Genomic DNA, 230,686 nt, shown 5'->3' with positions numbered 1-230,686 from the left:
CGTCTGACCGTGCTGCATGTGAATCCGGTCATGATGGTAGCGGAGCCGCCGCTCGGGGTGGATGTGGATGAGCGTCTGGATGAAGAAGGTCATGCGATGACCGAGCCTTATCGTGCGTATCTGGATACGACAGGCGTACAGTATGAGGTGCGCTATCACACCGGTGATCCGGCGACTGTGATCTGTGATGCTGCCAACGATGAAAAGATGGATCTGATCATTATGGGTACACGCGGGAAAAGTGCGGTATCCGAGCTGTTCCTGGGCAGCGTGAGTCACAAGGTGATTCAGCATGCTCATTGTCCGGTCATGACGGTGAAGTAAGAGAACGGATAAGAACGTACGAAAGAGGATATGAAATCCTGTATTATCGCGTAGATATTAGGACTTTTTTGAGTGGATGAGATTGGTCCGGCCTTTTTGAAGAGGGAATATGATAAATGGCAAAGCACCGGTACATTATAGTCATGTATCGGTGCTTTTTTGTAGCCGTTGGTCTTTATTTCTATATAGCAGTACATCAAACAGTCCAAATACGGCTATATAAACCGACAGAATTTGTATGTCCAGTACAGTCAGGACAGACACTACATATAGAACCAGTGCAATAGCCAGAAAAAGGGGCAGTACCAGCCGTTTTGCTACAAAATAACGAAGCAGCGCAGATAACAGGCCTCCACCGATCAGAATAAAACTCCAGCTGGTCATCACCGCGAAGATGACTATTCCGATGAGGTCTTCCCAGCCGAAATGAATCAGATCCGTATCCGAATCTCGATCCATAATCAAGAGCAGGGTAGGAACAATGACCGAAGTTAGCAGTGTAACCCATAAATAATGTTTGATCAGTGGATGCACAGTGCGATCTCCTTTTCCAAAAGGTTGATGATTATATTCCAGCATAGCCCAACCCATTAGCTTATTCAATGTTATGGTTCTTGCAGCCTTCAACATTGAGCCAAGCGGGATACAGAGTAATAATGAAAGCAAGATACTGAAACAAAAAGAACCCGGTTTAACTACCCGGGTTCTGTATATCCATATGATCGCTATGTGCCTATAAGTTCATAGACAATACCTATAAATCGCTGGGTCTTGTGAGCCTATATCGCTGCATTCTTTACACCATTACCTGTACCTGCTCAATGGCAGAGCGGATCACCTGGCAGGAATGATGGAACTGGCGCTGTTCGTTTTCTTCCAATCGCAGCTCAATGATTTCCTGAATACCTTCTCCGGAAATGATAGCGGGTACGCCTGCACATACATTTTGTTCACCATACTCACCGTCGAGGATCGCAGATACGGCAATAATCCGGTGCTCATCATACAGAATCGAGCGGGCGATATGGGCGAGCGCGTTGCCGATGCCGAACTGGGTATGGCCTTTGCGGGTGAAGATCTCCCAGCCGGCATCCCGTGTCTTAAGTGCCACATCGTCGAGACTGAGCTCGGGGAAGCGCTGGGCATGCTGCTCCATAATATGCAGCAGCGGCTTGCCGCCGATCGTGACATGTGACCAGGCGACAAATTGGGATTCGCCATGCTCGCCGAGTACATAGCCGTGTACGCTGCGCGGATCAATCGAGAACACATCAGACAGAATCGTCTTGAGACGGGAAGAGTCAATGGATGTGCCTGTACCAATAATGCGTTCTCTTGGCAGACCGGAGTACTGCCATGTCAGGTAAGTGACCACATCAACCGGATTGGCGGCAATGATAAAGATACCGTCAAACCCGCTTGCCATGATCGGATCGGTAATCTCGCGTACGATCATTGCAGCTTCATGCAGAAGGGTCATGCGGTCCTGGCCCGGCTTGGGATTGGGCCCGGCTGTAATAATGACGATATCCATATCGCCACAGTCATTCAGTGTGCCTGCATACACTTTGGTTCGATGAGACGTAAAGTCCATACAGTGCGAGAGATCCAGCGCCTGAGCGACTGCTTTCTCGTGGGTGCGTCCCACCATCATAATCTCATCGGCAATCGACTGGTTGATCATGGAATAGGCACATCCCGCTCCGACCATTCCTACGCCGACAATGGCTACTTTTCTGTTCTTTTTTCCCACGCTGTACAGCCCTCCTGTATTCATAATATTAAAGTATTTCCCGGACGTGCCGGTGAATACTGTGCTTGGTTAGAATGATTGCTTCAATTCGAATGTTAATTAACTTTCCATATCTACTATTATACATACTTTTATCAGAATGATAATAAGGAAATATGTCACAATAATTAACTTATAGAGCGGAAATATATCGTTTCCCCCTTTTATATATCTGAAAATACATATCAAAGGCGAACAATCTACCTTCTTTGCTGAATCGGACAGCGGGAGAAAATGAAATTCATGCACAGAAGTTCGGCAGCAGAAATTGCAAAGCTGGAATCTGGCTGCAGGAGACTTATCGGAAATTTGTAGGATAAATTGGCTGATTTCATCTTAATTTCAGGTAGGAAGGGTAATAATAGAAGTGCCATGCCGATTGTGCTGCATCTGCAGGAATAATCGGGCATGCAGATTATAATGCATAATAGTCTTTTGGATCGGAATACTTAATTTATGGGAGGAATTACTTATGGCTGAAGAACAAAATGAATATATTGCACTGGCGAGTCGTCCGCAGGGAACACCTGAGATGGAGAACTTTTCGTTTAACAAGGCTGAATTGAGCAGTCCGGAAGATGGGCAGCTGCTCGTGAAGACACTGTATGTATCTGTCGATCCGTATATGCGCGGACGGATGAAAGATGCCAAATCCTATGCCGCTCCATTCCAGATCGGAGAACCGATTACCGGCGGTTCGGTCGGCAAAGTGCTCAGCAGCAAGCACCCGGACTACAAGGAAGGTGATATTATCGCAGGCGGCTGGGGCTGGCAACGTTATGCGATCGTCGATGGCAATGGTCAGCGCAAAGTCGATCCGGAGCTGGCACCGATCACGACAGCCCTTGGTGTACTCGGCATGACCGGACTGACGGCTTATTACGGCACACTGCGTATCGGGAATCCCCAGCCGGGCGAGACGATGGTCGTATCCGGTGCAGGCGGTGCGGTCGGTATGATCGCCGGACAGATCGGCAAGATCAAGGGCGCACGGGTCGTCGGTATCTCCGGTTCGGATGAGAAGAACCGCTATCTTAAGGAAGAGCTGGGATTCGACGAAGTAATCAACTACAAGACCGATCAGCCGATTCGCGAAGCGCTGCAAAAAGCATGCCCGGATGGCATCGACGTGTACTTTGAAAATGTGGGCGGGGACATTACCGATGCGGTAATCGAGCAGCTGAACCGTAATGCACGTATTCCGCTGTGCGGACAGATTTCCCTGTATAATCAGGAAAATCCGGAGATGGGACCGCGCATTCTGCCGGCCTTGCTGACTCGCACCGTGCTGCTCAAAGGCTTCCTGGTCGGCGATTATGCCGATGAGAATGTACAGGCGCTGCAGGAGCTGGGACAATGGGTCCGTGAAGGCAAGCTCAAATACAAAGAGAATATCGTCGAAGGATTCGACCGTATTCCGGAAGCATTCCTCGGACTGTTCACCGGCGAGAACCTGGGTAAGCAGCTGGTCAAAGTAGCAGAAGAGTAAAAGACCAACCTTATCGATATGCTGCTGGACGGCAGAGGATGGTGCCGTTTGGTAAAGGGATTGCCCAACTCATGGGATACGAAAAGGTAAAAGCGCTCACTTTGCCACATGGTTTATAAAATGAAAAAGTAAGCCGCAAAATAACAGCAAAAAAGCTAACCACCATTACCAGGCGGTTAGCTTTTTTGCTGTTATATGTGCTGCTGACAGAGACACAGAAGATTAAAAGGATGAGCATCAAAGGTACTTATACATCTTTGCGAAAACACTCGATGCAGCATCATGATTTTATTTATACCGTAGGCTTGGAATCCGCAGCTGCGGTAATTTTGCGGTATTTGCGGAACATATCGAGCCGCCAGTGCAGCAGGGTACCAAAAGCAAGGATAAAGAACACACCTGCCGTCTGCGGAATAGTAATGTAATTCTCGATAAACCGGTGCAGCAGCAGACGAATCAGCAGCAGCCCGATCAGAATAAACAGGAAGCTTTTGGAACGCTGTACAACCACATCGGTGCCGTTATGCTCGAACCGGGTACCGCGAATCAGCGGATACGAGAAAATAAACCAGCCTGCGAGAAACGCACCGAGTACCCACAGCCATGATACGCGGAAGTCAGGCACAACAAACATAAAAAATCCGGTGCTCATGCCAAGCGGCGGAATCAGAATCTTTTTGACATTAACAGGTCGGTGGTTCGTTCGGGAACGTACGAGAATGGCGGTCAGGGCGATAACGAGCAGACCGACGGTAGAGCCTATCTGTAAAAAGGAGGGACTGAATTGTAACATGATAAAGGACAAACCCCTCTCCTGAATGTAAGTTATTTTGTAAATATGCGATATTTTTGCTGTACGACTCTCAGTTGGAAGAACGGTAAGCATTCAGCCATAACAGACGCTAACTGTAAAGTGAAATACTTTGTTATTATATCATATTTTGGTGATTAATCGCATTGTAGAACCCGGCAAACGTGAACATCTCCCGAAAAGTAAATACCGGACAGCAGAACCTGTAATATCGGGCTAATCCACAGGAGCCGGGCATCCGTACATAAGTTAGATCCGCTGCCCATTTTCCTGACACAGTAGTAGGGGAATGTAGTTGCAGATTAAGCTTCAGGACCTATTGGTATATTCATCGTTATAACCGACATAAAATTGAAAGTCTATTCTTTTGTCCGGCGCTGGTTAGGCGGAGCGCTCTCTCCAATACTTGCAGCGACACGGAAGTCGATGTATCCAAAATGGATTTATTCCATGAACAGAACTCAGCAGGACGCTACAACTATGGTAAGATTAAATTACTATTGTTTTTAAATTAGTCCATTTATTGTTAATTATTATCAGGTAGTAAAATGTACATTTCACCATATTCAATATACAGGGAGGAACAGATGATGTCATCATTTCGTATTTTAATTGCCGAGGATGAGCCTGCGCTGCGATTCCTGCTGCTGGAGACACTTGAAGACGAAGGGTATCAGGTTACAGAAGCCGAAGATGGAGGGCTTGCACGGGAGAAGCTGGCTGATCAGCCATATGACCTGATTATTCTCGATTATATGATGCCCGAAGCGACAGGAATCGAGGTGTGCGAATGGCTGCGTGCCAGCGATAGTGTTAATGCGGACAAGCCGGTCGTTCTACTGACCGCCAAGGCACAGGAAAAAGACCGGATTCGGGCAGAGCAGGCAGGGGTTACGCTTTATATTTCCAAGCCATTCAGTCCATTGCAGCTGCTGGATGCGGTAGAGGAACTGCTGCCTGACGCTGCGGGGAATAACTGATGCAGACCCGCGGGGGATTGGCGCGCCGAATTGCCCGGTGGACGATTGTCGTTTTTTTGATTTTCGGATTGATCGTATTTGCTGTGGAATGGACGTTTAAGCAGCAGGTCTCCCAGATTACGGGTCAGATCAACTATCATCTGGATCAGCAGAATCGGCTTCAGAAAATGGGCGAAGATTATCGTTCCACAGTATCGAATTTCCTTGCGTACCTGGCGTATGGCCGGCAAGACTTTCTGACGGCTGCCCGTACCGATCGGGACAGCTTCCGGAGTGAACTGGAGGATTATCGTACACAGCTCAGCCATACGACCAGTATGGCGCAGCAGCTGGATGAACTGGTGCAGCACAGCGAAGAGTATTTCAGTTACTTTCCAGCCATTCAACAAATGAAGCAGGAGGACAGCCAGGCGGAGATTGAGAGGATGTCCCAGACGACGACCGCACTGGTCGGTGTCGTTAATGAAGAAATGGAGCGGCTGATTACCAGCGAACGAGATCAAGTTAATCTGCTGATGCAGCAGAGTCAGCAGCTCAATTCGCTGGTGCTGTTTATCCCGCTTGTGTTTATCGTATTGGGATTGGGGGCAGCGCTGCTGCTGATTCGCTATCTGCGTGAATTGATCGTCAAACCGGTTATACAGATGGAATCCGCTGTCCGGCGCATTAGCCAGGGGGAAGATATACGGCTGGATCAACGAATTAATAACGATGAGATTGGCGGACTGATGGTTGGCATTAACCATATGAACGATCAGTTAAGGGAGCGTCATCACGAACTGGAAAGAAATTTGCGTCAGATGGCCGAGCAGCATGATGAACTGGAAGCGCAAAATGAAGAGATTCTGGTGCAGCAGTATGAGCAGGAAGTCATTTTGGCAAAGCTGACCGACCGTGAGCGCCAACTGCAGCTGATTAACTCGTATCAGGAAAAGCTGAACGGTTTCATGACGATGAATGCATTTCTGGAGAACAGTCTGCGGGCACTGCTGCAAGCCACCCATCATGATGCATTGATGCTCGTTGTTCAATCGGGACAGGAAGATTCGACTTTTCATGCCATTCATACTCTCGGATGGCCGGAAGATGTGAAACAGACTGCTGAAACTACATTATTCGGACCGGCTCTGCAGGTTATAGAAGAAAAGAAGCCGATCGTACGCAGCCGGGTACTGAGCGGTGAAGAACGCGGTATTCACCGCGGATATGAGCGTGCGGATGACCACTATTATCCTCTTTATGACGATCAGATGCAGGTGATCGGATTTCTGCTGCTGACCAGCTATGGAAGTGCAGCTGTACAGATTCACGACAAAATGCTGACAGAGGGACTGATTAACCAGTTTGGTATGGCGTATCAGGCCCAGCTGGCTGGGGAAGAACGTCTCAAGCAGAGCATCCGGCTGGAAGAACTGAATGCCGAGTTGGAAGTAGAAAAGCTGATGATCCGGCAGCAGCGTGACGCTATTCAGGAGATTATTGATTCGCTGTATGAAGGACTCGTATTATGCGACCGGGAGGGCACGGTGTCCTTTTCCAATAAGCAGGTGAGCCAGGTGCTTCCGGATTTGAAGACCGGTGCGAGTATTGCGTCTCTCGGAGATTATTTGGATACACACAGCGTGCATACGGAGAATCTGAGCGAGCAGATTCAGCAGGCGATTCTGAGTCCTGCCGACGACTGGAAAACCCAGTTCTCGCTTCAGGGACGTGACGGTTCCATCTATTATCTGGAGCTGTATATCAATACGATTACAGGCGTAGACATGAAGGAGTATTATCTGCTCGTCTTCCGTGACCGTACTGAGGAAGAGCAGGCAGATCAGATGAAAAATGAGTTTGTTAGCATTGTCTCCCATGAGCTGCGCACGCCGCTGGCGAGCATTCTCGGCTTTGTGGAGATTCTGCTGCACCGTGAAGTAAAGCCCGAGAAATCACGCAAATATATGGAGACGATTCATCGCGAGGCGAACCGGCTCTCTAATCTGATCAGTGATTTTCTGGATCTGCAGCGGATGGAATCCGGCAAGCAGAGTTATACGCGGGTGCCATTTGACCTGAGAACGGTCGTACATGATGTGGCCAGACAATGGGATGGCAAGCAGGAGCATCAGGTACGGATCGAACTGCCGGCAGCATCCTGCTTTGTCGAAGGTGATGCAGACCGGATCACCCAGGTGATGCATAATCTGATCAGCAATGCGGTCAAGTATTCACCAGGTCAACCGCTGATTGATGTGCGTATCAGCGACGGAGGAACCGACTGGATCGCAGAGGTGCAGGATTACGGACTCGGCATACCGGATGAAGCCAGAGACAAAATGTTCGGCAAATTTTACCGGGTCGATAATTCGGATCGCCGCCAAATCGGGGGGACCGGATTGGGACTGGCGATCGTACGGGAAATTGTGCGCGATCTGGGCGGAGAGGTGACGTTTGACTCCCGTCTGGGTGAAGGCAGTACATTTTCTGTTCGGCTCCCCAAATACCATATTCCTCAGCTTGGCAACAAGGTAGTTATTATCGAGGACGATGATAATCTATCCGGGCTAATCCGGGCGACTTTTGAAGAACAGCATTATGATATTTTGTCGCTCCATACTGCCGAAGCGGCCATGCTCAGTCTAGAGCAGAGCGAGCAGGCGCCGCTGCTGTGCATCGTCGATATTCAGCTTTCAGGCTCCCGCAACGGGTGGGAATTTATCAGTATGCTGAAAAGCCGGGAAGCAAGCCGACATGTACCGGTCATTATCTCGTCGGCGCTGGATCAGCCAGGTGATTTTGCCGAGAAGCCGAATGAGAAATATTTGCAAAAGCCATTTACCGTCGAGCGCATGAAAGAGCTGGGTATGACACTGATCCAGAGTGGAACTCATACAGCCGATGTGGTGATCGCCGGGCACAATGAGCAGGTGATCCAATCGGCATTGAAAAAAAACGGGCTGCATGCCGCTCAAATGCAGGTGAATGAAGACTTCATCAGCGTGGATTTGCTCGGTGAAGAAGACTGATATTCCTGCTAAGATGGGTAATGAAACAGTAAAAGAAAACTAACTCCGGATATGAAAAAAGGCTGATTTTTGGTGCCGCATTTTACAGCATGAATGCATAGCAGCCAGGGGAGGCAATATGGATAAGTATCAGCGGCTTTTTATAAAGCAGATAAAGGATAAAATCAAAAAAATGACGCTATCCGGTCAATCGACACCGGAGCCCGAACTATACCGGCTGGTTCACTCTGCAAAAGGAACATCAGGTACTATCGGATTGGACGACTGGTATCAAGCCGCTTCCGGACTGATGGACCGTCTGGACCCGGAAAGCGAACAGCTCTGGTCGGCTGAGCAGATACGTGAACTGCTGGCACCAATGGTCTATCTGTTCCTGCAGGCAGAGGAAGAATCGGAGGGGGGAGATGTGGCAGTTAGTGAGCTGGAGTCACGGCCAGTTCCTGCCTATCAGGGTACCCTTCTCGTCGTGGATGATGATATGAGTCTGCTAAAGATGCTCAAGGATCAACTGGAGCAGGCAGGCTATATGACGCTGGCTGCCTCGAATGGGACGAAGGCAATGGAGATTTTTTATAATATGAAGCCCGATTGTGTCATTCTTGATGTAATGCTGCAGGACAAGGACGGTTTTGAGCTGTTGCAGGAAATTCAGGCACGCAGCGAACAGTATCTGATTCCGGTCATCCTGATGAGTACAAGTGCTGATCGGGAGACACGCATCCGTGCATATAAATCGGGTGCTGATGATTTTATAGGCAAACCGTTGGATATGGAAGAATTTATTGTACGTATTCGTCATCAGGTAGTGCGGCGGATAAAGCTGAATACCCTGTTGATGTCGGATGAGTTGACCGGTGCCTACAACAGCAGTTATTTTGCGCAGGAGCTGGTTCGTCATTTACAGCGGTTAGTGGACAGCCATGAGCCGGCCGTACTGACACTATTCGATCTGGACAGCTTCCGTCATATTAATGAGCGGTTTGGATATGCCGAAGGTGATCGTCTGCTCTGCTATTTTTCCGATCTGGTGCGCAGTTCGCTCGGACCGAAGGATATCTGGGCGCGTGACCGATATGACCGTTTTTATCTGCTGCAGCCGGGAATCGGAGAGAAAGAAGCTGTTTCTTTTGCCAATCAGCTGCTGGAACGGCTGGAAGCGGAGGAGCACTGTGTAGGCCCGGATAGCTACCGGATCACCTTTTCTGCTGGTGTATTGGAACTGAAGCCGGGAATGACAGCGCAGTCCTGCTACGATCAGATTCTTCGCATTGTAGCCGAGGCCAAGCGCTTGCATGACGGTGTCATGATTGTACCTGAGCGACGGAGGATAACAGAAACCCGTTTAACCGGTTCATTTGGACAGATGGACAGGGATCAGCCATCCGCTCATGTACCATCCCGTAAGGAAGAAAATCTCAAATCCGACACCTATTCTACTGCTGCGGAACAGGAATATACAGGTTCGGCAAATCAGATGGAAGTCCTGCTCTCTTCCGTATCTTCGCGTCTGAAAAAATATGCCAGCAAGGAACCTGTCTTTCCTACAGATCGGAACGAGCAGGCGGAAGCGTCCGCTACTGGACAGCACGAATCAGAGATGTTCCCGGATCATGAGTCCTCTGCCTCGACTGACAGGACAGCCGAAGAGATTGCCATACCGGTCGGCTCCGCAGATCCTGCCGAGCTGCAGACTTTGGAACCATCATCGGTGTCACCGCTTCAGGCCGATACAATCCGTGAGCGCGAATCAGCCGATGGGCAAGGCACACGAAGTACACTCGAATGGGTAGGACATGAAGAGCGGATACTGGCCAGCCAGCAGACTGCCGAAGTAGAAGTGGCTCCGGTACCGCCTGTTGGAATCAAGACATGGCGGCTCGCCATTATTGATGATGATGACCTGATCCGCGGTATGCTCAGCAAGCGGCTGGGCGGACTGGATATCGAGCATACGCTGGAAGTGAGAACATTCAGCGATGGAGAGGACTTTTTCAGTGACCCATGGCATGGCGAAGATGCGCAGTATGTGATTATCCTTGACCGAATGATGCCGCGCATGAACGGGATGGAAGTACTTCGCCGGATTCGCGGGATGGAGAAGCGGGCCAACTATATGATACTGATGCTGACCAGTGTAGGCGATGATCGTGAAATAGCGGAAGCGATCCGTGCGGGTACAGATGATTATCTGACCAAGCCGTTCAGTATCGTGGAGCTGGAAGCTCGCATTCGCCGTCTGCTTGGGAGGATGGGCCTATGAATATGATAGACCCTGATTCCGTACTGACCGTCGTCTTATGGTTATGTGCCGTTATGCTGGCTGCGCTGATCGCTCTGTACGTTTACTTGGCTATACGCAAGGCCAACGCCAATCGCAGACAGGCTGCCGTCTACAAATTGCGCAAGGAATTGGAAATGTCCGATTCGGTGCTGGAAGAATATTTGTCCACCGGGGAGACATCGCGTCGGTTGTCGACCAATGATCCTTTTCGGATGGAAGCGATTCAGGAAGCGTTGCTGCATCGTCTGTCGATCAGCCGCACCCCGGAGGAACGCATTCGGATTTATGATTTTGCGGAAAGGTATTTCTCCCGCCAGTACGAGGAGTGGTTGCATGACCGCCAGTGGAGTACCAGGATGAACACATTATTCTGGATTGAACAGTTCCAGATGATTTCCATGGAAAAAGATCTGCTGGAATGGATGAATGACCCGAACTGTTCGGAAGAGGAATACTTTCAGATTCTGCGAATTCTGTCCAAGCTGAACAGCCACCGAATTCCCGAATATCTGCAGGAAAATGACCATAATCTGTCTGACAGTCAACTGCTGCAGATTCTGCTGCCGCTGAACGATGAACTGCAGAGTGAGCTGATCGCGGGTTTTGAACAGTATCCATTCCAGGTGCGCTGCAGTTTTATCGACTCGCTGCGTATCCGCAATATCCGCTCTGCCGAAGTACTGGACCTGCTGGAAAACCAACTGTCCGGCGAGGATAGTGAACTGCGCATCCGAGCGCTCAAGGCTATTTCCAACTTTGGCTATCTGACACCGGAAGCGACCCGGCAGCTGGTGGAGCGGATGGAGCATGAGCATGATGAAGCCGTAGAGCAGGTTTCCTGGCCGGAGCGGCTGATGCGGGCAAGAGTAATGGGCAATATCCGTGAGGATATATTTGTCCCCTATCTGGAAGAAATGCTGGGGGATTCGGCGTACCGTGTTCGTCAACAGGCAGCGGAATCGATCGCTGCTTACAAAAATGGTCTGGAGCTGCTGGAAAAGGTAGCTGCCGGTGAACATGCGGACCGCTATGCACGCGAGATGGCGGAGGAGACGCTGGAAAGGAAACAATATGAGCGGAATCTGGCTTGATATCATAGGGACCATTTTCGAGATTTTTAGTATTATCATTATGATCTATGTGGTCGCGGTCAGTATCGCATATGTTGTACTGTTTTTTGTGGCCGCCCGCAAGCTGAACCGGGAAAAGGATCTGAACGAGAGTCAATATGATCAGGTACTGGAGGAAGAACTTGCGCCTCCGCTGTCGATCATCGTGCCTGCCTATAATGAAGAACTGAATATCGTCTGGAGCGTGCGATCGCTGCTCGGGATCAATTACAAGCAGTTCGAGATTGTCGTCGTCAATGACGGCTCCAAGGACCGGACGGTACAGTATTTACTCGATGAATTCGATATGGTAGAGGTTAAGAGCCGGGTACGCTGGTCGGGGCTGGGCAAGCCGACCAAGCCGATCCGGGGCATCTACCGCTCGCTCCAGCATAACAATCTGGTGCTGGTCGACAAAGAAAATGGCGGCAAGGCGGATGCGCTGAATGTCGGCATCAACGTCTGCCAGTATCCGTACTTTGCCTCCCTGGACGGGGATACAGTACTGGACCAGAATGCTTTCATCCAAGTGATGAAGCCGATCATGGATGCCGGCCCCAATGAAGAAATTGTCGCCACAGGCGGCAGTGTAGGCATCGCCAATGGCAGTTATGTGGACAGTGGGTATCTGAGCCGTGAGAGTGTGCGTCTGTCCACCAAGCCGCTGGTCGTGATGCAGGTGATCGAGTATTTGCGTGCCTTTCTGATGGGGCGAATCGGCCTTAGCCGACATAATTTGCTGCTGATCGTCTCCGGCGCTTTTGGTATTTTCAAAAAAAGCTGGGTGATCGAGGTAGGTGGCTATGAGGTGGATACGGTCGGCGAGGATATGGAATTGATCGTACGACTGCACCGGCGCATTCAGGAGAAGAAAAGTAAAGCGCAGATTGTCTATGTGCCCGATCCGGTCTGCTGGACGGAAGCGCCGGAGAAAGCCAAAATCCTGCGCCGTCAGCGGACACGCTGGCATCGTGGGTTGTTTGAGAGTCTCTGGCGGCACAGAGTGATGCTTTTCAATCCCAAATACGGCAAGATCGGCATGATCTCAATGCCGTACTTTCTGTTCGTGGAGCTGCTTGGACCGGTCGTGGAACTGGGAGGAGTGCTTACAGTCATCGTTGGCATTTTCCTCGATACGGTCGATGTGCGCATTACACTCGTACTGGCCCTGCTGATGCTGCTGTACGGTTCCCTGCTGTCGATGGGCGCTGTATTATTCGAAGAATGGTGCTTCAAGCGATATAAACGGGTGGCAGATCTGACGAGGCTGTTTCTGTTCGCGCTGTCCGAGACGTTCTGGTACCGTCCGCTCATGACATTGTGGCGGTTTGAAGGACTGATTCAGATTATACGGCGCAAAAATCAGGGTTGGGGAGATATGGCACGCGGCGGTGTCATGAACTCCAAAAAACCAGATAACCGTACAGGCGGAGGGCAGACATGAAACGTAAACGTATATGGACATTTTGGTTGATTCCGCTGCTGGTCGCCTTGCTGCTGCTGACTCCGTGGATATGGTGGGAGTCCAAGCCGGCCATACCGCTGCAGGTGGCTATTTTCGACAAAACGGTACCGGATATGACGTATCGTGAACACAAGGGATTGGTCTGGCTGCTCAATCAGCAGAAATATGTGAAGCAGGACAATCAGCCGTATGATTACACCCGTGATTATTACGGATTTATCCCGAAGCCGGACCGTCAGTACGAGACGACTGGTCTTCCGGGAGATTTGAGCGGCACAGATATGATCTATGTCGCCGATACGTACGGTATCGAACGTGCACAATATGAAAACGAAAACTCGACTACCGGCGATTTATCCGCCGGGATGCTCTACGGAGGGCTAAACGTCTCGGATGTGCAGCGCATCCGGAGCGCTGTGACAAGTGGTGGGGTCAAGACGCTGATTGCGGAATTCAACAGTCTGGCGACGCCTACCCAGACTGGCGCACGGCAGGAGTTCTATCCGCTGATCGGAGCGGAATGGACCGGCTGGACCGGACGTTATTTTAGCGACCTGAAAATAGGCGGTGAAGTGCCATCGTTTCTGAGCGGCGATGGCAGCGATCCGAACCGCTGGCCGTACCAGGGACCTGGCGTCGTATTTGTTCATGAAGATGGCCGGGTCGTCGTACTGGAGCAGGACAAGCAGATTGGGGAAGAAGGCGTGCAGACTGTGCTGACGACCCGGGGCGAGGCGCAGCTAGGTCTGGACAGCACCATCCGCTATAATTACTGGTTTGATGTGATGAAGCCGGCTGAAGGTACACAGGTACTGGCCAATTATAATCTGGGGCTGACTGAAGATGGCAAGCGCAAGCTGCAGGCCGCCGGGATCAGCTATGAATTCCCGGCGGTGATCAAGAAGCAGCATGAGACGTACATGTCCTATTACTTTGCCGGTGACTATGCAGATTATGATCATTATGCCTTCTGGCGTAAATATCAGGGCTGGGAGACATTCAAGCGATGGCTGACCTTTGACCGACCGAACAGTGAAGATGCATTTTACTGGCATATCTATGTCCCGCTGATGAAGTCGATTCTGCAGGAAACGGCTGCCGCGAGCGGCAAATAAACACCGGATACAGGTTGGTCTCCATTACGGACGGGGAAGCTTGCAGGCTTTCTCTGCCGTAGATGGAGGCTTTTTATTTGCGGTCAGATGGATTTACTCCATATCGCTTCTGTGATACTATCGCACTAATACATATAACAACCGGGGAAATATCGATCATTCATAACAGTAAACGATTACACTCTATGTCGGGATTTGGAATATACCGCTACAGTCTGCCGGATATCAACCGACATGGAGACGGAGGGATAAAGAATGGATCAGGTAGATCAAAATATTCTACTGCATTTGCAGCAGCAGGCACGTATCTCGATGACGGATCTGGGCAAGGAAGTCGGTCTGTCGCAGCCTGCTGTGACCGAAAGGGTGCGCCGGCTGGAGGAAAGTGGAATTATTCAGGGTTATCGTGCGATCCTCTCACCGGAGAAGATCGGTCATCAGTCCACCGCCTATTATTTATTTCGGACCAGTGACGGTCTGAACTTTCTGGATTTCTGCCGGGAAGCGCTGGAGATTGTGGAATGTCACCGAACCAGCGGAGCCTATAACTATCTGCTCAAAGTAGTCACTTCTTCGATCCGTGAGCTGGAAGAGTTCGAAGATCGGATCAGTAACCATGGAGATTACACGACACTTATCGTGCTGTCTTCTCCTATTGAGCACAAGGCGCTCAAGCCCTCCCTGCTGGAGGACCAGCGGTTGATCTGACCGGAAAGGCAACTTTTCCGGAATTTTATTTTATAAATGCAGTCATGAAACGGCTGTATTCAATAAAAACCCTGCCATAGCATATGGCAGGGTTTTCGTTATTTTACCGGCTGGAGCTGCCAGGGATGCTCGGCCGTGATTTCGTTCTTTTAGATGAAATACGGCAGAACGATAGCCCCGTAGGCAAAAGCAGCCAAAATAACAAAGGCTGGGTGGATTTTACGTATCTGCATCGCCCAGAAAGCGACGATCGCGATTCCGAGCGTCTGCCACAATCCAATCGAACCATACGACTCATCCGCCAGCTGCCAGGTCAGTACGAGCATCATAACAGCGATCACCGGCTGCACGAGCAGAGTGAGTCCTTTGACCACCGGTGAAGAACGGTGCTTCTGCAGCAGCCGCAGCAGAATAATCATCGCTGCCGCAGAAGGCACAATCGTCGCCAGCAGGGCGATCAGCAGCCCGGGAATCCCGGAGACGTCAAAGCCGACAAACGCGGCAATCTTGGTAGCGATAGGTCCTGGCAGTGTATTGCCAAGCGCCAGTACATTGGAGAATGCCGTGTCATCCAGCCAGTGGTAATGCGTCACAATCTCGTTGTACATGAGCGGAATGGAAGCCGGCCCGCCGCCATATCCGAGCACATTAGCCAGGAAAAATCCCCACAGTAGCCGCAGCCATTCCAGCCAGTCGCTCATCAGGGAATGAGCCATCAGTGCTCACCTCCGTTCATGCGCCGTTCACGCAGACGCTGCACCAGCCTGAAATGAAAAGCACCGTATAGCAGAAATACGGCAATAACGATCGCCGCATGAACATTCAGCACCTGCAGTAAAATAAACACGATCACGAACAGGATAATGCCGAGCGTCTTGCCCAGTCCTTTGACGGCCTTTTCTCCAAACTCATACGCCATTACGCCAAGCATCACGGCGATTACCGGTACAACCGCAGCGATCATGCCCTGAATGACCTTGGAGCTGCTCAGATAGGCAACTGCCGACAACAGCAGGATCATGGCGATGGAGGAAGGAAGAATATGCGCGATAACTGCCAGGATGGCGCCGGGGATACCTTTGCCGCGGTAGCCGAGATAGGCGGCCATTTTGGTGGCGATCGGACCGGGCAATGCATTACCGAGCGCCAGAATCTCGCCGAATTCATCATCGCTGATCCAGCGGTAGCGGGTGACTGCCTCATACCGGAACAGCGGCATCACAGACGGCCCGCCGCCGTAGCCGAGCACGCCGGTACGGATCATTGCCCAGCTTAGTTCGCTGTAGGTGGCCTGCCTGTAAGCGGGAGTGTCGCCGGGCTGCGAAGAGTTGGGAGGAGCATGTGTATTCATATCGTTATAACCTCATTCCCATCCGGCTCTTGTAGCGGGTGATCAGCACCTGACAGTCCACGCTCATGATTCCCGGCATGTTGTATAATTTCTCCCGCAGAAATGTCTCCATTTCCTGATTGTCTTTAAACAGCCCATGCATATGCAGCTTGCTCGGCCCGGTCATATGGTAGAGACTCGTCACAAACGGCTCCTCGGCGAGCCGGTCGGCAGTCTCGTGCAGATGCTTGGGTTCTACTTCTACGTTAAAGAAAGCGGAGACAGCAATGCCGATTTTGGCCGGATTGATAACCGCGGCAAAGCGTTCGATCGTTCCATTTTCCATTAGTGCGTTGACCCGCGCCTGTACAGCGACCCGGGATAATCCGATATCCTTGGCCAGATCGGTATAGGATATGCGTCCATTCTGGTTGAGAATAGCAATAATCTTGCGGTCAATATCATCAATATGATTCTCCTGCATGCCGCCGGAGGATTTGGATTGGCTCATCGTATTCACTCCCTGATCGTCCTGTTGTCCGTGACCTGGTCTGCACCGATAACCGAACAGCAGGTATAATTTCGATTCATCTTTCTTTTTGAATGAAAAATAATGCTTTTAATTACAATATGAATAAATATATAATGTTTAAAAATCGTTTTCAACATCAAAATGAAATAATGCTTACGTTTGTCATCATGCGGCCTTGCTGCCGCTTACCGATTTTAAGGGAGGAATCCGTATGACGTCTGAATGGAATGCATTTGTAAATGAGCAGTTTGAACTTGCGGCAAGCACTGCTGGAGGGCCGCTGGCCGGATTGAGCTTTGGGGTAAAGGATGTATTCGCACTGGAAGGATACGCTTCCGGTGCCGGCAATCCGGATTGGCTGCGCACTCATCCGCCAGCCGAATATACGGCTCCGGCGATTCTGTCTCTGCTGAATGTGGGAGCCGTACTGCGCGGCACCACACATACGGATGAGCTGATGTACAGCCTGAACGGACAAAATGTACATTACGGTACACCGGTTAATCCCCGGGCAAAGGATCGCATTCCGGGCGGCTCCTCCAGCGGCTCTGCGGTGGCTGTCGCTGCCGGTCTGCGTGACTTTGCCATTGGCACGGATACGGGAGGGTCGGTACGGATTCCTTCCTCGTACTGCGGCATTTACGGCATGCGTCCCACACATGGAGCGATATCCCTGGAAGGTGTGATTCCGCTGGCTGCCGGTTTTGACACGGTGGGCTGGATGGCGAATACGGCAGAACTGCTGCATAATATCGGTCAGGTACTGTTGGCGGAGGATCCGCTGCAGTCTGCACCGAATACGAATCTTTCTTTTGAAAAAATATATTTTCCACATGAAGCTTGGGATCTTGCCGAAGCGGATACGAAGGAATTGCTGCTGGCTGCAGCACATGATCTGCTGTCCCGGCTGGCAGATCAGTCAGTGGCTGAGGAGTGGATATCGATTGCTCCAGAAGGACTGGCTGCCTGGATGACAGCCTTTCGCACGGTGCAGGGAATACAAATCTGGGAGCAGCACAGGGAATGGATCGAAGAGGTACAGCCGGTGTTTGCACAGGATATTGCCGGACGTTTCGCCTGGGCAAGCACACTGAAGCGTGAGGAACAAGGCGAGGCATTCACACGAATGGACGAAGTGCGGGAATCGCTGCGATCGCTGCTGGGAAGCAAAGGGCTGATCATTGTACCAACTGCTACTGGCCCTGCGCCATCGCTGAATATTCAGGGCGAAGACAGTGAGCGGCGCCGTTCGCAGACGATGCAGCTGTCCTCCATTGCCGGTCTGGCCGGTCTGCCGCAGATTACGATTCCGGCAGGTACGATCGACGGTGCGCCTGTCGGGCTGTCCGTGATTGCCGGAGCGCATCAGGATCTGCGTTTGCTCCAGTGGATACGTCAGGGTGCAATTATCACTTCCTGAGTGCAGTACACCTGCTAGGCGGCTCAACAACTAGAGCAGAACGAACCGATTACTATAAAAAGGCTGCTGCAGAATGATCTGTGGCAGCCTTTTTATAGTAACTTTTCGTAGTTGATAGAAGAACGATAAATACTGTAAGAAACCTGACCTCTTTGGGTGTCGGATCGGTGTACCTTTTTAGATGGGGCACCCAATTGCAAATGGAGGGTTTTTATAAGATGAAGAACATGTAACTGAGCATAAAAGATATCCAAATATAATGTAGAAGGTCTGTAAGGATGAACCATTTTATGGAAAAGGCCGTAACTATACATGAGTTCCTCCGGCCTGGCTGCCGATCAATTATGGTACGTCGCAATACCTTGGGATAGCATTTTGTAAGAAAGGCTGGGTATGATGCTTGTTAATCTGCTGCTGACCTATCTGAGCCGCTCCAACCGTTCGATCTATCTGCTCAAGGAAACGGCCAGCCGCGATTACCTGACCGGACTGCATAATCCACGTGCTTTTGAGGCGATTTTTGAGCAAAAGGTACCTTATGCCATACGTACCGAAGAGCCGTTTTCCCTGATCGATCTGCAGAGGAATTGCTGGATCAGGCAGATCAGGCGCTGTATCGTGCCAAGGATGAAGGACGCAATCGGCTATGTGCAGCCTGGGTGTGAAACAGGTGAATAGTCCCTGCTGTGATTTTTGACAGATGCTCAGTTGGAACGGGATAATAGATATAGAGACAATAAAATTATAGGGAGGTGAACCGAAGTCTAGCGTTAGACTTTGGGAATCAGTGAAAATTACAGATACCATGGAAGTCATTGAATTCAAGCTGGAAGTCGGAGGCCGCGAGACGGTAATTTATCCGGTCGTTATTTATGAAGAAGGTCAGGCGGTACTGATCGATACCGGATTCCCTGGCAGTTACGAGCTGATGCTGCAGCATATCGATCCGGCTTACCCGATCAACACGGTTATACTGACCCATCAGGATCTGGATCATGTCGGTACATTGCCGCAGCTGCTGGCAGCGGCAAATGGCGGACTGAAAGTCTATGCCCATACAGGCGATCAGCCGGCAATCGACGGCAGGGCTCCTTTTCTCAAGGCTTCACCGGAGCGTCTGAATATGATGCTATCGGCACTGCCTCAGCCGGAGCAGGAGGCTTTTCGCTCGGTCTTCTCGCCAGAGACTCCCGGCAATATCACCCATACGCTGCATGGCGGGGAACTGCTGCCATTTGCAGGCGGTCTGCAGGTGATTGCTACGCCCGGCCATACACCGGGGCATATCAGTCTATACCATCCATCCAGCAAAACGTTAATCGCAGCAGATGCCATGGTCGTGGAAGATGGTCAGCTGATGGGGCCTGTACCACAGTATACTCTCCATATGGATCAGGCGATCCAGTCGCTGAATGCTTTCCGCAGTCTGGATGTGGAGACAGTTGTATGCTACCATGGCGGATTGTTCCGCGGGGATCTGCAGCAGCGGCTGGATGAGCTGGTGCATTCTTCATGAACAGCCCGTCCCGCTGGCTAAGCTGGGGATACACCCTGCTGCTGGCACTACTGGGCGGTCTGCTATTCACATGGCTTCATTTGCCCGTCCCGTGGCTGCTCGGCCCAATGATTCTGGTGTTTATCGGGTCCCGGCTCTTCCGGCGATTGCAGCTGGATTGGCCGGCAGCCATGCGGGATGCGGGGACCACCATCGTCGGTTACTCGCTGGGTCTGTCGCTGACTTTTTCCACGCTATCCCGGATCGGGCAGCAGCTGCCGTCAATGATTGTGATGACGGTGCTGCTGCTTTTGTTTTCAGCGGCAACCGCCTATCTGATCTCCCGCTGGACAGGGATCTCCTTTCCGACGGTATTGATTGGCAGTATCCCGGGCGGACTCACCCAGATGGTGCTGCTGGCACAGGAAATCAAAGGGATTGATCTGACAGTGGTTACCTTCCTGCAGGTATCGAGGCTGATGATGATTGTGATCTTTGTGCCGCTGCTTATTTTTAGTCCGCTGTTCGGCGTGGATCTGAATATGGTGACAGAGGCGATCGCCCATACTTCCTCCGGTTGGTCATCACTGCCGCCGACGATTTGGCTGTTTGCGGCAGTATGTCCGATTGCTGCAGTGATCGGCAAAAGATTCAATTTCCCGACCGCCTATATGCTGCTGCCGATGATCGTCACTGCCGGAATTCAGCTCTGCGGTATTCCGGGTCCGGCACTCCCGGCATCCCTGCTGGATGCGGCCCAGCTGATGATCGGCAGCTCGATTGGGTTGATGCTTCATCCCGAACAGTTGGAACGCAGGATGCAGATGATTCTGCTTGCGGTTGGCAGTGGGGCGGTACTGTTAATCTTTGCCTGCGTCATGACGGTGATTCTGATCCAGTGGCATCATCTGACCCCTGCGACCGCGCTGCTCAGTCTGGCTCCCGGCGGCATGGACCAGATGGGGATTATCGCTCATGAGGTGAGTGCGGATATTGCCACGGTCAGCTGCTATCAGCTGTTCCGTACGCTGCTCATTTTCCTGGCAGTGCCGGCTGTTTTACGCATGGTGTTCCGTAAGATATCCCTGCGTGGATGATTCATCCCCTCACAGAATCGGTATTAATTAGAGAATGCACATGCCCGCTCTACGACGATATGTACAGGAGCAGGCCAATACGGATTGGAGAGGGGAATCATCATGTCGGTAACCGATAATCAGGTATGGATGTACATTGGTACATACGCAGGCAAGGAAGAGGCCGGTATTCATGTGGCTGTGATGAATCAGGAGACAGGCGAGCTGCGCATCGTCTCGGAGACCAGTGGAGCGGAGAACCCGTCGTATCTGGCGCTGTCCGCAGACGGCAAATATCTGTATGCTGCCTGTGAGATCGATGAAGGAGAAATTACAGCTTACTCGATCGACGAACAGACCCATGAGCTGCATCTGCTGGACCGCAAGCCAACCGGCGGCGGTGCGCCATGTTATGTGCAGCTGACACCGGACGGTCGTTATCTGCTGGCTGCCAACTATACCGGTAAAAATGCCAACCTTTTCCCGGTACAGCAAGACGGTAATTTGAGTGAAATGAGCGGTGAAGTGCATCATGAGGGCAGCGGCACTCATTCGGAACGCCAGGATGCGCCGCATCTGCATTCCGCGGTATCCTCGCTGGACAGCCAGATGGCTTATGTATCCGACCTGGGATTGGATCAGATCGTGAGCTACCGGATCGAGAATGATCAGCTGGTCAAGGTGGGAGTGACCGAGCTGCCTGCGCAGTCAGGTCCTCGTCACCTGGTCTTCCATCCGAACGGTCAGCTGGCCTATGGCATCAACGAGCTGAACAGTACCGTTACTTCCTATGCCCGCAATGTCGAGAACGGTGTACTGGAGATACTCGGTACGGTATCGACACTGCCGGAGGACTTCCAGGGGGAAAATACGGGTGGGGATATTCGCTTGTCTCTGTGCGGCCGCTATGTGTACGCCTCCAATCGTGGACATGACAGCCTCGTGCATTACAATATCGATGAACAGTCCGGTGAGTTGACACCTGTCGAATGGGTATCGGTCAAAGGCCAGACCCCGCGCAACTTTGCCATAGTGCCCGGCGGATACGTACTCGTCTGCAATCAGGACAGCAATAATATTGTCCAGTTTGCGGCCGAGCCGGATACCGGCCGCCTGACGCCTACCGGTCATGAGCTTGCCCTGAATCGTCCGGTATGCCTGATGGCAGACCTGAATGAAGTGGAAGGCTGATCACCAGCAGTCGATATAAGGCTGTGTACAGGTCATTTTTTATATATTCCATAAATTAAAATAAAAAACGGTGCAGTACCTCTGGACAACCGGTTGTGGTTATCCAGGGACTGCACCGTTTTTATTCATATTCCCCGGCATAGGGGCGTTCCTTGCGCTTGGGCTCCCGGGTCAGACGATACCCGGCCGCATACATCAGAATCTGCACAACCAGCACATACGGCGCAGCCATCAAGCTCAATAGGTGCAGCAGTGTCAGTGCACCTATCATCAGTGCCACCATGACAAAGGAAGCCCGCCGTCCGCTCTCCCGGAACTCCGCGCACATCACGCCATACAGCAGCAGCAGCGCGCCGGTACAGGACACAAAACGCAGTACCGCGAATAACGGTGCAGGCGGTCCGAGCCCGGCAGCTTCCTGCAAATCGTCTGCCAGATGCCAGCAGAACAGCAGCTCTACAATGAGTGCGACAAATGGCAGCAGCGGACGCAGCGTCATCCAGAAGAGCATTCCCCAGCGTGGATGTTCACCGCGCGTAAGCAGCCCGGCACGCTCGCGGGTCAGTCGGCTGATCTCCATTTCCAGCGTCCGGTAGAGGAGCAGCATGGACTGCCGGTCCTGCTGCTCCATATACTCGTCGATCCGCTTCAGCAGTTCAGCGGAAGCATACGGTGCTGCTTTGCAGCTCAGGATGGCCGCCGTCAGGCTCTGATCTGCAGCATTACGTGGTTTTCCCGAAGAAATGCCCAGCGCTGAGGCAGGCAGAGCAACAGCCGGATACAATTGTCCGGCTGCTTGGGTAAAGTAATCCAGGCTGGATTGAATCCGGCTCATTCGTTCCTGGTCCATACTGATCCGCTGTCTGGCGGACAAGCCGTATGTCAGGGAAAGAACCGCCAATCCGGCAAGAAGAACAAGCACAAGGAGTGCCGGATTATGTTGAAAAAAGGTCCATTCCAGTGATCCCACCCGATTCACTCCTTTATTGATCGACTAATACGATAATCTATTCATGCTGATAATATCACTATTACACAAGAAATGGTGGGAAACAAGACAGGTTCCATTTAGTAACGGCGATAACGATCCGTGCTGCGGGCTCCGGTTACAGCGATCGATTCGATCAGCAGCAGGATGGCGGCGATACAGTGCATGATCCAGCCAAGGAACGGAATCCAGGCCAGTGCGGAAGTAATGACACCAAAAGCATTACCGAACGGCGAGCGTCCCAGACGTATAGCCAGCACCAGCGCAATCAGATGCAGAATGAAGGCGATGAACAGCGGTGAATATCCATAGGAGATCACGAATGTGCCTCCAATGATCGGAATCGCCATCAGTGCCTCCAGTGCAAAGGTAACCCATTTTAATACAGGCAATGCGGATGACATAATATCAGCTTCCTTTCTTGGAATAGTCATAGCCAACCGGCAGTATCATAATATGTTTACTCTTACTTCTATATAAACGAAAAATACACTTTTGAGTTTCACAACTATCACATATTGCTGCGGCAGCCTATCCGATCAACCGATTTTACAGCTGCCGCCCGAAACGTATCCATAAAAAGCACGGTTTATCCTCAGCATTACATAAACAATATTGGTTTTGCGCAAATTGCTGGTATACTAAATTATGGACTGGAATTGTAATGATTATAAATAGACAATTATTCATATAAATGGGAACCTGATCTCTGTATCAGAACTGCCAGCAGGAAAGGAGGAATCCAGATGGCTTACAACAGCCGTTTTGCCGTAGCGATTCACACACTGTCATTGCTTGATTCCACAGAAGAACGTATCACTTCAGAGATGATCGCAGGCAGCGTCAATACCAATCCGGTGGTAATTCGCCGTATGATTAGCCAGTTAACCAAATCAGGACTGCTGCGTACCCAGCCGGGGGTGGCCGGTGCACAGCTGACGCGTCCGGCTGGCGAGATTACACTGCTCGATATTTACCGGGCGACGCAGAATGATACGCGAGATGAATTATTTGCAATTCATGATAATCCCAATCCCAACTGTGATGTGGGACGCAATATCCAGCAGGAGCTGGAGCAGGTATTTGCCCGGGCCCAGCGTGCGATGGAGCATGAATTGGAACAGATTACCCTGCGACAAATTACGACCGATCTTCAGCAGATGGAAGAGCTCCGCCAGGCGATCCGGCATTGATACTGAATCATCAGCGGCAGCTCAGGGTATGTAAAAGACAGAAACAGGCATAACCTGTCAAGACGGAAAGGATGGATGAATGATGAAAGTAATTATTATCGGTGCAACAGGCACCATTGGTCAGCGTCTCGTACAGGAGGGACTGCGCCGCAAATACGAAGTAACCGCTGCGACACGCGATTCTTCCAAAATCGATCAGAACACCGAGCGTCTGCACGGTATCCGTATGGATGTAATGGACCCGGCAAGCGTGGAAGCGGCTGTAGCCGGACATGATGTGGTGATCAATGCATTTGGTCCACAGTTCGGACAGGAATCCGACCTGCCGGAAGCGGCACGTTCTATTGTGGAAGGCATGAAAAACGCCGGTGTTTCGCGTCTGGTAATTGTCGGCGGTGCAGGCAGTCTGGAAGTGGCACCGGGCGTGCGCTTGATGGACACACCTGATTTCCCGGCAGAGATCAAGCCACTGGCGCTGGCTCATGTAGAAGCTTATGAGGTCTATCGTCACAGCGATCTCGACTGGACCTATGTCAGCCCGGCCAGCTGGATCGAACCGGGTAAGCGCACAGGCAATTTCCGCATCGGCACGACCCGCCTGGTAACAGACGATGATGGAGCAAGCCGCATTTCGGCCGAAGATTATGCAGCAGCACTGTTTGACGAGGTGGAAGATCCACAGTTTATCCACGACCGCTTTACGGTAGCTTATTGATCTTAACATGATACGGTCCCTGTACGTTAGCAGGGAACAGACACCGCCCATCCGGCGGTGTTTTTGTATGCCTGCAAATTCGGTTATATAGTAAGAGAAAGTCTTACAGGGTGAATCAGGAGAGGAGCAGAATCCATGTACATTGTAACCGCGCAGCAGATGCGTGATATGGACCAGTATACGATAGAGCAGCTCGGTATTCCGGCGATGTCCCTCATGGAGAATGCGGGAAAAGCGATTGCGGAGGAAGTGATCGCCTGGTGCGGTGGACATCAGGAGGAGCAGGCGGCTGTACCGCGTGGACGGGCACTGACCAATGAAGGCGGTATCCGCAGCGACGAGAAGGCGATTCCGGATCGTTCCCGCCAGCACTGGCTCGTACTCGTAGGCAAGGGAAACAACGGCGGAGACGGACTGGTCGCCGCCCGTTATCTGGCGGATGCAGGACTGGCAGTCACACTGCTGTATGCAGGCGATCCGCAGGAGCTGACAGGAGATGCCGCTGCCCAGCGAGATGCGGCGCAGCGTTCCGGGATTCCACATCTGATCTGGAATGACGAGTGGAATCTGCAGCCGCAGTCTGGAAATAACGAACAGAAAACGATGCCAACCGACCCGGCAGCAGCGAATGCCGAACCTACCGGACAATCCCCAAATCACTGGGCGGCATATACCGGCATCATCGACGCCTTGCTGGGTACAGGCAGTCAGGGAGAACCGCATGAACCCTATGCCTCTATCATCCGGTCGGCCAATGCATCGGGCAAACCTATTATCGCTGCCGATATTCCGAGCGGTCTGAACGCGGACACAGGTGAAGTGGCGGAGAACTGTATCTGGGCGAAAGTCACGGTCTGTCTCGCCTTTCTCAAACAGGGGCTGACCCAGTATCCCGGTGCCGGAGCAGCAGGCGAAGTGGTCGTACGCTCCATCGGAATTCCGCGCGCAGCTGCCCGCCAAGCCGAACTGCGTACACATCTCATTACTGATGACGTACTGCGGGATGTGCTGGAGATCGACACCAGTCGTGCCAGGGCGATCGACGGACACAAAGGCACATATGGTCATGTGATGGTCGTAGGTGGCAGCATGAACACGAGCGGCGCCGGATTGATGGCTTCCCGCTCCGCACTGCGTATTGGCAGTGGACTGGTTACCTGGGCGCTGCCGGAGCAGCTGATGAAGCATATGGTCGGACATGTGCCCGAGCTCATGATGGTGCCTGTTTCACAGGACCCGGATGGACAATGGACAGCAGATACAGCTCATACGATTATGGAGCAGGCGGCCAAAGCGGACGTGCTGGCCATCGGTCCGGGTCTGGGCCGATTTGAAAAAGATGGAGAGTGGCTGCATACTCTGTGGGAAGAGACCGGGCAGCCATGGGTGCTGGATGCGGATGGGCTGAATATATTATCCGAAGCGGATGGACTATCCCGTTGGCCGCGCCGAAAGGCAGATACGGTACTGACTCCGCATCCGGGAGAAATGGCCCGCCTGGTCGGTGTATCCACAGTCGATATCCAGCGCGACCGGATCGGCATCGCCCGCGAGTTTGCCAGAGAGCATGGTGTGGTGCTTGTGCTCAAGGGTGCCCGTACGATTGTGGCTTCGCCGCAAGGAGACATATTGGTCAATACGACCGGCCATCCAGGCATGGCTACCGGCGGATCGGGAGATGTACTTACCGGTGTCATTTCCGGACTGATGGCTCAGGGATTGAGCGGATGGCAGGCTGCCGCTTTTGGCGTGCATCTGCATGGACATGCCGGAGAAGAGGCTGCCCGCAAGCGGTCGGGCAATCCGGCTTCTCTATTAGCCGGTGATATTATTGAATCTCTCTAGTTCCACTTTTGGCTTCCATTTCCGGTTCGAATACGACCTCTATTTCCTGTTTCGGAGCACAAACAGCAGAACAAATATAACTACAACCATAAGATACTGTAAGTACGGAAAATCCCCTTGTCCGACTGTAATGATGTCGCGGACAAGGGGATTTTTTATTTGTATCAGATTTTGAATGTATTGACGGCAGAATGCAGACGATCGGCGAGCTGTGCAAGATCCTGGGAAGAGCTGGCGGTTTGCTCACAGGCCGAAGCCACTTCTTCGGTAGCCGAAGCGATCTCGGTGACTGAATTCATCACCTCAACCGATTGGGCACTCTGCTCTTCGCTGGCTGCAGCGATACCGTTGATCTTCATCGCGGAATCACTGACCCGGCTTACAATATCTGTAAATGTTTCGCTGGTGTGCAGCGAGTGCTGGGCATTGCGTTCAACCGTATCCAGCGTCTGTTTCATATTGGACTGCATGGAGCGGATAATACCGGTGATTTCTTTGGTGGCTGCGCTGCTGCGCTCGGCCAGCTTGCGTACTTCATCAGCGACAACAGCGAATCCAAGTCCCTGTTCGCCTGCGCGTGCCGCTTCAATAGCCGCATTGAGAGCGAGCAGGTTGGTCTGATTCGCGATATCGTCGATTACTTCGATAATATCACCGATCTGATTGGAGTCTTTCTCCAGATTGTACATCTGCTGGTTCATTTCCTGCATGCCATTCGCGGATTGAGCGACAATTTCGCCGCCTTTTTGCGCTTTATTGACCGTATTGTTGGACAGTTCGGCAGCTTCTTCGGCGCTGTGAGCCACATCATCTATGGCAACCGACATATCTTTGAACAACTGGGCGATGGATTGTGCATATTGGGATTGATTAGCGCTGCTTCCAGCGATCTCCTGGGTGCTGGCGGAGATTTGCTCGGAAGTAGCTGCTACGGTCTGAGCGGAATCAACAATTTCGGATACAAGTACATTCAGTCGTTCGGTCATTTCATTCGCTGCCGTAGCGAGCTGGCCCATCTCATCTCGGCCGCTTAAGGAAGAGCGTTCCCGCAGATCGCCGGAAGCAACCTTTTTGAGCAGCTCGGCAATATTTTTGAGTGGACCGCTGATCATGCGGGAGATCATGGCTCCGAGCAGTAGACAGAACAGGAAAGCGGCTATAACCCAGATTGTTGTCCACAGCTTGGCGCTTTCAAATACATTTCCTGCGGTGGTATATGCTTCTCCGGCTTCTTGGATATTCATTTCATTCAGCTTGGCAATACTGTTATACATATCGGTTCCGGCAGGTACAACTTCGGTCTGTACAAAGCGCTGGAATTGCGCAGGCGAAGCATTTTCTGCCAGGATTACGGCACGATTATAAAGTGCATAGTACTTGGTCCATAAAGCATCAAAATTTTGCAGTTCTGCACTTTCCGCTGCAATTAGCGACGTGTCGCGGTATTTATCCATATTCTCAGTCACCGTGCTGATCAGACCTGGTATGGTATCCAGTACTTTTTGTTTGTCTTCCCTGCTGCTGAGGGCAATATCACGGGAAGCTACGCGCATTTTCTGAAGAGACAACTCGGCGGCTGACAGGGCTTGCATAGAGACCAGGTTATTCGTATATAGACCATCAATACTGTTCTTCATCACATTCTGATTATTCAGTCCGTAGAATCCTATCGCAGCAACGATGAGAGACACGAATATAAATGCACTGATCAGTTTGGTGAATGTTTTGAAATTACCGGCTAGTCGCATAAAAATCACTCCAATGTATTGTAGTGTGAGTGACTTGCAGAGTTTATGTAACACGTATATTCAAATTATATAATAAAACCCTCTATACACCTATAATTTGGAATATATTCCATATAAAATTCTGAAGTACTCACCGATTCAAGCTCATATATTTATTATTTCGACCATAAATTGAAAATTATAATAGATAATTCAAAATAATGGTAATTTAATTAGGATTTCTATCTATGTAAGGTTTATTGGAATTTTCATACAAAAAAGAGCGAAGCTCCAAATGGAGGCTTCGCTCTTACAGGTCTGCAAGAATAGGCATTCGCTCTGGCGGTGATTAGAGATGCAATAACACCGGGAAAAAATTATCACCTATCACTTGCGGCCAGACGATGGTATCGGGTTTACAGATCTTCTTTGATTTCTTGTTTTACTTCTTTTACAGCATTTTCATCTTCCGTGATCGTTACTTTACTGGACAGGAACCAGCCAGCCAGTGCGATAGCGACGAGGACCACGTAGAAGCTGAGCTTCCAGATGGAGTTTTCCGGGAAATGCTCAGGCAGGATAGCCAGAGCCGGATGCGCCAGGGTAATAACGGTCAGCTTGATACCGACCCAACCGACGATTACGAATGCAGCCACTTCCAGGCCCGGACGTTCCTGCAGCAGTCTGACGAAGAACGAAGCGGCAAAACGCATAATGATCAATCCGATTAGACCACCCAGGAAGATGACGATAAATTGTCCGCCATCCAGACCGCCGATTGGTGGAAGTCCACTCGCCGGCAGGGCTACTGCCAGCGCTACCGCCGCCAGAATGGAATCGACGGCAAAAGCGATATCCGCAACTTCGACCTTGAATACGGTCATCCAGAAACCGGACTGCTTTTTCGGATTGGCTATAGGGCCTTTTTCCTCGGCAGCTTCCTCGGTTCCAGCCCGTTTGGAGATAATCGTACGGACGATATGATTGATGGAAATGTACAACAGATAAAGAGCACCGATCGCCTGAACCTGCCATACATCGACGAGGAAGGAGATCAGGAACAGAGAGCCGAAACGGAATACAAAGGCTCCGAACAATCCATAAAACAAAGCTTTCTTTCGCTGGTCTTCCGGTAAATGTTTTACCATGATCGCCAGCACGAGCGCGTTATCTGCGGCCAACAGACCTTCCAGCGCAATCAACACGAGTAATACCCAGCCATACTCTAACAACAAAGCTGCATCCATGAGACTCCTCCTAAAATATAGTATATTCCGGTCAGATGACTGAACCGTGTATTAAAAAAGACCTTTACCACAAAGGTAAAGGTCTCCCAAAAAATAGCGGGTCTTCACCAATTTGTGGTAAAGGTCTCGCTAACAATGTTTGTTAATCATTGCCAGGCAGAACCGGGGTTATTCACCCGTAATGACGACTGTGCCTGTACAGCTACTCCCCTTTAACAGGAATAGAATTATGAAGTTAATACCGGTAAAGGAGCCCGATAAAACAATAATTTTTTTTGCAAATTCAATCTGCATTAAGGAAATCATATGCAATTCAATCGCAAAAGTCAATCTTTTTATTTCCAGTATTATTATGATATAGAAAAAATACACAGTCATAACAAATTTCAATTCCAAATCACATGGTGATCGGCTGACCACTGATCAAGCTGCGGGCAATATCAATAATGCGCTGATTGCTGCTTCCGCGATAGAGCAGGGAGACATCCCGCTGCTGCTGAACAAAGCGACCATCTACCAATACGTCGCATAATTGCAAAAGTTTCATGTATTCAGGAGAAGTGTGTTGAATTATTTCGTCCCACGTATATCCGCTGTAGATCCAGATGGAGAAATCCGGCAAAGCCGCACGAACACGAGATACAAATGCGGATACTTCTGCCGCGGAGAAAAAAGGATCGCCACCGGCAATGGTAAGACCGCTGAGCAGCGGATTGTCCGCTATTTCCTCGATAATCTGCTGCTGGAGCTCCGCAGTAAATGGTTTGCCCGCCTGAAAAGACCATGTATGCGGGCTGAAGCAGCCGGGACAGCGGTGAGTGCACCCACTGATAAAGACAACAGCCCGCAGCCCGGGCCCTTCGTTGATCGACTCGGGAATATAACCGCAAATATTCATCAGCTGTGCTTCAGTCGGTCGCGTACTTCGGCCTGTTTGGCCGGATTGAACCGGGTCTGGTAATCGCCGGTCAGATATCCCGTCACCCGGCGCAGTCGTGCGATATGGACTTCCTGTTCGGAAGCACCGCAGTCCGGACAATGCGAACCGATAATGCCTTCATGCCCGCAGGCGGTACAGCGGTCAATCGGATGATTGATGCTGAAATAGCTAATATCGCAGGACAGCGCATACTGGATAATCCGGGTCATCGCCTCCGGATTTTGGCGTGCATTGCCATCCAGTTCGATATAGGAGATGGCGCCAGCATTGCAATAATGATGGAAAGGCGCCTCCAGTCGGATTTTGCGTGCAGCGGTTACCGGATAGTAGACCGGGATATGGAACGAATTGGTGTAATACTCCCGGTCGGTCACGCCTTCGATCAACCCGTACAGTTGGCGATCGTTTTGCACGAATTTGCCGGATAATCCTTCGGCAGGTGTCGCCATCAGCGAGAAGTTTAGATTATGCCGCTCGCTCAGCGCATCGCAGGCTTCGCGCATATAGGTAATCAGGGAGAGGGCACGCTCGTACACCTGCTCGTCTTCGCCATGATGGGCACCGTAGAGAGCCTTCATGCATTCGGCCAGACCGATAAATCCGATCGACAGCGTACCATGCTTGAGACAGCCGCCCACCTGATCGTCCGGCTGCAGCTGGTCTCCGCCTTCCCATACCCCTTCACGCATCATGAAGTCGGAGGCCTTGGCAGGCTGCATGGCCTGAATCCGGTAACGATGCAGCAGTCCCTCGGCTGCAATTGCGATACATTCATCCAGAGCGCGGTAGAATCCCTGTTCATCCGGTACAGCCGTGCCCGATGAACGGGGGGATGCAACGGTACCGGCGAGCCTGATGCTGCCATGAATGCTATCTGCCTGCTGTCTATTGGTGTGATTATGATCAGCAGCAGATCCGGCCTGACGGTAAATGCCGTGATCGATCCCCAGCTTCACCAGATTAATCGTATTAAACGAGAGATTACCCTTGCCGGACAGGTGATTGCGTCCGAACCGGTCAGCTACGACCCGTGTGCGGCAGCCCATGGTGGCAAATTCGGTATCCGGCTCTCCGGGAATCATGTATTCTGCATTCAGCGGTGCATCCAGATTGGCAAAGTTCGGATACAGCCGCCGGGAGGAGCATTCCACCGCCTGCAGGAACAGGTCATAGTTGGGATCGCCCGGCTGCTGATTGATGCCCTGCTTGCATTTGAAGATCTGAATCGGGAAAATCGGTGTCTCCCCATGACCGAGTCCACGCACAGTGGCAGCCAGCAGACTCTGCACAATCAATCGTCCTTCGAGCGATGTGCAGGTACCGTAGTTGATGCTGGTAAATGGAATCTGGCCGCCGCCCCGGCTGGACATCGTATTGAGGTTGTGAATCAGACTCTCTGCCGCCTGGTACGTCTCTGTACGAGTCTCTTCGACTGCATACGCATATGCTTGTGGATAATCTGCAGCCAGCTGCTCATCGCCTATGTAGGCTGTTAGAATTATCGCTTCCAGATCTTCAGGACCGGAAGCATTGGCTGTTGCAGATGCAAAGTAACGCAGCCCTTTGCGCAGATGCTTGCGGAAAGAGCGGGTTACATAGGGAGCGAGATCATAGTCCAGCTTGTTGGCAGCCACGCCGCCGTACTGGGCATTTTGCTGGCACTGGAAAATAATCGCCACCTGTGCCATGGCGGTCATGATGGAATTGGGAGTGCGCAGACTGCCGTTGCCGCTGCTGAATCCGTTCCGCAGCAATTTTTCAAAAGGGATAAAAATACAGTTAGTCGTTCCTAGTGCATAATGATCGAGGTCATGAATATAGATGCGGTTCTGCCGGACAGCCTGAAATACAGATTCAGGCAGTACATTTTGGCGCGTATACCAGCGGGCATATTCGCTGCCAAGACGGCTCATTTTGCCGGAGAAACTGTCTCCGTTCAGGTTGGCATTTTCTCTGGCGGACTCGTGTTCGCCGTGAATAATATGATCTCCCAGCTCTGCAAGCGGCAGCAGATGGGCATATGAATCCGAAGGGTCAGCAGCCGATATAACCGGCTGAGGAGTAGAGGAAGGTCGCAATATGGTCATAAATCATCATCCTTTCCCGATATAAGTATGGAATCCGTTCTGCTGGCTCTAAAGGCAGCAGAAGTTCATCTTATTCTATATATAGATGCATCTATGATGATATGACCCAATATATTGACAAATGCAGCGAAAAAAGCATTGCTGGAAATGGAGATTACGTGACAGGAAAAAGGCAAATACGTGAAATTCGCACATATGGCAGAGCAGCGCGGACAGGCAGCCTGTTCATCCGAAGCAGAAGCAGACGAATACCTCTTTGGCAGCAGATGCGGTTGGAAAGAGGACATAACAGGTTTAATATAAGAGAATAAACGTATTTCACCCGAGGAGGAGATTATATGGCAATTGCAGAAGTAACGGTTATTCCGATCGGAACAGGCAGTACAAGCCTAAGTACGTATGTAGCGCAGATGCAGCGCGTGCTGAACAGCCAGCAGGGAATTACTTTTCAATTAACACCAATGAGCACGATTATCGAAGGAGATATCAAGGATGTGATGCAGGCGATTCTGGCTCTGCATGAGTGTCCGTTTGACGAGGGAGCAGGGCGTGTATCCACTTCAGTCAAGATCGACGACCGCCGGGATCATCCGACATCTGCCCAGTACAAAATCGAGTCGGTTCAGCAGAAGCTGGCTGATTCCTAAGCAAAATGGAGCAGAGTCAATCCCTTTTTAATAGGCCAGGGCAAAATTAATGCGATTTTTAGGTGTACTTCATGAACCTTTAAGATAACCCGGTTATAGTAAGTGCATACCCCTTTTGAATATATATAAACGACTTGAACGCCATGGACTGCGACCATGGCGTTCACTTTTTTTGCCTAATATTATAAAAGAAGATACCTAAAAATCGAAAATTAATGTTTCTTTCAGGTTTCTCTCAGGTTATTTTAAGATGAGCAGGCTACAATGTATGTAATAACCCCTTTTGAATTACTATATCTTGGACTCCATCAGCTGCGAATGATGGAGTCCCTTTTTTTGTTCTGTGATCAAATTCCGCTTTTGGAAGTGTGTTGGGTGGTTGTCGGAGCCGAATGGGTACCGATGAACCATTGGACGAAAAAGACGATCACCGCAAAACCAGCGTACCCGATTCTCCCGCCCGCCGTATTGAGCATCAAATCATCCACATCGAATATGCCCATGCCCGTCAACAGCTGTTTCACCTCATAAGCCAGGCTAAGAAGAAGAGATAGCGGCAGTACCAGAACAGCTGATAATAACCGGCGCTTCAGCAGTACAGGAATGAAGATTCCCAGCGGAATAAAGGCGAGTACATTACCGATCAGCTGGATAGAGGTGTGCGATGGATGCAGGGATAGTCTATTCCAGTCTCTTGAAATTTCCTGGAAGGGTATCAGGTTAACCGTTCGCGTATAGATCAAATCGGGCTGCTGCGCGGTGTAGGATGATTCATGTAGGACTCCTCTCCTGGCATATGGCCGTTATTTTTTGGCGGTCACAATAATTCCTTCTCTATTATCTCCGGATATTTCGTAAGAACCCTGCAGCGGGGCATAAATCGTCGTGTTGGGTGCGGCATGGTAATAGCGGATATGATACTCATGCCCATCCAGCTCGACCGCAATTTCTTGCTGTTCTTTTAGAAAATCAAGGTATTGTTCGAGCACCATATTCTGTTTGTACATAATGGCACTATGCGGGAGTCCCACATACCGAAAATGCCATGGTTCGTATTGAATACCCGTAATATCAACCTTGTCCTTCGGATAACGCAAAATGAAGCCGTATTTCCATGCGTTTTGCTCCAGCCATTTTCCTTCCGGCGCTTCGTTCATCGTTGTTAGAGTGGAGCCGATATCAAGAGACAATCCGAAGTTATGCTCGCTGTGACCGGCAGGAAGTGCATAGTCAGCTCCCTTTTCCCGGTACAGCTCGTCCTGCTTGTCCCAATTACGGTAGCCGCTGCTCAAAAGGAAGGAATGGACGCCTTCTTTGGCAGCCGCTGCGGTCATCTTCTGGAACTGCTCTGTCGCCTGCCGGGACAGCATAATTTTCCGATCCAGTAACCCGTAGTGTTGTTCCGGATCAGTCTGCTTGGCAACAACTGCAATATCGTTCTTGACGCCTTCCGGGTGGATCGGATACTGATTGTTGATCAGCAATAAGTTCCCCTGATGTACCAGACTCTCTATATTTTTGGTTACAGGGACGGTATAGTTCCAACCGTCCTGCTTTGTATTTTCCGTATCAATGGATAACCATTCCCTGTGCTGAATCCATACGGCTGTTGCGGCGGCAATGATACAACAGAGCAACAGGATGCCTAACGCAAAAAACCACTTTTTCTTCATCCGTGTTCCCCTCCTCTGTATACTATCCAGAATAGGGGAAAGGGATTAAAGAAAAAGTGGGGCATTTTTAAAGTTTTTCTTAAATTTCATATCGGAACTCATGACAATGCGGGCAGGCGCACCTCGAACAGGGTACGTACGACATCGCTCTGAACCGAAATGGTGCCATCGTGCTGTTCCACAATATTGCGGGCGATAAATAGGCCGAGTCCTGTTCCGCCTTCCTGCGGAGTACGTGCCCGATCAGCCGTATAATACATATCAAAAATGTAAGGCAGATCCTCGGGAGGAATATGTCCTCCGTAATTGATCACTTGAATAACGATCTGATCCTCTTCCCGTGATCCATGAATATCCACGTATACTCCATCTTTGCCATGACGCGAAGCATTCATTAACAGATTCTCGAATACACGGGCCAGCAGCTCGCCATCACCGGAGACGACCAGGTCGGCATCCAGTTTCACACGGGTGATCAGATGATTTTTCTCAAAGACGGGATACATTTCCTCGTTCATCTGTTTGAGCAGTTCGCTCAGATTGAGCTGCGTTTTCTGTACGGTCAGCATGCCATAATTCATGCGGGTAATCTCAAACAAGTTATCGATCAATTTCTCCAGGCGTCTGGATTTGGTAAAGGCGATCGTTGTAAAGTGCCGTACCTGCTCTTCGGTCAGCTGATCGTCCTTCATCAGCAGATCGAGATAGCCCAGTACCGAGGTCAGCGGGGTTCGCAGATCATGTGCAAGATTGACAACAAGCTGATCTTTGCTGTTTTCGGCAAAATCTCCCCGTTCGATTGCCTGCTGCAGCTTCTCGCTCGCCAGATTCACATCTTCGGCAATCATGCCCAGCTCGTCCCGGGAAGAAATCTGTACCCGATGCTGAAAATCCCCATTTGCCAAATGGCTGATGCCTGCGGAGATATCCCTGAAGTAGGCGGCATACGGCTTGGTAAACCAGAAGAAAAACAAAATGGCGAGCGGAATAAACAGCAGCAGGAAAAAATAAATATCCCCGATATTTCTCATAAAATGGCGGTATTGGGCAAGAGGATCTTCCGCCCGTACGCCCGAATAATAGGCCTGCAGCAGTTTGTAGACGCCATAGGTGATGGCGCCGGAAGCGAGCATGCTTAAGCCCAGCAGCAGGATCATGGTCGTGCGGAAACTTCTTTGTTTAGTCATTGAACGTGTACCCCACGCCCCAGATCGTCTTGATAAATTTGTTCTTGTCCAGATCTTCCCCGAGCTTTTTGCGGAGGGTACGAATATGGACCATTACCGTATTGCCGCTCTCGTAATAGGTCTCTCCCCACACCTGTTCGAAAATGCTTTCTGCGCTGAATACCTGTTTGCTGTGGCTGGCGAGAAGATACAGAATATCGAATTCCTTGCGCGTCAGTTCCAGCGGTCTGCCGTAGAGTGTCACACTGTGCTGATCCGGCATAATGATCAACCCGCCCTTTTCCAATATGCTACGCTGCGCAGGCGCAGACTGGTTGAACTGCAGAGAGCGCCGCAGCTGGGAATTGACCCGTGCCACCAGCTCCATCGGATTGAACGGCTTGGTCATATAATCGTCTGCCCCTGTAATCAGGCCTGTAATTTTATCCATATCCGATGTTTTGGCACTCAGGAAAATGATCGGCATATGATGATGTTCCCTGATTCTGCGGGTGACTTCATAGCCGTCCATGCCAGGCATCATGATATCGAGTACCGCCAGATCGATCGCCTGGGTCTGAACGGCATCCAGTGCGGACTGCCCATCCAGTGCCTTGACGGTCTGATATCCTTCCTTTTGCAGATGCAAAGCGACCAGATCGGCGATCTCTGCTTCATCATCGGCAATCAGAATCGTAATTCGCTTCATGATGCATTTCACCCCTGTATATGATGGTATCAAAGCACGATCTATTTTGAATGTAACAGATACGACGCGGAAAGCAAACTGTCCGCCTCAATTATGAAAGGAGAGTACAGAAGAGAGGGGGAGACAACAGATTATAACCCCATAAATTGGACGATCCCCGGCAGAAACACTGTGTGAGTGATTCCGCCGGGGATCTTGGTATTGCGTCTTATGTTTGATTTTACTGAATGCCATAAGCCGTTATGCAGCTTACGAGCCATATGTGAATTGCTTCATGCTCAACAATTTGTGTATTGATGTCGCCGGATTTTGCGGATGGCATGTTGGGATGCCGTATGGTGCAAAATGTACTGCTTTAGTTACAGAGTCAGATTGCGTAGATCTGCTCTCCGGTGTTCATATGGCTGCTTAACTGCAGCTATCGTTAACCCGTTAACCCCGTGTGCGGTGAAAGTGAAATGTGTAGACGGGGACGGTTTTGGTTCGCTTGCTTTGTGTATACAGAGGCAACCTGTTATGAGATGGTGTGTGTCTGCATACGTTAAATCCAAAACAACAAAAGCCCTACCTCTCTTCTGTCCTTGCGGCTCCGATGACCGCGCCAGTGTGAATCAGATCGTCAAATTTCAAATGTGTTGGGATAAAAAAGAAATTTGGGATGATTCCGGCAGCACCCGGAAAAATTTGCGAAGGATAAAACCGAGGGTTAAAAACAACTCTTCTATCATATAATAAATTGAATTGAAAGTCAAATAATTACAATATAACCTGTATTATTAAATAATAAAGTTAAAAGCTATAAAGCTGCTTTGTTCCCAACAAAAAGACACTCCCCGTAGAGAGTGCCTGTTGTTAGCTGGCGAAATGGTGATCTCCGGAAATAAACCCGGTCCGAACCATCAAAGACAGCGCAGTATATAAGAGAATAGCCATTAATAGCGTTTGTACAAGGTCACCAGTCCATTTTCATAAACAAGTTTCCAATCAAGCGTATCGGCTACCCATGAAGCAGGAACAAGTATATGACCATTTCTGGAAATGATCGGCGCATCCGCTCTCATCTCCATATTGTCGACTCTGTAACGGCTGCTGTTATCCCAGAATTCGTAACGGGCGAGCCCGGTGTCCAGCCAAGTCGTACCTGTGGCTGCATCGTAGGATACGGTCGCGCCATCCATGCTGTCGGCCAGATCGCGCAGCGGAATATAGGCTACATTGTTATACACCGTAGCCTCGGTATCCACCGGTTCGGATAGTCCGTTAACCATATACATATCGCTGCCAACCGTAAACTGAATAACTTTGGTCTGCAGCTCCGGATTCTGGTCAGCGGTCGTCTCGGCGGCAAAAGCACCGGCAGCAGGCAGCAGCAGAGAGAGGGACAGAGCAGGGACGATCCATTTTCTGAGTTTCATATGCACAGCTCCTTTTCAAATCATGGGATTGGAAAAGCCTTGGAAAACATGGCAGCATGAAAAATAATATGGACAGCAGAACGTATTCTTGATCAATCATTAATTAATAAACCCGGCATAAACCGCTCAATCAGTTTTTGACATAAAAAGATACAATTTTGTAAACTTTTATAATATATTTTGCATGCAAAAGCCCTGACCGCTATAACAAGCAGTCAGGGCTGTAAGGGCGTGACAGGGAACGATGGTATTCGATCCTGATCGCCGTAGTATGAAGTATGAAGAATGGGCGGATTAGTACGTTTTGGTAAGAGTGATCATACCGTTGTCGTAAGTCAGATTCCATTCAAAGTTGTCTGCGAACCAGCGAACCGGTACGAGGACATGTCCATTTCTGGAAATGACCATGTCGTTCATGCCTTTGCGCATGTTGTCGACTTTGTATACTTTGGAGTTCGCCCAGAACTCATAACGCTGGATACCTGTGTCGAGCCATGTCGTGGAAGTTGCCTTGTCATAGGAAACTCTCATGTTGGCGTTGTTGGCGAGGTAGCGCAGCGGTACATATGTAGTACCCATGTATTCGACAGGCATAATGCTCATGCTCATGGATTGACCATTAACCATGTACATTTTGCTGCCCAGATTGAACTGGATAGCTCTTGTTTTCAGCTCGGGATTGTAATCTGCAGTTGTTCCTTCGGCAGCGAATGCGCCAGCAGCCGGCAGTAACAGGGAAAGTCCTAGAACAGGTGCGATCAGTTTTCTCATTTTCATTGTGTATTGCTCCTTTGTCTAATGTATTATTTTGTCTGTACAAGGATGAGTAAAATTAAAGCGCTATCATCAGGTTAAAGTAGTCAAGTGGATCTTTCGGTCTTTGCCGGCCGTGCTGGTCTATTGGAGCCAGGGCGGAGAGCCCGGAGATCAAGTTTGTTACCTTGCTGTCTATGTATTGTATAAACCTATTATGGAGTAGTTAATCAGATAGTACCAAAAAAGGTGGATTTATACGCTTCCCCCTATAAGAAGACCTAAGTCTATGGAAACAGATTCCAGTTTGGCAGAGCAGGGAGAATATACCCGGAATTATGGAGGTGCGGGGTAAATATATGCAGAATAAGCCGCAGATACAGGAAGTATCAGTAAGCCGAGAGGGGATATCAGTCATTATGCAGCCGCACCGACTGCTGTCGGCAAAATCAGCATAATAGCCATCAGCAGAATACTGACTCTGGACAGTAAAGATTTGTACATTCCGCCATACTCCTTCAGGTTGTAATGAGCAGACAGATGTATGGCAAACCATATCGTCTGTTCGGCATAACGGATCAAGCCAACTGCCGAATTGCGGGATAAACGGAATAAAAAGTATAAGGGAAATGGCTGCAAATAATAACGTTTACCCGAAAATAAGGATAATAAAAGAGAGCCGCCGCGCCTTGAATGACAGAAAATAAATATTGCGAAAAGTCATCCATCGCAATATTTCCTGCGAACGCTATAATATAAGGGAATGGGAAAGGAGCCCTTGGATGAATGACATAACTGATGATAGAGAACTCATGCGGCGTATTGCCGAGAAGGACACCGACGCATTGGAGCATGTATATGACCGTTATGAGCGGGCCGTATACTCATTTGCCTATCGTATCGTACACGACACGATGGCTGCGGAAGAGGTTGTTCAGGAATTATTTCTAAGAGTATGGAATAACGCGGAACGTTATGATCGGAGCCAGGGGAAGCTCTCGACATGGATGTTCACCATTACGCGTAATATAGCAGTAGACATGCTGCGGCGCAAAGCATCCCGTGCTACAGCCGATCCGGCCGGTGATGAGGCACTTCAGGTATTACCGGATACGAAAACAAATGTACAGGAGCAGGTATCGCTGAATTGGGAACGACAGCGTATACGTGAGGCTATGATGGAGCTGCGGGAAGAGCAGCAGCAGGTGATTGAGTCGATCTATTTCCAGGGACTGACTCAGCATGAAGTATCTGAAAAGTTCAGCATTCCGCTTGGAACCGTGAAGAGCAGGGTACGCCTTGCCATACGGCAGCTTCATAACAAGCTTGCTGAAGCGGTAAAGGGGGGAAACGCATATGAGTAACGATTACAAAAAAAGCGATATGATGGATATGGTCGAAATGTATGTGCTTGGCGGTCTTGATCGTGAAGAACAGGAGCGGTTTGAAGCCTATATGATACAGGATGATGAATGCCGTACAGCCGTAGAAGAGCTTCAGGATATTATCGGTTTCCTTCCGCTGACTTCCGAGATTGTGGAGCCGCCGCAGGGCATGAAGAACCGTGTTCTGGAACGGGTACTGGGCAGCAGTAACGAGGCAGGCAGCAGCAGCGCAGCCGAGGGTACGCCGATGGCCTATCAGGATGCCATACCCAGCACGATACCGGCAGCGGTACAAAAGGAGGCTGCGCGGCCGTCGACCGCTGCATCAGTGGCACAAGACCGGCAGCGATCAGATTCCGGCGCAAAACCAAAAGCAGGTATATTCTGGCGTGCCACAGCAGCCATAACGGCAGCAGCAGCGATTATTGCAGGCTTGTATGCCGGTAACTTGCAGGGGCAAGTTCAGGATCTGCAGCAGCAGCTCGCGATTGCGGATAGTCAGAAGGACAGTCTGCAGGGGCAGCTGGCGACCGTCTCGATGCCGACGCAGGGAGCGCGCGTGGATGAAGCGGTCAAGCTGAGTCCGGCAGCCAAGGATATTGTGGCACAGGGACTGGCTACGATCGTCATTGATGACAAAGGTACGCATCTGCTGGTACAGGCGGATAATCTGCCGAAGCTCCAAGGCAAGGAGGCTTTCCAGGTATGGCTCATTAAGGGCGATGTCAAACAGAGCGCCGGAACCTTCTGGGCAAGCGACGGCAAGGGCGCGATGTACTATACCTTTGAACCGGAGGGATATGATACGGTAGCCATTACGCTGGAGCCGGATGAGAAGGGCAGCCAGCCGCGCGGGCCGGTTATTCTCGCAGCCAGTATTCAGGATCAAGGTTAATTGAATAACCTGCCGAGCAGGTAGTCCATGGTAAAAAAGCAGCGTATCCTGTCAGGGGACGCTGCTTTTGCTGTGTTCAGGGTTATAATTCGCGCTTGATGTTCAGGAAGCGCCGGATGAATCCGGAACCCGTTCACCGGTGAACAGGCGGCGGATATCTTCACGTTTGGCTTTTGGACCGAGCAGATAGACCTTGTCTCCGGGCAGCAGAACGGTATCTCCACGAGGTGTGACAATCTCTTCATTGCGCAGTACGGCGGTAATCAGTACACTTGGCGGCAGATCAATCTCCTGCAGCTCGCGGTGGATCATCCGGCTGCGACCGGTCAGTGTCATATGGGTAATCTCGGACGTGGTGCGCCCGGTAGCGACCAGCTCCAGAATCGACGGCTGCTGATCCAGTACCTTCTCGGTCAGTCCGAGCCGCTCGGCGAGCGGAGCGATCGTCGTTCCCTGAATGAGCGTGGAAGTCAGCACGATAAAGAACACAACGTTAAAGAACAGCTGGCCATGCTCGATACCGGCCAGCAGCGGGTATGTAGCGAGTACGATCGGTACGGCTCCGCGCAGCCCTGCCCAAGAAAGCAGTGTCTTCTCGCGGAAAGAGAACTGACTGAATAGCAGGGAGAGCAGCACGCCGACCGGACGGGCGACGATAATCAGCAGCAGCGATAGAGCCAGACCCTGCCAGATGATAGAGATCAGTTGATCGGTAAATACGAGCAGACCGAGCAGGACAAACATCAGAATCTGCATAATCCAGCCGAAGCCCTGATTGAACTGTAGAATCGTGCGGCGGTAGGTCAGATCGGAATTACCCATTACGAGCGCCATTACATAGACGCCGAGAAAGCCGCTGGCCTGCGTCAACGAACTCACGCCATAGGTGAATAGTGCGCTGGACACAGCGAGCACGGGATAGAGACTGGACGTCTCAAAATCGATTTTATTAATCAGAAAGATAGCCAGCTTGCCGCAGATAATCCCCAGCACCAGGCCGAATCCCATTTCCCAGACAAAGGACAGAATTTCGCCCCATACGCTGGTCTCCGGGTTGTTCAGCAGTTCGATAAACATCAGCGTCAGAAAAACCGCCATCGGATCATTACTGCCGGATTCCACTTCCAGGGTGGAAGTGAGTTTGTTGCGTACATTTTTGTTGCCGAGGACGGAGAACACGGCCGCTGCGTCGGTCGAGCCGACAATGGAGCCGAACAGCATGCCTTCCAGCAGACTGACGCCGAGAATCAGATGGGCGAAATAGCCGATAACAAAAGCCGTGAGCAGCACCCCGATAGTCGCCAGCGACAGAGCGGGCCGAATCACTGGTTTGATCAGCTTCATGTCGGTCTGCATACCGCCTTCGAACAGAATAATGACCAGGGCCAGTACGCCAAACCACTGGGTAATAAACGCATTGTCATAATAAATAAAACGGCCGAGAATCATCCCGGCTACGATAAAGAAGACAAGTGCCGGCATGCCAAAGCGTGAAGAGAATTTGGTCGAGAGGACGCCGAGCAGCAGCAGTGTACCGAGCAGCAGGATAAGATTACTGGTAAGATCGATAGCTTGCATAAATAGCCCCCTCAGAAAATATCAATATGTAAAATCATACCAAAATAAATTGTATGCAATAAATATAGAGTGTAACATCAACTTTTGACCAGTAAAATCCGAAATAAAGAATTAGGTTAAGATGATCATGGATCGAAACAAAATCGAAGGAAATACAATACTTTCCCTAAACTATGTAATCCAAATAGATCATAAATGAAACGGAACATATGCCTCGTAACCGCAGACAAAAGCTTGAGAAATGAGGAGACATCAGTGAATGAATATCGAAAATTTCTCCGTCAGGTATTATTTAACTATATTTTGGGATCGTTAATCGCGGTTATGGTCGTCGGCGGTCTGCTCGTATGGAACACGGTCGATGCGCCGGTCATGCAGAACGTGCGCATGGTAAGCATTATGCTGGTCGCATTTATGATTATGCTGTTGGTGGAAGGAATGGTATTCCGCAGGCATATCCAGCCGATTCGCGATGCCATGCGTGAAGAAAACCCTACGGAAGAGCAGCTGGAACGGGCGTATACGCAGCTGCACCGTTTTCCCAAATTGTCGATGTACCGGATTATGCTGCCGCATTTTCTGGGTCTGACGGTCCCGTCTATGATCCTGTTCGTGATTGCTATTCGTTATGAATGGATCATTATGCCGGGATATTATCTGTGGATCGGCATTGCCGGGGCGCTGATGGTCGCCAGCATGCACGCTTTTATCGAATTTTTCCTGACGTCCTCGGCGATTCGGCCGGTGCTGATCGCGGTCAAGGAACGGCTCAAAGCCCTTTATGGCAAAGAAACGCTGCTGCTGGGCAAAATTCACCTGACGGTTCGTCGGAAGTTCCAGCTGAGCATTTTCCTGATCGGGGTATTCCCGATTATGCTGTTCAGTCTGGCCGCCCAGATTCGTCTGCAAGAAATGACAGGTATTGAAGCTTTGGAGTACTGGAGATGGGCAGGTCTTGTAATTGCCGTCAGTATCGCTTTCAGTATTGTGGGTGCGCTGCTGCTCGCCCGTGATGTGGAGCATCCGATCAATAACCTGTACAATGCGATGTCGAGGATCAGGGAAGGCGATTTCAGTGCGGATGCACTTGATTATTACTCTGATGATTTCTCCTTGCTTATCTCGGGATTTAACCATATGGCACAGGGTCTCAAAATGCGGGACGAACGCAATCAGCTGCTGCTGGACAGTTATTTTGCTACGCTGGCGGCAGCGCTGGATGCCCGTGATCCGTATACGGCCGGTCATTCCCTGCGTGTTGCCGATTATGCGGTCACGATCGGCAAGCGTGCCGGACTCTGTGCCTATGATCTGGATCAGCTGCGCAAAACGGCGCTGCTGCACGATATCGGCAAAATCGGCGTTCAGGATTCCGTCCTGCTAAAGGATGGCAAGCTGACCGATGAAGAATTCGACCAGATCAAAAAGCATCCGGAAATGGGCGAAAGTATTCTGCGTCAGGTCGAGCCTGCGGATGCGATGCGTCCCTATCTGCCGGGAGTACGCTCCCATCATGAACGATTTGACGGACGCGGGTATCCGGATGGTCTGGAAGGCTACCATATTCCGCTGTTCGGCCGTATTATTGCGGTAGCGGACGCTTTTGACGCGATGACCTCAGACCGCCCGTATCGTAAAGGAATGCCCAAGGCTAAAGCGATTTCCATTCTGGAAGAAGGACGGGGTACCCAGTGGGACCCGCAGCTGGCGACGCTGTTTATCGAGCATTATTACAGCACCCGGGAAACCAGACCGGTCGTTCCCAACACTGACAACATCAATGTTCCACGCAAAGAAAAAGACCTGATCTTATGATCAGGCCTCGGCCTGCAGTGTATATACTGCAGGTTTTTTTATGGAATCATTTTGGTTTTTTTGGCTTTCTCCGCCATTTTCTCGGTTAACGGACCGAGCGGCTTTTTGAACAGCAGGGCAAACAGGATAAACAGCAGCATGAAGATAACCAGATACAATATATCCTTGTACACCGTCGTCATCAGCATCCCGCCTACCGTCTCGCGCAGCAGTTCGACCGCATAGGTGAAGGGGAACCATGGATGCAGATGCTGGAAGAATGTACCCGTCATGCTGACCGGGAAGGTACCGCCCGAGCTGGAGAACTGAAGCACCAGCAGGATAATGGCCAGTCCTTTCCCGATATTGCCAAATACGGACACGAGCGTGTACACCATTGTCACAAACACCATACTGATCAGCATACTCATCGTCACGAACCATACCGGGTCCGCGACGTAGGCTTTGAGAATAAACAGATCGCCCATCGAGATGACAAATGCCTGCACCAGACCGATTGTCATAAAGGTAAACAGACGACCAAAGTACACTTGATATGGACGGAAACGGCGCTCCGGATTGTCGACTTCGGCTTTGAACATGGAGATCAGCAGCATGCCGCCGACCCAGATCGACAGGGTCGTATAGAACGGTGACATCGATGAACCGTAGTTCGGAATCGGATAGGTGCGCACCTGCTTCAGATCGACAGGGCTGGAGAGGAAGTCGCTTTCCTGCTGAATATCGCCTTTGAGCCATTTGATAATCTGGGACAGTTCACTATCGCTGTTTTTGAGCAGCCGTACTTTGTCGGCTGCACTGCGAACGGATTTCTCAAGACCCGGCAGGTCGTTGCGAACAAAGTCACCAACCTTGTGTACCGCCTCTTCCGCTTCGGGTAGTTTGTTCTGGATCAGATCGGTAATTTTGTTCAGCTCTCGCTCGGCACGGGGCAGATCATTGCGGACAAAGTCTGCTGCCTGATGGACTTTATCTTCAATGCCGGGCAGATCATGGTTTACGAAATTGGCGGCTTTGTTGACCACCTCGGTAAACTGGGCCATCCGGCTCTGGATCAGCTCATTGGCATCATGCAGCTTCTGCCGGATCTGCGGCAGGTCCTGCTTAAGAAGTGCCAGTTCTTCCTGTCCGAACTGTACGCCGTTCTGGGCATCATTCAGCACGGCTTCCACATCAGGCAGTGTAGCCTGCGCTGTATGCAGCACATCCGCCGCATCGCGGGCAGCCGTCTTGAGATTGTCCAGTCCACGATTAATATCCGGTACGATCTCGGCGTCATAGATGGAGATAATATCGCCGAGTGTATCGCTCGCCTCGGTCGACAGCTGGCGCAGATTGTCCAGAATCTCGCGAGCCGGCTGCTGTCCATTTTCAATCGCCTGACGGATGCTGCGCACGAGTGTAATCTGGCGTTCCATCAGATTATGCACATTATCCAGCCGGTTGATCACCCGGTCCAGCGGATGGTTCGGCAGCACGTTATTGATCCGGCTCAGTAGATCGGTCGTACGCTCCAAAATGGCTGCGCCGCGGGATAGACGTTGATCGAGAAACGATAAGGTGTCGATCGCTGTCTGCGGATCAATATCCGCATTTTGCACAGCATCGACCAGCTGTGTCGTCGCATCGGCGGTCTGCTGGAGCAGCACCAGATTCTGGCGGATGACCGGTGCGATCGAGTCAAAGGCCCCATCATTCTCATCCAGGAAGGTATTCACCCGGTCGGCAAATTCGGTACCGATGTTCGTAATTTCCTTGACTTTGGGCAGTGCCTGCTGGGCCGTATTGATAATATTCGCGAGCTTGTCCGCATCTTCAATCGCCTGATTGAGGGCATCCTCGACTTTGTAGAAATTTTGGTCCAGTTCACCGACTTTGTCGGCAGCATTCTGGATTTCGGGCAGCCGCTTTTGCAGCATTAGAATCTGATCGCCGGCTTCGCGGATTTTCGGCAGATTGTCCTCGACTTTGAGGATCATATCGCCGGCTTTCTCGATATCGGGAATGCGCTTTTGCAGCTCGACAATTTTCTGGGCCTGCGCATTGATCTGCGGCAGCTTTTTCTCCAGTTCCAGCGCCTGATCGGCAAACTGGTTAATCTCCGGCAGCCTTGATTCCAGCGTCAGAATCTTGTTCTCGATATTGCGGATCGTCGGCAGCTCTTCTTCCAGCTTGATGCCGGCTTCCTGCATTTTGGTCAGTACCGCTTCGCTGGCAGTGCTGACAAATTCCTCGCTGATCTGCTGGGTCAGCGTGGTGGCCCCTTTGTCCGTAATCTTGGGAGCGATAGCACTGATCTTCTCATTAACCGTATACAGAATCTGCGGTTTCACCGGCTTATCGGTCAGAATACTGCCGATTTTCTCGGAAAAGTCGGACGGAATCAGCAGCGTCGCATAATAATCTCCATTCTCCAGCCCTTTCTCCGCCTGGTTCCGATCGACAAAGGTCCATCCCAGCGTATGATTTTTTTTGAGGTTATCGATCACCTGGTCTCCAACATTAACTTTTTTGTCCTGAATGGTCGTGCCTTTGTCCTCATTCGTAACGGCAATAATGATGCCCGATGTATTGCTGTAAGGGTCCCACATCGCCTTGATATTGAACCAGGCGTAGACAGAGGGCAGCAGCATGATCGCAATCACGAGCAGGATGCCTGTCGATACGCTGAATAGATTTTTCCAGTCGGTTTTGTAAATTTCCCATATATTTTTCATAAAATGATTCTAACCACCCGATACATAATATTCAAATCTGCAGCATGTCTTATTACCCTGAAATAGGCAGACTGTGCGATATAATCCAATAAACCTTTCATAGCAGGGAGTGGGTTTATAAAAAAGGAATGATACTGCCTGGTCGGAAGCGCGGACAGGAGGTACGGGAGGGGGGAAAGCAAAGTATACGAATTGACACTCCCGCAATATAAGGAAGGTGGAGTGAGAAACAGGATACTGAAGAGCATAGTGTAAAGGCACGATCTCTGAGTTGGTGAATCTGCTATAGATAGCATGCTCTGGCTGCAGGTAATCAGCAGCTGCACACAGAGCAGTAATGAACAATTTAATTAGGTAACCTATCTAATTATACTCCAAATGAGTTTGAATTGCACGGATCATCGGAGGATTTTTTGGAAAACTTATGAATAGAATCACGCCGTACAGCCACGCTCACATTAATGGGAGGTGGCTGAATGGCGAAAACGGGCATAGGCAATTACCAGAATAATGACCATAACGACAATCGGAATCCAGATGCCGAGCAGAGTATGAGATTGTTCAATCAGCGCTGCGACTACAGCTCCTGCTCCATAAATGATAACTGCAGCGAAGCGCAGCACCGTGTCTGTAGAGAGCCGGCGTCCCTGCTCGGCAGAGGATCGTCCGAACCACTGGCGCACATGGGCGACCAAATCCTCAATCACACTGGCAAGATTATTGGTAAGTACGGTCGTCGAGATCCCGGCGACACCGAGCTTGCGCGCCATCGTCGTCTGCATCCCCATCGTGAAGCTGAGCAGAATGATCAGCATATACTCCATCGCAGGCACCAGCGGAGCAGAGGACAGCCAGGCAAACACCAGGAAAAAGACCAGCTGCACCGAGATGATCATCGTCATCCGGGAAGACCAGACCGAACCCGGATGGGAGCGTCCGAGGAAAAGAGCGGCTGCCGCATTTCCGACAATAAAGCCGGCAAAAGCGGCGCCCGAGCGCAATAGTGAGACGGTGTGCAGATGACCGAGCGCCATCCCCATAATGATAATATTACCGGTCATATTGGCCGTAAATACATGTCCCAGCTGCAGATAACCGATCACATCCACGATACCGGATACCAGGCAGAGCAGCAAAATAATCAGATTGCGGTAAAATACGGATTGCATAAAAAAAACTCCTTTTCGAACATGATTAACAGTCATTAATCATACTATAAATGGAGCATTATATTCGATAGATTATTCGCTTTATGAATATGTAATATTTACCAAATGGCAATTTATGATCAAAACCCCTTGCCAGAATGTTAAAAGTGCGTTAAGATTACTATGCATGTGACTACGACATAGATGGCACATAATATAAAGGGCGGCTGTAGAATCCTGATCAAGGAGACTACAGCCGTCTATTTTTATTTGTCCTTTTTGAGCTATTTTTTATTTCAAAAATTATTCAAATGTGATTCTATAGCGAGAATATAGGTCTTACAAGGGCAGCAGAGCGACCTGATCACGCTGGCCGACCTTCTGTACCATTTGCTCCCAGGCGTCGGGTTTCTGTGCCAGAACGGCATAGTAGCGGCGCAGGAACTTCTCGATCAGCGCGCCCGGCAGAGAATGGACGGATGGGTCGTAGGACAGGAAGCATAGATCCAGCTCGGATACCGCTTCACCGTCATTATTCCATGATGGATGTACGTAGGTGAAATCCAGACGACGATATCCGAGATGCGCCAGCACTTCACGGCGTACGAACGGGTCCATCGGCTTTACACCACCGAATTCATGACGCTCGGCACGATAGGGATCATAGATCTCTGCGAACATGCCGGACAGTTCCTTGCCAGCCGCTGCAGCGACTTCCCGCAGATCCGCCTGACGATGCTGAGCCAGAAACGGCCCGATGCCCAGTCCCGGCTCCCCGATAATCGTAAAATCGGTCATGGCGACATTATCGTCCTCATAGTAACGGTATTCGGTCGCACCAACCACGTTACCTTCATGCACAGCAACGAAGACACGGATGCCCGGATCTTCCAGGGGCTCGCGCCACAGCTCGAACTCCAGCACTTCTTCCGGCGGGAAAATGCGTCCCATCAATTTGTGCATATCGGCGAACAAAGGATCATCAATATGAGTAATGCGTACATAATCCATCTTTTAATTTCCTCCCTGATTGGCTGCCGGTGGCAGCGGATTTTTCCATTCCATTAATACTGCATGGTTGAGCGATTCCTCATCATCCAGATAATCGGCAATCACTCCCAGCGGCGTCCTGCCGCATCGCATTAGAAAAGAAATGACCGGATCATACAGATCGCCGCGAGTGACACGCTCGACATACTGCTGTGGAGTACAGCTGTCCGCTACCCGGTGATAGCCGGGCATCCGGCCTGCCCCAAGCAGACGCTGCAGCCCGAGCGAGGCTGTCACTTCATACATCGACTGCATCAGCAGCTTGCCGAGCCCCCACTGACGGTAATCGGGGTGCACACATAGATCAGCGACATAAAGTGTATCTCCGTCAGGCTGATGATTGCGTATATAACCGTGATCCGTAATCTCCTCCCATGTATGCTCCGGATGCTGCTCGTCAAAATTGATCAGCAGACCGGTCATCGAACCTGCGATCACTCCATCAATCTCCACGCACAGCGCTCCCTGGGGGAAGCGGCTGATATGCTCCTGCAGCTGCTCTTCATTCCACCATAGTTCCGCCGGATAGGGCGGAGGGAAGGCAGCCGCCTGAATCTCGATCAGCCGCTCAAAATCCTTTGCCGTATAAGAGCGTATAGCAGCAGGATATGGGCGCTGTTCATGGAATACATAACAGGACTTCTCATACTGACTTGCTCGCTGGGGCAGCGAATTCATGCTCTTCAGCTCCAATCGGTGTAGAGATCGGTACGGCGGTCGCGCCAGGTAGTGACCGAGCCTTTTTCCCGTACTTTGTAGAGCAGTTCCAGATCCAGATCAGCGGTAATGATCATATCGTCATTGATTTCACCTTCGGCGAGAATGCCGCGCGGGGGGAAAGGTACATCATTTGGTGTGATGACAGCCGCCTGACCAAAATTGCCGCGCATAAAGTCCACCGTCGGCAGGGAACCAATCGTGCCTGTGGTAACCACATATACCTGATTCTCTATCGCACGGGCATGGCTCGTATACCGTACCCGGTGGAAGCCGTGCCGATCATCGGTACAGGACGGGCAGAAAATAACGTCCGCTCCGCGCGCTTTGGCCATACGTACGATCTCGGGGAATTCAATGTCGTAACAAGTGAGCAGGGCAATCGTGCCTTTGTCCGTCTCAAATACGGTCAATCCGTCACCGGCAGACATATTCCACTCGGTCACTTCGGTAGGGGTAATATGGATTTTGGGCTGGGTGGCTACCCGGCCGTCCGGATAGAACAGATGGGCTGTATTATACAGCTTGCCTTCTTTTTCCGTAACATGGGTGCCGCCGATAATATGTGTTCCGGTCTCACGGGCCAGTCCCTGGAACAGCTCCAGATAGGCATCCGTAAATTCAGGCAGCCGCTCAATACCAAGCGCTGCACCGGTTTCGTCTCCGATCGACAGCAGCTGTGTCGTGAAGAATTCCGGGAACAGGATAAAGTCTACTTCGAACTCCTGGGCAGTCCGTACATAATGGGTGACCTGGGCGGCAAATTCGTCAAATGAAGATATGGTATGAAGGTGATATTGCACCGCAGATACGCGAAATTTCATAATAAAAGCATAACCTCCCTGTCATTTCGTGAGTGATAGTACATCATGTATATTCATATCGAAATACTACTGATATCATACCAGAAAGACACTGTACGACAAAGAGGATGAATCGCTGTATTTTTATGATATGATATAGTTACTATTTTCCATTTATTTTCAATTATTAGGACGATTACTGGAAGGTAAATGGGGAAATCAAATAGTACAATATTTACCTATCTGATCTCAATCAGGAGTGAGCATATGGGATTTGTGAAAAATTTCCTTATGAATGCGGGAATGATGGTAACAATTGCTTACATAGCCAACCTGCTCTACAAATATGGTCTATCCCAGATGTCCGGCAGAGCCAAATATGCCAGTTCGGTGCTGCTGCTCATTTTTGCAGGGTGGATGAGTTCCTTTTTTGGCTTCCGACTGCCGGGGGATTTGATTTTTGATCTACGATTTATGCCGGTTATCGTAGCTGCTACTGTGTATTCCCGTGGATCAGTAGTTCTGCTGATCGGCTTCGGTATTGGTCTGGCCCGGTTGACCCTTGGGCTGAGTGAAGCGGCTTTTGTCGGATTGCTCAACCTAACGATTATCGGGGTCGTGGGAGCTGTGCTGAATGTGTGGATGCGCAGCAGTACGGCCAAGCTGTCGGTCAAAGGGGCGGTGACCGTGCTGACGATCAATCTGGTCAATACGATCAACATAGCAACGTTTGGAGTGCTGCCCACCCATACATATCTGACCGAGATTATGCCTGTTATGCTGCCGGTGTCCATTATTCTCAGTACAGTGCTGATGATCCTGTTGCGCGAATTCCATCTGGAACAGCAGCGCATGCTGCAGCTGGAGCATGCCAATCAGCTGCTCTCGGAGCAAACGAGAGAGCTGCAGCAGACACATCATGTGCTCGAAGAACGGGCCAAGCAGCTCATGCTGGCTTCCCAGTACAAATCGGAATTTCTGGCCAATATGTCGCATGAACTGCGCACGCCGCTCAACAGCATTATTAATCTGGCCCAGCTCATGTATGAACAGGATGAAGAGCGTGTACCCGGAGAGACCCGCATGTACAGCGAGATGATTTACCGTTCCGGTCTGGATCTGCTGGGGCTCGTGAATGATGTACTGGATCTGTCCAAAGTTGAGGCAGGCAAGCTGGAGGTTGCCTATGAAGAAGTGAGTGTGCAGGAGATTCCTGAGCTGCTGCAGATGCATTTTGAGATGGTAGCGGTTCGTAAAGGCATGGAGTTCCGGGTGATTCGGGAAGATAATGTGCCGGATACGATCATTTCGGATTCCCAGCGGATTCAGCAGATTCTGCGCAATCTGCTGGCCAATGCATTCAAATTTACCCAGCAGGGCAGTGTGACCCTGCATATTCGCCGGGTGGTGGAAGGCGAAGAGAAGCTCAGCTGGCTGGTATTCGATGTCAGAGATACCGGGATTGGCATTGCACAGGCGCAGCATGAGCAGATCTTCGAAGCATTCCAGCAGGCGGATGGCTCAATTGCCCGGCGCTATGGCGGAACCGGCCTTGGCCTGTCGATCAGCCGCAATCTGGCCAATCTGCTGGGCGGCCATCTGCGCCTTCAGAGCAAGGAAGGTGAGGGCAGCGTATTCTCGTTATATCTGCCGGCTAGCTAGCCGGACTTCAAGCATTGGGATAAAAAACAATTTTAGATCATGCGTTCAAATTTTGTGTGAAATAATATGTATTAAAAAATCCCCTTTATTTATAGAACGTCAGCAGAATCACTTTAACCAATAATTTTGCTGATGTATCTATTAAAAAGGGGATTTTTTTGTGGCTAATCTTTTCATAATCATTTAAATATGATAATTAACAGCAGTGCCAGTATAAAAGTCATAATAGAAATCTTCGAATTGAGCTGAAAAGTTGGTGCTGCTTTAAACATATATCTGGCTATAATATGTTGATAGAACAAATACAAGAATATTGTGTCTCCTAAGCAAACTATGATCATTCTCCAAAAGTGAGCAAGAGTGTTAGGTGAGTAGGGGATTTGGATAGTATTTAGTAATACCAATCCACAGAAAAAGTAAAGCAACAAACCTAAAAAACTTAATAATTTCATCATTGTATTTGCTAGCATTATTACCCTCCTTGCATGTATATCTAGAATAATAAAGTATGAAGAAGTGAGGCCAAAGGCCTCATTCTTCGTACTAAACTTTTAACTTTAATTATAGTATGCTTTTTTAATTATCTTCTAGTGAGAGTTGGTGTAATAGTGATCTTACCATTATCACTTTTTATCCATCCATTTGCTTGAAATGACATATAAGCAACTACTCCTGAAAAACTACGATAATCCACTAATTTGTGATAAGAGATGTTATCACCTTTATCGCTTAAGCTAATATTAGCGATAATGCCGACTCCGTCACTACCAACTACGCCATAAGCCGTTCCGATTAATTGATTACCAATCTCGCTATGATATTTTTTATTTACATCTTTTGTAGTCATATTAACATTAACAGTATGATTTATGACTCTTTCATTAAATGTCACCGTACCAGTAGTTTGATATCCTAAACGACTATTAGAACCATTAATATCCCAAGTAGTAGTCCGTAGATTTTGAGTTATAAGTCCATTAGTATTCTCTGATACTGCATTATTTTCTACTGGCAAAGCATATTGTTTTATAAATTGAGCATCTTCGTCTGAAAAACGTTCACCTAAATTGTATTTACTATTGATTTCATTTAATTTTTGATTTACTTCTTCTTGGTTAAGTACTTTAGTAGCGTTATAAACATCTGAGGTTACATTTTAATTAATAGGATTAGCATGAATAGCTGAATTGTAATTAACGCTGCAAATTAAAGCTAAAAAACAAAGTGGAGTACAATATTCTTTTTTTCATGATTTTCCTTCTGAAACTTATTTTATGGTTCTGCTAACAACTAAATAAAAATAAAATCGGGCTAAAATACTAATAACGTAGATTAAAGAATGGAATTCATTATATTTGTTCCTCCTCCTTTCTTAAATTCTATTTACCCGTGGTGCTAGTTAAAATTAATCTTGGATCACACCTGTCTTCCAAAGCGTGTATGCCAGCAAGATTCTATCTAGATTAGTTTCGAATCCAGATGGACTCTCCGAACGAATCGATTTGCACGTGTAGCTTGAATCCGTAATAATGACTCTTCTCGAAGCGCAATAGCTAACGTCAGCGAGGCCTCGAAAACATCGTGCCCTGTGTAAGCGAATCGGATGGCATGAGGAAAGCGGAAGGCTGTCGATGATGGAGTAGGCGCTTCCGAACTTCGACGAAGAGAGCCGCTTGCGTAACATTTGAGCGCGAACCGAAGATCCCGGCGGTTATACCGAGAACGCTCCACGACAGGACCTAAATCCCCCTGGATAAAGCGATACCATGCACGTTCCGATGTAAATCCCAGCCCTTTTCCCAGCAGATGAAGCGCCAGGATGTTTGCATCGGTTTGCTGAAGCAGATGTTGGTTTTTCCGTCTAAGAAAGGGAGCAAAAGCGTGCAATTCATGCTGAACCTTTTTAAAATAGCGACAAATCGGCTTTGTACCGAGCGTGGTTTTTATGTAGAATAAAGATGTCTTTGCACAAGAATCCACCTTCCCAAAAGGGGCTTGGTCACTTTTATTGTGGACGTTTTTCTGGGCAAAGGCTATTTTTTGACTAGCATCACGGGTATTTATATAATTTTTTCCTTATGATACAATTATAAGGAAAAAATAAAGTTAAGGAGCGTACATATGTTAAAAAAAATCATTACAAGTACCTTGGTAGCCTCTCTATCTTTATCCATTTTTGGTGCTGCATCGACGTCAGCATCCGCGACGCTATCACCAGAAACCATGTCTGTACAAGCACAATCTATGACCTATGGTCCCTATTCTTTTGGGCAAAAATCCACAAAATTAGATCTCAACGGAAGCGTGGATGTACGTATATTCATTTACAATCCTGCTCCAAGACAGCTATTATACTTTACTGTATATGCTAACGATGGCAAACAAGTACTCGTTAAAATGCCTATGCGTGCAACAGGACCTGGTGGTGCTGTATACCAATCTACTGTGGGATTTGGTAGTTTCCACGGTTCTGGCTACCAAGTATCCATTACCGGTACTGATGGTGCTCAAGGATCTTTTACAGTTACACCTGTCTAAATACTGAACATTTATTAAATAACACCTTCAGATTGTTGAGAACCTCAGTCTTCTAAAATGGAAGAACCGGGGTTCTTTATTCTTCCTCTACCCTGTCTATACTAGGAATACTTATGCGGTAAGAGTAGGATGAAGTATAAAAAAACAGACATTACCCATACATAGATAATGTCTATTTGGTCTATGGTTTAGCTTTTGCCGTCTTTTTTTCCTAATGTTTTGGCTGCTTGTGATTTTGTTTTTGAAGAAGAAGACTTTCTTGCCAAATCCCTTCCTGCTCTGAACAGCGAACTTCTCGATGATCTGGTAGACATAGTAATCCCTCCTTATATCAGTGCTTGCCAATATTTAAACTTTTAAACACCTAATTGAGATCTAGTGTTTTGAAATAAGACAAGCATCTTTGTAAGAATAAAAACAGATATTACCGATTTACTTGGTAATATCTGTTTTTATGTATTCGGCAATGCTCACAAAACGATTTTACTGTATTGTGCCAAACCCCGTTATAGATCACATAAGGAATGCGGCGGACCACTACAGGACGTTCTCCCTCACAGCTATCCAGGAAGCTGACAATCCGATCCATGGTGTCCAGCCAATCTGACAACTTATAGGTGTTCATAACCGAGTACACCAGTGTACTCGTAATCCCATAGGCGTGACATAGTTCTAGTTTGGTCCGGAACTTCATATTTCGGAACTCAATCGGTGGTTTGACAAAGTTCAACTGACGTACTGGTGTAGCAGCTGCACGTTCAATGCGCCATCCGGAATAAATTCGATCATAAAACGTACTGGGACCAATTTTATTTTGTTTGGCCACATCGATATAAGAGCGTAAAGATTGTCCGGCACAGTAGATCTTTTTATCCAGTTAATAGTTAACCGTTTCTTCCATGTTGCCTGTCTGATAATATTCTTGATGAAATCCGCTAAAGGGTAACTGAAAATGATCTGCGATATCCTCCAACTATTCATACGTATTTCCCACAATTCAATCGGTTCGATTTTATTCATAGCGTCCCTTCCCATCGAAATTATTCAGTTCTACATACTTCACATAAAGCTCAAACTATCAATAAGTAGTGTGTATATAGATTGCTGCTGAAGTACCTGGGGGATACGCTTTCGATGGATCAGATCTTTATATGCTGCCAGGTGAAGTAAATCTAAAATTTCCGTCGTATGCAATGGATTAAATAGATTACCTTCAAAAGTTTGACCCGTTTTGACAACCATTTGAACGAGGCTTTGGTCTGACCAGTAAGAAAATAGCCAGCGATCCCCCAAATCCGAATAGACGTGTAATTCTGTATGTTCATGACCGATTAAAAACCGATAACTTCCAGTCCAAATACATTTTACACCAACGCAATACGTACTTGAGATTCTACCATTTGCTTAAGTTGTTTATTATATGAATATTTCCCATTTTTGAAGTTTTTTTGATTATTTAAACTAGTTAAATGATCCTGGAAAAATGATATTTTATGTAAAAAAAGAAATAAAAACACTAGTATAATAGTAACAAAACTTCATTTAACATTGTATTCCAAAATTTTATATGCAATACTTCAAAAGTATTTAATCCGGATAAATACATAATTTGTTTAAAAACTTGGAGGGTTACGTTTATGATGAAATGTTATAAGCCTATAGCTTTACTTTTAACAGGTATTATGTGCTTGAATATTTTGGCTTTTTACCCCGAGTTAGCTAATGCAAATACTGTCACTAGCGACACTTATAGTTCTTCAACTACTCTTAATGAAGATATTTATGATCAAAAATTAAATGAAGCTTTAGACGCTTATAACAGAGAAGCAATTCAAAATGGAAGATCTATTCAAAAATTTTCTACAAATTCAGAACCTGCTGTTATTGGTTCTTTAATTAGACTAATTTTCAAAAATCTTGTAAGTAAGCAAACTGGTAAAGCAGCTGCTTCTGTCACTGTGAAAGCTACAAATAAGCAAATCCTTACTAAAGTCACTGCTCATGCTATAGAAGAAGCGGTAAAAGACGGAATTACTAGTCTTATGATCGATAATATTTTAGCTAATAAACCTGCTGGAGTAGTTGGAATTGAAAAATTTGAAGATCATACAGGTGGTTCGAGAATCATGTACGATCGAACTAGCAAATTAACAGTGGTTCTCAGTAAAGCAACTAATACTATCATTACAATTTATAAAGATAATGGGAAAACTACTATACAAGACAGACTTGATAGTGGTAGATGGGTCAGATCAAACTTTAAATATCAATAATGATCGCAATTAAGAAACAAACGATTCATTTTGTTTGAGGAGAATGATATGGCAATATTAAGAGGTGCAGAAAACTCAGATGCTTATATCGAGTACACTGTAATAGATCACAGAATAGACGAGCTTGAAGGAAGTAGTCTTGAATTCAAATTCATCAAAAATGATAGGGTCTCTTACCATTCAAAGTTTGGTTGGACTAATTATACTTTACGTCTATTTATTGAAATGTTACAGCATTTTCCTATAGAAAAGTATGAGGGATATTTCTCACATTTTGAAAAGCATTTAGAAGTGACCTGGCAGCTGTCTGATTTGCCTAGCTGCTATACATTGCAATTCAAAGATGTGGATAATGTCGTAACTCTTATAACGACTTCAAAAGATATTATATCTTTTGGGATAGAGTTAGAAAAAGAATGGAAGAATTCTCCTATAATAAAATAAGTTTTTCTATATTAACGATTAAACTTTACCCTACAAGATGAACACTTTGAGAAAAGTTTTCTTGTAGGGTCTTTTTGTGTATTAATGAAGAAAAATGAGCGGAGGTTGAGTCGGGTGACTAAACTAGGTATAGCGAGCATAGAGAGTAATCCATTTACACATAATTGCTGAAAAAGAACCTGGAACGCTCAAACTATTAATAAGTAGCCCGTGGTGCTAGTCAAAAAATAGCCTTTGCCCAGAAAAACGTCCACAATGAAAGTGACCAAGCCCCTTTTGGGAAGGTGGATTCTTGTGCAAAGACATCTTTATTCTACATAAAAACCACGCTCGGTACAAAGCCGATTTGTCGCTATTTTAAAAAGGTTCAGCATGAATTGCACGCTTTTGCTCCCTTTCTTAGACGGAAAAACCAACATCTGCTTCAGCAAACCGATGCAAACATCCTGGCGCTTCATCTGCTGGGAAAAGGGCTGGGATTTACATCGGAACGTGCATGGTATCGCTTTATCCAGGGGGATTTAGGTCCTGTCGTGGAGCGTTCTCGGTATAACCGCCGGGATCTTCGGTTCGCGCTCAAATGTTACGCAAGCGGCTCTCTTCGTCGAAGTTCGGAAGCGCCTACTCCATCATCGACAGCCTTCCGCTTTCCTCATGCCATCCGATTCGCTTACACAGGGCACGATGTTTTCGAGGCCTCGCTGACGTTAGCTATTGCGCTTCGAGAAGAGTCATTATTACGGATTCAAGCTACACGTGCAAATCGATTCGTTCGGAGAGTCCATCTGGATTCGAAACTAATCTAGATAGAATCTTGCTGGCATACACGCTTTGGAAGACAGGTGTGATCCAAGATTAATTTTAACTAGCATCACGGGTTCTATTTATATCATTTTATTACAATAAAATGAAAAGTTCGCTTTTTTAAATGGATACTTATTATACAAATTATAATTTTATAAATAATTATAGTTACAAAGTTAGGAGATAGTCGAAGCTTATAGTCTTTATAAAATAGAAACTATACATAAGTAATAAATTAAAAGACTAAATGTTTGATAATTATAACAATGTAACCGTTCACCTTAAGATTAAGATATTATATCAATCGTTTAGTATTGAACGAAAAGGGTAAAAAGAAAATATTCAGCCTTTAAAATAAGTACTTTACAATGAATAATTTTAAAGAACTTCAACGTGACCATTTATAATCTTTATCTCCGTAATTTTATTTATGTTTCTGGGTTTTGATGGTAACTGTGTTATTCCAAACTATTACAATATCAAAAAACCAAAAAAACAAAAGTTTCATGCCTTTAAAGGAGGGATCGTTATTAAACGAAGACATGCCTTGGGGATGAACCGATTGAATATGCAAAAGCGCCGTTATTCGATGTACCGCAAGCATCTGCGCATTGCCACTATAGAAGGTGTACCCTCAACGATATTTACTACCCTGCTCGGGGGGCCCTTCCTGACAGGATTTTTGCTGTATCTGGGAGCGAGTTCGGCACAAATCGGCTTTGTTATTGCGCTGACTACGCTGGTTAATGTGGCGCAGGTCATTATCGCCTTTTTGCTGCAGCGCCTGAATACACGCAAATGGGTGCTCGTTCTGTTCACCATTCTGCAGCGGGTGCTGTGGGGAGCGACAGGGCTGGTACCATTTCTGTTCGAACGATCTTCATGGGTGAACTGGTTTATTATTCTTTATATCGCCGCTTTCCTGTGCAATGCGGTGATCGGTGTCGTCTGGGCTTCGCTGATCGGCGATATCGTACCGGGACGGCTAAGAGGACGCTATTTTGGTATTCGCAACACGATTCTCAACGCGCTCGGCAGTCTTACGTTGTTTGTCGGCGGGATTCTGCTGGATGCGGTACCAGGCGGACAGGGATTTTTGTTCCTGTACATCATCGTCTGGATCTGTGCGATTATCAATATCGGGGTTATTCTGTTTTATCCGGATGCGCCGTTTGAGCGTTCGACCGAGACCAAGTTTGTACCGATGCTGCGCCAGCCGCTGCATGACGGGCCTTTTATCAAGGCATCGCTGTTTCTGGCCGTCTGGCTGCTGTTGCAGACGCTGGTCGTTCCGCTGTACTCGTATGTCATGCTGGAAGTGCTCAAGGTCAGCTACTCAGTGACTACCCTCATGACCGTCGTACAGACGATGTTCATGATGCTCGGATTTTACTTCTGGGGCAATCTGAATGCACGGTTCAGCAACAAGACGCTGCTGTACTGGACGCTTCCGTTTATTGCGGCAGCATGCATGTCGTGGGGACTGCTGGCCTTTTTACCGGTAATTGTAGGTCTGCTGGTGATTCATATGCTGCTCGGTATCGGAATTGGCGGATTCAACCAACTGTCCTTTAACTTCATCATCGGGGATACGCCCAAAAATGCGCGTCCGATGTTTATCGCCGTCTATTCCGGGATTACCGGACTGGCTTCCTTTATCGGACCACTGGTGGGTGGACAGATCTTTGCCTGGATGAAGCCGATGCCATTCTGGGTACAGGCATATGGATTCCAGATGCTGGTCGGCGTCATGCTGATCCTGCTGGCGGTAACCGCCGGACGTCAGGTGCTCAAGGCACCATCTTCCGTACCGATCCAGCAGTACCGTGAAATGGAGGCCTGATCGGCTCGGGAAGAGGGCAGTCAGTACTCTGCCTTTTATCGGCAAGCTTGGCATATCGCAGCTGCAGTATTCTTCGCATCACTGCCGTACAGCGGTTGCCAAGCGGTCCGGTGCCCTTTAAAATAAGGAAAGTTAATGGTATTGCAATGCAGACTTCATAGAAGAAAAGAGGGCATATACAATGAGCAAACAACCGATTGCAACCGATCGCGCACCAGGAGCACTGGGACCGTATTCCCAGGCAATTGATACAGGCATGTTTATTTTTGCATCCGGCCAGCTCGGTCTGGATCCGGTCAGCGGAGACATGGCTGAAGGTGTACAGGAGCAGGCGCGTGTTGCCCTGCAAAATGTAACAGCCGTATTGGAAGCCGCAGGCAGCAGCCTGGATCAGGTCGTCAAAACGACTGTTTTCCTGCAGGATATGAATGATTTTGCAGCGATGAATGAGATCTACGGTCAATTTTTCCAGGAACCTTATCCGGCACGCAGTGCGGTACAGGTAGCCCGTCTGCCAAAGGATGCACTGGTAGAGATCGAAGTCATCGCGCTCAAGAAATAAGAGAACACCTATTTCAAATGGTCATGAGTCAATGACGAAATAAAACAAAAAGGGACACTGCCTGATCATGTGGCAGTGTCCCTTTTTTATTATGGGCTATCGGTTTTCAATCGTAGTGGAAAAGAGCCGACGAGCTTGGGCAAAAGATTCAATCCCTTGATTTGTTACGGACAAAGAAGATCCAGATCGCATATACAAACAGCAGTCCGGCAGCAATCAGTGCAGTCCAGTGAGTGGTCGGCAGATCGGGATGCTTCACGGCAATGGCGATATACGCCCAGACGAATACCAGCGGATAAATACTGTCCCGGAAACGGTAGCTGATGATGATCGCAAGCAGTGCACCAGCGACCAGACCAATGACTGACCAGACAGTCGGTGATAATCCAAAGCCGTCCCATTCATTTTTGTTCAGCGCGATTCCTGTATTCAGAATCGTAGCGACCGATACCCAGCCCATATAGGTGCTGTAAGGCAGCTTCACGAGCAGAATCTGTGCCATGGAGGGCTGCACAATTCGGCGTATGTGGAGATAGGGGATGATCAGGGTGACGAGCATCAGTGCGATCAGAAGTACGCCCCATTCCAGTTCGAGCGAATGCCAGAGCATTAGCCATCCCATATTACAGAGCGAGTTCAGGAACAGCCATGGACCAATCGCTTTGACCGATTCGCGGCTCTCATCCGTATTGCGGAACTGGTAAATGATAAACCCGATCAGTAGCACATAGATCAGCGACCAGATCGAAAAGGCATAACCTGCCGGAGTAATGTACAGTTCGTACTGATCCGAGATGTCGCCTGTGTCTCTTCCGAACAGGGTAAGCGCGCTTGCCATATAATTGACAATCAGCACACCGATAATTCCCAGCACATTGAGCCAGCGGTAGATATTCAATTTTGCCAAGAGTTTTTCCTCCTTTGATGGGATATGTAGTTGCAGACATTACAGTACTCTCTTTATATACCCGTAGATAGGCTGCTTGTAAAGGCTGACAGCAGATTATTTTGTGAACAATCCACTGTTTCTCCAACAATCAACTGCCAACCAGCCGGTATCCAACTGAAATGATTGCGTTTACAAAAAAAGACGAAGGAATGTCATCATTCTGACAATGTTTGGGTATATAACAATATATTGCGAATAAGAATATGGAAAAAGTCGATTATTAAAGGGGTTGGAAGCATGAATGATACCAGAGCGGCGCAGGCAACACGCCATGTTACCCGGACATCGGGCCAGCGCAAGCTGTCACAGTGGATTCAGCAGCTTGTATTTGTAGGACCCGCTACATTTTTCTTCATTCTCATTGTGATTATTCCTTTCTTCCTGGGCGTCTATTATTCCTTCACAGACTGGAACGGTATCTCCCGCCAGATCAATTGGATCGGAATTGAGAACTACACCCACATCCTCACCAAAGACCCCGATTTCCGTAACGCGTTCTGGTTCACCGTCAGATTCACCATTGTCGGCATTATCGTGACCAATTTGCTGGGATTTGTCCTTGCGTACTTACTGACCAAACCACTTCGCACGAGAAACATACTTAGAACGGTCTTCTTTATGCCGAACATGATTGGTGGTCTGCTGCTCGGTTTTATCTGGCAGTTTATCTTTATCCGTGGATTTTCCGCTGTTGGGGAAGCGACTGGCTGGTCGCTGTTCAACCTGCCGTGGCTCGGTGACCGGTCGACTTCCTTCTGGGGAATCGTAATTGTATTCGTCTGGCAGACAGCCGGCTATCTGATGGTCATCTACATCTCTGCACTTAACAATATTCCCAAGGATGTACTGGAATCGGCCGAGATCGACGGAGCGAGCCGCTGGCAGGTGATCCGCAATATTATCCTGCCGCTGATCATGCCTGCGGTAACAATCTGTCTGTTCCTGGCGATCTCCTGGGCGTTCAAAATGTTCGATCTCAACCTGGCGCTGACAGGGGGCGGACCGTTCAAGGCTACCGAATCGGTCGCACTGGATATTTACAATGAAGCCTTTACCAACAACCGTCTCGGACTGGGTACCGCCAAAGCGGTCATCTTCTTCGTAATCGTCGCCATCATTACCAGTATCCAGGTACGTGCTACCAAGAGCAGGGAGGTTGAAATGTAATGGACGTACAAAGCAAATACAGCGCCCGGACATTGATTCTGGAAATTGTCGTTATTTTGCTGGGACTGGTATTCCTGATCCCTTTTTACTTTCTGATTATTAACTCGGTCAAATCGTTCGGTGATATTCTGTCCAATTCGGCGTCCTGGCCGCAGCAGTTTGTATGGAGCAACTATGTGGAAGCATGGAAAGCGATCGACTTTCCTTCCGCCCTCAAGAACTCGCTGATCGTGACGATTGCGAGCGATCTTCTGCTGGTGCTGATCAGCTCGATGGCGGCGTACCAGATGGTGCGTCACCCGAGCCGATTCAATCGGATTCTGTACTTCGTCTTCGTCGCTGCGATGGTGATTCCTTTTCAATCGATCATGCTGCCGCTGATGGAGATGGCGAGCACCTATCGTCTGAATAACAGCATGATCGGTCTGATTATCAGTTATCTGGGTTTTGGAGCTCCGCTGTCAATCTTCCTGTTCCACGGCTTTGTCAAAAACGTACCGCTGGAAATTGAACAGGCGGCACGTGTCGATGGCTCCAACCGTTACGGCGTCTTCTTCCGGATTGTCTGTCCGCTCATGATGCCGATGTTTGTCACAGTCATTATTCTGAACACGCTGTGGATCTGGAATGATTACCTGCTGCCGTCCCTGATGCTGTCCAGTCCCGAGCTGCGCACGATTCCGATCGCGACGTACAGCTTCTTTGGCCAATATACCAAGCAGTGGGATATGGCACTGCCAGCGCTCGTGCTGGGTATCACGCCGATCATTATCTTCTTCCTGTTCCTGCAGCGTTACATTATCCAGGGCATCACTGCCGGATCGGTCAAAGGATAATACAGGCAATCATCCTGCAATAGACAGGGGTAGCGATGATCTTCATGGATTAGACAGTTCATGCATGATGAATATCCATAGATATGACAATCCATGTACGACCCGTGCACGATGCTTACAATATTGGAATAATGCTGCACAGCCCCAGCCAAGCCCAGAAAGACAGGAGGACCCCCAATGAAAAAGTTATGGCTTATCCCGCTTACCGTGCTGCTCAGCCTGTCGCTGCTGATCGCCGGATGCGGGAACCAGCAGGGCGGCAATTTGACCGCTGACGGCAAGAAGGTCATTCATATTTACCAGGGTAAAGTCGAGATTGCCGACGCCCTGAACAAGCTCAAAGCAGAGTACGAGAAAGAGCATCCCGATGTGGAGCTGGAGATTCAATCGGTCGGCGGTGGAGCCGATTATGCCGCCTCTCTCAAAGCTAAATTTGCGGCCGGAGATGAGCCGGATATTTTCACCAACGGCGGAGATGAAGAGATGAATCTGTGGCTGGAATACCTGGAAGATATGTCCGACCAGCCATGGGTCAAAAATATTGTGGATGGAGCGGCCGAGCAGATCAGCAAGGATGGTCATATCTACGGCCAGCCGAACGGTCTGGAAGGCTACGGATTTATTTACAATAAGGATATTTTCAAAAAGGTCGGCATTACGGAAGTGCCGACAACGATCGATGAACTGCGAGGTGCCTGCGAGAAACTCAAGGCAGCAGGCTATACCCCATTTTCCAACGGATTTCAAGAATGGTGGGTACTGGGCAACCATAACGTGACGATCCCATTTGCCCATCAGGATGATCCTAATGCGTTCCTGGAGCAGCTCGATAACGGGACGGCCCAGATTCCGGGAAATGTCAAGTTCGACGAGTGGCTCAATCTGTTCGATCTGATGGTCAAATACGGCAACGCGAATCCGTTGACTACCGATTACAATACTCAAGTGACCCTGTTTGCCAATGGCAAAGCCGCCATGATGCAGCAGGGCAACTGGACACAGGTACAGATCGATGGAATCAAGCCGGATATGAATATCGGTCTGATGCCGATGCCGATCAACAATAACAAGGAAGAGAATGACCGAGTCTATGTACGGGTACCGAACAACTGGGTCGTTAACAAAAATTCCCCGGTTAAAGAGGAAGCCAAAGAGTTCCTTAACTGGCTCGTCAGCTCGGAGACAGGCAAACGCTACATTACCGACGAATTCAAATTTATCCCGGCATTCAAAAATATTCCGACTTCCGATAAACAGCTCGGCCCAATCGGAGCCGATATTGTGAAGTACAACAATGAAGGCAAGATTCTGCCGTGGATTTTCCCGAAATTCCCGATGGGATTGAGCAAGGACTATGCGAGCACAATGCAGGCCTATCTGGCCGGCGAGCTGGATCGACAGGGCATGCTGCAGCAAATGCAGGAGCAGTGGGTCAATCTGCAGCTCCGCTAACCTATAAATTAGAAGGAATATTCAAGCAGCTGATGGAGCATTCCACGGCTGCTTTTTCTTTTTTTTGGCAAGTCTGCTGTCTACGGTATCCGATAAGAACGTGCTTGCCCTGTTTGTGAAACGATCATGGTTATCCGTAGTACTATCTTCATTTTTGTGAAATCAGCGTATGTACCAGCATAATCGCAAATCAGCGAGGAAAAAGCCTCTCCGCAGGGGTGATGATCTATATAATCCTGTTGTGCAAACGCTACCACAAATGCTATGATGCAAAATATCATGGATTTTCTACATAGCGGATTAAATGGGAGTTACATGGCTTATATACATTTATAATCGGCATGCTTTGTACTCTTATTGGGATCAGCGAAGACAGCATGTTATACAGCCAGCAAGTTCAGTCATTCGGCAATTCGTAGGTACCAGACCACCACACACATGGAGGGAATATACGATGATGAAAGATACGAGCGAAGCAATACACCCGGACAAGGTCGATGGACCAGCGGTCCAGGAAGTCTGGAGTTCATTTGGCCAGCTGAGAGAATGGAGAGAATATGACGGTGCCTATCTCTGTCATGGACAGAATGCCGGAGCTGCACTGGTATTTTTGTCGGATGCGGAATTCCGCTTTAAAGTATTCGGTGAAGGTGTACTCGATCTGTCGACGACAATCGCTGTACTGCCGCAAAGGGAAATCATCAGGCCGGACGTGGAAGAGAGCGAACAGGAACTTATTTTTCGTACATCGATGCTTGTCGTCACCCTCGATAAGCAAACGTTTGCACTAATCGTGAAAGATCATAAAGGCAACGAGATTGCCCATCAGGAGAGCATCAGCTGGACGCCGCGCGGAGCGACCAATGCGCTGTTTAATATGCAGGAAGATTCCCATTTCTATGGACTGGGCGAAAAGTCGAGCTTCCTGGATAAGCGTGGTGAGCGGTATACGATGTGGAATACCGATGTGTACGCTCCGCATATGCCGGAGATCGAAGCATTGTATGAATCGATTCCGTTGCTAATCCATATGCATCAGGGCTCCACCTACGGGATATTTCTGGACAATCCAGGTCGTTCGGATTTTGATATGCGCTCTCATGGAGTCGCTTACACGATTGGCTGCACGACCGGATCATACGATATTTATTTCATATATGGACCGGAGATCAAGGACGTGGTGAGCCGCTATACCGCTCTGACCGGACGGATCACGCTGCCTCCCAAATGGGCTTTGGGCTATCATCAGTCCCGGTACAGTTATATGGACCAGCAGGAAGTGATGGAGCTGGCATACAGTTTCCGCGAGAAAAATATCCCGTGCGATGTGATTTATCTGGATATTCACTATATGGATGAGTACCGGGTGTTTACTTTTGACAAGATTCGTTTCCCTGATCCGAAAGGCATGATCGCCGAGCTCAAGGAAATGGGTATTCGTATTATCCCGATCGTCGATCCGGGAGTGAAAAAAGATCCCAAGTACCGGATTTACCGGGAAGGGGTGCAGGAAGAGCATTTCTGCCGCCATCTGGAAGGGGATATTTATTATGGGAATGTATGGCCGGGCATCAGTGCTTTTCCGGACTTTACAGAGACCCGTACCGCCCAGTGGTGGGGCGATCATCATGCATTCTATACTTCGCTCGGAATCGATGGCATCTGGAATGATATGAATGAACCCGCTGTATTCAATGAGCTGAAGACGATGGACCCGGATGTGATGCATCTGAATGATGGTGATCCGATGACCCATGAGGAGATTCACAATCTGTACGGTATGCTAATGTCAAAGGCAACCTATGAAGGCATGAAGCAGCATATGAACGGCAGGCGTCCCTTTGTACTGACACGGGCCGGATATTCGGGTATTCAGCGGTATGCGGCGATATGGACTGGAGACAACCGCAGCTTCTGGGAGCATATGGCGATGGCGATGCCAATGATTCTGAATATGGGATTGTCCGGGCTGCCTTTTGCCGGACCGGATATTGGCGGATTCGCGCATCATACATCGGACCAGCTGCTGGTGCGCTGGACGCAGATGGGAGCCTTTTTCCCTTACTGCCGCAACCACTCGGCGATTGGGACGATACGACAGGAGCCGTGGTCGTTCGGCGAGCAGGTGGAAGATATTATTCGCGAGTATATCAGCCTGCGCTACCGATGGATGCCGCATCTGTACAATCTGTTCTATGAATCTTCCCGAACAGGCATGCCGATCCTCCGCCCGGTTCTGCTGGAATATCCAAGAGATCCGAAAGTGACTAATCTGTGCGACCAGTTCCTGCTCGGTCCGGATGTAATGATTGCGCCGGTGTACCGCCCGGATACCGATTGCCGTACGGTCTACCTGCCGGAAGGCATCTGGCATGATTACTGGACCGGCGAGCAGCATGAAGGCGGACGTCATATTCTGGCACCTGCTCCGCTGGATGTAATGCCGATGTATATTCGCGCCGGAGCGATTATTGCCGAAGGGGAGCTGCGTCAATATGCTGCCGACCACCGGATGGATGATGTGGTGACCTTCCATATTTATGGAGCGGAGGCGAAGGATTCGTTCCAGGCGGAATATACGCTGTATGAAGATGATGGCGAGACATTTGCTTACGAGAATGGCAAATACTCCAGACTGCATATCCGGGTGAGCGGTGAAGAGGGCGCACTGGCACTGTCGATCCGTTATATGGATGATGGCTATCAGGCGCAGCGCGAGCATCTGCGCTTTACACTCCGGCAGCCGGCATTCACGCCAGTTGGCATCGACCAGCTGGAGCGGATTACACTGGATGAACTGGCTGCAGGGCAGACCGGCTGGAGTCTGGATGACAGCAGCGGAGATATTCTGATCCAGATTCCGGATCGTCAGCTGGAACAGCTGATTCTGCGGGCGTAATTTATGGAATAAGGAAAGGCAAGGTTGAAACGAACGAAGAGCAGGCGGCCGGTACAATCGGCTGCCTGCTCTTTTTTTTCATATTCCTCCATGGCAAGTTTCTTTATGATACGCTGTATATACCTTTATAAGTAAACAATGGAATTTGTTAATGGGTACGTTGGATGGCATATAATTGGATATAACCGAGAGTTAGAGGGAAAGCTAACGATTTCTCTGAAAGTACACGATAACATTGTATATATCCTGGATACTACATAACACATTTAAGCTCATGGAGATGATCAATATGGAATCTTGCTGGATTGGTATAGATATAGGCGGCACCGGAATCAAGGGTGCACTGGTAAACGAACAGGGTCAGATGATTGAGCGGATGGAGCTGCCTACCCAGGCGGAGCAGGGAGCGGAATTTATCCTGAACCGAGTCCTCTATATTGCCAATGAATTGAAAAGCATTGTCTATGACAGTATCAAAAAACAATTCATTACCATCCATGGGATTGGTATCGGATCGGCAGGCCGGATCGACCGGGAAAAAGGAATCGTTATCGATGCGACCGATAATCTTCCCGGCTGGAAAGGGCTGCGCCTGGCGGAACGGGTCATGGAATCTACCGGTCTGCCGGTCTATACCGTTAACGATGCCCATGCAGCAGCAGCGGGAGAAGACTGGATCGGTGCGGCGGCGGTTATCCGCTCCTGGATTATGCTGACGATCGGTACCGGAGTAGGCGGAGCGCTGGTGCATTATGGAGAGATCATCTCTGGTCAGTACGGCGGAGCCGGAGAGCTGGGACACATGATTCTGCATCCCGGCGGTCTGCCATGCAACTGCGGCAAAAGAGGCTGTGTGGAGCAGTACATTTCCGGACGGGCACTCAACCGGATTGCTGCCGATTACCATGCAGGGTGGGGATTAGCCGATCTGATGGATGCCGCACGGGCAGGAGATGCAGAAGCGCGATACTTGCTGGATAACTGGATTAATGACTTTGCCAGTACCATTATTAATATTGATCAGATCTTTGATCCGCAGGCCGTTATTATTGGCGGGGGCGTTATTGTTACACGTGAAACATGGTGGCCGCTCCTGGTACAGCGTATTGATGAACTGGGCGGCAGACCGGTACTGCTGGAGCCGGCGCTGCTCGGCAATCAGGCAGGAATGGTCGGGGCTGCCCGGATTGCCATGCAGAATCACCGGATGAAAAAGTAAAAAAAGCAGGCAGATAAATTTCTGTCTGCTTTTTATTTGCGAATGGGCTGCAGGTGGTCGGATGAGAACGTGCAGATACAACAGTATGCTTTTTAAGATAATAAAAAAAGTAGCACAAAATAAACTGTAACCTATTAAGAAGGCAAACTTCCCCGGGGAATTTTTCGAGAGGCTGGCTTTGACGTGGACACTTTAGGCTCCAAACGGATTCAGGCGGCTTACCATCGGGTGGGAACTACTTGCAAGAAGAAGTGAATTATGGGCCTTGCAGATGCCAGAAAGCAGGCGTCCGGATGCCCTCTTACCCGTGAACTCAGCATAGAAGAACAAACGCCCGGTTGGAAACTAAGCTGGAATGGCTCGAAGTGGAGAACGAATTTTAAAAAAGCCCGAACAGCTCGGTGACTACGATCAAACGCATTTTATCAAGGATTTCAAAACGGTCGTTGGCGTGACGCCGGAGGCATACGTGCTGGATTCGCAGGCTTGAGACCCTCAGCCGCGATTCTGCCGGAACTGCTTGTTTGTCCATTCTGCATAAGACGGATGAGTGGCGAGCAGTTCTTGATGCCGTCCCGTGCCTGTAACTTCCCCGTACTCCAACACAACGATCTGATCGGCGTTCGTGATGGTCGAGAGCCGGTGCGCGATGACGACGGTCGTGCAATCTTGCATCAAATATTCCAAAGCTTTCTGTACCTCGTGTTCGGAGTCGCTGTCCAGACTGGCAGTCGCTTCGTCGAGCAGCAGAATGTCCGGCTTGCGCAGTAGAGCCCGCGCAATCGCAATACGCTGCTTCTGTCCGCCCGACAGGCGGATGCCTCTTTCTCCGACTTCTGTATCGTATCCCTTGGGCAGCGAAGCGATGAAATGATGGGCATACGCCTGTTTGCTCGCCTCGATGATTTCCTCTTCAGTGACTTCGTCCATACGTCCGTATACGATATTTTCCCGGATCGTACCGTGCACCAGTGGACTTTCCTGCGATACGTACCCGATCCTGCTCCGGAACGATGCGACGTCGAACTCGTCTATCGGCTGTTCGCCGTAAGTGATCAGTCCTTTGGCCGGCATATAAAACCGTTCGATCAGCGAAAACACGGTCGTTTTACCGCTGCCGCTGGGACCGACTAACGCAGTGACCTGCCCGGCACGCAGAGATAAATTGATCTTTTTCAAAATCGGCTCTTTGTAAGCATAAGCGAACTCCACGTCGCGAAACACCAGGTCGTACCGCTCGTCCGGCATCAGAAGTCCTCTGCCGTTCTGCTCGTCTTCGGTATCCGCTTCAAGAATAGGCTTCAGTCGATCGGCCGTTCCCGATACCTTCTGCAGGTTGGAGTAAAAGGTCGCGAATGTATTGATTGGAAGCATGATCTGGAACAAAAGCAGCACGAACGATACAAGCACGCCTGTACTCAAATCGCCGGAAGATACCCGCATGCCGCCATACGCCACAACAGCCGTAAGCAGCACGATCATGATCATGGACATCAGCGGGGACAGGATCGCGTAAATCTTTGATTCTTTCATGCTAAGCTGGAACAGATGATCCACTTTTTCGAAACCGTTTTTTTCTTCCCGCTTTTCGGCATTCGAGGATTTCACCAGCCGGATTTCTCCAATAACCTGGGTCAGTACGGCAGCAAACTGCGCCAACTGTTCGTACATCGTCATCGAAATTTTGTACATTTTGTTTCCGATGGGCATAATGATTGCGGCGCCTAGCGGAGCGGCAAGCAGAACGACGAGCGTCAAACGCCAGTCTAACCAGAACAGAATCGCCAGTGCGCCGATTACCGTGAGCAGGTTGGAGAAAAAAGAAATCAAATGTTCGGTAATCAGCGTCCGGATTTCGTCCGTATCCCTGCTGATTCGGCTCATTATGTCCGCCGATCGATGCCGATCAAAAAAGTGAACCGGCAGAGACAGCGTTTTAACCCACAACTGCTTGCGAAGCAGGGTTACCGTGTGGTTGCCCGCATACGCCAGCATGTAATAAGAAATGCCCGAAGTCAGTGCTTCCAAAATAAAAACACCTACCAGAAGGGCGATCAGGCCTGCATTGATGCCCCCTGTTGAAAATTGGTCGATAAAGTTTCCAGTCATCACCGGCCAAACCAAGCCTGTCAATGAAGAAACGATGCTCAGCAGTGCGGCGACACCCAACATCTTTTTGGGCATGCCGATCGTCATTATAAGATTGTACACGTAGCGAATCGTCGATTTATTTACGCGTCCGATCGGCTCTTTTTCGAATTCGTATTGCATTTTTTTGAACTCCTTCAATAATCTGTTGAATAATTCGACTCTCTTGCATGTTTTAGCGAATTTTTATGCCATTGAGCAGGGCATGGATCGCCTGGCGATAGAGCAGCCTTGGTTCTTCCAGAGAGTATCTGGATATTTCACCCAGTCCTTCAAACAGGGCTTCCAAAATGACGGCCAGCATATAAGAATTTCCTTGAGCCAACTCTCCTTTGGCCATATACTTTTCCAACATCTTTCTATTGAATTCAATATGGCTGGTCACATAAGCCTCCATGGCGTCTCTCACTTCATTGCTGCTTCCTTCTTCATCGAAAAACTCGTCTGCTGCCTTCGTTAAGGGATGGTTCAAATCACTGTCCAGCAGATATTCGACCAAAGCCAACAAAGTTTCTTCAACCGTCGTATACTGCTCTACCTTTTCCTCCCATTGCTCGACGTATTCCCGATCCCATTCCTTAAGCAAATAGATAAACAAACCTTCTTTATTGACGAAATGGTAATAAATACTACCTTTGCTAACCCCTGTAACCTTTACAATGTCTTCAACTGAAGTTCCTTTGTAACCTTTTTGCGCAAAAAGAGTCTTTGCCGCTTCAACTAACTTTGTTTGGGTTTCTTTGCTCTGAATTTGCTTTTTTTTCACTGAATTCGCTCCTTTTTAATTCTCACGCAGCAGACTTGTACGAACAAAATACTTGTTGTAGTAGAGGTGAATGGTCACTACAACAATGCCTTCGGACAAAGGAACGGCAGCCCATACGCCTTGAGTTCCGAAGAATGATGGCAGGATTGCAAGGAAGATCAGCATTAGGATAATCTCGCGGGCAGCCGTGACCCAAATCGCCATTTTGACATGATTAATCGATTGGAAATAAGTCATCATCACGAAATTCACACCAATAAATAAGTATGCCAGCGAGAAGACCTTAAGACCGGTTACCGCAAGAACTGTCACTTCGGTCGGGAAGTCGCCGAAAATGCCAACGATTGGCGCCGCCCAGAGCTGAATGACGATCAGTAGTCCGATTCCGATTCCAAGAGCGGTTTTGATCGCGATTCGTACCGTATGACGCTTGCGTTCTTCCTGCCGTGCGCCGTGATAGTAACTGATCAGCGGTTGAATCGCCGATCCCAATCCCAAGAAAGCCATCAGCATGACGCCGTGCAGATAATTCAATGTAGAGAAAGCTGCAACTCCCGCCGTACTGGCCAGTCGCTCCAACACCACGTTGTGAGCGACCGTAAAGACCGACATGCCTACTTCCGCGACAAAGCTTGGAAATCCGACCAGGAAGATGACCCACAGCATTTTTTTGTTCCATTTGAATTTCCGCAGCTTAAGATGCGTATCTTTTTTGAAGAAATGAGCGGACAGGACTAACAGCCCGACAAACGCAGCAGACAACGTTCCGATCATAACTCCCTGCACGCCCATATCCAACACGTATAGAGCAATATAATTGAATCCTATGTTGGACAATGCAAAAGTAATCTGTGCAGCCATGGCCAGATTCGGATTTCCGTCGTTACGGACAAAAATGCTGAGTGCGCTCTCGATTGTAAAAATAAACCCGAACAGCAGCATGACCTGCATATAAGCAAAGGTGTAAGGATAAGTTTCTTCATTGGCCCCAAGCGCATACACCAAAGGTTCTTTGAACGCATAGGCCGTAATCCCGATAACGAGAGTCGCTACAAAAATGATCGTCAGCGACTGGGAAAAGACCTGCTTGGCTTTTGCATAATCCTTCTCTCCCATAGCCTGGGAATACAAGGTTGCACCGCCGATTCCGATCCACAGCGACATCGCCGCAAATAGCGTATAAGCCGGGCCGGCAATTCCAACGCCTGCTAAAGCCACAGCTCCCAATTTATTGCCGACCATAATGCCATCGATAATAAAGTTAGCACCCATAATCAGCATGCCCAGCAGCGAAGGGATCAAGTATTTTAGAAAGGCACGTCCTACAGATAAACTTTCCAGGGAATGTACATTTTTCGTTTCTTGCATGATGGTTTTAAGCTCCTTTAGACAGCTTTTTAAATTGTTGTCTATAATACTGAATGAACGTTCAGTATACATCTTAACAGATATTCCCCTTCGCTGCTACTTCATGATGAAAATTTTAATAGTTAGACGTTAAATATAAAAACGCACCCTCAAATGTGCATGAGATGACCAGAAGGGTTTTTAGTAAGTATTTGAGGGTGGTACGCTGTTCAAGTCTTCTATTTCAAATCAAAACTCTTACCAAACTTAATTTAAAATATGAAGGAGAAATTCGAGTTTCATTATAAAACGATTAGGTAACAGGCTGCTTTAGTCTGTGCTTAAAAGCATAATTATATGAACAAATACTGTAGTTAGCTGGACAGCAATATCGCTTTGGCCTGACGGATTCGCTCTGCATCCAGCGGCAGGTGAATATCACCTTGCTGCCGGACAGCGCTGCCCAGATGGACTTCCTGCACTCCGGTATCCCGGACAAATTCTCCCAGTGTGTCCAGCGTCAGTCCGGCTCCCGCGAGCAGGCGGATCTGATGCTGGCGGGCGATCTCATCCAGCCGGACAATCTTGTCGCGTGCATCCAGTATGGAAGGCTGCCCGCCTGAAGTAAGAATACGCGTAATTCCCGGATAGCGGGCCAGTGTATGCAGCGCCTGCTCCTGATCCCGGATCTCGTCAAAGGCCCGGTGAAAAGTAACCGGCAGACCATTCGCAGCTTCCAGAAGTCGGTTCAGGGCAGGCTCATCCACCTGCTGGCGGTCGTTCAGTACACCGAGCACCAGTGCGGCAGCCTGCGTGTGTTCAGTGACCTGGCGGATATCGCGGACCATCTGCTCCAGCTCGTCAGCCGTATACTGAAAGCTGCGACTGTGCGGGCGAATCATGACATGAACCGGTATGCTGCTCTCGGCTGTAATCTGCCGGACAAGGTTCATTTCGGGCGTTAATCCGCCTTGCTGCTGGGCGGCAATCAGTTCGATCCGGTCCGCTCCGACAGCGGCTGCGATTCGTGCATCTTCCGCAGTAGTGGCGATAACTTCGAGCAAAATGGCATTTGTCATGATCATTTTCTCCCTTATAATTATTGTATTTTTAACAGTGTATATGGAATTTTCGAACATCCAACCTTATAATGGATAAGATACCTGCTTTATTTGCATTTATCCGGAAAGCAGATGCCATGCACAGGATGGCCTGAAAGCTTGCTTACGTGTAAGGAGAGGAATATCCTGTTATGAGAATACACACTAACTATTACAATCGTAAAGATTTGACCGAGATGGACGGGAGACAATGATGGATCAACCGTTATATGGAATATGGATTGGAGACGTATTTTTTTGTTTTTCCGGTGAAATGTCGGAACCCAAAGTGGATGCATGGATGAAAGTCATGCGCCGGATGGAACTGCCGGTAGGGCGGCGTCCTTTTGCCCAATCGGGATTGCGACTGGCCGAGCTCAAGTCGGGACCGGTCAATGCTGCGTCCAAAGAGACATTTTCACGCCGGGCCGGCCGCAATAAAAGGCTTCCCGGACGCATGGTGGAAGGACTGGCGCTCTCGGCCGAGCAGGCGTATGATCTGCTGCTCGAATGGGATGAGAAGCTGGTAGCCCGTCAGGGTATTCAGGCTGGTGCAGAGATGCGGTACTGGCATATTGCTGCGAAATTCGCCGAGAAACTGCTGCGGGAAGGCAAGATTTTGCCGGACAGCCGTGTCATTGCCGGTACTGGCCGACGCAGTTCTCAGGCGTCGCTGCGCGGCGTATGGAAGCCGCTGCTGGTCGGCGAGGATCGGGAGATGTTTGCCCGTCTGGCAGAGTCGATTCCGATGATCGGATTGTCGGCCTTGTCGCTGTTCACGGGAGGAGAGCCGTCGGGCATCTCCCAGGCTCGTGCAGAAGTGCTGCACTCTTTTCTGGTGGCGATGATCGATGCGGAAGTTCGCCGAATGTTCCGGGATGCCGGCTACGGCAAGTTCCGCGCTTATCAGGCGAATTACCGCAGGGGATCTTCCCCGCATGCACACCTCTGGTGGAATTCCATGTTTGATGCGACAGCCGAACTGGCTGTTCAGGGAACCGCCGAGGATATGGCAGAACTGGAAGAAGTGATCCGGGATCATAATGGAGCGGAAGTGCCGCTTCCCGAGGCGGGAATTCTGGAGGAACGTATCGGCGAGCTGGGTCTCGTGGTTCGTCTGGAGCCGCCGCTGGAGAGCCGGGAAAAGGCTGCCGAGATGCCTTCGGATATGCTGCCGCAGTGGCGGATGTCCTTCTGGGCAACAGACGAGTCCGATCCGGCGGTACTGCTTCCGGCGGCGATGCTGTGGAAGCAGGCGGAGAACCGTATGATTGTACGGGGACGCACGTATGAACATGTACAGCAGCGTCTGCTGATGCAGCTGGGTCGCGCTGCAGAGTGTTCCCCGATTGTATCGTTGTTTATTCGGACGGCCAGTCCGGTAGGCGGCATGATGGAAGCGGGCGATGTCTATGCTTTTCTTAAGGAAGATGTACCGCGTCTGCGCAAAGCGGGCATTACCGTACAGATTCCTTCTCGCTGGACACGTGAGGGCAAGAAGCGTGCCGGCCTGAAGCTGAAGGTCAAGTCGCCTCAGCCGCAGGAGAATCGCAATACCAATGAAAGTTCCAAACTCGGGATGGAGCAGATGGTTTCCTTTGAACCGCAGGCCGTACTGGATGGCCGTACGCTGACTGCTGCCGAGATGGCCCAGATTGTCAAAAACGGAGTGCCGATTATTCCGCTCGATGGCGGCTGGATCGAAGTGGATCTGAATGAGATCAAGCAGGTACTGCGCTTTATCCGCCGCCATGAGGAAGGCGAGATTTCCTTTAATGAACTGATGCATATCTACGCGGAAGAAGAGGATGCGCTCTGGAACGGGCTGCATATCTTCGAGATTGAGACCAATCCGATGCTGACGAATCTGATGGAAGGCAGCGGATGGCGCGATGTGGAGAAACGGACCGTACCGGAGGGTCTGCATGGTACGCTGCGTCCTTATCAGGAGCGCGGATTCCAGTGGCTCGCCACGATGCGTGATCTGGGATTTGGTGCGTGTCTGGCCGATGATATGGGTCTCGGCAAAACGGTGCAGGTCATCACTTGCATCCTGGATCAACCGGTGACCGCACCGAGACTGATCGTCTGCCCGACTTCACTGCTGGGCAACTGGCAGCGTGAGCTGGAGCGCTTCGCACCGGAACTGCAGCTGTACATTCACCATGGCAGCCGCCGTCCGCGCGGCGAAGAGTTCGCGGCCGAAGCGAGATCTCATGATATCGTACTGACTACCTATCATCTGGCAGGTCGTGATGGCGAAGACCTGCGACAGATCGAATGGGCATCGATCATACTCGATGAAGCACAGTATATTAAAAACTACCGGACCAAGCAGGCGCAAAGTGTAATGAAGCTGAATGCGCCGCACCGGATTGCCATGACAGGTACACCGGTGGAGAACCGTCTGAGTGAACTGTGGTCCATTTTCCAGTTCCTCAATCCGGGTTATCTGGGAACGGCTTCTTCCTTCCGGCACAATTATAATGCAGGCGTCGGTCAGGAGATGGAGGACAAGCTGTCCACACTGCGCAAGCTGGTGTCTCCTTTCATGCTGCGCCGCCTGAAGAGCGATCCGGACATCCGCCGCGATCTGCCTGATAAGATTGAACTGAAGTCCTACTGTTATATGACCGTCGAGCAGGCGGGCATGTATCAGAGCGTGGTCTCCGATATGCTCGGACGCATGAGCAATACGGAAGGTATCACCCGTAAAGGGATTGTGCTGTCCTCGTTGACCAAGCTCAAGCAGATCTGTGACCACCCGTATCTGCTGCACAATACCGGCAAGGGCGACACTGGCAAGCAGGAACGCTCCGGCAAAATGGCGCGTTTGATCGAACTGCTCGATATGATCCGCGACAGCGGGGAAGCTGCGCTCGTATTTACCCAGTATGTCGAAATGGGGGAACTGCTGACCGCGCGGCTGAGCAAGCACTTTGGCGAGGAGCCATTCTTCCTGCATGGCGGTGTCAGCAAGGCCAATCGGGATGAAATGATCAGTCTGTTCCAGCAGGGGGAAGGTCCTCCGCTGTTCGTCCTGTCACTCAAAGCCGGCGGCGTCGGGCTGAATCTGACCCGTGCCAATCATGTTATTCACTATGACCGCTGGTGGAATCCGGCGGTAGAGAACCAGGCGACAGACCGTGTCTTCCGGATCGGGCAGCAGCGTAATGTGCAGGTGCATAAGCTGATCTGTCAGGGAACGCTGGAGGAACGGATCGATGAACTGATCGAGAGCAAGAAATCACTGGCAGAGCAGGTTGTCGGTGCCGGGGAGCAGTGGCTGACCGAGATGTCGGATGAAGAGCTGAAGCAGCTCGTATCCCTGCAATCTGCAGAATGGGGGGCTGACGAATGAGTACACCAAAATGGACAGCCCAGGACTGCGAGATCGCAGCAGGCTTGATTCGTGGAACCGTTCAGCAGGCTGACGATCCCAAGGTATCCGCCGGGCCAGTGACAGTTCGGATTCAGCCTCCTTCTGAACAAGAACAACGTCATTTGCTGAACCGTCTCAGCGCATCCGCCCAGAATGTATATTTGCTGCTGCGTGATGTGTTCCGTGAGGAAATGGAGGGAAAGGATGCAGCTGCTCCTTCCCTGCTGTCTGCAATCGGACTGGAATATGTACAGGAGCTGGCGCCGGATGCCACGATCGCCGAAGCGCTGTGCGCATGTACCCCTTATCTGAATACCGGTGAAGACCTGATGTCTTACCGGGTAAAAGCTGAGGATACACAGGGAGATGAACAGCAGATTCAGGTACTGCTGAAGCAGGCTGCCGAGCAGCTGAAACAGCAGCCGCTGCTCGCCTGGCAGTTGGCCGGCTGGAATACGGAGAAGCTGCTGCACGAGATCTGGCAGCAGTGGGGACAGCAACTGCCCGCACCTGCCGAATGGAACATTTCCGAGCAGGAAGACGAAGTCGCTTCGGCCCTGTCCGATGAACCGAGTCTAGGCAGTCTGCTCGCCGAATCGGCCGCAGCAGGAACGCTGCATCAGACCGGAGAAGGTCTGGCCGAAGTCGAAGAATATTTACAAAATGCCAATAAAAGCTGGCAGCAGCAGTTGAAGAAAAATGCTACAGTTGTTGTATATACGCCTTCTCCCGGCGAGGAGACGATGCCGAATCTGCAGAAGCTGCTGCCTGAAGTCAAAGGTGCCATGGACGGATATGAAGAAGTACGCCGGAAAGTGGCCGATCGTATCAGACAGCGCCATCTGTCCCGGCAGGGTAAAAAATAAGGATCACCGTATGGAGCCGGTATGTACAACCGGCTCTGTTTTCTTCCTGATGGAGGCAGTGAGCAAAGGAGATTTATCATGATGGATAAGCAAAAACGGGCAGGTTGGAAAGTCATGCTGCCTGCAGGAGTACTCATGTCCGGTCTGCTGCTGGCAGGCTGCGGTGCAGCAGATGGCGGTACCGATTCAGCCGCCGCGCCGAAGACGCAGACTCCTTCCCAGACAGGCAGCACATCCGCACCTGCAGCAGGCGAGGCAAAAGGAAATGCAGACGGCAGTTCTGCTGCAGCTCCGACCGGTAATGCATCTGGTCAATCCGCAGCAGGTGGTGAGCAGTCGGCTGCTTCTACCGACAGCAGTAAGGATCTGACTGTACAGCGCGAAAAGAGTTCCCTGCAGTCGACCATCAAACAGGTGAAAGGCAAAGACGTGGTCACCAATCCGGAGTCCATGACCGTCATCGTCAACAAGAACCGTTACCTGCCGGAAGGCTACGAGCCGCCGGATCTGGTCGTGCCCGATGTAGCTTTCTCCTACGACGGTGTACTGGAGAAAAGCCATATGCGCAAAGAAGCCGCCGGAGCACTGGAAGAGCTGTTCAAAGCGTCCAAGTCGGCCGGACTAGATCTGCGCGCGGTATCCGCCTACCGTTCCTACAAACGCCAGGTATCCATTTACAATAATAATGTTGCTACCAAAGGCAAAGAATATACAGACCGTGTAAGCGCACGTCCGGGTACAAGCGAGCATCAGACCGGGCTGGCAATCGACGTCTCCGGACCGGGGATCGGTTATGGACTGGAGCAGAGCTTTGGCAAAACGGCAGAAGGCAAATGGCTGAAGCAGCATGCAGCGGAATATGGATTTGTCATCCGCTACAAAAAAGGCGCGGATGATATCACCGGCTATACGTGGGAGCCATGGCATATCCGCTATATCGGCAAAGCACTGGCCGAGGATGTCACTGCCAAGGATCTGACACTGGAAGAATATTTTGACCAGGGCAAGATCAAGCAGTAAACTGAAATGACGCAAGCCTGTCCAACACACTCAGATTCACCCCATAAATGAATTCAGCTTTTATGAAATAAGCGATAATAATCCTACTTTATTCTGAGGCTGGTATGGTGATCTGCATTTATCTTCAGAGCAAAGGGGGAACATTCATGAACCATCGGCGGTTTTTGACGATACTTGCCGCTTTCACGCTGTTGGAAGCGACAGGATGCACATTCAGTCCGGCACCGGATGATTCGTCTACGCCCGCCCGGACGTCAGCTGCGCCACTGGTTCAGGAAGGTCCAATTCGTCTGTATGCCAGTCAGAACAGCGATGGGGTCTATCACCATATAACCGTTGAAAATGAAAAAACCGGCAGCAGCCGGCAGTATGAATGGCAGACGGTCAGCAGTCCCGGCTATGAGCCGCTGGTCTATCATACCGATCTGAACGGAGATGGCGGAGAAGAAGCCATCGTTATTACGACCAGAGGATATGGCACGGGGACGTACATTACCGAGCCGCATATTGTGGATTGGAACAGTACAAAGGAGCTGGAGGTACAGGATCCGCTGGACTATACGCGTGAGCAGGTATCCTTCTCCGTTTTGCATCAGGAAGGCAAGCAGATTTTACAGGCCCGTGTACCCGGACAATCACCGGTCTCCCTGCCGGTCAATACAGTCCACTCTGCAGAGCTGCCGCAGTTTGGCTCGGTGATTCGTTATTATGTGGATGACAAGGGTTTGCTGAACGCTGAAGTGGCTGCCCAGATGTCCAGTGGAGAAGCGGTAGCTGCAGCCATCCTGCAGTACAGCTGGCAGTCCGGTGTATTGCGAGTCGAAGACATCACGCTGGAGCCTATAGCTTCCTGATCTCTTGTTACCTATAACCTAAAAAAACCTGCCGCTGAGTATGTTCAGCAGGCAGGTTTTTTTGTATTTGCTATGGGTGAGGATCGGTACACAATGGATAGTGCCCATCCAATTATTTCACTGAAAAGCTTCCAGCAAAAAGCGCGAAGGAGGTACTGTCTTGCCATGATGCATCACGGGTGAGGAGATGTACAGTTCATGCTTGGCCCGGGTGACAGCGACATAGGCGATTCGCCGTTCTTCCTCCAGGGCAGCCTGCATCAGTTTGCCTTCGGGGTCCGGTCCGGTGACGCCCTGTCCGGCTTTGACATCTTCGGGTGCTTCTTCCTGCAGGGCAGCTTTGTGCGGCAGGATGCCTTCCGATGCGCCAAGCAGATAGACGCATGGGAATTCCAGTCCCTTGGCCCGGTGAACAGTCATCAGATGCACACCTTCCGGCGCTTCCTGCTTCATCAGCTCGATCATCTGCTCTCGTTTGGTAGACAGTTCATCGGCAAATTTGACCATTTCTTCGACCGTGGCGAATTTGCCGGCTGCACTTTCCAGCTCATCGAGAGTCTCGCGGATGTTATCCTTATGCCGTGTGGCAGGTCCGCTAAAGTCCGCGCTGGCGAACTTGTCGTAAAATACCCGGCGGATCTCGCGGATCGCGTAGAGCGGCTTCATTTCCTTGATCTTTTTGAGGAAGACGATCCGGTCTTTGACCTGCTGGCGCTGGAACGATTGCAGACGTTCCCAGTGGAACAGGTGGATCAGCGGGTATTTCTTGGCCTGCTTCTGTTCCTGCTGCATAATATGCTCTATGCCGGCATCTCTTGAAATGTACAGGGGACCAATCACGCCGGGCAGCGCATCCATCCGCCGTGAATTGACGGACAGCCGCAGATGGTCCATAACCGGCCGGATCAGCGCGTGATCATAGAATACCGGTGCTTCCCCGTACTGGATAAACGGAATATCCTCCATCAGCAGCCGCTCGGCGATCGCCCGTGTGCCGCTGACGGTCCGGTGCAAAATAGCGACATCTCCCAGCGAACGGCCATCAGTCTGCTGTTTTTTGAGCCTTTTCACAATCTCGTCCGCTTCTTCATCGGCATGGGCCGGCCGTATATACATGGGGCTCTGACCGACCGAAGCTCCAGCCTGCAGCGTCTTGTCATGACGGGCTTCATTGCGGGCGATCAGTTTGACGCCGAGTCCCAGAATCTGCGGATGGCTGCGATAGTTAATATCCAGCGCAATGATGCGTGTGCCGGGATATTCCTTGGGGAAATCAAGAATATATTCCTGTCTGGCCCCGTTAAAGGAATAGATCGTCTGGTCATCGTCACCGACCACCATCAGATTGCGGTGAACAGCCGCGAGCTGGCGAACCATCTCATATTGAAGCCGGTTCGTATCCTGGAATTCATCCACCATAATATAACGAAACCGATCCTGCAGCATCGCCAGCAGATTCGGGTCCTGGAGCAGCTGCTCGGTACGCAGCAAAATATCATCAAAATCAATTCGACGGTGTTCCTGCTTCCATTCTTCATATCGGCACAGCAGGGCGCAGCGATCCCGTTCTTCCGGTGTATCCTTGGGCAGATCATCCGCAGTACCGCCCTCCAGCTTGATCGCTGACAGGGTAGCCAGCAGGGTCTCCGGCGGAGTGATACTGGTAGAGCCAATCTCCCGGCGCAGACGCTGGAGTACCGCATGCTGGGCACGGGCATCTCCAAAAATTTCGTCCTTGAGATTGCCGTATCGGCGCAGCAGCAGCAGACCGAACGCATGAAATGTACGCGCTTCGATCGCACGTGCGGTTTTGGCTGTGACACCAGGCAGGGCAGCGATTCGTGATTTCATCTCGGCCGCAGCCTTGGTCGTAAAAGTAACAAGCAAAATATGCTTCGGATCGACTTTGCGTACGGATAACAGATAGCCGGCACGCGCAGTCAATACAGTCGTTTTGCCGCAGCCTGCACCAGCCAGAGTCAACAGCGGTCCTTCTCCATGGCGCACCGCTTCGATCTGCGGAGCATTCAGCAGAATGCCCTGCTGTTCCAGTGCGCGGAAAAAGGCTGCATCCTCCGCATCATCGGGAACCAGGGTAATACTTGTATCGGCAGGAGCCGGTTTGGCGGCCGGCAGCGGGGTATGCACAGGGATACCTTGAGGTCGGAGTGCTTCTTTGGTCATCGTGTCTTTCAACAGGTAATCTTCCTTTCCGGCTTCGCTTTTTTTCAAGTGAAGCAGAAATTTGGTATGATAGGGTTGTATCAACCTATATACGGGTACTGTTATGCATATCCTTCTATTATAATGGATGTATAACCGATGAGTAATCCCCAATATGGAACTTCATCAAAAATAGTAATGTAAACAGGTACGACCGTTTACTATAGGGATACAGTGATACGGTGGAATTAGAGGAGGAGAACAGTCATGAATTTGTTACAACGGCTGAAAAGCGGTGCGGGAAAAGCAACCGAGCGGGCGCAGAATGCAGTGGAAGTGAATCGTATGAACGGTCATATTGTGGATATTGAGCGAGAGATCGGGGTTCATTATCTGCGTATGGGTGAAGTCTTTTACGAAGGATACCGCGCCGGCGATATGTCGATTGCCGAAGAAGAGATGACTGAGCTGTGCAAGGCATGCGATCTTCTGAATGAGGAAATTGAGGAAATCCGTACGCGGATTGCGATACTTAGAAATGAACGTGTCTGCGAATGCGGGGCAGTCGTGGCACTGGATGCGAACTTCTGCCCGAACTGCGGACGCAAAATGGAAAAGCTGGCGATTCCGCGTGAAGACCGGGAAGAATTCCAGAGAGACCGGGATATGACGCGCGATGAGCCGATCGTCTTCCCAACCGATTCCACAGTGCATGATCGGGAAGAAGAGGAATATGAGCACGAGGAACTGACAGCAGACGAAGCCGAGAGCCGGCGGGCAGCCCGTCTACAGGAAGAGCGCGAGCGTCAGGAAGAATTGGATCGTCTCGTACGTTCATGGAAGCAGGATCTGGGTATTGAACATGATGATGAACCCGAAGAGGAAGTGCCTGCTGCCGCTGCTCTGGATCAGCGGCCTGTACAGAATGAATCCCGTACCGAGTTTCGCCAGGAACCGGTAAAAAAGGTCGTTACAATTACCAAGCCGCTGGAAATGGAAGCCGATGATGATACCGACCTCGATACCGATACATTTAGCTGCCAGGTATGCGGACAGGTTCTGCAAAAAGGCTCCAAATGGTGCCCGCACTGCGGCGCAGAACAAATATAAGACAGCAGGCAGGCTGATCATCCAATTGTGATCGGCCTGTTGTCCCATACATACACTTCATTGGATCAGACAGCAAGCCAACCGGGAAGGATGGAATGCCTGATGGAACAAGTGCTCAATCATTTGCGTAATCTGGGATTTACCGAGCTGGAGGCCAAGGTCATGGTGGCACTGGCACAGCAGGGGACACAGTCCGGTTACGAAGTCGCCAAGCGAATCGGCGTCTCCCGTTCCAATGTGTATGCTACCCTGCAGCGTCTGTCTACCCGCGGCATGGTACAGCTTACACCGGGCGAACCTGCCCGCTACAGTGTGCTGCCCGTCAAGGAGCTGACCCGGATGATTGCCGGTCAAGTCGGGGAGTCACTCTCCTATCTGGAACAGGCGATGCCGAGTCCTGCCGAAGACCCGCCTTCTTTTTACAGTGTCGAAGGGGAGCGGCGGATTATGGAGATTCTGAACCGGGAGCTCGACAAGGCTCAGGAGGAGATCATCGCGGCGATCTGGCAGCAGGAAGCCGCCTGGTTTCGGCAAAAGCTGGAGCAGGCAGAGCAGCGGGGCGTGCGGGTGCTTTGGTCTTTTGAAGGTGTGGAAGAAGAAGGGCATCCCGGTACCCGGATGCTGCGCGAGGGAATCAGCGGGCGCAAATTCTGGCTGGTGATCGACCGCCGCTGGTGTATTGTTGGTATGCGCGGAGACAGTATACCTGCCCAGGCGCTGGTCACCGAGCATCCGCTGATGGCGGAGCTGCTGCTGCAGCACTTTTCCCAGGAAGTGATTCTGTATGAGATGGAGAATGATCTGGGCCAGGAATTGATCCGGCGTTATGGCAAGGGATACGGTCTTATTCTGGAGAGATATCTGCCGGGACTGCTGCCATTGGAAGAATAACTCGGGCGGAAGTGTGCGCATGAGAGCTGTTCATTGTTTCCTTTCCGGTTGCTTAAAAGTTAAATAGTTCATATTCTTTTAAACGAGTTTCTTCTATTATAATGGAGAGCTGCTGCACAGCAGGTTGTTTATTGTAAAGGGGAAGTAATCCTTTGCTATTATCTCCGTATCATGCGTAGCGGAGGCTGCGGAATGTTTACAATTCCGTAACACACCACGAATGAAAGGATGATAAACAAGATGGAATGTATAGTAAAGTTTGATGTCGTGCACAATCAGGAGACTAAATCGCTGCGAGGACTGGTGTTTGTAGATAAGGATTCGATGCCAGGCACCGAGCAGTTGACCGATATGTTCAAGGATATGAGCTACCAGGTAAAAGTGGATTCCGAGGATCCGATGCGCTTTTTGCCTGCAGGACCGCAAGCCGGCTTTGAATATATCCGCATTCGAGAGCTGGATACCGGTGAACAGAAGTATACCGAGGACCGGGACCTGAAGAACCTGTTATCCAATCTTCTGCCTAATCAGAACCGGCCGATCTAAGCAGCAGCTGATCCGCAAGAATTAGAAAAATAAGCTGCTGGACGTGAAAGCAATTTAAAACAAAAGCGCCCTTCAATTCCTTCATCGGAAAAAGGGCGCTTTTTGCATTTTTACGCAAACAATGAAAACGCATCTGCAGTTAACAAAAATAGGGGTTATCTACACCTATTTACAATTCGGACGTGCATTGGGAGCAGCGGGTTGCTTTGAGAGCAATCTCGTTAAAGCAGTATGGACATTCCTTGGTCGTTTTTTCCGGTTCCGGCTTGGCATGTTCCTTGCGCTTGATCATATTGACGCCTTTGACCAGAAAAAAGACGCACATGGCGACGATCAGAAAGTCGATTACCGTATTAATGAACTGTCCGTATGCTATAACAGCTGCACCGACCTGCTGCGCTTCCGCCAAAGAAGCATATTGTGTGGTACTTGTACCCGTCAGATTGTCCAAATCCCAGAATCGATCGGCAAAGTTCACGCCGCCGAGCAGCTTGCCGACAGGCGGCATAATAATATCATTCACCAGGGATGTTACGATTTTACCGAAGGCTGCCCCGATAATAACCCCGACTGCGAGGTCAATTACATTCCCCCGAACGGCAAATTCCTTGAATTCCTTGATTAAACCCATAGTTCTTAGCTCCTTTTTATCGAGAAGATGGCAGAATCACCCTAAATCATGGGTAATATTGTCGTTTATGCGGATTTGTGGATTATCACTCCTGTTTTTGATTGTTCTAATTTTATCATAGCTCCAAGGGAAATCATTTATTTCCAATCATTTTCATGACAATGCTTTGTATATCAATAAATGAAAACGGATACACGAGTAATGATATATTGGTTAAACTACTGAATTAACAATTATTACCTGCTTCAAAATTAAAATACTGTTTAAATTACCAGATAAGCCTTTTTTAGTAGAGAACTAGACAAAAAGGCCTGTAAACTTTTTGTAACTAATTAAAACCGAGACTATAGGCGAGAAATACGACAATTTATATTGCTTAATGCTCACTACTAAAGGTACAGAAAGTCGAAAATTAAATAAATAAAGTTTTATTTTTATCCTAACGTTCGACATGATTTTTAGATAACCTATTTTATAATTATTCAAAACGAATAAAAAGAAACCTGGATTTATAGGAGGGAATTAACGGTGAGAAATCAGCACGTCCTAAAAGAGAACTGGAATGAAAAGAATCAAGAGGTTAAAACATTCTTTCATAAACTGGCTACAGATCCTACGCTTCAGCCCACGCAGACATCGGACACGATTGAACCTCTTATGGATTGGTTGTCTCTGGCCCGTTATCCTTTAAACGAAGAAATCACCTACTACCACGGGATTTACAAGGATAAAACATATCGTCCATTACCGGATAATGGCAAACAAAGCATCAACGTAGCACTGCTGCTCGATATGATCTTCCAAAAAATGGGCATGAAATGCAGTGTAAACGATCTGATGGAACACATAAATAGTGGTGGTACACTAGAAGGATTCATTACAGCGCAAGAGAATTAATCTCTCTGAAAACGACATGAAAAAGATAAATGTAATCATTTACGCAATTAGAGGTGGTTTACAAAGTTTTCATGAAGGATTATAATGAGCGCATAAGTTATTCAAAATGAATAACATTTGGATTGCAAATCAAAACCTGCCAGGCACGGCCGCCAGCTCGAAGATTTTTAAGCTGGACAGGCTGCTGCAAAGGTTATGTTGTGAGCAAGCACAAGGCAAGCGTAAGCGCCGAACTTGATCCTGCTGTAACCTATCTGTTATAAATTAAAAACAAGACATGCATGTGCAAAGCAATTTTACCGCTTTACGACAGTCATACTATACAGACGGCATTCTCTCTTATTCAGCAATGAAGTGATCGCCGTTATTTTCTGTTTTTTAGATGTTACAAATTTGTAATTTCGTAATGACAAAATGTAACTAAGGGTGGTACACGTTATTCGAGGGGGATGGGAGATGCTGCTGGCGTACTTCCGAATGCGATGAGAAGAAAGGGGAATGCAGGAACTTTTACGAAACAGGCAGGTACGATTCAAGCCAATCGATGTGCTGCTTAATTTAAAAGTAATTGGAGGAACTATAGTGGAGATTAAACAGTATTTTAATATCATCAAGAAGCGTCTCTGGCTGGTGCTTCTTATCGTCGTGGTGATAACGGCAGGAACCGGAATTTACGGGTTTATGACGAACACGCCGATGTACACTGCCACTGCCAAGCTTGTTGTGAACAGCACACCGACTTCGAGTGACGGCAGGGCTGTGAACCAGCTGGACCTGGGAACAATCAATTCCAATATCCAGCTGATCAAGACGTATGAGCAGATCATCAAAACACCTGCCATCATGAACAAAGTGGCGGAAGAGCATCCTAAACTTGGATTAACGGCTGCCCAGCTGATTAACAGCATCAACGTAAGTTCGGTAGATGAGACGCAGGTCATGTCATTGACCGTAACGGATACTTCCTACCAGCGGGCTGCAGAGACAGTAAATGCAGTAGCCACAGTGTTCAAACGCGAGATTCCACAAATTATGAAACTTGACAATATCACTGTGCTGGATCAGGCTGACCCGTCAGCATCCGCACCGTCAATTACGAAAAGCCCGCTGCTGTTCGTTCTGATCGCTCTCGTACTATCTGTAGTGATTGGCATTGCAGTTGCCTTCCTGCTGGAGTACATGGACGACTCGATCAAGAGTGAGGAAGATATCCGAGATGTACTGGGTCTGCCGGTACTGGGCGTGATCGCCAAAATGAAAGAGGAAGACATGGAGGCCAAGAGTACAATGCCTGCCAAGCCTCTTGTAGGAGGTGGAGAACGTGCCAACCACACTTAAATGGCCGCTGATTACAAAGCAGAATCCCAAGTCATTGATCGCAGAATCCTATAAAGGACTGCGCACCAATATCGATTTCTCCCGGTTGGATGCCAAAGTGAAAAGCATTATGGTTACTTCGGCGGCACTCGGTGAAGGCAAGAGCACAACCGTCGCCAATCTGGCGATCGCTTATGCAGAGACTGGACGAAGCGTACTGATCGTCGACGGCGATCTGCGCAACCCGGCGATGCACAAGATCTTCAACCTTTCGAATGAAAAAGGTTTATCCAATGTGTTGTTCAACACCGCCGAGCTGGAGAAAAACATCCAGCCAAGCCGGACGATGAACCTGAGCGTGCTGACGTCAGGTCCTGTCCCGCCGAATCCGTCGGAGATTCTGGGCTCCCGGCAAATGGAAGCCTTGATGGATGAAGTGAAGTCGCAATACGATCTGGTTATTCTGGATACGCCGCCGATTCTGCCATTTACGGATGCACAGGTAGCTACGCCGCTGTGTGATGGTGCTGTGCTGGTGATCAAGGCAGGAGGCGAGAGCCGCAAGGATATTGCCAAAGCGATCTCCAGCCTTGAATTTGTAGGCGCCCATTTATTGGGAGCCGTACTGAATCAGGCCAATCGCAAAACATTGGCAAGTGCGTACCACGAACAATAAATAAGGCAATTCCATCTCCATGTACTTTGATTGACATCATTACAGGCCAAGCTTGGGGTAATGTCTTCTGCACCCATATCACTGGAGGCACTCGGTCATGCTGTGGGCTGCCATGCAGCCTTAGACGTTTATCGTCAAAGGTATGATGATGAGGAAGGGTTGAATGCCCTGTACCTTACTTTAAAGCCGGTCCGATGAATGACGCTGAAAACACGCGTTATAGGTAAACATACATGGAGAGAATATAACGCGTATTTTCAGATCTTCTGTGCTCTAGTGGATCGGCGGGAACTGTAATTGCCAGAACAAGGGGTTCTGGAGCTGCAGTACCTACATACTTGCAACTTGGTCAGCATGATAGAACCAACAAAAAAAGGATAGGGTGTGATCTTATGAAGAAGGTTCGTAAAGCAATCATTCCGGCTGCAGGACTTGGAACTCGCTTTTTACCTGCAACAAAGGCTATGCCCAAGGAAATGCTGCCGATCGTAGACAAGCCAACTATTCAATACATTGTAGAAGAAGCGATTGCTTCCGGTATTGAAGACATCATCATCGTAACAGGCAAAGGCAAACGTGCAATTGAAGATCATTTCGACAATGCATTTGAACTGGAAGCGACGCTGTTGGAAAAAGGCAAGCTGGATCTGTTAGATGAAGTGCAAAAATCGTCCAAAGTTGATATTCACTATATCCGCCAGAAAGAACCAAAAGGACTGGGTCATGCCGTATGGTGTGCACGCAACTTTATCGGGGATGAGCCGTTTGCGGTTCTGCTGGGCGATGATATCGTCGAATCCGAGACACCTTGCACACGCCAACTGATCGAACAGTATGAAATGACGGAAAAATCGGTAATCGGTGTACAAACTGTACCTGAGAGCCATACTCACCGTTATGGCATTATTGATCCACTGGAGCAATTCGGTCGTCTGCATCAGGTTCGCCAGTTTGTAGAGAAGCCGGCAGCCGGTACAGCTCCATCCAATCTTGCGATCATGGGCCGCTACGTACTGACACCGGAAATTTTCGAATTCCTCGGTGAACAGCAGGTAGGTGCCGGTGGTGAAATTCAGCTGACAGATGCTATCCAGCGTCTGAATGAACTGCAGGAAGTATTCGCCTATGACTTCCAGGGTACCCGCTTTGATGTGGGTGAAAAACTGGGCTTCATTCAAACCACTATTGAATTCGCTTTGAAGAATGATGATCTTAAGGCGCCCCTTCTGTCTTCTCTCAAAGCTGTAATCGAGCGGGAGATGCAGGAGGAAGCGCTCATAGCAAGAGGTGAGAGCTAATGACTCCAAGACAAGGGAGTGAAGCGGAAGCTTTAGCGAGCTATAGCGAGTTTTATGCGACACATGTCGGTAGTATGTCGGCCAAGCTCCGGTTCTACATGATGGTCAAGCGCACACTCGATATCATTTGCTCATTGCTGGGCTTGATCGTTCTATCACCACTCTTTATTGTACTTGGCATTTTAATCAAGCTGGAAGACCCGAAAGGCAAAGTGTTTTTTTACCAGACCCGCGTCGGTAAAGATGAACAGCCTTTCCGAATGTACAAATTCAGGTCTATGGTGTCAGACGCGGAAGAACGGCTCAAGGAGCTGCTGGCACAGAATGAAATTCAGGGTGCCATGTTCAAGATGAAGAACGACCCACGCATTACACGGATCGGACGCTTTATCCGCAAGACCAGTATCGATGAGCTTCCTCAGCTCTGGAATGTGCTGCGCGGAGATATGAGTCTGGTTGGACCAAGACCGCCGCTGCCAAGAGAAGTAGAAGAATACAGCCAGCGCGACAAGCTGCGCCTGAGCGTAACACCGGGTTGTACCGGATTATGGCAGGTCAGCGGCCGCAACGAACTCAGCTTTGAGGAAATGGTTGATCTCGATCTGCATTACATCAAGAAACGGGGAATCCTGTTCGACTTGTTTATTCTCTTAAAAACCGTGAAGGTGCTGTTTGGTGCCAAGGACGCGTTTTAAAGAACCACAATCATACCGACGATGAAGAGGTGACCATTAATGAATAAAGACTCCAAAATTTACGTAGCAGGACATCGCGGTCTGGTAGGATCAGCGATCCTGAGAGCACTCGAGAAACAAGGGTATACCAATCTGGTAACCCGGACAAGCTCCGAACTCGATCTGCGCAAGCTGCCTGAAGTATACGCATTTTTTGAACAGGAAAAGATCGATTATGTGTTCCTGGCCGCGGCAAAAGTTGGCGGGATTGCGGCTAACAACGATTTTCCGGCAGATTTCATCCGTGACAATCTGCTGATTCAGACTAATGTGATCGATGCAGCGCACTTTAACGGCGTACAGAAATTGCTGTTCCTGGGCTCTACCTGCATCTATCCGAAATACGCTCCACAGCCGCTCAAAGAAGAATATCTGCTGACCGGCGAGCTGGAACCGACGAACGAACCTTATGCAATCGCTAAGATTGCCGGCATCAAAATGTGTGAATCCTACAACCGTCAATACGGTTCGAAGTTCATCTCGGCGATGCCGACCAATATGTACGGGCCAAACGATAACTTTGACCTGAAAACATCCCATGTACTGCCTGCATTGATTCGTAAAATTCACGAAGCCAAAGAGCAGAGCTCCCCAACCGTGGAAATCTGGGGAACCGGTACACCGAAGCGTGAATTCCTGCATTCCGACGATCTGGCAGACGCTTGTATCTTCCTGATGAACAACTACGAAGGCAACGAGATTGTGAACGTAGGGGTAGGCGAGGACATCGCGATCAAGGATCTGGCACTGCTGATCAAGGATATTGTGGAGTATGAGGGTGAACTGGTGTTCAATTCCTCCGTGCCGGATGGTACACCGCGCAAGCTGGTGGATACAACGAAAATCAATAATCTGGGCTGGAAAGCAAGCATTCCGCTGGAAGAGGGTATTCGTGCCGTGTACGAAGATTACCGCAGCAGCCTGGCCGTTCAGTCATAACCCTTCAGCCCGGCTGAAGCACAATAATCTATTATCCATACCCAAACAATAAAAAAACATACTGTGGAGGGAATTAATTTATGAAAAACGCGTTGATCACTGGTGTTACAGGGCAAGACGGATCTTACCTGGCAGAGCTTCTGCTGGAAAAAGGCTACAAAGTATACGGCGTGCGCCGCAGAACAAGCACACCGAACTACGAAAACGTAGAGCATATCAAAGATCAAATCGAATGGATCTCTGCTGATCTGGGTGACCTTGCTTCCCTGATCGAAGCGGTTCGTCTGTCCGATCCGGACGAAGTATACAACCTGGCTGCACAATCCTTCGTTGCTGCTTCCTGGCCACAACCTATTGCTACCGGTCAAATGACAGCAATGGGCGTAACCAACATGCTGGAAGCGGTACGTCTGGTAAAACCGGAAGCGCGTTTCTACCAAGCATCCAGCAGTGAAATGTTCGGTAAAGTACAAGCGATTCCGCAAGTGGAGACGACGCCTTTCTATCCACGCAGCCCTTACGGCGTAGCGAAACTGTACGGTCACTGGATCACAGTCAACTATCGTGAGAGCTTCAACATGTTTGCTTGCTCGGGTATCCTGTTCAACCATGAGTCACCACGCCGTGGTCTGGAATTCGTAACACGCAAAGTAACAGACGGCGTTGCTCAGATCAAGCTGGGTCTGGCAAGTGAACTGCGTCTGGGTAACCTGGATGCACAGCGCGACTGGGGCTTTGCCGGTGACTATGTAAAAGCGATGTGGCTGATGCTGCAGCAGGATACTCCGGATGATTATGTCATCTCCACAGGCGAGATGCATACCGTAGAAGAACTTGTACAAATCGCGTTCGACCATGTAGGTCTGAACTGGAGAGACTATGTGGTTATCGACGAGAAATTCGTACGTCCGGCTGAAGTGGATCTGCTGCTCGGCGACTGCACCAAAGCCAAAGAACAACTGGGCTGGGAGCTGGAAGTCGGATTCGATCAACTGGTAAAAAATATGGTTGACGCTGACCTGAAGAGACATTCTCTGAAGCCGTCCGCTGTACCTGTCTACTAAGTGAGATGATTATGAATGGCTAACGCAATTGCCAAAATAAAGAATAAATTCTCCATGACACCGGAGAAGCGCAAAATCTTCTTTAACAGCAACTGGCAATTGATGGACAAATTCCTGCGACTGGGAATCAACCTGATCGTCAGTATCTGGATTGCGCGCTATCTGGGACCGGAACAGTTCGGACAGTATAACTTTGCGATATCCTTCGTAACAATTATCGCTGCCGTCGTTCCGCTGGGGCTGGCCAATATTATCGTCAAGGAACTGGTCCAGGACCCTGGTAATAAGGATGAGATACTGGGAACCGTCTCCACGCTGCGCTTATGCAGCGGAGTCATTGCCTTTGCGATCACGATTGTACTGGCATTCATGATTCCGGGACAGGATCCGATGGTTCGCTGGAGTATCGTAATTATCGCCGCCAACATGCTGTTCCAGCCGCTGGATGTCATCTCCCAGTGGTTTGACTCCACGGTGGAAGCCAAGTATGCGGTCTATGCCAAAGGGATTGCGTTTGCGATCACTTCCGTAATGAAGGTACTGCTCATTGTGTTCCATTCATCGCTGATCTGGTTCGCTGCATCCTATGCACTGGAACTGATTCTCGGCTATCTCTTCTTATTATTTACCCAGAGAAAGAAGATTTCATTAACAAAATGGACATTTAATTGGGAATTGGGCAAAAGATTAACAAACAGCTCCTGGCCGCTGATTGTGGCTGGAATATCCACGATCATTTATCTGAAAATTGACCAGGTCATGCTCAGCTACATGATCAATGATACGGCTGTTGGGATCTATGCGGTAGCTGCACGATTGTCGGAAGTCTGGTACGTGATTCCGACAGTCGTCGCCGCTTCTTATTTTCCCAGTATGATCAAAAACAAGCAGCTCGGCCCCGAGGTCTACAAAGCCGAACTGCAAAAGCTCTACAATCTGCTGTTCTGGTTCGCACTGTGTATCTGTATTGTGGTAACTCTGATGGCCAAGCCGGTCATCTCCATTCTGTACGGTCAGGAATATATCGAATCGATCGGCATCCTGGTCATTCACGTCTGGGCCTGCCTGTTCATCTTTATGAGAGCAGCGCTGAACAAATGGATTATCAGCGAAGGCATGTACCGGTTCGAATTGATCAGCCAGGTGATGGGCGCAGTTACCAAGATCATCGTCAACCTGATCCTGATCCCGCTGTTCGGCGGTGTCGGAGCAGCTATCGGTACCGTCCTGGCCTTCATCGTGTCCAGCTACGCGTTCACTTTCCTATTCAAGGAAACCCGCGTATCCGGTGTGATGATGTCCAAGACACTCATCTCCCCGGTGACGGCGATTATCGCCAAACTAAGACCGGGCAAGGCCAAGCTGCCTGCCAACCAGGAATAACCTAAAGAAGCGGTTCCCCTTCACCGGGGAACCTGTCCTTCTTAGCGTCAGTCATTGAAAATGCCTGAAATCATATGAAATAACGCACAACTGACATAGCAACAATTGACACAAACATAACGGATATACTACAACAGACGATCGGTTACCCACATGGTAAGCCGACGCAATATCTTCTCTTAAATATTTTTGAATGTGATGTTCGCAGAAGTGGTGCGGACAACCTGAGCGAAAGCAACGGAATCGTTCTTGAAGAAGCCTTTAAGATTAAATGTCCACTGCTGAAAGCAGTATTTCAGGATATTCAATCTTAACAGCGCCTGAAAGAATGAGCCGATGCTGTAGCGGTGTATCGCTGAACTGTCGCCAACTTCATATTCAAGTGAATTTAAGCAAAGAAATAAGGAGGCGTAGGCATTGAAAAAAGTACTGTATGTCCATCATTCGGGTTATATGGGTGGCGCACCGAGAAGCTTGACCTACCTGATCAGCCATCTGGACAAGCAAAAGTTCCAGGGGAACGTGCTTACGATTCGAAATGGTCCTGCGGTCAAGCTGCTGGAATCCGGCGGATTGCCGGTAGAAGTGGCGAAAGGCATGTTTCCTTTCCACGGATCTACCGTATCCGGCATGACGCCGAAGCTGTTTATTCGTAACCTGATCGGTGCGTTGCCGACTTATTTTCAGGCTAAAAAATACATTCGCAAATACCAGCCGGACATTATTCATCTGAACAGCACCTGTCTGTTCCAGGTGGCACGTGCAGCCAAAAAAGTATCCCCGGATACCAAAGTGGTCTGCCATGTGCGTGAGCCGCTGCTGAACTCTTTTGCCGGTAATATCCTGAAGCGTATGAATCACAAATACGTGGACGGCTACATTTCCATTGATCAGTTCGATTCCGAAACCGTCGACAGTGCGGGCCGTGAATTGGAAGTCGTGTACAACTTTGTGGATTTCAAATCTTATAACCCGGATGTAAGTGGTGCCGGAGTACGCAGAGAGCTTGGTCTCGCAGATGACGATATCGTATTCCTGTATATCGGTCGTGTCGTCAGCGGCAATGGTGTACTGGACATGGTCAATGCCTTTAATAAAATCAGTAAAGATCATCCAAAATTCAAATTGGTTGTTGGTGGATTTTATTTTAATAAGAACAACGCGTATGAAGACAAAGTCATGGAAGCCTGCAAAGGCAACGACCAGATCTATCCGCTGGCGTTCCGTGATGATGTGCCACAGATGATTGCTGCCAGCAATGTCATGATGTGCCCGTTTGTAGAGCCGCATTTCTCGCGCAGTATTATCGAAGCCGCTTCGATGAAGAAGCCGGCGATCGGTACCAACATCGGTGGACCGAATGAACTGATCCTGCATGGCAAGACCGGTTATCTGTTTGAGTCGGGTGACTACAATGAGATGGCACAGTACATGATCAAGATTGGTACAGACCCTGCGCTGTACGAGAAGCTGGGACAGAGCGCATTGTCCTTTGCCGAAGAGAACTTTGATGCCAGAAAGAATGCAAAACGCACCTTTGACTTCTACAATCGTTTCTTTGTCAGGGAGCCTGTATGATTAATTCTTTTATTAAAGTAAAACGTAAAGTAGCCAAAAAATGCTCGACCTGGGTGACCCGCCGGATGTTCAAGGAACAGCGGATCTCCTTTGGCCCCAATCTGATCGCGGTCGGCATGCCGATTGTCGATCAGGAACCGGGCAGCCAGATTACGATCGGTCGCAACGCGATTTTGTGTTCATCGGATTACAGTAATCCGATCGGGCTGAATCACCGGACCGTGATTCGTACGCTGCGCAGTGGAGCGAACATTACGATCGGCAACGATGTAGGTATCAGTGGTGCCAGCATCTGTGCAATGTCGAGTGTTCAGATCGGTAATGAAGTGATGCTTGGTGTGAATGTGCAGATCAGCGATACGGATTTCCATCCGATCAAGCCGGAAGGACGGCGTTTCAACAAGCAGCCCGAAGATATTGGCACAGCGGCAACGACCATCGAAGACAATGTATGGGTCGGCGCCAACTCGATTGTGTTAAAAGGTGTAACGATTGGCAAAAACAGCATCATCGGCGCAGGCAGTATTGTCTCAAGCTCCATTCCTCCGAACTGCATCGCAGCCGGAGTGCCTGCTAAAGTGATCAAACGTTTGGAAGTGAATGATAATGACGTTAAATCCCTATACGCTGTCCAATCCAAATGACATCACGGTCAAAAACAAGTTTCTGACGTTTATTGCCGTCATGCTCATTGTGATTACATCGGGCTCCGTATTATTCGGTAAACTGCTGTATTCCGAATTTATTATGATTTTGTTCGCGATTTCGCTGGTGTTCTATTTTCCGAAACGGATTGAACCCAAACAGTTCCTGATTCTGCTGTTCATTATTATCTTTCTCCTGTTTAACATGCTGCTGTACCAGAATAATTTGAACGGCTATATCGGATTGATCCTGAAGATGGCAGCGGTATTCATGGTGCTGAACCGGATCGATCTTCGTCAGGCGGCCCAAAGCTACCAGTGGCTGATTGTGGCACTCGCTCTGCTGGGCATGCCGTTCTATCTGGCTGGTGTGCTGGATGCGGCGCTGGTGCGCCAGCTCGTTCCACCTACACCGGTATGGGGAGGCGCCTACCGGATTACACCTTTCCATGTATACGGACTATGGAACATGACACGCAACCAGGGGATCTTCTGGGAGCCGGGCGCTTATCAGGTGTTTCTGAATTTGGGCATTTTCCTGATGCTGTTCACCAACCGGAAAGTGCCGAAATGGAAACTGCTTATCCTGACGGCTACCCTGCTGACAACGATGTCCACATCGGGCTACATGATCTGTGCACTGATTTATCTCGCGTATGTCATCCGTAATGGCAAGCGCGAGCAGCTGGCACAGATGGTCATGTCCCTGATTGTATTTATCCCGCTGGCCTTCTTCATCGTCCAAAGCGGTGTCATTACCGACAAGTTTCAGGATGACAATGCTTCTTTTAACCGGCGATCAATGGATACGACGTCCAATCTGCAGCTGCTGGTGGAGAAGCCGCTGGTCGGATGGGGATTCCAGAATAATGAAGTGTTGATGGAGCGATACGGGCTACCGGATTCTTCTAACTCCCTGCTCACTTTTGGATACCAGTTCGGACTGCCGCTGCTGCTGATATTGATGATTTATTATTTCTTCCAACTGCTCAGGCCGATTGGCGGCGTGTTTCAGACACTGCTCATCTTTATCGGTCTGGTGATTGTCTTCTCCACAGAGAATATGCTGTTCCAGCCGATATTCCTCGTGCTGATGTTCCTGGATACGAGCAGACTGAGACTAAACGAAAAGATAGAGAGTGGTGAAATCCGTGGAAACGAAGTCAGTCGCATACGTCGCCCCTTACGTCAACAGCCAGTTACAGCAAAAGAGGGGATATAGCGCCAAGCATACGGCAGGTAACAAAAAGATCGATTGCATTTTGCTGGCCATGGAGGAGAGCGGCAATGACATTACCGTCATCTCCCCGCTGCTGCTCAAGCAAAATACGATGAAATGGTTCAGCCGGGATGCTTATCCGATTGGCAACAACAGTGAAGTGGTCTATCCGGGAACGGTGGACCTGAAGGGTGTCAGCCTGCTAATGACCCTGTTCACAACCTTCTTCCAGCTCGTACGCTGGAACCGTGAGCACAAGAAAGAACCAAGAGCGGTTGTGTTTTACAACTACCGCCTGGAGACGGCACTGCCGGCGATTCTGTTCAAGCTGTTGTACCGTGTACCACTGGTTGTGGAATACGAGGATGGCATCTACGCGGTCACCGAGACGAACAAACACTACAAAAAATTATCCGTAGCCGTTGAGAAATTCGCCAACAAGCTGCTCGATGGCGCCGTACTGGTGACCTCGGTACTGAAGAAAAGAGTTACCACGGATAACTATACCGTCGTACGCGGCGGTACAGTTCATCCATCCAGATTGAAGCCGGTCCGTGAAGTGGATCTCGGGACGGACGAGCGCCCGTTCCGGATGGTCTACTCCGGACGACTGGATTATGATCGCGGCATTGAGATTCTGCTGGATGCCCTTCCTTATGTGAACACCGGCCGCAAGCTGGAGCTCGATATAACCGGCTACGGGCCGCTGGAAGACAAGCTCAAGCAGTTTATCCAGAGCCATCAGAATCCACAGATCAAGATTACATTCCACGGGTTCCTGGACGATCACGATTATGCACAGCTGATGGAGACCGCTGACCTGTTCGTTAACACCCAGCGCGAGAAAATCAGCTTCAGTGAATGCTCGTTCCCGTCCAAAGTCGTGGAATACATCAAATACGGCAAGCTGGTACTAACTTCCGGCGTGTCCGATATCAATGTGATTAATCAGAATATGTTTGTAACGTATGACAATGATGATCCCAAGGAACTGGCTGCCGGATTGAACGAGATTCTTGCTCATCCGCAGCAGTACAGCCTGTATCCTGTCCGAGCCATGGAATGGCTGGTCAGCGATTGTGCCCACGAAGTGGTGGCTGGCAAGATCGACAAAGTACTGCGCCGCGCGATCAGCGGCAAGCCGGAAGCATCGGTATATTCCGAGTCCGCACCGGCAGAGTAGAGCGGCAGCAGCCCTGCCGCCGGAAGGGAGGAGACGGAAATGACGCAAATCAGACTGGATCAATACACCCAGGCAGAATACTCAAGGGGCAAACCCGGCTGGTACTGCCTGATCTGGTGGTTCATTCAGGGAACGCTGTTCCGTTTCTCGCTGCATAACATGTACGGCTGGAGACGATTCCTGCTCAATGCCTTTGGTGCCAGACTGGCGCCAGGCGTAAGGGTTCGCCCAACCGCCAAATTCACCTATCCATGGAAAGTCACCATCGGTGAACATTCCTGGATCGGAGACAATGTCGAATTCTACAGTCTGGATGAGATCGTAATCGGCAGCCAGTGTGTCATCTCACAGAATTCCTATCTGTGCACTGGCAGCCACAAGCTCAGCGACCCCACATTCGGCCTGATTACCAAGCCGATCATTATCAAGGATGGCGCATGGGTGGCAAGCGACGTATTTGTCTACCCGGGCATCACCATCCACGAACTGGGCGTAGCCGGAGCACGCAGCACCGTTATCAAAGACATCCCGAGAAACGAAGTCCACATCGGCTTCCCCGCTGCTTTCCATAAGCACCGGTTCCCGGAAGAACAGCAGCCCGCTGCTGTCCACATCGTGAAGTAATAAAGTATCTATGCTCATAATACTTATCTTTTCAGTAATCCAGATCTTAAATAAATCTTTAAAATGTATTCAAAAATATTTGGATGTTACAAACGCAACTGAGCATATGCACAGAGCGCAGGCAAGGGAATTCGGTCAAAGGACGACATTGGACCAGGGAAATCATCATTCCATCCCATTCGAGGATTTCTCTGGTCCACCGGAGGACGTGACCGAATCCCTTGTCGGAGCGGATGAAGCACTATAGCAACATCGCGTTTTAAAATCCAAACGCTGAATATGTAAGATATTTTGCTTCGCAAAAATCACTGGCTCATTGGAACTCGCGTTTCAAATGCCAAACGCTGATATGTAAGATATTTTGCTTCGCAAAAATCATTTTTGATGCAACATCGCGTTTTAAAATCCAAACGCTAGAGAGGGATAAATGTGAAGGATAAACCGAAAATCGTATTTGTCATTAACTACTTTTATCCCGATTATGCCTCAACGGGACAACTGTTAACCGAGTTGTGTCTGTACCTGCAGCATGACTTTGATATTACTGTCATTGCCGAATGTCCTCCGGGCTATGTGAGTCCTTCCGGTGCCAAAGGCCGCGTCCTGCGTGACCGTCTGGAGAACATCGAAGTGGTTCGCATCCGTCTGCCGGAGGTGGACAAGCAGAACAAGCTGAGCCGGATCAAGTACATCTCGACGTATTTCTGGTTCGCGACGTATCAGCTGCTCAAGGAAAAGAACACCGACTTTATATACACGATCTCGACGCCGCCGGTACTGGGCGGACTGATCGGTACGATCGGTAAAGTACTGAAACGTTCCAAACATATTTACAACATACAGGATTTTAACCCCGAACAGGCGGAAGCGGTCGGTTATACGGACCGTAAATGGATCTTCAACATCGCCCGGGCGATCGATAACGTCAACTGCTCCATGTCCGATCATGTCATTACGGTCGGCAAGGATATGCAGGAGACGCTGGACAAACGATTCGGCGGACGCAAGCAGATTGCCAATACAGTCATCAACAACTGGACCAATGAGCAGGAGATTGTGCCGGTCGGCAAAGACCATCCGCGTGTCGCACAGTTTATTCGAGAGAATGGCTGGGAAGGCAAATTCGTCGTTATGTATTCGGGTAACCTGGGACTCTACTATGATCTCGAAAACCTGATCAGTGTGGTGCCGAAGCTGAAAGAATGCACAAATATGGTATTCGCTTTTATCGGCGAAGGCGCAATGAAGCAGAAGATGATGGATTATGCCGAACAGCACGGATTGATTCAATCCGGACAAGTGTGTTTTCTCCCCTTTCAACCGAAAGAGGATTTGAAATATTCACTCAATGCCGCTGACGTTCATCTGGTTGTCAATCAGAAGGGAATCAAGGGTGTATCGGTTCCCAGCAAAATCTACGGAGTCATGGCTGCCGGTAAGCCGGTACTCGGTGTACTCGAGGAAGGAAGTGAAGCGCATCGCCTGATTGTGGAAAGCTACTGCGGTCTGGTGGCAGAGCCTCAAAATTATGATGATGTCGCTGTAAAACTTCGCACACTGTATGCGATGGATCGCCTGGAACTGCAAACGGTCGGTCAAAACGGAAGAGACTATTTGGAAAAACATCTCCGCCGCGATGTATCGCTGGAGAAATACCGCCAGCTGCTGCTGTCTATGGTTACACCGTCCTCATCGCCAAGTATGCTACCTGAATCCAGGTAAGCTGTGTCACCAATGATTCGCGAGCAAGACAACAAATACACAGAAAACATAGGAGGGATCGGAGTGAAACTTATCCTTTTATCCGGAGGTTCAGGAAAGCGTCTGTGGCCTCTATCCAATGATGCGAGATCCAAACAGTTTTTGAGAGTGCTGGAAAATGAGCAGGGTGAGCTGGTATCGATGGTTCAGCGTGTATGGAATCAGCTGGACATCAGCGGACTGAGCGAATCCAGCTATATTGCCACCGGCAAGTCTCAGGTGGAGATTATGCGCAGTCAAGTCGGAGCCGATGTACCGCTAATCGTTGAGCCGGAAAGAAGGGATACGTTTCCTGCCATTGCACTGGCAGCAACCTATCTGTATTCCATTCAGGGTGTAAGCCTGGACGAAGTCGTTACGATTCTCCCGGTCGATCCTTATGTCGATAATCATTTCTTTGAAACGGTACGCAGTCTGGAGGACGCGTTGGAAGAATCCAATGCAGATCTGGCGCTGATCGGTGTCGAACCGACGTATCCGTCTTCCAAATATGGCTATATCATCCCGTCCGGTGAGACGAGCGTGACCGGTCTTCGTTCGGTCAGCCGCTTCCAGGAAAAACCGACGGAAGAATACGCAGAACAGCTGATTGCAGAGAAAGCGCTCTGGAACTGCGGCGTATTCGCCTTCAGACTCGGCTACATCATCAACCTGCTGGAGCAAAAGGGAATGCCGATTCATTATGAGCAGTTCCTGCGCAGTTATGCGAGTCTGCCGAAGATCAGCTTTGACTATGAAGTCGTGGAAAAAGCGGAAAATATCGTAGCGGTTCCTTATACCGGCTACTGGAAAGACCTAGGTACCTGGAACACATTGACCGAGGAAATGAGCAGTGTGCAGATCGGACGCGGCATTATCAGCGTAGACTGCGAGAACACACATCTGGTCAATGAGACGAATATTCCGGTTACCGTACTGGGCATGAAAGATGTTGTCGTGGCGGTCAGCCCGGATGGCATTCTCGTATCCGACAAGGCGAGCAGCCCCAAATTGAAAGAACTGGTGAATTTTGACCAGGGTCCAATGTTTGAAGAACGCCAGTGGGGCTGGGTACATGTGCTGGATGATCAGCAGTATGAAGATGGACGCTGCGTCTCGACCAAACGGATCGGACTCAAAGAAGCCCATAACCTCAGCTACCGCAGCCACACGGAACGCGAAGAAGTATGGACGATCGTCAAAGGTGAAGGTGAATTTGTTCTTAACGGTAATGTAATGCGGGTAAGTGCAGGCAACGTACTGCATATTCCGGTCAAAGCGATGCACAGTATGCGGGCGTCAAGCACAATGGAATTTATCGTTGTCCAGACAGGAATGTATGCACGCAATAATCAACTGGTGGAGCTGTTTCATTCATGGGAAGATATCGCTCAAAACTGCCTGAAGATCTGACGACCATTTGTTACTACGTCTCTGATTACGGATATGGGCATGCCACACGCAGTATTGCAGTGATTCGGCAAATGCTGGACAACTGCACGGAGACGCCCATACGCCTGATTATCAATTCGGGCAAAGCACTATCGTTCCTGAAGGAATCCCTTCAGACCACAGGCAAGCATCAGCTGGAGTTCAGGAATACGTTCTCCGATACCGGCTATGTATTGCAAAAGGATTCGATTGCAGCGGATATTCCACGCTTGCGTCATCAATATAATAACGACATGTCGTTGTTTGATGAAAGAGTGGGAGTGGAGAAGAATTTTCTGCTGGAAAGCGGAGCACAGCTGGTCATCAGCGATATTTCGCCGATTCCGGTAGCAGCAGCGTCTAAGGCAGGCATTGAGTCACTGGGCATTTCCAACTTCACCTGGTATACGGCCTACCGCGATATGCTGGAACTGCATGAACTGAACGGACTGCGCGAAGCGTATGCTCGCATGGATCATTTTATCGGTCTGGCCGGCAGCGCAGAACCCGCATGGGGCTGCAAATGCAGGATCGATACCGGGTTTTTCTGCCGGAAGCCTGATCCGGTAGAAGTGCAGCGGATTCGCCAGGAGCTCAATCCGGGCGGCAAGGGCAAATTGATCTTCTTCGCACTCGGCATGAGCATTCAGGTGGACGAACTGTCTTCTCTGAAGCTGTGGGACAGTGAGGATTGCCGGTTTATCGTATCTGCCAATATGGATATCGAGCGGCCGAATATTTCCCATATTCCTGCACACTACAGTGAGTCACAGAATTATGTGGCTGCCGCAGACCTGGTCATTACCAAGCCGGGCTGGGGCACGATCTGTGAAGCGGTCGAGCTGAACAAGCCGCTGGTTCTGCTGAACCGGAGCAGTTTTTATGAAGACCGTCATACTATTGCTGCTATTCCGCTGGAACATCCGGTAACGTTAATGTCATGGGAAGAAATGCAGCAGCTTGATCTGATGTCCGGGCAGGGCCTGGAACTCTGGAATGATGAACCACATGAGCATGTTTCCTTTAACGAAACATATGGATATTCACGTTCGGCACTGACAGACATTACGGACTATATTCATAACCTTTTACAACATGTAAAAGTGTAGTGGATCAGACGCAGCGTCGATCAATCAGTGCATAACCATCCAGAAGATAGCGGCCCACAGCAGCAGAGACATTGCAGTACCCCACAGACAACCTTTGGCAAATGTCGGATTTCCCTGGTTTCTCATAATGATCAGCCTCCAAATATAGAAATGAGATTGGATACTCCAATACTTATACAGACTATATCGGTTGATTAACATTATACGTGAATAGAGATTACCCAATCACTTGGTGAAATAGTATCGCTTTCAATACTCAACAACAAACAGAAATGGGAGTGTGAATAATGAAAATTACGGTTATTGGTACAGGTTATGTTGGTCTGGTGTCTGGTGTTTGCTTCGCAGAAGTCGGTAATACAGTGACTTGTGTCGACAAGATTCCTGCAAAAATCGAAACACTGAAAAATGGCGGTGTTCCAATCTATGAGCCGGGCCTTCAGGAAATCATGCTGCGCAACGTCGAAGAAGGACGCCTTTCCTTTACAACGGATCTGAGTGCTTCCGTACCTGAATCCGATCTGGTTATCATCGCGGTAGGTACGCCGCCACTGCCATCCGGTGAAGCGAATCTGGAGTACATCGAGGCCGCTGCACGCGAGATTGCGCTTTCAATTAATGGTTACACCGTAGTAGCTGTTAAAAGTACTGTACCTGTTGGTACCAACGAGCGCGTCAACAGTATCATCGCCAGCCTGACCGATCAACCGTTTGCTACAGCATCCATGCCGGAATTCCTGCGTGAAGGTTCTGCAGTCAAAGATGCATTCAACCCGGATCGTCTCGTTATCGGTGTAGAGACACAACAAGCAGCTGACATGCTGATCGCTCTGCACAGACCGCTCACAGAGAACCTGGTCATCACGGATATCCGTAGTGCCGAGATGATCAAGTACGCATCCAACGCCTTCCTGGCGACCAAAATCTCCTTTATCAATGAGATTGCCAACATCTGCGACAAAGTAGGCGCTGATGTGGATCAGGTAGCCAAAGGTATGGGGATGGACCGTCGTATCGGCGCTTCCTTCCTGAATGCAGGTATCGGTTACGGTGGTTCATGCTTCCCGAAAGATACTCATGCACTGATCCAGATTGCCGGTAACGTAGAGTATGACTTCAAACTGCTCAAGTCGGTTGTTGAAGTCAACCAATCCCAGCGCTGGGCAGTCATCGACAAGCTGCTGGATTCACTCGGTACCCTCAGCGGCAAAAAGATTGCTGTCTGGGGTCTGGCATTCAAGCCGGATACCGATGATGTTCGTGATGCACCATCCCTGGAGATCGTGCCGAAACTGGTTGAATTTGGTGCTCTGCCACAGGTATTCGATCCGGTAGCAGCAGATAATTTCCGTCGTGAATACGATCACCCATCCGTCACTTATGCAGCAAATGCACTGGAAGCCGCGCGTGGCTGCGATGCGATCTGCCTGCTCACCGAATGGGGCGAGTTCGTAAACGTGGATCTGGTGGAAGTTCAGGCGGTTATGAACAACCCTGTAATGATCGACGGACGAAATGTGTACAGTGCCGAACGAATCAAGGCGACTGGTCTGAACTACCATTCCATGGGTCGTCCATCACTCTTGCGTGATAGTTTTATAGTAGCCAATTAACCTAAATTTGAACCAATTATTGTCAAAAAACCCACCCGACAGCTGCTGCAGGCTGCCGGGTGGGTTTTTTATGCTGCTTTTCGGCCGATCAAGCATCGCAAAATATACGAATAAGCCGGTCTGCTTATGACCGATCAGACCGGCTTATATTGCTGCATATAGTATAGAGAAATAGGTAGGTAAGAATCTATATTATAATCATGATGTTGGGCAGGAAAGAAGTGAAAGATTAATGATGTTCTTCTTCAGGGTGCGCACGATCCCGTACCACACGCTCCAGCAGCTGACGGATCAACTGAAGATCATCAGCTTCGAGGGGAACACCATCCCAGTGAAGATGGGCATGGTTGAGAAATTCACGAGCGTTTGTATTGGAGGAAATGGGATCGTACTGCTCTGTCAAGCCAAGCAGATAATCCGAAGTAGTGTTCAGCTTGCGAGCGATAGCCTGAATTGTTTCAAGTGTAGGTTGACGATAGCCGGACTCGTAGCCTGCATAGGTGCTCTTGGCTACTCCAATATAATCTGCGACTTCTTTCATCGACATATTTCGCCGTTTGCGAAGTTGTTTGAGGCGTTGGGCGAACAATACAAAGACCTCCTAATGAAGCAATAATGTATGCGACTTGAATAATAGAAGAAGTAGGAGAAAAGCCGCAAACAATATATAAAGTATATCATGGTGTGATATTATTGCCTACTTTGGATAACTTCTATAGCTGTGTCACATAACCAATATACTTCCATTTTCAATAGTATACGCCTATTTACTATAGTATAGGCAATTTTTACAAAAAAATATAAATAATAGATTTATAAGCAGTATAAACTCTAAACGGGAGAAAAGAGATAAACATCATATGTAATACTGTTATAAACTATTATTCAGTTTGCGTACAGTTTGATAACAAGATACTAAAATAAACAGGCACCTCTGCAAATGCAGCACCCTATTATATATCGGATTTGATTTCAAAATCATAAGTTTTCGGCTGAATTATCAGCAGATTGATAAATAATCTGGAGATTGCAGTCAAAAAAGGATTCAGCGATACAGGCAAATGCGGCCGGAAGGATGCGACTTTGGCAGGAAGGACAGGGCTAACGCTTTATTTCCCATAGGATAGCGGCCATCATGAACAGGTTCGACAGTGGATACAAGTTTGCAGTGTGGATGTTGAGCCATGAATGTGGTATATACAATGTAATCCAAAAGAGATGGAGTTGAGATCAATATGGAGCTGCTGCGGAACAAAGTAATCAATGAAGGTATCGTACTGGAGGGCAATGTACTCAAGGTCGATTCCTTTCTCAACCACCAGATGGACCCTGTACTGATGAAGGAGATCGGCAGGGAGTTTACACGCCGCTTTGCCGGTGAAAATGTGACGCGTGTGCTGACGATTGAATCGTCCGGAATTGCCCCCGGTATTATGACCGCGCTGGAGCTGAGTGTGCCGCTGATTTTTGCGCGTAAGCAAAAATCGCTGACCCTGACGGAGGATATCTATGTGGAGACTGTCTATTCGTATACGAAGCAGCAGAGCAACGATATTACCGTATCCAAAAAGTTTATTCATCCCGGAGACCGGGTGTTGATTATTGATGATTTCCTGGCCAACGGCGAAGCGGCTTTTGCCCTGGCACGTATCGTGCGGCAGGCGGGAGCACAGGTGGCCGGGATAGGCATAGTGATTGAGAAGTCATTCCAACCCGGCGCCAAATTGCTGACAGATGAAGGCTACCGGCTGGAATCCCTCGTTCGCATCGCTGGCCTTGCAGATGGACAGGTACAGTTCGCAGATTGATCTGTGGCTGTCCGGTCAGGTCACTCAGGCTGTCCGAGTGAGAACTCACTTTTGCAGTTTTAGACATAACGGCTATCCTGAAAAGCCAGCCTGGGCCGTATGGCAGCCGCTTCATCGGTCACATGGGTGAGGTAACGCCCAATTAGCTCCTCTGCAATCTGCGCGGAGGCAGGCGGGGTACGCAGCATGCCCATCTGCCGGCGCATGGCTGCCAGTATGTCCGGCTGATCAAGTGCATGTCTCAGCGCGGTATTCAGTTCCTGAGGAGTACTGCAGATCTGTGCGGCCTGTCTGGCCTCGAGATAGAGCGCATTCTCCCGTTCCTGTCCGGGTACCGGGTTCATCAGGAATGCCGGCAGTTTGCAGCTGATACATTCTGCCATCGTCAGACCGCCCGGCTTGGTGATGACACAGTCGCTCATAGTCATCCACTGGTTCATTCGATCCGTAAATCCTTCAATCCGTATATTCGGATGATGGGCATATTGCTTGTCCAGATCCTCGCACAGTTCCCTGTTTTTGCCGCAAATCACGATCAGCTGCGTATCGGTACGCCGGTTGACAATTTCGCATATTTCCTGCACATTTTTCAGTACACCATAGGCTCCGGCCAGCAGAAGGACGGTTGTGAGCTCCGGATCCAGTCCGGCCTCCTGCCGTAATGTCCGGCGCTGCAGTCTGCGCTGCATTTCGTCCGGCTCCGGCTGCTCAAAGCTATGATGCAGTGGAATGCCGGCCACACTGATCTTCTCGGCTGCAATGCCGCGGCGTACCGCCTCTTCCTTCATCTCTGCGGAAGGTACATAATAATGATCGATTTGTGGATGCAGCCAGCGTCCATGCAGATCATAATCGGTCACAATATTCACGAGTGGAATCGTCAGCCCCCAGCGAGTCCGAAGATGCGGCAGAGCCAGCTGGGGAAAGGTATGTATAACCAGATGCGGCTGTTCACACTCCATCACTTCACGCAGACGACGAATGCCAAAAGAATGCAGCCAGTTGGAGAGCAGGGTGCCTGCCTTCATTTCGCGTGTTCGGTAATATACCCAGCCGTACAAATGTGGAATCGTCTTGAAGCTCTGCATATAGACAAACCGGGTTATCTCATTAATCCAGGGATGTGATTCTGCCATCAGATCCAGCAGAATCACCCGCTGGATGCCCCGCTCATGCAGGCTGTCCCGAAGTGACCGGGCAGCCTGCAGATGTCCATCGCCGTAACTTGCGTATACAATCAGAACACAGGGTGAACCATGCTGCATAAGAGGATATTCCTTTCCTGCTTGGATTCATTCACCTTGCGCTTCTTGGGCTTCCTGAAGCGCAGGGAACAGCATTTCCGGCAGCAGATGCCGGGGATTTTTATATTTGCGGACTTTGCTGTCCGATGTAAATACAATAACCGTATCCAGCTGTGGCAAAATAATAATTTCCTGCCCGCCATGTCCATGTGCACAGGCATACTCCAGCCCGTCCTGCTTCCCGGTCCACCAGCCATATCCATAATAGCCATAACCGGCATATCCTTCGGATTGGGGCGTAAATGACTGCTCCAGCCAATCGGTCGGGATAATCTGTTGTTCCTTCCATCTGCCCTGCTGCAGGCAGCAGACGCCAAAGCGCAGCATATCCCGTGGGGTCAGGCAGAGACCGACATGTCCCATGGAATCTCCTTCAGGTGACGGTGACCAGGCGGCCTGCTCAATACCGAGTGGTCCGAATAAAGTGTCTCTGGCATAGCTAAAGGCATCCCGGCCGGTCCAGCGACTGATCAGTACCGATAGCAGATGGGTATCGATGCTGCGATACTGGAAAATATTCCGCGTCTCCGGCAGAATCGGACGTCGCAGCGCAGCACGCGCCCAGTGGCGGGTACGGTGAAACTGGTGAATATCCGGCTCGCCCAGCTTTTTGCCCGTCTTCCAGGCAAAGCCGGCAGTCATTGTCAGCAAATGCCGAACTGTCGTCGAGCGCAGCTCTGCAGATGGATGGGCGGGAAACAGGTCTGCCAGATAATGATCAATCGGTTCATCAATATCATGAAACAAACCCTGCTGCCTGGCGATGCCGACGAGAACGGACGTAAAGCTCTTGGTCGCCGAGCGCAGATCTGCCAGATTGCCGACTGTATTGCCATTATAATAGCTCTCGTACACCAGTTGTCCACTCTGGGCGACGAGGAAGCTGTTGATACGCGGATATTCCCGTTCCAGCCGCTGATCGGTCTTGCGGAGCTGCTGTTCATCAATTGCCGGATTTCGGGCAATCTCAACAGGCAGCGCAGGACGCAGCAGATTGGATGAGATTAGAATGGGTATCTTCTCGTTCATGGGTATTCTCCTTTGAATAGGTTACTGTTCTTTACCCGATTTGGAGGGCAATGCTATGCTTGCTCCGGAATCCTTACGAATAGAAGCTGTTTTCCCAAAAATTAAAGTCTTACGTGCTAAATAACTTCTTCCAGAAAGATGATATGCCGCCACAATATGTGGTATGATGAACCTAGATGGTGCTTAGATAAGTACTGATTGTAGACAGCCATGCCTGAACAGTCGGTGCGCCAGAGAGGCACACTCATTACAGAGATTCCAGAGTTATACAGGCAACATCGGCCTTGTGCAACAAAATAGGAGCAGGCAGCCGGATTGATTCAGCACCACTTTACAGGGGTATTGTTAAGGATAAATGCCTACCGAAAGTGCTAAAAGATCACAGACGACACAACTTCATATCACACTACACATCACGGATCTTTTCGGCGTTCTCAAAAACAAGGCACGTTTTGGGGAGGGAATTCCATGGCAACTAAAGGTCATAATGAAGTCAAGGAAAGTCTACGGGAGATGACAAGAATCTTCCGGCCTAAGGATCCAAAGAAATTCGTGAAGGAATATGTGCGAAAATACCACATAACTGGAGGATACGAAGAAGAACTCACGCTTCTTGTGGAGGATGAGCTGATCCGACTGAATTCATCCGTCTCTTAATGAACCTGTGTATAAGCACATTGAAAGGAGCGGCTACCGCTCACATTCAAAGAAACACCCGAATTCGATTTTAATCATACTGAAATTGCAAAATACATGCCCCCTGGCAGCTCTTGCCAGGGGGCTTTTTTTATTTTTTTTCCAAAAGGGGTTGCATAGTGTGTATAGTGTGTATATACTGTGCTTAAGGGTATACACAATATATACACTATACACAATGATCACAGAGAGGGTGTAATCATGTTCGACTTTAAAAATGGCTGGGTAATCACCCGCAAGGAAATCACACAGAACCGGATGATGTTTGTATGGGCGACCGCATTCATGCTGTATATGAGCTTGCTGGTAGGAGGTATTTACTTTGTAAGCGTTGATGAAGTTCTGGATTCCGGCTTAATCGACTTTATTATGCTGATATCGGCATTGATGCTGGGGACTGATTATTCCCGTCGGGCCTTCCGGATGATGCAGGAAGATATGTACACCGAGATGCTCGCCTACTACCGTACACTGCCGATTCCGTTCGCAGCGGTGCTGGGGAGCCGGTTGCAGCAGATGCTGATTATGTTCATTTATAACTCGCTTTTATTTTTCACCGTCATCTATGTGCTCGGTGCCCGGCATATCCCGGATATGACACTGAGCGGTTATCTCGCTTTTGCTCTTTCCTGGGCGGGTATCGGATTAATACTATTGAGCATCTACATTTATTGGGAGTTCACCACCAATTACAAGCAGTACCGAATGTATAACCTGATCGTGATGGCAGTGATTATTATCATTGGCGCTATCGGATCGTTCAGCAACCGGAATATCTCAGGTCAGCTGCTGCGTCAATCGCTGCAAAGCGAACTGGTTTCGCCGCTTCCCTGGATTTTGCTGGCAGCGGGAAGTGCGGCGGTATTTATCGCATTTTGGATGACCGATCGGAAAGCCAAACGACGTGATCTAATGTGAATACGACACAGGGAGGGCAAGAAGTATACGATACGGAGGATACAATCATGAGAATACCGGTACAAATTAATGAAAACAGCGCAGAGCCGTTATATCGTCAGGTCGAAAACCAGCTGCGGGCGCTGATTATCAGCGGTCAGCTGGAAGAGGGAACCCTGCTGCCTTCGATCCGTGAATTTGCTTCTGATCTCAAATGCAGTGTCATTACGGTTCGCAGGGTCTATCAGGATATGGAAAATGAAGGGTTGCTACGGACAAGGCAGGGTACAGGTACCTTTGTCACCCGAGTCGAGCAGGAGACACGAACCCGAATGGGCGAGGAGAATATCAGGCAGCTTATGAACGAAACGATCAACCGCAGCTACAGTCTCGGCTGGAACCGCCAGCAGCTGGAACAGCTTTTTCAAGAAATACTGGATACTCGTGAATAGGATTCTTAAACAGGAGATGATGGACAATGAACAGGACTACCGCTTATGACATGAAGAATATTGGTGCAGCCGATATGGAGTCGGTTATCGTACTCAAAGACGTATGCAAGGGGCGCAGACAGCATATGATCGGCCCACTGAACTGGTCACTGCCGCAGGGCTGCATCACCGCTCTCGTCGGTGAGAATGGTACAGGTAAAAGTACGCTGCTCCATATGCTGCTGCGTACCCTGTACCCGGATCGCGGAGAGATCAGCTGGTTTGGGCAGACAGTAGAGGGAGAGATGCCGCTTGAGCTTAGACAGCAGATCGCCTATGTATCGGAGAAGCCGTCACGTGAAGAAGACCGCATGACCGCTCGCAAAGCGGCCCAGTTCCGCTCTCAGTGGTACCCGGGCTGGGATCAGCAGCAATTTGAGCAGATGCTGCAGGCATTTGATGTTCCGGCAGACGCGCTTCTTTCCAAAATTTCCAAAGGGCAGCGCCAGAAGTTTGAGTTGGCTGCAGCGATTGCAGCCCAGCCGAGACTGCTGCTGCTGGATGAGCCATCATCCGGGCTGGACCCTTTTGCCTGGAAAGATATGATCGTCATGCTGAACCAGGCAATGGAGCAGGGAGACCTGACCATACTGATCACCACTCATCGGATGGAAGAAGTGCAGCGGCTGGCCGATTATGTGGTGCTGATGCACGAAGGGCAGATCTGCGGCATGCAGGAAAAGGATGAGTTGTATCAACAGTGGAAAGAAGTATGGTTTAATCCAACAAAGGATATGCAGGCGCTGAAAGGGCTGCGGGAATGCCCGGGCATTATTGAATGGGATGGTAAGCCGGACGGTTCGGTACGTATTATCACTTCTAATGCACACATCCTTCAGCAGACAGCCGAAGAGAGCGGTATCATAACACAGGTACACGGGCTCGAATGGGAAGAACTGCTGTCCTGCTGGGTAAAGGATCACCATCTGAAAACAGGCAAGGGGGCACATTCATGAATCCGTTGACGCTGGACCAAATTATCAAGCAATATGCTGGACATACCGCCGTAGATCATCTGTCGCTGGAAGTGGAAGAAGGCGAAATCTACGGACTGCTCGGAGCCAATGGAGCAGGCAAAACAACGACCATGCGGATGGTACTTGGACTGATTCACCCGGATGGAGGCAGCATCCGCTATCACGGACAGCCTTATCGTACCGAGCTGCAGTCCATGATGGGATATCTGCCGGAAGAGCGGGGATTATATCCCAAGGTCAAGATCAGCGATCAGATGCTGTATCTGGCACAGCTGCGCGGAATGAAGGCAGCCGATGCCCGGCAGAGCCTCGATTACTGGCTGGAGCGCTTTGACGCGATGGAATATTGGGAGAAGCGAATCGAAGAATTATCAAAGGGCAATCAGCAGAAAATGGGCTTCATCGCTGCCGTGATTCACCGGCCGAAGATTTTGATTCTGGATGAAGCGTTCAGCGGTCTGGACCCGGTCAATGTGGAGATGCTCAAGCAGGTGGTGCTGGAGCTGCGCAAGGAAGGGACCGCTATCCTGTTCTCCACTCACCGGATGGAGCATGTGGAGGAACTGTGCCGGCATATTACCGTATTGCGCCGGTCCAAACCTGTTCTGCAGGGTGATCTGACAACGATCAAAAACAGCTATCCCCGTGAAAAGGTTGTGCTGCGCACTGGCGGAGAAGTACAGGGACTGGAGACGATAGAAGGAGTCACTGAAGTGACCCGCCAGGACAACGGCCGTTATCTGATTCGGATCGAACAGGAGCAGGCTGCACAGCATATCCTGCAAATGGCGATGTCACAGGGAGCAGTAGATCAGTTTGAGATTAAGGAACCGACGCTGAATGAAATCTTTATTAAGGTGGTAGGATCATCTCATGAATAAATTAGGTGCAGTTATCGGATTTACGTATCGGAACAAAACGAAGACCAAGGCTTTTCGCTGGACGACGCTTACCCTGCTGCTGTTGCTCGTAATCGGATTGAATGTTCCATATTTTATCCAGTTATTCTCCGGTCAATCGGACAAGGATCTGGTTCGTATCGGGATCGCTTCCGGTTCGTATACGGAAGTTGCCGAACAGATTCGCGAAAGTATGGGCAAGCAGCCTGCTGAACCTGCACCCGGAGACAGTAACAGCAGCTCCGGAGCTGGCATGGCACTGACCGGAAGCGAACAGACTCGGATCGAATGGCAGACCAAGCCTGCAGATCCTGCGCAGCTGGGCAAGCAGATCGAGGATGACAAGCTCGATGGTTATCTGCTGCTGCAAAAGCCTGCTGCCGGAGATACATTCCCATCGATTACCTATGTCAGCAAGAAAAATAATCTAACTGTACAGAGTATGCTGCAGGCCGCGGCCCAGACAGCCAAGGTCCGATCTGTCACCACCGGCCAATTGACCGAAGCACAGCTGAATGAAATCAGCACACCGGTCAGCCTGACCCGGGTCGCACTGGATGATATGGATCGTCCGGACGGCCAGCCGAGCCAGCTTACTCTGGAAAATTATATTCTCGTCTACCTGCTCATTATTCTGTTCTTCATCTCCCTGACGATGACCGGTAATATGATCGCTTCAGAGATCACGGCAGAGAAGAGTTCCAGAGTTATGGAGATTCTGATTACGAGCGTATCTCCACTTACACAGATGTTCGGCAAAATTATCGGTATCTTCCTGGTGGGATTAACACAGATGGGGCTGTATGCAGCCGTGTTCCTCGTTCATCTGATGCTGCCATATTACCAGCAGGTGCTGGCACAGTTTGATATTCATATCGGCAATCTGTCATGGGAAGTCGCCGTGCTCGGACTGATCTATTATGTGCTGGGATACTTCCTGTACTCCACACTGTATGCGGCGGTTGGTTCCATTGTCAGCCGTACCGAAGATCTGGGACAGGCGGTATCGCTGCTCACCGTGCTGACGCTGGCTGCTTTTTACATCGGAATCTTCAGCATGACCAATCCGGATTCGCTGCTGATGAAGATTTCTTCCTATATCCCGTTCTTCTCGCCGACAACAGCCATTGTACGGATTGGACTTGGTAACATGCCATGGTGGGAACTGACGATCTCGATCGTTATTCTGCTGATTGCGATCTTTGTATTCGGCTGGTTGTCAGCCAAGATCTACCGTACCGGTGTACTAATGTACGGCAAGCGTCCAAGCTGGAAAGAAATTCGCAAAGCGATGAAAGCCTACAAGATCTAAAGCGCTTCATACTATCTACCATTAAAGGAGACCTGATCCCATGCAAATGAAACTATGGAGAAAAATGCTTCTGTCCCTGACCATCTCAGCCAGCCTGCTCGCAGGCACATCCGCTCCAGCCATGGCCGCACCGCCGCAGCCAACGATCGTCAAAGTAAATGACCAGAAGATCGATTATGGCACCGGCACACCGGTTATTAATGAGAAAACAATGCTCGTACCGCTCCGCTCTACGTTGAAAGCAATGGATGCCAAACTGGCCGGCACGACCAAAAACAGCATTACTGTCGTTGTAAATGGCAAAAGCGTTACCCTGCAAAGCAAACTGACACAAATCGACGGTGTTGCCTATGTGCCAATCCGGATTGTCGGCGATGCAGCAGGCTACAAAGTCCATTGGGATGCGAAAACACGCACGGTCCAGATGATCTCTCAAAATGGTGGAGCCGCTACTGCGACTGCCCCTGCATCGGAGACATCCCAGGCTGGCGGCCGCGGTTTCATGTGGGAAGTGGAGAGCAACGGCAACACTGTCTATCTTGTCGGCTCCATGCATCTGGCGGATGACAGCTTCTACCCGCTGCGCAAAGAATACGAAGAAGCTTTTGCTGAAGCCGATCATCTGGGTGTAGAGGTGGATATCAGCAAGGCAGCCGGTGAAGAGCAGCAAAAGCTGGTTATGGAGCTGGGTATGTATCAGGATGGCAGCACCATCAAGGATCATATCTCCAGCGAGACGTATGCCAAGCTCGGTGAGATTCTGAAGAAAAACGGTATGAAACCGGATGCCCTGGACCCTTTCAAGCCATGGGTAGCGGAAGTGACGGTCATTACCCTGAAGTCAGCCAAAGGTGGGTATGAGGCATCTGCCGGTATTGATTTGCATTTTATCCAGCAGGCAATGGAGCGCAAAATTCCGATTATCGAGCTGGAAAGCTATGAATCCCAGCTGAATATGTTCAATAACTTCTCCCGGGAGCTCCAGGAGAAAAACCTTAATACCGCGCTGGATCATTACGATGAAGAGGACAATGCAATCGGCCATATGGCAGAAATGTGGAAAACCGGTAATGAAGAGGCGTTATTGGAATTCACCAACCTTATGGCCGGTGACGCAGAATACAACCAGGCGATGCTGGTAGACCGGAATATCGGTATGGCGAACAAGATCGATGGTTATCTGAAAAATGGCAAAAAGGAAGAATACTTTATCGTGGTAGGTGCCGGGCATTATATGGGTGAGCATGGAATTATCCAGCTGCTAGAGAATAAAGGATACAAAGTTGTACGGAAATAATCACTCTCCAAACAGGTTTATCGCAGTAAAGATGCATATATTAGGAACTGTTTGTTAACGTGGCATTTGCAAAAGAGCTGTTTGACTTCAAGACAGCTCTTTCTTTGTACCTGAAACCTTGTCTGTACTCATGTGATCAAGGAGGAATATTCAATGGAAATCATACACCTCACATCAGTAAACAAGCGACAAAAGACAAAACATAAGTATCTGCTCACTTCCGGTATGCTGGCAGCCATACTTCTCGCCGGCTGCGGACAAGACAGTACCAACAGCGCTTCACCCGGTACAACGAATGAAGCAGCAACGACTGCGTCACAGCAAAAGGAGGAAGGGACAGACATGAAGGACAACGGTAATACAGCCAAGGGTACGACAGCAGGCAAATTGCGGGCGGAGGATATTCCGGCAGCCCTACTGTCCGGTCAGACAAGTCAGCTTTATGCCCAGATGACAAATGAATTCAAAAAGCAGGTATCCGAAAAAGATTTGCAGAGCTCCAAGTCCATGCTGCAGGGTATTCAATCCTTCAAGTCTCTGGGCGACGAAATTGAATTGAATGGTGAATTGAATGGATACCTCCAGTACAACTGGATCAGCGATAATAACAAGCTGGGATTGACCAGCATACTGGAGAAGGATGGCCAGATTGCCGGCATGCAGCTGCAGCCGATCGAGCAGTTCCCGGCGACCGATAATACACTGTCCAAAACTACCTACCGGATGCCATTTGACGGGGAATGGTATGTATTCTGGGGAGGCACCAATGTGATGCAAAATTATCATTATGCCGTAGAATCCCAGCGGTACGCCTATGATCTCGTACAGGTGAAGGATGGTATGTCCTACAGCGGAGATCCGAAAAAGAACGAAAGCTATTATGCATTCGGCCATCCGGTGCTTGCACCAGCAGATGGCAAGGTGGTATCGATCGTTAATAATATCGCCGATAACGATCCAGTCGGTGAAATGAATCCAAAGCAGCCGGGCGGTAATATGGTCGTGATCGATCACGGCGGTGAATATAGCATACTGGGCCATTTGCAAAAAGGATCGGTTACCGTGAAACCAGGCGATTCTGTCCAGGCGGGCGATCCTATAGGCAAAGTCGGCAACTCCGGTAATTCCAGCGAAGCCCATATGCATTTCCAGGTATCCAGCGGACCGGATATAATGACCGATCCATCGATCCGTATCCACTGGGTCAATGATCTGGACCCGGTCAAAGGCGAGACTGTCGACGCGACCAACAGCAAGATAGTAGAATCCGAATAATCATTTGGACGCCCAGGCATATTGCCATGTTATAACTCACAATATCTTCTTGTTCTGCAAGAAAATATTGTGATTCCAAAGGGGATATGCAATAGTTAAAGAGACACGTCCAGCTTGGTCTGCATGTCGGAATTCAAAGGAGAAAGACAGCCCGTTCGCATCCAAAAAAAGATAATATTCAGAAGGAGTTTTGCGATGAAATCCTGGTACAAGAAATTAATGCCTCTGGTACTGGCAGCGGGACTGCTGACCACTGCAGCACCGACGATGGCTGGCGCAGCACAGCCGCTGGTTGTCAAAGTCAATGATCACAAAGTGGAATACCGCACCGGTGGTGCACCAACCGTACAAAAACAGACAACACTGGTTCCGCTGCGCTCCACCCTCAAAGCGATGGGCATTCAGCTGGTATCGGCATCCAAGGACAGCATCATCGTCATTGTGGATGGCAAAAGCATTAAGATCAAAAGCAAGCCAACCCAGATCAAAGGCGTTACCTACGTGCCGATCCGTACCTTTGGCGAACTGCCGGGTTATGCGGTAAGCTGGAATGCCAAATCTTGTACGATTCAGCTGACTTCCAGCGCACCTGCACCGACTGCTGACGCACCAGTCAGCAACCCAGCGACAGAGAGTACAACGACTCCGGCAGACAGCATCACAATAAGCACAGACAACGCGGTAGCATCACCATTATCAACAACGCCACCAACACCTGCACCAGCCAACGCAAGTACAGCACCGACAGCAGAACCTGCCCAGACCGGTGCGCGCGGCTTTATGTGGGAAGTGAAGAACAACGGAAATACCGTCTATCTGGTAGGCTCCATGCATGTGGCCGATGCCAGCTTCTACCCGCTGCGCCAGGAATACGAGCAGGCATTTGCCGAAGCGGATTCCCTGAGTGTTGAAGTGGATATTACGAGAGAATCGACAGAAGACTTCCAGAAGCGTGTACTGGAGACAGGCATGTATCACGATGGCAGCAATCTTCGCAATCATATTTCTTCCTATACATACGAGAAGCTTGGCCGTATTCTGGAGGCCAACGACATGAGGTCCGGTGCGCTGGACCGCTTCAAACCATGGGTCGCCGAAATGATCGTATCCTCGTTTGCAACCGATGATTCCGGTTATGATTCTGAACTGGGCATTGATCTGCATTTTATCAAAAAGGCTGCAGAGCGCGATATCCCGGTAGTCGGACTGGAGTCGGAAGAATCCCAGCTGCGGATGCTCAATAATTTCTCCGATGAACTGCAGGAGAAATTACTGTACGGCACACTGGCTTCATTCGATGACAAACGCAATCAGGAAAGGGATGCTACCACCAGAGCAATGGCCGAGATGTGGAAGACCGGTGACGAAAAAGCGCTGATGGAAGTAACCAACAGCACCGTAGTTGAGCCGGAATACCACAAAGCGATCCTGGTCGATCGCAATATCGGCATGGCCAACAAGATCGATGGCTATCTGAAAAGCAGCAGCAACCAGCAGTACTTTGTCGTGGTCGGAGCAGCCCACTATCTGGGCGATGACGGCATTATCAAACTGCTTGAGAAAAAAGGCTACACCGTTACACGCAAATAATTTTAGCTGATACAGAAAAGAATCAACGATGTATTTCGCTGTATACCAGGCATGGACACTGTCAAAAACCGCCCGGCTCAATCATTGAGTCGGGCGGTTTTTTGTATGATTGTTCGGTTTAATGATCCTTGATGAGCCTTTTCTTTAACTAAAGTATGGGTACTTTAGTTGGAATATACTTTATATCGATCCGGGGGTAATGGATGAGTGTATCTGTTCTACTGATCTGTTATTTGCTGCTGTCTGCCATCAGGCGATTGGCCAGATTGCCCCGGTCAGTGGAATCGTAAGCATCATGAATGACTTTCCATTGCCCATCGATCTGCTGCAGCTGCATGGTGCCTTCCAGAGGAAGCTGTTCCTTGGTTAGATCCAGCTGGATGTTCATCTTGTAGTCAATTTCCATGATGCCTTTCACCTTGAGCACAGGATCAGCATGAAGTTCCAACTGCTGCGGACTTACTGGAGATTTCCCATGAATGGCCAACCGCAGCGGCACATCAAGCAGGCGAGTTTTCAGATTATAGGTTAACGCTGATTCTGTAGCATACTGGAGCAGCTGATCATAGTGCTGCTGTATGGAAGGCGGGAGCTTTGGCGGATCGTCCGTTTTCGCAGGTATCTGAAACTCGATATCCAGATTTTTGTAGTCCGGTACGGTATATTCGGTTTCTTTGTACTTCTTCGCCACTGTATTGCGGCCTGTACCTGTTGTTCGCTTACTTTGTCCCCCTGCTTGCCGGAAGCTACGGATTCGCCGGTAGTTGTTGCCGTGGGAGCCGTTGTGGCTGTATTGGTATCCGTATTTGCTGCTGGTTGGTTGCTGCTGCTTGCTGTGGGGCTGCTTTGCTGGGTGCATCCAAGCAGTGACGTGCTCATCACCAGCGTTAGCAGCAGAAAAGTATACTTTTTCATATGTAATTGTCCTCCTTTTATGTCCTACATGGATGTTTAGAAAGACTTTACCATTAAAAGGAAGTCAGTTCAATTTGACAGATATGACAAAGGCGTTTGCAGTGGATAGTGGTATCCTGCGAACGCCTGAGGGAAATCAGTATTTAGCAGCTGTGGAACAGCAATCTAGAATTAGGCTACATAGTTAAATAATTCCGTATTATATTGATCGATCCACTTTTTGCCGGATTTCAGTTTATTATTGGCTTTATAAAAGAGAGGATCATCGCGCTTGGCTTTGCTAAAGTATTTTTGCAGCAATTGAAAACCTTCCAGCTGCAGGCTGATTCCTTTAAGAAGATTTTGATGAAGCTTGTTCAATTTGGGATCAGCGGGGTTTACCGTTTTCATCAATGAAACAAATTTCTTATAGTTGGGTATAACGGAATGGGTCATACCGTTATACGATTGCACACGGGTCTTGACGGAATCCACACGGTATTTTTGATATGCTGTATTGGCCAGACCTTCGTATTTCCGGTGTTTTAGCGTCGTAGTTAAATAGATGACGTAATCATCATAAGTCTCCAGCATATCAGGTTCTACCAGTTCACGATAGGTGCTCAGGTATTGCTTCAGATCTGACTGAAGTGAAGGCTGGGTCAGAATATCTTCGTACGTAATGGGAGCAACAACGGATGAAGAGTCCGCAGCAGGGTCGGCAGAAGCCACGGCAGGCAGCTGGAATATAACCGATGCCAGCAGTACACCGCTTAGTAGCCATGTGATCAAACGATAATTTTTCAATGGTTTCTCTCCTTTAAATCTATGTATAATTGTCTTCTTTCTTCATATCGGCAAAATGCTAAGAAAATGGAATATCCAAGGTGAATTTGGGTAAAAGCTGTCATTTTTATTGTTGTTTATGAAAAGGTCTGTGCGGGATACAGGTGGTTATTCGGCAGTTCGGAAGATACAATAGAACAAGGTGCTGTTCGCAGCCAAAGTTACCAAGGACAGGGAGAATGAATGATTGTGTATCAGACTGCAGCCAAAACGTTAAAACGGCAGGTGTATGACCGAATAGCCGTTCAGGATGACGTTTACAAGCTTGAACTGATGAAAGATATTGATATTACAAGCAGCAGTCTGAACCGGACGCTGGATGAACTGCTGCATGAAGGTTGGATCGTCGAATCGGGTCTTGGACCATCGACCGGCGGCAGAAGACCGACACTGTACCGAATCAATGCCGGCCACCGGTATATTTTCGGACTGGATATTTCGCGGATCTATTCGGTGCTGGGACTGTACGATCTGCGTATGAATGCATTATATACACACCGCTGGCAGATGGATGAACAGATGGAACCGGAAGCGCTGGTCGATTACGTCGCTGCCCGTATCCGGGAAGCACTGGCAGAGCGCCATCTGAGCCGCAAACGGATTCTCGGTATAGGTATTGGCGCCGTCGGCCCGCTGGATCACCAGCAGGGAACGATTGTGAACCCGGCGCATTTCCCGGCAGCCGGATGGCAGAATGTGCCGATCTGCCGGATGTTGACCGAGCGTACCGAATTGTCTGCCCGGCTCGATAATGGTGCCAATACAGCGCTCATCGGAGAGCACTGGGCGATGCGGGAAGATAACATCCAGCATATGCTGTACGTCAATGCCGGAGCAGGGATTCGCTCGGCGATTCTGTCATCCGGCCAGCTGGTGCGGGGAGCGATGGACAAGGAGGGTGCCGTCGGACAGATGGTCGTCCAGGCTGGTGGTGCACGGCTGCATGATGAAGGAAATTATGGTGCGCTGGAAGCCTACGTATCCATCCAGGCACTGGAACAGCAGGTACGGCAAAGGAGCATGATCGGTCTGGAACTCAGGGGAGCCGGAGAGCCGCTGCAGCCGGAGCAGATTCATTTTGATACGCTGGTAAAGGCGCTGAATGAAGGCAACCCGGTGCTGCGGGAGCTGTTCAACCAATCAGCCGGCTATATGGGAATTGGTCTCGCCAATCTGATCAATACGCTGCAGCCCGAAAAGGTCATTCTGGGCGGCGCACTGATCAATGCGGACCCGGGTTACTATGATACGGCGATAGCGGTCGCGAAAAAGCAAATCTATGGCGAGGAACGCTTTCAACCCGCTTTTTCCAGAGGGATTCTGCAGGACAAGGCTGTGTCGGTCGGAGCGGCGGTGATGATCCTGTCGCAGATGGAGATGTAATACGGATGTTAGCAGAAACGGGTTGAACGGCGGCATCAATGGATGTGAGACCTGAATGCATAGGAAGCAAGCAAGAAAGTAATTGACAATAATATACTACTGAAATAAGATATGGATATTGATAGATCGAGTAGGATCAAAGCGAAGCACGCTGAATGTCTTGGGCATTTTGCGTGCTTTTTTTGTGCGCGACGGCATCCGATCAGGAGAATGGAATTATCCGAAAATCCCGTTTCTTCCGATAAACATAAGGGATGTCCTGGCACTGAGGCATCACAACAGACTGTCAAAATGAACCTACATAAGCCAGACATTCGTTGAAGTACGACCCAAACATAATTGGAGGAATGAACGATGAGAATGAGAGCCAACCAATCTACAATGATGAAAGTTGTAAAAAATGTGGCGTGGAGTGTGACAGTAGCAGCTGTATTGCTAACAGGCCTGCCGGGTATATCTTCGCATGCAGAAGCAGCAGCCAGCCGATCCATTGAGGTGCTGCTCAATGCCCGAAAGATGAGCTTTCCTGATGCCAAGCCCTTTCAGGATACCAATAGTGCAGTGATGGTGCCGATTCGCTTCGTATCCGAAAAGCTGGGTGCAAAGGTAGGGTGGAGCAAGTCCGGCAGCCAGCAGGTCGTCACCCTGAAAACAGATCAGCACAGCGTATCCATGATAATCGGCTCGACAACAGCTGTTATCGATGGGGAGAGCAAACAGTACGATAGCAAAGTCATCCTCAAGCAGAGCCGTACCTTTGTCCCGCTGAGACTGGTAAGTGAAGGACTGGGGCAGAAAGTGGAATGGGACTCCATCAGCCGCTGGGTGTGGATCGGCAGCAAGGAAGTACCAGGAGTAGACCAGTTAAATGTGAAAACACAAAGTCTGGAATCCTATAAAAACTTTTTTAACAAAAGCAAATTCTTGCTAAAGAACATATATGGCACACCTTATGAAAATGTACTATTGCTGAATGAATCTCAACTGCCGGTCAAGCTGTTGAGCAGTATATATGATATAGAGCCATACAGCTCCCATGGAGTCGATTATTTAAGAGTGCGTTCCACAGGTATCGCTCCTGATTTATTTTATATTACCAACAAGGGAGATGTTCGTTTTAGAGCCGAGAGAAGTAATCTGGCAGAAACGAATAAAGACAATACAAAATATCATTATTATCAACTGGTTTCTTATGCAGATAAAGATCTGGACGGAATTGTAGATGCTAAACCGCTAACTATAAAAGATGTAAAATATATTGGATTTAATCTGGTATCTGAAAAGTCCATGGTATTGATGCCTAATCCATGGAGTAATTAGCATGAGTTGTGCAAGGCTTTCAAAGAAATATGGCATAAGCTTAGTTTTAATTGTATTTGTAGCGGTACAGCTGCTTTTTTTTCTGCCGCAGTATATGGATACAGTTAATGCCGCTTCAGTAACGCCTCTGCGTTATTACAAAAACACGGCACCCGATGCTACCAATGCGAATTATCGATACTTTGTTGGTTTGATGTACCACGATATGTGGTTTGGCAGCAGCTGGGCAGGGAAGCAGCCTAACACAGGAGACCATGGGATGGCTTCTCAGGAATACGTATTTAATTTTCCTGAACGTACAGTAAAAAGTATTACTGTTGAGCCGTATAGGTATCAACCCAATACGGCAGAATACTTTGAGGCCTCCAGAGTAGAGCAATCGGATACAGCTGCAACACTTTGGTCCAAATATAGCCCCTACATGTCCACCAATACATCAGCTGGAGACTTTACGTACAGCCGCCGAGGGATTGGTACAGATACAGCAACAATTCCTCTGGATGTGGATATGGGATTGAATGCAGACCGGCTGCTAGACATTACTGATACCTGCGGGGACCGATGCAACGATGGAGTTCGCGGATACAGAATCTATACCCCCGTGTTATTTACAATCGAACTGGATTCCAGTCTTACCGTCCAATACTACACAACGACCGGTAAGTCTCTAAAGGCTATTTTTCCGACACATAAGGAAGAGATGAAGCCGGGGCAAAAATATTCATTCAAACCACCGGAAAATGAAAAATACGAATATGTCGGTTATAAGAAAAGTACTACCGGTGAAACGCCCAAAGGTGAAATAGTCGAGGGTGAGCCGCCTGCATTCACCTATACAGGCTCTTTTGAAAATTATAAAGCCATCCAATATTACAAAGAGAAGTCGACGGTCCTGTGCAAGCCCGGAGAGACCAGCGCTACCAACCCGGATTGTGATGATGAGGATAAGGAGACCGATCCCGGAGAAGGCATCTGTACATGGACAATAGATTCATCAACTACAGCTTCCAAGATGGAAAAGGCTTTTATGGACCCGCAAGCTCAGGGACATATTCTGGCCGATGATCGGGTGAATGACCGGCATTTTGATGTGACTAGAGGCATTCCGACCAGTGAGAATCTGTATGCCAATACATGGAGCTATCCGTATCTGTTCCAGCATGTATTCAATAACCGCAAAGGCCAGATTACCTATGATTGTCATATGGAGGTCACCTACAAGCTGGTATGGTACGAAAAGAGAAAGGATAAACCGGACCGCAAGCGGACTGATACCAAGGATGTTCAGTATCAATTTTCCTTCCAGCGTCCTTATGATTACTGGGATATCGGCAAATTGGAAGTGCTGGATATTCAAAAAGCGATAATGAATAACTATGCGTTACCAGGTGGAACGGTAACACTGGGGGCGAATTATACTCCGCCGCAGATGGAGCTGCTTCATTATGAAAAAGTACAGGACCATGTGAAACCAGCGAACACAGCACGATTTACATATAAGCCGGAGCCTGTTGATAAAGGAGGGCATTCCAAGCCGAGTCCGCCTGATGATACAGGTAAGCTGCGAAATATGGCAGAATCTCATACCAGTGATCCTAAAGTGCGCAACGACCAAATTAAATTTACCTTTGAGCATAAAGATACCGATGTAATGAACGGCAACTGGGTAACAAAGACAGCACCTGCACCCAAGGAAATTCCAACTCCTACCAAGATTCATTCCTACAAGGATTCCGGTGAAAAAGTGCTGTACAAAGGTGCCCAGCTGATCAGCAGCAAGCTGGTCAACAAGGCGAGTACGTCATCCAGTGGAACCATTTTCTATTCCATGCTGAGTGAGAATGTACAGGGATCAGGCAATAAAAACTTTCCGATCCAGAACATCAATACCGTCACCGTACATACACCGGTCGTCGATTATGCCTCCATCTCGGATGACAAGGCTCATAACCAGAAAACCGTGCCCAATCCGAGCCGGATGGCGCTGATCCTGGATCGCCCGTTTACCGTACGTATCCCCACTACCGGGCAGCACTTGGATGGATCGACCTATCCCGGTTATGGCAGCCGGGAGTATGCCAAGTATTTCAAAACCAAGCAGGTGCAGTTCCCGTTCGACGTCTATGACCAGCAGCGCAAGCACTTTTATCCGAGAAATACCTGGATCGATGTCCCGGTCAGTCAACTGGATACAGTGTTTGTACTGCCCGTCTGGGTCGATGAAGGCGACTATACGGTCTATTTCCGCAATATCGCCGAGAATGCTCCGACCGGGTTCACGACCCAGCCGGATGCCAATACGAATCTGACGCATCATGTGGCCACCGATACGGTAGCAGTGGAAGTCATTGGACGGCTGTACGATTTCCATGTGACCGATATTGCCGACTTTAATTGGGAGAGTGTCTTCCGTCAGAGCAGCGGCAGCCGCCAACCGACAGGTAAATCTTTCTGGGTAGGAACCGGCAGTATCGACGGAGCAGCGAGGGGCAATACAGCTCCTTATACCCTGCCGATTATACGAGGCAGCCATCCTCTGTCTGGCTACAAAAATGTTGCTGTAAAAACCGGTTACCATTTCAAATTCGATCTGAAAACGAAAGGCAATATGTTTGGTGACAAAGATGGCATTCGAATCACTCCGACATTCTTTTACCAGGACAAAGATGCGGCTACCGCACCAGAACGCGTGCCGGTCGATCTGTATTACCATACCGACGAGCGGAAGTTTATCCGGATCGGCTCCAGCCAGGATACCGAGCGGCGCATGGTCACGCTGAATCAGCGGCTGCGCAATGTACCGGCCCAGGATCTGATCGATACCGCCGCAGCGATCTATGAGCTGTCTACCGGATGGACGCAGAGCAAGGCGCAGTATATTGCCGCTTTTCAGAAGCGAGCCAACCAGACGACCTATACTGGCGGATATGATATCCAACTGCTGCCTTCGCCGCTGCGTACTTTTATCCAGTCAGCGGAGCAGCGTCCAGAAAACGCCAGTGCTTCACCGGCCAGAGTAACAGCGAGCGTACAACAGTGGTACGGCGAATACAGCCTGCCTGCGCAGGTGTATGTGGTGCCCGGAGGAACCGATCTGGCCGCCTATGGACGCAGTCATGTACTGGATGAGAAGTCACCGGTCTTTCTGAAAAATGGGTATATCACGGTGAATTTTGATATTGAAAGTATCGTGAACGCAGACACCCAGCATCCTCACCTGCAGTACATCCATGCCCGGCTGAGCAACCAGTGGTGGAGCATGGAAGGGTACGACAATACCGATGGCAGCCGGGATCACTTTGTAACCGATCCTTATCAGGTAAAATACCGGGTGGAAGATGGTGACGTATTGTTCTATGATACCGACCAGTCTTCATACAGTGACTTTACTTCAAGAGGAACGCATTAATTGACTGGCTGTTGCTATGCGAATATCCGGAACTGCTTTTTCTGCTGTAAGAGATCGGAGTATGATCCTGATTACACCGTGGAAATAACTCTAAGATTACTTGCAGCCCAAATGTTGTTCAACCGGGGACTGGATGGATAAAAGCAGCATGAAATTCAATTACCACTATAAGTGCAAATGAAATGCCGGTACGAATATAGATACAGATACGAATACAAATACAGATATAAGAACAAGAAGAAACACAACCACAAAAAAGCCACCGCCCGGATCATCCATACCTTATAGGGAATTATGATCCGAGCAGTGGCTTTTTTTGCAGCTGTAGCATATGTCTGTATCCCAAGCAACCAATCCGGTTATTCGAATTTCTTCGAATACTGTTTCATGTCCTCATAGTATTCATGCAGCATTTTGATGCCTGCATCCACTTTGAGATTCGCCTGCTTGAGTGTGGCGGACTTCAATTGAGGAGTGGATACGTATTTTTTGAATAGGGTTAGCGCCTGTAGCTGTAGGGAAGCGGCTTTGATGTATTTGCCATGAATTTTAGCCAGTTCCGGTGTAGATGGCTTGATCTGTTTCAGGCCGGTGACAAACTTGGTATAGCTGGGAACAACCGTATTGTTCATGGCTGTATAGGTTTTTTTACGATTGGATGATGTGACATAACGGACCGAATTGTACGTATCGACAGCCTTATCTTCATAGGCGGCAATTTTGCCCAGCTGATCCAGGTAATCGAGCAGATCGTTTGCTTCTGCGACAAGGGCCGGGTCCAGATCTGCATAATCTTCGCTCAGTTCATCGCGGGTGGATTCTTCGGTAGATGCGGAACTGCTGGTTGTCTGGTCGCCTGCAGCATGGACAGGACTCAGCGGAAACAGACTGGTGCCGGACAGCAGGAAGGATAGCGCCAGCAAAAGGATTAATTTCTTTTTCATGGGTTGGTGAACTCCTTGGAATCGTATTTATTTAGTATAAGGTTGCGATTTGATCGTCATGTAGTGCCGATCGCATGCTTTTACTGCAATGCATCAAATTTGTCGACATATTTATCGATTTCTTTATTAAATTGGTCGATGAGCTTGCCGCCAGCCTTCAGTTTGAGCTTGGACTGGTTGAGGACGGAATCGTTGAGTTGGGCGCTGGATACATATTTTTTGTACAGTACAAATCCTTCCAGTTCCAGATAGGCCCCTTTTACATATTTGGCATGGATTTTGGCCAGTTCGGCGTTTTGCGGTTTGACCAGCTTGATGCCGGATACGAATTTGGTATAGTTCGGTACCACGGTGTAGGTCATCAGCTTGTATTCCTGTTTGCGATTGGAGCTTTTCACATATTCATTGATATTGTAGGCATCCCAGGCTTTGGTCTCGTACGTGAACAGCGGTTCCATTGCATCGGAATATTCGAGAAACTGACTCGCTTCTTCGACCAGTGCGGGGTCGGCGTCTGTCCGGCTGTCTTCGCCATCGTAGGTATCCTGTTCACTACTGTCTGCGGCAGGTGCTGCGCTATCTGCGCTGTCATCTGCATTACTGGTCAGGTCCATCGTATAACTGCCGTCAGGTGCATCGTCCGTTGCTGCGTATGTTACATGGGCAGAGAGTGCGGAGGAAGCAGTAACCAGTGCTGCGAGCATCAAGGTCAGTAGTAATTTGTTCTTCATGTTAGTAACCCCTCTATTATGTATTTATTAGATTATTTTTACAATTTAACACGTTAAGTCATGAAAAAGAAAGACTGAAAAGGTAAGAAATGCAATATAATGCCAGATCAGGCCGTATACCGATGAAATTGGTTGAATAGTCGCATAAAACGGTAGGATATCGGTCACTGTCCTCTATAGCTACCAGATTCGTCATTACGCAATACTGCTGCCGATTGTGGTTGTCATTTGGAGTTTAAAAGAATAAGAGAGTGACTTCTAACCAGGTGACTTGAATTCAGATAAATGAGGCGATAATTGATGGAACAGCATTTTGATCTCGTGGTAATCGGTACCGGTAGTGCAGGAGCCGCTGCGGCTCAAGCCTGCCGTGAACAGAACTGGGAAGTTGCCATTATCGATTCACGCGAATACGGAGGTACCTGTGCACTGCGCGGATGCGATCCCAAAAAGGTATTGGTTGGAGCCGCAGAGCTGGTCGACCGTACTGCACGGATGGTTGGCAAAGGATTAGAAGACAGCGTCCGCATCAACTGGCCGGACCTGATGGCCTTCAAGCATACATTTACCGACTATATCCCCGGCGCACATGAGCAGAAGCTGCAGAATGCAGGCATTCATACGTTTCACGGACATGCCGGGTTCGTCAGCGAGGATACGATTGAAGTGGACGGCCAACGGCTGATCGGCAAGCATATCCTGATCGCCACCGGTGCCAAGCCTGCGCCATTATCGGTGGCAGGAGAGCAATACCTGGCAGACAGCGATCATTTTCTGAATCTGGAACAGCTGCCTTCTCCGCTCGTATTCGTCGGTGGCGGCTATATTTCGTTTGAATTTGCGCATATCGCTGCCCGTGCAGGTGCAGAGGTACATATTTTGCATAAGGATGAACAGCCGCTCAAGGGATTCGATCCGGAGCTGGTACAGGAACTGGTCAAGCGGAGCCGGGAGATTGGCATCAAGATTCACCTGAATACATCGCTGCAGTCCATCGAACAGCTATCTGCTGCAGAGAATGAGCAATCAGCGGAAAATGAAAAATACGGTCGTAACGTCAATGCTGTCAGCCGCCCCAGCTATCTGGTTCGTGCCAGTCATAACGGTACAGAGGGTGATAAAGAGCTGCAGCTGGAATGCGGACTGGTCGTCCATGGAGCAGGACGTATGCCTAACATTATGGATATGCAACTGGATCAGGGCAATGTGGAATATGGCAAAAAGGGCATTCATGTTAATGAATACATGCAAAGTGTGAGCAACCCGCTCGTCTATGCTGCAGGCGACTGCACCGATTCTCCGGGACTGCCGCTGACACCGCTCGCAAGTCTGGAATCGCAGGTGGCTTCCCATAATCTGTTGAATGGCAATACACGCACACCCAATTACCGGGAAATGCCAAGCGTAGCCTTTACCCTTCCCAAGCTGGGTGCAATTGGCATGACGGAAGAGGAAGCCCGCAAACTGGGCGATCATGTGAAGATCAATACATTTGATACTTCGTCCTGGTATACGTACAAGCGTACCAATGAATCATCCTCGATGGCCAAAATTATTATCGACACCACCAGTCGAAAAATACTCGGCGCCCATCTGTTGAGCGGAGAAGCGGACGAGCTGCTTAATCATTTTGCCATCGCAATGCGGCTGAACCTGACGATCGATCAGCTGCGTGATGTACTGTATGCCTATCCGACGGCAGCATCCGATATCGGCTATATGCTGAAAATCTAACTTACGGTCTTGCTTCGGTACCATCACAAAAAAGCACCTGTCCTCCGTATAGGATGATCCAATCTCATCGAACGGATGACAGGTGCTTTGTATGAAATGATCTTATTTTATTTCCCGGATGTTCTGCGTTCAGCAGAATGTCTGCGTGAGGCCTGTACCTGATACAATACCAGGCCCATTGCCAGCAGTGCTGCACCGGTCAGCCAGAATGGCATCCGACTGGATTCCCCTGTTTGCGGCAGCATCGGCTGCTGCAGGGATGGAGTACGATCCGGCTGCGTCGTTCCCTGCGGTACCGGCTCGTCACTCACCGGGATATCCGGTTGTTGAGCAGGTGCCGGTGGAACAGTTCCGCTTGGAACAGGTTCATCCGGAATCGGCATATCCGGCTCGGCAGGATTGCCTGGTACCGGAGGTGATGTTTCCGGCAGTACGGACGGATTGGATGGTATCGGATCGACCGTACCTGATGGGGTTGGCTCGTCCTCAACCGGAATGGTTGGTTCCGTTACCCGTGTACTCCCTGATGGATTGCCGCCACCCGGTGGAGTTCCCGGCGTTCCCGGCTTGTCGTTATCGGGTTTATTGTCTGTTGGACTACCCGGGGTGCCGGGAGTACCTGGGTTTCCTGGATTTCCAGGAGGTACCGTTGGCTGTTTGGTATTGGTTAGCGTCAGGAACAGCGCATTATTGGTCTGCTTGATACTGGAATTGATCGTTATCGTGTGTATAGTCGGATCCAGTGTATAACCGGCAGGAGCAATCGTCTCCTGCAAGGTATAATTACCGTACAGCAGTCGGGTAAATAAAGCCCTGCCCTGCGGATCGGTAGTAACGGTTATTGCCGGTCTGGCTTTGGCAGCATCTTGTAAAACAAAAGTTGCGCCTTCCAGTGGAAGTGTTGCATCATCCTTGTCGACTTTGCTTACGATCAGGTTGCCTACTACTCCTGTACCTGTACCGGAAGCGGAAGATGTACGCACGATGATTTCCTTGGTCGTATCTATTGTGCCGGTTGTAATGCCATCTCCGGCAAATTGTACCGTGTTACCGATTTGCTCTCTGTCTTCTGCCGTAATCATGGAGGTATACTCCAGAATCATGGCGGAGCGGATCGGCTTGAGGAAAATCAGTTCGAATTGCTCCGGACTGCCTGATATAATGCTCAGTTTGTAATCGGTGCCGCTTACCAGTTTGGTTCCTTTGGCCAATCCGCCGTTGCTGGCGACACTGGCCGAGTAAAGGTTAAAGGAGTCGGTCAGCAGTATCTGATTCGCTGTCGGCTGATCGATAATCCGGGCGTTTTCCACATAGGATTGTCCACGGTTAATATAGACGGTCCAGTAGATTTTGTCGCCATCCTGTGTACCTGTTTTGGATACATATTCTCCACCTTTGGGAATGCTCACAGACGCGGCCCATGGGTAGACGGCCTGATCACTGTGCAGGATAGCATTGTTACGGATCGCCGGCTTCACCACATGATTTTCCAGAGTGGTCTTAAAGGTAATCCAATACGGCGAATTGATCGGCTTGTTGAAGCGTAGCTGCAGCCTGCCGCCATCTTCACCATCAGCTGGAAGGACGACAGTGTAGTCGGATGGAGCAACGGTCTTGCCACGGGTTACACTATTCCAGACGCCCACCAGATTCATATGGTTGACCTGCAGGGATCCGGGTACATACGATTGACCCGGTTCCAGCATATCCTCGATATAGGCATTGGTCAGCTGACGGCTGCTGTAATTGGCTTTGATGTTCCAGGTGACTTCCTTGGTAGTGGCATTGTACCAACCATCCTTGGAACCGTTATTTACGGTCATGCTATCCGGCCAGAAGCGTGCTTCTGCATCGGCTGTACGTGTTTTTCCATTTTCGATCCAGGATAGCTGTGCATGGTTTAGAAACGATGCATCGGTCTTGTCCTTTTTCCATTCCGGATCGAACAGAGTACGATAAGTAATCGTTAAGGGCTCCGTAAGATCGGTGTGAAATGTGATCTTGAATCCGGAACGCAAATTATCGCTGCTTACCGTATAGGAAGACGCAGGATACACGCTGCCATCTGCACGTTGAAGCTGCAGGGAATTCTGCTGGAACTCCAGTCCGCTGTTCGGGAACGTGTCATTGATAATCGCATTGGACATTGGATAGCCATCACGGTTAAGCGTCAGCTTCCAGGTCGCATCCTTGCGGATATAGTTGGCATCACTCAGCACTTTAGTGAACACGACATTTTTGATAACCTGTGAAGCCGTGCCGGTTGCTCCGCCTGAAGTGACGGTATTGGTCACTTTCTCGTCTTTGTCCACACGATTGACCGGTTGGGTCTGATACTTGATCGTGTAGGGAGAGTTGATATCATACAGGAACTTCAGATCAAATCCGGTGCGACCGATTTTGATGGCTGCTGGTGTTACGGTATAATCCTGTCCTTCGATGAGAAGCAGGTTTGTCGTTGCGTTGTACACTTTGATTGAATCTTTGACCAGCTCCTGGCTGGCATTAAAACGATCCTGCAGTACGGCCTGATCTTGAGGGATCGAACGACTGTTGAAGTTGTAACCGATAGACCATGAGATAATACCGGTCTTCTCATCGTAATTTTCCACCTTTTTGGTCAAAAACTGCTGCTGCACCGATACTTCCGCTTTGGCAGTCAGTGTGCCTTTGTTACTGGCAAAAGAGGCGGTGTTGGTGAACTTGCTCTGCGCATCCGCTGTAATATTGGTGATGTAGGTAATGCGATAAGCCGAGCGAATCACCTGGTCAAATGTCAGCTTGAAGCTGCTGTTGTCGGATTCCAGCTGATAGCCGGAAGTCAGCTTTTGTCCGCGGGTAGTGGTACCGTCCACGTTGACATTCAGCGCATACAGCTGAATCGAGCTGGTATCAAGCGACATGCCTGCAGCGATCGGATCGGTCACTACCGCATTCTCGATTTTTTCCTTGGTTGTATTCACGTCGATCGTCCACTCGATATGGTTCTGGTCGATCGCCTGTCCGCGCTTGCTGATGGAAGTGCCTTTATCCGGCTTGAAATATACCAGAATAAACTGGGAGTCGCCATTTACAGGTACCGGAATCTGTACCTCGGTGCTGCCATGGATGACTTCCTGGCTGAATGCGGTACGGAACTGCATCGTCCCGTGTACATTTGAGTATTGTTCAATTGTATCGTTAAATGTCATCGTTACATGTCCGCTGCGTGTAGCGCTAAAGCTGCCGACGGTGCCATTCTCAAATTGCAGAGGCACATTTGTAATGTCGTTATACAGCTGGAAAGCGGATGGAAGATCATATTCAAAGGTAGATCCATTATGGTAGGACCCGTCATCCGGCAGGGCCCATTCGTAATTCAGATATACCGGCGCATCGGGGTCAATCTGGGTATCCGGATTGACCTGACCATCAATCACGTTCTGGTTGGCATCCGTTAGAAATACCCGGGTAATAATATTCTGATATGTATCAGCTGCTGGAGGTGCAGGAGGCTGGGAATCTGTTCCTGTATCCGTAGAAGGTGGTCCAGAATTCCCATCTGGTGTCGTGTCTGTGCCGCCGTTATCCGGCTGACCGTAAGTGTCGGACTGTACGCTTGTTCTCGAATTGGAAGGCGCAGCAGAAGAGACGGCATTATCAGAGGCAGTACCTGTATCGGCAGCATATATGGATGTAGAACCGAACAGACCTGGCAGTACAATGGTTAAAGTAAGAAATAACATACTTACTTTCTTAAGTATATTCATGAGTAGCTCCTTTTTTGTGTAGTTTTAGCAATAAGCGGGTAGTGGAAACACTCCTTCAACAAGAGAAAGGATGAATATCTCTTTGCTGGTTTTTTATGTAAAACATGTTTGATTCATTATACATGATTATATAGAATTAGTTGCTGATAATATTTTAGGAATCGCAAAAAAATAATAGGTATATTTAGGAATCTATACACCCTTTTGAACTTAACGCAGAATACACCATATGAAACATGGAAAATAATGGAATATATATCGGAAAAGGAGAGAATTAACATGATTTCATTATCGATATTGGACTATTCACCGGTAGATGAAGGCGGTAACGACCGTATCGCATTGCAGCAGACCGCCGAGCTGGCGCGCGCTGCAGACCGGCTGGGGTATCGCCGATTCTGGGTATCGGAACATCATTATCTGCCGCCGCTCGCCGGCAGTAATCCGGAACTGCTGATGATGCATCTGGCTGACCGAACCGAACGTATCCGGATTGGCTCAGGCGGCGTCATGCTACCCAACTACAGTGCTTACAAAATAGCAGAAAACTTTCGTATGCTGGAGGCGCTGCACCCGGGACGGATCGATCTCGGAGCCGGAAGGGCTGCCGGCGCTGGCCGGATTGGCAAGCAGGCGCTGAACGAAGGTCGTACCGAGACTGTACCTTATGAACGGCAGCTCGGAGATCTGATTCGTTATCTCCATGATGAAGAGTCGCCGGATCACCGCTTTCCAGGCCTGAAAGCAACGCCGATGATCGATACCTGGCCGGAACTGTGGATGCTGGGCACCGGCCGGGGAGGAGCGGAACTGGCTGCTGTTCATGGGACCGGGCTGGCCTTTGCCCATTTTATTAATGCATCTTCAGTCGGTCGTGCAGCTATGCGGCAGTACCGGGAGAATTTCCGTCCTTCCGCCGGACTGGCCAAACCAAAAGGCATGGTCGGTATCTTCGTGACAGTGGCGGATACAGAGGAAGAGGCCGAACAGCTGGCCCGGAGCTGGGATTACTGGCTGTTGATGTCGGAGAACAAGGGACAGCGCCGGTCCTTTTTCCCGGCACCGGCAACAATACAATCCCAGGAGTATACGGAGAAGGATCGGGAAGTCATATCCCGCAATCGCAGCCGGATGATTGTGGGCACCGCTGATCGCGTACGGGAGAGGATTGAACAGCTGTCTGCCGACTATGAGGCGGATGAAGTGCTGATTCTGCCGCTGATCTACGGATTTGCCAACCGAATGCGCGCGATCGAGCTGTTGGCGGAAGCGTTTGAATTGTAATGGGCAGGGTGCTCTCTTTAATTAAGGTTTGGAACTACCTCGGTTTGGGGTAAAGAAACATGTGAGTGTGTAAATTGATTCCCGTAACGGAGATTACAGAGAGGGGCTTGGCATGATGATAAAAACATTTAAAATGAGCGCAGCAGCAGCATTGCTGCTGTCCAGTGTGATAGCAGGCTGCAGCGATGCACAGGAAAGTCAGAGCAATGATCCGACAACAGCCGGACAAAGTGCCTCCGAATCCAAACCGGACGATACCGGAAAGGATAATACCAATCCGGTAACGACAGATGCGGATTTCCGCCAGTATTCCAGCGATCCGAACAAGTCCAATACCGACTCGGATTATAACCTTGTAGGTACTTATGTAGCTGAGAATGAAGATACGATGACGCTGGAGGTCAATGGCAAGCAGCTGGTCATTCCTAAGAGCAATTCATATGAGCCTGCATCTTCCCTGCCGCCTTCTACCGATCTAGCGGGACAGCAGATCAGTGTCACGCTGAGTGCACAGGACAGCACGATCACTGTAGCCCAGCCTGCCGACCAGGCAGATGATGCAGATAATTCCCAGCAGGATCTGGTAGGACAGTATGTATCCGAGACAGCTACCCAGGTTGTCATCAAGCAGGGTGAGAAAGAAAAGACATATACCAAGTCTGCCCAATTTGAAGGCGACAAAGAGCCTCAAAATGAAGAGCTGCAAGGTACAACCGTACGTCTGGATCTGGATAAAGACGGCAATGTGCTGCGTATCCGTACCCAGTATCAAGACGGCAGCTCGGTCGGCGAATAATACGCAGTTTCATATGAGCCACAACAGAAAAAAGCTCCTGTCACCGCAATCGGATGGCAGGAGCTTTTGTTATGCGTTATGCATGATGGGAGCCTGTATTATTTGAAAAATTTCACGCGCTCATCTACCGGCTGATACGTTTTCTCGCCAGCAGGTGCGACCGGTTTGCCAAAAGGCATTTGAGCGACCAGCTGCCATTGTGCAGGAATGTTCCACGTGGATTTCACTTCTTCGTCGATAATCGGGTTGTAGTGCTGCAGAGTAGCACCCAGACCTTCTGCTTCCAGTGCAGTCCAGATTACCAGCTGCAACATACCGTTAGCCTGCTGTCCCCACAGTGGGAAGTTATCACGATAAGCTTCGAATTGATTTTGCAGATTTGCAATAATGTCCATATCTTCAAAGAACAATACGGTACCGTAACCGTTTTTGAACATGTTCATTTTGTCGGCAGTGGATTGGAATACTTCTTCATTGTTCACGATACCGCGCAGCGTTTCGGTCGTGATATCCCACAGCTTGTCATGCTGCTCACCGACGAGTACGACTACACGTGCACTCTGGGAGTTAAAGGAAGATGGTGTATATTTAACAGCTTCTTCAACGATGTGTTGAATCTGGCTGTCCTCGATTGGTGATTCCTTGCTGATCACATAGATGGAGCGGCGGTTCTCAAGAGCTTTCATAAATTCAGTAGACATATTCGGTAATCCTCCTCGTTTATATGTAAATGTTTGTTACTTACTTTTATAATGATACTACAAATAAAAAAGAAATCAAGCCTTTTAAGAAAATAATCTTAATTTAAAGATAATGACTGCAAGTATAAAAAAAGCAGCCTTACTCATCAGAAATGAATAAAGCTGCCTGCAGCATAAACGATTAACATGTATGGCAAACACAAGCGTTAAATATGAAACCGATAAAACGGGACGTAAAACGTTCAAACTGCTCAGATAGCCTGTACCAGAATCGCAGCGAATTCCTCAAGGAACTTCTGATCCTGTTCATCAAAGCGGGATTTGAGCGGGCTGTCGATATCGATGACGCCGATCAGTTCGCCGTTTTTGACCAGCGGTACAACGATCTCGCTGTTGGATGCGGCATCACAGGCGATATGGCCGGGGAATTCATGCACATCGGCGACCAGCATCGTACGACGCTCTGCTGCGGACGTACCGCATACGCCTTTGCCCAGCGGGATACGGATGCAGGCAGGCAGACCCTGGAAAGGACCGAGTACCAGTTCCTTGCCGTCATACAGATAGAAGCCTGCCCAGTTGGTATCGGTCAGAAACTGCTTCAGCAGAGCGGATGCATTGGACAGATTGGCGATGCGGTCGGGTTCATCGTGAATAAGGCCTTTGAGCTGGCTTAGCGCCATGCTGTACTGCTCTTCACGGGAACCGGAATAAGCTATATTTTCAAACATGAGATTCACCTTTTCCGAAATAGAATTTACAGATCATTTTCTGCAGGGATGGCAGCTGTACGGAAGCGGGACTTCGGTAACAGCGCATAGGGATAGTATACAACCCGCAGGTGTTTTTGCAAATGAAGATACGATGTAATCTGCAGCAATGAACCGTCTCGGCTCATAAGGTAAAATTTGGAATAAACGCCCGGAAATATGTTTACCAAGCTGGCAAGGGGGGTAAGTACAGCATGAATCCCTTAAGGACAGAAAAGGCTAGATCTGCCGCGGCTATTCCCTGTTTGAACGAACTCTTAGCCAGGAATGGATACACGGCCTTCATACTTACACATCACTGGAAGGAGAGAAGAGTATATGCATGCGGAGGTACAAAATCTTTTTATTCGAATTCACATGCTGCACCAGGCTACTCAGCACAAGCTGACGATCAACGATATGCAGCCGATTCTGGAGAGTCACGGCTATCGTGTAGGAGATCGCGAAGTAAAGCAGGAACTGGAGCATCTCACTACGGAAAATATGCTGACGGCCAATGGTGAGGAATATATGATCACCGGCACAGGTATCGGAGAACTCAAAGAAATTCGCAAACGTCTTACTATGCTGTGCAGTGAAGTGGTCTCCCATCAGACCGGTAATCTCTCTGACCGCACCCGTTCGGAAAAAAAATCATCTGTCGTTGTCTGATCGCTGACTACATAGGCTGCAGCGGTCTTCTTTCATGAGAAGAGCGTATCCCATAATGCATTATGGGATACGCTCTTTTTGTGCGAAGTCAGGCGGAAGAGACATAGGCAAACGATTGGGGATTGACGGGGCGGCGGTTTTTCGTCAATATATGAATGTTCCATTAGAGAAAGGATAGATCGCATGACTGTAACGAAAAATAAACCGTGGCCCCTCAACTTTCTTTACCGGATGGACCCGCTGACCAAAATGGTCATGCTGCTGTGCGTCTCGGTGCTGGCCGTTCATATCGAACACGTGCTGCCGCAGCTGCTGTTATTTGCCGCTGTATGGATCGCTATAGCGCTCGGTTCTGGACAAATGGTGAGTACCCCGCTGATCCGGCTGCTGGCTGCGATCGGCATTCCATATTTCGGCCTATCCATGCTGTCGGTCAGACAGGGTGATATCTGGTGGCAGTGGGGAGCACTGCAGCTGACTTCCGGTGGACTGGAATATGGGGCAGTGATGACCTTGCGCATTTTTATCCTGTGTCTGACATCGGTGGCTCTGTCGATGACGACCGATTACCGTGAACTGGTGGGCGCGCTTGTACTGAAGCTGAAAGTGCCTTACCGGCTGGCATATGGTCTAGCGCTTGCACTGACATTTTTGCCGCTGCTGCGTGAAGAAGCCCGGCTGATCCTGGCTGCCCGTCGGCTGCGCGGTCAGCGCAAAGCAAGGGGACTGGCTGCACTGCTGCAGACCAAAGATTACATGGGGGCGGTGTTTACCGGCTCGATCCGCCGCATCCAGCATATTGCCGGTGCTATGGAATCCAAGGGATTCGGGGCTTACCCGGATCGCACCTTTTATCATCCGTTTGTACTGCCATCATCAGCACGGTACTGGATGGGGGGCAGTGTGCTGGTCACAATTGTATTATATATTGTAGTATAACTTTCCTGATCGTAGACGGGGGCATACAAAGAAAAAATTGACTTATTCATATTGTTAACCTAAATTATTAAATGTAGTTAACAATTATAAGTTTGAGGAGAGAACCATTTCATGAGCAATGTAATGAATCGCAGTGTAAATAAAACCCTGCAGGCATTTACCACGATGGAGATTGTACTCATGGCTCTGCTGGCGACGGCCAATGCGGTAATGACCATGTACCTGTCCGGGGTAAATCAGCTGCTGAGCAGTATCGGCGGTCCGATTATGACGTCCAGCATTACCGGTCTGTATATGGTTTACGGACTGCTGGCCTACTATATTATCCGTAAACCGGGTACGGCAGTAATCACCTATGCACTTGGTGCGCTGGTGCAGTGTTTTGTCGGTACATCGTACGGGATTGCTTCGGCCTTTGCGGCAGCGATCTGTTATATGATGATCGCGGAATTGATCTTTGCCTTGCTGCGCTACCGCCGCTGGTCGATGGGTGTAATGATGCTGGTCGGCGGAGCCATGGTACCGATCTGGTTCCTGGTAGCGATCCAGATGTTCGGTTATTCCAAATGGGGTATGACCGTGCTGAGTATCGCGATGATCGTACGAATCGCCAGCGGTGTCATTCTGTGCGGCATGTTGACGGTTGTATTTGGCAAGGCGATTGGCCGCACGGGACTGCTGCGCCGTTTTGCCGCTTTCTCCAAAGAGCGTTAATATGCTTACCGATTCAGCACCGTTCGTACAACTCAGCGGAGTATCCTACACGTATGAAGACAGCGATCACCGGACATTGGAGCAGATCTCGCTGGATGTGCATGTCGGTGAGTGGCTGATGATTATCGGCAGCAGCGGCAGCGGCAAATCGACGCTCTGCCGTGTGATCAATGGACAGCTGCCGAGGATTGCCGGCGGCCAGCGTGAAGGAACGATACGTATTGGCGATATGGACCCCGGATCAGCAGAGCCGGGTCTGCTCGCCAGCCGGATGGGATCGCTGGGACAGGACCCGGATGCCGAGCTGGTCGTAGGCACGGTCGAAGATGAGATTGCTTTTGGACCGGAGAATTTGCGCGTTCCGGGCGAGGAGATCGGCCGCCGGCTGGATCGTCTGACCAGAGCGCTGAATCTGGAATCGATTCGCCATGAATATGTACACCAGCTGTCCGGCGGCCAGCGTCAGCGTACAGCGCTGGCCGCTGCCCTGGCACTGGAACCGCAGCTGCTCATTCTGGATGAACCTGCAGCCAGTCTGGACCCGGCAGGAAAAAAGGATATGCTGCGCATCATGGAACACTGGCACGAATCCGGAGGCACGCTGATTACGGCTTCTGCCCGTTGGGACAAGACTGTCCTGCAGTGCAGCCGGGTCGTAATCCTGTCTGAAGGACGTATCCTGCTGGAAGGACCGCCAGCTGAGCTGCTGCGCAATCACCGTGAATTATTGGAGCAGATGTATATTTTACCCCATGGTACAGTGAGTCATAATGATCAGCAGGCAGATGCTTCTATAGATAACGATACAGCTAATCTACCTTTTGCAAATGAGGATCATCATCGACAGCCTGTTGTGGAAGTATCTGGTCTGACCTATATGTACCCCGGCGCACTTCGTCCGGCGTTGGATCACGTCCATCTCATTCTGCAACCAGGTGAAATGGTACTGCTATGCGGTGCCAATGGCTCCGGCAAGACGACACTGACCCGTCTGCTGTCCGGTCTGCTGCAGCCGCCAATCCGAAGCATTTACCGTAACCACCAGGATACTGCCAGGCAGTCGATCTATGACCGGGCTGCGGATACGGCGTATCTGTTCCAGCATCCGGATCACCAGTGGGTCGCCGCAACGGTCTGGGAAGAGTGTGTATACGGTGTCCGGGCGAGTCTGAATCTGCATCCTCGTGATCTTTTGCCGGATCGTTACAGGCAGGAGACGGAGGATATGCTGCGATTTGCAGGACTGCTGGAGCGGCGCGAAGATTCTCCATACAGTCTCAGTGGCGGGCAAAAGCGCCTGCTGGCGGCTGTATGTCAGTTCCTGCTGCCGCGTCCGCTGTACATTTTGGACGAGCCCAGCTCGGCGGCAGATTATTTGACCATCGACCGTCTGCTGTATATGTGCCGCAGGGCGGTAGGCCAGGGAGCTGCGCTGCTGATCGTTACCCATGAACCGGAGCTTTTTGCGGGGGCGGATCGTATACTCACTCTGGAGCAGGGACGATTGATCGAAGCAGCCAGCCCGGTATAAGCATGTCCATACTGTTCATTAATCGGAATGAAGAACAGAGACGGGCTGCTGCTCAAAAAGCCATTTCCTTTTCCCGGCCTGTATGCGGCTGGAGAAATAGAAATGGCTTTTTGCATATACAATATATTGAGTGCGTGAATGATTACTTACGCGCAGCAGGAGACAGGCGTTCAGCTTCCATACCGAGCTTTTTGAGCAGGTAGATAAGTTGTTCCTTTTCCTGTACATTCAACCCGCCCAGGGCATAGCTGAGACGGTCTTCATACTTCGGATAGATCTCGTCCATCATGGCACGTCCGCGGTCGGTCAGCTCGGCATAAATCACACGACGGTCGGTAGGGCAAGGATGACGACGCAGCAGTCCGCCATGCTCCAGTTTGTCGATCACATAGGTAACGTTGCCGCTCTGCAGCAGCAGTTTGGCCCCGATTTGCTGAATAGGCTGGGCGCCCTTGAAATATAGTACTTCCATAACGGAAAAAGCGGTAGAGTTGAAGCCTTCGATTTTGCTGCCGGCGACAGCATGTTCACTCAAACTTTTGAAAGCCTTGGCGAAGACACGGTATAGATGCATGGATTGTTCGGTATTGTTCATAGACATGTTAATCATGATACAGTCACCCTTTCTGATGATGAGTTCTATAGAATCGATTGGATAAAGTGATAGAAGAGGAACGTTAATCTAGGTTTATCTTATATCCATTTAAATTAGAAGAATATGTGATTTGTCACAATGCCGGACTTTTTAAATATTAAATTTAAATCTTAAATTGCGTTTAAGTAGATGGAAAAAGGGAGACGCAAATACGTTGGATAGGGTGTGGATAACTATTTTTTTTGCAAATAGGCTATAAATGAAAAATGGAAAATAGTTATACATGACCTGTGTACTTTTTGTGGATAAGTGGATAGAATTTGTGGATAACAATGTGCATAAATAAACAGGACCTCTAAAAGGGTGGATTTTATGAATATTTTTGTACTCATATGCAATCATTTCGAAAAAAACGGCTATTTCCCACTATTTATCCACGTAATCTTTTGCATATTTATTTTTGCCTGTGTATAGAATGGTAAGAATTTACTGAAATCTATCCTCAGGCTGTGTATAACATGTTGATAACTTGGGTAAAAACGGTTGATATCTGGTCCTAATTTGTGTATATAGTGTTGGTAACTGTTTTGAAGCTTTTACATAGGGATTGCACAAATATCCATTACAGTTAACGCTCAGGCGGTAGAGTAGTAGAAAGTCATTTTCCAACATTACCCTAAGGATATGAGTGAATATATGAATCGGAGAATAGATGCGATGAGAGATGATTCCGTGACGATCTGGCGTGAAGAGTACAGGCCTGTGATTGAAGAGATTATATCCAGCTTCCTCGATAGCCGGGGGCGGATGATGGTCGCTGCACACCGTGGCAACTGGAAGCAGGCACCGGAGAACTCTCTGGCGGCGATTCAGTATTCGATCGTGGCAGGGGCTGATATGATCGAGATTGATGTGCATCGTACGCGTGATGGTGCGCTTGTATTGATGCATGATGAGACTGTGGACCGGATGACCGATGGAACCGGCCGAATCGCCGATATGACGCTGTCCGAGCTGCGCAGCCTGCGACTGCGTCAGTATCAGGGAGGCGCCGGTCAGCCGCTGACCAACTATACGATCCCCACGCTCGAGGAAGCGCTGATCCTGATCCGCAGCAAGGCGATGGTCAATCTGGACAAATGCTGGGAGTTTCGCGAAGAAGTATATGCGGCGCTGCTGCGTACCGGTACGGTGGATCATGCCCTGTTCAAAAGCAGTGCACCCCCGGAAGAGGTACAGCATTTTTTGCAGGATAAAATTAAACCGCCTCTGTACATGCATATTCTGGATGAATCCAATGCACCGCTGGTATACGATCTAAATGCGCTGTTCAGCCAGGTCCGTCCACAGGCCGTGGAGATTTGCTTTGAAGAGGAAGACAGTATGCTGATTCATCCATCTGTGCTGCAGGAGATCAAGGACGAGGATTGCCGACTATGGGTGAATACGATGTGGGATTCGCTGTGCGGCGGTCATACGGATGGTGCTTCACTGATCGACCCTGAGCAGGGCTGGCAGTGGCATCAGCAGCGCGGATTCAATATGATCCAGACCGATTATACCGAAGCGTTGATTCGCTATCTGAATGAGCAGCAGGGTGCGTATGGGTGGCAGATGTAACCGAGTCTTTGGATGAACATATAAGCAAGATGAAAATATAGCCAACAGGAAAAGCCCTTTGCGAGCGCAAAGGGCTTTATGATGAGAATTTGTACTTCTGCATTCTTCTATATAGAAGGAAGCTGACTGGAGCAGGCGATAGCGGGCTTTGCTTATCCGAGGTATTCCTGCAATGCCGCAGCTGCACTTTTGCCGGCTGTATGTCCGGTCGTAAAGGCAGCTGTAATGTTATATCCGCCGGTGTAACCGTGAATATCCAGCACTTCCCCGCAGAAATACAGCCCCTGGGTCAGCTTGGACTCCATCGTCTGCGGATTGATTTCCTTGAGGTTCACTCCGCCGCCGGTCACAAAGGCTTCCTTGAGCGACAGTGTGCCGTTGGCCGCAATCGGGAACTGCTTGATCAGGCGAGCCATCTCCATCCACTGCTGTCTTGGAATATTATGATAGGTGAGATCATCCGGCAGATTCGAGCGCTGCAAAATGAGCGGAATCAGGCGCTCTGGAATATAGCCTTTGAGTACGTTTTTGATCGCCTTTTTGGATTCCTGTTCGGCGAGCTGAAGCGCCTCCTGATAGATCTCATCGGCTGTTTTGTCCGGGAAGATATCCAGGGTGATCTGTACCGAAGTGACCGGGAACTTTTTGAGTGCTTTGACGACATACTGGCTGCACCGCAGAGCCGCCGGGCCGGAGATGCCAAAGTGGGTGAACAGCATATCATCGTCATGCGTGACCAGTTTTTTCCCTTTTGGATTCCATACGGTCAGACTGATATCACGTAGGGACAATCCCTGCAGTTCCTTGCTCTGGATAAAGGATTCCGGTGAGGTGATCGGCACCTCGGTCGGATACAGCTCCGTAATCGTGTGTCCTGCCTGTTCTGCCCATGGATAGCCGTCTCCTTCGGAGCCGGTCTGCGGTACGGATTTGCCGCCTACGGCAATAATCACCGCATGGCTGCGGATAACTTCACCGGAGCGCAGACGTACACCGTATACTTTGCCGTCCTCGTACAGCACTTCCGCTACCGGACTGTTAACCCGGATATCCACGCCCTGGGCGCGTACCCGATTCACCAGCGCGTCAACGACCGTTTTGGCCTTGTCGGTCACCGGGAACATGCGTCCATTGTCTTCTTCCTTGAGGGCGATACCCATGTCTTCAAAGAAGCGCATAATATCCGTATTGCTGAATTTGGCGAGAGCGCTATGCAGAAAACGCCCGTTGCCGGGAATATATTTGATCAGTTCGTCAATTTCCTTGGCATTGGTCACATTACAGCGGCCGCCGCCGGAGATGCCGAGCTTGCGGCCCAGCTTGTTGCCTTTATCCACCAGCAGTACACTGGCACCGTCTTCACTGGCAGCTACACTGGCCATCAGGCCGGCAGAGCCGCCGCCAATTACAATAATATCGTATTTCAAATGTATCTTTCCTTTTTATCTGATGTCATAAATCGCTATTTTAATATACCATTAATCCCAGGGGAAAAACGGCTAAAATTCAAGGCTTTCGACTATTTTGGCGTCCTGACGAGCAGCAAACGGTCAGGTCGGCAGGAATCTGTTTATAATTGGCCTTATTAAGGGTATTGTATTAGTGTTTTGAAAATGCTGGGTCAACATACTATATATTGTAATGTTTGGCCTGCTATGCTTTAATCGAATTACGACAGAGAGAGAGGGAGGGGCCCATCATTATTATTGCAGTAAAGGAAATCCTGCTGCAAATGCTGGCTGTAGGATCTGCCGTGTTTTTGTTCTCGAACATCGTGGAACGCAGCGGCGATGATTCCCTGCACAGTGTACGACTGACCTGGCGGGGATATTCCCCGATTCTTATGCTCTCGTCTGCGTTCAGCATTGTGATCTGCTGGATACTCTCCATATATAGTGCAATTACGCTTGAAATTCAGATGAGCCTTGTGGCTCTGATTATTGGAGTGCTTTACATAGGAGCTGTGCGCGGGCTTCTGCTGCTGATACTGGAGACACTGATGTATCTAATATTTGGTGCCGGCAGCGGAATGATCGATTTTCTCGTTCATAGCGGTGTGTTATTATATCCTGCCGCTGCGCTGTGCTCGCCTAAATTCATCAGATCCTCCATTCGGAAAAAGCGGCTGCTTACCGGGCTGCTCATCCTGTTAAGCGCTACCTTGACGATGCTTGCTGCCGGATTGCGTATGCGCCTTCATAATCTGGATTCCTCTACCTGGTGGGTCATTCTTCTGATTGTCGGAGCTGCGATGATTGCAGGAAGTTATTCGATTCAGGCGATTGAGCGGATCATGGAGCGCAAGCAGCTGAATCAGCAAATGCTGGATCTGTCCAACCGTGTCATCACCGAAGCGGAGAAGCTCCGGCAAATTATGAACGTGGCACCGATGATGATCACATCCATTGATGCCGTTGGGCAAATTACAGCTATTAATGAACGGGCCCTGGAAATTCTCCAGCGTTCGCTGCCTGACATTACGAGGGAGACAGCGCTGAGCGTAAATCTCTTTCAACTGGACCCGGAAAAGATTACGCCCGGACTCAAGCATACGATCGAAATCATTCAACAGCTGCCTGAGGAACAAGCTATTCATAATGAACTGATGCGACTGGATTATGGAACATTCTATATTAGTGTAGCACCGATTCGCCAGTTACCGGAGCATAATCTGACCGGTGTGGTGGTCATTGCCCAGGACATTACCGAAGTGGAACGTCTGCGCAACGAGTTGAGTCATGTCGAGCAGCTCAGCCTGGTCGGCAAAATGGCGGCCAGCATTACGCACGAGATACGCAACCCGATGGCAGTCGTTCGCGGATTCCTGCAGCTGATGCGCGAGAAAAGTCCGGCGTCTCTCGATCATTATTATCTGATCGTTATGGATGAGCTGGACCGTGCAAACAGTATTATCAATGACTTTTTATCTCTGGCGCAGAATCGGATTGTTGAAAAGCAGCTGTATGATCTGCATGCCATTATCGAGGAGCTGCTGCCGCTGTTATGGGCGGATGCCAACCTGCGTGGACAGTCAATTGCCTTTATTCCAGGTCAGGATGTACCTCGGTTGGATCTGAACTCCAAAGAGATCAAGCAGTTAATCCTCAATCTGGCACGCAACGGCATGGAAGCGATGGAAGATAAGGGTGAGCTGACGATCGAGACGGAAGCGACTGCCCATGAAGTGATCATGCGCATCCGCGATACGGGTCCCGGCATACCGCAGGAGAAGCTGGACAAGCTGTTCGAGCCTTTTTATACGACTAAAGCCAAAGGTACGGGGCTTGGATTGTCCCTCTGCCTTAGTATTGTGGAGCGTCATCAAGGCCGTATTGTAGTGGATTCGGTGGAAGGGGAAGGCACAACGTTCTCGGTTATTTTCTCGCATTCGTTTGGACCCAAAGAAGAGGCATCGGAAGAGTTGGCCTAATTTCTCCGGTTCTCCATGGGACAGGAGTACGGAGAGCTAAATGCTTCTCGTTTTCACGAGTAAGAAGATCCTCATTTCTGCAGGTATAATGTGATAAAATTTGCCCGAATTCGGCCTCATTCGTTGGTATTCTTGGGCAACCTGTGTATAATATAAGTTAATGCTTATTAAAAGTAAGGAGTGAATAAGATGTCCATGTCATTTGATCAATATATGAGAGATATGGTTCAGCCGATGCGTGATGAGCTGACCAGCATCGGAATTACCGAGCTGCGTACACCTGAAGAGGTGGAAGCGAGCCTGGAGAATGCTTCCGGTACAGCACTGGTTGTTATCAACTCCGTCTGCGGATGTGCAGCGGGACAATGTCGTCCGGGTGTAGCCCATGCCCTGCAGGGCAGCGTGAAGCCGGATCATCTGTATACTGTATTTGCCGGTCAGGACAAAGAAGCCACTGCCAAAGCGCGTGAGTACTTTGCTCCGTACCCACCATCTTCCCCGTCGATTGCGCTGCTCAAAGACGGCGAACTGGTTCACTTTATTGAGCGTCATCAGATCGAGAATCATTCGGCTGAAGATATTGCAGAAGCACTGAACGAAGCTTTCGCAAAATACTGCCAGTAATCCTGGGCAGCTGTTATGCACATCCTGCACCTGTCACTTTATGTGATGGTTGCAGGATGTTTGTGTTTTGGGTATATATTAATAGAATGAATGCTGTGCTGGTGGCTTCGGGGATCGGGGTACCAGGCGTCACAAGATTTGCGATTCGGAAGAAGCCATGCCAGTACAGCCGCAGAACAGATCAGAATAGCCGAAGGAGTGGATGACAATATGAGTATGCAGCAGCAAATTATTGATGACCTGAAAGTTCAACCTACAATCGAACCGGAAACAGAAATTCGCAAGCGTGTGGATTTTCTGAAATCCTACATTGAGAAATCCGGTTCCAACGGACTTCTGATTGCGATCAGCGGTGGAATCGACAGCGCTGTCGCTGCAGGTCTGTGCAAGCGCGCGACCGATGAGCTGAGCGAGTCTACAGGCAAGGAATACAAGACGGTTGGTGTCTTCCAGCCTTATGGTTCCCAGGTGGATATCCATGACAGCTATGCGACGGCAGAAGCTTTTGACCTGAAATACAAAGTTGAGACCAATATACAAAAAGGCGTGGATGCGATCGAAGACATCGTGAACAGCGTGATGCCTCAGCTGGAGCAGCAGCCGATCACTCCACAGGCCAAAGGAAATATCAAAGCGAGAACACGCATGGTGGTACAGTACGGTATTGCCAATGCGCTGAATCTGCTGGTTGTAGGTACGGATCATGCCTCCGAAGCGATCACGGGCTTCTTTACCAAATATGGTGATGGTGCCGTGGATATCACGCCGCTCAGCAGCTTGAACAAGCGTCAGGTGCGCCAGCTGGCTTCCCATCTGGGCGTTCCTCAGTCGATCCTGGACAAAGCCCCTACAGCCGGTCTGTGGGAGAACCAGACAGATGAGACTGAACTGGGTATCAGCTATGCCGATAACAGTGACTATCTGGAAGGCAAAACTATCGCTCCTGCAGTAGCGGAAAAATTGGAGTCGTATTACAAACGTACAGCGCACAAGCGCGATCCGATTCCGGGTATCTAATATAACTTCCCGGCAGACTGCAGTATAATCAAAGAAAATAAAATAGGAAAGGGCAGCTTTTTCCATTTCGGAAGGGCTGTCCTTTTTCATGGAGAGATATCTGCTGCCAGAGAGTGTGCAGCAGCGTTGTAACCGAATGAAGACAAGGACTTTTCAGGATGGAAGAAGATTGGATGAATACATCCGTCAGTGGAGATTTATCCCGCCACCTCTGTTACAATAAGGGAATCCAATCATGCAGGAGGTAGAGTAACCTTGATCTATGGAGTAGGGCATGATGTACTTGAGATCAAACGGCTGTCCATTCTGATCAGCGGCCCGCAGGGTGAGAAATTCATGAAACGGGTACTGACCGAGCAGGAACTCGCCATCTCCAGAACCAAAGGCGCCAAACTAAATGAATTTGTCGCCGGGCGATTTGCCGCCAAGGAAGCAATCACCAAAGCTTTTGGCTGCGGGATCGGCCGGACAATTAATTTTACCGATATGGAAATACTGCCGGATGCCCTGGGCAAGCCGGTCGTTCAGCTGTCTCTGGCTGCCTGGGAGAGACTTGATCTGGAAGGTGGAGCGGCAGCCTACCATGTACATCTGAGCATTTCACACCAGACAGAGATTGCTTCGGCATTCGCTGTCGTAGAGAGAATACAGGCTTAACACAAGGGAGAATCAGAATGTCCAATATAACAGCAGAACAGGAAGCGAAGCGTTATTTCAGCCGCGAACTGCTGGCATGGTATGACGAACACAAACGGGATCTGCCCTGGCGGCGCAGCCGGAATCCGTACCATATCTGGATCTCGGAGATTATGCTCCAGCAGACTCGGGTCGATACGGTCATTCCATATTTTCTGCGCTTTGTTGAGAAGTTCCCGACCGTAGAGATTCTGGCGAACGCGCCGGAAGAGGAAGTGCTCAAGTGCTGGGAAGGGCTCGGCTATTATTCGCGTGCCCGTAATATTCAGTCAGCCGCCAAGCAGGTCGTGGAGCGTCACGGCGGCATCGTACCGGATACGCCGGAAGAGATCTCCGCACTGAAGGGAATCGGTCCATATACGGCGGGCGCTGTGCTCAGTATCGCCTACAACGTACCTGTGCCTGCCGTCGACGGCAACGTGATGCGGGTGCTGTCACGCTATTTTTGCCTGGAGGATGATATTGCCAAGAATCCGACCCGGATCAAAATGGAAAAGCTGGCCGGCGAGTTAATTCCTGCCGGCAGAGCCTCCGATTTCAATCAGGCGCTGATGGAACTCGGCGCGCTGATCTGTACGCCCAAGTCGCCGCACTGCCTGACCTGTCCGGTCATGAAGCATTGCAAAGGACGAATTAACGGAATGGAAGAGCAGCTGCCGATCAAGACCAAGGCCAAGCCTCCGCGTCCGGAGCATCGTCTGCTGGCGGTGATCGAGGGCGAAGGGGAACATGCGGGTAAAGTGTTGATTCGTCAGCGTCCGGCGACAGGACTGCTCGCACGCATGTGGGAACTGCCGCATGTTATCGCGGAAGAATCCAAAAAAGCTGGCGCCGGTGCCGATCTATCCGAAGAAGCAGCCATGCAGCGGCTGAGTCAGGCGCTGCACAATGAAGGCGTGGATATACGGCCGGGTGAAGCATGGATGACTGCAGAGCATACATTTAGCCATATTCAGTGGTATATGCGTGTGTTCCTCTGCACCGAAGTGAATACATCCGCTGACCAGGCAGCATCAACTGCAGCCGACAATGCATCTGCGAATACGAATGCCGACGTATCCGTAAAGGATGCAGACCCATCGGCCATTCATACGGATGCCAAGCCATCTCGCGGTACCCGTCAGCCGCAGGTGAGCAAGATGCAGGAGCTGGAACAGGGTACGCTTGATATTAAGCTCTCGGGCACAACCCCGGAGAGCCTGGAGAATATCCGCCAGCAGCTGGCCGTCAGCGCGGCGACCGACATGCTGGACAAGATCGGCCACGTTGCCGAGCAGCAGGAAGTCTATACGGCCGTACCGAGCACACTGCTTGGTGAAGCCTTTGACTATGATTACCGCTGGATCAGCCGGGAAGATATGGAGAAGTACGCGTTTCCCAATCTGTTCCTGAAGATTCTGCAGCAGTATTTTAACGAGAAATAGAGTGTAATATAACATGGTCCTGCCGAGTACAAACGGCAGGGCTTTTTGCGCCCAATCATGCTGTAATCGAATGTATAGATATCGTTAGATGATAGCGCAGGCTGTGAGAAATGATTAACCGGCGGCGGAGCCGGGTACTCGATGAGTAAGAGAGATAGCGGAACAGCCTGTACCGATGCGCCGATCCGCGATGAGGAGGGAGATTTATGTCCAGAACAATAGCCATGGTCAAAGGCACCATATGGGCGCCGGAGCGCAAGTTGTATCGTGATCCGCTGACCGGTGTGCAGGTGCATCAGCTGACTGACTATAGAGGTCATAGCCGGCATCTGCATTTTACCCAAAACGGTCTGTATGACGAAGGCAGACGTCTGCTGTTTGTGTCCGACAGAGACAACAGCGCCAATCTGTTCTCAATCCATCTGGGTACCGGAGAGATGACGCAGCTGACTACGTATACCAATAACGACGAGCTGGGCGTCTGCCTGACACCGGATGGACAGCAGGCACTGGTGCAAAAGGAAAACACCATCTCGCTGCTGGATCTGACCTCTTTTCGCGAGCGGGTCAAATACCGCTGTCCCGAAGGCTTCCGGATGGGCAATATCAGCTGCACAGCGGATGGCGAATCGGTACTGACATGTATCTGGAAGAATCATTGGTCCGGGATAGATTATGAAGATATTCATCGTCCTGGATCAGAGGCACCTCAGCTGTTCAGCCAGATCATAGCGATCGATATACAGACGGGACGATCGGAGGTCATCTACGAGGAGCCAAGCGTCATTACACATGTTGATGCTTCGCCCGTGCATCCCTGGTTGCTGACCTTTTGCCGTGAAGGCCCATGGACTCAGGTTGATCACCGCATCTGGGGAATGGACCGGCGCACCGGCGGCGTCTGGCCGATCCGTACAAGAGTGGAACCGGATGAGTTTGTAGAAGATGGGCATTTCCTGCACGACGGCGAGACGATCGGTTACCACGGAATACGTTCGGATGGCACATCCTTCTGGGGCAGCATTCGCTACGATAACTCCAACCGACAGGAGCAACTCATCCCATTTGCCATCTGGCATGCCTACCTGGACAGCCAGCACCAGACCATCACAGACGGCCAGGCCGAAGTGCAGACCCTGAACCTCTGGAGACGGCGTCCCAATGGAGCTTATGACGGTCCACGCATACTATGCGAACTGAAGTGCAGCTTCCATTCGAATAAAGTCCATTCCCACCCCATCATCCCCCCCGGCGGCGGCCGCCTCTTCTACACCAGCGACCGCACCGGCTACGCCAATATCTACATGATCGAACTCCCCGACGACATTACCACACTGCCTCTATGGCAGCCATAAAAGCACAAGGGGGAAAGAAGAGGAATAAAGCAGCACACAACCGTATGAAGCTGCTTTATTCCTCTTGCGTTTGCTTTGTGCTGACTTAACCGGAGGACGTGCTCTCATTCCTTTTCGGAGTGGAGTGCTGCCATCCGCATTGCCAAACTGAATATCAACAGCCACCTCCAAATGGCAGCAAAAACAGCACAAAACAGCAAAAAAGCTGCCTATAAACTATAGGCAGCCTTCTGCTCATCACCGAGTAAACACTGCCGTATAAGCAGCCTGCCCAATGATGCAATATATCGTTGCTGTTAAGTAAGAAAGGGGATCTTCCGATTACTTCGCAGCAGTGTAACGTGCGTTTACAGCGTCCCAGTTTACTACATTCCAGAAAGCGGAGATGTAATCAGGACGTTTGTTTTGATATTTCAGGTAGTAAGCGTGCTCCCATACGTCCAGACCGAGCAGTGGAGTCAGACCTTCCATTACCGGGCTGTCCTGGTTGGCAGTGCTTGTGATTGCCAGTTTGCCGTCTTTGTCGACAACCAGCCAAGCCCAGCCGCTGCCGAAACGAGTTGTAGCCGCTTTGGCGAAATCTTCTTTGAATTTGTCGAAGCCGCCCAGTTCGCTGTCGATTGCAGCTGCCAGTTCACCAGTAGGTGCGCCGCCAGCGTCAGGACCGATAACTTCCCAGAACAGGCTGTGGTTGTGATGTCCGCCACCGTTGTTGCGTACGGCTGTACGGATACTTTCAGGTACACTGTTCAGGTCGCTGATCAGTTCATCCAGGCTTTTGCTTTGTAGTTCAGGAGCGCTTTCCAGAGCAGCGTTCAAGTTGGTTACGTATGTGTTATGGTGACGATCGTGGTGAATCATCATCGTTTGTTCGTCGATGTGGGGTTCCAGAGCGTTGTTAGGATACGGTAATGCTGGTAATTCGAATGCCATCGTAAAATACCTCCTGAGATTTGGATTGGGGATACCGATAAAAGAAGTCCCCTATGTAGATAAACATGTTACTGTCTCTATTAAACCGTATATTTCAGACTAAAGCAACATTTGTGTTTAGAAAGTCCATGGGGCGCGGGATGCAGGGGATTTTATTTTTATTTGGATTTACCTCTAATGAGGTGTTTTGTACTCTGCCTTTATATTTTTGCACTTCCATTTATAGATAAGCTTGATCTACAGACAGCATTTCGCCAATTACGCTTTAAGTAGAAAAAGAAAGTGCTCTGTAAAAGGAATGGGTAAATGCACATAAACCGTACTATTTCGGTAAAGCTAGAATTTTACATACGTCCGGCGTCCTTTTTTTATCGACATAATATAAGCCATATTTCTTAATTATGACAAAAAGTATAGTGACATGATCATGGTAGTGTTATACTTATATGTGTTGCTAATATAATTTCAATTTGAGATGTCATTTTTGTGGTGAATATTTATTCGATATGATCGATATTCATGCACTGCAAAGATTTTAACAACAATTGTATATTACTGAAGCGATTTGGCGAAAAACGGAGATATAAAGCGCTTTCACAAGAAAAGTGATGTAATTCCGCGAAAGTTGTGGTTTAATTAACATTGAGATTATATTGTGCAATTATTTGCGCTTTTTTGCCGTCTTATCGTCTTCCTGTACAGCAGGATTTTACAGAACTCTTTATGTAGGGCGTATGGGGTAGTATGCGCAAATGTCCTTCTTTTTTTGTGTTGTAGCATGATTGTCAGGGGTTATTAACGAAACGGTGTTTATCAAGCTGATGAAAAGGGAGTTTGGATCATGAAAATTCGTTCCTTTAAGCTAAGTGATTTGAACCTTGTGAAGGAGCTGCTTCAGGTAGCTCTGTCGGAAGAATGCTATGAGCATACAATGGGACCATTTGCGAGACAATTGTCCTGGGATTCCGAGCTGATTATGGTTGCGGAGCAGGGAGAAGAAATTATTGGCTTGTTAATTGGTACGATTGACCGCAATTTCGGTTGTTATTACCGTATTGCTGTTCATCCGGATATGAGAGGCAAAGGAATCGGCAAAGCGCTGGTCGCAGCTATGGAGAAACGTTTCCAGCAGCGTAATGTCAGCGGAATTATGATCGCAGGAGACGAGCATAACGAGGCGGTAATGCCACTTTATGCAGCTCTGGGCTATGATGAGAGCAAAATTCTTCGTACGTACGAGAAGTTGAGCATTGTAGCAGCTAACGCATAATATTATAGAGATAACTTAGAAGATAACTACAGATTAGAATCATACTGTTTTGTATATATGGACACATCTTGCCTTCCGGCCTAGTGGGGGATGCAGATGTGTTTTTCTATTTTTTAAACGTATTTCCAGTTGGATCAGGTATAATGGAAATGGAACCCTGTTTTCGGGCAACCGGACAATCAGTGCTCCATGGACGATCTGTACTACTGGCGAAAGATAAATATGGATCATGGAACAATGATCCATCCATTATTATAGTGTCTATCGTCTGCTTCTAATACGATCGACAAAAGTACAAACACAGTATAAAACCTATAAATAGTAAGCCGGCATCCGTCGGCAGGAGGTGACAGTGAGTGACGCAGCAGCAACAGACGATGCCAAGCCCGACGACAACAAGATGGGAACAGCTTAAGCTTGAGATCAAGGAAGCTGCGCCATCGCTGGGAATTGACGATATTGGCTTTACGACTGCGGACCCCTTTTTGTTCCTCAAGGAAGTGCTGGAGGAACACCGACGCAAAGGGTACGAATCCGGATTCGAAGAACCGGATCTGGAGAAAAGAATCAACCCGTCATTAACCCTGGAAGGCGCACGTTCGATCATCGCCATCTCGGTGACTTATCATTCCAAAATGGAAAATCCTCCGCGCTCGGAGCCCGGTCAGTACCGGGGCATTATGGCGCGCTCGGCCTGGGGCCGGGATTATCATCATGTGCTGCGTGACCGGATGCAGCGGCTGGAAGACTTTATCCATGAACGGGTACCGGAGGCACGGATCGAGAGCATGGTCGATACCGGCGCACTCTCGGACCGGGCGGTTGCCCAGCGCGCGGGAATCGGCTTTTTCGGCAAAAATTGTGCGGTGATCTCGCCGACGCTCGGTTCATGGATATTCCTCGGTGACATGATCACCGATATTCCGTTTCCGCCGGATACGCCGGTGACCGAGGACTGCGGCACATGCACCAAATGCATTGATGCCTGCCCGACCGGCGCACTGGTCGGACCGGGACAGCTCAATTCGCAGATCTGTGTATCCTTTCTGACGCAGACCAAGGGAATGCTGTCGGACGAACATATGCGCAAGATCGGCAACCGGCTGTACGGCTGTGATACCTGCCAGATCGTCTGCCCCAAAAACAAAGGCAAGCACTGGAACCATCAGGAAGACCTGCGTCCTGATCCGGAAAAAGCCAAGCCGCTGCTGCTGCCGATGCTTGACCTGAGCAATAAGGAGTTCAAGCAGGAGTTTGGCGATACGTCAGCGGCCTGGCGCGGCAAAAATCCAATTCAGCGCAATGCGATTATCGCGCTCGGCAATTTCAAGGATAAAAGTGCAGTACCGCGTCTGACCGAAATGCTGCTCAAGGATGTACGTCCGATGATTCGTGGCACGATCGCCTGGGCCCTTAGCCGAATTGGCGGTCCGGATGCTCTGGCTGCAGTAGGACAGGCCCTGGAACGCGAACAGGAACAGGACGTTATCGATCGATTGATCGAAGCGAAAAGGATACTGGAGGAGGAATCCGAATGACCGATGCACCTCATGCAGCGAATATGCTGCCCCCGAATCTGCAGCAGCCGACGACACTGTATTATGCCGAAATGGATTCACCTGTCGGCCCGGTGACACTGCTGCAATCGGCAGATGGATTATGTCATCTGGAATTCCGTTCGTACACCGAGGCGCAGCCCGGGCTATCCGCCTGGTCCCGCCGCTGGTATGGAGAACATGAGCATGTGCATTCACCGTCACAGCTGAGTGAAGCCGTGCATCAGCTGGGGCAGTACTTTGCTGGAGAGCGGCGTGAATTTGATCTGCCGTTGGATCTGCGGGGAACGGACTTTCAGCGTCAGGTCTGGCAGGCACTGCAGGTGATCCCATATGGTGAGGTGGTCTCGTACAAATGGATCGCTGCCCATATTGGCAGTCCGTCTGCCGTACGTGCTGTCGGGGGAGCGAATAACCGGAATCCGGTCTCGGTCATCGTACCGTGCCACCGGGTGATCGGCATGAATGGTCAGCTCGTCGGATACGGTGGCGGACTGCACCGCAAGGAGCTTCTGCTGGAGTTGGAGGGATATGCACGCCAGGCGGTGCTTTTCTAAATAAAGGAATCGGCGGCTTTGAATCTTCTCGCTTGAATCCGGATCAATGAAATGAAGTATCTATCATTGTAAGCCAAAGGGGATTGCTGATGAGGTACGTGAGTATAGACAATGTAGAGACCGGACAGCATTTGGGGAAATCCGTTTATTCCAGTAATGGTACAATCCTGCTGTCGGCAGGAGTGCAGTTGACGGTATTTATGATTAACACACTGAACCGGATCGGCGTTACGATGATCTACATTCAGGATGATCAGTTCCCCGATGTGGAGCCGGAAGAGATTCTGAGTGAGGCGACCAAGCAGCATATGATCCGGGAGATGAGCGATACCTTTGATGCGGTGCGGTCAGGTAAGGACTGGAGCCCCGCCCGGATTACGCTCAGCGTCGAGAATCTGCTGGAGGATATACTGGGCGCGCGCGAAGTACAGGTGCAGCTGACCGATATCAAGACAGCCGATAATGCTCGTTATCTACATGGCATGAACGTCTGCTTGCTGTCTGCGATTATCGGCATGAATACCGGTATGAACCAGCAGCAGCTGCGTGATCTGGCAATTGGGGCACTGCTGCATGATGTGGGCAAAGTGTCCGGCAGTGAAGCTTTTGACGTGATTCCGGGTTCCAAAATGCATCATACCTGGAGAGGATTCGAGCTCATCAAGTCCAAGCGGGATTTCAATCTGATGATTGCGCATGTGGCGCTGCAGCATCATGAACGAATGGATGGCACGGGACAGCCGCGCGGTCTGAATCATGAGGAGATCCACCGTTATGCCCGGATTGTGACGATCGCCAATACGTATGATAATCTGATCACATCCAAGGAGCACGGCGGCAAGGGACTGCTGCCGCATGAAGCCTGTGAAGAGATGATGGCACTGTCCGGTACGGCGCTGGATCATGATCTGCTGGTGGAATTTAACCGGATCATTTCCATTTATCCGAACGGTACCGGCGTACGATTGTCCACGCGGGAGACCGGAGTTGTAGTGAGCCAGCACCGCGGACTGCCGGGGCGTCCGGTGGTGCGGATCGTGCGCGGCAGCGGGGATTCGCTGGATGTCAAAGAGATCGATCTGGCGAATGCTACAACCGTTTTCATTGAAGCGGTAATGAATTAGACAAGATGCAATATCCACTTTGAAAATGTTTGCTAGAGCAGGCGGTAAAATGGTATGATAAGTGCTGTTCATGCCTGCAACGGCAAGGAAAGCCATGGGTTTTCCCAGAACGAAATACAATGAATATACAGGGGTGGCACTTATTATGTGGTGGAACTGGGTCATACCTATCGTGACTCTTATCGTGGGTCTCGTCGGGGGCTTCTTCATTGGCGCATATTACCTGCGCAAACAACTGGAAAAAATGCAAAGCGATCCGCAGATGATGCAGAAAATGGCCAAGCAAATGGGCTATAACCTGAATCCGAAGCAGATGCAGCAAGCACAGCAAATGATGAAAAACGGCGGCGCTCCCAAAAAAGGCGCCAAGCCACAAATGCCTCCAATGGGTCGTGGCAATCAGGGCAAGCGTAGAAGATAATTACATGACAGGCATCAGTACATGAAGGCCTTGAGTGTGGAAGGAGGTCAGCATGGCTGGAATTAAGGATTATACCAACCTGAAGGTCGCAGCACATCGCGACCAGATTGAATATCATATCAAGGAAATTCTCAACCTGATCGGTGAAGATACCGAGCGGGAAGGATTGCTGGAGACGCCTGCACGGGTAACACGGATGTATGAGGAGATTTTTGCCGGATACAGCGTGGACCCGCGCGAGGCGCTGGGCGTTACTTTTGACGAGAATCATCAGGAGATGGTCATCGTCAAGGATATCGTCTACTATAGCCAGTGCGAACATCATATGGCCCCATTCTTCGGCAAAGTCCACATTGGCTATGTACCGAGCGGCAAAATCGCCGGTCTGAGCAAATTCGCCCGTCTGGTCGAAGCGGTTACCCGCCGCCTCCAGGTACAGGAGCGCATTACGAGCCAGATCGCTGATATTCTCGACGAAGTACTGAAGCCAACCGGTGTAATGGTTGTCGTTGAAGGTGAACATCTGTGCATGTGTGCACGTGGTGTCAAAAAGCCGGGCAGCAAGACGATCACGTCGGCTGTACGCGGCGGATTCCGGAATGATGCGCCGCTGCGCGCAGAGTTCCTGTCGTTGATCAAGGATCACTAGGTTCTGAATGGCTGAATAGCTGAATCATCCAAACAAACAAATAGGCAGGCAGTCGTTATCCGCGGCTGCCTGCTTTTTTATATTCGGGTGTGCCTGATATCACTGCGGGTACAAATAGGGTGGTATAGCATGGAGAACCAGTGGGTATATTTTAATCAAAGGCTTGCTCAAAGCTTGCTTTGTAGATTAGACTCTTATGCAAGGTTATTACAGACAGCCTGCTACACATAAGAATAGGACGAGTGGAGGAGATTATATGGAAATACGTGAATTTCTGGACCAGAGGCTGACCGAGCTGAACGATGAAGAGAAGACAGCTTTTATCAAGGAAGTGTGCCTGATTCTATACAACCGCAACAATTCGGATCTGATCGTCCGTGCCAAAGTCAATGAGCTGGTACAGCGTTACGAACTGGCTCAGCAGCAGTAATAGGGTGGTCCATTTCAAATATTGGCGTACTCCTCTCCGGTTTGGAGGGGAGTATTTGCTTTGTCCGGCGGCCGTTCTGGTTGAAGGTTACCCTTTCATGCGCTGGATCGCGTGGCGGCTTTGCTCCAGGTAATCCAGCGAACGATGATACCTGCTCGATGATGTGCTGGATGGAGTCTGCGGGATGAATCTCCTGATAACCGCCAATAGGAGATTCATCCCGTAGATCGCCGGCGACTTTGAGCATCAGCTCCTGATAGCCTTTGAATCCGGCAGATTTGCACAGCCGGATAACCGCAGCCCAGTTCCCGCCGTTCTGCTCGGCGAGCTGGGCCACAGACAGACCAACCAGCTGTCGGGGATGCTCCAGAATAAAGCTGGCTACTTTGCGTTCGGAAGGGGGATTGTCCCGATGATTTCATACAGTCTCACTCATCCTCCATTCATAAGGCTGCTCCTTTGCCGATGGTTTGTAGGTTGAGTCGCAGCAGTTTGCGTAAGCGGATAAAAGATTTTATGTACGCTATCCAGTATCCGTCAGATCACTCAAAGCCTTGGAAACGGCAGTATGGAAGTCCCTGCGCAGCTGCTGGATCGACTGCTGGCGTCCATAATGTACCCGGTTCGTCAGCAGTACGATCGCCAGCTGCTGCCGAGGGTCGATCTGAATGCTCGTTCCCGTAAATCCGGTATGACCGAAGGCAGTTGAAGAAAGGCAAGGACCCGATACGTCCGTCTCGTCGCCTTGGAGTACCCAACCGAGTCCTCGCCGGATTCCGGGAAGGGCGGGTGTCTGGGTCGATATAGCTTCCTCCACAAGCTGGTTTGACAGAGAGAGTACAGTGGCTGAACGTTCCTTGGACAGCTGCAGCGGGATAATCGGTGCAGTATGAGTCATGGCTTCCAGCCAGTATTGGGCATAACGCAGCAGATCACCGGCAGTGGAAAATAACCCTGCATGCCCGCATATACCGCCCAGCGCCCGTGCATTCTCATCGTGCACGATGCCCTGCAAATAGGTGCCTGTGTATGTATCATATTCGGTCGCAGCGATTGCTGCGGTTTTGCTTTTCCCCGGTGTGAACAGGCTGTGCTTCATCTGCAGCGGATCGAAAATAGACCGGGCTGCCCCTTCCGCCAGAGTTAGGCCGGTAATCCGGGTAAACAGCTCCCCGAGCAGCATAAATCCCGGATCACTGTACACCCGTGCCTGTCCGGCTGTATAGGCTGGCGGCATCTGGCTGATCTCCTCAATGACTTCGGGTATTGTCCGGATGGAGGAGTGGAAATCTCCGATTGCAGGCAGTCCCGAAGTATGGCTGAGCAGCTGCCGAATCGTAATCTGCCGGTGTGGACCTGATCGGAGTTCGAGGAGGTGCGCTGATGCTGGCTGATCCAGCTCTATCATGCCACGCTGAATGAGTGTCAGAATCAGAGGCAGCGTAACGGCCACTTTGGTAAGCGAAGCACAGTCATATACAGTGTCTGTATGGACAGGGATCTGCTGCTCGGCTGTATCGACTGCCAGACCACCTGCCTGATGCCAGGTGTGTCCCTGCCAGTATACAGCAGCCGAAGCACCCGGAATGAGCCGCTGATGGCAAGCAGTATACAGTGGTTCCCACATGCGGTTCAGCTGCTGCAGCTGCTCGGATGTTAACGGAGGCGCAGTTGCACGCGCCTGATGTATGGCTGGTGCTGAGTGTATATGTTCATTCACGGTATTCCCTCCATGAGCCGGCGTGTAAATTGTTGCATACAACAGTGAGCTTTAAGCAGAATAATATGTTGAATGTTGAATGTTGAATGTTGAATGTTGAATGTTGAATGTTGAATGTTGAATGTTGAATGTTGAACTGGAGTCAACATTTTTATCCAATTGGAGCAATAAGAAGGTCAGAGATTAATTGTATCAAAGTGTTACTATATTGTTAATTAATATAATCTCATCACCAGTGCTATGTCATCCAAATTATACATTTAAAAATCATAATCTAAAATAAGCTTAAAAATTTAACATATAATTTCAAAAACAGACATTAAGCTATTTTTAAACGTGCTATAATGAACCCGAATTATACCTGTATGTCAAATTTTATTACAGTAAAGTGATAGATCTGCTGTGAATAAAACATAAGGGATGAGCATATGGAATATGTGATCGGTATCGATGGCGGCGGCACGACAACAACAGCAGTCGCGCTGGATATGCAGGGTACGCTGCTGGGCCGGGCAGAGGGGCAGGGAAGCAATCCCAAGTCTGCTGCCGGGACCGAATATATGGAAAATATACATAATGTCATCTCGAGGCTGTTGGATCATGGTTCATTGCAGTTGGCGCACTGCCGCGGAATAGGAGCAGGGCTGGCGGGTATCTATACTCCCGAAGAATGTGCAGCCGGGGAACAGCAGCTATGCCGATACTGGCAGGAACGAGGACAAGCCGCTCCGGCTGTTCGGGTCGTAAGTGATGCGGAGACTGCGCTGACTGCCGCTTTTGGTACCAATCTTGGGATTGTGGCGATTGCAGGTACCGGTTCGATGGTTCTGGGGGTGCTGCCTGACGGTCAACGGGTGCGTGCCGGGGGCTGGGGACATATTCTCGGGGATCAGGGCAGCGGCTATGCGATCGGCCAGCGAACACTGCAGACGGTGATGCTCGGATATGATGGCATTTTACCGGTGAGCGGGCTTACGGAGATGGTGCTGCACTATTATGGAGCCAGGGCGCCGGAAGATCTGCGCCGGATCATGTATCAGACGCACATTGGCAAGCGGCAGATTGCAGCCGCCGCCAGACTTTGTATACATGCGGGACAAGCGGGAGACGAGCTGGCACAGCAGATCATCCGGCAGGCGGCCGGGGATATGGCGGTATTTGTGATGGCTCTGCTGAACCGGCATCCACAGCTGGAACAGACAGGCATTGCGGTGGCGGGTTCGATATTCCGGTATTCGGAACTGTACTTGGAGACATTTATCCGGCAGCTGCAGCAGAACCGTAATCCTGTGCCATCGGTGCGAATGGCTGAACAGGAAGCGGTGTACGGGGCAGTTACCCTGATCATAAACAAGCTGGCGGAAAAGAAACATTTCATGGAACCGGGAGGAGAATAAAAGATGAATCCATCATTAGGCAGGCTGCTGACCGAGCAGCAAAATCCGCGTACGATCGGGATCGACAGCATGACAGCGGAACAGATTCTGAGAGTGATTCATCAGGAAGACCGAACGGTACCGGCTGCGGTGGAGCGCTGTATTCCCGAGATTGCCAGAGCAGTCGAGGCGATCACGGATAGCTTTCGCAGTGGCGGCAGATTGCTGTACGCAGGTGCAGGAACGAGCGGCCGACTGGGCATTCTGGATGCGGCCGAATGCCCGCCTACCTATGGAAGCGATTCCGAGCAGGTGATTGGCCTGATTGCCGGAGGTACCCGGGCGATCCAGCAGGCTGTCGAAGGCGCGGAAGACAATCCACAGCTGGGACGCCAGGATATATGTGACTATCAGGTATCTGACCGGGATGTCGTCGTCGGCATCGCTGCCAGCGGCCGGACGCCGTATGTACTTGGAGCGATGCAGGAGGCCCGGGAACGCGGTGCCATCGTCGTCGGCATCAGTAACAATCCCGATTCGGAAATGGGCCGGATCGCTGCTATTATGATCGAAGCGGTCACCGGCCCGGAGGCTATTCTCGGCTCTACACGCATGAAGGCCGGCACAGCCCAGAAATTGATCCTCAATATGCTGACCACAGCTTCGATGATCCGCAGCGGTAAAGTGTATCGTAATCTGATGGTGGATATGCAGCCGACCAATGAAAAGCTGGCTATTCGTGCCCGCCGGCTGATTCAGCTGGCGACCGAAGCGGAAGATGAGATTGTGGAGAAGGCCTATACGGCTGCCAAGGGTCATGTGAAGACTGCAATCGTCATGATCCTGCTGCAAATGGATGCCGAGCCTGCAGCAGAACTGCTTCAGAGCAGCAGCGGCATAGTCCGTCAGGCGATTGATGGACACGGCAGATAAATCGCTGTGTATAGGCACCATAGAAATCAAATGCTGCGTACAGGCATCATGGACTTTTACTTATTTCATTACAGGCGCCTGCACATCTGCGGGCGCTTTTGCTATGGGTTGTGTTCCGCTATAGCTCTGCAAAGAGAACTGGTATAATGATAAGAAATGCATTTAATTCAGATAAAATATAGATAAGACGAAACTGTTGGAAACGGAGGGAGCAGATTGACAGATAATCAGCAGATACAGCCCACAGGAAAGGGGGCGGAGGAGATGCAGCGGCCGGAGGGACTGGCGCAAGCCATATGGTATGAGACACCGCTGCTGAGCCGGGAAGTACCGGTGCTTCAGCCGCTGGCTTGGGAAGAATTAATGTGCCGCCGGGTCGGTGCCGGCCATCCGCCGGTGGTCCACATGTGGCGGCATACAGACGGAATGACCATCGGTCTGCGGGATCGCCGGCTGTCGAATGCCGCAGCTGCGATGCAGCAGATTCAGCAGGAAGGGACCTCGATCTGTGTACGTCCTTCCGGCGGGGCAGCCGTACCGCTGCATCCGGGTATACTGAATCTGTCGATCATTTTGCCGAATCCAAAGCATAGAATCAATATTCATGACGATTTCAAATTCATGGCGGAGTGGATCAGCCGGGCGGTCTATCCATGGATCAGGGATGTGCATACAGGCGAGGTGGATGGCGCCTTTTGCCCCGGAGATTATGACATCAGCATCCACGGCCGCAAGTTCTGCGGGATCGCCCAGCGACGTCAGGCCAAAGCGTATATTATTACGGCCTTTGTCATTGTGGACGGACACGGGGACGAGCTGGCGGCACAGATCCGGCAGTTCTATGAACGGGCATCCGGTCCTGACGATCAGGGCTATCCGGAAGTCCGGCAGGGAACGATGGGCGGGCTGCAAGAGCTGGCAGGTGTCCCATCGGTTGGCGAATACATGACTGAGCTGCAACGGCTGCTTCGTAACGGACAGCAATCGGATCTGCTGGATGGCTCACATGTATTCAGTACGGAAGAACTGGATCAGATGATAGCTTATCTGCATGGACGCTACGACGAATAGACAAACAGGCACAGACAGAGGGCATCACCTGACCGTATCCGCTGTCTCCATTCGGGGTAAAAGTCGTACTGTTCGAACCGGGTTCCTACCGGACTGATATCTGGGGCAAAGGACTGGACAGTATTCATACGGCGCCGGATTCCCCGTATCAGACACAGCTGGAAGCCATACTCCGGTATTCACGCCACTCTGCCGAACATGCTCCGCATCCCCGTCAGGTAGCCGAACTGATCGGACGCATTGTCAACCGCAGACATCCGCGACTGCGCTACCCGATTGGACAGGGCAGCGGTCTGCTCGGGATTGCCCGCAGGCTGCTGCCATGGAGCTGGCTGGAATGGATCATCCGCCGGGCTACAAAATAATTCCAGAAATAAACTTATAATAATGATTAACGCCTCGACCCGAAGGTTAATACTAGAAGGGACATACAACAGCAGCCATACCTGAACACACAACATCCTGTCTGTATGACAACTTTGATAGACAAAAGGTGAGGACATGAATAACACACATAACAGCAAAAACACATATAAAAGCAAAAACTTCGTCGTATGCAGTCAGTGCGGACACCAACTGGAAAATGTACTGGAGCATGTGAAGTACGTATTGAACGGACATTGTGAGCACTGCGAGAGCGCAGGCATTCACTCGGTTGCCAGGCTCAGACGTTCTTCCTGATCATACCGAGAAGGTACAGATCTCACCCGGCGCATATGCGAACCCTAACGAATGGAATGACTAAACATTGAATAGAGCAGCTTCCAGCAGCAATAAGGCATGATCCCTACCGGATATCCGGAGAGATCATGCCTTATTATTTTACAGCTTATTAAATAAGGCGCTGCCTGTGATAGATCTGCACAGCTAAAGGAAACTCCAGCTTTCATGGTGTATGCAGCCATTCGGGAATTGTGCATACACCTATGAAGTTATTGTGCTGTATCGTTCTGCTTTTCGGTATCTTTGGCTGAGCTGCCGTTAGTATCCTTTGCCCGGGTATTACTGTTGGATGAAGAAGTGTTATCCGGATCAGTTGTATCTGTACGGCTGTCTTTTTCCTTTTCCGTAGATTTGCCTGCTTCCGAAGCAGGGATCGGCGGCGACGGTGGGGTAGAACCGGAATTTAATCCGCTGTCGTCGGTGGTTCCGTTCAGCATCGGATCGGTATCCATCTCATCGCCTGTTGCCAGGTCAAGATTGCTGAGGAAGTTGGATACATAGCGAAGGTATTCGCGCGGATGCTCCCGGAATTCCAGTTCGTGATGCGCACCAGGGATAATCCAGACTTCCGAATCCGGGTTGGTCTGGTTGGCCGCAAGCTGCTCGGCAATCTGATAAGGAGCCTTGTTATCCTGGGTCCCGTGAATAAAGAAGATCGGGAACGGATAATCCTTTTTCTTGACTGTCTGATAAGGGATCTGATTTAAACTGGTCCCGTTGACGACCGGCAGCAGGGTCTCCAGAATCTCGATTGATGGATGCTGAGGCAGAGCCATCTGCTGGCGGATGTTATAATACAGTGTATCCGGCTCCAGCAGGAAGGTGCTGTCCAGAATCATCGCATCCACCTGATCGGTCAGCAGACCGGTCTGCAGTGCGGTTCCGGCTCCCATCGAGAAGCCCCAGACGACGAGTTCCTGAGCGCCGCGCTGCTTGGCTAAATCGATGGCCCCTAGCAGCTGCTGGGATTCTTTTTTGCCGCCGGTGGCGACTTCCGGATTGGTCTTGGAGGCGAATCCGTAATCGAACATGATGACGTTAAAATTAAGACGGTGGGCGTAATGGGCCAAATCATACATCGGAATCCACGTTTCCTCACGATTGGCACCATAGCCGTGGCTGAATATAATCGTCTTGGTGGAGTTTTTCTCCGCTGGTATATACCAGCCCTGCATCATCCGGCTGCCATCACGGGCAGGGAAAGTGACATCTTCGTATGCCATATTTTTGGCCTGCATCGGGTTGGAGTAGACACTCGCAACCGTTGGGTATGAGAGAACCCAGGCGATATAAGCATGAAGCGCAATGAAGCAGAATAAAAAGAAAAAGACGACAGATAGCAAAAGAGCTACGATGACGTGCTTCACACGGACCTGTTTTGGCTGGATGATATATGTCTCTTCCGGTTCGGATGAATGGGGCGTTGTATTACGTTGTGCAGTTGAAGACATAGAGCCCCTCCTGATTTCATAAATAAGTCATGTCTTGCATACATACAGCCGACGAACAATAAGCATCAAATCATCTACAGTTGTGTATTATCGTAAAAGGCTGCCTCGCCAAAGTCAATTTTGAGCCTTGTGACCGTAGGCAGTCTACATTGTTATTATCGACGTATTTCGCTTTACCTTTAGAGTCAGCTTCGATATAATTTATGTAACCATGTTTCATTGAGTGAAACAATAGTGTGGTAAAGTGCTGTTCATCCAAGTCATTGATCAGGGCTATGCAATCAGCCAGCCATTGGAGGCGAAAGGAAATGGAAGACCGGAAATTAACCGTGCGTGCTGTGGAGCGTGCATTAGACATATTACTCTGTTTTACCCGATCCAGCGATCTGGGACTCACGGAAATTGCTTCTGAGATCGGACTGCACAAAAGTACGGTACACCGACTGCTGGCGACTCTGGAGGAAAAAGGCTTTGTCGTACGCAACAGTGCCACCGATAAATACCGGCTGGGCATCAAAATCTGGGAGCTGTCCACCCATCTGTCACAAAATGACGATCCGGCAGCCATGCTGCTGCCCGATATGGAACAGCTGCGCGAACAGCTGGGCGAGACGATCAGCCTGTATATCCGTGACGGCGACGAACGTCTGCGTATTCAGGCGGTGCAGAGCAATCAGGCGATCCGACGGGTGGCACAGGTGGGTGCCAGACTGCCGCTGACCGTGGGCGCATCCAGCAAAGTGCTGGTCGCCTTTTCCAGTGAAGCCGAGCAGGAGCAGCTGCTGGGCAGCGCTGAGTGGCCGCCTGCCGTGGACCCGGACATGTACCGCCAGCAGCTGGAGGAAGTGCGCCATAATGGCTACTCCACCAGCTACGAAGAACGCGAACCCGGCGCAGCTGCTGTAGCCGTACCGATCTTCGACAGTGCCGGACAGCTACGCGCATCGTTGTCCCTGTCTGGACCGGTCAGTCGGCTGTCGATCGACAAGCTGCATGAGTACGCGCCTGTACTAATCGCAGCCGCCCGCGAGATGGGTATCAAGCTGCGCTGACCCAAGTTTGGATTACCAACTGGATTCCGGTAGCAAATAGCTGAGGCGAATGCCGGGCGATGTTGCCTGTTGTTCCTTTGCAAAGAATCCGAAAGGAGCTGGAGCAGCTGTTCCTGCTCGTACCTGCGGAGTGGCACTGTTCAAATTTTCCCATGGATACGCACACGGACTTGAAATTCCGCAACTGCTCCGTCCGGCTGCGATGGATCGGTCTGATCGTCGGAGTGAATCTGATCCTCCGGTAAAGTAACAATCTGAAAGCTGCCAGCCTTTTGGTATATAACACAAAAACAGGTGCATATCTGCCGCTCCCGAAACCGGGAAGCAGCAGGATATGCACCTGTTTTATTTTGGAAAGAATACGTCTAATTGGCAGCGGAAGCTATCAATTAAACCGTTTCGCCTTTGTTGGTGTTCTGGATCATCTGACGCAGAACGGTCTGCAGGATACCACCGTTATGGTAGTAGTCTACATCCACAGCACTGTCCAGACGGACAATGGCAGGGAATTCGAACTTGGTGCCATCTTCACGCTGTGCAGTCACATTCAGTACCTGTCCTGGCTTCACATCATTGCTCAGGCCAGTGATGTCGAATACTTCCGTACCGTCCAGACCGAGCTGTTTCCAGCTGTAGCCTTCCTGGAACTGCAGCGGCAGTACACCCATACCGACCAGGTTACTGCGGTGAATACGCTCGAAGCTCTCCGCGATAACCGCTTTGACGCCCAGCAGGAATGTACCTTTGGCTGCCCAGTCACGGGAGCTGCCTGTACCATACTCTTTACCGGCAACAACGACCAGATTCTGGCCTTCTGCCTGGTAGCGCATGGATGCATCGTAGATGGACATTACTTCATCCGTAGGCAGGAACTTGGTTACGCCGCCCTCTGTACCAGGAGCAACCTGGTTACGGATACGAATGTTGGCAAATGTACCGCGCATCATGACTTCATGGTTACCACGACGGGAGCCGTAGGAGTTGAAGTCTTTGCGTTCGACATTGCGCTCTTTGAGATATTGTCCGGCTGGAGACGATGGAGAAATGTTACCAGCTGGAGAAATATGGTCAGTTGTTACGGAATCGCCCATCAGTGCCAGTACGCGTGCGTTGCGGATATCCTGGATATCGTTCATGCCGTTAGCGAGAGACTGGAAGAACGGCGGATTCTGGATATACGTGGAGTTGTCGTCCCACTCATACAGTTCACCCTGTGGTACAGGGATCTCGTTCCAGCGTTTGTTGGCAGTAAATACATGCTCATATCTACTGCGGAACATTTCCGGGCTGATCGACAGGCCGATCGTATCACGGATTTCCTTGGAAGTTGGCCAGATATCCTTGAGGTATACAGGCTGTCCTTCCGGATCATGTCCGATTGGGTCTTTGGTCAGATCGATATCTACCGTTCCGGCCAGTGCATAAGCAACAACCAGCGGCGGAGATGCCAGATAGTTCATTTTCACCTGGGCATGGATACGTCCTTCAAAGTTACGGTTACCGGACAGTACGGAAGCTACCGTCAGATCGTTATCCGCGATCGTCTGGCTCACTTCATCAGGTAATGGACCGGAGTTACCGATACATGTCGCACAGCCGTAACCTGCCAGGTAGAATCCGAGTGCTTCCAGGGATTTGTCCAGACCGGCTTTTTGCAGGTACTCGGTAACGACCAGAGAACCTGGAGTCAGACTTGTTTTGACATAGCCCGGTACTTTCAGTCCGCGCTCTACCGCTTTTTTGGCGAGCAGGCCCGCACCGAGCATAACGCTAGGGTTGGATGTGTTCGTACAGCTGGTAATCGCTGCGATGACTACTGCACCTGCGCCCATTTCGCTGGTTTTGCCGTTCGGATGATTCACGGTGACTTTCTCAGCCAGCTTCTCATCGGACAGGCCATAACCGCCGGATTCAACCGGTGTGCGGATCGCTGTGTCGTAGCTCAATTTCATATTGGTCAGTTCGATACGATCCTGAGGACGTTTTGGACCGGCAAGGCTCGGTACCACGGAAGCCAGATCCAGCTCGATCACGTCGGTGAAGACCGGATCAGGTGTCTCGGATGTACGGAACATGTTTTGTGCTTTGTAGTAAGCTTCGACCAGCTCAACCTGCTCATCGGCACGGCCGGTGTTGCGCAGGTAGAATAGCGTCTCATCATCGACAGGGAAGAAGCCGATTGTTGCACCGTACTCCGGAGCCATGTTGGCTACAGTTGCACGGTCAGCCAGGCTGATGTTCGCAAGGCCCGGGCCATAGAATTCGACGAATTTGCCGACAACGCCTTTTTTACGCAGCATTTCGGTAACGGTCAGCGCCAGGTCAGTCGCCGTTGCGCCTTCGCTCAGGCTGCCTGTCAGTTTGAAGCCGATAACTTCCGGCATAACGAAGTACAGCGGCTGTCCGAGCATACCTGCTTCGGCTTCGATACCGCCGACACCCCAGCCGACAACGCCCAGACCATTGATCATGGTTGTGTGGGAATCTGTACCTACGAGAGAGTCAGGGAAGACCTGAGTCTCACCATCAACTGTTTTCGTAGCGGCTACGGAAGCCAGATACTCCAGGTTAACCTGGTGAACGATACCGGTGGAAGGTGGAACGGCACGGAAGTTGTCAAATGCAGTCTGTGCCCAGCGCAGGAAGCGGTAACGCTCTTCGTTGCGTTCGAACTCTACATTTACGTTATATTCAAGAGCATCGGAAGTACCGTATGCATCTACCATTACAGAGTGGTCAATAACCAGGTCTACAGGTACGAGCGGATTGATCTGTTTTGGATCGCCGCCGGATTTTTTGACGAAGTCGCGCATTGCTGCAAGGTCAACGACTACCGGTACACCTGTGAAATCCTGCAGTACGATACGTGCAGGGATAAATGGAATTTCTTTTTCCTCACGGCCCTCAGCCCATCCCGCGAGTTGCTTAACGTGCTCTTCAGTGATGGCATGACCATCAAATTGACGAACAGCAGCTTCAAGCAGTACCCGAATGGAGAATGGCAGCTTGTCGATGCTGGTGTAGCCTTTTTCTTTCAGCGCTTCGAGGCTGAAATAACGGTAAGTCTTGTCTTTCACTTTCAGTTCACGGCCAACGGAAAATGAATCTTTAACGGACATAGATGAACCTCCTTGAATGAAATACGGCTTACTGGTTACAGGAAAAGATAACATTATTGAAAAAAGAATCAATCCGGAGGAAACAATCTTGTATATACAGAATGCTTGTTTCACAGAATGAAACTTGATTTCAAAATCAATCAACACTCTAAGTATACCGTTTACATGTGAGGTAGTAAAGTGGTTTTTGGTTAATTTCTTGGAATTTTATGGAGAAAATTAAATTGAATGAATCAAACGGAATATTAACTGAAAAAACCGCCATTCCCTGTTCAGTTCAGAGAATGACGGTCTGGATTACGTAAGTACTTTGATCCAGCAAATAATACCAGCAATGATCACCATGGAGGGAAACAGCAGCATACGAATGCCACGAGGGATTTTGATCCACATGTGCAGCAGCTTCATGGTAAATTCATTCCATTTCTCGGGATCGATCAGCATAAAACAACTCCTCGCATGATGTTATAGAAGCATTTCTATTGTAGCGAATTTTTGAAACGCTGGATAAACAGACGCGCCGCCCGGGACAGGGAGTGATCCCGTGAAGTGACCAGGCACAGGTACGACTTGCCCTGAGCCGGCAGCTGAAACGGAATATTGACCATCTCCGGATTGTCCGGTGTAGTGTACGCCTGCAGCGAGTAGCTGGTGGCGACGGTTACTGCGAGATTGGATTTCACCGCTTTGATCAGGGCGTCGACGTTGTTGCTTTTGAACAAGATATCCACATCCGGGCCGATCATTTTGACAAATTCGATAATATTCGGATCATTGTACAGCACAAAAGGAACCTTCAGCAGATCCTGCTTTTGAATGGAGTCAATCTGGGCCAGTGGAGATCTGGCGTTGGCTACAATAATCACCCGATCTTCCGTCAGCTTGTCGAACAGCAGACCGGGATGGCGGTGCAGCAAGTGCTCCTTCATCTGTACGAATCCGAGATCACTCTGTCCGCTCTGCACATCTTCAATGACCCGTTCGGTGTTATCTTCGGTAATCTCGATCCGGCAGCCGGGAAATTCATGCTTCATATCCGTCAGGATATCGATCAGCAGGGAGATCGGTCCCGGGATCGCAGACAATCGCAGTTTGGCATTGTTCATTTCACTGTAGCTGCTGGCTTCGAGCTTCAGCTCGCCAATCTGGTTGAGAATGCCGGCGATTTTGGTTGTGATCTTTTCCCCTTCCGGAGTCAACACGGCGCCGGTACGCGAGCGAGTGAAAATGGGCATGCCAATCTCTTTCTCGAATAGAGAGATCGAGCGGCTGATGCCGGTCACTGTAATATGCGCATTCTCGGCAGCACGTGTGAATGAACCGGACCGGGCCACTTCCATCACATGCTTGAGCTGTTCGATATTCATTAGTTTTCCTCATTCCTGTACTTTTAGTTCACTTACGTCTACTTTTGGAGAATATATTGTACTTGGAGTATATGATATATTGAGGGAAAAGTAGAGTCGAATCTCTAAAATTTTCGGGAGGATGAGGGGAACCAATGAAATCCAGAAAATATATCGTGTACGGTGTGGTAATCGTATTAATTGCAGCCGGTATTTACGGGCTGGTCGCTTTCGGTAAAAAAGGCATCAGCAGCGGTCAGGCCTCTTCACAGCCTACTGCCTATGTGGAGTCCGATACAATCAGCGTCAGTTTCAAAGTCGCCGGCCGAATCAAGGATGTGCTGGTGGACGAAGGGGATATGGTGAAGAAAGGACAGGTCATTGCCCGGCTCGAAAGTCAGGAGCTTAATGACAAGACCGCCCAGGCCCAGGCTGCTTTGCAGGCTGCCCAGGCGAATGTAACCCAGGCGCAGGCAGGCGTATCCCAGGCCAAAGCAGGCATCGTCCAGGCCCAGGCAGGCGTTACGCAGGCCCAGGCTGCGGTGGGTGTGGCCGAGGCCAAGAAGCAGCAGGGCAACGTCGCTGTCAAAGTAACCTCACAATCCGCTGCCAGCAAAATCGCCCAGGCTCAGGCGGCTGCTAACGCCGCCAAAGCCAAATGGGAAGCAGTCAAAAGCGGAGCCAGACCGGAAGAGATCACCCAGGCCCAGATCAGTGTCGATTCCGCCAAAAAGACACTCGACACTGCGAATAAATCACTGGAACGGGCGCAAAAGTTATTCGATGCCGGACTGGCTGCAGATGCCTCACTGGATGATGCCAAAATGAAGCAGCAGCAGGCGGCTGCCCAGTATGAAGCCGCTGTGCAAAAGCTCAAACTGGCGCAAAATGGAAGCCGTCAGGAAGAGATTGACGCCGCCAAAGCCCAGTACGAGCAGGCACTCGCCGCTGTCAAGGAAGCGCAGGCAGGCGCGGGTCAGGTGGATATTCAGGCCCAGGATGTCAAAGCCGCCGAAGCTTCCGTGCATCAGGCCCAGGGAGCCGTATCCCAGGCAGACGGCACCGTCGCTCAGGCCCAGGCTGCCTATGAGCAGGCTCAGTCGATGGTGGAAGCCGCCCGTTCACAGGTCGCCCAGGCGAAAGCAGCGCTGCAGGAAGCCAAGACTTATGTCGGCTATACCGAACTTCGTGCACCGGTAGACGGGGTGGTCAAGTCGCGTTCCCTGCATGCAGGTGAAATGGCCAGTGCGGGTTACACCGTCTATTCACTGGAAACGTCCAATCAGCGCTGGGCCAAATTTTATATTAATGAAACCCAGCTGCATGGTCTCAAAGTAGGCGACCCGGTCACCGTGAAGCTATTGTCGGATGGCAGTGAAGTGACCGGCAAAGTCAAAGTGATCGATGCCGCCGCAGACTTTGCCATTCAAAAACCAAGCCAGAGTTCGGGAGATACCGACATACGCGCTTTTGGCGTGAAAGTGCTGTTGACCGGATTGTCTGCGAAGGTGCCGACCGGGGCGACGGTCATTTATCCGGTTCAGGGAGAACAGTAAAATGAGCCGGCTGAGTGTATGGCATGTATTTCTCGAAGAATGGAAGCAGATGGTACGCGACCGCAAGCTGCTGGTCATTTTATTGCTTACGCCCATTCTGTATTCCGTGTTGTTCGGGTTCCTGTATTCGCATGAACGGATTACCGAAATGGCTGTCGTCGTGTACGATGGGGATAATTCGCAGCTGAGCCGCCAGATTATCCAGGCATTTGATGCGACCGATACCTTTGCGGTAAAGGGTCAGGTATGGAATGAAGAAGAAGTCACTCTGAAGGTGCAGAGCGGGGAAGCCAAGGTGGGGATAGTGATCCCCGATAACTTTGCCGCCCGGTTAAAACACGGGGAGAATGTGCCGGTGCTGACACTGATCGATGGCAGTAATATGATGTACTCCAACAGTGCCAGCCGGATCGCCAATCAGGTAATCAGCAGCGTCAGTGCCGGTGCATCCCTGCAGACGCTGGAGCAAAAAGGAATGAACAGCGACCAGGCATCCTCTGTGCTGAGTACCATTCCGTTTCGCTCCAGAGTGCTGTTTAACCCGGTCTATAATTACAAGCTGTTTATGCCGCTGGGTGTGATCGCTGCGGCCCTGCAGCAGTGTCTGCTGCTCGGAATCGCTCTGTCCTGCACACGGGACAAGGAACAGGGAACCTGGGCGCGCTTCGCTGCTTGGCGGTTAACGCCGTGGCGGCTGGCGATAGCCAAGCTGCTGCCGTATTTTCTGGCCGGTATGTTCAATGTGGTGACGACCTTCGGAATCTCCTGCATTGCTTTTCATATTCCGTTTCATGGTGCGGTGCTGCCGCTGATCGTGGTGTCGATCGCATTTAATTTTGCATTATGCGGGCTGGGATTTGTATTCAGTTTGTTCAGCAAGAGCAGACTGGATGCGACGCAGACATTGATGCTGATCGCAGTCCCTTCGTTTATGCTGTCCGGATATACGTGGCCGCTGGAGGCGATGCCTGCGCCGCTGCGCATGATCGGTGAATGTCTGCCGCTGACCTATTTCCTGGAAGCGGTCCGTAACATCACACTTAAGGGACTCGGCTGGACTCACGTCTGGCACGATGTGATGGCACTGGGCGTGATCGGAATGGTGGGCTTGCTGCTGTCCTTCCTGCTCTATCCATTCGTCTTCCGCCAGCATGCGGCAGAGGAAACGCCGTCCGAGGCTGGCGCAGAGCTGCCGATCAAAGGATGATTGGATGGAAAAATGGTGAATGAATAATCTGCAGCGATATAATGGGCAAATATGTGAATAGATGAATAAGCAAACAAGCCATGTCCGCGATATAACGGGCATGGCTTGTTAAGTAGGATGTGATGCCGCATCATATTAATGGATTGTACAAATAAATGCTATAACTGCCTATTCAGAAAAACCACTCTAAAATAAGGTGTCGACCAAACACAAAGGACTCTGCTGTCACGCCGCACATACTCGTACATCCTTCAACCGTTACTCGTAAAAATTGCGTACCCAGCGGTGCTTCTTCAGCAACTCGACCTGTTCCTGCGGCAGACCTTTACCATCACCGATCGCCATATTGCGCTCGACATTGCGTACAGAGCGCATACCCGGAATAACGGTGGAGACAGCCGGATGACTGAGTACATAGCGCAGTGCGGTTTCAGCCATCTGGTCGGTGGAGATGTTCAGTTCCTCGGTGATACGTTGTACCCGATCATATACCTGCTGCTTGCGATCATCACGGAAATAGCGATTGCGGAAGTCGCCCTCCGAGAATTCCGAATCTGAAGTAATCGTACCGGTCAGGGCACCTTCATCCAGGGCGACACGGACAATGATGCCGACATTGTGCTTCTGGCAGGCGGGCAGCAGCTCATCCTCGGGACTTTGATCGAAAATGTTATAGATCACCTGCACCGTATCTACTACACCGCTCTCAATCAGCCGGATCGCATTGGCAGGCTGATGATCATTGATCGAGATGCCGAAATAGCGGATTTTGCCCTGATCTTTCAGCGTTTGCACACCTTCCAGCCAGTCACCCTGACCTACCCATTCATCCGACCAGACATGGAACTGCTGTACATCGATGACATCGAGCTTGAGATGGATCAAGCTCTGCTCGGTGCTGGAGATAACATGCTCTGCAGTAAAAGCGTCCGATGAAGGGATACCTCCGGGAGCGGGCCATTTTCCATTTTTCGGTGGAATCTTGGAGGCGACATAGATGTGTTCAGAATGCTCTCTGACGACCTGACCGACCAGCTTTTCGCTGTGTCCATCACCATATACAAGTGCCGTATCGATAAAATTAAGCCCCAGTTCAATCGCGCGGTTCAGCGCTTGAAGGGATTCATTATCATCGGCACCGAGCCAGGCCGTTTTGCCGATTCCCCATGCGCCATAGCCAATCTCCGATACGTTCAAGCCTGTTTTGCCGAGTGTTCTGTAGTTCATCATCTGTTCAACCTCCCTGATAATTGGAATGGTAATTGCTACCATTCTATTCCTTTTAACCACCATACGCCTATTATTGTCGGCAATAGATGGGAAAATTGTCCACACTACAAGAAAATCAACAAATCATGCGCTCTTACTTACAGGAACCGATCGATACATGGATAGGCCGATATCATGAGATTACACCTGCGCTGTCGGACGGATAATAATCTCGTTCACATCCACATCATCCGGCTGCTCCATGGCAAAGGCAATTGCGCGGGCGACCGCTTCCGCTGGCATGGCGAGTGCATCGCGGGCAGCTTCCAGACGGAAGCGGATGTCCGGGTCGGTCACTCCTTCGGCAAATTGGGTACGGGTGATGCCCGGCGAAATGATCGTGACCCGCAGCTTGTCGCCGGCTTCCTGGCGCAGCCCTTCGGAAATGGCCCGTACCGCAAACAGCCGGTCCGGCCGTCTTGCGCCGAGCACCAGCTTGACGCCACGTTCAGCAAGCAGGATGGCTGCTGCCTCTCCAATGCCGCTGCTGGCTCCTGTAATAATCGTGACTTTATTGGTTAGACTCATCGTTATTCCTTCTTTCTCCTGTTGTATTGACCGGTTATTGGATACACCGGGCTTAACTCAAGAATAAGGAAAAGCCAACGCAGACAGGTAGAACATTCCTGTTCGCCGCTTGCCTATTCCTGTTCGACTTCACTACAATAAGCCCATAATCACCGTTGGCTGCCTGCTGCTGACAGAGCATACGGAAGCGGCAGATGCCGGATTCCGGGTAGGCTACGAGAGTCCTTCCCAGTTCAGCCGGGAGTATGCCCGGATGTTCGGACGTCCGCCGATCAGCGATATGCGGCATCTGCGTGAGAATGTGGACGCGGCGAATGAATATACTTAATGTATTGTTAGCTGACTATTGTGGACATGTTGAGAAGAGGAGATCTACGACGTGTAGCGGGCTGGGGGAGAACGAAATGGGTGGAATACGACAATCCGGATGTGGATAGGGCCTGGGAGCAGGTGTAACTGCCAAAGTTTTTTTGCAGCCTTCCCTATGAACATTTATACTGAATAGAGGCCGGATTGCGGCCTGTCTGCTTTATCTTTTTCATAACGAATCATTCGGTACTGCAGACGATGATAACGGTAACGATAGACGATGAATTTTAACATGCCTAATGACTAACGGGGGTTCCAAAATGACAGCAGCAAAATTGACCGTAGGCCTGATCTACGGAGGCAAATCCGGAGAACATGAAGTATCACTACAGACCGGATTTTCCGTACTGAACGCAATTGACTATACCAAATATGACGTAGTACCCGTATACATTGACAAGGAAGGCCGCTGGAACATGGGCCAGGCGTATACAGCAGCACCTTCCCGCCCGGAAGAACTGCAGATCAGCGGCGGACCGGAAGCCACTTCCCAGGCGATGAGCATCCTCTGGCAGAAGCTGAGCGGACAGGAGAGCACGATTGATGTACTGTTCCCGCTGCTGCATGGTACATATGGCGAGGATGGCACGATTCAGGGACTGTTTGAAATGATGGATATGCCATACGTGGGCGCCGGTGTACTCGCTTCCTCTGCCGGTATGGACAAGGTGATCATGAAGAAGCTGTTCGCCCAGGCAGGACTGCCGCAGTGCAAATACGAGAGCTTCATCACTGCCGAGTACGAAGCGAACAAGCATGAGCTCCTCGGTGTCATTGAGCACAATCTGGGCTATCCATGCTTTGTCAAACCGGCCAATCTCGGTTCCAGCGTCGGCATTACCAAAGCCAAGGACCGCAGTGAGCTGGAACGCGCGATCGAATACGCATTCCGCTACGATCTGAAAGTAATCGTCGAAGAAAATATCGACGCACGTGAAGTCGAAGTCGGCGTCCTCGGCAATGAGCTGCCGCTTGCATCCGTACCGGGCGAGATCGTGTCCACCAGTGACTACTACGATTACGATGCCAAATACATCGATGGCACCTCCCGCATGGTCATCCCGGCTGAGATCGACAGCGAACTGGCCGAGAACCTGCGTGAACTGGCACTGCGCGCTTTCAAAGCGATCGACGGCAGCGGCCTCTGCCGCGCAGACTTCTTTGTCAGCCGTGTGGATGGTTCTGTCATGATCAACGAAGTCAACACAATGCCAGGTTTCACTGCTTTCAGTATGTACCCGCTGCTCTGGCGCGAGACCGGCAAATCCTATCCGGAACTGCTGGACGAACTCATCCAGCTGGGCATGGACCGCTATAACAAACGCCGCCAACTGCAATTCGGCCGCGATTAAGCCTGACTTATTTGTATTGCGTTTGATCTGCTGCCCAATGAAGCGACCATCACCGAGCGAAAGAAAGGGAATGAAGCCAAAGGACGACCTGGCTTCAGCCCCTTTCGCAGCGGATGGTGCCCAGCAGATAGATCGCACAATGCACAACGCTAAAGAGCATGTTCTAATGCTCAATATGCAATATGCAGATGATCCAATTCAGCATTTAACAGATGCTCCGACACAGCACATATTACTTTACAGCTAAATGATGATGTCCAGGGAGGCGAGACAATGGGATTCCAGACCGAATTCAATTCCGTGTGCAAATTCAAAAACACGCAGGAACTGCTGGATCTGCTCGAATACGGCAGAGGGAAAATGGTCAAACAGGGCTTTCGTGTATTTCCGACCGGCCAGAAAGTAATCGCCTACACGCCGGATAACACCGCAGTTGCGATTGTGAAAATCACCGGATGTATGGCGGAGATTAACTTTCAGGGTAATGAGGTAACAGAAGTGGAGATGCAATTAATCCGCAAATTGACACCGGAAGAATCCAGGGTGCAGACCGACCTCGCATATGAGATGTTTTTCGGGGAGCAGAAGTAATCCTTCTGTATACAGCACGGTATGGTGATGGAGCGCTGTCCCTGGCTCCGGTGTCCACAACCAGACGGAACCAGAGGAGGCACTCAGCCCTATGATCGTACGATTCGGATATGTGGCGATGTCGCTTGAAGTCAAAGACTCATCGCCTTCCAAAACCATGACCATGGCCAGGTTCAAAAAACTGCCTGACCGTGAAGCCGGGCTGCGAGCGCTTGAACAGATCGCCCGCACCAATCTGCACAACACCCTTCGTCTGCTGCGCCACAACGTAGCTGAAGATATTCAGGTCTACCGCATGACCTCCAAAATTATTCCGCTGGCGACCCATACCGATCTGAGCGACTGGGACCCGTACCCGGCGCTGGCCGACTCGTTTGCCGAGGTGGGCGAGTATGTGCGCAGGCACAATCTGCGGGTGTCTTTTCACCCGGATCATTTTACCGTATTGAGTACACCGCGTCCGGAAGTGCTGGAGTCCTCCATCCGCGATCTGCGCTACCATGTGAAAATGCTCAATGCGATGGGCCTGGATGCCCGTGCCAAGAATAATATTCATATCGGCGGCGCCTATGGGGACAAGCCCACGGCGTCAGAGCGATTTATCGAACATTTCCACCAGTTGGACCCGGATATCCAGTGCCGGATTACGCTGGAAAATGACGACAAAACGTTTACCAGCGGGGAGACGCTTGCCGTCGCCCAGCGGACCGGACTGCCGATGGTGCTCGATATCCATCATCATATGGTCAACTGTGCCGGGGAACCGGCATCGTACTGGTGGCCAGAAGTCGCTCGTACCTGGGATTCACCGCTGGCTATGACCGATGTGCCGGAGGGCGTCCATCTGCCACCCAAGATTCATGCGTCCAGTCCCAAGAGTGAGACCGATCGCCGCAGTCATGCGGATGGGGTCGAAGCCGGACCGCTGCTGGACTTTCTGCGGGAAGCGGCACGTACTTCAAGCCATCTCGATGTCATGCTGGAAGCCAAGCACAAGGATGCGGCGCTGTTCCAGCTGATGAAGGACCTGCATGCGTACCAGGGCGACGGTGTCCGCATCATCGACAAAGCGAGTATCGAAGTGTTACCGTAAAGGCAGAGCAAAGCAGGGCGGCAGCCGGATGCGGTGACGAACCGCGCGGCTGTCTGTACCGTACTCTGCCGGATAGCCTTTAGACTGCTGGCGAACAGCTGTATCGCATGGCTGTGAACCGCAGATATTTCATTATATGCAGGGGGATTGAACATGGAAGATAACCAAAAGCAACCCTATGTCGTAAGCAGTAAAAGTCGGGTGGCGGTAGCCATCAACGCGGCATCCAAAACCGGCGAATGGATCAAGACCAAGCTGGGCAGCTACAAGCATCTGGATACCAAGACATCGTCCCAGGATCTGGTGACGGAAGTGGACAAGGGTGCCGAGCAGATGATTCGCAAGCTGGTGCTCACCTACTGCCCGGATGATGAATTTCTGGGAGAAGAAAGTGCCGGCATCGGCGCGGAAGCTTCCATTCAGGCGACCGAGAATGTACTGGACGCCGACTATGTATGGATTGTGGACCCGATTGATGGTACGACCAACTTTGTGCATGGTTTCCCATACTATTGCGTATCTATCGCGGTCGCCCACAAAGGTGAAGTGATTGTCGGTGTCGTATATGATCCGACTCATGACGAATTGTTTGTCGCCGAAAAAGGCAAGGGCGCCTATGTACACGGCAATCGGATGCAGGTAGCCGGTGAGCAGACGCTGGCCGAGAGTCTGGTGGCAACCGGGTTTCCGGCCAACGCCGGTCTGGAACGCAATACCCGGGCACTGGTGGAAATGGTACCCAAAGTCCGCAGCATCCGCAACGGTGGTTCGGCGGCGCTGCATCTCGCCTATGTGGCGGCAGGACGTCTCAATGCCTACTGGGAAGTCGGCCTGAATGCATGGGATCTGGCTGCCGGAGCGCTGCTTGTGCAGGAATCCGGCGGACGAATCGGTGACATTTCAGGAGAAGACTACAAATTGACTGTCCGTAACGTTGCCGCGACGAACGGTCATATCCATGACGAGCTGATTCGTGAACTGCATACGGCCGGTCTGACTGATCTGCCGATCTGAGTGAATGAAATGGCTGCAGCAGGGTAAATAAAGGGTAGAGTTTATCTTCAGATACTGCAGGGTGACATCTTGCGAAAGGCCCCTTTATCGGCTGCCGGTCATGAGCCAATCGCCTGTAGTCTTGAATGATACTGCTCCAGGTACCGTGTTGCCTGTCAGATGATCGTGATAAGGAGTGAACCGATATGTCATCATCCGATGAACTGGAACGTGAACTCAGCGAGCGCTTAACCGAAGGACAGATGGAAGAAGAAGAACGGGACAGCCGGGAACGCCGCCTGATTCCGCCCAAATATGAAGTGCGCATCCAGACGGAGAACGATCCGATTGTGGAAGAGACCCGTCAATACCGTGCGATGGCCAAGGAACTGGACGGACGTTATGATGATTACCTGAACAAGGCCAAACGTCCCGATCCCGAGGACAAGGAATAGTCTGGCCGCTAAGGAATAAACGGCTGTTGTAGTCCTTCCGGGCTGCAGCAGCCTTTTTATATTTGAGGATGCATGATCCGAGCTATCCGACAAGGAAAAGGAGAAATGGTGATGTGCAATCTGTTCCAATCGTTCATAGCATTCCGTATACGCAGGGATAGCGCCGCAAGGGCAGCACAGCATAAACAGGCCGTTACCGGCAATCATTGTCGTCCGGCGAAGGAGGGAATATTTATTTTTATTCAATATTTGATGGTACTGATGCTGCTGGGGTCCGGGAGCGCAGGCTCCGCATCTACTGTATATGGTGCAGCAGCCATCGGTGCGGACAAGCAGCAGTCTTATGAACATATGGTCTTTCTCGGTGACTCACTTACTGCCGGCTATGAGCCGCAGCTGCGTTATGAGGAGTATGACGGGTTCACTACCCGGCTGGCCGAGCAGCAATTGTTCCGTGGGCGCAGCACGGCAGCGAACTATGCGATCCTCGGTCTGACCAGCTCGGGTCTGAAAAATTACATGGATGCGATCACTGCCGGCCGATCGATCAGTACCGCCAATATTCAGACCGGTCTACCTGGCAGCAGTCGTACGCTGGATGGCGCGCAGACCGCCCGTGATATTCGTGACGCCGATCTGATCACCATTACGATCGGAGGCAATGACTTTCTCAATGCGCTCGGATCGCTGACTGCACTGCCGGATGATCTGTCCGCTATCGATCTGACTCCGATTACCCGGGGGTATCGCAGCCATATGACGTCGATCATGGATCAGTTGACCACGCTTAATCCGCATGCGACGATTATTATCGCCGATCAGTATCAGCCGGTTCCTCTGCTCGCCGGAGCGGGATTGTATCGCGATCTGAATAAGGCAGCAGCCAGCTTTAGCCGGATAGTGGAAGAGACTGCAGATCATTACAAAAAGCAGGGAAGAGATGTGCGCGTCGCCCATGTGGCCGCTTCGTTCCAGGGCAAGGAACTGGCGATGACCCATATTGGCGAAGGGGATATCCATCCAAATGCGACCGGTTACCAATCGATGGCCGTTGCCTTTAGCCAGGCGATCTGGGGAAGCAGTGGCTATATCACTCCCCCTGCTGCCGGAACCAATGCAGCCGGTACGGTGATCTATACGAATGGCCGCCAGCTGAAGACTGCGTATCAGCCGATCGTCAGAAATGGCCGCACCTATGTTGCTCTGCGTGATGTAACCGCAGCACTGGGAGCCCAGGTCAGCTGGTCGGGAGCGAACCGTTCAGCTGTCATTCGCAGCAGCGGACAGAACATTACCATTCCGCTGAACAGCAAGACGATTCAGGTGGACGGCAGAGCGGTGCGTACGGACGCAGCTGCCTTTATAAATGGTACGGGCAGCCAGGGCAAAGTCTACGTGCCGCTTAGCATACTGGCGGACAGTCTCGGCTATGACGTGAATTACATCAATCGCTGGAAAGTCGTCTTTATCCGCAGCTAAGTGTGTCCGTAGCATTGGATTGACGTAAGGCAGCAGGGTTATAGGCGAACAAGCGAAAATGATTCGTGATAATCAAGGCCCGAATGAAGCAGCTTTTATAACGCAGCTTAACGATATGGTAGCCCAAGCATCATCAGGTCATTAATTGTATCCTCATAGATATGCAGAAAGGACAGGAGCATCCTGTTCTTTTTTATTTGAATTTCACCGTCTATACATAGTAAAAATGTTATACATAAGGACACCAAAGAGCTGAGTTTTCACTTTCTACTTTGTAAAAACTTTTCACATCTATAGCTTCCATGCTTTTTCGACAATTCGGGCTGAACCATATGTTCAGCGGTTTTTTTCTGGTTCATTAGCCTTGTTTGCCAGAAATCTGCTGTTTTTTACACAATATCCAAGCTATAATAATATACAGTTAATTACATTTAATTTATATATTTGTAAACGATGCGGATGAATAGCTGCACCTATATTCCGGTCATCACGCCCGCTGGGCAGCCCGACTGCTCCATGCTGCTGCAGGTCACACTTACCACATATTGCATTACGGTAATGGAGGAAGGTACTATGCTCACTCGTTTTAAAAGCGCTTACATCAATTTGGGGATTCACCGTCAGATGCTGCTGCTTATTTCCGTACTGATGCTGGGCAGCTTTGCTTCTTATCTGCTGGTACTGAATACCGTATACAACACCTATGACAGCCAGATGTACGAGAAGACGTCGGAACTGCTCAACATGTCCTCGGTGGAGATTGAGAACCAGCTCAAAGATATCGAGAATCTGTCCTTTCGGGTGGTGACGGATGAGCAGCTGCAGCGGTATCTGTCCCAACTGCAGCAGGAATCTTCGATCTACGAGAAAAATGTTATCCGCAAAAAGATCACCAACCGCCTGATCGCCTTTGCCGGGTCGGAGAAATTCGTCTATTCGATGATGGCGATTGATCGTGAGGGGGAGGTCATGTCGGCAGGCAACCGTGAAGGCATTCCGGCTGTACTGCGCACCGATCTGGTGAGGCTGGCCAAGGACAAAGCCGGTTCCAACTCCTGGTATGTGGGGGAGCAGGGATCGCTGCTCGCAGTGCGGCAGTTCAAAGAGTTCAGTGGGTCTACCTTTACCCTGAACGATCTGGGAACAATTATTGTCCGTATCCGCATCGACCGGATTGTACAGCAGCAGATGGAGAGCAGCTCCGGCAGCCAGCTGATTATCTCGGATGGCGAGGAGATTGTCTATCCGTCCGAACTGGTACTCCCGCTGAATAAAGACGCAATCAGTCAGGAACTGCAGCGCAGTCAGCCGTACGGTGTGGTGACTTTGCCGGAAGAGAGCTATTTCTCGGCACGGATTCAGTCGGCCTATACCGGCTGGACGTATCTGCATATGACCCCATTTGACGAGATGTTCCAGCGGATGGTCTGGATCAAGCGTATGGTGACGATTGTATTTATCGGTATCTTCCTAATGGCCCTGCTTTTCGGCACCTGGCTGTCGCGCAGCATTACCCGGCCGATGGAGCGGCTGCTGCAGAAGATGCGTACGGTCGAGACCGGCAATCTGGATCAGCTGGGCGAGCTGACGACCGACCCGGTAACCGCCAGTGCGCAGAATGAAGTGGGCATGCTGCATCGTACCTTTAACCGGATGCTGCGGCGGATTCGCGAGCTGATCGACGAGAATTATGCCAAGCAGCTGGTCATTCGCGAGACCGAGCTCAAGGCGCTGCAGGCGCAGATTGATCCGCACTTTCTGTATAACACGCTGGAGTCGATCAACTGGATGGCCAAAGTAAACAAGCAGACCGAGATCTCCCGCATGGTGGAGGCGCTCGGATTCCTGCTGCGCAGCTCGGTCAATATGTCGGACAAGCTGATCCGGCTCGGAGATGAACTGGATATTGTACGCAGCTATGTGACGATCCAGCGGATGCGATTTGAGGAACGGTTGGATTTTATCATTGATGTCCCGGAGGAACTGCTGGATACGCATATCCCCAAGCTGACCCTGCAGCCATTGGTCGAGAATGCGATTCATTACGCGCTGGAGCCCAAAATCGAGGTGTGTCATATCCGCATCACTGCACGGCTGGAGCAGGATGTGGTGCATATTACCGTAGAGGATGACGGACCCGGCATGACCCCGGAATTTCTAGACAGACTGTATCAAGGACAGGTGCGTACGCGGGGCAAAGGAATTGGACTAAGTAATATCATGGAACGGATCCGGCTGACCTTTGGCCCGGAATACGGACTGAGTATCGAGAGCGAGCCGGATGTCTGCACTGCATTTCATATTCGCATTCCATATGAGAAAGGGGAAATGTACGATGTACAAAGTGCTGTTGGTGGATGATGAGCGGATGATTCTGGAGGGCATCTCCCAGGTGGTGGACTGGCACGGAAGCGGCACGGAACTGGTAGGTACGGCCCGCAACGGGATCGAAGCGTATGACCGGATCGCGGAGAAGCGCCCGGATATTGTGATCAGCGATATCTCGATGCCGGGTCTCGACGGTATCGGTCTGGTCGCCAAGACGTATGAGCATTTCCCCGATGTACGGTTCATTATGCTGTCCGGCTACAAGGACTTCGATTATGCCCGCCGGGCGATGCAGTACGGGGTCAAGCATTATCTGGTCAAGCCGTGCAATGAACAGCAGATCCAGGAGGCAATCGGTGAGCTGCTGTCGGAGCGTGCGGCCGAGCAGGAACGCGAACTGTTCGTCAGCAGCATGCGTGAACAGTTCAACCGGATGCTGCCGCAGGTCAAGGAACAGTTCCTCAAGGAATTCATCTCCAACAAAATGTACGGCAGCCGGGATCTGGACTATTATGAACGGCTGTTTCATATGCAGCTCAAGGATCGGCCGGTACGGATGGTGCTGATGCGTGTGGAAGATTCCCATGAATACGAGCACTTATTTGCCCTGAAAAATATCGCCGAGGATATACTGGAAGGCGTGCTGATGGGAACAACGATCCAGATGCAGGATGAACTGCTGCTGCTGATCGATGATCCCCGGGCGATGAGCGGACTGATCGACGGACTGCAGCAGGTCAAGGAAGTGTTCGGCGGCTTTTACAAACTGGAAGTGACCATTGCACTCAGCGAGCCCGACCGGATGATTGATCTACGCCGGATGTACCGGGATACCCAGCAGTATATGAACCACCGCTTCTATGTCGGTGAAGGGAGCGTCATTACCCGGCAGGATGTGGCGCTGGCCGATTCCCGGGAAAGTACGGGCTTCGAGCTGGATGAGGAGAACTTCACCCTGCTGATGAAGTCGGGGCAGGTGCAGGAGGTCGAGACGGAGATTGACCGCCTGTTCGCCACACTGTCAGCGCTGCGGCTCGATATCGGAGTGACCCGCTCGTATGTGCTGCAGCTGTATGCCGTCATGATCCGCCTCTATCCGGCGGAGGAGCGCTCTCGGTACACCGGCCGGCTCGCCGATTTGTCTGTGTTGGAGACGCTCACGGGCTTGCGCGACTTTATCCGTCAGGCCGCTTCGGAGCTGACCGCCGGCTACTACCGCAGCAATATCAACCGCCAGTCCTCGGTCGTGAACAAAATGCTGCAGATTATTGAAGAAAACTATGAGAATGCCGAGCTATCCCTAAACGGCGTCGCCCATCAAATGCTGTACATGAACCCGGATTATCTCGGCAAAATTTTCAAAAAAGTGACCGGCGACAACTTCTCCCAGTACGTCAACCGCTACCGAATCGAACGCGCCACCGAACACATCCGCCGCAGCGGCGATGTAAAGGTATTTGAATTGGCCGAGTTGTTCGGCTTTGGCGGTAATTCGCAGTATTTTAGCCAGGTATTCAAAAAGGTGACCGGCATGACGCCGACGGAGTACAGGAAGTGCGGGGAGTAATCCGATTCCTGCCACTATGCTGGAGGAATGGAAGAAAGAGCAGAAAGGAAAAGGAACCGATCTGCTTATGATCGACCGAATAGGCTGTACAGAACTGTATCTCATGGATCGGCCGAAGCAGCAGAACTGCTGTATAACAGGCTCTCATGCGATGCAGTTTTGCTTTGTACATAGACGAATTTCTCCATCTCGCTTACAGACCTACAGACCGGAAATGAATTATTCATGGGCAGTGAATCTGACAAGCTCCTGAAGTCAAAAGATCAAGCCATAAATAATCCGTTCTTCTGCGCCGGAAGACTACTCTGTTTTTTGAACCAAAACATCGGATTTGTGTATTCATTTGCTTTCCGGCATTTGAGAGAATAAGAGCGTACCCAATATGAAAGCGTTAACAAAATTGCTACATAACACTGTCCGTACTATGCTCCGCACTCTATTCCTACATCACCCGCAAGCTGTATGCGTTAAAAATGATCTGCCCGCAGGCAGGATCATTGCTGCTCCAATCGGATAAGCACCCATCATTCCTGCCGGATGGATCATGGCATGTACTGCGGTATTCAGGCAAAAAAGTTGCCAGATCCCACTGAGCGGAGGCAATGAATCGATCTGCATCCATCCTTTAAGACCGGATATTCACCTCTATCATCCCTTATTCCAATATATCCGGTCTTACCAGATGGCGAAAGACGATTCCTTGCCGCAGCGTATGATAGGTCCAGCAGCATTCGCCAGATGCATCATGGTTCTCTGTTACCCATTAACAGCTATTGATCAGCACCACATTCCGCTCCAGGCACGTTTAACCGTACAGCTGCCAACTATCGAAAGGGGAGACTGAAATGAAGATGAGAAAAACACTAGCACTGGCCGCCATGGTCGCGATTTTACTCCTGATTACAGCATGCGGCAATTCCGGCGGAGGCAATGCCAGCGGCGGTGCGCAGGATGGCAAGACGCTGCGGATCGCCTGGTGGGGATCGGATGCACGGCATGAATATACACAGAAAGTTATCGATATGTACAAGGAACAGAATCCCGGCGTGAATATCGATATCGAATATGCTTCCTTCGACGACTACTGGAAAAAGCTCGCCCCGCAGGCAGCCGCCAATCAGCTGCCGGATATTATACAGATGGATATCTCCTACATTAGCCAGTATGCCAAAAACGGCCAGCTGGAAGATCTCAAACCGTACATCGGCAGCAAAATTAAGCTGGATGATGTGAGCGAGAACGTTATCAGCACCGGCCTGATCGGCGGTACGCAGTACGGTATCCCGACAGGGGTGAATGTACTGGGCTTCCAGTACAACCCGGAACTGCTCAAAAAAGCAGGCATTAACGAAATTCCGGCCGACTGGACATGGGATGATTACAAGAAAATGGCCATGCAGGCCAAAGACAAAGGCATTTACTTTGACGAGTCGATGACCGCCGATATTTTCTTCAATTATTTCCTGAGAACTAAAGGTCACTCTCTGTATAACGCAGAAGGCACGGCACTTGGCTATGAAGATGATGCGTTGTTCAGCGAATTTTTCGGAACACTGTCCCAGATGATCAAAGAAGGTGCAGCTCCTTCCCAGGAGACACTGAGCCAGAATAAAGGCATTCTCGAAGAATCCACCGTCGTCAAAGGTACCGGTATCGGTACATGGCAGTGGTCCAATCAGTTCGTGGCTCTGCAAAAGATAGCCGATCGTCCGATGGCGCTCGCGCCAATGCTCGGACCAGATATGGAAAAAGGGATTTACATGCAGCCAAGTATGTACTGGTCGATCGCCAGCAGTTCCCAGTCCAAGGACGAAGCAGCCAAGTTTATCGACTTCTGGGTGAATAATGAAGAAGCCAACAAACTGATCAAGGGTGAGCGCGGTGTACCGATCTCCAGCAAAATCAAAGAATCCGTCACACCGGATCTGACCGAAGCGGAAAAGCAGGTATTTGATTTCGTCAGCGAAATGGAGCCAAAAGCGTCTCCAATGAGCCCGCCGCCACCGGTTGGTTCGGCAGAAGTAATCGCAACGCTGGCCGACTATGTGGAACAGATCAACTTTGGACAGACAACGCCGGAAGAAGCCGCACCGAAGTTCCGTGCGGATGCCAACGCTATCCTGTCCAACAACCAGCCGTAACGGAGCATTTGTCGGTACAGTAGTGCATATCCTGGAGTCCGTAATGACTAAAATAACTGCGAATAGAATGAAGGAATGCCTGCAATTCACGAACAGACCGTACGGATAAGACAAGGCTGGGCGTAATGGTAAACGGGAACGGGGAGAAGCGGCGGCAGGGCGGATCAGTATAGCGCCAGGCTGCGCGGTTCTCCTTTTCCCGGCATTATGCTCATCACTGTAACCGAGATTCAGTATTGTCATGCAAGTATCCCCTGAAGGAGGTGCACAGATTCATGCGGAATCATTCCCTCAAGGCCAACCTGACCGGTTATGCCTTTATCAGTCCGTTTATTATCGGGTTTCTCGCGTTCACGCTGATCCCGATGTTCATCTCGCTGTATTTGTCCTTTACGAGCTACAATCTGTTCAGCCCGCCGCGCTGGGTAGGGCTTGATAATTTCCAAAAAATGTTCACTGGTGATCCCAAGTATTGGAGCTCGGTCAAAGTCACGCTTTACTACGTATTTATCGGCGTACCGCTGCGTCTTACCTTTGCGCTGTTTGTAGCGATGATCCTCAATACCGGCTCCAAGATGATCGGTACCTATCGTACCATCTATTATCTGCCGTCTATTATCGGCGGCAGCGTGGCCGTGTCGATTATGTGGCGCAATATTTTTAGTGAGCAGGGGATTGTCAATGGACTGCTGATGGCGCTGGGCGCTGCTCCTGTACAGTGGTTCGGTGATCCGGGCGCTGCACTCAGCATGCTGATCACGCTGTCGGTATGGCAGTTTGGCTCCTCGATGCTGATCTTCCTCGCCGGTCTCAAAAATATTTCCCCGGAAATGTATGAAGCGGCGAGCGTGGATGGTGCCCATCCGGTACGCAAGTTTTTCAGTATTACGCTACCACTGCTCAGTCCGATTATCCTGTTCAACCTGATCATGCAGACGATCAGTGCTTTTATGACATTCGTTCCGGCCTATATCATCTCCAAAGGTGAAGGCGGACCGATGGACGGTACCATGCTGTATTCCCTGTATCTGTTCCGTCAGGCATTTATGTTCAACAATATGGGCTACGCTTCCGCGATGGCCTGGGTCATGCTGATCTTTATCGGCGTGCTGACACTTATTTTGTTCAAAACATCCAAGATGTGGGTGTTCTACGAATCGGAAGGAGGGCGCTGAGTTATGGCTGAACCCAAAGTTCCCGTTAGCGAATATGGCAGTATGGCCGGCACCCGGCTGCAAAAAGGTGCAGTCTGGCGCAAGGTCAAATGGCCGGTCTATCATATCCTCGTCGGTGCCCTGGCACTGCTCATGCTCTATCCGATCATTTGGATGTTTTTCAGTTCTTTCAAGGAAAGTCGTACGATCTTCACCACGGCGACTACGCTGCTGCCGGCAGACTGGGTCTGGTCCAACTATGTATCCGGCTGGAAAGGCATTGGCGGTTACTCATTCGGTCATTATATGTGGAACTCGCTCGTCATCGTCGTACTCTCGACGCTGGGCGTCGTCGTCTCTTCGGCACTGATCGCCTTTGGATTTGCCCGGTTGAACTTCGCCGGCCGCAACTTCTGGTTTGGCGTCATGATGGTCACGCTGATGCTGCCGCATGATGTGGTACTGGTCCCTCAGTACATCATTTTCACCAAGCTGGGCTGGCTGAATACGATCAATCCGATCGTCATTCCGCAGTTCTTCGGCGCACCGTTCTTCATTTTCCTGATGGTGCAGTTTATCCGTACGATTCCCAAGGAGCTTGACGAAGCAGCAACAATCGACGGCTGTGGCAAGTTCCGATTGTTCATCCAGATCATCATGCCGCTCATCAAGGCATCGCTGGCAACAGCGGCAATCTTCTCCTTTTACTGGAGATGGGAAGACCTGCTCGGGCCGGTCCTGTATCTGAACTCTCCGGACAAGTACACGGTCTCCATGGGTCTGAAAATGTTCCTCGACAGCGAATCGGCCTCCAACTGGGGCGGCATGTTCGCCATGTCGATGGTGAGTCTGCTGCCGGTCATTCTGGTGTTCTTCCTGTTCCAGAAGCATATTGTTGAGGGGATTAGCAGCAGCGGGATCAAAGGGTAAAGCTTTATTCCGCTGCTTTGGCGGTGTGGTTCTGTTTGGCAACGTTTGGCAGCAGGATATAAGTAGCGTCATGTTGGATGAAGGAGATCAGTCGCTCCGGTAGGGGATCATTCCGCCGACCTCCGGTTAAGATCGGATATCCTGAATGACCGCTTGCAGCGGTGGATATCCGATCTTAAATGTCGGTCTCTGGAATGATTCCCCTCCCTGCGCTATGAGGTGTTCAGTTTATGAGTGGGAGCTGATGACCATTCATGCAGAGCAGAATACTGGAAGTGTGTGCTGCAAACATATGTTACAAGCAAATGTTACAAGTACATGCTGAGCTGATTAGTGCCTATTGCCTAAGCTTTATGGATAGTAGAATGGATTGCAGGAACAATCAGGCGGAATCGATGCAAGTGGCAGTTCACTGCCATCCAGTTGCAATAAACGACGGAGCGAAGGGAAGGGAATCGTCCTGCAAGCCGACATTTAAGATTGGATATTTACCGATGGAAGCGGAATTCATAAATATCCAATCTTGACCGGAGGCCAGCAGGACGATCCCTTTCCGCAGCGGTGCCGATCACTACATCTCATGCACCAGAATCCCGCTCGTTCCAGCCGATCAAATGCAGCAGACGATGCAACAATAGCTCAAATGAGTTTACAGGATGTCAGGAGGATCGTGACGTATGCAGGCAAAGGACAGTGAGACGGCAGAGCATATTGTTCCTCACGTATGGCGCTTTGACGCGGGACCGGGTGAGCCGGTGGAGGGGTCTATCTGTCTTCCGCCGGACTGCCGGTATACGGTGGAACAGGAATATGGATTTCTGGCGGGTGGCGAAGTGTATGGACGTGACCGGAGCGATATGCTTGCAGCTGAGGATGCAGACGGAATCAGTCATGTGCAGAGCAGTTTTTGCATACCGCTGGGGGCTTCGTTTGCACTGGATATGCCGGATGGGTATTATCAGGTGAAGCTGACGCTGGGCGATCTGCTGACGGCGACACATACGGTGATCCGGGCATATGGCTCCCGGCTAATGCTGCCGCCGGTACGTACACAGGCGGGGCAGGTGCTGGAAGTTATATTCACCGTGGCGGTACGGGAAGGACAGCTGCAGCTATCCTTTAGCGGCCGGGCACCACGGCTCAATCACCTGGAGATCACAGCGGTTCCGGAAGTGCTGAAGCTGGTGCTGGCAGGAGATTCGACGGTGACTGACCAGCCGGCAGACGGATATCCCTATGCGGGCTGGGGACAGATGCTGCCCGCCCGATTCCGTCATGATGTGTGCGTCGATAACCATGCCATGTCAGGCCGCAGCTCCAAGAGCTTTATCCAGGAAGGACGTCTGGATACGATCCGTGACGTGCTGCATCCCGGCGATTTTCTGTTCATCCAGTTCGGTCATAACGATGAAAAGACAGATACAGCGCGCCATACCGACCCATTTACGACGTATAAGCAGTACCTGACCGAGTACATTATGACCGCCCGGGACCGAGAAGCCATCCCTGTGCTGATCACCCCGGTGAGCCGGCGATCCTTCAATCAGCAGGGGGAGCTGGAAGATACCCACGGCGATTACCTGATCGCCATGCGGGAACTGGCAGCCGAACAGCAGGTCCCCTTGATCGACCTGGCCGACCGTACGCGCCAGCTGCTGGAACAGCTCGGTCCCGAACAAAGCCGTAACCTGTTCGTCCAGCTCCATCCCGGCGAATACATGAACTTCCCGGCTGGCGCCCAGGACAACACCCATTTCCAGGAATACGGCGCAGCCCAAATCGCCGACCTGGTCACCCAGTCCATCCGTGATCTCAACCTGCATCCCCTAACCATGTATCTAAGATAAGCAGAGCCCTGCACTAAGTCATACCTATCATCAATAATCCAACACAACAAATAACCAACCAATCCGCCGCTCACCATGACATCCCATACACAGAGTCGAATATGAAAATCACAGTCCCATCGCCGCCAATCTTTTTTACAATACTTCTTGTCAAGAAACAACGGTGCTGGTTAGTTCTGGATAACGACAGCGGAGGGGACGGAATTGTTCTGAAATCCTCCTTTAAGATTGGATATCCACTGCTGAAAGCAGTATTTCAGGATATCCGATCTTAACAGAGGATGGAAGAATAATCCGTCCCCGGAGCGTCCGTACCTCCAGAACGCCAATCCACCCCGTTTTACTTTAATTCCCCAAAGGAGGATGATTCTCATGCCAGCATTGCAATTTGATGAGCAGCATATCAAGCAAGTCATCGATCGTGTCGTCGAACGTACATTCAATATGGATTTTAACTGGGACTGGCCGGGAGGCGTAGCCTTTTACGGAGTATGTGAAGCTTATGAAGCGACCGGCAAGCGGGAGTATCTGGACAAGCTCCGTGTCTGGGTCGATGAGAACATTGCTGACGGACTGCCGCCGCTGTCGGTAAATGGTGTATCGATCGGCCACTGTCTGCTGACGCTGTATGAAGCGACCGGCGAAGAGCAGTATCTGCAGATTGCCAAGGAAATGGCCGAGTTCCTCGATACCAAGGCCGAGCGTTTTGCCGAAGGCATTTTTCAGCATACCGTCAATTCCGTGACCGATGTATTCCCGCAGCAGGCCTGGGTGGATACGATGTTCATGGCCGGCTATTATCTGCTGCGCATCGGGCATCTGCTCGGCAACCAGCGTTACTTTGACGATGGACTGCGGCAGTATCATGGTCATGAGGAGCTGCTGCAGGACCCGGATACGAACCTGTATTATCATGGCTGGGATCATATGAATCAGAATCATATGTCGTCGATCTACTGGGCGCGCGGCAATTCCTGGGCGGCCCTGACAATGGCCAAAGCACTCAAATTCATTCCGGTTCAGCACCCGTCGTATATGATTATCGATGGTTCGATGCGGGATCAGCTCAGTGCGCTCGTACGTCTGCAGTCACCGGAAGGTCTGTGGCATACGGTGCTGGATGATGAATCGTCATATCTGGAGACATCCGGTTCCGCCGGGATTGCGACAGCACTGCTGATGCAGGGACGCCTTTATAACAAGTACAGCCAGAAGTCCATCGATGGCATCTTGTCCCGCATCAAGGACGATGGTACAGTGACCGGCGTATCGGCAGGTACAGCGGTTATGAACGATATTGACGGCTACCGCCAAGTACCGGAGAAACGCATTCAGGGCTGGGGACAGGGACTGACGCTGGCTTTCCTGGCCCAGATTCTGCGTACCAAGGAAGATCTGTATGGACAGTCGATGAGCAAATCGACAGCGCCGGAAGCCTCGCAGCCTCTGGATCAGGCAGTGGATACTTCATCCGAATCCAGAACCGGTGTAGAGACGCTCTGATCGGGTTTCCATTTAAGGTATCCAAATTAGGATATCAACGAAATACGCTTAACTCTTCTGCCCGAACCTGAACAAATCCCCCTTTGCATGGACAATCCGCTGTATGCCGGATTCGTCGCGGTGAAGGGGGATTTTGACATGGAGTTATTGTGCATATTGATAAAAAGGATAGCCAAAGCATCTAAAATGTCATTAGAGGTGTATCAGCGAAGCCGAAACGTCAGACAGCAGCCGAATCCCGCTCGCTCTCCAAACGGCAATCTGCCGGTTACATCACCGGCATTTTGGCAATGGAGAACTCCCGGTCGATATTTTCCACCAGCAGATACACCATGCCCTGCTCGTATTTGATAAACCGGTAGCTGATCCGTTTGGAAGGCTCGGCCGTTTCCCATATTGGCTTACCGCTGCGATCATACAGATAGAGCTTGCCGGCAGCCCTGTCAGCGAGGAACAGCTGGCCCTGACTGTAATCGGTCTGCCACTCTTTATGCTGATCGGACAGCGTGCGGGTAATCTGAGCCAGCAGTTTCCCTGTTTTTACATCGTATCTGACATAGATCGGATACGGTACATCTGCATTCAATCCGAGCGGACTGCCCAGAATATTGCTTGTATAAATGACGGCTGCGCCATTCTCCAGCTGCATCTGTGCCTTCAGATTCCATGGTACCTTGACCGTATGCGGCTTGTTGCCTGCCTTGGATGTGTCCAATAGGTCAAATACATACTGAGTCTGCATCAGGCTGACTGCCTGATAAGCAATGACCAGATCATTGCCCTGATATTCCACTCGGGTGCTGATCAGATTCTCATAGTTACTGCTCTGGCGTGTCGACGTGGTGAAAGTCTGCATCGGCTTTTTCCATGGATACTGGTAAATGTAAATATGGTCGCCTGCCTGAAGCGCCAATTTCTCTTTTTGCCCCGATTTATCTGGAGCGGACCAGCCGATCTGGGCAGACAGGGAGGGTTCGTTCTTTAGTATTTTTAGCATGGCATCGGGATAGCTGTACCGGGATAGTGTTTTGCCAGCGGTGGATAGGACGATCTTTTGCAGCTTATTATGATGCTCCACCAGCAGTACAATTTTGGGGCTGCCGGGTATGACTTTGTAGTTGTAGATATGATCGTACGACTTGCTCCACTCTTCCCTGGACGTCTCGGCATTTGCCATATAGATACGCTGATGATCCTTGTCGGCGAACAGCGTATGTCCACCAGCCATGCTGACCATATCCGTTTGGATATAGAAGTCTTCCGGAAAAGACTGCAGATCCTCCGGCAGTCTGCTTTGTTCTACAGATGGAATGTTGTCTGCGAATGACGACGGTGCAGCATGGGCAGTCAGTGGCAGCGCAAGAGCCAGTGCGAGCAGCAGCGAGGCGGCTTTTTTCATCATGGGTTCCTTCTTTCCGGTCTATGTAGTTAGATAGTTAGGTTAGCAATGTATCTGGTACTCTAACTATACTGCATTTGACGGAGAAAGAGTAATCCGGTGTGAGCACATTGTGCCTCAGTGATATCTGCTTTTTGCTCTCGTGTGATCTTATTTGGAGGAAGCGCCAGGACGCCGCTTGCGGCTCCAGTTGGTGCCGAGTACCCCTGTGATGATGAGCACCGCGCCGATAATATGGTAGTAATAGAGCTGCTCCTGCAAGAAGACGGTGCCGGCGATCATCGAAGTCACGGTGGCAAAATTGCTGAACACGCTCATCTGTGTCGCCTTGAGCCGGGACAGCGCATAGCTGGACAGCAGCGTAGTGATCAAGGAAGACAGAATGCCCAGATACAATAACGCAACGACATAATCAACATGCTGCAGAGGTGTGACATAGGCAGACCAATCGCCATTCAGCATATGTCTGCCCAGTGCGATCAGATTGAAGACGATGCAGGCGACCAGCATGGTTACCCAGGTCAGCTCCAGCGGGTTATATTTGCGGGTGAGCGGCCGGGCCAGTACGCCATACCCGGCAAAACAGAGCGCCGAACCGGCGAGCAGCGCAATTCCGGTGAGACTTGCAGCAGAGAAGCTGGCGCCGCCTTTCATGGCGAACATAAAGACCACACCTGCGACCGACAGCAGCAGGGACAGCTTTTGCACAATCGACGTTTTTTCCTTTAGAAAATAAGAAGCGAGCAGGAGTGTGAATACCGGCGTCATTGCCTGGATAATGCCTGCTTCGGATGAGGAAGCACTGAGCAGTCCATACGCCTGCAGGGTGAAAAAGAGAATCGGTGACAGCAGCGCCAGCGGCAGAATCCGCCATACATCTGTCCAGGCGATCCGAATGCGTATCCAGCCCAGCAGCACCGGGATTCCCATCCCGATCACCGAGATCAAGAAGCGATGACCGAGCACATCGAGCGGATTGGCAATGTACACCGTCATTTTCACGAACAAAAAGGAAAACCCAATAATAAGCGCATATCCCAGCGCAGCCAGATAGGCAGGCATCCGGCTGCTGCTCTGCGGCTGTTCCTGTGTAGATGCCGAATGCCGCAAAGCACGTGCAGATGAATCTGCCGCTTGGGATTGGGATGCGAGTGAATGTCGCTTGATCATAATATACCTCCAAATGGGAAAGAAATCGGTTGATCCACAAATAATCATTTCATGGATCACTGTATCTGTTGTAACGGGATTGCGGCCGCATATTCAATATATAGGTGCATCACGATGAACGGCAATGCACCTCATATGCAACTGTACCGATACAGTTCTTTCCGGAGAATAATACATTTGAGAAGGAGATGGATTATAATTTGTGACAAAAGAACATCATCGTACAGGGGATAAGAACCCGGAGAGGAGTGATTTCATGACCAAACATCTGCAGCTTGCAACGCTGCTGGAACAGCAGATACGCGATGGTACACTATCTGCCGGAGAGAAGCTTCCATCCATTCGCAAAATGTCGACTGACCGCGGCTGCAGTCCGGCTACAGTTGTTCGTGCTTATGAGCAGCTGGCACGGGATCGGTGGCTTTATGTCATGGATCGCAGTGGCTATTATGTAGCCCGGCAGCAGCTGGACAGCCAGCAGGATCATGGTATACAGCGAATCGATATGGCATCGGCGGCACCTGCTGCAGAGATTTTTCCATTTGAAGACTTCCAAAGTTCGCTTCAGGGGGCTATGCATATTTATCGGGATCAGCTGTTCACGTATGGAATGCCGCAGGGCTTGCCGCCGCTGCTGGAAGAAATCCGTCAGCAGCTGGAAGAGGTACAGGTATTCGCCCAGCTGTCACAGCTGCATATCACATCTGGCGTACACCGGGCACTGTCCATTCTGACAATGATGCCATTTCCATCCGGCAGGGAGACGATCCTGATCGAGCAGCCGGGCTATCATCTGCTGATCGAGATGCTGGAGACGCTCAATGTATCGGTACAGGAAGTACAGCGCACGTCCGAGGGACTGGATCTGGAGCGAGTGGAGGAGTTGTTCCGACAGGGAGAAATCAAGTTTTTTTATGTGATGCCAAGGTTTCATAATCCGCTGGGCACCTCACTGACGAAGCGGCAAAAGAAAAAGCTTGTTGCCCTGGCTCACAAGTACGACGTCTATCTGGTGGAGGATGACTACCTGTCTGATCTGGAACAGCAGTCGTCCAATGACCCGCTGTATGCCTACGATATGTCCGGTCACGTTATTTATCTGAAAAGTTATTCCAAAATTCTATTCCCTGGTCTGCGTATCGGCGCTGCTGTGCTGCCGGATGCACTGATCGATACATTTGCCCGGTACAAAAGCATGCTGGATGTAGACAGCTCGGTATTGTCCCAAGCGGCACTGCATGTCTATATCCAAAATGGCATGTTCGCCCGTTACCGCCGGATCGTCCTGGATGCCTACCGGGAACGAATCCAGCAGCTTCGCCATGCCTTGCAGGAATTGGCAGCCGATCATCCGGTATTTGCCGGCGCTGAACAGACCGATACAATTCATACCATCCTGCCGCTGCCTGACAACTTTCCAACCGGGATGCTGATTCGAAGGCTCGCCGAACAGCAGATCACGGTCGATTCTACAGATCGCTATTTTCTGAGCAGCAGTTTGTACCGCTCCAATCAGCTGCGAATCAACGTATCCAATGTGCCGGCGGAACAGATCGAATTGGCTCTGCGCACCGTTGCATATGAAATTGATCGTCTGCTGATATCTCCCCGGAACTAGCCGGCTGTCCAGACGAGCAGCCGGGCCATCTGGATTCCAATCCGCATCGGGAAGGTACAGAGGAGTTTATTACTGTATTTGACGGAGAACTTGTTCTTACAGTGGGGGAAGAGAAATATGCTCTTACTAATGGGGATTCTATTCGTTTTCGGGCTGATCGCCCCCACAAATATGCCAATAACGGTGACCAAATGGTCCGTATCAGTATGACGATTCATTATCCAGGCTGAATAAAGCAAAAGCACCCGGGAAAGGGTGCTTTTGCTTTATTTACTTTATTTATTTGCTGCAGTTTTGATCAAATGCTGCTATTATTTGCCCTCGGCAACCAGCTTGAGCGATTCATCAGCTGCCTGCAAGGTCAGGTCGATGTCCATGTCCGTATGGGCAGTGGTCAGGAACCAGGCTTCGTATTTGGAAGCGGCAAGACAGATGCCCCGATCCAGCATATGCCGGAAGAAGGAAGCGAACTTCTCGCCGTCCGTATCCTGTGCCTGATCATAGTCAGTTACCGGATGATCACAGAAGTGAGTCGAGAATGCACCACGAATCCGGTTGATCGTCAGCGGCACACCGTAACGCTGCGCTGAAGCCTGGATGCCATCGGTCAGGCGAATCGCGAGACGTTCCATCTCCTCATAGACGCCTTCGCCCTGCAGCACTTCCAGACAGGCGATACCCGAGGCGATGGAAGCCGGGTTGCCTGCCATCGTGCCTGCCTGATACGCAGGACCGAGCGGAGCAACCTGATCCATAATATGCTTGCGGCCGCCATAGGCACCGATCGGCAGCCCGCCGCCGATAATTTTACCGAGCGCTGTCAGATCGGGCATGATTTGTTCATGAGTGTCCAGACCACTGTACGTCTGGGCAGAGCCATAATGGAAGCGGAAAGCAGTAATGACTTCATCATAGATCACGAGTGCTCCATGATCATGAGCGAGCTTGCACAGTCCTTCGAGGAACCCTTTCTCCGGCATAACCATACCGAAGTTGCCGACGATCGGCTCGACCATAACGGCAGCCACTTCATCTCCCCAGCGTTCCAGGGCAGCCTGCAGACCTTCCAGATTGTTGAAAGGCACAGTAATCACTTCGCTCGCGATGCTGGCAGGTACGCCCGCACTGTCCGGTGTACCGAGCGTGGAGGGCCCCGAACCTGCGGCCACCAGCACCAGATCGGAATGACCGTGGTAACAGCCGGCGAATTTGATGATCTTCGTACGGTTGGTGTACGCTCGTGCCACGCGGATCGTGGACATAACCGCTTCGGTACCGGAATTGACGAAGCGTACTTTGTCCATCGACGGAATGCTTTCTTTGAGCATCATCGCCATCTGGATCTCCAGCTCGGTCGGTGTACCATACAGTACGCCATTTTCCGCAGCACGGGTAATCGCCGCTGTAATATGCGGATGGGCATGACCGGTAATGATCGGACCGAATGCCGCGAGATAATCAATATATTTATTGCCATCCACGTCAAAGAAATGAGCGCCTTTGGCCGAAGCCATAAATACCGGTGCGCCGCCGCCTACGGCCTTGAACGAACGGGAAGGGCTGTTCACTCCGCCTACAATATGCTTCTGGGCCAGTTCATACAGCTGTGCAGACTTGCTGCGATTCATAGTAATCTCTCCTCTGGCGCTTTCCGGATCGGAAGCGCGATAATAATAAATGCGGGCCGCTTTGCGATGTATACGCCATGTACAGCATTATGCTGCTTGTTTGCTCATGAAGTTACCAGCGCTGGCGCCGTAATGTGCACAGGGCAGACATAATAAAAAGCACCCATGATCTGGGCGCTTTGCTTGGATCTCATGTATTTCGTATCAATGCCAGACCGTAACCATTTTAACACGATTACCGGTCCGGGATGAAATGAATAATGTTACTGCATGTTCCGAATCAGACGAATTAATGGCTGGAACTGCCGGACAAGCTGGTTGCTCCAGGAATGGATGCCGGCGAATTGGATGAGCTGGACGACAAACCGGAAGGGGAACTGCCCGTTCCGCCGGTGGTGCTGTCTTTGCCGTCAGCGGATAAAGGAACAGGTTCGGTTGTATTTTTGTTCAGGGTATCCTGAATGAACTGCTTGAGCTTATCCCCGCTCTTCACACCGATCACGGCGGCTCCGTTTATATTCTTCTCGGCCAGCAGATCATTTGGAGGCAGCTGCTCACTGCCGCTCATTTTGCTGTCATAGGCGACGCTTGAGAGCTTCCACAGATCATCGGTACTCAGATTGGTATCAATGTACGGATTGATCTGCTCCAGAATATCCGGCAGGTTCATGATGGATGTGGTAGACTTCAGTTTGTCGCCTACCGCAGTCAGAAACGCACGCTGCCGCTGGGTACGGGTAAAGTCGGATGTGGCATCATGACGGAAGCGAACGTACTGGAGTGCCGTTTTGCCATCCAGATGCTGCATGCCGGCTTTGAGATCGATATCGTACTCGTGTTTGTCGGCTGCGCTGGTGTAGTGCATATCTTTTTCTACGTTGAAATCAATACCGTCTACCGCATCCACCAGCTTGATAAAGCCCTGGAAGTCGGTGTATACGTAATATTGTACCGGAATGCCGAGCAGGTCACTGACCGTCTGCATCGCGGTATTCGGACCGTGGGTGATTGCAGCGTTGATGCGGCTCTGGCCATGACCCGGGATATCCACATACGTGTCACGCAGGATGGAGAACAGATGAATCGTCTTTTTGACCGGATCGAGCGAAGCGACCAGCATGGTGTCCGAGCGCGGAATCTCGCCGTCGTCGGAACTTCGTGAATCGACGCCCATCAGCAAAATATTGACCGGTTCGGTACCGGTCCAGACTGGTGGCGCAGCCGCCGCAGCCGTATTGGTAGGTACATTTTTGAATGGAGAGGCATCCCCTGTTTTCTGCAGGGCATCAATCTGGTTATATACAGCTGTAAAATAATAAATCGCATAGCCTATGATCGCAACGGCGATAACGCCGAGGCTCCAAAGCAACGTTCGCTTTGTTTTTACATTCATGCACGTTCTTCCTTTCAACGATAAGGTTTGCCATGTATCGGATGGGTCTCCTGTCTGCTGTCATATGTAGATTGGTAGGACAGACAGCTGACGGGGGTATTCTGCGAAATACCCGGTAGGGAAAAGTTAGTTACTTTGCATTGTCTTAACAACACCCGTACATTATAATTTCTTTTCAGGCAACAATCAATTATCACATAACCATGGAACAAGTAAGTTAGCTAGTGTCAACCCCTGGCTCTGTGTGTGATTATACTGTTCACTCGTACTACAAAAAAGACCTCAAAAGTTACAAACAGGTCACAAAGGAGACATTCATGCAGGCAATAGAGGTACAGGATCTACGCAAAACCTTTCGGATTCAGCAGAGCCGGGGCGGGCTCAAGGGCGCGCTGCAGGATTTGTTTGCTCGCGAATATCACGAGGTCGCAGCGGTTAACGATATCAACTTTACGATTCCGCAGGGCGAGATCTGCGGATATATTGGGGAAAATGGAGCCGGCAAATCGACCACGATCAAGATGCTTACCGGTATTCTGGTGCCGACTTCCGGCTATATCCAAGTCAACGGCTATGTGCCTTACCAGGAACGCGAGAAGTTCGTTCAGGGCATCGGTGTGGTATTTGGCCAGCGGAGTCAGCTGTGGTGGGATATCGGGGTAATTGAGTCCTTCCAGCTGCTGCGCAAGGTGTACCAGGTGTCCGAAGCAGATTACAAAAAAAGACTGGATGAGCTGGTGGAGCGTCTGCAATTGCAGGAGCTGCTGAGCCGTCCGGTGCGCAAGCTCAGTCTCGGTCAGCGGATGCGCTGCGAGCTGGTCGCCGCGCTGCTGCACAATCCGTCGATCGTGTTCCTCGATGAACCGACGATTGGACTGGATATTGTCGTCAAATCGGAGATACGGGAGTTTCTCAAGGATCTGAACCGCACACAGGGCACGACCATTCTGCTGACGACCCATGATCTGCAGGATATCGAAGCACTCTGTTCACGGGTCATTATGCTGGACGCCGGCAGCATCATTTACGACGGCGGACTGAATGAACTGAAGACCCGCTGGGGACGCGGACGCGAAGTGCGCTTCCAGTTTGGCGGTGCGGTCAAGGCTGAACAGCTGAATGGCTGGACGATGGGACTGCCTGTTACCTGGACTCAGGAGAGCGAGCTGGTTGCGACGGCGCTCGTACCGGCGGATATGGCGGTATCGGATGTGTTTTCCCGTATTCTGAGCCAGGCGGAAGTGACGGATGTGCAGATCTCGGAGACGAGCACGGATGAGATTGTGCGTCAGATTTACAGTTCCGGTTCGGCAGAGAAGCCGGAGGTCAAACTGCATGTCTAGTCTGTATCTGGATTTTATTCGTATCCGGTTTCTGACGATGCTGGCGTACCGGGTCAATTATTATTCCGGCATTCTTGTGTATACGCTCAATATCGGGGTGTACTATTTTACATGGCAGGCGATCTACGGCGGTAAGGAACAGCTCGCCGGCTTTACCGCTGCGCAGATGACCACGTATGTCGCCGTATCCTGGATGGCACGGGCGTTTTACTTTAACAATCTCGACCGGGAGATTGCGACCGAGATTCGTGACGGTACGATTGCGATCCAGTTTATCCGTCCGTATAACTACCTGCTGGTCAAGATGATGCAGGGGTTTGGGGAAGGCATTTTCCGATTCACGATGTTCATGATTCCGGGCATGATTATTGCAGTGCTGCTGTTCCCGGTGCAGCTGCCGACAAGTCCGGTATCGTGGATCGGATTTCTGGTGATGCTGTTTTTCAGCTTTTTGATTAATTCGCAGATCAATATCCTGATCGGCCTGATGGCCTTTTTTATCGAAAATAATGACGGATTGATGCGCATGAAGCGAGTGGTGGTCGATCTGTTCTCCGGTCTGCTGATTCCGATCAGCTTTTTCCCGGGCTGGCTGACCGGCATCATGAACTTCCTGCCGTTTCAGGCGATTACGTATTTGCCGGGTTCGGTCTTCACCGGACGCGTGCAGGGGACCGGCATTCTGGAGGTACTTGGCATTCAGGTGATCTGGTTCCTCATCCTGCTGGTACCAATCTATTTCACATGGCGTGCTGCCCGGGTGCGGCTGTTCGTACAGGGGGGATGAGTCGATGTTTTATTTAGGATTAATCTGGGAGTACTTTACTAATTATGTGAAAACAAGACTGACCTACCGCGCCGATTTCTGGGTAGAAGTGATCTCGGATCTGCTGTTTCAGGCGACCAACCTGATCTTTATCTTCGTTGTCTTCGCGCATACCGAGACGCTGGGCGGATTTACCGAAGCGGAAGTGGTTTTTGTGTATGGTTACTTTATGGTGCCTTACGGATTGTACAGCTGTTTCATTAACCTGTGGAACTTCGGTGACCGCTATATTGTAAAAGGCGAGATGGACCGAATCCTGACGCGCCCGGCACACAGCCTGTTCCAGATATTCCTCGAGAATCTGGACCCGCCGTCCCTGATCGGTTCGGTGATCGGCATCATCATCATGATCTGGAGCGGCGGACAGCTGGGACTGGAGATGGAATGGTGGTACATCCCGGCGCTGATCATTATGACGATTGGTTCGACGCTGATCTATGCGGGAATCTACATTATATTGACGTCGGTGTCCTTTTACTCGGATTCACCAACAGGCATTATTCCGCTCATGGTGAACATTCAGACGTACGGACGTTACCCGATTACGATCTATAACCGCGCGATCCAGATTATCCTGACCTGGGTGCTGCCATTTGCCTTCGTCGGTATCTATCCGGCGGCGCTGTTCCTGCAGCGTCAGGAGATGATGTCCATGGCCTGGCTGACACCGGTGATGGGCTTGGTGTTCTTCAGTGTGAGTCTGCTGCTGTGGAACAGCGGGGTGAAAAGGTATCGTGGAGCGGGGTCCTGAACACGCACGCTGCTGTATTTACATCCTCTTCATCATGCATGCCGGCGCTCGCCAGTGTCGCAATTGAGTGCGATTATGAGTGAGCAGCTGATGTTGAGGTTAGGACTTGCCATAGAATAAGTTAAATTTAAATGCCAGCAAGGGGGATTAAGCGCCTGTGCTGGCATTTTGTATATGTGGATGCTATTCCTCTATCCAGCATATTACGGCCAACTTGCTCTCTCCCTCTTTAGTGGATAACGCAGTTCCTCCCAACATACAGAGCGTAAGGAAGGGAATTCTGCCAGAGACTGACATTTAAGCCGGGATATTTACCGCTGCAAGCGGTGTTCCAAATATCCTGGCTTAATCGGAGGTTGCCGGCAGAATCCCTTCCTGCAGCGGTGTCTATCCCACCTCCACACTAGCGTTATCTACTCCACCTCCCACTACATTTGCTAATTATAAAAAGGATTGGAAACTCTTCAAGTAACATGCTACTATATACAACGGGTCGAAAATAGATAATATGACCTAGTTCATTTTAACTACATACTGGAGGAATAAAAATGGCTTTTTGTACAAAATGTGGTACACAGCTTCACGAGAATGAAATACATACCTGTATGGCGGAACAGCCTCCAACTGGGGCTGCAGCACCAGCAACTGCAGCGCCAATGATCACAACAGCCAGAGAACAGCTGGCACGAGTGGATCGTCATAAAATTCTGAATCTGCTGAAACGTCCGATGTCTGCTCTGCAGTTAAGAGGAGATAGCGATCTGTTGTACGGTTTGCTCGGTATTATCGCGTCACTGGTCGGATTTGTGCTGTGGTCCTGGTCGTTCAAGCATCAGCTGATCAAAGCGCTGGTTGTACAGTTTGGCGGTAGGCTGAATGATTACGAGGAATCCTACAGCAGCGCCAGCGAATATTTACCGATTGTGAATCATATGCTGGTGCTTGGTCTGGTGTCTCTGATCGTGATGCTGGCAGCAGTCTTCCTGCTGGGCAGCAAGCTGGGTTCCCAGCGCCACGGATGGAAGGATAGTTTGGTGAAGCTGGGCGGTTTGCAGTGGATTACCGGTGCAGCGTTGATCCTGTCCGCGCTGGTTATATTCGTTTCCGTGAAGTTTTCCTTTGTCCTGCTGCTGACTACCGTAATCGCCACACTGGTCTTAACGTTGTATGCAGGGATAGAGATGTTCCGTATACATCGGGATCGTGCAGTTTGGTTCATCGGGGCAGTGGTATTGATTCAGGTGGTCGCTGTACTGCTCGTATTTAACTCGTTCGGTGCGGAAATGGTAGATGAATTGAAGGAGATGGGCGGAGGCCTTTTCTAACAGCATCATAAAAAGTTAACTATTATTACCATTAAATGAACTATTTTCTATATAAGGAGAGAAGTGTATATGTACTGTGGACATTGCGGTACCCGGACGGAGCCGGATTGGGTGTTTTGCAGAGAATGCGGACATCGCCTGGAGCCTGAATCCGCTGCAGCGAGTACGACCGATACAACGGCTCATTCACAGCCGCAGCCGGTCAGGGAGCCGATTCAGCTCTCGCCACGAACCAAACGCATGCTGATGATCGGAGGCGGCGCGCTTGTCCTGCTGCTGATCGCTTTCTTCATTCTGCGGGCAACAAACGGCCCATCAACGCCGGAAGAACTGGCCAAGCAGCTGACTGCTGCTGTAGAGGCAGGCGATGTAAATGGACTGGTCAAGCATCTGGATGAGCCGGATTCACCACTGCGGGAAGAGCAGCGGCTGGCGCTGTTCACTGAGTCACTACAGACCGAAGACACCAAATCATCCTATGTGGAACAGATTGATAATGCGCTCCAGAGCGCCGAAGCCCATGAAGACGCAGGGTCAGCAGTGGCCGAATCCGTCAGAAGCCAGATCCGTAACCGTCTTAATCAATCCTACTGGATGACACTCGTACCGGTCGATTCCTGGCGGGGAACGCGCTGGATGGTTCATATCGAACCTGTAGACGTCAAAGCGGCATTGGTCTATATGAACGAGACGCTCACCACCTCCATGGCGATCGGCAATCTCAAAGCAGACCATGATACGATCAAGGATCTGTGGCCGGCGATGTATACCTACCAGGGCACGATCAGCAGTGCATATGCCGACGTACCGGTAACGGATAAAGTGGAAGCATTCAGTGTGAATCAGCCGGCCCAAGCGACATTGGACTATACCAAGATGGCTTCCCTGGATCTGCGCCTTCCGCAGTCCGAAGCGACGGTTATGCTGAATGACAAGCCGGTTACCGGCGATCCGAGTCAATATATTCAGATTCAGCCTGCTCCGCAGCAGTCTCATATTACAGTGAAAATGACTGCTCAGGGCAAAGATATTACAGGCGAAGTCACGCTAAACCCTTCCGAGCAGAACACCTGCGATCTGAATACTGTAGTGCAAAAACCAATCGCCGAGCAGGCGCTGGATATCGTATACAATGCGTCTACCAGTCTGGCGGAAGCGATCAATACAAGCAATGCCAAAGCACTCAAAAGTGTCAATCCCGACTCCGGTTACTATAACCATGCGACCTGGGAGATGAATGATTACTTTTCAGGCAATCGCAAATACAAGCTGCAAAAAGTCGTTATCGATCTGGACTCCGTTAAGATTGACAAAGACAGTATCGAGCTGAGTGCGACCCAGGTATACAAAGTCACCAATGAAGATGGAAGTACAAGTGACAAAAACATAGACTGGACGTATGATATCACCCAGCAGCCCCAAAAAGATAACTGGTGGATTAATGCGGCCTATCCGGGCTGGAGCAATGCCATCGGTTCAAAGCATACCATCGAGAAGGCTGCTTCTTCCGGAGCAGCCTAGACAAACAGGATTTTACGTATAATAGAAGTACACATTAATAGGCCAGTATGCCGCATAAAAAGCCTGCTTTTCCAGATCAAATGGAAAAGCAGGCTTTTTCCTGATGTTCCCGGTTCTGGTACTGGGCGATCCGGTTGTACAGATTCCAATGCCTGTATTGGCGGGTATTATGATTATAGTAACCATTGGTACCTTTGACTGGTCGTCGTTTTTCTATTTAAGAAAAGCGTAGTGATGCCATAGTCATGCTGGCGACAGTAGCAGTGGTAGTCGTAACGGACAATCTGGCGCTGGGTGTAATAACAGGTATTTTGCTAAGTACGGTGTTCTTTGCCGCCCCAATCTCCAGCATCGGTGTACGATGCAAGGAGACGCCCGAGGGAATCGGGTATACGATCACAGGGCAGCTGTTTTTTGCTTCGGTGGAAGGATTCGTCAATGCATTTGATTTTACACAAACAGATACAGATATCATTACTGATTTTACCGAGGCGCATATCTGGGATGATTCGGGTGTAGGTGCCGTCGACAGGATGGTCATCCGACTGCGTGAGCAGGGCAACAGGGTCACTGTAAAGGGACTGAATGCTTCCAGCGAGAAAATGATCAATCGGCTGGCGGTCTATCAGGATGCTGGTACCCGTATCAAATCCCACTAAGAAAGACAATATCTATCCAGAACAGGAGTGAAAGCTTATGTATCAGCATATTTTACTCGCCGCCGATGGGTCCGAGAACTCGATTCGGGCAGCAGCGGAAGCCGTCAAAATCGCTTCGCTGTCACCGGATGCTGCTGTAGAGATTCTGTTTGCCGCCGATCCGTCCAAAGTCAAAGACGAAGTGCTGCATTCCCATACCCATGATGAGATTGAATTCAGACGCCGGCAGCGACTACAGTCGGTCGAAGAGGTGCTGACCGCAGCAGGTCTGCAGCCCAAGGTCACCATCATCAACGGCGACCCTGGCCCCTCAATCGTCAAATATGCCGCCGAGCATCATGCCGATCTGATCATCATCGGTACACGCGGATTGAATGCACTGCAGGAATTCGTGCTCGGCAGCGTCAGCCACAAGGTCGTCAAGCGGGCCCATTGTCCGGTCCTGATTGTAAAATAAGGCTGTACCGAGGTCACCGCATCCCCTAGTTCTGATCGTATAATAACGCTGTACCCAAGATCACTGCATCTCCAGCAATGAGATGTGAGGCTGTACAGCAAACAGCTGCAAGGCTTGAAGTCACTGCAGAACTGGGATACATTGAACAATATCGACCATACCACCAGCCGAAGCAGAAGTTTATTCCATACGGCGCAAAGGAGTTATCCATATGAGCGAATTGCAGCAGGGACAGCCCGTTCCTGATTTTACCCTGGAAGCGTCCGAAGGACGCGAGATCTCCCTCAGCGGCTACCGCGGCAAAAAGGTAGTGCTGTACTTTTACCCGAAAGACAATACGACCGGCTGCACCCAGCAGGCATGCGATTTCCGTGACAGCACAGCCGGATACGAGCAGTACGGCGCTGTCGTGCTCGGCATCAGCCCGGACAACGTCAAGTCGCATGACCGCTTCAGTGCCAAGTACGAACTGCCCTTCCCGCTGCTGTCCGATCCGGATCATGCGGTAGCCGAAGCCTACGGCGTCTGGCAGCTGAAAAAGATGTACGGCAAGGAGTACGAAGGCATCGTGCGCTCGACCTTCCTGATCGACGAAGAGGGCAATCTGCAGCGGGAATGGCGCAATGTGAAAGTGAAAGGGCATGTGGAGAACGTGATGGAAGTCCTGCGGGGAGAGTAGGCCTGTTCATCACCCGGATAATCGAATAGTGTATTCCTGATAATCCATCGCAAAAAAAGCAGCTGATTCAGCTGCTTTTTTTGTATTTATAATGAATGCAATAATTACACAGGCATACTAACCTTCAACTGCGCAGCAGCACGCTGTATCGCCTGCCGCATCTGTACAGACGGCTGCATAATCATACTTCCATGCCCAACCGCCAGAAGTGCAGGCTCCAGTTCCAGCAGCCGTACGGCACTTTGCAGAGCAATTTCCTTGCTCCATGTCGCCAGCGCCGGGAAAGGAAATCGGATGCGCATCGAGCCGGCGACTGCCGTTCCGCCTCGGGTCTGAAAAGCATCTCCGGCAATCAGGAACCGATTACGCTGATCCAGCAGAGCGATCGAGCCGGGGGTATGCCCGGGAGCGGCAATTACCTGCAGAGAGCCAATGTGATCCTGCTCATTTACCAATACATTGGGAGTGGTCTTCAGCTTTTTGGGAACGGAGCCGCGGATAGGTGTCTGGGGTTCATGATTATCAAGGGACAGATCGCCTGTTATCAGACGTGCATCACGCCGGGATACGTAGACGGTCGCTTGCGGATAGAGCCGGGTGAGCGTATCCAGTGAACCGACATGGTCATCATGGATATGGGTCAGCACAATTCGTGTCAGCGGCTTGCCGATATGCTGTATCGCCTGCTGAATCCCTTTGTAACTGTTTGGTAATCCGGCATCGATCAGCGTCAGACTATCGGCTTCCTCCACAATATAACAGTTCACCGGGAATATACCGGGCAGAAAAATGAGCTGATGCAAGTTGCCCTGACTAATCATTTTCATTATCAACACCTCTTTGAATTTATTTTATGCTAATACTATTAGTTTATGCAATAATAACATTAGTTAAATAATAAAATAAAACTGGAGATTCTCATCCAAAGGGAAGAATCTCCAGTTCACCAACCTATAATGTTTTACTGTTTTGAAAAGTATGCAGTCCGGTCAAAAAGGTGCGGATCGCCATCTCAAAGCTCTCATCGATATCTACCAGAAGCCCGAATCCACCAGAGCGTTCCAGCGAACTGAATCCGTGCAGCACGCTGCGCAGCCCACGAGTAACGTGGATGAGTGATTCTTCTTCAAGCCCGAATCCTTGCAGTACCCGGGTAACCAGCTGCAGTACTTCATCTTTGAGACGATCCAGCCGTTCATCCGGCTGCTCCGGTGTATAAAAGGTAGCTTCATACCATCCCGGATGAGAGCGGGCGAACTGCAGATAGGCTCTGGATATTTCATGGATCGCGGTGTCCCCGGACCGCCCGACTGCGGCATGCATGAGCGCTTCCTTCAGCTGCGTCAGCCCCAGGACAGCCATCTCCCGGTGCAATCCGGGCAGCCCGTCAATATGATTGTATAGAGAAGGTGAACGTACCTCCAATTTTTGTGCCAGTGCGGACAGGGTGATGTCCTGCACACTGCGTTCGTCTGCGATTTCTGTAGCGGCTCTGAGAATGGTATCCAGGGTCAAGCCGATTCGAGGTGACAGAGCGAACACCTCCTTTGTGATCAGACTCTAAATATAAATCAGGAAAAGTACTGCAGCAGCACTTCGTTATAAAAGTAAATTAACTTCATCTTAATATCAGGCAGCCGATATTATTCCTCCGGCGACTTCTCTGGCTTTTTCTTGCCAAATCGGTTCACCAGATAAATGCCCAGCTGGCGGCGGAACTTCACAATGATCGCTGCTATGATCAGCCCGACCAGAATAGTCACGGCTTCAAACGAATAATCGTGAATCCAGTGGAACACCATCGACCACTGCGGACCGAAGATTTTGCCCAGCGCCAGGAACACACCGACCCAGACCAGCGCACCGCTGTAGGCATAGGCAGCGAACCGCCAGAACTTGTAATTCATAATCCCCGAGAAATAACCGGTAAAATGCCGCACCCCCGGAATAAAGTATCCTACAAATACCAGCGTATAGCCGTATTTGTTAAACCACTTCTGCGCCTTGTCGAGTTTGTGCTCCGGCAGCAGAATCCATTTGCCGTACTTGCGCATAAAGGGCAGCCCGGCCTTTTTCCCGATAAAATACGTAATCGTCATCCCGATCGTCGTCCCTGCAAAAGCGCACAGCAATAACAACGCCATATTGAGGGTACCCATATACGATAAATAACCCGCGTACGCCATCGTCGTCTCTCCGGGAAAAGGTAACGCGATAAATTCAAGCAGCAGCCCCAGGAAGAGAACCAGATAGCCATGCTCGGTAAAAAGTGATTGCAGATAGTCCATGAATCCCATAGATTGCCCCCATGCCAAGTTGTAATATCGTCTTATTTTGCCAGGTAGTCTATATATCGGTTCCTGCCGCCAGCAAAATAATGCGCTAAACGTATTGTCCATTTTCTGTTATATTTTTACTGTAGCTGTATCTTTCTATCATAATCGTTCTGCTAGGGCAAAGTCCACCGGTTAGAGCGTCCACTGGACGCGTACATGGTACGGATGATTTGGGATCAGAGCAGCCGCATACCCCCTTCGATTCCCCGGTTTAACCCATATATGAAAGTGATATTGCAAATTTTTGAAAAATGCTGAAATCATAAGGCTTCAAGCCTTGACGGTCTCTTTTCCCCATAGGTATAATTAGACTCATTGAAAAGTGGGAGGCACATGAATGAACAGTCCAAATGAAATAATCGTTGTCCTTGATTTTGGTGGACAATATAATCAGTTAATTGCAAGACGTATCCGTGATCTTGGTGTATACAGCGAGTTACTGCCGTTCAACACCCCTGTCGAGAAAATCCGTGAGCTGGCACCCAAAGGAATCATCTTCTCCGGCGGTCCATCCAGCGTGTACGCGGAGGATGCCCCTCATGTCGATCCGGCGATTTATGATCTGAATGTGCCAATCTTCGGTATTTGTTATGGTATGCAGCTAATGGCTCAACAACTGTCCGGTAAAGTAGAACGCTCCGCCAAACGCGAGTACGGCAAGTCCGATGTGGACTTCATGCCGCACTGCGCACTGAACAAAGGCATGGAATCCAGCCACACGGTATGGATGAGCCATGGTGACCATGTTGTCGGTCTGCCGGAAGGCTTTGTCGTGGATGCCAGTACCGAGTCCGCACCGATCGCAGCGATGAGCAACGCAGAGCGTCATCTGTATGCGGTGCAGTTCCACCCGGAAGTGCGTCACTCTGTATTTGGTAACGAAATGATCCGCAACTTCCTGTACGAAGTATGTCAGTGCCACGGCGAGTGGAGCATGCAGACATTCATCGAGGATACCATCCAGGAAATCCGCGAGCAGGTGGGCAACAAGAACGTACTGTGCGCACTGAGCGGCGGTGTCGATTCTTCTGTGGTAGCAATCCTGCTGCATAAGGCAATCGGTGATCAGCTGACCTGTATGTTTATCGACCATGGTCTGCTGCGCAAAGGTGAAGCTGAAAGCGTAATGGAGACGTTTGTCGGCAAATTCGATATGAAAGTAGTCAAAATCGACGCACAGGAGCGCTTCCTGTCCAAATTGGCAGGCGTAGACGATCCGGAGCAAAAACGTAAAATCATCGGTAACGAGTTTATCTATGTATTTGACGAAGAATCCAAAAAGCTGGGCGACTTTGCCTATCTGGCGCAGGGAACCCTGTATACGGATATCGTAGAGAGCGGAACCGCTACAGCACAGACAATCAAATCCCACCACAACGTCGGCGGTCTGCCGGAAGATATGGAATTTGAACTGATCGAGCCACTCAAGGCACTGTTCAAAGACGAAGTACGTAAAGTCGGCGAAGAATGCGGACTGCCGCGTGCGATCGTATGGCGTCAGCCGTTCCCGGGTCCGGGTCTGGCGATCCGCGTTCTCGGCGAAGTGACCGAAGACAAACTGACCATCGTTCGTGATTCCGACTATATCCTGCGCGAAGAAATCGCCAAAGCTGGTCTGGAAAGCGAAATCTGGCAGTACTTCACAGCGCTGCCGAACATGAAGAGCGTAGGCGTTATGGGTGATGCACGTACGTATTCCTACACGGTAGGTATCCGCGCCGTAACATCCATCGACGGTATGACTGCAGACTGGGCACGTATTCCATGGGATGTACTGGAGAAAATCTCTGTACGTATCGTTAACGAAGTAGATAACGTCAACCGCATTGTGTATGATATTACGTCCAAACCACCAGCAACGATTGAGTGGGAGTAATCAAGCGATACTCGGCACACTGAAAAATATAAATTTCACGTCGTTTAGATAACACTCCTATGACTTTCTTAGAACAAATTCTTTTGAATTGTCTCTAAGATCGTCGCCAAAAACTCTCGCCGAATAATTGTCGGTGGGAGTTTTTTTAGGCTTTAGCTGGTTAAATGCGTGAATCGCGCGAAACATTACAGCATCGGCTATTGAAGTGACCTCAACAACACAAGCCAATTCATTTATAACACATGTGGAATAGATAGCTTTGTAGATGTCATTATATATATCTAAAACTGCACAAGCATATAGTGCAGATGCCGAAGGATTGTCCTTCGGTACATTTTTAAACGATAGGCTTCACTACGATGGCATAGTGTATAATGTGTAGGTACACTCATGTTATTAAATTTGGAAAGAAACTAAAGGTAGAAGGAAAATTTGGAGGTATACAAATGACAAGTGCAGCACAACGTGCCGAATTACAATCCCAAATCTGGAAAATAGCCAATGATGTCCGTGGCTCTGTAGATGGATGGGATTTTAAACAATATGTTTTAGGAACGCTATTTTATCGTTTCATTAGCGAGAACTTTTCTAGCTATATTGAAGCTGGAGATGAGACCATCAACTATGTAGAACTTCCAGATGATGTTATAACGAAAGAAATCGAAGAAGACGCGATTAAAACAAAAGGGTACTTTATATATCCAAGTCAGCTGTTCGCAAAGATTGCAGAAACTGCTAATACAAATGAAAATCTGAATACAGAGTTAAAAACTATATTTTCTGCTATTGAAAGCTCAGCAAACGGTTATCCATCTGAACTGGATATTAAAGGATTATTCGCTGATTTTGATACCACAAGTAATAGACTGGGAAATACGGTGAAAGACAAAAACAGTCGTTTAGCTGCTGTTATTAGAGGGGTTGCAAGGCTTAATTTTGGTAAATTTGAAGACAATCAAATTGACCTTTTTGGTGATGCATATGAGTATCTAATCTCTAACTATGCTGCCAATGCTGGTAAATCTGGAGGAGAATTCTTCACACCGCAGAATGTGTCGAAGCTTATTGCGCAATTAGCCATACACAAGCAATCAACCATTAATAAAATTTATGACCCGGCAGCTGGTTCTGGTTCGCTCTTATTACAAGCAAAAAAACAATTTGATGCCCACATTATCGAAGATGGTTTTTATGGACAGGAGATTAACCATACCACGTATAACCTTGCACGTATGAATATGTTTTTACACAATATTAACTACGATAAATTTAACATTGCTTTAGGAGATACACTTCGAGATCCTCACTTTGGTGACGAAAAGCCTTTTGATGCGATTGTATCGAATCCTCCTTATTCCGTAAATTGGATGGGTAGCGATGATCCAACACTTATTAATGATGAAAGATTTGCTCCAGCAGGTGTACTAGCACCCAAATCTAAAGCCGATTTTGCTTTTGTACTTCATGCGCTTAGTTACCTTTCAAGTAAAGGTCGTGCTGCTATCGTGTGCTTCCCTGGTATTTTCTATCGTGGAGGTGCAGAGCAAAAAATCAGAAAGTATCTAATTGATAACAATTTCGTGGAAACGGTTATTTCATTAGCACCTAACCTCTTTTTTGGGACTTCAATAGCAGTTAATATCTTGGTTCTTTCTAAGCATAAAACTGATAATAAAACTCAATTTATTGATGCAAGTGGAGTAGAGTTCTATAAAAAAGCAACTAATAATAACATACTTACAGATGAACACATTGAGCGAATTATGAGAGTGTTTGACAGTAAAGAAGATGTTGACTATGTTGCAAAATCCGTTGACTATGATGAAATTGTTAAAAAAGAATATAATCTTTCTGTAAGTGCTTATATAGTAGCAAAGGATACAAGGGAAGTCATTGATATAAATGCGCTTAATGCAGAGATAAAAACCACTGTAGCAAAGATAGACCAACTTCGTATTGAAATTAATGACATTATTGAGGTGCTTGAATCATGATTAAGCCAAATTATATAGAAAAACTGCTTGAGAAGGTTGAGGTTAAGTGGAAGACCTTGGGAGAGGTGGCGACAATATATGACGGAACTCATCAAACACCCAAATACACAAACTCAGGAGTTCCATTTGTAAGCGTCCAAAATATTAGTGATTTATATGCAACAGAGAAATACATTTCATTTACTGATTTTGAAAAATATAAGTATAAGCCACGCAAAGACGACCTATTTATGACTAGAATAGGGGATATTGGTACATGTGCAGTCGTTGAAAATGATGAACCTCTTGCATATTATGTTACTCTAACTTTAATCCGTGTAGATCAAAAATTTATTCTACCTAAATACCTTAAACATGTTATTGAAAGTAATATTGGAAAATCAGAATTGTACAAAAGAACTCTTATACATGCAACACCGATAAAAATTAATTTGGGTGAAATTGGTAAAATAATTATTCCCATTCCCCCAATTAAAGTGCAAGAAGAAATCATCCGTATTTTGGACGCATTCACAGAGCATACAGCAGAGCTTAAAGCAGAGCTTAAAGCAGAGCTTAGAGTTCGTAAAAAACAATATGAGTATTACCGTGATAAGATGCTGACTTTTGAAAATACTGAAATTGAATGGGGTTCAATAGAAAAGATTTTCATATTGAAAAATGGTTATACACCTTCTAAATCAAATAAAGAATATTGGGAAAATGCTTCTGTCCCTTGGTTTAGGATGGAAGATATAAGAAGAAATGGCCGTATCCTTAACAATTCAATACAATGTGTGAATGAAATTGCTATAAAAGGAGGCAATTTATTTCCCGAGAATTCAATTATTGTTGCTACTTCTGCAACAATAGGAGAGCATGCTTTAATCACTGTACCATATTTGGCTAATCAAAGATTTACCAATCTTAGTTTAAAAGAAAACTATAAGAATAGATTTTCTCCTAAATATTTATTCTATTACTGTTTTTTATTAGATGATTGGTGTAAAAAAAATACAAAAATATCAAGTTTTCCATCTGTAGATATGAGAGGGTTTAGAAAATTTAAATTTCCTATCCCCACCCTTACCGAACAAGAACGTATAGTATCTCTTTTAGACAAATTTGATACATTAACATCATTAATTATCAAGGAATTATCTTGTGAAATAGAATTGCGTCAAAAACAATACGAATACTATCGAAATTTGCTTCTTAGCTTTCCAAAAGAGGAGGTAGAGGAGTAGTATGAGCGTTTCATTAATTGATATTGCACAACAGTTAAAAGGCAATAATAAAAAAATACAACTAATATACGCATTTAATGGAACAGGTAAAACTAGGCTTTCTCGAGAATTCAAATCGTTAATTGAAACAAAAATATATAATGACACGGAGTTAGAAGAACTAGAAGTAATAGATAAAAAAGTACTTTATTACAATGCCTTTACTGAAGATTTATTTTATTGGGATAATGATTTGGAGTTTGATGCAAAGCCAAAACTAAAAATCCATCCCAACGCATTTACAAAATGGATCTTTGAAGAACAGGGACAAGACAGAAATATTGTTTCTAATTTTCAACATTATACTGATGAGAAATTAACTCCACATTTTAATGAAGAATATATTGCTGTTGATAAGGATGGGAGAGAAAAAATAGTAGAGGCTTTTACAGAAATAACCTTTTCATATGAGCGTGGTCATGATGAACGTTCCAATAATATTAAAATTTCTAAAGGAGAAGAGAGTAACTTTGTATGGTCTGTTTTTTATTCTCTAATTGAACAAGTTATTGAAGTATTAAATGTAGCTGAACCAACTTATAGGGAAACAAATCAATTTGATCAACTGGAATATGTATTTATAGATGATCCAGTGACTTCATTAGATGATAACCACCTAATTGAATTAGCAGTAAATATAGCAGGATTAATAAAATCATCTGCATTAACAGACCTTAAGTTCATTATTACCACTCATAATCCTCTTTTTTATAATGTATTGTTTAATGAATTTAGTAATTCTGATAAAAATATAGGTTACAAGAGCCATAGACATTTTAAATGGTATAGACTCGAAAAGAAAGAAGCGGGTACTTACGAACTGTTTGAGAGGCTTAAGGATTCGCCATTTTCTTATCATCTTTTTCTAATAAATGAGATCGAAAAAGCTATTGAAACTGATCAAATATATAAATACCATTTCAACTTTCTTAGAAATATTTTAGAAAAAACTGCTACTTTTTTAGGGTATTCTGATTGGGCAGAACTATTGTTACCTGTTAAAGGAACTCGGGATGCATATGTAAGAAGGATTCTAAACTTATCTAGTCATTCAAAACATTCAGGTGAAGAAATTATTGAGCTCACAAACGATGATAAAAATGTTATAAGACATCTTATGAATGAAATCAATGAAATATATAGATTTAAAAAGTTTGTCGAGGAGGAAGCTAATGAATGATTATAAACCAATCGCAGAATCAAATCACTATATCATTCTAGATAAATATAGCAAGACAGCAGAACAAGGGACAAGCTATCAAACGGAAGCTAGTTTAGAAAGAGAACTGATTCAGAATTTAGTAAATCAAGGTTATGAATATCTACCAAGCATTAATAATCCTGAAAAAATGCTGGCTAATGCTCGTGTACAACTTCAAGACCTTAACAAAGTAAAGTTTTCAGAAGCTGAATGGATTAGATTTTGTGAGCAGTTTTTAGATAAACCTAGCGATAACCATATCGACAAAACCCATAAAATTCATAATGATTATATTTATGACTTCGTTTTTGATGATGGACATATTCAGAACATTTACCTATTGTACAAAGAAGATGAGAAGATTGCATTAAATAAGGTGCAGGTTATTTCTCAATTTGAACAAAAAGGAACTCAAGCTAATCGATATGATGTCACAATCTTAGTCAATGGCTTACCATTAGTACAAGTGGAGCTTAAAAAGCGTGGGGTTTCGATTCGCGAAGCCTTTAATCAGATTCATCGATATAGTAAAGAGAGTTTAAATTCTGAAAACTCTCTATTTAAGTATTTACAGATTTTTGTAATTTCTAACGGCACAGATAGTCGTTATTTTGCAAATACGACAAAACGTGATAAGAATAGTTTCGATTTTACGATGAATTGGGCGAAAGCAGATAATATCCTAATCAAAGATCTAAAAGATTTCACAGCTACATTTTTTCACAAACATACTTTATTGAATGTACTACTGAAATATTCTGTGTTTGATGTGAGCAACAACCTACTAGTTATGCGACCTTATCAAATTGCCGCGGCAGAAAGAATAATATGGAAAATTAAAAGTGCAAACGAAGCAAAAAAATGGAGTACTCTTGAAAGTGGTGGATATATTTGGCATACGACAGGTTCAGGAAAAACGCTCACGAGTTTTAAAGCAGCTCTCCTGGCTACTGAACTAGATTTTATTAATAAAGTTTTCTTTGTTGTAGATCGGAAGGACTTGGATTTCCAGACAATGAAAGAGTATCAGCGTTTTTCTCCTGATAGTGTTAATGGTTCAGAAAGTACCGCAGGATTAAAACGTAACATCGAAAAAGATGATAATAAAATTATTGTGACGACCATTCAAAAACTGAATAACCTAATGAAAAGCGAAACAGAGTTACCTATATATAATAAACAAGTGGTATTTATTTTTGATGAAGCACACCGTTCACAATTTGGTGAAGCTCAAAAAAATATTAAAAAAAAGTTCAAGAAGTTCTATCAATTTGGATTTACAGGTACACCTATTTTTCCAGAGAATGCGCTAGGTTCTGAAACAACTGCTTCTGTCTTTGGTCAAAGGATACATGCTTATGTCATTACAGATGCGATTAGAGATGAAAAGGTTCTAAAGTTCAAAGTGGATTATAATGATGTACGTCCCAAGTTCAAAAAGATCGAACAAGAACAGGACGAAAAAAAGCTAACTGCAGCAGAAAATAAAGAAGCACTACTACATCCTGAACGTATCAAAGAAATTTCTCAATATATTCTCAATAATTTCAGAGTGAAAACCCATCGTCTACACGCGAATGGAAAAGGATTTAATGCCATGTTTGCTGTGAGCAGTGTCGATGCAGCCAAGCTCTATTATGAATCATTAAATAAATTACAACAAGGAAGCAATAACCCTCTGAAGATTGCTACAATTTTCTCCTTTGCTGCTAATGAAGAGCAAACTGCGATTGGTGATATTCTTGATGAAACTTTTGAACCTTCAGCAATGAATAGTAGTGCAAAAGAGTTTTTAAGTTCAGCCATCAAAGACTACAATGCGATGTTTAAAACTAACTATGGCGTAGAAAGTAAAGAGTTTCAAAATTATTATCGTGATCTTGCTAAACGAGTAAAAGATAAAGAAATTGATTTGTTAATTGTTGTTGGAATGTTTTTAACTGGTTTTGATGCACCTACATTAAATACTTTATTTGTTGATAAGAATCTTAGGTATCATGGTTTAATACAAGCTTATTCGAGAACAAACCGTATTTATGATGCCACTAAGACTTTTGGAAATATTGTCACTTTTAGAGATTTAGAACAAGCAACGATAGATGCTATCACTCGTTTTGGAGATAAAAACACTAAAAATGTAGTTTTGGAAAAAAGTTATAAAGAGTATATGGAAGGATTCGCTGATGTGGCAACTGGTGAAGCCCGTCGCGGTTACGAAGATGTAGTCAGAAAATTAAAGGAACGTTTTCCGAGTGTTGATGAGATTGATACTGAAAAGGATAAGAAAGAATTCACTAAACTATTTGGTGAATATCTTCGTATTGACAATATCCTCCAGAATTACGATGAATATTCAGCTTTAAAAGCTGTACAAACATTAGATACGACTGATCCTCAAGCTGTAGAAAATTTTAAGGCTACTCATTATGTGACAGATGAAGATATAACTGCCATGCAAGATATTCAGGTGTTAGAAGAGAGAGATGTTCAAGATTATCGTTCTTCTTATAATGATATTCGTGATTGGTTTCGTCGTGAAAAAACAGAAGCAGAAAAAGGAAATTCCTATATTGATTGGAATGATGTTGTCTTTGAAGTAGATCTTTTAAAATCCCAAGAGATCAACTTAGATTACATTCTTGAACTTATTTTCGAGCATAACAAAAAGGTGAAAGATAAAGATTCATTGGTTGAAGAGGTACGTCGTTTAATTCGTTCTAGTGTAGGAAACCGTGCAAAAGAAAGCTTAGTCGTTGATTTTATTAACCAAGCTGATTTGGATAGTATTCAAGATAAAGCCAGTATTATTGATGCCTTCTTCTCATTTGCCCAAACGGAGCAAAAACGTGAAGCAGAGGAATTAATTAATACTGAGAAACTTAATGATGAGGCTGCAAAAAGGTATATTTTCAATTCATTGAAAAGAGAATATGCTAGTGAAAATGGGACTGAACTCAATGAGGTTCTTCCTAAAATGAGCCCGCTCAATCCTCAATATTTAACAAAAAAACAGAGCGTTTTTCAGAAGATCTCTGCCTTTGTGGATAAGTTCAAAGGTGTAGGTGGAAAGATTTAATAAATCTAAAAGAGCAGTTAAACATCAAATATTTAAATCTCATTCTATATGAACAAAATTTCATTGATGAGGCTATCGTCCAGTTGATGGCAAGCATTATTAAAATTGAAATTATAATCAGTAAGAAATTTACATTTGTCGGTAGTCAAATGGTGAAGTAATTATCGCCAAAAGTGTCTCCACAGTGATAGAGACACCTTAGAAATATGATGATAACAGGCTTTATATGCCCTACTCGCCCCACCGAGTGGGAATAGGATTCAATTGGGTATATAACTCCAAAGGGCAGTCTGGTCTTGGGCCAGACTGCTTCTTTATTTCATGGACAAAGGAGTCGCATCATGCCGATTATTACGCACGATATCTATATCGAAGCGCCGGTTGAAGTTTGTTTTGATCTAGCTCGAAATGTAGACATACATACGCAGACAACAGCAAATACGAATGAAAAAGCAGTAAGCGGTAGAACAAGCGGCTATATGGAAAATGGTGAAGAAGTCACCTGGGAAGCAGTTCATTTCGGTATCAGACAGCGGTTAACAGCGAAGATCATACACATGGAGAAGCCGCATATTTTTGTGGATGTGATGGTTAGTGGAGCCTTTCATTCCTTTACGCATACCCACAAGTTTATCAAGCTTGGAGCAGGCACAGCATTAGCCTATAATTTTAAATACCAATTTTGGAGAGCATCCATCTCTGCAGCTGTCGTCCCATTTATAAAATAGAGCAGCTGCCACTTCTGCGTACGCCTGGCAGCTGTATTCAGTTCATCTTCCCAGTCGGGGTATACCCGCATTGCCATTTTCCCTTTCTGATCACCACTCCGCAAGATTCCGTGCTTCAGCAGAATTTCTCTGGGGAAAATAAATTGTCCCTGTTTATCATGATTCATCACATTAACGATCACTTGATCGGGGCACTCCTTATCACTGTACGCCCGATTGTTGTTATCAATATCTTTTTCCCAGAACACCACAAAATAGCCTTTCTTTTTGGGAGTGTGTTTGGCGAGTCTGCTTCGGAATGTATGTGTATCTATTTCAAAAGTCATGCCTTCATAGGCTGCGTTCTGACTTTCAATCTGCAGATTCGTTATGTCCGGCATATTCGCCTGCAACAGAATAGAACGTATCCACTGTAACGATGCAAAATGATGATCCATGTACTGACCTCCCGGTATGATATGTAGTTGAACCAGCGCTATACTGCAATGTACAAAATGAATAATTTAACACAACTCTAACTTATACAGCGAGCACGTCATATGCTGCATCACTCACGCAGCGCAGGAAAGGGAATAGGACAAAGGACGACCTTTAAGGCTGGAGATCAGCTGCTGCAAGCGAACGTTCATGATCTCTAGCCTTAACCGGAGGACGTGTCCTATCCCTTTCTGGAGCGAATGCCCCGAAGCACGCCAATGTTTTACTTTTGCAGATTTGAATTCGATGATATCAATCCCGCCTCATTTATGGTAGGATGAACACCTATATTGAATAAGGAAGTGAACCGCAATTGATCCAGATTACCATCCCTACGCCTAACGTTTCGATTACCAAGCAAATCAATCCGGAACTTAGCCATATTTACGGTTTTACCGATTTTCATCTGATCTCCCGTGAAGTAGGCGGCATCTATATGTTCTACAACGAGCAGGATGAGCTGCTGTTTGTCGGTAAAGCCCGCAAACTCAGACCGCGTATCAAAAAGCATTTCGAAGATACCGTATCCCCGATCAAGGACCACCGCGACGAGGTTACCCGTATCGATGTATGCATCGTGGAAGACCCGACCGAGCGCGAGATTTACGAGACGTATATTATCAACAGTCTGCAGGCCAAGTACAATGTGGACAAAGTCTTTTACAAATAAGAGACCATAGCGACGCCTCCCGAGGAACGTTCTGCTGTGCATTACGTTAACCACATCTGAGGTGTCTCTCGATCACCCTATACGATAGGTATGTTGCAAGTACACGCTAATGCATGTCCGATAGCGATAGATCCCTATCAAAAAAAGCTGCTCCTGTTCATGGAAGCAGCTTTTTGCGTTATTGCCTTTTTGCGTTTTGGGCGCAGAATGCCATTATGGGCAGCCCGCCTGCACGAATAAATCAATGTGATCTCGGTGTATAGTCGAGGTCACGGAACAGCTGGTCCAGTTCGGCAGATGTCAGATCTCGCCACTGGCCGATCGGCAGATTGCCCAGATGGATATTCATGATCCGGGTACGCCGCAGGCCGTGTACTTCATAGCCGAGCGCTGCACACATGCGGCGGATCTGGCGGTTCAGTCCCTGGGTCAGGATGATTTTGAATACATATTTGGACTGCTGGGTCACTTTGCAGGGCAGGGTCACCGTATCCAGAATCTCGACGCCCGAAGCCATCTTGTTCAGAAAAGCCGGCGTGATCGGACGATCCACGGTAACGATATATTCCTTTTCATGCTTGTTCTCGGCACGCAGGATTTCATTAACGATATCCCCGTCGTTGGTCAACAGGATCAGTCCGTCCGAATCCTTGTCCAGACGTCCGATATGGAAGATGCGCAGCGGATGATTCACAAAGTCCACGATATTGCCTTTCACATGCCGCTCGGTCGTACTTGTAATGCCTACCGGCTTGTTGAGCGCGATATAGACATTTTCCTGTTCCACCCGGATCGGCTTGCCGTCTACCCGCACATCGTCGCCGGGTTCTACCTTGCTGCCGAGTTCTGCTACTGTACCGTTGATCGTTACCCGGCCTTCATTGATCCATTTGTCTGCTCCCCGGCGGGAAGTAATACCGGATTCGCTAATATATTTATTAATTCGCACGTATCGCACACCTTTAACTCTTTTTTTGGAAAAACAGCGGTTCGCTGATTCCAGTCTATATCTAAGATACTCTTTTTACAGCTTTTTTGAAAGGTCACAGCGCTGAAAAGGCAGAGGATATACCGACAGATCGCGGGATATACAGTGATCCCTATGTAGAAAACGCCGTGCATGAATGTTCGGAAGACAAGTGCGGTTGGCCGAGAGCGTTCATGGTTAAATCTACACAGACCCCTGTATGCTGTTTAGCCGTGCGGATCGCCAGGCAGCATGAACAGCGAAGACAGGAAGCCGCTTTGTGATAAACAGGGAACAGGTCATGTACAATAGGAGAATATTTTCACGTACGAATCCCCTGCTGATCTGGTAATATACTCAGTGATAGCGTTTTCGGCATGCCGTTTGCGCATACATTTTCTGTAATGTAGATTCCTTTTAAATGAGGTGATGGTATGCAATATATTCCGCATCATACGGACCGTCTGCAGGAGATGTTTCCGCCGGAACACAGAGCGGTAGAGCAGGATCATTTGCTGCTGCGCAGTCGGCCGGATACGGATTTCTGGATGAGAACCCATTACGGGTTCGAGCGATATAACGGGCATGTGCTGTACGATGAGATCAAGGGCAATTTCGAAGCGATTGTCGAGCTGCAGATGCATCCGCAGCGTACGTATGATCAATCCGGCATTTTTATCGGTATCGATCCATCCAACTGGCTCAAGACATCCGTGGAATTTATCCCGGAGGAAGCTTCGCATCTGGGCGTGGTTGTCACGCAGCGCAGTTATTCCGATTGGTCGACACGTAATGTGGACAGCAGCATTTTTAGCCAGCGTCTATCGTTCCGCGTGAGACGGGAGGGCAATGACTTTTTCGTCTATTTCCGAGAGGGAAGTGCCGATCTGGCTGCAGAATGGGAGCAGCTGCGCATTACCCATCTCGATTGCCCGCCAGGCCAGCCGCTGCGTGTCGGCATTTATTCGGCCAGTCCGATGGATATGGGATTTGATACCGCCTTTTACCATTTTGAGATTCAGCATGTGGATTAACAGCCTGTCCGGTCTGGAAAAGGAGTGGTGTGTATGGACCCTCATACGCTCATCATCAGCTGTGTGCTGCTGCTGATCGTATTTGTGCTGGCTGTTGTAGTACTGCCTGCCCTGCAAAAGCGCGAGAATGTGATAGAGCGCATCATTCAGGATGGTTATACGGCGCGCGGGCGTATCCTGAATATCGAACCTACCGGTAACTACAAAATGGGTCAACCCGAGCTGCGGCTGGATCTGCGAATCGAGAAGCCAACCCAGCTGCCATTCGAAGCGGCTGTGACGGTAACCGTGTATACGATCTACCGTTCCCGTTTCCAGGAAGGCTCTGCCGTCAATGTCAAAGTACTGGAAAACCGCAAAGGCCGGCATATTGCTGTCAAAGGAACAATGGAATACCCTTGATCCTCAAAAGCTCAAACCTTTCAAACTAATCGGTTCTTCCATATTTAAACTTCAATGCAACGCTTCGCTGAAAATTCCAAAATTCACAAAAACCGCCTATAGCAATGCTGAGGCGGTCTTTGTCATGTATCCAATGTACTCGCCATATATCGTAACAGCGCTGTCCTTCCTTTTATTCTTCTCCGTCTCCCGGTATCACTGCTGCATAGGCACAACCAGATCGCAGTATCCCCATATAAAGATAGCGAATTGCCCACTTTCAGATGCATATCCTTAATGTTATATAAATACAAGGTGTAAAACTCGCCGAATTCCTTCTCAACTGCGTACTTTTACACATTATTTTTATATAGTACAGCCGCTAAGATATAAGGGAGAAGACATACGGGCAAAGGAGAGGAATGGCAATGAATCTCATCGGCGACAGTATGCTTGATTACCGTTATATCGGACAGCGCATCCGGGAAGTCCGGCAGCAGCGCGGCATGACCCAGCAGCAGCTTGCCACGGGTATTTGCAATCAATCCCAGATCAGCCGAATTGAGAAAGGGGTGGAATCCGTCTCAGCGGATACGCTGTACCGGATCGCCCGCAAGTGCGGAGTGGATGTACGTATATTTTATGATATGGCCCAGAATGAGATCAGCGAGATGCAGAATATCCGCAAAAACATCCTGTATTTGCAGCGGCAGCAGATGTACCCGGAGCTGATCGAATATATTGAGCACTGCCAGACAGAAGAGAGTGGACGCCTGTCAGTAATCGACCAGCAATTTATTCTCTGTCAAAAGGGATATGCCTATCTTCAGCTCGGACAGATACCACGCGGATTCCAGATGATTCAGCAGGCGCTGAAGCTGACCTACCATACCGATCGTCTGCCTGCGCTATATGAAGTGGAAGTGATCCTGGCGCTGGCAGCCGGTTATGCACTGCAGGGTGATCAGCGTTCCTGCATCAGCTGGCTGCACAAATGCCGTCAGTCGCTCCACCTGTACCGGGAGCCGGATTACCGTTTTCCCGAAGTATTCTACTGTCTGGCGAGAGCCTATAATGCCAGTGAAGATTACCGTCTTGCGATCGAATATGCTTCCCAGGGTATCCGCTATTGTGAAGATCATCGCTTCTGTCACTGTCTGGAGAAATTGTACTATGAGTGCGGCTATAGCTACGAACAGCTTGGACAATCTGGCAAAGCCGAACGCTGTTACGCCAGATCACGTATGCTGAGTGAGCTATTTTGCCTTCCGGAGTAAATAATAAATCGGTATATTTATGCAATTTTGACACTTTAGCTGACGTCGTTCATGACTTTGCCTCCAAATATGCGGATATACATAATTTTTTCACAATTCAAACATTATAATGAATAGTGAAACCAACACCGTTATGGAGGGAAAAGGAGGGATACATAACAGGAGGTTTACAGACGGATCAGACGGCTTGGCATCATTGGTTTACGATCACATACTATTGCTGAAGGAGTGTATTACATGACCGTAATACGTACACGTAAATTGGGCAAATGGCTGATGGCCGGAGTAATGACCTGTTCCATGTTGGGGATGGCAGCACCGAGTGGATATGCAGCAGAAGACAGCGCTGCTGCCATGCCGAGCATTGCCGGCAAGAAAGTGATGGTAGGGTACTGGCAGAACTGGTCTTCTTCAAGTGGAGACGGGTATGCCGGCGGCACTTCCCGCACGATCCAGCTGAGTGATTCTCCGGCTGCCTACAATGTAGTCACGGTTGCCTTTATGACCGGAGCCGGTATCCCGACGTTCAAGCCGGAAGGCATATCGGATGCGGCATTCCGCCAGCAGGTGGGTATGCTGAATGCGAGAGGTACAGCCGTTATTCTATCGCTGGGCGGAGCAGGGGCGCATATTCAGCTGAGTGCCGGACAGGAGCGAGCTTTTGCCAATGAGATTATTCGTCTGGTGGATACCTATGGATTCGACGGATTGGATATCGATCTGGAGCAGAGCGCCATTCAAGCCGGAGCCAATACAACCGTCATCCCGGGAGCGCTCAAAATCGTCAAGGATCATTACAAAGCCCAGGGCAAAACCTTCCTGATCAGCATGGCTCCCGAATTCCCTTATGTAAAACCGGGTGGTGCCTATGAGCCGTACCTGACCAGTCTGGCCGGCTATTACGATTTCATCGCACCGCAGTTGTATAACCAGGCTGGTGACGGACTCTGGGTAGACGAAGTGAACAAATGGGTCTCCCAGAATTCGGATGCCGACAAATACAACTTCCTCTATTATATGGCCGATTCCTTTATCCATGGTACACGCGGCTTCCTGCAGATTCCGGCGAACAAGCTGGTGCTCGGACTGCCAGCCAATGCCGATGCCGCCGGTAATGGTGAAGTCAAAGACCCGAGCGTCGTATACAAAGTATTCGCCGATCTCGCTGCCAAAGGCCAGCAGCTCAAAGGCGTCATGACCTGGTCGGTCAACTGGGATCTGGGCAGCAATGCGGCGGGAACACCATATAACCAGAAGTTTGCCCAGTCTTACGATGATCTGATTTATGGCAGCGCTACCACGCCAACTAATCCACAGCCGCAGCCCGGCCAGCCCGGTGCTGCCGCATGGAGCGCTTCTGCCATCTACGTAGGCGGAGATACGGTAAGCTACAACGGCAAGACATACAAAGCCAGATGGTGGACAACCGGAGAGACACCAGGCCAGGCAGAGGTATGGCAGCTCGTCTGATAACAGCAACGTCATTTAGCCCCATTCAACTATTTGATAACTGGAGGGAATACAATGAATTTGAGAAAAACCCTGACTGCCGTAGTCGCTGCAAGTACCTGCATGATGATCCTCAGTACTTCTGTTTTTGCCCATGGATACATCTCCCAGCCGGCCAGCCGTGCCTATAAAGGCTCCAATGCGGTTGGACTGAATACGAATGTAGGCAGTGCCCAATATGAACCGCAAAGTATTGAAGCGCCCAAAGGCTTCCCGAATGCAGGTCCTGTAGATGGCAAAATTGCCAGTGGCGCACTGGCAGGATTTGCTCCACTCGATGACCAGACAGCTACCCGCTGGCACAAAACAGATATCAAAACAGGTGCACTGAACATTACCTGGAATCTGACCGCCCAGCATGCTACAGCGGGCTGGCAGTATTATATGACCAAGCCGGGCTGGAATCCCAATCAACCGCTGACCCGCAGCTCACTGGAACGGATCGCCTATATTGATGATGGAGGAGCCAAGCCGGCCAAGACCGTATCCCATACGGTCAACGTTCCATCCGATCGCAGCGGCTACCATGTTATCCTCGGGGTATGGGATGTTTATGATACCGGCAATGCCTTTTATCAGGTGATCGATGTTAATGTAAATGGTCAAGGCGGCACTGTACCGACACAACCAACCGAACCAACAGAGCCGGGCCAGCCATCCGCCAGTGCATGGAGTCCGACAGCCATTTATGTAGGCGGTGATCTGGTCAGTTACGAAGGACGTACCTACAAAGCCAGATGGTGGACCAGCGGCGAGACTCCCGGAACCGCAGAAGTATGGGAACTGCAGGGCAAGCTGCAATAATACCTGTTCTGCACACAGTGAATTGATAATCCGTTGTCGGGCAGCCTGATAGCTCCGATCTTCCCGGCAGTCTCCACACCAGATAATGGAGATCTTACTATCCAGGAATAAAAAACAAATATTCATGATGCCGATTAATGTATGAACATGCAGAAGAGCATCGTTAACCTTTCCATCCCGTCCGTCATCGCTATAAGATCAGCATAGTTATCGCCTACTCAGCCCGTTTTCCTTTCCGTCAGAACCTTGCGAGGATCTGTTACGGAAAAGGAAAACGGGCTTTGTGCTGTTATCCTCTATTTAGTTTCATTCAATCCCCGGCCGCTTATTGGCTCCAACGAATAACGTATATTTCTGAACCATTTTCTGTCCTTTTACTCTATGTTACTTCCAAATCACTTCCGAATCCTCAACTTTCAATTTCACTTCATAATTTCCTGTTTTCGGTAACTATAACTATAGCCGAACGTTATGCACGCGCTTGCAAAACAACATTCGTATTTTTAGATTGACAACAATAATATCGTCCCCTAGAATGTAACAGGTAAAGCTGTTTATACACAAACAACATGAAGCGCGGATGTATAATAAAGTCTTCGACAGATTAACATATTCGTATAATCCTGCGGATTGGCGCAGGAGTCTCTACGTGATCACCGGAATGATCTCTCTACGGAATTCAGTATCTGCCAGCGCTCCCTTTTGTCGCTTATTATTAAAGCTGCTATTTGCTTTGATATACAGTCAGCAGGGGAGAACTGTCTAATGCTGACCCATGAGACCCCGATGAGCATATTGTCATCGGGGTTTTTGTCGTTTTCTTTATCTATTGCCAAGAGGGGGAAAAGTATAACAATGGAGCGTTTCTTTAAACTGCGGGAGCATGGAACGAATGTAAAAACAGAGATGATTGCGGGTCTGACCACCTTCATTACCATGGCTTACATTTTGTTCGTCAACAATTTATTTCTTGGACCGGATGGAGCGGGAATTCCTGCACAGGGCGTCTTTTTTGCCACGGCTGTAGGTGCGGGTCTGGTAACGATCCTGATGGGACTGTTCGCCAACATTCCGGTAGCACTGGCACCGGGAATGGGCTTGAATGCGTATTTCATGACTGTCGTGCTCGGTTCCAACGGTATGATTACGTGGCAGGCAGCATTGGGAGCAGTATTCCTGTCGGGTATTATCTTCATTATTCTGACGATTACACGGGTAAGACAGCTGCTGCTCG

197 protein-coding genes, 4 pseudogenes and 1 riboswitch (2 of these 202 running past the window's edge) are annotated in these 230,686 nt (G+C 49.5%); of the genes and pseudogenes, 136 read left to right on the top strand and 65 right to left on the bottom strand.

The features are described from left to right. Positions 1 to 324, top strand: the 3' portion of a protein-coding gene (locus M1D61_RS20115) for a universal stress protein (RefSeq protein WP_458120339.1). It extends 123 nt beyond the left edge of the window; 324 of the gene's 447 nt are visible here — the last part of the coding sequence; its start codon lies beyond the left edge, outside the window; the stop codon is at positions 322 to 324. Between the two features lie 141 nt (positions 325 to 465). Here M1D61_RS20115 and M1D61_RS20110 read toward each other — a convergent pair whose 3' ends face one another. After that, a complete protein-coding gene (locus M1D61_RS20110) occupies positions 466 to 858 on the bottom strand; it encodes a hypothetical protein (RefSeq protein ID WP_458120338.1) in 393 nt (130 codons plus the stop codon). Between the two features lie 262 nt (positions 859 to 1,120). Further along, entirely contained in the window at positions 1,121 to 2,077 is a 957-nt protein-coding gene (locus M1D61_RS20105) for an L-lactate dehydrogenase (protein ID WP_458120337.1), read from the bottom strand. Between the two features lie 511 nt (positions 2,078 to 2,588). On the opposite strand from M1D61_RS20105, the gene M1D61_RS20100 reads away from it, so the two are divergent. After that, entirely contained in the window at positions 2,589 to 3,605 is a 1,017-nt protein-coding gene (locus M1D61_RS20100) for an NADP-dependent oxidoreductase (protein ID WP_458120336.1), read from the top strand. Between the two features lie 292 nt (positions 3,606 to 3,897). Here M1D61_RS20100 and M1D61_RS20095 read toward each other — a convergent pair whose 3' ends face one another. After that, positions 3,898 to 4,398 (bottom strand): CcdC family protein, encoded by a 501-nt coding sequence (locus M1D61_RS20095; protein ID WP_458120335.1) that lies wholly within the window; start codon positions 4,396 to 4,398, stop codon positions 3,898 to 3,900. A 608-nt stretch (positions 4,399 to 5,006) separates the two neighbouring features. On the opposite strand from M1D61_RS20095, the gene M1D61_RS20090 reads away from it, so the two are divergent. The 7 genes from M1D61_RS20090 to M1D61_RS20060 all read left to right on the top strand — a co-directional run bounded on the left by M1D61_RS20090 (position 5,007) and on the right by M1D61_RS20060 (position 15,085). Then, positions 5,007 to 5,396 (top strand): response regulator transcription factor, encoded by a 390-nt coding sequence (locus tag M1D61_RS20090; RefSeq protein WP_458122568.1) that lies wholly within the window; start codon positions 5,007 to 5,009, stop codon positions 5,394 to 5,396. Next, the gene (locus M1D61_RS20085) at positions 5,396 to 8,407 is read left to right on the top strand and encodes an ATP-binding protein (RefSeq protein ID WP_458120334.1); all 3,012 of its coding nucleotides are present in this window, start codon (positions 5,396 to 5,398) and stop codon (positions 8,405 to 8,407) included. The genes M1D61_RS20090 and M1D61_RS20085 overlap by 1 nt, the downstream gene beginning before the upstream one ends. A 118-nt stretch (positions 8,408 to 8,525) precedes the next feature. Further along, the gene (locus M1D61_RS20080) at positions 8,526 to 10,667 is read left to right on the top strand and encodes a GGDEF domain-containing response regulator (protein WP_458120333.1); all 2,142 of its coding nucleotides are present in this window, start codon (positions 8,526 to 8,528) and stop codon (positions 10,665 to 10,667) included. Beyond that, positions 10,664 to 11,779 (top strand): HEAT repeat domain-containing protein, encoded by a 1,116-nt coding sequence (locus tag M1D61_RS20075; protein WP_458120332.1) that lies wholly within the window; start codon positions 10,664 to 10,666, stop codon positions 11,777 to 11,779. The genes M1D61_RS20080 and M1D61_RS20075 overlap by 4 nt, the downstream gene beginning before the upstream one ends. Then, complete coding sequence (locus M1D61_RS20070) at positions 11,760 to 13,241, top strand: glycosyltransferase (protein WP_458120331.1); 1,482 nt, start codon at positions 11,760 to 11,762, stop codon at positions 13,239 to 13,241. The genes M1D61_RS20075 and M1D61_RS20070 overlap by 20 nt, the downstream gene beginning before the upstream one ends. Next, positions 13,238 to 14,377, top strand: coding sequence for a hypothetical protein (locus M1D61_RS20065; RefSeq protein WP_458120330.1), 1,140 nt, complete (start codon positions 13,238 to 13,240; stop codon positions 14,375 to 14,377). Before M1D61_RS20070 ends, M1D61_RS20065 begins: the two co-directional genes overlap by 4 nt. A 255-nt stretch (positions 14,378 to 14,632) precedes the next feature. Beyond that, positions 14,633 to 15,085 carry an Lrp/AsnC family transcriptional regulator gene (locus M1D61_RS20060; RefSeq protein ID WP_458120329.1) on the top strand — a complete coding sequence of 151 codons (453 nt, stop codon included), beginning with the start codon at positions 14,633 to 14,635 and terminating at the stop codon, positions 15,083 to 15,085. Between the two features lie 149 nt (positions 15,086 to 15,234). Here the strand turns inward: M1D61_RS20060 and M1D61_RS20055 are convergent, their stop codons facing one another. The 3 genes from M1D61_RS20055 to M1D61_RS20045 are packed head-to-tail and all read right to left on the bottom strand — an operon-like array spanning position 15,235 to position 16,926. Further along, positions 15,235 to 15,801, bottom strand: a complete 567-nt coding sequence (locus M1D61_RS20055) for a chromate transporter (RefSeq protein WP_458120328.1) — start codon at positions 15,799 to 15,801, stop codon at positions 15,235 to 15,237. Continuing rightward, positions 15,801 to 16,436, bottom strand: a complete 636-nt coding sequence (locus M1D61_RS20050; RefSeq protein ID WP_458120327.1) for a chromate transporter — start codon at positions 16,434 to 16,436, stop codon at positions 15,801 to 15,803. The genes M1D61_RS20055 and M1D61_RS20050 overlap by 1 nt, the downstream gene beginning before the upstream one ends. Before the next feature lie 4 nt (positions 16,437 to 16,440). Beyond that, positions 16,441 to 16,926, bottom strand: coding sequence for an Lrp/AsnC family transcriptional regulator (locus M1D61_RS20045; RefSeq protein ID WP_458120326.1), 486 nt, complete (start codon positions 16,924 to 16,926; stop codon positions 16,441 to 16,443). Positions 16,927 to 17,158: 232 nt separating this feature from the next. Here M1D61_RS20045 and M1D61_RS20040 point away from each other — a divergent pair, with 232 nt between their 5' ends. The 5 genes from M1D61_RS20040 to M1D61_RS20020 all read left to right on the top strand — a co-directional run bounded on the left by M1D61_RS20040 (position 17,159) and on the right by M1D61_RS20020 (position 22,129). After that, positions 17,159 to 18,367, top strand: coding sequence for an amidase (locus M1D61_RS20040; RefSeq protein WP_458120325.1), 1,209 nt, complete (start codon positions 17,159 to 17,161; stop codon positions 18,365 to 18,367). A gap of 393 nt (positions 18,368 to 18,760) precedes the next feature. Then, entirely contained in the window at positions 18,761 to 19,045 is a 285-nt protein-coding gene (locus M1D61_RS20035) for a hypothetical protein (RefSeq protein ID WP_458120324.1), read from the top strand. Positions 19,046 to 19,154: 109 nt separating this feature from the next. Further along, a complete protein-coding gene (locus tag M1D61_RS20030; protein ID WP_458120323.1) occupies positions 19,155 to 19,883 on the top strand; it encodes an MBL fold metallo-hydrolase in 729 nt (242 codons plus the stop codon). Then, a complete protein-coding gene (locus tag M1D61_RS20025; protein ID WP_458120322.1) occupies positions 19,880 to 20,959 on the top strand; it encodes an AbrB family transcriptional regulator in 1,080 nt (359 codons plus the stop codon). The genes M1D61_RS20030 and M1D61_RS20025 overlap by 4 nt, the downstream gene beginning before the upstream one ends. Positions 20,960 to 21,061: 102 nt before the next feature. Continuing rightward, positions 21,062 to 22,129, top strand: coding sequence for a lactonase family protein (locus M1D61_RS20020; protein ID WP_458120321.1), 1,068 nt, complete (start codon positions 21,062 to 21,064; stop codon positions 22,127 to 22,129). A gap of 121 nt (positions 22,130 to 22,250) precedes the next feature. Here the strand turns inward: M1D61_RS20020 and M1D61_RS20015 are convergent, their stop codons facing one another. Then, complete coding sequence (locus M1D61_RS20015; protein ID WP_458120320.1) at positions 22,251 to 23,099, bottom strand: hypothetical protein; 849 nt, start codon at positions 23,097 to 23,099, stop codon at positions 22,251 to 22,253. A gap of 98 nt (positions 23,100 to 23,197) precedes the next feature. After that, entirely contained in the window at positions 23,198 to 23,521 is a 324-nt protein-coding gene (locus M1D61_RS20010) for a hypothetical protein (protein ID WP_458120319.1), read from the bottom strand. Positions 23,522 to 23,863: 342 nt separating this feature from the next. Between M1D61_RS20010 and M1D61_RS20005 the strand changes: the two genes are divergently transcribed. From M1D61_RS20005 to M1D61_RS19995, 3 genes are all read left to right on the top strand, one after another. Beyond that, a complete protein-coding gene (locus M1D61_RS20005) occupies positions 23,864 to 24,310 on the top strand; it encodes an Rrf2 family transcriptional regulator (protein WP_458120318.1) in 447 nt (148 codons plus the stop codon). Between the two features lie 82 nt (positions 24,311 to 24,392). Next, positions 24,393 to 25,025 (top strand): NAD(P)-dependent oxidoreductase, encoded by a 633-nt coding sequence (locus tag M1D61_RS20000; RefSeq protein ID WP_046213722.1) that lies wholly within the window; start codon positions 24,393 to 24,395, stop codon positions 25,023 to 25,025. A 135-nt stretch (positions 25,026 to 25,160) separates the two neighbouring features. After that, the gene (locus tag M1D61_RS19995; protein WP_458120317.1) at positions 25,161 to 26,870 is read left to right on the top strand and encodes an NAD(P)H-hydrate dehydratase; all 1,710 of its coding nucleotides are present in this window, start codon (positions 25,161 to 25,163) and stop codon (positions 26,868 to 26,870) included. A 164-nt stretch (positions 26,871 to 27,034) separates the two neighbouring features. Here the strand turns inward: M1D61_RS19995 and M1D61_RS19990 are convergent, their stop codons facing one another. From M1D61_RS19990 to M1D61_RS19975, 4 genes are all read right to left on the bottom strand, one after another. Beyond that, positions 27,035 to 28,618 (bottom strand): methyl-accepting chemotaxis protein, encoded by a 1,584-nt coding sequence (locus M1D61_RS19990; protein WP_458120316.1) that lies wholly within the window; start codon positions 28,616 to 28,618, stop codon positions 27,035 to 27,037. 395 nt (positions 28,619 to 29,013) lie between these two features. Continuing rightward, positions 29,014 to 29,844: a TerC family protein gene (locus M1D61_RS19985; protein WP_458120315.1), complete on the bottom strand. Its 831-nt coding sequence runs from the start codon at positions 29,842 to 29,844 to the stop codon at positions 29,014 to 29,016. Between the two features lie 397 nt (positions 29,845 to 30,241). Continuing rightward, the gene (gene nrdG, locus M1D61_RS19980) at positions 30,242 to 30,742 is read right to left on the bottom strand and encodes an anaerobic ribonucleoside-triphosphate reductase activating protein (protein ID WP_458120314.1); all 501 of its coding nucleotides are present in this window, start codon (positions 30,740 to 30,742) and stop codon (positions 30,242 to 30,244) included. Then, positions 30,742 to 32,871, bottom strand: a complete 2,130-nt coding sequence (locus M1D61_RS19975; protein WP_458120313.1) for an anaerobic ribonucleoside triphosphate reductase — start codon at positions 32,869 to 32,871, stop codon at positions 30,742 to 30,744. The genes nrdG and M1D61_RS19975 overlap by 1 nt, the downstream gene beginning before the upstream one ends. 338 nt (positions 32,872 to 33,209) lie before the next feature. Between M1D61_RS19975 and M1D61_RS19970 the strand changes: the two genes are divergently transcribed. Continuing rightward, positions 33,210 to 33,518 (top strand): MTH1187 family thiamine-binding protein, encoded by a 309-nt coding sequence (locus M1D61_RS19970; protein ID WP_458120312.1) that lies wholly within the window; start codon positions 33,210 to 33,212, stop codon positions 33,516 to 33,518. A gap of 347 nt (positions 33,519 to 33,865) precedes the next feature. Here M1D61_RS19970 and M1D61_RS19965 read toward each other — a convergent pair whose 3' ends face one another. The 7 genes from M1D61_RS19965 to M1D61_RS19935 form a co-directional block, all read right to left on the bottom strand. Continuing rightward, positions 33,866 to 34,261 (bottom strand): VanZ family protein, encoded by a 396-nt coding sequence (locus M1D61_RS19965; RefSeq protein ID WP_458120311.1) that lies wholly within the window; start codon positions 34,259 to 34,261, stop codon positions 33,866 to 33,868. 60 nt (positions 34,262 to 34,321) lie between these two features. Then, on the bottom strand, positions 34,322 to 35,191 hold the full coding sequence (locus M1D61_RS19960) for a M15 family metallopeptidase (protein ID WP_458120310.1): 870 nt from the start codon (positions 35,189 to 35,191) through the stop codon (positions 34,322 to 34,324). 98 nt (positions 35,192 to 35,289) lie between these two features. Continuing rightward, a complete protein-coding gene (locus tag M1D61_RS19955) occupies positions 35,290 to 36,378 on the bottom strand; it encodes an ATP-binding protein (RefSeq protein WP_458120309.1) in 1,089 nt (362 codons plus the stop codon). After that, the gene (locus M1D61_RS19950) at positions 36,371 to 37,066 is read right to left on the bottom strand and encodes a response regulator transcription factor (RefSeq protein WP_458120308.1); all 696 of its coding nucleotides are present in this window, start codon (positions 37,064 to 37,066) and stop codon (positions 36,371 to 36,373) included. Before M1D61_RS19950 ends, M1D61_RS19955 begins: the two co-directional genes overlap by 8 nt. A gap of 932 nt (positions 37,067 to 37,998) precedes the next feature. Continuing rightward, positions 37,999 to 38,481, bottom strand: a complete 483-nt coding sequence (locus tag M1D61_RS19945) for a stalk domain-containing protein (protein ID WP_458120307.1) — start codon at positions 38,479 to 38,481, stop codon at positions 37,999 to 38,001. Positions 38,482 to 38,775: 294 nt separating this feature from the next. Beyond that, positions 38,776 to 39,258: a copper amine oxidase N-terminal domain-containing protein gene (locus M1D61_RS19940; protein ID WP_458120306.1), complete on the bottom strand. Its 483-nt coding sequence runs from the start codon at positions 39,256 to 39,258 to the stop codon at positions 38,776 to 38,778. A gap of 393 nt (positions 39,259 to 39,651) precedes the next feature. Further along, entirely contained in the window at positions 39,652 to 39,816 is a 165-nt protein-coding gene (locus M1D61_RS19935) for a hypothetical protein (RefSeq protein ID WP_458120305.1), read from the bottom strand. A gap of 200 nt (positions 39,817 to 40,016) precedes the next feature. On the opposite strand from M1D61_RS19935, the gene M1D61_RS19930 reads away from it, so the two are divergent. Both M1D61_RS19930 and M1D61_RS19925 read left to right on the top strand, forming a co-directional pair. Beyond that, positions 40,017 to 40,598: an RNA polymerase sigma factor gene (locus tag M1D61_RS19930; RefSeq protein ID WP_458120304.1), complete on the top strand. Its 582-nt coding sequence runs from the start codon at positions 40,017 to 40,019 to the stop codon at positions 40,596 to 40,598. Beyond that, complete coding sequence (locus M1D61_RS19925; protein WP_458120303.1) at positions 40,591 to 41,514, top strand: anti-sigma factor domain-containing protein; 924 nt, start codon at positions 40,591 to 40,593, stop codon at positions 41,512 to 41,514. Before M1D61_RS19930 ends, M1D61_RS19925 begins: the two co-directional genes overlap by 8 nt. 102 nt (positions 41,515 to 41,616) lie before the next feature. Here M1D61_RS19925 and M1D61_RS19920 read toward each other — a convergent pair whose 3' ends face one another. Next, a complete protein-coding gene (locus M1D61_RS19920) occupies positions 41,617 to 43,092 on the bottom strand; it encodes a potassium/proton antiporter (protein ID WP_458120302.1) in 1,476 nt (491 codons plus the stop codon). Between the two features lie 255 nt (positions 43,093 to 43,347). Between M1D61_RS19920 and M1D61_RS19915 the strand changes: the two genes are divergently transcribed. Beyond that, positions 43,348 to 44,907: an HD domain-containing phosphohydrolase gene (locus M1D61_RS19915; protein ID WP_458120301.1), complete on the top strand. Its 1,560-nt coding sequence runs from the start codon at positions 43,348 to 43,350 to the stop codon at positions 44,905 to 44,907. Between the two features lie 38 nt (positions 44,908 to 44,945). Here the strand turns inward: M1D61_RS19915 and M1D61_RS19910 are convergent, their stop codons facing one another. The 5 genes from M1D61_RS19910 to M1D61_RS19890 all read right to left on the bottom strand — a co-directional run bounded on the left by M1D61_RS19910 (position 44,946) and on the right by M1D61_RS19890 (position 51,363). Beyond that, positions 44,946 to 47,624: a YhgE/Pip family protein gene (locus tag M1D61_RS19910; RefSeq protein WP_458120300.1), complete on the bottom strand. Its 2,679-nt coding sequence runs from the start codon at positions 47,622 to 47,624 to the stop codon at positions 44,946 to 44,948. Positions 47,625 to 48,082: 458 nt separating this feature from the next. Beyond that, positions 48,083 to 48,793, bottom strand: a complete 711-nt coding sequence (locus M1D61_RS19905; protein ID WP_458120299.1) for a YoaK family protein — start codon at positions 48,791 to 48,793, stop codon at positions 48,083 to 48,085. Positions 48,794 to 49,111: 318 nt separating this feature from the next. Further along, the gene (locus tag M1D61_RS19900; protein ID WP_458120298.1) at positions 49,112 to 49,783 is read right to left on the bottom strand and encodes a GNAT family N-acetyltransferase; all 672 of its coding nucleotides are present in this window, start codon (positions 49,781 to 49,783) and stop codon (positions 49,112 to 49,114) included. A 3-nt stretch (positions 49,784 to 49,786) separates the two neighbouring features. Continuing rightward, positions 49,787 to 50,500, bottom strand: a complete 714-nt coding sequence (locus M1D61_RS19895) for a GNAT family N-acetyltransferase (protein WP_458120297.1) — start codon at positions 50,498 to 50,500, stop codon at positions 49,787 to 49,789. A 5-nt stretch (positions 50,501 to 50,505) separates the two neighbouring features. Continuing rightward, positions 50,506 to 51,363, bottom strand: coding sequence for a carbon-nitrogen hydrolase family protein (locus M1D61_RS19890; protein ID WP_458120296.1), 858 nt, complete (start codon positions 51,361 to 51,363; stop codon positions 50,506 to 50,508). Between the two features lie 246 nt (positions 51,364 to 51,609). Between M1D61_RS19890 and M1D61_RS19885 the strand changes: the two genes are divergently transcribed. Beyond that, entirely contained in the window at positions 51,610 to 53,004 is a 1,395-nt protein-coding gene (locus M1D61_RS19885; protein ID WP_458120295.1) for an ATP-binding protein, read from the top strand. 580 nt (positions 53,005 to 53,584) lie between these two features. On the opposite strand, the gene M1D61_RS19880 is transcribed toward M1D61_RS19885, so the two are convergent. Further along, positions 53,585 to 54,019 (bottom strand): hypothetical protein, encoded by a 435-nt coding sequence (locus M1D61_RS19880; RefSeq protein WP_458120294.1) that lies wholly within the window; start codon positions 54,017 to 54,019, stop codon positions 53,585 to 53,587. Positions 54,020 to 55,125: 1,106 nt separating this feature from the next. Between M1D61_RS19880 and M1D61_RS19875 the strand changes: the two genes are divergently transcribed. Beyond that, positions 55,126 to 55,542 carry a hypothetical protein gene (locus M1D61_RS19875; RefSeq protein WP_458120293.1) on the top strand — a complete coding sequence of 139 codons (417 nt, stop codon included), beginning with the start codon at positions 55,126 to 55,128 and terminating at the stop codon, positions 55,540 to 55,542. Between the two features lie 188 nt (positions 55,543 to 55,730). Here the strand turns inward: M1D61_RS19875 and M1D61_RS19870 are convergent, their stop codons facing one another. Further along, positions 55,731 to 55,856: a hypothetical protein gene (locus tag M1D61_RS19870; protein WP_458120292.1), complete on the bottom strand. Its 126-nt coding sequence runs from the start codon at positions 55,854 to 55,856 to the stop codon at positions 55,731 to 55,733. Positions 55,857 to 57,179: 1,323 nt separating this feature from the next. Between M1D61_RS19870 and M1D61_RS19865 the strand changes: the two genes are divergently transcribed. The 4 genes from M1D61_RS19865 (at position 57,180) to M1D61_RS19850 (ending at position 61,468) form a co-directional block, all read left to right on the top strand. Next, positions 57,180 to 57,815 carry a DUF4258 domain-containing protein gene (locus M1D61_RS19865; protein WP_458120291.1) on the top strand — a complete coding sequence of 212 codons (636 nt, stop codon included), beginning with the start codon at positions 57,180 to 57,182 and terminating at the stop codon, positions 57,813 to 57,815. Between the two features lie 48 nt (positions 57,816 to 57,863). Further along, entirely contained in the window at positions 57,864 to 58,259 is a 396-nt protein-coding gene (locus M1D61_RS19860) for a hypothetical protein (protein WP_458120290.1), read from the top strand. A 1,357-nt stretch (positions 58,260 to 59,616) separates the two neighbouring features. Then, the gene (locus M1D61_RS19855; protein WP_458120289.1) at positions 59,617 to 60,906 is read left to right on the top strand and encodes an MFS transporter; all 1,290 of its coding nucleotides are present in this window, start codon (positions 59,617 to 59,619) and stop codon (positions 60,904 to 60,906) included. Between the two features lie 181 nt (positions 60,907 to 61,087). Then, positions 61,088 to 61,468 (top strand): RidA family protein, encoded by a 381-nt coding sequence (locus M1D61_RS19850; RefSeq protein WP_017812556.1) that lies wholly within the window; start codon positions 61,088 to 61,090, stop codon positions 61,466 to 61,468. A gap of 148 nt (positions 61,469 to 61,616) precedes the next feature. Here the strand turns inward: M1D61_RS19850 and M1D61_RS19845 are convergent, their stop codons facing one another. Continuing rightward, complete coding sequence (locus tag M1D61_RS19845; RefSeq protein WP_458120288.1) at positions 61,617 to 62,375, bottom strand: tryptophan-rich sensory protein; 759 nt, start codon at positions 62,373 to 62,375, stop codon at positions 61,617 to 61,619. Positions 62,376 to 62,654: 279 nt separating this feature from the next. Here M1D61_RS19845 and M1D61_RS19840 point away from each other — a divergent pair, with 279 nt between their 5' ends. The 6 genes from M1D61_RS19840 (at position 62,655) to M1D61_RS19815 (ending at position 70,480) form a co-directional block, all read left to right on the top strand. Further along, positions 62,655 to 63,584: a carbohydrate ABC transporter permease gene (locus tag M1D61_RS19840; protein ID WP_458120287.1), complete on the top strand. Its 930-nt coding sequence runs from the start codon at positions 62,655 to 62,657 to the stop codon at positions 63,582 to 63,584. Further along, a complete protein-coding gene (locus tag M1D61_RS19835; protein WP_458120286.1) occupies positions 63,584 to 64,420 on the top strand; it encodes a carbohydrate ABC transporter permease in 837 nt (278 codons plus the stop codon). Before M1D61_RS19840 ends, M1D61_RS19835 begins: the two co-directional genes overlap by 1 nt. Before the next feature lie 177 nt (positions 64,421 to 64,597). Then, the gene (locus M1D61_RS19830) at positions 64,598 to 65,872 is read left to right on the top strand and encodes an ABC transporter substrate-binding protein (protein WP_458120285.1); all 1,275 of its coding nucleotides are present in this window, start codon (positions 64,598 to 64,600) and stop codon (positions 65,870 to 65,872) included. A gap of 454 nt (positions 65,873 to 66,326) precedes the next feature. Then, a complete protein-coding gene (locus M1D61_RS19825; RefSeq protein WP_458120284.1) occupies positions 66,327 to 68,771 on the top strand; it encodes a glycoside hydrolase family 31 protein in 2,445 nt (814 codons plus the stop codon). Positions 68,772 to 69,060: 289 nt separating this feature from the next. Continuing rightward, entirely contained in the window at positions 69,061 to 69,990 is a 930-nt protein-coding gene (locus M1D61_RS19820; protein WP_458120283.1) for an ROK family protein, read from the top strand. Between the two features lie 355 nt (positions 69,991 to 70,345). Beyond that, positions 70,346 to 70,480: a hypothetical protein gene (locus M1D61_RS19815; protein ID WP_458120282.1), complete on the top strand. Its 135-nt coding sequence runs from the start codon at positions 70,346 to 70,348 to the stop codon at positions 70,478 to 70,480. A gap of 5 nt (positions 70,481 to 70,485) precedes the next feature. Here M1D61_RS19815 and M1D61_RS19810 read toward each other — a convergent pair whose 3' ends face one another. The 4 genes from M1D61_RS19810 to M1D61_RS19795 all read right to left on the bottom strand — a co-directional run bounded on the left by M1D61_RS19810 (position 70,486) and on the right by M1D61_RS19795 (position 75,330). Continuing rightward, the gene (locus M1D61_RS19810; RefSeq protein ID WP_458120281.1) at positions 70,486 to 72,261 is read right to left on the bottom strand and encodes an ABC transporter ATP-binding protein; all 1,776 of its coding nucleotides are present in this window, start codon (positions 72,259 to 72,261) and stop codon (positions 70,486 to 70,488) included. A gap of 52 nt (positions 72,262 to 72,313) precedes the next feature. Then, entirely contained in the window at positions 72,314 to 72,904 is a 591-nt protein-coding gene (locus M1D61_RS19805; RefSeq protein WP_458120280.1) for a TetR/AcrR family transcriptional regulator, read from the bottom strand. A 15-nt stretch (positions 72,905 to 72,919) separates the two neighbouring features. After that, a complete protein-coding gene (locus tag M1D61_RS19800) occupies positions 72,920 to 74,272 on the bottom strand; it encodes an MATE family efflux transporter (protein ID WP_458120279.1) in 1,353 nt (450 codons plus the stop codon). Positions 74,273 to 74,625: 353 nt separating this feature from the next. Continuing rightward, positions 74,626 to 75,330 (bottom strand): copper homeostasis protein CutC, encoded by a 705-nt coding sequence (locus M1D61_RS19795; protein ID WP_458120278.1) that lies wholly within the window; start codon positions 75,328 to 75,330, stop codon positions 74,626 to 74,628. Positions 75,331 to 75,565: 235 nt separating this feature from the next. Here M1D61_RS19795 and M1D61_RS19790 point away from each other — a divergent pair, with 235 nt between their 5' ends. From M1D61_RS19790 to M1D61_RS19775, 4 genes are all read left to right on the top strand, one after another. Beyond that, positions 75,566 to 78,712, top strand: coding sequence for a DEAD/DEAH box helicase (locus tag M1D61_RS19790; RefSeq protein ID WP_458122567.1), 3,147 nt, complete (start codon positions 75,566 to 75,568; stop codon positions 78,710 to 78,712). Beyond that, positions 78,709 to 79,599 carry a hypothetical protein gene (locus tag M1D61_RS19785; protein ID WP_458120277.1) on the top strand — a complete coding sequence of 297 codons (891 nt, stop codon included), beginning with the start codon at positions 78,709 to 78,711 and terminating at the stop codon, positions 79,597 to 79,599. Before M1D61_RS19790 ends, M1D61_RS19785 begins: the two co-directional genes overlap by 4 nt. A 78-nt stretch (positions 79,600 to 79,677) precedes the next feature. Beyond that, positions 79,678 to 80,619 (top strand): M15 family metallopeptidase, encoded by a 942-nt coding sequence (locus tag M1D61_RS19780; RefSeq protein WP_458120276.1) that lies wholly within the window; start codon positions 79,678 to 79,680, stop codon positions 80,617 to 80,619. Positions 80,620 to 80,765: 146 nt separating this feature from the next. Beyond that, complete coding sequence (locus M1D61_RS19775) at positions 80,766 to 81,473, top strand: hypothetical protein (RefSeq protein WP_458120275.1); 708 nt, start codon at positions 80,766 to 80,768, stop codon at positions 81,471 to 81,473. Positions 81,474 to 81,590: 117 nt separating this feature from the next. On the opposite strand, the gene M1D61_RS19770 is transcribed toward M1D61_RS19775, so the two are convergent. Beyond that, positions 81,591 to 83,669 carry an ATP-dependent helicase gene (locus M1D61_RS19770; RefSeq protein WP_458120274.1) on the bottom strand — a complete coding sequence of 693 codons (2,079 nt, stop codon included), beginning with the start codon at positions 83,667 to 83,669 and terminating at the stop codon, positions 81,591 to 81,593. Between the two features lie 234 nt (positions 83,670 to 83,903). Here M1D61_RS19770 and M1D61_RS19765 point away from each other — a divergent pair, with 234 nt between their 5' ends. The 3 genes from M1D61_RS19765 to M1D61_RS19755 all read left to right on the top strand — a co-directional run bounded on the left by M1D61_RS19765 (position 83,904) and on the right by M1D61_RS19755 (position 86,183). Continuing rightward, positions 83,904 to 84,746, top strand: a complete 843-nt coding sequence (locus M1D61_RS19765) for a zinc ribbon domain-containing protein (protein ID WP_458120273.1) — start codon at positions 83,904 to 83,906, stop codon at positions 84,744 to 84,746. 102 nt (positions 84,747 to 84,848) lie between these two features. Beyond that, positions 84,849 to 85,637, top strand: coding sequence for a TrmB family transcriptional regulator (locus M1D61_RS19760; protein ID WP_458120272.1), 789 nt, complete (start codon positions 84,849 to 84,851; stop codon positions 85,635 to 85,637). A gap of 240 nt (positions 85,638 to 85,877) precedes the next feature. Next, positions 85,878 to 86,183, top strand: coding sequence for a hypothetical protein (locus M1D61_RS19755; RefSeq protein ID WP_458120271.1), 306 nt, complete (start codon positions 85,878 to 85,880; stop codon positions 86,181 to 86,183). A gap of 169 nt (positions 86,184 to 86,352) precedes the next feature. Here the strand turns inward: M1D61_RS19755 and mscL are convergent, their stop codons facing one another. Further along, a complete protein-coding gene (gene mscL / locus M1D61_RS19750; protein WP_458120270.1) occupies positions 86,353 to 86,814 on the bottom strand; it encodes a large conductance mechanosensitive channel protein MscL in 462 nt (153 codons plus the stop codon). Between the two features lie 528 nt (positions 86,815 to 87,342). Between mscL and M1D61_RS19745 the strand changes: the two genes are divergently transcribed. From M1D61_RS19745 to M1D61_RS19665, 17 genes are all read left to right on the top strand, one after another. Then, a complete protein-coding gene (locus tag M1D61_RS19745) occupies positions 87,343 to 87,711 on the top strand; it encodes a hypothetical protein (protein ID WP_458120269.1) in 369 nt (122 codons plus the stop codon). Positions 87,712 to 88,293: 582 nt separating this feature from the next. Further along, a complete protein-coding gene (locus M1D61_RS19740; RefSeq protein WP_458120268.1) occupies positions 88,294 to 89,049 on the top strand; it encodes a YveK family protein in 756 nt (251 codons plus the stop codon). Further along, positions 89,033 to 89,704 (top strand): CpsD/CapB family tyrosine-protein kinase, encoded by a 672-nt coding sequence (locus M1D61_RS19735; RefSeq protein WP_458120267.1) that lies wholly within the window; start codon positions 89,033 to 89,035, stop codon positions 89,702 to 89,704. The genes M1D61_RS19740 and M1D61_RS19735 overlap by 17 nt, the downstream gene beginning before the upstream one ends. Before the next feature lie 392 nt (positions 89,705 to 90,096). After that, entirely contained in the window at positions 90,097 to 91,002 is a 906-nt protein-coding gene (gene galU, locus M1D61_RS19730; protein ID WP_458120266.1) for a UTP--glucose-1-phosphate uridylyltransferase GalU, read from the top strand. After that, a complete protein-coding gene (locus M1D61_RS19725) occupies positions 91,002 to 91,697 on the top strand; it encodes a sugar transferase (RefSeq protein ID WP_046213679.1) in 696 nt (231 codons plus the stop codon). The genes galU and M1D61_RS19725 overlap by 1 nt, the downstream gene beginning before the upstream one ends. Before the next feature lie 39 nt (positions 91,698 to 91,736). Beyond that, entirely contained in the window at positions 91,737 to 92,675 is a 939-nt protein-coding gene (locus M1D61_RS19720) for a GDP-L-fucose synthase family protein (RefSeq protein WP_458120265.1), read from the top strand. 80 nt (positions 92,676 to 92,755) lie between these two features. Beyond that, a complete protein-coding gene (gene gmd, locus M1D61_RS19715; protein ID WP_458120264.1) occupies positions 92,756 to 93,739 on the top strand; it encodes a GDP-mannose 4,6-dehydratase in 984 nt (327 codons plus the stop codon). A 15-nt stretch (positions 93,740 to 93,754) separates the two neighbouring features. After that, on the top strand, positions 93,755 to 95,122 hold the full coding sequence (locus M1D61_RS19710) for a flippase (protein WP_458120263.1): 1,368 nt from the start codon (positions 93,755 to 93,757) through the stop codon (positions 95,120 to 95,122). A 417-nt stretch (positions 95,123 to 95,539) separates the two neighbouring features. Continuing rightward, entirely contained in the window at positions 95,540 to 96,700 is a 1,161-nt protein-coding gene (locus M1D61_RS19705) for a glycosyltransferase family 4 protein (protein WP_458120262.1), read from the top strand. Further along, positions 96,697 to 97,344: a DapH/DapD/GlmU-related protein gene (locus M1D61_RS19700; RefSeq protein ID WP_458120261.1), complete on the top strand. Its 648-nt coding sequence runs from the start codon at positions 96,697 to 96,699 to the stop codon at positions 97,342 to 97,344. The genes M1D61_RS19705 and M1D61_RS19700 overlap by 4 nt, the downstream gene beginning before the upstream one ends. Beyond that, positions 97,307 to 98,566 (top strand): O-antigen ligase family protein, encoded by a 1,260-nt coding sequence (locus tag M1D61_RS19695; RefSeq protein WP_458120260.1) that lies wholly within the window; start codon positions 97,307 to 97,309, stop codon positions 98,564 to 98,566. The genes M1D61_RS19700 and M1D61_RS19695 overlap by 38 nt, the downstream gene beginning before the upstream one ends. Continuing rightward, complete coding sequence (locus tag M1D61_RS19690; protein WP_152663499.1) at positions 98,496 to 99,746, top strand: glycosyltransferase family 4 protein; 1,251 nt, start codon at positions 98,496 to 98,498, stop codon at positions 99,744 to 99,746. Before M1D61_RS19695 ends, M1D61_RS19690 begins: the two co-directional genes overlap by 71 nt. A 39-nt stretch (positions 99,747 to 99,785) precedes the next feature. After that, complete coding sequence (locus M1D61_RS19685; protein WP_046213673.1) at positions 99,786 to 100,370, top strand: WcaF family extracellular polysaccharide biosynthesis acetyltransferase; 585 nt, start codon at positions 99,786 to 99,788, stop codon at positions 100,368 to 100,370. A gap of 429 nt (positions 100,371 to 100,799) precedes the next feature. Continuing rightward, positions 100,800 to 102,092, top strand: a complete 1,293-nt coding sequence (locus M1D61_RS19680; RefSeq protein WP_458120259.1) for a glycosyltransferase family 4 protein — start codon at positions 100,800 to 100,802, stop codon at positions 102,090 to 102,092. Between the two features lie 63 nt (positions 102,093 to 102,155). After that, positions 102,156 to 103,523, top strand: a complete 1,368-nt coding sequence (locus tag M1D61_RS19675; protein ID WP_046213671.1) for a sugar phosphate nucleotidyltransferase — start codon at positions 102,156 to 102,158, stop codon at positions 103,521 to 103,523. Continuing rightward, positions 103,487 to 104,650, top strand: coding sequence for a glycosyltransferase (locus tag M1D61_RS19670; RefSeq protein WP_458120258.1), 1,164 nt, complete (start codon positions 103,487 to 103,489; stop codon positions 104,648 to 104,650). Before M1D61_RS19675 ends, M1D61_RS19670 begins: the two co-directional genes overlap by 37 nt. 287 nt (positions 104,651 to 104,937) lie before the next feature. Then, the gene (locus M1D61_RS19665; protein ID WP_458120257.1) at positions 104,938 to 106,263 is read left to right on the top strand and encodes a UDP-glucose dehydrogenase family protein; all 1,326 of its coding nucleotides are present in this window, start codon (positions 104,938 to 104,940) and stop codon (positions 106,261 to 106,263) included. Positions 106,264 to 106,492: 229 nt separating this feature from the next. On the opposite strand, the gene M1D61_RS19660 is transcribed toward M1D61_RS19665, so the two are convergent. Beyond that, positions 106,493 to 106,852: a helix-turn-helix domain-containing protein gene (locus M1D61_RS19660; protein ID WP_458120256.1), complete on the bottom strand. Its 360-nt coding sequence runs from the start codon at positions 106,850 to 106,852 to the stop codon at positions 106,493 to 106,495. A 646-nt stretch (positions 106,853 to 107,498) separates the two neighbouring features. Here M1D61_RS19660 and M1D61_RS19655 point away from each other — a divergent pair. After that, on the top strand, positions 107,499 to 108,071 hold the full coding sequence (locus M1D61_RS19655) for a xanthine phosphoribosyltransferase (RefSeq protein ID WP_458120255.1): 573 nt from the start codon (positions 107,499 to 107,501) through the stop codon (positions 108,069 to 108,071). Positions 108,072 to 108,130: 59 nt separating this feature from the next. On the opposite strand, the gene M1D61_RS19650 is transcribed toward M1D61_RS19655, so the two are convergent. Continuing rightward, on the bottom strand, positions 108,131 to 109,336 hold the full coding sequence (locus M1D61_RS19650) for an MGDG synthase family glycosyltransferase (RefSeq protein WP_458120254.1): 1,206 nt from the start codon (positions 109,334 to 109,336) through the stop codon (positions 108,131 to 108,133). A gap of 27 nt (positions 109,337 to 109,363) precedes the next feature. After that, positions 109,364 to 110,404, bottom strand: a complete 1,041-nt coding sequence (locus M1D61_RS19645) for a serine hydrolase domain-containing protein (protein ID WP_458120253.1) — start codon at positions 110,402 to 110,404, stop codon at positions 109,364 to 109,366. Between the two features lie 468 nt (positions 110,405 to 110,872). Between M1D61_RS19645 and M1D61_RS19640 the strand changes: the two genes are divergently transcribed. From M1D61_RS19640 to M1D61_RS19600, 9 genes are all read left to right on the top strand, one after another. Continuing rightward, positions 110,873 to 111,061, top strand: a complete 189-nt coding sequence (locus M1D61_RS19640; protein ID WP_017812600.1) for a hypothetical protein — start codon at positions 110,873 to 110,875, stop codon at positions 111,059 to 111,061. Between the two features lie 240 nt (positions 111,062 to 111,301). Next, positions 111,302 to 112,018 carry a hypothetical protein gene (locus tag M1D61_RS19635; protein WP_458120252.1) on the top strand — a complete coding sequence of 239 codons (717 nt, stop codon included), beginning with the start codon at positions 111,302 to 111,304 and terminating at the stop codon, positions 112,016 to 112,018. Positions 112,019 to 112,065: 47 nt separating this feature from the next. Beyond that, positions 112,066 to 112,449, top strand: coding sequence for a GntR family transcriptional regulator (locus tag M1D61_RS19630; RefSeq protein ID WP_458120251.1), 384 nt, complete (start codon positions 112,066 to 112,068; stop codon positions 112,447 to 112,449). Positions 112,450 to 112,475: 26 nt separating this feature from the next. Then, a complete protein-coding gene (locus tag M1D61_RS19625; protein ID WP_458120250.1) occupies positions 112,476 to 113,444 on the top strand; it encodes an ABC transporter ATP-binding protein in 969 nt (322 codons plus the stop codon). Continuing rightward, a complete protein-coding gene (locus M1D61_RS19620; protein ID WP_458120249.1) occupies positions 113,441 to 114,346 on the top strand; it encodes an ABC transporter ATP-binding protein in 906 nt (301 codons plus the stop codon). Before M1D61_RS19625 ends, M1D61_RS19620 begins: the two co-directional genes overlap by 4 nt. Next, entirely contained in the window at positions 114,339 to 115,676 is a 1,338-nt protein-coding gene (locus M1D61_RS19615; protein WP_458120248.1) for an ABC transporter permease, read from the top strand. Before M1D61_RS19620 ends, M1D61_RS19615 begins: the two co-directional genes overlap by 8 nt. A 46-nt stretch (positions 115,677 to 115,722) precedes the next feature. Continuing rightward, positions 115,723 to 116,973: a TraB/GumN family protein gene (locus M1D61_RS19610; protein WP_458122566.1), complete on the top strand. Its 1,251-nt coding sequence runs from the start codon at positions 115,723 to 115,725 to the stop codon at positions 116,971 to 116,973. A gap of 153 nt (positions 116,974 to 117,126) precedes the next feature. Next, the gene (locus M1D61_RS19605) at positions 117,127 to 118,248 is read left to right on the top strand and encodes a M23 family metallopeptidase (RefSeq protein WP_458120247.1); all 1,122 of its coding nucleotides are present in this window, start codon (positions 117,127 to 117,129) and stop codon (positions 118,246 to 118,248) included. Positions 118,249 to 118,443: 195 nt separating this feature from the next. Continuing rightward, positions 118,444 to 119,838, top strand: coding sequence for a TraB/GumN family protein (locus tag M1D61_RS19600; RefSeq protein WP_458120246.1), 1,395 nt, complete (start codon positions 118,444 to 118,446; stop codon positions 119,836 to 119,838). A gap of 229 nt (positions 119,839 to 120,067) precedes the next feature. Here M1D61_RS19600 and M1D61_RS19595 read toward each other — a convergent pair whose 3' ends face one another. Both M1D61_RS19595 and M1D61_RS19590 read right to left on the bottom strand, forming a co-directional pair. Next, positions 120,068 to 120,697: a hypothetical protein gene (locus M1D61_RS19595; protein WP_458120245.1), complete on the bottom strand. Its 630-nt coding sequence runs from the start codon at positions 120,695 to 120,697 to the stop codon at positions 120,068 to 120,070. A gap of 227 nt (positions 120,698 to 120,924) precedes the next feature. Next, positions 120,925 to 121,539 carry a hypothetical protein gene (locus M1D61_RS19590; protein WP_458120244.1) on the bottom strand — a complete coding sequence of 205 codons (615 nt, stop codon included), beginning with the start codon at positions 121,537 to 121,539 and terminating at the stop codon, positions 120,925 to 120,927. Positions 121,540 to 121,761: 222 nt separating this feature from the next. Between M1D61_RS19590 and M1D61_RS19585 the strand changes: the two genes are divergently transcribed. From M1D61_RS19585 to M1D61_RS19575, 3 genes are all read left to right on the top strand, one after another. Next, a complete protein-coding gene (locus tag M1D61_RS19585) occupies positions 121,762 to 122,961 on the top strand; it encodes an ROK family protein (protein ID WP_458120243.1) in 1,200 nt (399 codons plus the stop codon). A 354-nt stretch (positions 122,962 to 123,315) separates the two neighbouring features. Beyond that, positions 123,316 to 124,281, top strand: a complete 966-nt coding sequence (locus M1D61_RS19580) for a stalk domain-containing protein (protein WP_458120242.1) — start codon at positions 123,316 to 123,318, stop codon at positions 124,279 to 124,281. Between the two features lie 259 nt (positions 124,282 to 124,540). Beyond that, a complete protein-coding gene (locus M1D61_RS19575) occupies positions 124,541 to 127,690 on the top strand; it encodes a DUF5704 domain-containing protein (protein WP_458120241.1) in 3,150 nt (1,049 codons plus the stop codon). Between the two features lie 359 nt (positions 127,691 to 128,049). On the opposite strand, the gene M1D61_RS19570 is transcribed toward M1D61_RS19575, so the two are convergent. Continuing rightward, positions 128,050 to 128,634, bottom strand: a complete 585-nt coding sequence (locus tag M1D61_RS19570; RefSeq protein WP_458120240.1) for a hypothetical protein — start codon at positions 128,632 to 128,634, stop codon at positions 128,050 to 128,052. 80 nt (positions 128,635 to 128,714) lie between these two features. Continuing rightward, entirely contained in the window at positions 128,715 to 129,365 is a 651-nt protein-coding gene (locus M1D61_RS19565) for a hypothetical protein (protein ID WP_458120239.1), read from the bottom strand. A 300-nt stretch (positions 129,366 to 129,665) separates the two neighbouring features. Here M1D61_RS19565 and M1D61_RS19560 point away from each other — a divergent pair, with 300 nt between their 5' ends. After that, complete coding sequence (locus M1D61_RS19560; protein WP_458120238.1) at positions 129,666 to 131,099, top strand: dihydrolipoyl dehydrogenase family protein; 1,434 nt, start codon at positions 129,666 to 129,668, stop codon at positions 131,097 to 131,099. A gap of 107 nt (positions 131,100 to 131,206) precedes the next feature. Here the strand turns inward: M1D61_RS19560 and M1D61_RS19555 are convergent, their stop codons facing one another. Next, a complete protein-coding gene (locus M1D61_RS19555; RefSeq protein WP_458120237.1) occupies positions 131,207 to 134,848 on the bottom strand; it encodes a collagen binding domain-containing protein in 3,642 nt (1,213 codons plus the stop codon). A gap of 279 nt (positions 134,849 to 135,127) precedes the next feature. Here M1D61_RS19555 and M1D61_RS19550 point away from each other — a divergent pair, with 279 nt between their 5' ends. Next, positions 135,128 to 136,132 (top strand): LLM class flavin-dependent oxidoreductase, encoded by a 1,005-nt coding sequence (locus M1D61_RS19550; RefSeq protein ID WP_458120236.1) that lies wholly within the window; start codon positions 135,128 to 135,130, stop codon positions 136,130 to 136,132. 112 nt (positions 136,133 to 136,244) lie between these two features. Beyond that, a complete protein-coding gene (locus tag M1D61_RS19545; RefSeq protein WP_458120235.1) occupies positions 136,245 to 136,928 on the top strand; it encodes a hypothetical protein in 684 nt (227 codons plus the stop codon). Positions 136,929 to 137,026: 98 nt separating this feature from the next. On the opposite strand, the gene M1D61_RS19540 is transcribed toward M1D61_RS19545, so the two are convergent. Together M1D61_RS19540 and M1D61_RS19535 are read right to left on the bottom strand one after the other, a co-directional pair. Then, entirely contained in the window at positions 137,027 to 137,629 is a 603-nt protein-coding gene (locus M1D61_RS19540) for a nitroreductase family protein (RefSeq protein WP_458120234.1), read from the bottom strand. A gap of 251 nt (positions 137,630 to 137,880) precedes the next feature. After that, positions 137,881 to 138,360 (bottom strand): GAF domain-containing protein, encoded by a 480-nt coding sequence (locus M1D61_RS19535; RefSeq protein WP_458120233.1) that lies wholly within the window; start codon positions 138,358 to 138,360, stop codon positions 137,881 to 137,883. A gap of 357 nt (positions 138,361 to 138,717) precedes the next feature. Here M1D61_RS19535 and M1D61_RS19530 point away from each other — a divergent pair, with 357 nt between their 5' ends. The 4 genes from M1D61_RS19530 to M1D61_RS19515 all read left to right on the top strand — a co-directional run bounded on the left by M1D61_RS19530 (position 138,718) and on the right by M1D61_RS19515 (position 142,234). Next, complete coding sequence (locus tag M1D61_RS19530; protein WP_046216366.1) at positions 138,718 to 139,050, top strand: hypothetical protein; 333 nt, start codon at positions 138,718 to 138,720, stop codon at positions 139,048 to 139,050. Between the two features lie 183 nt (positions 139,051 to 139,233). Then, a complete protein-coding gene (locus M1D61_RS19525) occupies positions 139,234 to 139,989 on the top strand; it encodes an energy-coupling factor transporter transmembrane component T family protein (RefSeq protein ID WP_458120232.1) in 756 nt (251 codons plus the stop codon). Positions 139,990 to 140,100: 111 nt separating this feature from the next. Further along, on the top strand, positions 140,101 to 140,703 hold the full coding sequence (locus M1D61_RS19520; RefSeq protein ID WP_458120231.1) for an ECF transporter S component: 603 nt from the start codon (positions 140,101 to 140,103) through the stop codon (positions 140,701 to 140,703). Position 140,704: 1 nt separating this feature from the next. Continuing rightward, positions 140,705 to 142,234 carry an ABC transporter ATP-binding protein gene (locus M1D61_RS19515; protein ID WP_458120230.1) on the top strand — a complete coding sequence of 510 codons (1,530 nt, stop codon included), beginning with the start codon at positions 140,705 to 140,707 and terminating at the stop codon, positions 142,232 to 142,234. 142 nt (positions 142,235 to 142,376) lie between these two features. Here M1D61_RS19515 and M1D61_RS19510 read toward each other — a convergent pair whose 3' ends face one another. After that, complete coding sequence (locus M1D61_RS19510; protein ID WP_046216362.1) at positions 142,377 to 142,844, bottom strand: MarR family winged helix-turn-helix transcriptional regulator; 468 nt, start codon at positions 142,842 to 142,844, stop codon at positions 142,377 to 142,379. 702 nt (positions 142,845 to 143,546) lie between these two features. On the opposite strand from M1D61_RS19510, the gene M1D61_RS19505 reads away from it, so the two are divergent. After that, a complete protein-coding gene (locus tag M1D61_RS19505) occupies positions 143,547 to 144,449 on the top strand; it encodes a glycerophosphodiester phosphodiesterase family protein (protein WP_458120229.1) in 903 nt (300 codons plus the stop codon). 152 nt (positions 144,450 to 144,601) lie between these two features. On the opposite strand, the gene M1D61_RS19500 is transcribed toward M1D61_RS19505, so the two are convergent. Next, entirely contained in the window at positions 144,602 to 145,876 is a 1,275-nt protein-coding gene (locus M1D61_RS19500) for an NAD(P)/FAD-dependent oxidoreductase (RefSeq protein ID WP_458120228.1), read from the bottom strand. A 305-nt stretch (positions 145,877 to 146,181) separates the two neighbouring features. On the opposite strand from M1D61_RS19500, the gene M1D61_RS19495 reads away from it, so the two are divergent. The 6 genes from M1D61_RS19495 to M1D61_RS19470 all read left to right on the top strand — a co-directional run bounded on the left by M1D61_RS19495 (position 146,182) and on the right by M1D61_RS19470 (position 152,995). Continuing rightward, positions 146,182 to 147,879, top strand: coding sequence for an ATP-binding protein (locus M1D61_RS19495; RefSeq protein WP_458120227.1), 1,698 nt, complete (start codon positions 146,182 to 146,184; stop codon positions 147,877 to 147,879). 189 nt (positions 147,880 to 148,068) lie between these two features. Further along, positions 148,069 to 148,503 (top strand): BrxA/BrxB family bacilliredoxin, encoded by a 435-nt coding sequence (locus M1D61_RS19490; protein WP_046216360.1) that lies wholly within the window; start codon positions 148,069 to 148,071, stop codon positions 148,501 to 148,503. Between the two features lie 210 nt (positions 148,504 to 148,713). Next, positions 148,714 to 149,520, top strand: coding sequence for an ammonia-dependent NAD(+) synthetase (gene nadE / locus M1D61_RS19485; protein ID WP_458120226.1), 807 nt, complete (start codon positions 148,714 to 148,716; stop codon positions 149,518 to 149,520). Between the two features lie 255 nt (positions 149,521 to 149,775). Further along, positions 149,776 to 150,177 carry a holo-ACP synthase gene (gene acpS / locus M1D61_RS19480; RefSeq protein WP_458120225.1) on the top strand — a complete coding sequence of 134 codons (402 nt, stop codon included), beginning with the start codon at positions 149,776 to 149,778 and terminating at the stop codon, positions 150,175 to 150,177. Positions 150,178 to 150,194: 17 nt separating this feature from the next. Next, entirely contained in the window at positions 150,195 to 151,640 is a 1,446-nt protein-coding gene (gene mutY / locus M1D61_RS19475) for an A/G-specific adenine glycosylase (RefSeq protein ID WP_458120224.1), read from the top strand. Positions 151,641 to 151,846: 206 nt separating this feature from the next. Beyond that, entirely contained in the window at positions 151,847 to 152,995 is a 1,149-nt protein-coding gene (locus tag M1D61_RS19470; RefSeq protein WP_458120223.1) for an oligogalacturonate lyase family protein, read from the top strand. A 321-nt stretch (positions 152,996 to 153,316) separates the two neighbouring features. Here M1D61_RS19470 and M1D61_RS19465 read toward each other — a convergent pair whose 3' ends face one another. Continuing rightward, on the bottom strand, positions 153,317 to 153,928 hold the full coding sequence (locus M1D61_RS19465) for a superoxide dismutase (protein WP_458120222.1): 612 nt from the start codon (positions 153,926 to 153,928) through the stop codon (positions 153,317 to 153,319). A gap of 841 nt (positions 153,929 to 154,769) precedes the next feature. On the opposite strand from M1D61_RS19465, the gene M1D61_RS19460 reads away from it, so the two are divergent. The 7 genes from M1D61_RS19460 (at position 154,770) to M1D61_RS19430 (ending at position 159,935) form a co-directional block, all read left to right on the top strand. Beyond that, a complete protein-coding gene (locus tag M1D61_RS19460) occupies positions 154,770 to 155,198 on the top strand; it encodes a GNAT family N-acetyltransferase (RefSeq protein WP_046216355.1) in 429 nt (142 codons plus the stop codon). 356 nt (positions 155,199 to 155,554) lie between these two features. Then, positions 155,555 to 156,736 carry a tRNA epoxyqueuosine(34) reductase QueG gene (gene queG, locus M1D61_RS19455; RefSeq protein ID WP_458120221.1) on the top strand — a complete coding sequence of 394 codons (1,182 nt, stop codon included), beginning with the start codon at positions 155,555 to 155,557 and terminating at the stop codon, positions 156,734 to 156,736. Continuing rightward, a complete protein-coding gene (locus M1D61_RS19450) occupies positions 156,733 to 157,311 on the top strand; it encodes a methylated-DNA--[protein]-cysteine S-methyltransferase (RefSeq protein ID WP_458120220.1) in 579 nt (192 codons plus the stop codon). Before queG ends, M1D61_RS19450 begins: the two co-directional genes overlap by 4 nt. Before the next feature lie 89 nt (positions 157,312 to 157,400). After that, the gene (locus M1D61_RS19445; protein WP_458120219.1) at positions 157,401 to 158,435 is read left to right on the top strand and encodes an HD-GYP domain-containing protein; all 1,035 of its coding nucleotides are present in this window, start codon (positions 157,401 to 157,403) and stop codon (positions 158,433 to 158,435) included. Positions 158,436 to 158,580: 145 nt separating this feature from the next. Further along, positions 158,581 to 158,856, top strand: a complete 276-nt coding sequence (locus tag M1D61_RS19440; protein WP_046216352.1) for a YneF family protein — start codon at positions 158,581 to 158,583, stop codon at positions 158,854 to 158,856. Positions 158,857 to 158,908: 52 nt separating this feature from the next. Next, positions 158,909 to 159,505, top strand: a complete 597-nt coding sequence (folE, locus tag M1D61_RS19435; RefSeq protein WP_046216351.1) for a GTP cyclohydrolase I FolE — start codon at positions 158,909 to 158,911, stop codon at positions 159,503 to 159,505. Positions 159,506 to 159,761: 256 nt separating this feature from the next. Continuing rightward, positions 159,762 to 159,935: a hypothetical protein gene (locus M1D61_RS19430; RefSeq protein ID WP_156075165.1), complete on the top strand. Its 174-nt coding sequence runs from the start codon at positions 159,762 to 159,764 to the stop codon at positions 159,933 to 159,935. On the opposite strand, the gene M1D61_RS19425 is transcribed toward M1D61_RS19430, so the two are convergent. Together M1D61_RS19425 and M1D61_RS19420 are read right to left on the bottom strand one after the other, a co-directional pair. Further along, positions 159,892 to 160,278: a hypothetical protein gene (locus tag M1D61_RS19425; protein WP_458122565.1), complete on the bottom strand. Its 387-nt coding sequence runs from the start codon at positions 160,276 to 160,278 to the stop codon at positions 159,892 to 159,894. The two genes, M1D61_RS19430 and M1D61_RS19425, sit on opposite strands and share 44 nt — an antisense overlap. 180 nt (positions 160,279 to 160,458) lie before the next feature. After that, positions 160,459 to 161,655 carry a serine hydrolase domain-containing protein gene (locus M1D61_RS19420; RefSeq protein WP_458120218.1) on the bottom strand — a complete coding sequence of 399 codons (1,197 nt, stop codon included), beginning with the start codon at positions 161,653 to 161,655 and terminating at the stop codon, positions 160,459 to 160,461. 428 nt (positions 161,656 to 162,083) lie between these two features. Between M1D61_RS19420 and M1D61_RS19415 the strand changes: the two genes are divergently transcribed. From M1D61_RS19415 to M1D61_RS19405, 3 genes are all read left to right on the top strand, one after another. Beyond that, on the top strand, positions 162,084 to 163,052 hold the full coding sequence (locus M1D61_RS19415) for a BadF/BadG/BcrA/BcrD ATPase family protein (RefSeq protein WP_458120217.1): 969 nt from the start codon (positions 162,084 to 162,086) through the stop codon (positions 163,050 to 163,052). A 3-nt stretch (positions 163,053 to 163,055) separates the two neighbouring features. Then, complete coding sequence (murQ, locus tag M1D61_RS19410; protein ID WP_458120216.1) at positions 163,056 to 163,964, top strand: N-acetylmuramic acid 6-phosphate etherase; 909 nt, start codon at positions 163,056 to 163,058, stop codon at positions 163,962 to 163,964. 264 nt (positions 163,965 to 164,228) lie between these two features. Then, positions 164,229 to 165,035 carry a lipoate--protein ligase family protein gene (locus M1D61_RS19405; RefSeq protein WP_458120215.1) on the top strand — a complete coding sequence of 269 codons (807 nt, stop codon included), beginning with the start codon at positions 164,229 to 164,231 and terminating at the stop codon, positions 165,033 to 165,035. 179 nt (positions 165,036 to 165,214) lie between these two features. Here M1D61_RS19405 and M1D61_RS19400 read toward each other — a convergent pair whose 3' ends face one another. Next, a complete protein-coding gene (locus M1D61_RS19400) occupies positions 165,215 to 165,469 on the bottom strand; it encodes a hypothetical protein (protein WP_458120214.1) in 255 nt (84 codons plus the stop codon). 67 nt (positions 165,470 to 165,536) lie between these two features. Between M1D61_RS19400 and M1D61_RS19395 the strand changes: the two genes are divergently transcribed. Then, on the top strand, positions 165,537 to 165,716 hold the full coding sequence (locus M1D61_RS19395; RefSeq protein ID WP_458120213.1) for a hypothetical protein: 180 nt from the start codon (positions 165,537 to 165,539) through the stop codon (positions 165,714 to 165,716). 515 nt (positions 165,717 to 166,231) lie between these two features. Here the strand turns inward: M1D61_RS19395 and M1D61_RS19390 are convergent. Next, a pseudogene (locus M1D61_RS19390) lies at positions 166,232 to 167,209 on the bottom strand (alpha/beta hydrolase); the annotation flags it as partial. 308 nt (positions 167,210 to 167,517) lie between these two features. Between M1D61_RS19390 and M1D61_RS19385 the strand changes: the two are divergent. Then, a complete protein-coding gene (locus M1D61_RS19385) occupies positions 167,518 to 168,261 on the top strand; it encodes an IclR family transcriptional regulator (RefSeq protein WP_458120212.1) in 744 nt (247 codons plus the stop codon). Between the two features lie 389 nt (positions 168,262 to 168,650). On the opposite strand, the gene acnA is transcribed toward M1D61_RS19385, so the two are convergent. The 3 genes from acnA to M1D61_RS19370 all read right to left on the bottom strand — a co-directional run bounded on the left by acnA (position 168,651) and on the right by M1D61_RS19370 (position 172,747). Beyond that, positions 168,651 to 171,380: an aconitate hydratase AcnA gene (acnA, locus tag M1D61_RS19380; RefSeq protein ID WP_458120211.1), complete on the bottom strand. Its 2,730-nt coding sequence runs from the start codon at positions 171,378 to 171,380 to the stop codon at positions 168,651 to 168,653. A gap of 297 nt (positions 171,381 to 171,677) precedes the next feature. Further along, positions 171,678 to 171,824: a hypothetical protein gene (locus tag M1D61_RS19375; RefSeq protein ID WP_458120210.1), complete on the bottom strand. Its 147-nt coding sequence runs from the start codon at positions 171,822 to 171,824 to the stop codon at positions 171,678 to 171,680. A 35-nt stretch (positions 171,825 to 171,859) separates the two neighbouring features. Continuing rightward, positions 171,860 to 172,747 carry a LysR family transcriptional regulator gene (locus M1D61_RS19370; protein WP_458120209.1) on the bottom strand — a complete coding sequence of 296 codons (888 nt, stop codon included), beginning with the start codon at positions 172,745 to 172,747 and terminating at the stop codon, positions 171,860 to 171,862. A gap of 134 nt (positions 172,748 to 172,881) precedes the next feature. On the opposite strand from M1D61_RS19370, the gene M1D61_RS19365 reads away from it, so the two are divergent. Both M1D61_RS19365 and M1D61_RS19360 read left to right on the top strand, forming a co-directional pair. After that, positions 172,882 to 174,282, top strand: coding sequence for an HlyD family secretion protein (locus M1D61_RS19365; RefSeq protein ID WP_458120208.1), 1,401 nt, complete (start codon positions 172,882 to 172,884; stop codon positions 174,280 to 174,282). 1 nt (position 174,283) lies between these two features. Further along, entirely contained in the window at positions 174,284 to 175,489 is a 1,206-nt protein-coding gene (locus tag M1D61_RS19360; RefSeq protein ID WP_458120207.1) for an ABC transporter permease, read from the top strand. Positions 175,490 to 175,747: 258 nt separating this feature from the next. On the opposite strand, the gene M1D61_RS19355 is transcribed toward M1D61_RS19360, so the two are convergent. Together M1D61_RS19355 and M1D61_RS19350 are read right to left on the bottom strand one after the other, a co-directional pair. Then, positions 175,748 to 176,719: an aldo/keto reductase gene (locus tag M1D61_RS19355; RefSeq protein ID WP_458120206.1), complete on the bottom strand. Its 972-nt coding sequence runs from the start codon at positions 176,717 to 176,719 to the stop codon at positions 175,748 to 175,750. A gap of 180 nt (positions 176,720 to 176,899) precedes the next feature. Continuing rightward, positions 176,900 to 177,286 carry an SDR family oxidoreductase gene (locus M1D61_RS19350; RefSeq protein WP_458120205.1) on the bottom strand — a complete coding sequence of 129 codons (387 nt, stop codon included), beginning with the start codon at positions 177,284 to 177,286 and terminating at the stop codon, positions 176,900 to 176,902. A gap of 163 nt (positions 177,287 to 177,449) precedes the next feature. Between M1D61_RS19350 and M1D61_RS19345 the strand changes: the two are divergent. From M1D61_RS19345 to M1D61_RS19280, 14 genes and pseudogenes are all read left to right on the top strand, one after another. Next, positions 177,450 to 177,614 (top strand): annotated as a pseudogene (locus tag M1D61_RS19345) (AraC family transcriptional regulator); the annotation flags it as partial. A gap of 301 nt (positions 177,615 to 177,915) precedes the next feature. Next, entirely contained in the window at positions 177,916 to 179,007 is a 1,092-nt protein-coding gene (locus tag M1D61_RS19340) for a D-alanine--D-alanine ligase (protein WP_458120204.1), read from the top strand. 273 nt (positions 179,008 to 179,280) lie between these two features. Further along, on the top strand, positions 179,281 to 179,598 hold the full coding sequence (locus M1D61_RS19335) for a hypothetical protein (RefSeq protein ID WP_458120203.1): 318 nt from the start codon (positions 179,281 to 179,283) through the stop codon (positions 179,596 to 179,598). 91 nt (positions 179,599 to 179,689) lie between these two features. Next, positions 179,690 to 180,691, top strand: a complete 1,002-nt coding sequence (gene uvsE / locus M1D61_RS19330; protein ID WP_458120202.1) for a UV DNA damage repair endonuclease UvsE — start codon at positions 179,690 to 179,692, stop codon at positions 180,689 to 180,691. 153 nt (positions 180,692 to 180,844) lie between these two features. Beyond that, entirely contained in the window at positions 180,845 to 181,705 is an 861-nt protein-coding gene (locus tag M1D61_RS19325; protein ID WP_458120201.1) for an inositol monophosphatase family protein, read from the top strand. A 185-nt stretch (positions 181,706 to 181,890) separates the two neighbouring features. Continuing rightward, entirely contained in the window at positions 181,891 to 182,139 is a 249-nt protein-coding gene (locus tag M1D61_RS19320; RefSeq protein ID WP_458120200.1) for a hypothetical protein, read from the top strand. A 111-nt stretch (positions 182,140 to 182,250) separates the two neighbouring features. After that, positions 182,251 to 183,618 (top strand): stalk domain-containing protein, encoded by a 1,368-nt coding sequence (locus M1D61_RS19315; protein WP_458120199.1) that lies wholly within the window; start codon positions 182,251 to 182,253, stop codon positions 183,616 to 183,618. A gap of 573 nt (positions 183,619 to 184,191) precedes the next feature. Next, positions 184,192 to 185,979 carry a sensor histidine kinase gene (locus M1D61_RS19310; RefSeq protein WP_458120198.1) on the top strand — a complete coding sequence of 596 codons (1,788 nt, stop codon included), beginning with the start codon at positions 184,192 to 184,194 and terminating at the stop codon, positions 185,977 to 185,979. Then, positions 185,954 to 187,513: a response regulator transcription factor gene (locus M1D61_RS19305; protein WP_458120197.1), complete on the top strand. Its 1,560-nt coding sequence runs from the start codon at positions 185,954 to 185,956 to the stop codon at positions 187,511 to 187,513. The genes M1D61_RS19310 and M1D61_RS19305 overlap by 26 nt, the downstream gene beginning before the upstream one ends. 851 nt (positions 187,514 to 188,364) lie before the next feature. Continuing rightward, positions 188,365 to 189,654 (top strand): ABC transporter substrate-binding protein, encoded by a 1,290-nt coding sequence (locus tag M1D61_RS19300; protein ID WP_458122564.1) that lies wholly within the window; start codon positions 188,365 to 188,367, stop codon positions 189,652 to 189,654. A 275-nt stretch (positions 189,655 to 189,929) separates the two neighbouring features. Then, positions 189,930 to 190,829: a carbohydrate ABC transporter permease gene (locus M1D61_RS19295; protein ID WP_458120196.1), complete on the top strand. Its 900-nt coding sequence runs from the start codon at positions 189,930 to 189,932 to the stop codon at positions 190,827 to 190,829. 42 nt (positions 190,830 to 190,871) lie between these two features. Then, on the top strand, positions 190,872 to 191,738 hold the full coding sequence (locus tag M1D61_RS19290) for a carbohydrate ABC transporter permease (RefSeq protein ID WP_458122563.1): 867 nt from the start codon (positions 190,872 to 190,874) through the stop codon (positions 191,736 to 191,738). A gap of 677 nt (positions 191,739 to 192,415) precedes the next feature. After that, entirely contained in the window at positions 192,416 to 193,585 is a 1,170-nt protein-coding gene (locus M1D61_RS19285; protein WP_458120195.1) for a rhamnogalacturonan acetylesterase, read from the top strand. Between the two features lie 372 nt (positions 193,586 to 193,957). Next, positions 193,958 to 195,088 (top strand): glycoside hydrolase family 88/105 protein, encoded by a 1,131-nt coding sequence (locus M1D61_RS19280; RefSeq protein WP_458120194.1) that lies wholly within the window; start codon positions 193,958 to 193,960, stop codon positions 195,086 to 195,088. Between the two features lie 268 nt (positions 195,089 to 195,356). On the opposite strand, the gene M1D61_RS19275 is transcribed toward M1D61_RS19280, so the two are convergent. After that, positions 195,357 to 196,490 carry a hypothetical protein gene (locus M1D61_RS19275; RefSeq protein WP_458120193.1) on the bottom strand — a complete coding sequence of 378 codons (1,134 nt, stop codon included), beginning with the start codon at positions 196,488 to 196,490 and terminating at the stop codon, positions 195,357 to 195,359. Positions 196,491 to 196,637: 147 nt separating this feature from the next. Beyond that, on the bottom strand, positions 196,638 to 197,549 hold the full coding sequence (locus tag M1D61_RS19270; RefSeq protein WP_458122562.1) for a DMT family transporter: 912 nt from the start codon (positions 197,547 to 197,549) through the stop codon (positions 196,638 to 196,640). Positions 197,550 to 197,913: 364 nt separating this feature from the next. Between M1D61_RS19270 and M1D61_RS19265 the strand changes: the two genes are divergently transcribed. After that, complete coding sequence (locus M1D61_RS19265) at positions 197,914 to 199,275, top strand: aminotransferase-like domain-containing protein (RefSeq protein ID WP_458120192.1); 1,362 nt, start codon at positions 197,914 to 197,916, stop codon at positions 199,273 to 199,275. A 14-nt stretch (positions 199,276 to 199,289) separates the two neighbouring features. Then, positions 199,290 to 199,505 (top strand): annotated as a pseudogene (locus M1D61_RS19260) (cupin domain-containing protein); the annotation flags it as partial. An 81-nt stretch (positions 199,506 to 199,586) separates the two neighbouring features. On the opposite strand, the gene M1D61_RS19255 reads toward M1D61_RS19260, so the two are convergent. Continuing rightward, positions 199,587 to 200,903, bottom strand: a complete 1,317-nt coding sequence (locus M1D61_RS19255) for a glutamate-1-semialdehyde 2,1-aminomutase (RefSeq protein WP_458120191.1) — start codon at positions 200,901 to 200,903, stop codon at positions 199,587 to 199,589. A 289-nt stretch (positions 200,904 to 201,192) separates the two neighbouring features. After that, positions 201,193 to 202,296 carry an LCP family protein gene (locus M1D61_RS19250; RefSeq protein WP_458120190.1) on the bottom strand — a complete coding sequence of 368 codons (1,104 nt, stop codon included), beginning with the start codon at positions 202,294 to 202,296 and terminating at the stop codon, positions 201,193 to 201,195. A gap of 317 nt (positions 202,297 to 202,613) precedes the next feature. Here M1D61_RS19250 and M1D61_RS19245 point away from each other — a divergent pair, with 317 nt between their 5' ends. From M1D61_RS19245 to bcp, 8 genes are all read left to right on the top strand, one after another. Then, positions 202,614 to 203,639: an ABC transporter ATP-binding protein gene (locus M1D61_RS19245; protein WP_458120189.1), complete on the top strand. Its 1,026-nt coding sequence runs from the start codon at positions 202,614 to 202,616 to the stop codon at positions 203,637 to 203,639. Beyond that, a complete protein-coding gene (locus tag M1D61_RS19240; protein ID WP_046216321.1) occupies positions 203,632 to 204,426 on the top strand; it encodes an ABC transporter permease in 795 nt (264 codons plus the stop codon). The genes M1D61_RS19245 and M1D61_RS19240 overlap by 8 nt, the downstream gene beginning before the upstream one ends. Positions 204,427 to 204,430: 4 nt before the next feature. Continuing rightward, entirely contained in the window at positions 204,431 to 205,216 is a 786-nt protein-coding gene (locus tag M1D61_RS19235; RefSeq protein ID WP_458120188.1) for an ABC transporter permease, read from the top strand. A 548-nt stretch (positions 205,217 to 205,764) separates the two neighbouring features. Further along, complete coding sequence (locus M1D61_RS19230; protein WP_458120187.1) at positions 205,765 to 206,541, top strand: hypothetical protein; 777 nt, start codon at positions 205,765 to 205,767, stop codon at positions 206,539 to 206,541. Between the two features lie 69 nt (positions 206,542 to 206,610). Next, positions 206,611 to 208,062: a TcaA NTF2-like domain-containing protein gene (locus M1D61_RS19225; RefSeq protein WP_458120186.1), complete on the top strand. Its 1,452-nt coding sequence runs from the start codon at positions 206,611 to 206,613 to the stop codon at positions 208,060 to 208,062. Between the two features lie 245 nt (positions 208,063 to 208,307). Further along, positions 208,308 to 208,721: an STAS domain-containing protein gene (locus tag M1D61_RS19220; RefSeq protein ID WP_458120185.1), complete on the top strand. Its 414-nt coding sequence runs from the start codon at positions 208,308 to 208,310 to the stop codon at positions 208,719 to 208,721. Between the two features lie 37 nt (positions 208,722 to 208,758). Then, complete coding sequence (locus M1D61_RS19215) at positions 208,759 to 209,178, top strand: universal stress protein (RefSeq protein WP_458120184.1); 420 nt, start codon at positions 208,759 to 208,761, stop codon at positions 209,176 to 209,178. Positions 209,179 to 209,389: 211 nt separating this feature from the next. Further along, positions 209,390 to 209,857: a thioredoxin-dependent thiol peroxidase gene (gene bcp, locus M1D61_RS19210; RefSeq protein ID WP_458120183.1), complete on the top strand. Its 468-nt coding sequence runs from the start codon at positions 209,390 to 209,392 to the stop codon at positions 209,855 to 209,857. Between the two features lie 104 nt (positions 209,858 to 209,961). On the opposite strand, the gene M1D61_RS19205 is transcribed toward bcp, so the two are convergent. The 3 genes from M1D61_RS19205 to M1D61_RS19195 all read right to left on the bottom strand — a co-directional run bounded on the left by M1D61_RS19205 (position 209,962) and on the right by M1D61_RS19195 (position 212,154). Then, complete coding sequence (locus M1D61_RS19205) at positions 209,962 to 210,684, bottom strand: MBL fold metallo-hydrolase (protein WP_458120182.1); 723 nt, start codon at positions 210,682 to 210,684, stop codon at positions 209,962 to 209,964. Positions 210,685 to 210,808: 124 nt separating this feature from the next. Next, entirely contained in the window at positions 210,809 to 211,399 is a 591-nt protein-coding gene (locus M1D61_RS19200) for a TetR/AcrR family transcriptional regulator (protein ID WP_458120181.1), read from the bottom strand. A gap of 101 nt (positions 211,400 to 211,500) precedes the next feature. Then, positions 211,501 to 212,154: a DedA family protein gene (locus M1D61_RS19195; RefSeq protein ID WP_458120180.1), complete on the bottom strand. Its 654-nt coding sequence runs from the start codon at positions 212,152 to 212,154 to the stop codon at positions 211,501 to 211,503. A gap of 376 nt (positions 212,155 to 212,530) precedes the next feature. Between M1D61_RS19195 and guaA the strand changes: the two genes are divergently transcribed. The 6 genes from guaA (at position 212,531) to M1D61_RS19165 (ending at position 222,333) form a co-directional block, all read left to right on the top strand. Beyond that, complete coding sequence (guaA, locus tag M1D61_RS19190) at positions 212,531 to 214,069, top strand: glutamine-hydrolyzing GMP synthase (protein ID WP_458120179.1); 1,539 nt, start codon at positions 212,531 to 212,533, stop codon at positions 214,067 to 214,069. 446 nt (positions 214,070 to 214,515) lie between these two features. After that, positions 214,516 to 216,063, top strand: coding sequence for a type I restriction-modification system subunit M (locus tag M1D61_RS19185; RefSeq protein ID WP_458120178.1), 1,548 nt, complete (start codon positions 214,516 to 214,518; stop codon positions 216,061 to 216,063). Further along, a complete protein-coding gene (locus M1D61_RS19180; protein ID WP_458120177.1) occupies positions 216,060 to 217,289 on the top strand; it encodes a restriction endonuclease subunit S in 1,230 nt (409 codons plus the stop codon). The genes M1D61_RS19185 and M1D61_RS19180 overlap by 4 nt, the downstream gene beginning before the upstream one ends. Before the next feature lies 1 nt (position 217,290). Then, positions 217,291 to 218,508 carry an AAA family ATPase gene (locus M1D61_RS19175; RefSeq protein ID WP_458120176.1) on the top strand — a complete coding sequence of 406 codons (1,218 nt, stop codon included), beginning with the start codon at positions 217,291 to 217,293 and terminating at the stop codon, positions 218,506 to 218,508. Next, positions 218,501 to 221,605: a type I restriction endonuclease subunit R gene (locus tag M1D61_RS19170; RefSeq protein WP_458120175.1), complete on the top strand. Its 3,105-nt coding sequence runs from the start codon at positions 218,501 to 218,503 to the stop codon at positions 221,603 to 221,605. Before M1D61_RS19175 ends, M1D61_RS19170 begins: the two co-directional genes overlap by 8 nt. A 341-nt stretch (positions 221,606 to 221,946) precedes the next feature. After that, a complete protein-coding gene (locus M1D61_RS19165; RefSeq protein ID WP_458120174.1) occupies positions 221,947 to 222,333 on the top strand; it encodes an SRPBCC family protein in 387 nt (128 codons plus the stop codon). Here the strand turns inward: M1D61_RS19165 and M1D61_RS19160 are convergent. Beyond that, positions 222,267 to 222,770, bottom strand: coding sequence for a MepB family protein (locus M1D61_RS19160; RefSeq protein ID WP_458120173.1), 504 nt, complete (start codon positions 222,768 to 222,770; stop codon positions 222,267 to 222,269). The two genes, M1D61_RS19165 and M1D61_RS19160, sit on opposite strands and share 67 nt — an antisense overlap. Before the next feature lie 353 nt (positions 222,771 to 223,123). Here M1D61_RS19160 and M1D61_RS19155 point away from each other — a divergent pair, with 353 nt between their 5' ends. Beyond that, positions 223,124 to 223,480 carry a nucleotide excision repair endonuclease gene (locus tag M1D61_RS19155; RefSeq protein WP_046216312.1) on the top strand — a complete coding sequence of 119 codons (357 nt, stop codon included), beginning with the start codon at positions 223,124 to 223,126 and terminating at the stop codon, positions 223,478 to 223,480. A 241-nt stretch (positions 223,481 to 223,721) separates the two neighbouring features. On the opposite strand, the gene rluF is transcribed toward M1D61_RS19155, so the two are convergent. Further along, on the bottom strand, positions 223,722 to 224,429 hold the full coding sequence (gene rluF / locus M1D61_RS19150) for a 23S rRNA pseudouridine(2604) synthase RluF (RefSeq protein ID WP_046216311.1): 708 nt from the start codon (positions 224,427 to 224,429) through the stop codon (positions 223,722 to 223,724). A gap of 452 nt (positions 224,430 to 224,881) precedes the next feature. On the opposite strand from rluF, the gene M1D61_RS19145 reads away from it, so the two are divergent. The 7 genes and pseudogenes from M1D61_RS19145 to M1D61_RS19115 form a co-directional block, all read left to right on the top strand. Then, entirely contained in the window at positions 224,882 to 225,481 is a 600-nt protein-coding gene (locus M1D61_RS19145) for a DUF1349 domain-containing protein (protein ID WP_458120172.1), read from the top strand. Positions 225,482 to 225,514: 33 nt separating this feature from the next. Beyond that, positions 225,515 to 225,883: a hypothetical protein gene (locus M1D61_RS19140; protein WP_458120171.1), complete on the top strand. Its 369-nt coding sequence runs from the start codon at positions 225,515 to 225,517 to the stop codon at positions 225,881 to 225,883. A 407-nt stretch (positions 225,884 to 226,290) separates the two neighbouring features. Further along, positions 226,291 to 227,139: a helix-turn-helix domain-containing protein gene (locus M1D61_RS19135; RefSeq protein ID WP_458120170.1), complete on the top strand. Its 849-nt coding sequence runs from the start codon at positions 226,291 to 226,293 to the stop codon at positions 227,137 to 227,139. Positions 227,140 to 227,376: 237 nt separating this feature from the next. Next, positions 227,377 to 228,423 (top strand): annotated as a pseudogene (locus tag M1D61_RS19130) (glycosyl hydrolase family 18 protein); the annotation flags it as partial. After that, positions 228,418 to 228,609 carry a carbohydrate-binding protein gene (locus M1D61_RS19125; RefSeq protein WP_458122561.1) on the top strand — a complete coding sequence of 64 codons (192 nt, stop codon included), beginning with the start codon at positions 228,418 to 228,420 and terminating at the stop codon, positions 228,607 to 228,609. The pseudogene M1D61_RS19130 and the gene M1D61_RS19125, both read left to right, overlap by 6 nt. A 54-nt stretch (positions 228,610 to 228,663) precedes the next feature. Further along, positions 228,664 to 229,452 (top strand): lytic polysaccharide monooxygenase, encoded by a 789-nt coding sequence (locus tag M1D61_RS19120; RefSeq protein WP_458120169.1) that lies wholly within the window; start codon positions 228,664 to 228,666, stop codon positions 229,450 to 229,452. Between the two features lie 593 nt (positions 229,453 to 230,045). Continuing rightward, a riboswitch (purine riboswitch) is annotated at positions 230,046 to 230,145 on the top strand. A gap of 162 nt (positions 230,146 to 230,307) precedes the next feature. Next, positions 230,308 to 230,686: the 5' end (the start) of an NCS2 family permease gene (locus M1D61_RS19115; protein ID WP_458120168.1), read on the top strand. It continues 1,013 nt past the right edge of the window; 379 of the gene's 1,392 nt are visible here — the first part of the coding sequence; the start codon lies at positions 230,308 to 230,310; its stop codon lies off the right edge, out of view.

Source organism: Paenibacillus sp. Z6-24 (genome assembly GCF_054161335.1).
The sequence above is the reverse complement of the archived record's forward strand: the minus strand, read 5'-3'. Positions and strand labels throughout refer to the sequence as shown.

Bases quoted from the DNA above. Each gene is read 5' to 3' on its own strand.
- M1D61_RS20100 (WP_458120336.1), top strand. From the start codon at position 2,589: ATGGCTGAAGAACAAAATGAATATATTGCACTGGCGAGTCGTCCGCAG.
- M1D61_RS20095 (WP_458120335.1), bottom strand. From the start codon at position 4,398: ATGTTACAATTCAGTCCCTCCTTTTTACAGATAGGCTCTACCGTCGGT.
- M1D61_RS20090 (WP_458122568.1), top strand. From the start codon at position 5,007: ATGTCATCATTTCGTATTTTAATTGCCGAGGATGAGCCTGCGCTGCGA.
- M1D61_RS20085 (WP_458120334.1), top strand. From the start codon at position 5,396: ATGCAGACCCGCGGGGGATTGGCGCGCCGAATTGCCCGGTGGACGATT.
- M1D61_RS20080 (WP_458120333.1), top strand. From the start codon at position 8,526: ATGGATAAGTATCAGCGGCTTTTTATAAAGCAGATAAAGGATAAAATC.
- M1D61_RS20075 (WP_458120332.1), top strand. From the start codon at position 10,664: ATGAATATGATAGACCCTGATTCCGTACTGACCGTCGTCTTATGGTTA.
- M1D61_RS20070 (WP_458120331.1), top strand. From the start codon at position 11,760: ATGAGCGGAATCTGGCTTGATATCATAGGGACCATTTTCGAGATTTTT.
- M1D61_RS20065 (WP_458120330.1), top strand. From the start codon at position 13,238: ATGAAACGTAAACGTATATGGACATTTTGGTTGATTCCGCTGCTGGTC.
- M1D61_RS20060 (WP_458120329.1), top strand. From the start codon at position 14,633: ATGGATCAGGTAGATCAAAATATTCTACTGCATTTGCAGCAGCAGGCA.
- M1D61_RS20055 (WP_458120328.1), bottom strand. From the start codon at position 15,801: ATGGCTCATTCCCTGATGAGCGACTGGCTGGAATGGCTGCGGCTACTG.
- M1D61_RS20050 (WP_458120327.1), bottom strand. From the start codon at position 16,436: ATGAATACACATGCTCCTCCCAACTCTTCGCAGCCCGGCGACACTCCC.
- M1D61_RS20045 (WP_458120326.1), bottom strand. From the start codon at position 16,926: ATGAGCCAATCCAAATCCTCCGGCGGCATGCAGGAGAATCATATTGAT.
- M1D61_RS20040 (WP_458120325.1), top strand. From the start codon at position 17,159: ATGACGTCTGAATGGAATGCATTTGTAAATGAGCAGTTTGAACTTGCG.
- M1D61_RS20035 (WP_458120324.1), top strand. From the start codon at position 18,761: ATGATGCTTGTTAATCTGCTGCTGACCTATCTGAGCCGCTCCAACCGT.
- M1D61_RS20025 (WP_458120322.1), top strand. From the start codon at position 19,880: ATGAACAGCCCGTCCCGCTGGCTAAGCTGGGGATACACCCTGCTGCTG.
- M1D61_RS20020 (WP_458120321.1), top strand. From the start codon at position 21,062: ATGTCGGTAACCGATAATCAGGTATGGATGTACATTGGTACATACGCA.
- M1D61_RS20010 (WP_458120319.1), bottom strand. From the start codon at position 23,521: ATGTCATCCGCATTGCCTGTATTAAAATGGGTTACCTTTGCACTGGAG.
- M1D61_RS20005 (WP_458120318.1), top strand. From the start codon at position 23,864: ATGGCTTACAACAGCCGTTTTGCCGTAGCGATTCACACACTGTCATTG.
- M1D61_RS20000 (WP_046213722.1), top strand. From the start codon at position 24,393: ATGAAAGTAATTATTATCGGTGCAACAGGCACCATTGGTCAGCGTCTC.
- M1D61_RS19995 (WP_458120317.1), top strand. From the start codon at position 25,161: ATGTACATTGTAACCGCGCAGCAGATGCGTGATATGGACCAGTATACG.
- M1D61_RS19990 (WP_458120316.1), bottom strand. From the start codon at position 28,618: ATGCGACTAGCCGGTAATTTCAAAACATTCACCAAACTGATCAGTGCA.
- M1D61_RS19985 (WP_458120315.1), bottom strand. From the start codon at position 29,844: ATGGATGCAGCTTTGTTGTTAGAGTATGGCTGGGTATTACTCGTGTTG.
- nrdG (WP_458120314.1), bottom strand. From the start codon at position 30,742: ATGAATATTTGCGGTTATATTCCCGAGTCGATCAACGAAGGGCCCGGG.
- M1D61_RS19975 (WP_458120313.1), bottom strand. From the start codon at position 32,871: ATGACCATATTGCGACCTTCCTCTACTCCTCAGCCGGTTATATCGGCT.
- M1D61_RS19970 (WP_458120312.1), top strand. From the start codon at position 33,210: ATGGCAATTGCAGAAGTAACGGTTATTCCGATCGGAACAGGCAGTACA.
- M1D61_RS19960 (WP_458120310.1), bottom strand. From the start codon at position 35,191: ATGAAGAAAAAGTGGTTTTTTGCGTTAGGCATCCTGTTGCTCTGTTGT.
- M1D61_RS19955 (WP_458120309.1), bottom strand. From the start codon at position 36,378: ATGACTAAACAAAGAAGTTTCCGCACGACCATGATCCTGCTGCTGGGC.
- M1D61_RS19950 (WP_458120308.1), bottom strand. From the start codon at position 37,066: ATGAAGCGAATTACGATTCTGATTGCCGATGATGAAGCAGAGATCGCC.
- M1D61_RS19945 (WP_458120307.1), bottom strand. From the start codon at position 38,481: ATGAAACTCAGAAAATGGATCGTCCCTGCTCTGTCCCTCTCTCTGCTG.
- M1D61_RS19940 (WP_458120306.1), bottom strand. From the start codon at position 39,258: ATGAAAATGAGAAAACTGATCGCACCTGTTCTAGGACTTTCCCTGTTA.
- M1D61_RS19930 (WP_458120304.1), top strand. From the start codon at position 40,017: ATGAATGACATAACTGATGATAGAGAACTCATGCGGCGTATTGCCGAG.
- M1D61_RS19925 (WP_458120303.1), top strand. From the start codon at position 40,591: ATGAGTAACGATTACAAAAAAAGCGATATGATGGATATGGTCGAAATG.
- M1D61_RS19920 (WP_458120302.1), bottom strand. From the start codon at position 43,092: ATGCAAGCTATCGATCTTACCAGTAATCTTATCCTGCTGCTCGGTACA.
- M1D61_RS19910 (WP_458120300.1), bottom strand. From the start codon at position 47,624: ATGAAAAATATATGGGAAATTTACAAAACCGACTGGAAAAATCTATTC.
- M1D61_RS19905 (WP_458120299.1), bottom strand. From the start codon at position 48,793: ATGCAATCCGTATTTTACCGCAATCTGATTATTTTGCTGCTCTGCCTG.
- M1D61_RS19900 (WP_458120298.1), bottom strand. From the start codon at position 49,783: ATGGATTATGTACGCATTACTCATATTGATGATCCTTTGTTCGCCGAT.
- M1D61_RS19895 (WP_458120297.1), bottom strand. From the start codon at position 50,500: ATGAATTCGCTGCCCCAGCGAGCAAGTCAGTATGAGAAGTCCTGTTAT.
- M1D61_RS19890 (WP_458120296.1), bottom strand. From the start codon at position 51,363: ATGAAATTTCGCGTATCTGCGGTGCAATATCACCTTCATACCATATCT.
- M1D61_RS19885 (WP_458120295.1), top strand. From the start codon at position 51,610: ATGGGATTTGTGAAAAATTTCCTTATGAATGCGGGAATGATGGTAACA.
- M1D61_RS19875 (WP_458120293.1), top strand. From the start codon at position 55,126: ATGTTAAAAAAAATCATTACAAGTACCTTGGTAGCCTCTCTATCTTTA.
- M1D61_RS19870 (WP_458120292.1), bottom strand. From the start codon at position 55,856: ATGTCTACCAGATCATCGAGAAGTTCGCTGTTCAGAGCAGGAAGGGAT.
- M1D61_RS19865 (WP_458120291.1), top strand. From the start codon at position 57,180: ATGATGAAATGTTATAAGCCTATAGCTTTACTTTTAACAGGTATTATG.
- M1D61_RS19860 (WP_458120290.1), top strand. From the start codon at position 57,864: ATGGCAATATTAAGAGGTGCAGAAAACTCAGATGCTTATATCGAGTAC.
- M1D61_RS19855 (WP_458120289.1), top strand. From the start codon at position 59,617: ATGAACCGATTGAATATGCAAAAGCGCCGTTATTCGATGTACCGCAAG.
- M1D61_RS19850 (WP_017812556.1), top strand. From the start codon at position 61,088: ATGAGCAAACAACCGATTGCAACCGATCGCGCACCAGGAGCACTGGGA.
- M1D61_RS19840 (WP_458120287.1), top strand. From the start codon at position 62,655: ATGAATGATACCAGAGCGGCGCAGGCAACACGCCATGTTACCCGGACA.
- M1D61_RS19835 (WP_458120286.1), top strand. From the start codon at position 63,584: ATGGACGTACAAAGCAAATACAGCGCCCGGACATTGATTCTGGAAATT.
- M1D61_RS19830 (WP_458120285.1), top strand. From the start codon at position 64,598: ATGAAAAAGTTATGGCTTATCCCGCTTACCGTGCTGCTCAGCCTGTCG.
- M1D61_RS19825 (WP_458120284.1), top strand. From the start codon at position 66,327: ATGATGAAAGATACGAGCGAAGCAATACACCCGGACAAGGTCGATGGA.
- M1D61_RS19820 (WP_458120283.1), top strand. From the start codon at position 69,061: ATGGAATCTTGCTGGATTGGTATAGATATAGGCGGCACCGGAATCAAG.
- M1D61_RS19815 (WP_458120282.1), top strand. From the start codon at position 70,346: ATGGCTCGAAGTGGAGAACGAATTTTAAAAAAGCCCGAACAGCTCGGT.
- M1D61_RS19810 (WP_458120281.1), bottom strand. From the start codon at position 72,261: ATGCAATACGAATTCGAAAAAGAGCCGATCGGACGCGTAAATAAATCG.
- M1D61_RS19800 (WP_458120279.1), bottom strand. From the start codon at position 74,272: ATGCAAGAAACGAAAAATGTACATTCCCTGGAAAGTTTATCTGTAGGA.
- M1D61_RS19795 (WP_458120278.1), bottom strand. From the start codon at position 75,330: ATGACAAATGCCATTTTGCTCGAAGTTATCGCCACTACTGCGGAAGAT.
- M1D61_RS19790 (WP_458122567.1), top strand. From the start codon at position 75,566: ATGGATCAACCGTTATATGGAATATGGATTGGAGACGTATTTTTTTGT.
- M1D61_RS19785 (WP_458120277.1), top strand. From the start codon at position 78,709: ATGAGTACACCAAAATGGACAGCCCAGGACTGCGAGATCGCAGCAGGC.
- M1D61_RS19780 (WP_458120276.1), top strand. From the start codon at position 79,678: ATGATGGATAAGCAAAAACGGGCAGGTTGGAAAGTCATGCTGCCTGCA.
- M1D61_RS19775 (WP_458120275.1), top strand. From the start codon at position 80,766: ATGAACCATCGGCGGTTTTTGACGATACTTGCCGCTTTCACGCTGTTG.
- M1D61_RS19765 (WP_458120273.1), top strand. From the start codon at position 83,904: ATGAATTTGTTACAACGGCTGAAAAGCGGTGCGGGAAAAGCAACCGAG.
- M1D61_RS19760 (WP_458120272.1), top strand. From the start codon at position 84,849: ATGGAACAAGTGCTCAATCATTTGCGTAATCTGGGATTTACCGAGCTG.
- M1D61_RS19755 (WP_458120271.1), top strand. From the start codon at position 85,878: ATGGAATGTATAGTAAAGTTTGATGTCGTGCACAATCAGGAGACTAAA.
- mscL (WP_458120270.1), bottom strand. From the start codon at position 86,814: ATGGGTTTAATCAAGGAATTCAAGGAATTTGCCGTTCGGGGGAATGTA.
- galU (WP_458120266.1), top strand. From the start codon at position 90,097: ATGAAGAAGGTTCGTAAAGCAATCATTCCGGCTGCAGGACTTGGAACT.
- M1D61_RS19725 (WP_046213679.1), top strand. From the start codon at position 91,002: ATGACTCCAAGACAAGGGAGTGAAGCGGAAGCTTTAGCGAGCTATAGC.
- M1D61_RS19720 (WP_458120265.1), top strand. From the start codon at position 91,737: ATGAATAAAGACTCCAAAATTTACGTAGCAGGACATCGCGGTCTGGTA.
- gmd (WP_458120264.1), top strand. From the start codon at position 92,756: ATGAAAAACGCGTTGATCACTGGTGTTACAGGGCAAGACGGATCTTAC.
- M1D61_RS19710 (WP_458120263.1), top strand. From the start codon at position 93,755: ATGGCTAACGCAATTGCCAAAATAAAGAATAAATTCTCCATGACACCG.
- M1D61_RS19700 (WP_458120261.1), top strand. From the start codon at position 96,697: ATGATTAATTCTTTTATTAAAGTAAAACGTAAAGTAGCCAAAAAATGC.
- M1D61_RS19695 (WP_458120260.1), top strand. From the start codon at position 97,307: ATGACGTTAAATCCCTATACGCTGTCCAATCCAAATGACATCACGGTC.
- M1D61_RS19685 (WP_046213673.1), top strand. From the start codon at position 99,786: ATGACGCAAATCAGACTGGATCAATACACCCAGGCAGAATACTCAAGG.
- M1D61_RS19670 (WP_458120258.1), top strand. From the start codon at position 103,487: ATGGGAAGATATCGCTCAAAACTGCCTGAAGATCTGACGACCATTTGT.
- M1D61_RS19665 (WP_458120257.1), top strand. From the start codon at position 104,938: ATGAAAATTACGGTTATTGGTACAGGTTATGTTGGTCTGGTGTCTGGT.
- M1D61_RS19655 (WP_458120255.1), top strand. From the start codon at position 107,499: ATGGAGCTGCTGCGGAACAAAGTAATCAATGAAGGTATCGTACTGGAG.
- M1D61_RS19650 (WP_458120254.1), bottom strand. From the start codon at position 109,336: ATGCAGCATGGTTCACCCTGTGTTCTGATTGTATACGCAAGTTACGGC.
- M1D61_RS19645 (WP_458120253.1), bottom strand. From the start codon at position 110,404: ATGAACGAGAAGATACCCATTCTAATCTCATCCAATCTGCTGCGTCCT.
- M1D61_RS19640 (WP_017812600.1), top strand. From the start codon at position 110,873: ATGGCAACTAAAGGTCATAATGAAGTCAAGGAAAGTCTACGGGAGATG.
- M1D61_RS19635 (WP_458120252.1), top strand. From the start codon at position 111,302: ATGTTCGACTTTAAAAATGGCTGGGTAATCACCCGCAAGGAAATCACA.
- M1D61_RS19630 (WP_458120251.1), top strand. From the start codon at position 112,066: ATGAGAATACCGGTACAAATTAATGAAAACAGCGCAGAGCCGTTATAT.
- M1D61_RS19625 (WP_458120250.1), top strand. From the start codon at position 112,476: ATGAACAGGACTACCGCTTATGACATGAAGAATATTGGTGCAGCCGAT.
- M1D61_RS19620 (WP_458120249.1), top strand. From the start codon at position 113,441: ATGAATCCGTTGACGCTGGACCAAATTATCAAGCAATATGCTGGACAT.
- M1D61_RS19615 (WP_458120248.1), top strand. From the start codon at position 114,339: ATGAATAAATTAGGTGCAGTTATCGGATTTACGTATCGGAACAAAACG.
- M1D61_RS19610 (WP_458122566.1), top strand. From the start codon at position 115,723: ATGAAACTATGGAGAAAAATGCTTCTGTCCCTGACCATCTCAGCCAGC.
- M1D61_RS19605 (WP_458120247.1), top strand. From the start codon at position 117,127: ATGGAAATCATACACCTCACATCAGTAAACAAGCGACAAAAGACAAAA.
- M1D61_RS19600 (WP_458120246.1), top strand. From the start codon at position 118,444: ATGAAATCCTGGTACAAGAAATTAATGCCTCTGGTACTGGCAGCGGGA.
- M1D61_RS19595 (WP_458120245.1), bottom strand. From the start codon at position 120,697: ATGCACCCAGCAAAGCAGCCCCACAGCAAGCAGCAGCAACCAACCAGC.
- M1D61_RS19585 (WP_458120243.1), top strand. From the start codon at position 121,762: ATGATTGTGTATCAGACTGCAGCCAAAACGTTAAAACGGCAGGTGTAT.
- M1D61_RS19580 (WP_458120242.1), top strand. From the start codon at position 123,316: ATGAGAATGAGAGCCAACCAATCTACAATGATGAAAGTTGTAAAAAAT.
- M1D61_RS19575 (WP_458120241.1), top strand. From the start codon at position 124,541: ATGGCTTCTCAGGAATACGTATTTAATTTTCCTGAACGTACAGTAAAA.
- M1D61_RS19570 (WP_458120240.1), bottom strand. From the start codon at position 128,634: ATGAAAAAGAAATTAATCCTTTTGCTGGCGCTATCCTTCCTGCTGTCC.
- M1D61_RS19565 (WP_458120239.1), bottom strand. From the start codon at position 129,365: ATGAAGAACAAATTACTACTGACCTTGATGCTCGCAGCACTGGTTACT.
- M1D61_RS19560 (WP_458120238.1), top strand. From the start codon at position 129,666: ATGGAACAGCATTTTGATCTCGTGGTAATCGGTACCGGTAGTGCAGGA.
- M1D61_RS19555 (WP_458120237.1), bottom strand. From the start codon at position 134,848: ATGAATATACTTAAGAAAGTAAGTATGTTATTTCTTACTTTAACCATT.
- M1D61_RS19550 (WP_458120236.1), top strand. From the start codon at position 135,128: ATGATTTCATTATCGATATTGGACTATTCACCGGTAGATGAAGGCGGT.
- M1D61_RS19545 (WP_458120235.1), top strand. From the start codon at position 136,245: ATGATGATAAAAACATTTAAAATGAGCGCAGCAGCAGCATTGCTGCTG.
- M1D61_RS19540 (WP_458120234.1), bottom strand. From the start codon at position 137,629: ATGTCTACTGAATTTATGAAAGCTCTTGAGAACCGCCGCTCCATCTAT.
- M1D61_RS19535 (WP_458120233.1), bottom strand. From the start codon at position 138,360: ATGTTTGAAAATATAGCTTATTCCGGTTCCCGTGAAGAGCAGTACAGC.
- M1D61_RS19530 (WP_046216366.1), top strand. From the start codon at position 138,718: ATGCATGCGGAGGTACAAAATCTTTTTATTCGAATTCACATGCTGCAC.
- M1D61_RS19525 (WP_458120232.1), top strand. From the start codon at position 139,234: ATGACTGTAACGAAAAATAAACCGTGGCCCCTCAACTTTCTTTACCGG.
- M1D61_RS19520 (WP_458120231.1), top strand. From the start codon at position 140,101: ATGAGCAATGTAATGAATCGCAGTGTAAATAAAACCCTGCAGGCATTT.
- M1D61_RS19515 (WP_458120230.1), top strand. From the start codon at position 140,705: ATGCTTACCGATTCAGCACCGTTCGTACAACTCAGCGGAGTATCCTAC.
- M1D61_RS19510 (WP_046216362.1), bottom strand. From the start codon at position 142,844: ATGATTAACATGTCTATGAACAATACCGAACAATCCATGCATCTATAC.
- M1D61_RS19505 (WP_458120229.1), top strand. From the start codon at position 143,547: ATGAGAGATGATTCCGTGACGATCTGGCGTGAAGAGTACAGGCCTGTG.
- M1D61_RS19495 (WP_458120227.1), top strand. From the start codon at position 146,182: ATGCTGGCTGTAGGATCTGCCGTGTTTTTGTTCTCGAACATCGTGGAA.
- M1D61_RS19490 (WP_046216360.1), top strand. From the start codon at position 148,069: ATGTCCATGTCATTTGATCAATATATGAGAGATATGGTTCAGCCGATG.
- nadE (WP_458120226.1), top strand. From the start codon at position 148,714: ATGAGTATGCAGCAGCAAATTATTGATGACCTGAAAGTTCAACCTACA.
- mutY (WP_458120224.1), top strand. From the start codon at position 150,195: ATGTCCAATATAACAGCAGAACAGGAAGCGAAGCGTTATTTCAGCCGC.
- M1D61_RS19470 (WP_458120223.1), top strand. From the start codon at position 151,847: ATGTCCAGAACAATAGCCATGGTCAAAGGCACCATATGGGCGCCGGAG.
- M1D61_RS19465 (WP_458120222.1), bottom strand. From the start codon at position 153,928: ATGGCATTCGAATTACCAGCATTACCGTATCCTAACAACGCTCTGGAA.
- M1D61_RS19460 (WP_046216355.1), top strand. From the start codon at position 154,770: ATGAAAATTCGTTCCTTTAAGCTAAGTGATTTGAACCTTGTGAAGGAG.
- M1D61_RS19450 (WP_458120220.1), top strand. From the start codon at position 156,733: ATGACCGATGCACCTCATGCAGCGAATATGCTGCCCCCGAATCTGCAG.
- M1D61_RS19445 (WP_458120219.1), top strand. From the start codon at position 157,401: ATGAGGTACGTGAGTATAGACAATGTAGAGACCGGACAGCATTTGGGG.
- M1D61_RS19440 (WP_046216352.1), top strand. From the start codon at position 158,581: ATGTGGTGGAACTGGGTCATACCTATCGTGACTCTTATCGTGGGTCTC.
- folE (WP_046216351.1), top strand. From the start codon at position 158,909: ATGGCTGGAATTAAGGATTATACCAACCTGAAGGTCGCAGCACATCGC.
- M1D61_RS19430 (WP_156075165.1), top strand. From the start codon at position 159,762: ATGGAAATACGTGAATTTCTGGACCAGAGGCTGACCGAGCTGAACGAT.
- M1D61_RS19415 (WP_458120217.1), top strand. From the start codon at position 162,084: ATGGAATATGTGATCGGTATCGATGGCGGCGGCACGACAACAACAGCA.
- murQ (WP_458120216.1), top strand. From the start codon at position 163,056: ATGAATCCATCATTAGGCAGGCTGCTGACCGAGCAGCAAAATCCGCGT.
- M1D61_RS19405 (WP_458120215.1), top strand. From the start codon at position 164,229: ATGCAGCGGCCGGAGGGACTGGCGCAAGCCATATGGTATGAGACACCG.
- M1D61_RS19395 (WP_458120213.1), top strand. From the start codon at position 165,537: ATGAATAACACACATAACAGCAAAAACACATATAAAAGCAAAAACTTC.
- M1D61_RS19385 (WP_458120212.1), top strand. From the start codon at position 167,518: ATGGAAGACCGGAAATTAACCGTGCGTGCTGTGGAGCGTGCATTAGAC.
- acnA (WP_458120211.1), bottom strand. From the start codon at position 171,380: ATGTCCGTTAAAGATTCATTTTCCGTTGGCCGTGAACTGAAAGTGAAA.
- M1D61_RS19375 (WP_458120210.1), bottom strand. From the start codon at position 171,824: ATGCTGATCGATCCCGAGAAATGGAATGAATTTACCATGAAGCTGCTG.
- M1D61_RS19370 (WP_458120209.1), bottom strand. From the start codon at position 172,747: ATGAATATCGAACAGCTCAAGCATGTGATGGAAGTGGCCCGGTCCGGT.
- M1D61_RS19365 (WP_458120208.1), top strand. From the start codon at position 172,882: ATGAAATCCAGAAAATATATCGTGTACGGTGTGGTAATCGTATTAATT.
- M1D61_RS19360 (WP_458120207.1), top strand. From the start codon at position 174,284: ATGAGCCGGCTGAGTGTATGGCATGTATTTCTCGAAGAATGGAAGCAG.
- M1D61_RS19355 (WP_458120206.1), bottom strand. From the start codon at position 176,719: ATGATGAACTACAGAACACTCGGCAAAACAGGCTTGAACGTATCGGAG.
- M1D61_RS19350 (WP_458120205.1), bottom strand. From the start codon at position 177,286: ATGAGTCTAACCAATAAAGTCACGATTATTACAGGAGCCAGCAGCGGC.
- M1D61_RS19340 (WP_458120204.1), top strand. From the start codon at position 177,916: ATGACAGCAGCAAAATTGACCGTAGGCCTGATCTACGGAGGCAAATCC.
- M1D61_RS19335 (WP_458120203.1), top strand. From the start codon at position 179,281: ATGGGATTCCAGACCGAATTCAATTCCGTGTGCAAATTCAAAAACACG.
- uvsE (WP_458120202.1), top strand. From the start codon at position 179,690: ATGATCGTACGATTCGGATATGTGGCGATGTCGCTTGAAGTCAAAGAC.
- M1D61_RS19325 (WP_458120201.1), top strand. From the start codon at position 180,845: ATGGAAGATAACCAAAAGCAACCCTATGTCGTAAGCAGTAAAAGTCGG.
- M1D61_RS19320 (WP_458120200.1), top strand. From the start codon at position 181,891: ATGTCATCATCCGATGAACTGGAACGTGAACTCAGCGAGCGCTTAACC.
- M1D61_RS19315 (WP_458120199.1), top strand. From the start codon at position 182,251: ATGTGCAATCTGTTCCAATCGTTCATAGCATTCCGTATACGCAGGGAT.
- M1D61_RS19310 (WP_458120198.1), top strand. From the start codon at position 184,192: ATGCTCACTCGTTTTAAAAGCGCTTACATCAATTTGGGGATTCACCGT.
- M1D61_RS19305 (WP_458120197.1), top strand. From the start codon at position 185,954: ATGTACAAAGTGCTGTTGGTGGATGATGAGCGGATGATTCTGGAGGGC.
- M1D61_RS19300 (WP_458122564.1), top strand. From the start codon at position 188,365: ATGAGAAAAACACTAGCACTGGCCGCCATGGTCGCGATTTTACTCCTG.
- M1D61_RS19295 (WP_458120196.1), top strand. From the start codon at position 189,930: ATGCGGAATCATTCCCTCAAGGCCAACCTGACCGGTTATGCCTTTATC.
- M1D61_RS19290 (WP_458122563.1), top strand. From the start codon at position 190,872: ATGGCCGGCACCCGGCTGCAAAAAGGTGCAGTCTGGCGCAAGGTCAAA.
- M1D61_RS19285 (WP_458120195.1), top strand. From the start codon at position 192,416: ATGCAGGCAAAGGACAGTGAGACGGCAGAGCATATTGTTCCTCACGTA.
- M1D61_RS19280 (WP_458120194.1), top strand. From the start codon at position 193,958: ATGCCAGCATTGCAATTTGATGAGCAGCATATCAAGCAAGTCATCGAT.
- M1D61_RS19275 (WP_458120193.1), bottom strand. From the start codon at position 196,490: ATGATGAAAAAAGCCGCCTCGCTGCTGCTCGCACTGGCTCTTGCGCTG.
- M1D61_RS19270 (WP_458122562.1), bottom strand. From the start codon at position 197,549: ATGCCTGCCTATCTGGCTGCGCTGGGATATGCGCTTATTATTGGGTTT.
- M1D61_RS19265 (WP_458120192.1), top strand. From the start codon at position 197,914: ATGACCAAACATCTGCAGCTTGCAACGCTGCTGGAACAGCAGATACGC.
- M1D61_RS19255 (WP_458120191.1), bottom strand. From the start codon at position 200,903: ATGAATCGCAGCAAGTCTGCACAGCTGTATGAACTGGCCCAGAAGCAT.
- M1D61_RS19250 (WP_458120190.1), bottom strand. From the start codon at position 202,296: ATGAATGTAAAAACAAAGCGAACGTTGCTTTGGAGCCTCGGCGTTATC.
- M1D61_RS19245 (WP_458120189.1), top strand. From the start codon at position 202,614: ATGCAGGCAATAGAGGTACAGGATCTACGCAAAACCTTTCGGATTCAG.
- M1D61_RS19240 (WP_046216321.1), top strand. From the start codon at position 203,632: ATGTCTAGTCTGTATCTGGATTTTATTCGTATCCGGTTTCTGACGATG.
- M1D61_RS19235 (WP_458120188.1), top strand. From the start codon at position 204,431: ATGTTTTATTTAGGATTAATCTGGGAGTACTTTACTAATTATGTGAAA.
- M1D61_RS19230 (WP_458120187.1), top strand. From the start codon at position 205,765: ATGGCTTTTTGTACAAAATGTGGTACACAGCTTCACGAGAATGAAATA.
- M1D61_RS19225 (WP_458120186.1), top strand. From the start codon at position 206,611: ATGTACTGTGGACATTGCGGTACCCGGACGGAGCCGGATTGGGTGTTT.
- M1D61_RS19220 (WP_458120185.1), top strand. From the start codon at position 208,308: ATGCTGGCGACAGTAGCAGTGGTAGTCGTAACGGACAATCTGGCGCTG.
- M1D61_RS19215 (WP_458120184.1), top strand. From the start codon at position 208,759: ATGTATCAGCATATTTTACTCGCCGCCGATGGGTCCGAGAACTCGATT.
- bcp (WP_458120183.1), top strand. From the start codon at position 209,390: ATGAGCGAATTGCAGCAGGGACAGCCCGTTCCTGATTTTACCCTGGAA.
- M1D61_RS19205 (WP_458120182.1), bottom strand. From the start codon at position 210,684: ATGAAAATGATTAGTCAGGGCAACTTGCATCAGCTCATTTTTCTGCCC.
- M1D61_RS19195 (WP_458120180.1), bottom strand. From the start codon at position 212,154: ATGGGATTCATGGACTATCTGCAATCACTTTTTACCGAGCATGGCTAT.
- guaA (WP_458120179.1), top strand. From the start codon at position 212,531: ATGAACAGTCCAAATGAAATAATCGTTGTCCTTGATTTTGGTGGACAA.
- M1D61_RS19185 (WP_458120178.1), top strand. From the start codon at position 214,516: ATGACAAGTGCAGCACAACGTGCCGAATTACAATCCCAAATCTGGAAA.
- M1D61_RS19180 (WP_458120177.1), top strand. From the start codon at position 216,060: ATGATTAAGCCAAATTATATAGAAAAACTGCTTGAGAAGGTTGAGGTT.
- M1D61_RS19175 (WP_458120176.1), top strand. From the start codon at position 217,291: ATGAGCGTTTCATTAATTGATATTGCACAACAGTTAAAAGGCAATAAT.
- M1D61_RS19170 (WP_458120175.1), top strand. From the start codon at position 218,501: ATGAATGATTATAAACCAATCGCAGAATCAAATCACTATATCATTCTA.
- M1D61_RS19165 (WP_458120174.1), top strand. From the start codon at position 221,947: ATGCCGATTATTACGCACGATATCTATATCGAAGCGCCGGTTGAAGTT.
- M1D61_RS19160 (WP_458120173.1), bottom strand. From the start codon at position 222,770: ATGGATCATCATTTTGCATCGTTACAGTGGATACGTTCTATTCTGTTG.
- M1D61_RS19145 (WP_458120172.1), top strand. From the start codon at position 224,882: ATGCAATATATTCCGCATCATACGGACCGTCTGCAGGAGATGTTTCCG.
- M1D61_RS19140 (WP_458120171.1), top strand. From the start codon at position 225,515: ATGGACCCTCATACGCTCATCATCAGCTGTGTGCTGCTGCTGATCGTA.
- M1D61_RS19135 (WP_458120170.1), top strand. From the start codon at position 226,291: ATGAATCTCATCGGCGACAGTATGCTTGATTACCGTTATATCGGACAG.
- M1D61_RS19120 (WP_458120169.1), top strand. From the start codon at position 228,664: ATGAATTTGAGAAAAACCCTGACTGCCGTAGTCGCTGCAAGTACCTGC.